Consider the following 229750-nt stretch of genomic DNA (forward strand, 5'->3'; position numbering starts at 1 on the left):
ACTCGTCAATTGCTGGTTGGTGATGGTAAAGAAACCGGTATTACTACCAAAATTGCAACAGAAGTAAAAGGTTACCTGGCCGATGACGGCATTATTGACGTTGCCCAAGACAATATTAACGCCACGCTGAAAAAGCTGACCAAACAGTATCTGGCCGTCAGCAACAGCATCGACGATACCGTCGCGCGCTACAAAGCACAGTTTACGCAATTAGACACCATGATGAGCAAGCTGAATAGCACCAGTACCTATCTGGGCCAGCAATTTACGGCGATGAGCAATTCCTGATAAAACGAGGTAAGCATGTATACCGCGAGCGGTACCAAAGCCTATGCACAGGTCAGCATAGAGAGTGGCGTGATGAGCGCAAATCCACATCAGCTGATTGAAATGTTGTTTGACGGCGCGAACAGCGCCCTGGTGCGCGCTCGCCTGTTTATGCAACAGGGTGATATCGTCGCCAAAGGTGAAGCGTTAAGTAAAGCCATTAATATTATCGACAATGGCCTGAAGGCAGGACTTGATCAAGAGAATGGCGGCGAAATCGCCACCAATCTGTCTTCACTGTACGACTATATGATTCGCCGTTTACTGCAAGCTAACTTGCGTAATGATTGTCAGGCCATTGAAGAAGTCGAAGGGTTACTCGGCAACATTGCAGATGCCTGGAAACAGATCTCACCAAAAGCATCTTCCCAGGAGTCTCGTTAATGACCTCAGCCGTGGAGTTTATCAACCGTTGGCAGCGCATCGCGCTGCTCAGTCACTCACTGCTGGAACTAGCGCAGCGCGGTGAATGGGACCTTTTACTGGAACAGGAAGTTACCTATCTGCAAAGTATTGAAGTGGTCATGGAAGAGCAAACTCCACCAGGCATTACGCGAAGTATTCAGGATTTAGTGGCCGGGTACATTAAACAGACGCTGGATAACGAACAACTGCTCAAAACATTGTTGCAGCAGCGTCTGGATGAACTCAGCAATCTCATCGGTCAGTCGACGCGCCAAAAGACGCTAAATAACGCTTATGGCCGTCTTTCCGGCATGCTGTTAGTTCCCGACGCCCCCACTGCACCACAATAATTTCCCGTCTCGTCTGAATAATCTTCCATACTCCAGAGGTCGGCCAAACGACTTCTGGAGCTCGGAAGATGAAAAATCCCACGTTATTGCAGTATTTTCACTGGTATTACCCCGAGGGCGGTCAACTCTGGCCCGAACTTGCCGAACGCGCAGGTGGACTCAATGACATCGGCATCAATATGGTGTGGTTACCTCCCGCTTATAAAGGCGCATCCGGCGGCTATTCCGTTGGCTACGACTCCTACGATCTGTTTGATCTGGGCGAATTCGACCAAAAGGGAACCATCGCTACCAAATATGGCGATAAAAACCAGCTGCTGGCGGCGATAGACGCGCTAAAACACAATGATATTGCCGTACTGCTCGACGTGGTGGTTAACCACAAAATGGGCGCAGATGAGAAAGAGAATATTCGTGTCCAGCGGGTTAACGCCGAGGATCGCACGCAAATAGACGATGAGATCGTCGAATGCGAAGGCTGGACGCGCTACACCTTCCCTGCCCGCGCAGGCAAGTACTCGCAATTCATTTGGGACTTTAAATGCTTCAGCGGTATTGACCATATCGAAAACCCAACCGAAGACGGCATTTTTAAAATCGTGAACGACTACACCGGCGAAGGCTGGAACGATCAGGTTGATGATGAGTTGGGTAATTTTGATTATCTGATGGGCGAAAACATCGATTTTCGCAATCACGCGGTCACCGAAGAGATCAAATACTGGGCGCGTTGGGTGATGGAGCAAACCCAGTGTGACGGCTTTCGTTTAGATGCCGTGAAACATATTCCGGCATGGTTTTATAAAGAGTGGATTGAGCATGTGCAGGAAGTCGCCCCCAAGCCGCTGTTTATCGTCGCGGAATACTGGTCGCATGAAGTCGACAAGCTGCAAACCTACATTAATCAGGTGGAGGGGAAAACTATGCTATTCGACGCCCCTTTGCAGATGAAATTCCACGAAGCCTCTCGTCAGGGTCGCGATTACGACATGAGTCAGATTTTCACCGACACCCTGGTGGAAGCCGATCCCTTTCATGCCGTCACCCTGGTCGCCAATCACGACACTCAGCCCTTGCAGGCGCTGGAAGCCCCTGTCGAGCCATGGTTTAAGCCGCTGGCCTATGCGCTGATCCTGTTGCGCGAAAACGGCGTGCCGTCAGTGTTTTATCCTGACCTCTACGGAGCGCATTACGAAGACACCGGGGGAGATGGCGAAACCTATCCTATCGACATGCCGATCATCGAGCAGCTTGATGAACTGATCCTCGCGCGCCAACGCTTCGCGCACGGGGTACAGACGCTCTTTTTCGATCACCCTAACTGTATCGCTTTTAGCCGCAGCGGAACGGACGAGGATCCCGGCTGTGTGGTGGTACTGTCAAACGGCGATGACGGGGAAAAGACCATCAATCTCGGCGCCAATTACGGGAATAAAACCTGGCGTGACTATCTGGGAAATCGCGAAGAAAGCGTGGTCACCGATGAGAACGGTGAAGCGACGTTTTATTGTAACGGCGGTAGCGTCAGCGTGTGGGTGATTGAAGACGTGTTATAAAATTCAACCCCGGTGGCCATGGGCTACCGGGGCGTATAGCTTATGGCAGTGGCGTGGCCAGCGGCGTTTTCTTTAACGCGTCAGCACATTCCTGCGTCGGGCGATCCACCCGCTGCAGCGTCATACCGTCATATTCCAGCGTATTGCCTTCACGCTCAATTTCATACAGCTCGCGTTTCACCGTCACGTTGGTGAGATCGCCAGAGATCATCGTCAGTTTCCCCGGCAGCGCGATCACTCGCTGCCACTGGCGACAATCCAGCGTGTCGCCCTCTTTTGTTACCACCAGGCTGGCAATCGCTTCCGGGCTCACCAGACTGCGTTGCGGACCTTTTGACTGCCAGTATCCTTCCAGACCGGCTGGCGCTGGCGTTTTCACCACGTCGTTATAATTTTCTACTTCGGCGCATCCGGTAAGCGCCAGAAATACAGCAACGATTGCTAATTTTTTCATCATTCATCCTGCATGCGAAGAAAATGGGATTGTGGCATTAAAGGCCTGATGTCGCCAGCCTTTCGGCAGTGTCGACAAAGATTGATCCAGACGGTGTTACCTCTTATTACTCATAGTCAAAAATTCTGATCGGTGTAGTATCCACACTTCTTGTTACATACCTTCTGAGTTCAGAGGCACAACGCATGTCATGGCAACACTTCAAACAGGCCTGGTTAATTAAATTTTGGGCCCCCGCCCCTGCGGTCATCGCAGCGGGTATTCTCTCTACCTACTATTTCGGCATTACGGGAACCTTCTGGGCCGTTACCGGCGAATTCACTCGCTGGGGTGGTCAAATCCTGCAACTGTTCGGCGTTCACGCCGAAGAATGGGGATACTACAAGCTGATCCATCTCGAAGGCTCACCCCTGACCCGCATTGACGGCATGATGATCCTCGGTATGTTCGGGGGCTGTTTTGCTGCCGCATTGTGGGCAAACAACGTCAAATTACGCATGCCGCGCAGTCGGGTGCGCATTATGCAGGCGATAGTCGGCGGAATGATTGCCGGATTCGGCGCCCGGCTGGCAATGGGCTGTAACCTGGCCGCATTCTTCACCGGTATTCCACAGTTCTCGCTACACGCCTGGTTTTTCGCCCTGGCAACGGCTATTGGCTCATGGTTTGGCGCACGCTTTACCCTGCTGCCGATGTTTCGTATTCCGGTCAAAATGCAGAAAGTCTCCGCCGCTTCTCCGTTAACGCAAAAGCCGGATCAGGCCCGTCGCCGTTTCCGCCTCGGCATGCTGGTGTTTATCGCCATGATCGGCTGGGCGCTCCTCACTGCGATGGATAAGCCCAAACTTGGTTTGGCTATGCTGTTCGGCGTCGGGTTCGGGCTGCTGATTGAACGGGCGCAAATCTGCTTCACCTCCGCCTTCCGCGACCTGTGGATTTCCGGTCGCACCCATATGGCGAAAGCGATCATCTTCGGGATGGCGGTCAGCGCCATTGGTATCTTTAGCTACGTACAACTGGGCGTCGAGCCTAAAATCATGTGGGCAGGTCCGAATGCGGTGATCGGCGGCTTGCTGTTCGGCTTCGGCATTGTTCTGGCGGGCGGGTGTGAAACCGGCTGGATGTACCGCGCCGTTGAAGGCCAGGTGCATTACTGGTGGGTGGGTCTGGGCAACGTTATTGGCTCGACCATACTGGCCTACTACTGGGATGATTTTGCTCCCGCGCTTGCCACCAATTGGGACAAAGTGAATCTGCTCAACACCTTCGGCCCGCTCGGTGGCCTGCTGGTAACCTATCTGCTGTTATTTACCGCGCTGATGCTCATCATCGGCTGGGAAAAACGCTTCTTCCGTCGCGCTGGGCTGACGCCTGCCAAGGAGTCTGTATGAAAAATATCGTGCCTGATTATCGCCTCGATATGGTCGGCGAGCCGTGTCCGTACCCGGCTGTCGCCACACTGGAAGCGATGCCGCAATTGAAGAAAGGTGAGATTCTGGAAGTGGTGAGCGATTGCCCGCAGTCAATCAACAATATTCCACTGGATGCGCGTAATCACGGCTACACGGTGCTGGATATTCAGCAGGATGGTCCAACGATTCGTTATTTAATTCAGAAGTAATGCGATTCTCCCGTTGCCCGACGCAGCGGGAGAATGTTCGGCTTGCTACACCTGCATCGACATCACTTCCTGATACGCCGACACCAGTTTGTTGCGCACCTGGATCCCCATCTGCATCGATACCGACGCTTTTTGCATATCGGTCATCACATCGTTCAGCGCAATACCCGGTTCACCGAGGGTAAATTTCTCAGCCTGCACACGGGATGCGGTTTGTACATCACTGATCCTGTCTAACGCCGCATGCAGTTGACCGGCAAAGCTCACGGTCGGTTGTGGCTGCATATCCTGCATTTTTGCTGACATCGCCGTGGTCTGTAGCTGGCTGATGACCCCTTCAATCCCCTGTATTGCCGACATTCTGATCCCCTGGATAATTTTTTACGTAGTTGAGATTACCAGTTAGTCAATAAGATAAAGGCGTTAAATAACGATAAAAAACCACGGTTTTTAACGCATAGAAAAATTCGAAACCGCAAATAATGAGACCGTCAATTTTTCGAGTTTGCTGACCCGGGAGTGAGTCTTGTTCCACTTTGCAAAAAACGCCGTCCACGATAAGCCACGAGGTGCGAGATGAGTGCGACAGCATCGACTGCAACCCAGCTTAAACCTCTCGAGTGGTTAAACCGCCTGCGCGCGAATCCCAGAATTCCTCTGATTGTGGCGGGAGCCGCTGCCGTCGCGATCATCGTGGCGATGGTCCTGTGGGCCAAAGCGCCTGACTACCGCACGCTGTTCAGCAATCTTTCCGATCAGGATGGTGGCGCGATCGTCACCCAACTGACGCAGATGAACGTTCCCTACCGTTTTACTGAGGGAAGCGGCGCCATTGAAGTTCCTGCCGATAAAGTCCACGAACTGCGTTTACGTCTGGCGCAGCAAGGTCTGCCCAAAGGCGGCGCGGTGGGTTTTGAACTGCTGGATCAGGAAAAGTTTGGTATCAGCCAGTTTAGCGAGCAGGTCAACTACCAGCGCGCGCTGGAAGGTGAATTAGCCCGTACGATTGAAACGTTGGGACCGGTAAAACGCGCCCGCGTGCATCTGGCTATGCCGAAACCGTCGCTGTTTGTGCGTGAGCAAAAAGCGCCTTCAGCCTCCGTCACCGTCAATTTGGAACCGGGTCGCGCGCTGGATGAAGGTCAGATCAGTGCGGTCACGCATCTGGTTTCCAGCGCTGTTGCAGGCTTGCCGCCGGGCAACGTTACGCTGGTCGACCAGGCGGGTCATCTGTTAACCCAGTCAAATACCAGTAGCCGCGATCTTAACGATGCGCAGCTGAAATACGCCAGCGACGTCGAAGGCCGCGTTCAGCGTCGTATCGAATCGATTCTGTCGCCGATTGTCGGCAACGGTAACGTACATGCGCAGGTCACCGCGCAGCTGGATTTTGCCAACAAAGAGCAAACCGAAGAACAGTACCGTCCAAACGGTGATGAGTCCCAGGCCGTGCTGCGTTCTCGTCAGTTGAACGTCAGTGAGCAGGTCGGTAGCGGAGCACCAGGCGGCGTCCCGGGCGCGTTGTCAAATCAGCCCGCTCCGGCAAATACTGCGCCAATCGCCAACCCACCCGCTAATCAGCAAAACGCGCAAAATACGCAAAACGCACAGACGGCGAATAACAGTAATAATGCCGGCCCGCGCAATACTCAGCGCAATGAAACCAGCAACTATGAAGTTGACCGCACCATTCGCCATACCAAAATGAACGTTGGCGATGTGCAGCGTCTCTCGGTGGCTGTCGTGGTCAACTACAAAACGTTACCAGACGGCAAACCGTTGCCGTTAACCGCCGAGCAGATGAAACAGATTGAGGATCTGACCCGCGAAGCGATGGGATTCTCCGACAAGCGTGGCGATACCCTGAACGTGGTGAACTCTCCCTTCACGGCGACCGACGATTCCATGGGCGAGCTACCGTTCTGGAAACAGCCGTTCTTTATTGATCAGTTAATGTCCGCAGGTCGTTGGTTGCTGGTTCTGTTGGTGGCGTGGATCCTGTGGCGAAAAGCCGTTCGTCCGCAGTTGGTCCGTCGCAGCGAAGAAGCGAAAGCCGTACAAGAACAAACGCGTGTCCGTCAGGAAACCGAAGAAGCGGTAGAAGTTCGCCTCAGCAAAGACGAACAAACTCAGCAGCGTCGTACTAATCAGCGTCTGGGAGCAGAAGTCATGAGTCAGCGTATTCGTGAAATGTCAGATAACGATCCGCGCGTCGTGGCGCTGGTCATTCGCCAGTGGATGAGCAACGATCATGAGTAATCTTACCGGTACCGATAAAAGCGTCATCCTGCTGATGACCATTGGCGAAGATCGCGCGGCGGAGGTGTTTAAGCACCTTTCCACGCGCGAAGTTCAGGCGCTCAGTACGGCGATGGCCAACGTTCGCCAGATTTCCAACAAGCAGTTGACGGAAGTGCTGGCCGAATTTGAACAAGAAGCCGAACAGTTTGCCGCGCTGAATATCAACGCCAACGAATATCTGCGCTCCGTGCTGGTGAAAGCGCTGGGCGAGGAACGTGCCTCCAGTCTGCTGGAAGATATTCTGGAAACCCGCGATACCACCAGCGGCATTGAAACGCTTAACTTTATGGAGCCGCAAAGCGCCGCCGACCTTATCCGCGACGAGCATCCGCAGATTATCGCCACCATTCTGGTGCACCTCAAGCGGGGCCAGGCTGCCGATATACTGGCGCTGTTCGACGAGCGTTTACGTCACGACGTGATGCTGCGTATCGCCACCTTTGGCGGCGTACAGCCTGCCGCGCTGGCAGAACTGACCGAGGTACTCAACGGCCTACTCGATGGCCAGAACCTCAAGCGCAGCAAAATGGGCGGCGTGAGAACGGCGGCAGAAATTATCAACCTGATGAAAACCCAGCAGGAAGAAGCGGTTATTACCGCCGTACGCGAATTCGACGGCGAGCTGGCGCAGAAAATTATCGACGAGATGTTCCTGTTCGAGAACCTGGTGGATGTCGACGATCGCAGTATCCAGCGCCTGCTGCAGGAAGTGGATTCCGAATCGTTGCTGATTGCCCTGAAAGGTGCCGAACAGCCACTGCGCGAGAAGTTCCTGCGCAACATGTCGCAACGTGCTGCCGATATTCTGCGCGACGACCTCGCCAACCGCGGTCCGGTGCGTTTGTCGCAGGTGGAAAACGAACAGAAAGCCATTCTGCTTATTGTGCGCCGTCTGGCGGAAACCGGCGAGATGGTGATAGGCAGCGGCGAGGATACCTATGTCTAACGAACTGCCGTGGAAAGTCTGGACCCCGGACGACCTCGCCCCACCGATGGCGGAGTTCGTACTGGCTGACCACAGCGAAACCCCGCTGTCAGAAGAAACAGCAGAACCAGAGCTTTCCGCAGAGCAACAGCTTGAACAGCAGCTCGCACAGCTGCAACTGCAGGCCCATGAGCAAGGTTATAACGCGGGTCTGGCGGAAGGTCGACAAAAAGGCCACGAACAAGGTTATCAGGAAGGCCTGAGTCAGGGGCTGGAGCAAGGCCAGAACCAGGCGCGCGCTCAGCATGCGCCGATCCATGCCCGCATGCAGCAGTTGGTGAGCGAGTTTCAGAATACGCTGGACGCGCTGGACAGCGTCATTGCCTCGCGTCTGATGCAAATGGCGCTGGAAGCTGCGCGTCAGGTTATTGGCCAGACGCCTATTGTGGATAACGCTGCGCTGATTAAACAAATCCAACAGCTGTTACAGCAAGAACCGCTGTTTAGCGGTAAACCGCAGCTACGCGTACATCCGGACGATCTCCAGCGTGTGGAAGAGATGCTCGGTGCGACCCTAAGCCTGCACGGCTGGCGGCTGCGCGGCGATCCGACGCTGCATCACGGCGGCTGTAAAGTCTCAGCCGATGAAGGCGATCTGGATGCCAGCGTTGCCACTCGCTGGCAAGAACTCTGCCGTCTGGCAGCGCCGGGAGTCGTGTAATGACCACTCGCCTGACTCGCTGGCTCAACACGCTGGACAGCTTCGAAGAGAAAATGTCGCTGCTGCCTGCGGTGCGCCGTTACGGTCGCCTGACCCGCGCCACTGGGCTGGTGCTGGAGGCCACGGGATTACAGTTGCCGCTGGGCGCCACCTGCGTTATTGAACGCCAGGACGGCAACGAAACCCAGGAGGTCGAAAGTGAAGTTGTGGGCTTTAACGGTCAGCGTCTGTTTCTGATGCCCCTCGAAGAGGTTGAAGGCGTTCTGCCCGGCGCACGCGTGTACGCAAAAAACATTGCCGGAGAAGGTCTGCAAAGCGGGAAGCAATTACCGCTTGGCCCTGCATTGCTGGGTCGGGTGCTGGACGGTAGCGGCAAACCGCTCGACGGTCTGCCCGCCCCGGATACCACCGAAACCGGGGCGCTGATTACGCCGCCGTTTAACCCGCTACAACGCACCGCGATTGAACACGTCCTGGATACCGGCGTACGCCCCATCAACGCGTTGTTAACCGTCGGTCGCGGTCAGCGTATGGGACTTTTCGCGGGCTCCGGTGTCGGTAAAAGCGTTCTGCTCGGCATGATGGCGCGCTATACCCAGGCCGATGTTATCGTCGTAGGTCTGATTGGCGAACGTGGTCGCGAAGTTAAAGATTTTATTGAAAATATTCTCGGTACCGACGGTCGTGCACGCTCGGTGGTGATTGCTGCTCCCGCAGATGTCTCGCCGCTGTTACGTATGCAAGGCGCGGCCTATGCCACGCGTATCGCCGAAGATTTTCGCGATCGTGGACAGCACGTATTGCTGATTATGGATTCCCTCACCCGCTATGCGATGGCGCAACGTGAAATCGCCCTGGCGATCGGAGAGCCGCCGGCAACGAAAGGTTATCCCCCCTCAGTATTCGCCAAATTACCGGCACTGGTCGAACGTGCCGGGAACGGTATTCACGGCGGCGGTTCCGTTACCGCGTTTTACACGGTACTGACCGAAGGTGACGACCAGCAGGACCCCATTGCGGATTCCGCGCGCGCGATTCTGGACGGCCACATTGTGCTGTCCCGTCATCTGGCCGAAGCGGGTCACTATCCGGCCATCGATATTGAAGCCTCGATCAGCCGCGCCATGACCGCGCTTATTAGTGAACAACACTATGCGCGGGTACGTAACTTTAAACAGCTGCTATCCAGCTTCCAGCGCAACCGCGATCTGGTCAGCGTGGGGGCGTATGCCAAAGGCAGCGATCCCATGCTGGATAAAGCCATCGCCCTATGGCCACAACTGGAAGCATTCTTACAGCAAGGCATTTTTGAACGGGCGGACTGGGAAGATTCTCTGCACGCGTTAGAACTGATTTTCCCTGGTGTGTGAGTAAGCAGGAGAGCATAGGTCATGGCACAACATGGTGCATTAGCCACACTGAAAGACCTGGCTGAAAAAGAGGTAGATGACGCCGCTATCTTATTGGGAGAGATGCGTCGTGGCTGTCAGCAGGCGGAAGAGCAGTTGAAAATGCTGATCGATTATCAGCATGAGTATCGCAACAATCTGAACAGTGACATGGGTCAGGGTATTACCAGTAATCGCTGGATCAATTACCAACAATTTATTCAGACGCTGGAAAAAGCGATTGAGCAACACCGCCAACAGCTCAATCAGTGGACGCAGAAAGTAGACCAGGCATTGAACAGTTGGCGCGACAAAAAACAACGTTTACAGGCGTGGCAGACTCTGCAGGACAGACAAACCTCGGCGGCGTTACTGGCCGAAAACCGCCTGGATCAGAAAAAAATGGATGAATTTGCTCAGCGTGCAGCTATGAGGAAACCCGAATGATTACTTTACCCCAACTGATTACCACCGACACCGACGTAGCCGCAGGTCTTCAGTCAGGCAAAGCGGTTGATTCACCCGAGGATTTTTTAGCGCTGCTGGCGGGTGCATTAGGTGCGGACAACGCGCAGGGTAAAGACTCCCCGCTGTCGTTTGCCGACTTACAGGCGGCCGGTAGCAAACTGCAAAAAGGGTTACTGCAAAAAAATGGCGATTCAGCACCGTCGCTCAAGTTGACCGAACTACTGGCGCAAAAAGAGATGCACACTGATGCTTCTCTTGTCGACATGACAGACGCTCAGCAACTGTTGTCTGCCCTCACGCCCTCACTGAAAGTTAATGCCCTGACGACTCTGGGCAAAGTCGCTCAGCAGGATGAAAAAAACACCGCACTGAGCGATGAGGATCTCGCCAACCTGAGCGCGTTGTTCGCCATGCTGCCAGGACAACCGCAGACCACGCCTGCCGTCGACAGCGCGCCAGCCCCCGTTGATGCGACACTTTCGGCGTTGTCACGAGGTTCGGTACACAGCGCTATCGCCGATAATGCTGGCGAATTGCTGCCTGGTGATGCAAAAAAAGGCAAAGCGGATATTGCAACGCCTGCCAGCAGCGTAGATCAGACAAACAATCCGACATTAACCCCGTTGACGGCAGCGGCGACGACCAGAGCGGAAATTGAAAGCTCCCCTTCGCCGACCAGCATTGGCATGACGACGGCGCCGTTAAGTGGCCCGCAGTCCCACGCTCAGCCGTTACCGACCGCCGCACCAGTGCTAAGCGCGCCATTGGGTAGCCAGGAATGGCAGCAATCACTGAGTCAGCACGTCACTCTGTTTACTCGCCAGGGCCAGCAAAGCGCAGAACTGCGTCTGCATCCACAGGATCTGGGCCAGGTGCACATTTCCCTCAAGCTGGATGACAACCTCGCGCAGTTGCAAATGGTATCGCCACACAGTCACGTGCGCGCTGCGCTGGAAGCTGCGTTACCGATGCTGCGTACGCAGTTGGCTGAAAGCGGGATCCAGCTTGGGCAAAGCAGTATCAGCAGTGAAAGCTTTGCCGGTAATCAGCAGTCTTCCGGGCAGCAACAGCAGGCGGGTCGCGCTCAGGGACAAGACATTTTTGCCGCTGAAGATGACGCCGTACTGGCAGCGCCAGCCTCACTGCAAGCCGCAGCACGCGGTGATGGAGCAGTAGACATCTTCGCCTAACGCCAGAGGTAGCATGATTATCCGCGTCTTTTCCACGCTTTGTCGTGGACAGGACACGGGATAATCAGCCCATAAGCTGTACCGAAACAGGAAGCCCGTATCTGATGACTGACTCCGCGATTAACAAAAAAAGTAAACGCGCTATTTGGATCCCTCTGCTGGTATTGATTACCCTCGCCGCCTGCGCAACTGCGGGTTATAGCTACTGGCGCATGCAGCAGCAGCCGTCCGCCAGCGTCAAAGCGGAACCGGCTCCACCGCCAGCCCCGGTATTCTTTGCGCTGGATACCTTTACCGTCAATCTGGGTGATGCGGACCGTGTACTGTATATCGGTATCACGCTGCGCATGAAAGACGAGGCAACGCGTTCACGTCTTAACGAATATCTGCCGGAAGTGCGCAGCCGCTTGCTGCTGCTGTTCTCTCGTCAGAACGCGGCTACGCTCGCCACCGAAGAAGGTAAGCAACAGCTCATTGCCGCCATCAAAGAGACGCTCGCGACTCCGCTCGTTGTTGGGCAACCCAAACAGGTTGTCACCGACGTTCTTTATACAGCTTTTATTCTGCGGTAAAGACATGGGCGACAGTATTCTTTCTCAGGCTGAAATCGACGCATTGCTTAATGGCGATAGCGAAACTAAAGACGAACCCATTTCCGGTATCGCAAAAGAAAGCGATATTCGTCCTTACGATCCCAACACACAGCGCCGCGTAGTACGTGAGCGTTTACAGGCGCTGGAGATCATTAACGAACGCTTCGCGCGCCAGTTCCGTATGGGATTATTTAACCTGTTGCGCCGTAGCCCGGATATTACCGTGGGTGCGATCCGTATCCAGCCATACCACGAGTTTGCGCGCAACTTACCGGTTCCGACCAACCTGAACTTAATCCACCTGAAGCCGCTGCGCGGTACGGGTCTGGTGGTGTTCTCACCGAGTCTGGTATTTATCGCCGTCGATAACCTGTTCGGCGGTGATGGCCGCTTCCCGACGAAAGTGGAAGGCCGTGAATTTACCCATACCGAACAGCGCGTTATCAACCGCATGCTGAAGCTGGCGCTGGAAAGCTACAGCGACGCGTGGAAGGCCATCAATCCGCTGGAAGTGGAATACGTTCGTTCCGAGATGCAGGTGAAATTTACCAATATCACCACGTCTCCTAACGACATCGTGGTCAATACCCCATTCCACGTTGAAATTGGCAACCTGACCGGTGAATTTAACATCTGTCTGCCATTCAGCATGATTGAACCGTTGCGTGAGCTGCTGGTGAACCCGCCGCTGGAAAACTCGCGTAATGAAGATCAGAACTGGCGCAATAATCTGGTGCGTCAGGTTCAGCATTCTGAGCTGGAGCTGGTGGCAAACTTTGCTGACATTCCGCTGCGGCTATCCCAGATTTTAAAACTGAAACCCGGCGATGTACTGCCGATTGAAAAACCCGACCGCATTATTGCTCATGTGGACGGCGTGCCTGTACTGACCAGCCAGTATGGCACGGTGAACGGTCAGTATGCGTTACGCGTAGAACATCTGATAAACCCGATTTTGAATTCGCTGAATGAGGAACAGCCCAAATGAGTGATATGAATAATCCGTCCGATGAGAACACTGGTGCATTGGACGATCTGTGGGCTGACGCGTTAAACGAGCAAAAAACCACGCCCACCAAAAGTGCGGCCGATGCGGTATTCCAGCAGTTAGGTGGCGGCGACGTCAGCGGTGCCTTGCAGGACATCGACCTGATCATGGACATTCCGGTCAAACTGACCGTCGAATTGGGCCGAACCCGCATGACCATCAAAGAGCTGCTGCGTCTGACGCAGGGTTCGGTCGTCGCGTTGGATGGTCTGGCGGGCGAGCCGCTGGATATCCTGATCAACGGTTACCTGATTGCCCAGGGTGAAGTGGTGGTTGTCGCAGACAAATACGGAGTACGTATCACCGACATTATTACCCCATCTGAACGCATGCGCCGTCTGAGCCGTTAATCATGAATACCCAGGCTACAGTTTCTCAGCCAGCCGCCGTACCCGGCTCACCGCTGGTTCAGGTAAGCGGCGCGCTGCTTGGGATCATCGTATTGATCCTGGCTGCAGCCTGGGTGATTAAGCGTATGGGGTTTGCCCCCAAAAGCGCCGGTACGCGCGGACTGAAAGTTGCGGCAAGTACCTCACTGGGTCCACGTGAGCGCGTGGTGATTGTTGAGGTTGAAGATGCGCGCCTGGTACTGGGCGTCACGGCCTCGCAAATTAACGTGTTGCACACCCTGCCCCCGGCGCCTGCTGATGCAGAAGAAAAACCGGCCTCACCCGCGGATTTCCAGGCCATGATGAAGAGTTTGCTTAAGCGTCCCGGGAGATCCTGATGCGCCGTTTGTTATCCATCACGCTGGCAGGCTTATGGCTTTTCAGCCCAGTAGCCCTCGCCCAGCTCCCGGGTCTGGTTAGCCAGCCGCTGCCTGGCGGCGGACAAAGCTGGTCTTTGCCCGTGCAAACGCTGGTGTTTATCACCTCGCTGACGTTCCTGCCCGCCATTTTATTGATGATGACCAGCTTCACCCGCATCATCATCGTTTTCGGTCTGTTACGAAATGCGCTGGGAACCCCTTCGGCCCCCCCGAACCAGGTGCTACTGGGCCTGGCGCTATTTTTGACCTTTTTCATCATGTCGCCGGTAATCGACAAAATCTACGTCGACGCATATCAGCCGTTCAGCGAAGAGAAAATCTCTATGCAGGAAGCCATGGAGAAAGGCGCACAGCCGCTGCGCGAGTTTATGTTGCGCCAGACCCGTGAAGCCGATCTGGCACTCTTCGCGCGCTTAGCAAACAGCGGTCCCCTACAGGGACCAGAAGCCGTACCGATGCGGATTTTGCTTCCAGCCTATGTCACCAGCGAGCTGAAGACGGCATTCCAGATAGGCTTTACCATTTTTATTCCGTTTCTGATTATCGACCTGGTCATCGCCAGCGTGCTGATGGCGCTCGGGATGATGATGGTCCCCCCGGCAACGATCGCGCTACCGTTCAAGCTGATGCTGTTTGTGTTGGTAGACGGTTGGCAGTTGCTTGTCGGCTCGCTAGCTCAAAGCTTTTACAGTTAGAGGCGCGAAATGACACCTGAATCGGTCATGATGATGGGCACAGAGGCGATGAAAGTCGCCCTGGCCCTTGCCGCGCCTTTGCTGTTGGTCGCCCTCGTCACAGGTCTTATCATCAGTATTTTGCAGGCGGCGACCCAGATAAACGAAATGACGCTGTCCTTCATTCCCAAAATTGTCGCGGTTTTTATTGCCATCATTGTTGCAGGCCCGTGGATGCTTAACCTGCTGCTCGACTACGTGCGTACGCTGTTCAGCAATATCCCCTACATCATCGGGTAGATGACATTATGCTGCAGGTGACCAGCGTTGAGTGGCTCCACTGGCTGAATCTTTACTTCTGGCCTTTGCTGCGCATCCTGGCGCTCATCTCAACGGCTCCGATTCTCAGCGAGCGCGCGATCCCCAAACGAGTAAAACTGGGGCTGGGGTTAATGATAACCGTCGTTATCGCTCCGTCGATTCCCCCGGTAGACGTCCCTATCTTTTCTATCGTGGCGCTATGGCAGGCAATGCAACAAATCCTGATCGGCATCGCTCTGGGCTTCACTATGCAGTTTGCCTTCGCGGCAGTACGTACCGCCGGGGAATTGATTGGTCTGCAAATGGGTCTCTCCTTCGCAACCTTCTTTGATCCCGGCAGCCGTCTGAATATGCCGGTTCTGGCGAGACTGATCGACATGCTCGCCATGCTGTTATTCCTGACTTTTAACGGCCATTTGTGGCTTATTTCGCTGTTGGTGGATACATTTCATACCTTGCCAATCGGCGGCAATCCGGTGAACAGCAATGCGTTTCTCGCGCTGGCGCGGGCGGGTAGCCTGATTTTCCTCAACGGGCTAATGTTGGCCCTGCCGATAATGACGCTGCTACTCACCCTAAACCTCGCACTCGGTCTGCTGAATCGCATGGCTCCTCAGCTGTCGATTTTCGTTATCGGTTTTCCACTCACCCTCGCCGTGGGTATTTCATTAATGGCGGCCCTGATGCCATTAATTGCGCCATTCTGCGAGCGATTATTCAGCGAAATTTTTAATTTGTTGGCTGATATTGTCAGCGAAATGCCCGGAAAATAATAACCCTTAATTTTTATCCTGTTTTACTAAGGATTGTCCTAAATTTTAAAAGCGACAACATCTACCAGGATATCTCTGTCGCGGTTTATTTATTATTGACTCACTCACATAACGCAACATTTACTTTACTTTAAGATATTTCCTGGCAAATTATACGCAACTTTACGGGATAGTAATTTCGCCTGAAAAACAGCGAAAGCGTCATCTTGGGTCGTTATTATTCCGTTTAGTTGTGATGAAAATAATCAGGTAAGGGGAATTATCGTTACGCATTGAGTGAGGGTATGCCATGTCAACGATTATTATGGATTTGTGCAGTTACACCCGGCTAGGGTTGACCGGATATCTGGTAAGTCGGGGGGTGAAGAAAAGGGAAATCAACAACATTTCCAACGTTGAGGAGCTCAGTCTCGCCTGTGTCTCTCAACAGCCCGCTGTGGTGTTTATTAATGAGGACTGCTTTATCCACGATCCTGCTAATAGCCAGCAAATAAAGCAAATCATTAATCAGCATCCCGGCACATTATTTATTGTGTTTATGGCAATTGCCAACGTGCATTTTGATGAGTATCTATTAGTCAGAAAAAATTTATTGATTAGTTCTAAGTCGATTAAACCCGATTCACTGGATGAACTCCTTGGCGATATTCTGAAAAAAGAAGTAGATTTTGTCATTGATGTGAATCTACCGACATTATCATTGAGCCGTACCGAGTCCAGCATGCTACGCATGTGGATGGAGGGTCAGGGCACAATACAGATATCCGACCAAATGAATATCAAGGCCAAGACCGTGTCATCCCATAAGGGGAATATAAAACGAAAGATAAAGACGCATAATAAGCAAGTTATCTATCACGTTGTGAGACTCACCGATAACGTTACCAATGGTATCTTTGTGAATACGCGCTAACACGTTCTGACTGGTGGCGAATCCACCAGTCAGGATCATGCAGCAAAACTCACCTTATTCTACTTTTTCCACGAAGATACCATCCTGATGACCTGACTCATTAAAGAACCAGATACCGAGCGGGTAGTCTTCCAGCGAAACCAGGTACATGGTGCCTTCACTAAACTCTTCGATAGCCAGTACCACGCCCGGTCGACGAGGACCGCCGTCCGTTTTGACTGTGACCCGATCATTCACCTTCATAGTTTTCCTCCTGTGGCTTTGTGCCAGTGTAGAACAATTTCCTTTTTCTGGCAGCGCCCGCCTCGCGCGATTGCGGGTTTTATCGACGGTCTATACTTAAGTTGTGCGTATCTGATGTTTGGATGCGCTCCCCCGGTATCCTTAACGGTTGAGAGGTATGAGGATGAAAACCGCGAAAGAGTACAGCGATACGGCCAAACGTGAAGTCAGCGTCGATGTGGACGCGCTACTGAAGGCAATCAACGAAATCTGCGAGAGTGAAATTCATCGCAGTCAGGATGACCCGGAACGCGTCAGCGTCGACGGACGTGATTACCACACGTGGCATGAACTGGCCGACGCGTTCGAGCTTGATATCCATGATTTTAGCGTGTCGGAGATCAATCGCTGACTGAGGGCGAAAAAAATCCCGGCCCTTATCGGGTCGGGATCAAGCTTGCTTATGCAAGAAGCACTTGAAAATTCGTTACACCAGGAAATCTGATGTGAAACAAACCTTATCTGCAATTTTTTTGCCTGACAAGTAAATAATTCTCACTAAAATGATAAATATAACTAATGATTGAAAGATCACCCGGTTACGCGCACCCCAGGTGTTCAGGCGTCCTGGCAGAGCGTTCTTCGCTCGCCCGGCACCAGTTCATCTTCACGGAATGCTTCCCGTTTGACGCCAAAGCCGTCGTACCAGCGACACTCCACCATTCCGCTGGCATACCCGGTAACGATCATGCGTGGGCCACCCTCTTTGGAGGTGACTTCCTCACTGACAGAAAAGACCATACCTGCCTCCTGTATCAAGAGAAACCTTTACACCTTAGACGACAAAGAAGGGTTTTGCGTAATCAACCCTGCGACAATTAGTGCGAAACTCCGCGCACTCTGGCGACGCCTTTCACCAGCAGCACCACTATTGCGCCAATGATAAAACCGAGCACCAGATTCAGCAGGGTCGGAAGCATCAGCGTAATCAATGCACTTTGCTGTTGGGCAAAATGTTCAATCGCATGATGCAGCGGTGTTATTCCGTGCACCACAATTCCGCCGCCAACCAAAAACATCGCCAGCGTGCCGACCACGGAAAGTGTTTTCATAAGCCAGGGGGCAACAACCAGCAATCCTTTACCCAGCGACTGGGCCAGCGTACTGCGCTTTTCTGCCAACCAGTATCCGATATCATCGAGCTTAACGATAATCCCGACCAGGCCGTAGACCCCCACTGTCACCACTAACGCGATGCCAGATAACACCAACACCTGATTCAACAATGGCGCATCCGCTACGATCCCCAGCGTAATCGCGACAATCTCAGCAGATAAAATAAAGTCGGTACGTATCGCCCCTTTGATTTTATCTTTCTCAAAGGTGAGCGGATCCTGTGCTGCCAATGATGTCAGACGCTGCTGACGCTCTTCCGGGGTTTCTTTGTGCTTACGCGCTTCCAGGGTATGGAGAACTTTTTCTACACCTTCAAAACAGAGGAACGCCCCGCCTACCATTAATAAGGGGGTGATCGCCCAGGGAATGAAGGCGCTTATCAATAGCGCCAACGGCACAAGGATAACTTTGTTAACAAACGATCCTTTCGCGACGCTCCAGACCACCGGGAGTTCGCGGTTCGCCCGCACACCCGACACCTGCTGCGCGTTAAGCGACAGATCATCGCCCAGCACACCCGCGGTTTTTTTCGCGGCCAGTTTTCCCATGACAGAGATATCATCCAGCAAAGTGGCGATATCATCGAGTAAGGTCAATAAGCTACTTCCTGCCAAAATTTTTACCCTCAATATTATTTTTTTGCAGTCATAAGTATGAAGTAAAACACGCAATGCTGAAACTGACCTTTCTGGTCAACAAATTTTTAACATCAGCACGTAATTATAAATCTCGCCAGCAAGATAGTTTTGACGTTTACTATGTTGCACCTTTTTATTTCCACCGTGAGGGATTATGCGTTTCAGGCAATTGCTACCGCTTTTCAGTGCGCTTTTCGCGCTGTACATCATTTGGGGTTCCACGTACTTCGTTATTCGCATTGGCGTTGAAAGCTGGCCGCCGTTGATGATGGCTGGCGTTCGTTTTCTCTCTGCGGGGATTTTATTAACAGCATTCTTACTTATCCGCGGACATAAGCTGCCGCCTCTGCGCGTGCTCCTGAACGCCGCGTTAATTGGTATCCTGCTGCTGGCTGTCGGTAACGGACTGGTCACCGTCGCAGAACATCAAAACGTGCCTTCCGGTATTGCCGCCGTAGTGGTCGCCACCGTTCCGCTGTTTACGCTGTGTTTTAGCCACTTTTTTGGCATCAAAACACGCAAACTTGAATGGATGGGGATCGCAATTGGACTCGCGGGGATCATCATGCTGAACAGCGGTGGTAATTTGAGTGGTAATCCATGGGGAGCAATTTTAATCCTGATAGGTTCGATAAGCTGGGCGTTTGGCTCAGTGTACGGCTCCCGCATAACGTTACCCGTTGGCATGATGGCCGGAGCCATTGAAATGTTAGCCGCCGGTATTGTGCTGATGTGCGCCTCGCTGATTTCCGGGGAAAAGTTGACCACTATGCCGACGTTTTCAGGCTTTATGGCGGTCGCCTATCTGGCCGTGTTTGGTTCTATTATTGCCATCAACGCGTATATGTACTTGATCCGCAACGTCAGCCCGGCATTAGCCACCAGCTATGCCTACGTTAATCCGGTTGTCGCCGTACTGTTAGGTACCGGCCTGGGAGGAGAAAGTCTGGCGCCCATCGAATGGCTGGCGCTTGGCGTGATTGTATTTGCGGTGGTACTGGTCACACTCGGTAAATACCTATTTCCCGTTAAAGCGGACGCCGTTGCGTCCCCGTCGGAAAAGACGTTACAGTAAATGAATACCGAGGGTGTCGATCTGCGCACTGTCGCCACCGCCGCAGATCCACTCTATGACGCGTTCGGACAACGCGTCATCCCCCAGCTTTTCGCGCCCACGCAGGGCGCACTCCCAGACAATCAGTACGCGCCAGCCCAAAGCCTGCAATTTTTCACAATCCCGCGCGTCACGCTGAACATTTTTGCCTATTTTTTCCAGCCAGAACGCTGTTCGTGTGGCGGGGACTTTGAATAGATAGCAGTTGTGATGATGCCAGAAACAGCCGTGGGTAAAAATCACACAACGATAATCATCCACCACGAAATCGGGACGACCGGGTAACGTCGCATCCTGCACGCGAAACGTTACCCCCTGCTCAACCAGTACGCTGGCAAGGCGTTTTTCAATTGCAGTATCGCGGGTTGCTATCGCCCGCATATTTTTACTGCGCGTCGCTTTATCGTGAACGTCTGCCATGCAGTTTCTCTTTCTCGCGAATAGCAACCGCCTGTTTGATTTTTGGCTCCAGCAGTCTGGCTACCGCCGCAAATGCCGGGACGACCACCGAATTACCAAACTGACGATAAGCCTGTGTGTCTGACACCGGGATCCTGAACTGATAGCCCTGAGGTGATTCAAATCCCATCAGGCGCGCGCACTCTCTGGGCGTCAGCCTGCGCGGACGGTATCGCTGATTGTGCGGATCATCAAAATCCTTTTCACCCAGCGCCATATCCCAACCGCGGTCGATCAGGATCTCCGCCCCATCTTTATAGTAACGCGCCGATAATGTGCGCGTTACGCAATCGGGATTGCCGGGATACACCATGCCATAGCCAAATCCATTGCCCCGTGCCTGATGCTTTTTCGCATAACGATACAGATATTTCCACAGCACCGGCGTGAGCACATATTTGGCATCGACGGTCGGCTCAAGTAGTTCCGCCAGCGTCGTACGCCGCTGAGGATAGCGGGAGACAATATCGCGCAGCGTGAAGTCTGATTTCAGATTCAGATCGCGGCGAAAGCCGACGAGCACAATACGTTCGCGATGCTGGGGCAAAAAATGTTGCCCATCGATAATTTTCGGATCGTCCGGCCCGTTATCGTGTGCATCAGCCACGTCATAACCCAGCTCATCCAGCGTTTGCATAATGATGCGGAACGTTTTCCCCTGATCGTGACTCTTCAGGTTTTTGACGTTTTCGAGCACAAATATTGCCGGCCGACGTGCATCAATGATGCGCACCACGTCAAAAAAAAGTGTGCCTTGCGTATCGCAGGCGAAGCCATGAGCCCGCCCTAACGCGTTTTTCTTTGATACACCGGCCAGAGAGAATGGCTGACAAGGAAATCCCGCCAGCAGCACGTCATGCTGCGGAACATGCTGGCGGATATGTTCCGCCGCCTGCAGGTCGCTCACCCCATCATGATGACTGAGGGTGATATCGCGAATATCTTCATTAAAATGGTGCTGGTGAGGATCACAGTAGTGATTCGCTTTGTAGGTGCGCACCGCATGCTTGTTCCACTCACTGGTAAACACGCACTGCCCGCCAATCGCCTCAAAGCCGCGACGAATGCCGCCAATACCGGCAAAAAGATCGATAAAGCGAAAAGCATAATGTGGATGATGCGCAGGCGGCCTCGGCAGCAAGTCGTTCAGATGAGCCAACTCACCGTCGCTGAGGCGATGCCACGTTTCATTGGCAACCACTCGCTTGAAGATGGCCGGACTCCAGCGGTTCTCGCCAACACCATTCAGATGAGCAACCAGCGTTTTCACGTCATATATTTCAAGCAACTTAGCCAAAATCACCTGTGCGGCGGCCTCGTTATCATCTGTCATCGGGTTCATGGAACCTGCTACTGAAAAATTATCCTGCATACATTTAACCGGCCGAAATGGATAGCTGACAGGTTAACATAAATTAGCGCGGTTGACGTTGCGGCTGTACTGGCGACTAACGCAGCTTAAAGGGTTGAATCGCGTCAAGATCCAGCATTTCATATTCTCCTTTTAACTCCGCACTCAGCTTCGCCATGTACGTCAGTAAGAAGTCAGCATTATGTTGCGCCAAATGCCGACCGTGTTCAGTTTGCATCGTCAGCGGCAGCGTCAACAATTTGGTCTGGAAGTGATCGAGTGCGTACTGTTTATCATCAAGGCTACGCTGTCGGGCAAACGGATCTTCCGCATCAAACAGCGCCACGCCTAACGCGCCGGACACGGCAAATACCCGAGCTAAACCAATTGCGCCCAACGCCTCAAGCCGGTCAGCATCCTGCACGATTTTGGCTTCAAGGGTTTCTGGTACGATTTTGGCGCTGAAACTGTGCGCCTCAATAGCATGGCACACGGCAGGTAATCGTTGTTGTGGGAAATCAGGGAAATCACGCTTCAAAACGCGACGCGTTTCCTGGGCTGCCAGTACCGACGAACGATGACGATCGGGATGATTCTTCGGCAAACTGACGAGATCGTGGAAGTAGCACGCCGTCAGCACCACCAGCCAGTCTACGGTCACATCCATGCTCAACTTTTGTGACGTCATCCAGACGCGACGAAAATGAAAGATGTCATGGGCAGCGTCGTGCCCGGAATGATTGTCACGTAACCAGGCTTCAAATTTCGACTGCCAGTACTGTAGTTCCATACTCTCGCTCTTCGCAGAAAGAAAACCACCTTAGCAACAATTCTCATGTCAGACTACCGTCGACGCTTTTTTATCATCAATACATACTATCCCCTTAATAATTATCACTATCACGGATATATAAATCCATTATTCAATAACAAACAGATCAATTATAATTACGCACACAAAAATAAATAACAAATACCAATAATATACATTTAACAAGATAGAACAACAAAAATCATAACCATATGATAAAAATACATTTATATAGATAATATTAATTCAAAAGACATGCGATTTTAATTATATAAAAGCAGCAATGAAATATTTTGAAATATCTTAAATACATTTGTTACATGTTATATTTAAAATTAAATGAACTTCATAGATAGTATTCAAATGTAGTCTTTCAGATAGCGCTACATATTCATTTTAATTATTATATAAAGGGAATACATAATGAAAAGAAAAGTACTGGCACTGCTTCTCCCTGCCTTATTCGCTGCAAGCGCAGCAAATGCGGCTGAAATTTATAATAAGAACGGCAATAAAATTGATTTTTACGGCAAGATGGTAGGCGAACGCATCTGGTCGAATACGGATAGCAGTAACAGTGAAAATGCTGACACCTCTTACGCCCGTTTTGGGGTGAAAGGTGAAACCCAGATCAGCAACGAGTTGACAGGTTTTGGTCAGTTTGAACACAACCTCGACGCCAGCAATGCAGAAGGAGTTCAGGAGCAAAAAACCCGTCTGGCCTTCGCGGGCCTGAAATATGCGGATTACGGCTCATTTGATTACGGTCGTAACTATGGCGTAGCCTACGATGCGGCAGCCTACACCGATATGCTGGTTGAATGGGGTGGCGATTCATGGGCTGCGACGGATAATTTCATGACCGGTCGTACCAACGGCGTGGCGACCTACCGCAACACAGACTTCTTCGGCATGGTTGAGGGTCTTGATTTCGCGCTGCAGTACCAGGGCAAAAATGACGATCACGCTGCCACTAAAGCAAATGGCGACGGCTACAGCATGTCGGTGGACTATAACGTGGATGGCTTTGGTGTCGTCGCTGTGTATGGTAAATCCGACCGTGCGGACAAACAATCCATTGATGGCTATGGCAGCAACGCTGAAGTCTGGTCCCTGGCAGCAAAATATGACGCTAACAGCGTTTATGCGGCAGCAATGTATGGCGAAACGCGTAATATGACCAGAACCGGAACCGATCGCGGTTTTGCAAACAAAACGCAAAACGTTGAAGCAGTCGTTCAATATCAGTTCGACTTTGGTCTGCGTCCATCCCTGGGTTACGTTTACTCGCAGGGTAAAGACCTGGCCGGCGGTGTTAATGCTGACCGCGTGAATTACGTCGAACTCGGCACCTGGTACTACTTCAATAAAAATATGAACGTCTACACAGCGTATAAATTTAACCTGCTGGATAAAGAAGACGGCGCAATTACTGGCAACGCAGTTGATGATCAGTTTGCCATGGGTATTGTGTACCAGTTCTAATCTCCACAAACTCAAAAGCCCGCACTGCGGGCTTTTTTTTTGTTCAACGAAGCGTATTTTTTACCACACGGGCATTACAACGATAAACTTGTGAGGATACTCAAAGAAAAAGACATCCATGAGAACTGTCGTTGAAAGCAAGGCGTGCAAGTGCTTGAATAGTGGCGGAGAGAGGGGGATTTGAACCCCCGGTAGAGTTGCCCCTACTCCGGTTTTCGAGACCGATTTCATTGGTAATATTTTCAATAGCTTACCCTTTCTCGCTGGTATATCCACAATATTTTCACTTCATAAAATTCAACTATTTACACGTTTATCCATACTTAGTATACCAACACTTTCTGAGCTAAAACCTATACTTCCAAGTACAACCTGGAGGTGAAAATGTGTGGACGCTTTTTTACAGTCAATGACGCGTGAAGACTATCTAGCTCTGCTCGCTGAAGAAGCAGAACGCGATATCCCTTACGACCCCGAACCAATCGGACGTTTTAACGTCGTGCCAGGCACCAAAGTTCTGCTTCTGAGCGAACGTGACGAGAAACTCCATCTTGATCCAGTTATCTGGGGATACGCCCCCGGGTGGTGGAATAAACCACCACTAATTAACGCACGCTCTGAAACTGCGGCCACCAGCAGAATGTTTAAACCACTCTGGGAACATGGTCGCGCAATTTGCTTTGCCGATGGCTGGTTCGAGTGGAAAAAGGAAGGTGACATAAAGCAGCCCTACTTTATTCATCGGGCCGATGGCCAGCCGATATTCATGGCGGCGATCGGCAGCACACCATTCGAACGTGGAGATGAAGCAGAAGGATTTCTGATAGTGACGGCTGCTGCAGACAAAGGACTGGTAGATATTCACGACAGGCGGCCACTGGTACTGTCACCAGATGCTGCTCGCGAATGGATGAGACAGAATGTTGGAGGGAAAGAAGCAGAGGAGATTGTAGCTTACGGTTCCGTGTCTGCTGATAAATTTATATGGCACGCCGTGACGCGTGCCGTCGGGAATGTTAAGAATCAAGGACCAGAGTTAATACAAACTATGCGCTAATGCACGATGCGGCAGGATAAACGTCTGATTTGAGTGAGGACCGGAAATTCGCAATTGTTCTAATAACCGCGAATGTATGACTAACATTGATGTGTCTTAATCAGCGGGTAACTGGTCATTGATAAATATTTAAAACGAAAACCTAAGCGCGTGTTCATTGTGGGCAGTGATAAAAATAGTAGGCCGTTCAGATGCATTTTCGGTCAGCGTGTTTGTCTCGATTAAGCTCATCAGAAACACTACAAGGTCACGAATACAAGTCTTGTTGGGTTCCATCCGGGTGCTATGACATATTTTTATCTAGCTCTGCTGAAATCTCATCCATGATTTGATTGTTCTCATCCATCCAGTTTTGAAACACATCCTTTCGTTCATTAATAAAAGGATGGTCTTTAGCTGACGCAGAAAGCAGAAATGCAATAGCCTGTCCAACATGAACACAGATCAATAAGGCGCTGTTGACCTGATAACTGTTTTCGCCATAAACGCCGATATGTGAAAAGGCGTGAAACTTTTCATCAACCTCACCACTGTCACGCAAGTGGTGAGATATGGCTTTAATGTTTGGGTGTGCGCCATACTCAATAGACCATTCGTAGAGTTGTTTCAGGTAGTCAGACATATCTGGTGAGATAAAACTTAGTTTGGTTACCACCGCTCCGATAGTAAACGCCTTTCGGCAGTTATCAGTTGCAGTTTTGGACTTACCTCTGTTAAACCAGATTTCACTCATCTTCTTATCGGATGATGTCAGATAAGCATAGCAGGCAGACTCTAATGCAGCACGAGCTACCGGAAATACTGCAACTTGGTGACCAGATAATGCCTGAAGAACTGCATTTGAGAGCATCATGTATGAGTTCATCGCCAGCAGTATGGTTGCAGCGTTTGCGTCATATTCCTTGGCGAATATCTCTTGATGAAAAATCCTGTCCATCTCATGGATCATCCCCATTAAGTTGGGTTCTTCTTTCGTATGATGAACATGATTTTCAATAGTTGCTTTCAGATAGTTTGAAAGTGTATCAATTTCAATCTTCACAGTATCATCCAGTATAAATTTGCTGTGGATGACTTTATCCTCTCGATTATGATGTGTAAACGACAATCCCAGCGGTTAAGCACAGACACAAAATTTTCCAGAGGCCAATCGCGACCAATGGGTATTTAAAGTGATGACCAACCTGTAGACAGAATTGTGCAATATGTAATGTAGTTAGTGATAAACACAGATCGAAATTAGCGACTTCCGCTTCTGGCACATAGCTGCCATTGAAATGGTTGCGCACCGTCATGGGGTGTCGGGGGTCGGAGGTTCAAATCCTCTCGTGCCGACCAAAAATCCTCTAAGAACCAGCCTGTTACGGCTGGTTTTTTTACGCCTGTTTTCTGAACGGGGAAGCTTCGGGGAATAATCGGGGAAAAACCCCCGACACAATGCATCGACTTCACCGTAAAATTTCAGCTATTCACATCACCGGACAATCATCAAACTCCGCGTTCCTGGCATCATTAATGATGTACGTGATCACCCCGAATATAGCGGGTGCAGAACTGTAACCGTCATCATCTGCTGGCAGCACTTCCCTTCTCCCGTTATCCAGATTAACCAGGTGGGGCTGAGGATGAGTCCGATATCGCTTGATCCTGAATTCTCCGTCTATCGCGCATATCAGCAGCGAGCCATCACAAGGAGAAAGTGACGCATCAACAACAAGCAGCGCCCCCTGGATTATCCCTTCCCTGAAATGTGAACGCGATGCCCGCATGAAATAAGTCGCTGCTGGCTGGCTGATTAGCTGCTGATCGAGGGAAATTCGTGCTTCAACATAATCTGCCGCAGGTGAAGGGAAGCCCATGGTTACAGTCCTCCGTTTGGATTGAACAGCTGAAAGGTACGGTTCTCGCCTTCCTGCGTTGATACATCGCGGAAGGTTGTCACATACCACTCGATCCATTCGTTGGCCTGCTTCATTGTCCAGTTCCAGTTAACCTTGCTCAGTTCCTGGACAAACCGCTGTGTGGTGACGGTCTTCCGGCCATTTGGTTCCTGCTGTATCGAAGCATACCAGGCTATTTCAATATCGCTGCGTCGTGGCATCATTACGCCCTCTCTTGAATACCGGATAAAAACACAGTATAAATACTGTATATCCATACAGTAAAGAGGTAATAAGCAATGTTTGTGGAACTCGTTTATGACAAAAGGAATTTTGATGGTCTGCCCGGTGCGAAAGATATCATTCTGGGCGAATTGAGTAAGAGGGTTCACCGGATTTTTCCGGATGCTGATGTCCGGGTTAAACCGATGATGACACTACCGGCGATCAACACTGACGCGAGCAAGCATGAGAAAGAACAGATAAGTCGCACTGTTCAGGAAATGTTTGAAGAGGCTGATATGTGGCTGGTTTCAGATTAAACGCCTTGAACCGTCATATTGCTTAAGTACAATCCGCCGTGACTGGCAATCATTCAATACTCGCAATATGGGACGTTCTCCAGTCGGCCGCAATCATGCTCTTGCATACGGCATGGTTGCGGCAGCTATAATTTTACGACTGAGTATCCTGCTGATTTTTCTCACACTCGCTTTCAGCTTTTTCCATTGCCTCCCTCGCTTCCTCTTGCCTCTGATTCCAGAGACTGTCAGACGGCATCTCCACACGAACTGAAACATACTGGTCGGATGGAATGTCTATCGGGTCACCGTTGGAAAATCCGTCCCGCTCATTGCGTGCAAAAGCCGGGGCGGCAGGATGGGTGCGATGATAGGTTTTCACCAGAACTGAACCATTCGGATTAACCTTGTAATCCAGCCATATCAAAGGCTGTCTGTTTCGGTCTTTAGGAATATCAAAACCACCATCGATGCCCCCCCAGGCGGCATCAGAATTCAGCCCCATACAGCCCTCAATAAGATATTCTCCAACCTCCTGTCGTATTACTGTTATCCCCTGAGATTCCTCATTTGTTTCCGCGCGCCCATCAGAATACAGCTTAACAATTGGCGATGAGGCTTTTAAAGTACCATCGGAAGCTTTGGTTGTGTTTGCTGTACCGTAAAGTTGATTGATGCTCACATTACCTGCATCAAGTTGTGTCTGATTAGTACCAACAGCAGAGACAAGGCCTGTTGTTGAAACACAGAGTGCCGCATAGGTATCTGATGCTTTGGAAAAAAATATCTGACCGTATCTGTATATCCCTGCACCCGTACCATCGAATGCAGAGCCATCATCGCGAAACCAGCCAGACCCGATTAACCCCATTCGCCTGAACGCCGCAGCAATACCTGTCGTCGTTTGTCTGGAACTGTCCCCTCGAATCATTACATTTCCGTTCGCCTCCCCAGCATCTTTTGTCGCGCAACTTCCTAACCCGAGGTTTTGGCGAGATTTAGCCTTATCATTAACATCATTCAGATTCTGGCTTTTATCCATTTTCCCAGAAAGTGTCGATGCTATTCCATTCCATGCTGGTCCTGTCCAGGTTGAACCATCAGGCAGTTTGACTGTGACATTCCCTGTGCCGCTGAAAATACTTTGCCAGTTCTGCTTGTCATAGTTCAGCCCGCGCAGGGCTTCCGCACTCTGAGCTACCAGTGCGGCAGTAACCATGTTCAGCGCCACGCGCGGAACAGCAGACCACGCCGAACCAGACTGCGTTGGCCCGGTGAAATTACTCACCAGCGTCAGTGATGTGTTGCTGTTGATAGTCTTAACCGGGAGGGTGTATGGAATACCACCGACCGTAACGACAATAAAATCACCGGCCGCCAGCTCTGTAGTGAATGCGGTTCCGCTGCCGGCTACAGCAGCAGAGTTATTCGTCAGGGTTAAGGTTCCTGCTGACATACGTTTTCCTCAATACATGTTCGGAAGTATAAGAATGGGCATGGTGATATTCCTGTTCCTGGTCATATCCCACCCGTTACTGTAGTAATTGCCAAAAACCCTGTTATATGCAGACCGGACGCTACCGCCAGACATCACAACACCTTTTATGCGAAGGTTCCCGTACCCGATACATCAAATGAGTTGGTGGAGCTGCGCGGCACGTTTACCCAGTTACCATCATTGCGGCGCCACTGTGCCTCGTAGGCGATGGCATTCTGCGCCTGGTCCCAGCTCACACGCATGGTTTCGACGCTGATATTCTGCTGTACCACTGAAAACGAGCTGATCACAATGTTAGCAGGCGGCGACTGGTTACCCGGCGGGATCACACTCACCGGCCGCTGGTCAATGATGGCTCCGGTATCGATACGGGCATATTTATCCGGGTCGTGCCATGCGCCGGTAATCGAGAAGGTACCATCATTGTTATCGGAGACACTGACAACACGATACTGCTGGGCGTAGAGTTCATCTGACTCAACCACCCATACAGCTTCGGCATGTGGCGTCTCACTGTATGCCGTGGTGACTGTGACTGATTCCCCGTTAACCGCCTGAATAGTCCTGCTCTGTGACGCACCGGAGGGAAGATTGAGAATAAGGCGATCGCCTGCTGCTGCATCAGCTACGCGGTCAAGTTTAATCACGCGACCGTTAACAGCACTGATGCGGCCGCCCATAACTTTGCCGGACAGAAGCTCGTCTGACACGGCGATGATGTATCCCGGCTGCGGAATGTTTCCGTCCAGGCCAACATCAAACGAAACAACGCGATCCTTGTTGTTGGTGAGAATACCCCAGCGCCCCTTTCGGTTAGCTTCTGACTGCCTGGTACAGCCGATGGCTGTCATTTCCAGCTGATTAAATCCGTACCGGGCCACCAGAGGCTGCTCAAATACCGGCTCCATCGCATCCGCATAGGCGTTACCCGGATCAGACCAGGAAACCAGCGCGATGGTATACCGCGTTTTTGTCGTGCTGCTGGAATAGGTAAAGCGTCCGTCGATAACGTTAGCGCGGGTGTAAACGTAATCCACATCTCTCGGCATATCGGCAAGCGCAACAATCTGATCACCGCCCCAGTACGTCATACCCCGGAATATAGCCGCAAAGTCACGCAGCACAGTGTAAGCGTCATTCCTGTCCTGAACATAGACGTTACAGGTATAGCGTGGCTCTGTCCCGCTTCCACCCTTTCCATCCGGTACCGGCTGATCGCAATACTGCGATACCTGGTACAACGTCCATTTATCGATGTTGGCTGCAGTCAGGCGATTACCCAGACCAAAGCGATCGGTAATCACCAGATCGTAAAATATCCACGCCGGGTTATCAGTCCAGGCCCACTTAAACGCGCCCTGCCATGTACCGCTGTAAGCCCTCGTTTCAGGGTCGTAATTATCAGGAACACGGATCACGCGCCCGCGAGGCTCACATGAGATCTGCGGTATTGAACCGTTAAACTGACTCGAGTCGAATTCGATGTACAGCAGCGCGGTATTCGGGTAGCGCAGCTTGGCGTCAATCACCTCGGTAAAACTCTGCAGCGTCATCGTGTCGCCGATCTTCGCGCTGTTTGCATCAGTGGTTATCTTACGCAGTCGGATTGTCCAGGTGCTGCCAGTCTGCGGTAAATCAATACGGTGGCTGCGCTCATAACCAGACGTCGTTTTGCCGGTTGCGCTGGTATTAAGAACGGTTTGCCAGGTCCCACCATCAGTCTGCAGGTCTATCGCATAATTGATGGAATACCCTACCAGATCGCCGCTGTCCTCCTGCTTAAACAGTGAAGGCCATTTCAGTCGCAGGCGAACGGCTGATAGTTGGGTGTTGGTGAAGGTGCGCGTCCAGGCTATAGCGCTTGATACTTCAGTTCCAACATTGATTTCGTTTTCGGTACCGGGAATGCCCTGAATGTAATTTTGTGCCTGCGTTCCCGCGCGAAACTCCCACGTCACGCCGCTAAAGTTTTGGGAGCCGTCGGAGTTTTCCAACGCCGTGCCGTCTAAGTAGATATTTTTTCCGGTTAATTGCCCTGCAAACTCCCCTTCCCCAAGCGCAAGGAGGATTTTGGCCTTCGCTACAGATTGCAGATCATCAGGCTGTTCGGTAGGGGTTCGGGAACTGGAACTGCCGCCCTTGCGGCCTTTGATAAGGGTTGCTTTAGCCATTTCGCGCCCATAAAAAAACCGCCCGTAGGCGGTATATATGAAGGTGGATATTTAATAAAATTCCACGCTTGTATGTGCTGTAATTACTGTCGGTTTAGGAAGCGGATTCCCTGCATTCTGTATTATCAGATTACATAACTCTGGAACAAGTTTCGCGTTGTATTTACAAGTTGTTGTAGCAGTATATCCTTGTGCATAGCTACTTTCGTTTATAATCTTGTAGTCAAGAGGTTTAGTATTTTTATCTAAATAAATAACTTCATTACTGGACAAAATTTTATCTGAGCCATAAAACTCAGAGCGTATTAAATTATCATTATCATCATAAAAATGCGTTGCTATTTTTTGGCCTAAATAATAAGTATCTTTAATCATTCCACTTGCTGTGAGAGAGAATGTATTTTTCTCACCATTATCATTCTGAGAAAGAATATTACAATCTTCCGTTAGACCAACAAAGTACGGGTTTTCACCTCTCTTGCCTACAAGATTTACCCCATCATTATTAAGTTCTGTTTTAAAGCCATTTGAAATATTATCCAAGCTCAGGCTTTCAATACAACCTTTTTTATTTAGCTTTAATAATACTTTATAAGTAACCTTGCCATTACTCTCCACTATAGTACTAAGTGATTTCACTGGTCCTTTAACAGGATTAAAATCGAACATAGTTGATAGATTATATAATACAGGGATATAACCATTTTCGGCGTGACTCATCCCAGAAATCAAAACTGTACTGAGTAACAAAACATATAATTTCTTCATATACCCTATCACCTTGATATTAGGCTTATTACCTATAGCGTAATTACAACATGGTTATTGCTGATCTTCAACGTAAATACCTGCCGATATGATAGCGCCACCAATACGTCGCTGACCGTATAAAAGAGGAACTGGATACCCCTGCGCAGCTGTATTAGTTACGCCTCCGAACGCATACGAAGCCCGGTTATCTGCACTTTGCTTGCTGGCTATGCCGGATGGTTGCGGTGAGAGCATTTGTATAACACCGCCAAGCGCCATTGCCGCACCAATTTTCATTGCAGCTGGCCCCCATGCGGCACCACCCCATGCCTGGCCTATTGTTGCCCCCAACGCACCAATTACCACCAGTACGCCCCCTAAGATTGTTTGAAGTAAACCTGCTTTTTTACTCCCAATCACGATAGGAACGATTCGTATCACTTCACCTGTAACGGGAAAACCTAAATCATCTTTCCCAAGATTTTTTTTACCTTTAAATACTGCATACGTAAGCCCTCGCATTTTGCTGGTATTTAAATACTGTTCAAATCCATTTATTGTTTTTGATAAAGCGTTAATGGCTTCGGCAGTTGTTCTTATTAATCTGTTATGAGAGCGGCCAAATGATTTACCTAAAACCCCACCAAGTTCAATCCTGGTCATTACTTCTTGCATGTTAACTCCAATAAAAAAGCCACATAAAGTGGCTTTGAAGATTAGAATCGACTTAAATACAGGAACGCGCAGCTTTACCCCATGGATCACCAATACCTTTACTTGCGGCATAGACTTTCACATCAGCCCCACCCTTTGGGTTCCCCTCTATTATAGCCATCGATAAAACACCAAATAAATCATCAGATGCTGATATTCTATAACCAGCTTCGGTTTCTATACTTGTTGCCTGTGGATGTAGGTCCTGCCATTTAGGCGATAAGCACTTATTAATTTGTGAAGCACTCTTTAATGAATGCCCTGAATAAATTGGAGATTCTTCCTGCAAGGAAGATGCACTACAACCAAATAAACCCAATAAAGAAATAAATAATATGGCTCTTTTCATGTCCCTATCCCCTTTTTGATATTGTAAAAGGTTAACACAGAGCCTCATGCCGTAGAACCTTCATTGTTCGTTCCTGCCAGTAGCCACCATAAGGAACGCGCTGGCTAAGATGCCCGTAAAGGTGATGCAGTAGCATGTTACCTTCTAACAGGATACCGGCATGGTTCCACTTGTTGGACTGGACCTGCATGATAACCATATCACCTGGCTGCGGTGCGCCGCTGAATTCACGGAAGCCGCATTCATACCAGCAATCTTGGTAGAAGTTTTCGGGGTAACTGTCCTCCCACCAGGGATAATCCACGCGGTAATCCTTCAGCTCAATGCCATGCGTCTGCCGGAAATAGCTCATCACCAGACCCCAGCAATCGAAGTGACCGAGCACAAACGGGCGTTCCAGTAGCGGTAGCTCGCCACGCGGCTGGATAGTACGTAAATCCCCCTCCGGCCAGCTGGCGATATGCCAAGGAAGTAACGTAGCGTCACACTGTGCCTTATCCAGTTCGCTCGGCTGTGTCGTTGCGTCAGGGTGGCTGTGGACAATGGCAATCACCGTACCCCAGTCTTCGGCAGCGGCATAATCCTCCGGCGACAGGTGGAAATGCTCTGTCGGATCGGTTGCCAGATTACGGCAGGGAATGTACCGCTGCACCCTGCTTTTTTGCACCACCACGCCGCAGCATTCGCGCGGATATTCAGCAGCAGCATGCGCCATAATGGCATCGATAATTTTCTGACGCATATCAGCTCCTGATCAGGGATGTGCCAGGGAAACCACCAAACGGCAACTCGTTCCCCTCGCCATGTCTCAACTTGCACGCAGTGAGCGTACCGGGACATTCATCGAGTGACGGATCGTTGACAGGGTTGTTGTGCTTGTCGAAATAGCGCGTCCCGGCATAGTCGCATCCATCACCGGAGCGGTATTTGTTACGGATACACCAGGTACAAAGCGAATGTAGCTGGCGCGTCGGAATCATCAGCCCCTGCAGATCCATCGGACTGGACAACGTAAACGCCACCACCTCGTTGGTTTCAGTGCTCTTGGCGTCAATGTAAAACACCTTCAGCTTTTCCTGCTGCGGATCCGCTGACGGGTTGCCCTCCGGATAGTTTTTCGCATCCAGATACTGCGCCAGCGTGTCATGAATCGTGACCTTTGCCTGCAGCAGGTCATCATAAGCAAGACACAGCGCCGTAATGGAACTGTCCAGGTTAGCGACCGAGAGCGTTGGCTGCGCGTTGGTCCCGTCGGTCGCTGTCTCAATACCCTCGATCTGGCAGGGCCAGGCTTTATATTCCTGCCCCTGCCACCAGATCGATTTCGCCGGTAGTCCAGGCTGGCGTGTCCCGTTCTCATAATTTGAGAGTCTTGACTGACGCCACCCGAATAATTTGGCTAATTGCTCTTGAGTTAAACCGAGCGCTTGCCGTTCTTTGGCGATGTTGTTCATCTTGTCCTCACATATAGTGTTTAGCTGAATTAAACACAAAATGTGTTAGATAGTCAAGACGAAACGTTCTTTGAGCGATAACACGTAACGTGGTAAAAATCAGTAATGAATATAAACACTGCAATTGCCGCCAGACTGAAGCAGTTACGCGAACAGAAAAATATGTCGCAATCTAAACTCGCAGAGTTATGTGGGTGGGCTCAGTCGCGCATCGGGAACTATGAAGCAGGTCGCCGCAATGTTGGCGTTGACGACGCTATAACAATATCGAAAGCTCTCGGTATTAGTCCGGCAGAGCTAATGTTTGGTGATGATCACGCCGAATCATGGTTAACGCCTAAACACCGTAAGTTAATCACCCTTTTTGACCAGTTGCCGGAGTCTGAACAAGACAAAATGATCGATACCTTTCAATTGCGACTGAAAGAAATTGATGAATATGTCGAGAAGTACCTTCGAGGACGATTCAAGCCAACTGACGACTAAGCAACAATTTTAAGCTACCTAACCAGCCTATTTGGCTGGTTTTTTTATGCCTATTTCCTTCCCTTTTCCCATATCGTTTTCATCCACACAGCTTTAAACACATGTCGTGTTGACTTTTAAACACATTTAGAGTTTAAATATAAACACAGTTTGCAAAACGTCATCAAGGCAGGACGCCCACGAAGTAGCTGCCGGCGGCATACGAATCACCGGATGAGATGACAGGCATTAACACGCAGCAGGTTCAACGTTCCGCCAGCCTGGCGACAAGGGCAACACAAAAGGATAAATCCATGATCGATTTCGCACGTAAACCAGTGCGGTGTCAGGCCGTACATCTAAATCGCATTGAAGTAATCATTCGACTGATTTGCTACATACTCGCCCAGAAGGGTGACCCGTCTGCCGACCAACAGACTGCAGTTCGTTCATAACGAGTTTGACCAATGGCTGTTGCCAGCCTCATGCCCGGTGCACAGGGCATTGTGATGGTAATACCACCATCGTAACCAAACAGGAGACGAAGACCTGTTCTGGTTAAATTGGAAAAGTGTTATTTGCCCGTCCCGTGGCGGGCTTTTTTCCGGAGGTTTTTATGTCAGCTAATGATCTGGCATTGCGCTTCAGCAGCGCACCAGCAGAGGCATTAATCGGGGTTTTGCCTGTTCTGGAAGTAAAAGAAGCATTACGTGAAGAAGTTGAAAGCGATGTGATGGATGAAGTCTGGACTGAGCACAACTTTGAAATGGAAGCGATGGGTGAACAAGTTGATGAAACAGCCAGGCTCGCTCGTAAGTTTGAATGTGCGGCTGAAGCTCTTGGAACGGCGATCAAACTTTCTCTGACTCTCCCACACAATGAGGCAATGCAGGTTCTGAGTGATGCCTTGAACGATAACCCTGGATACGGTCGCGAACCGGCAAAGGATGCGTGATGGAGTTTGGAATGAAACGTGTGGTGGCTTCAGTTCAGGCCGTTGCCATCCTCAACAGGATTTACAACGGCAGTCCGGTTTCCATCGCATCAATCAGCAAGGAATCAAAGCTGTCTGTGTCTTACCTCGAGCAGATTTTCTCGAAGCTGCGCAGCAGTGAAATTGTTACCAGTCAGCGTGGCGCCGGTGGCGGGTACCATCTTAGCAAAGCAAACCCCAGCGTGGCTGACGTTGTTCGCGCCGTTACTCACACGCCTGATTCATTTGAACCCGTGCTGAATGCCCTGGAGTGGGTCCCCGTCGCACAGCTGGCGCAGGGAAAATCCCCTACCCCATAAAGCACAAAACCCGCGCAAGGCGGGTTAAGTACCCGGTCAGCCGACCAAAGCTTTCCGGAACGAGTTTTGACCAATAACCACTACCTTAGGCGGCGATCATCAGCTGCCGGGTATCTTACAATCCTATGGAGCCCGAACGCAATGTTAACGTATGCGTATCTTATTAAAGCCAAAGCGAAAGCAACTGAGGCAAAAAACCTGTTTTGCTGGTTCTCTGCGAAATCAGATTCCCGTGCAGAACGCGAAATCCTCAATATTCTCGAAGATAACGATATTGCCGTCGGTCGTGGCGCCGACTATCAATTACCTGTCCGCACCAACTGGTTTGTTGTTGACGATCTTCCTGAGGAAAGCACACTTGATGACACATGGTGCGATCGTTACGAACTGGCAGAAGACCAGCAAACGTGGCAACTGAAACAGAAGCCGGATAATGAAAATCTGGAGGCTTCCAGCCAGCAAAAACCTGAAACCTCCAGTGCCAATGTACCCACCAGCGATGCGCCAGCATTGCTCCGCCCCATATCTCGCCTGCGCCTGTCTCAGCGGCTGATTGCGCACCTGTTAAATGACGGTGAAGAGAAGGAAATCAGTGAAGCGCGGCACGTCCAGATCGGGCAAATGGAACTGGACGAAAATGATCTCTATATACAAAACCTGTTACTGGCCGTTGCAAATGTGCCAGCGGCGAAAGAGCTTTCTGCTCATGTCGAGTGGAAGCTGGCAAACGCAATAAAAGAAGTCTTCGACCGTGAGCAGGTCTATACCATTGCTTCATTTGAGGAATTTATTACCGAATGGATTGCGGAACCGAAAGCGCGGACTCAAACCATGCAGGAGTGGGTTAACGATAAGAAAGCACGAATTGTGGGTGATGAGCCCACCGTTCCACCTGTAACGCCAGAACTCATTACCGTTGCGACTCTCCCGCTACGCCAGCGCCTTTTGGCTCAGTTTATTTCTGATGAATATGCTTACCATATTGATACTGAACAGAAGAAAACCATTCAGGAACTTGAGCTGGATGTGGATAACAGCTACGTGCAAAATCTGCTGCTTGCCGCCGAGAATGTAGAACCATTCAAGAAAGCGCCAGAGATCGATATCTGGAAAATTATCAGCGCGCTAAAAACTATTTTCCCGGTTGATGGTAAACGAGTGGATCTGTCTACCGTAATTCAGTTCTTTAAGGCCTGGTTCAGTACTGAACACATTGACCGCGGATTGCTGGTTAAAGAGTGGTGTAAGGGCAATCGTGTGTCGCAGATTCAGCGCACTGATTCCGGAACCAACGCTGGTGGAGGCAATAAGACCGATCGCAACCCGGAACTTGTCCACACGCTGGACACTCTGGACATTGATATTGCGCTGGCCACACTTCCAATGGATTTCAACATCTACGATATCCCAGGTGGCGTTTTCCGTCGTGCAAAAGAGATCATTGCTAAAAACGAAAGCCCGTTCAAAGAGTGGTCCGTCGCCCTGCGCAAACGTGCTGGCATCCTAGATTATTCCCGTGCTGCTATTTTCGCGCTTATTCGCAGTGCAGAAGAAAACGCTCACCATTTCCCAGAGCTGCTGAGCCGTTACATCAATAAGAACCTGACTGAAACCGACCACCAGCACCCAACTGAAGAAACCCTGGCGGCAGCCGGTCACGTGCCAGAAAAAAGCTGGGAAAACGAGATTAACGAGAAAGTCACAGCTGAACAGAAGGCAGGAGTCGAACAACCAGAAATCGCCAACATGGGCAACGGAGTGTTCTCCATCGATGGCCTGATGGGGAACCAGCAAGCGCCAGCGCTTTCTGTCGTAGACCAGGTACGCCAGCGCGCCGTCGAGGATAAATTACATCATGCCTATACAGAGGAAGCCACCAGTGATGTGCAGATGGAAGAAACTGACAACAACGAAATCAAAGCTAATCCTGAAGTGTCTCAGAGCGAAACAGCAGTTTTGCCAGTTAAAAGCGCTGATGCAACTGGTGACGCGTCAGCTTCCCTGAATAATGAACCCGTTCACCATATTGATATGGATCCCCTGAACGCTTTTTATACTCACCTGATGGTTGATATGGAAACCATGGGCAACAGTCCTGATGCCCCAATAGTCTCTATCGGCGCTGTATTTTTTGATCCTTCAACTGGTAACACTGGTGCCGAGTTTTATCGGGTTGTCAGCCTTGAATCATCGATGTCGTTTGGCATGAAACCGGATGCCTCTACAATTCAGTGGTGGTTGAAACAATCACCTGAAGCCCGCTCTGCCATTCTTGTTGATGAAGCTATGGGGCTGCGTGAATCCCTTGAACTTCTGGCTGACTTTATTGCTGAAAATGCTGCTAACGGTAGCCACACTGTTCAATTATGGGGTAATGGTTGCTCGTTTGATAACGTCATTCTCCGCCGCGCGTACGCGTTAACAGAAACTCCCTTCGCTGTTCCGTTCTGGAATGACAGGGACGTAAGGACCATGGTCGAACTGGGTAAATCTGTCGGTATCAATCCACGCTTCGACATCCCGTTTGAAGGCGAGATGCATAATGCGCTTTCTGACGCCCGACATCAGGTCAAATACGTCTCTGCAATCTGGCAACGCCTGACCGCAAACTGATTTTCTAATTTCACATTTTAAGGATCCTGCCTGGTATGTTTTTACAGGCAGGCCATCAGAGAGATGAGCTATGCACGAACTTACACTGTCTCCTCAGGAAATTGCAGAAATTACTGGCTATCAGCGCTACACCCACCAGCAGCGACAGCTGCGGTGTCACGGAATACCGTTCACCACTGATGGGCGGAACCGCCCAATTGTATTGCGCAGAAGTATTGATCCCGGAGTTTCTGAATTACCTAAGGTCGATGAATATGTTGCACTTGAGCCAAATTACGACGCAATCAATGGGCAGACCAAGAAAAGATCCTAAAGACAAGCACCTCCCACCACGCGTAACTAAAAACCGTTATAGCTATGTGTGGAAGCCAAAAGGAACAAAACAAAGCGTAACTCTTGCACCTATTACCGGGACGAGTATGTCCCGGCTATGGGCGCGTTATGAAGAAGAAAAAGCCAAGCGTTCAGACGTAATGACATTTTCTAAATTATGGAAGTTATTCACCAGCAGCCCAGCTTTTGCTGAACTGGCTCCGCGGACACAGACTGATTACAGGTCGTATGAAAAAAACCTGGTCCCAGTATTCGGGAATATGCGAGCAGATGACATAAAAATTGAGATGGTCAGGATCTATATGGATAAACGTGGCCAACGCAGTATTAACCAGGCAAACCAAGAACTCGGCGGGATGTCGCGTGTTTTCTCATGGGGATATGAACGAGGGTACGTGAAAGGAAATCCGTGCAAAGGAGTGCGCAAGTTCTCTTTAAAAGCCCGTGACGTATACGTGACCGACGAAGAATATCAGGCAATTTATGAAGAGGCGGCACCAGCTCTCCGGGTTGGCATGGAGATATCTTACTTATGTGCAGCTCGCGTTTCGGATGTTCTCTCTCTCAAATGGTCGCAAGTAAGCGAGGAAGGCATTTTTATCCAGCAGGGAAAGACCGGGACTAAACAAATAAAAGTCTGGACTGAACGGCTTCATAACGCCATCGAACTTGCAAAAACTCTGGGTGGGCGGGAAACGGTTATCTGTAGCAGCAAAAAAACTAAATATTCGAAAAGTGGGTTTAACGATCTGTGGGAAACCGCAAGGAAAGCAGCAGGGAAAAAACTAAATAGAAAACTGCCGTGTACTTTTCATGATCTCAAAGCCAAGGGGATATCAGATTATGAAGGTTCAAGTAGAGACAAACAATTATTTTCAGGACACAAAACCGAAAGCCAAGTGTTAGTTTATGATAGAAAAATAAAAAAATCGCCGACATTAGATCTAGCCCCAGTTGATAAAACTGCCCACTAGGGCAGTTTTAAAACACAGTGAATACATCGCGTAAGTCAGTTAGTACCTCTCGGCAAATATGTCGATCGTCACTAATCACAGAGTTTATGTGTTGAAGTGTTATATACTCTTCATACCATTCTTGGGTTACAACATTTCTCAAATTATAAAACCTATGAAACGAATCTTTCGCATCCTGCGAATTGATGAATTGTTGATTATGGCCCATTAACCTCATTAAAAACCCCTCCAAACATAATGGTGAGGATTGAATGATTTTTATGTCCCTATTCCTAGCCGCAGCTACTGCGTCAGTGGGTATTGCAAGATCTGAATCAATGAATACAACCCTTTTATCAAAACCACCAGCATGATTTATAGCTGCCATTATCGCAGATTTCGGCCCTCCACCACCAGCATCATCTAGTCTGACACTAAAACCTGCGGCCCTAGTTGTTAAAAGGCGCTTTAAACAATCAGCAAATCTTTTGTCAGTTATTCCTTCACACATCAATAGTTTCGTTCGTTCAACACCGCGTTTTGCACGTTTGGGCTTGGTCATAAATCTGGTACTCCACCAAATGCACCCGCCAAATATTTAGCTGCAATGTTATCATCTACCCGAGCTTCACTGGATGGAAAATCATCAAGCCTGTAGCACTCACTTTTGTTGTACTTTTTTTCAGTAATAAGTACCCGATATTTACCCAAGTAGTTTATTAACTCTGGTTTATGACAAGTAAATATTAATTGTGCATGCATCGGGTTTGTTTCTTTGCTTATGAATAACTCTAAAATTGGCTTAACCATATGTGGATGCAGGTCATCACCAAGTTCATCAATGAAGCATGCGGTCCCTTTCTTTAAGCACTTCATAATATTATTCAATCTAACAAAGGCACTTTGAGTACCTGCGGATTCAAATGCAAATGGCAGTTCAAATTTTGTACCATCTTCCTTTGCATGAACACCTTTTAAAAGATAATAAGTTTCTTTTTCACCATTTACATCAATTTTCTCCTCTTTCTCGATAATAATATCATCCAATCCAAGATCCCATTTTCGTAAAATTCTTTTTACACTATTAAATGTAACAGTATCTTCATATAAATCTTCGGCAGTAGCTCCTAAATCCTCATAATCATAGCTATATCTACCCATGGCATTTACGTTTGTAGTATTGCTCATTTGCTCAGCAATACTCATAGCTAACGGAACACCCACACGCCTTGCAGCAGAAATGATACTGGTGTTAGATGGTGTTCTTTTACCTTCAAGCCCACCCAATGGGAACAACTCAGATTTTTCTACATAATCGTATTTGATTGTCTTTAAAAAATCCTCTATTTCTTTGGGGCTAAGCTCATCACCTTTCTTATTTAAATTGTTTTTATAATTTTCTTTATTCAAGCCTCTTTTGAAAATATATATATTTTTATTATTTTCATTTTTTACATATAATTCTTCTTTAATAATAAAATGATCACATGCTATAACAACGTAAGTATATACTTTCCCTTCTAACACAAAGCAAACTTTAATCATTCCCGGATTAACAAAAGGCCGGTTTATGTTCAAATAAAGATATTCTGTAACTTTTGCAGGTATAGACCAGAAAAACCAGCTCAAAAAAGACATAGGTTTAATGAGAGTCGTTTTACCAGAGGCATTCGCTCCCATGATAGCAGTGATCAAATTGACCTTGTGGCCATCAACATCTACCCACAGTTCTTTTTTCTTATCCTTAGCTGTAGTAGTAAGGTCAACGAACCCTCCTTCATCTTCAAAGCTACCGATATTCTTAATCTCATACCAAAGTATCGCGTTAGCCATAACCCCTCTTTTCATACAAAAAAACGTTCAAAAGCACCACATACTGAGTTTATAGTAGAAGATGTATATGGCAAGAAAAAAAAAGCAGACAGCATTTTATGACAAAATACTAGCTCTTGATTTGTAGTAATGGGGTAATGTATGCGAAGGAATATACCAAGAAAGTATACCAACACTATACCAAGTGTGACATGAGTCGTTGAAAGGAATTGAGCTAAGTGTTTGAATAGTGGCGGAGAGAGGGGGATTTGAACCCCCGGTAGAGTTGCCCCTACTCCGGTTTTCGAGACCGGTCCATTCAGCCGCTCTGGCATCTCTCCGTTTTGGCGGTTGCCATGATGCCAGGTAATTTGGCATTTTAACAGACCCAGTTCCGTCAATTTCGTTCAAGTGACGAGTTTGCGAGCAAAACGATGATTAAGTGGCCCTGGAAAGAACAAGAAGCAACCCGGAGTGACGATTGGCCGTGGGACGACGCCCTAGCTATTCCCCTTTTGGTGAATCTCACCGAGCAAGAACAAGCCAGACTTATTGCCCTGGCCGAGCGCTTTTTACAACAAAAAAGAGTAGTCGCTCTTCAGGGGTTTGAGCTGGACCCGCTAAAAAGTGCGCGCATTGCTCTGCTATTCTGTTTACCTGTTCTGGAAATGGGGATTGAGTGGCTCGACGGGTTTCATGAAGTTCTCATCTACCCTGCCCCATTTGTCGTAGACGATGAATGGGAAGACGATATTGGGCTGGTGCATAATCAACGCGTGGTACAGTCCGGGCAGAGTTGGCAACAAGGCCCGATAATCCTCAACTGGCTTGATATTCAGGATTCCTTTGATGCCTCCGGCTTTAATCTGATCATCCATGAAGTGGCGCACAAGCTTGATATGCGTAATGGCGATCGTGCCAGCGGTATTCCGGCGATTCCCCTACGCGATATCGCCGGTTGGGAACACGACCTGCATGCTGCAATGAACAATATTCAGGATGAGATCGATCTGGTTGGAGAAACTGCGTGCAGTATAGATGCCTACGCAGCGACCGATCCGGCTGAATGCTTTGCCGTGCTATCCGAGTATTTTTTCAGTGCTCCTGAATTATTTGCTCCGCGTTTTCCTGCCTTATGGCAGCGTTTCATCCAGTTTTATCGCCAGAACCCCATGGAGCGGTTACGCGATACCCGGGGAGACGACGATTATCGCTCACCAAACACGCATTAACACTGAATTTGAAGATTAATTAACCAATTGAAATGACGCGCTAATTTTACTGTTGACACCTCATGATGAGGTCAGTAATATGCGCCTCGTTCACACGATTCCTCTGTAGTTCAGTCGGTAGAACGGCGGACTGTTAATCCGTATGTCACTGGTTCGAGTCCAGTCAGAGGAGCCAATTCACTGTTTTTATGCTTCTTCCTGAATCTCTATCTGTTTAAGATTCAACAAGTTAGCGTAAAAACCCTTCCCGGTGCGTATTGATTTAATCCTGTGCATCCGGGAAAATTGGTGGTCAGATTTGGGGTCAGGTTGGTTCGATTATGGAGTGACCCCCATATGTCTCTCAACGATACAAAAATCCGCAGTCTTAAACCTTCATCCAGACCCTTTAAGGTCTCCGATTCCCACGGTCTTTATCTCCTGGTCAGTCCGGGCGGCTCCCGTCACTGGTATCTCAAATACCGTATCAACGGCAGGGAATCCCGTATTGGTCTGGGCGCATATCCCGCTGTATCCCTCTCCGCTGCGCGTCAGCAACGTGAAGGCATTCGCCGGATGCTGGCTCAGAATATCAACCCGGCACAACAACGGGCGGCTGAACGGGCTTTACGCTCGCCGGAGAAAGTGTTTAAAACCGTCGCGCTTGCCTGGCATCAAAGCAACAAAAAATGGTCGCAGAATACCGCCGACCGCCTGCTTGCCAGCATGAACAATCATATCTTCCCGGTGATTGGTCATCTGTCAGTCACGGAACTTAAACCCCGTCATTTCATTGACCTGCTCAAAGGAATTGAAGCAAAGGGACTGCTGGAAGTTGCGTCCCGTACCCGGCAGCACCTTTGTAACATCATGCGTTACGCCGTACATCATGGATTAACCGACAGTAACCCGGCGGCAAACCTCGACGGGGTGACGATGCCCCCTGTTAAACGCCATTATCCTGCCCTGCCGCTGGAAAGGCTGCCGGAACTGCTGGCGCGTATTGACGGTTATCAACAGGGACGAGAACTTACCCGGCTTGCCGTCCTGCTGACGCTGCATCTGTTTATCCGCTCCAGCGAACTGCGCTTTGCCCGCTGGAGCGAGATTGATTTCAGAAATAAGGTCTGGACAATCCCCGCCACCCGCGAAGCTATTGCGGGAGTACGTTATTCAGGGCGCGGCGCTAAAATGCGCACTGCGCACATCGTGCCACTGTCCCGCCAGGCCATCACCATTCTGAAAAGGATTCAGGATATTTCCGGTCATCATGAGCTGGTGTTTCCCGGCGACCATAACCCGTTTAAGCCCATGTGTGAAAACACGGTCAACAAGGCGCTGCGGCTGATGGGCTATGACACAAAACAGGATATCTGCGGTCACGGATTCCGGGCAATGGCGTGTAGTGCCCTGATGGAGTCGGGGTTGTGGTCACAGGATGCGGTGGAGCGTCAGATGAGCCACCAGGAGCGTAATACTGTACGGCTGGCTTATATTCATAAAGCGGAGCATCTGGAAGCCCGCAAGCAAATAATGCAGTGGTGGTCTGATTACCTGGATACGTGTCGGGAGGTTTACGTGCCGCCGTATATCCTGAGTCAGGAAAGAAGCAACAGGGTATCATGAGAGGCATAATCAGCGATAAAAAGTCGTTTCAGACTGTACCGGAGCGGCTTTTTTCTCGTATGCCGGGGTACACAATGTTACGATAACTTACCCGGCTGAAATCAGTCGCCGATAATCCAGGGGTGGATTTGTTTTATCTGGTTTCTGTCCGGGGTTCTCGTTCTGAACAAAGCAGGGATATCGTATGAAGCTCTACCGGACACTGAAAAGCATTCCTGAACTTCCCCACCTCCCGGCGAATTTAAGGAATAAAAACTTTAAAGATGCTTATAATGCGCTTTACACTCATTCTGAATACCGGGCTGGTATAGTTCCATTACAATAGTAATTTCTTCTTCTTTAACATTGATGAAAATATGAAATGAGAGAAAGTATGATAAAATATTTGCTGTCGGAATTATAACAGGTCTTTTATTTTTCATCGTCTGGTCAATACTGAAAGTGATATTTTTCGGTAAATTAGTCAATGTGATATATGCGCTTCCCACGATCATGGTATTCGCAGTATGTGCCGTGGGTGTGCGTTACATCCGGGGAAGGACTAAAATGCGCACAGAGCACACTGTTCCGGCAGACCGTGAGTGAAAATACGGTCAACAAGGTACTGCGTCTGACGGGTTATGACACAAAACAACAGGATATCTGTGGTCACGGTTTCCGGCTAATGGCGTGCAGCGACCTCATGGAGTCGGGGCTGCGGTCACAGGATGCGGTGGATCGCCAGATGAGCCACCAGGAGCGTAATACTGTGTGACTGGCCTGTATTCGCCTGAAAACCCGTAAGCAAATAATGCAGTGTTGGTCTGATTATATTGATTTCAATTGTCAGGGATATACTGTCCCTTATTTGTATTCACGAGTTCATGAATAACTGAAGTTTAACACCTGAATAAAAAGGCACCTGTATAATCAGGTGCCTTTTTTATTTATATAAACCAGATTACATCTGCCCTGGAAAAATAAATAAATAACAATTCAACAATCTGTTAGTAATTCCTTTGTCAGATGTGTTTCCCGTCACGCTGAACAGTATCAACTATAATTCAGAATGTTTACTGTTTTCTCATCAATATGGACAAACCACAGAGGCTACATATATCAGCAAGGAGTTCACCATGCAGAAAAATAATAATTTAAACAATAAAAAACCTGTACTTAACTGGCAGACAGTCAGTGAAGCCGTTAAAATAATAAATCAGTCAACGGGGATTTCTTTAACTGAAAGTGATATTTATCGTCATGCGTTAGATGGTGATATTTTTCTTTCCGTCTACTTCCAGTCTCCTGTTATTTTACGCAAAACATCCAGAGTGAATAATAAAATAAAACTCAGGGATGCAGGCTCTCACCTGATAAAAAGATTATGTTATCTTGAAACTGACTGCTTTATACATGATTTAAATCTTGTGGCAGGTACGGAAGGTGATTTCTTCCATCCAAAGTGTAGTATTATCGATACACTACTGACAGGCTATGAATATGTAGCGGTACAGCGTTTACTTGCACGTGAGCTTTCTCTCCCGTTACCTGAAAAAGGAAATATTTATCAGAACCTGGGTGTTTCTGTTTTTATCTCCGGGGAGATATTCCAGACATTTGAAAAGATTACCTGGCAGGAAAGAATAAAACACCAGACGGTAAAATTACCGGTAAATATGGCTGAACAAATTGATGAATATATGACCGGAATAAATAACAGTATTCTTTATCAGCGTGAATATTTCCCGCTTCACGATTTGCCCGGCGATGCCTGTTTTGTCATCCGGCGTACTGAAATTGAGAAATTACTCGCACTGTATACTTCCGCTCCCGCTTCCACACGTACCTCTTCCGCTCTCGCCCGGTTCTTCTGGCTGGCCTGCTGGCATAACGAGGCCATCCGTTCATTAATCGGTCAGCCTTATAAACTCTTGTCCATTTTCGAACAGTGGGCCAGGGAGGATGAGATCACCGATAAACTCAGCGGCGACACGCTTAAAGCCGCGCTGGAGCGGGGTTGTCCCTTCCCGGACGGTCGGCGCAGGTGAATCTGAAAATCCTTAATAAGGATCGCAAAATCCTTAATAAGGATTCACCCGCTTCCATTCCTCCTCTCCGCTGTGCTCTTCTGTCACCAGCCCGCCACACCACTTACAGCACGACAGGAAAAGGACATGGCACATCATCAGCTATTACGGCTTAAACAGGTTGAAGCCAAAACCGGAATAAAGCGCGCGCAGATCTATCTGTATATGCAACAGGGATGTTTCCCCCGCTCCATTAAAATCGGTCCTGCCAGCGTCGCATGGCTTGAATCAGAAATTGATGAGTGGATTAACCGGAGACTGGCTGAACGAAACCAGAAACATTCTTATTAACAATCGACTTAGAGGACTGATTATGCTTCCGTCAATTAACTATATGACACTGATCTTTGCATTACAGGCTGTCAGGGAGGGGAATCTTAAATACTGTAACACCATAGGACTCACGCTGGATGAAATGAGAGAAATTAATAAACTGTCGCTGGATGAACTGTTTTTTATCAGCAAAACATCCCTGATGTTTATTGATGTATCCGTTAATCATGAACGTTTAAAAAATATCCTTATCCGCTCACGTCAGGAATTACAGTATCAGCAGCAAATAAACCGGGCGGTTCGCCTCGGTGCTTCACACAAAATTCTTTATACATATTTTGGTCTCAATACGGTTGACGTTGCCGCAAGGCGAAGATTACTGGGCATTACCATCCCCAACGGACGTAAAGTTATCCCGGACGAAAATACAGATGCCAGAATATGGTTATTATGGAAGAAAAAACACCAGAAAAACACTGAGTCACTCCAGGCCCTGGATGCCATGATGCAAATCACGGAGGAATTATATAACGAAGGTTATACATTTTCACTGACCGTTATCAGAAGTCGTATAAAACTTTTTGAAAATAATATACTGAAAGGAGGTGGTTAATATGGCTGATGAGATCGACCGTGATCAGGCGCATTATGACAGTTATCTGGAATCACTGATTGAAAAGAAACGTTTTCGCCCTGCATCATCTGAATCTTTATATTACTGTCGGTTTTGTGGTGAACCCATACCGGAAGAAAGAAGAAAAATTCTGCCGGGCGTGGAAACCTGTTTTGATTGCCAGTCTGAAAATGAACGCCGCCAGCGTTGACAGTAAAAAACGCCTTCTTTAACGGAAGGCGATTTTTATTGTTTTAAACAGGCTGACCAGGCATAAGTCTGTATGGACTGTCTGTTTAATCTGCAACGCTGTAACGCCAGGCATGAGGCGGAGCGCAACGGAGTGAGCACCGAACACGCCTGGTGTTACAGCGGAATATCACACCGTTATGCTTATATCCCGCAGACTTCCCCACTGAATATAATTTATGCTCACCATACTCTTATTTCACTGATATTTTATTCTGTTTAAATTCAGCTTATCGGCGGTTTATTTTTTAACTTTCGAATAATGGTTTCCTGTTCCTTTGAATGTACACCTGTCACTACACTGACGCTGCCAAATCGTTGCGAAAGCAACTGCAAATGTTGTTGGGGGCGGGCCTGCCCCTGCTGGTCTGAAAACAACGCCTTCGGGCGACCAGGAGCCAAAGACTGACGGGTTGAGAAAGTCGTGTTGCCGGGAAAGCGCACACCCACAGGAGCCAGAGATTATGCGGACTGATTAACCGTATAACCGGGGCGGTGTCGTGAACGGAATGTCGCGCCACTGCGTGAACAGAGACCTTTGGCAGGGGTGTCTGCTCAGAAGATGGTAGTCCTGCACCAATGTTGCCAGGGATGAACAGCAGGCTGAGAGCAACGCCTTCGGGTGCCTGCGAGCCAATGTTTCTGTGACCTGAGAGAAACGCCTTCGGGTGGTCATGACCTGAACCGGCTGTACGGCACTGTATGGTGGCTCACATCCACCGTAGCTGGCAGAGTCCCTGTGCGGCAGGGCGGAGTTCCGGGAAGGGCAAAACTGAGGCGAACAGATTAAACGCCGCTGATGCCACGTAACGGCTGTGGTTTCGTCTCCCCCTTGCGTCTCCGTTGATTTTTTTTCAACGGGCGCAGAGGACGGGAACCAGCGTCACTCCATCCAGGGGAGTGACGCTGGCGCACAAACCAGACATCACGCGCTCCGGGAGCTTTTTTACAGAGTGACAGGCGCGTGATGGACTAAAATCCGCCTCCGCTCAGGCCGACAACGCCGCATAACGGAGCGTCCCGCCGCCCTTGCGGAAATGCCGCTGTTTTATGCTTCACCACTGCCCCCGTCTTTACGGCTGGCAGAACATTAACACTTACCAGAGGATACGCGCCACGGCGCACGGCATATGAATAAACTGAACTACGAACTGAAAAACCTGTGCAAACGTAACCATGACGGGGCGTTTGTCACACAAAAGAACCGTCATAACGGACTGCAACTGATGGCTGACCAGTTACAGTCCGTGGGTTTTCATACGCGCGTTATGTCCGTCCATGACCTGAAAGGAAGGCATGTTAACCGCCTGGTGTCATTATGGAAACAGCAGGCGTTATCTGATGCCACAATGAAAAACCGCCTCGCCATGCTGCGGTGGTGGGCTGAAAAAATCGGTAATCCGGGAGCCGTAAAAACCAGCGAAGAATACGGTATCGGCAGGCGCCACCTGGTGACGAATGAGAGCAAGGCAGAAACGCTGGCGGGGAAAGACCTGTCCACGATTTCACCGTGGGTGGCGCTTTCGCTTCGCCTCCAGGAGGCTTTCGGATTACGGCGTGAGGAGTCAATGAAGTTCCGGGTGTCATGGGCGCTGAAAGGCCAGTCCCCGGACAGCGTCAGCGCCATCAGCCTTAAACCCTCATGGACAAAAGGGGGGCGTCCCCGCTCGATCCCGGTTCTGACACAGGAACAGCGCCAGTTACTGGCAGAAGTACGCCAGCTTACGGGAAGTGGCAGTCTTATCCCCCCGGATCGCAGCTACCGGGAGCACCTGCGGGTGTTTGAACGGGAAACGGCATCTGTTGGTACTGGACATACTCACGGTCTGAGACATGCTTACGCACAGCGCCGTTATGAAGAACTGAGCGGACGAAAGCCGCCCGTTCTTGGAGGAGACTCCCGACGCACCATGCGACGGGAAGAACGCCGGAAGGATGACGGGATAAGGAGACGGATTTCAGAAGAACTGGGACACTCCCGCATTTCTGTTACTTCCATATATATTGGAAATTAAAATGAATATAAACACCCATAAAAAGCTTATTATTTTATCATCATTTTTTATTGGTGATAAAATAAACTATTAAAATTGAAAGTGCGCCTATTAATATAGACATCCAGAACAATATATTATAAGCATCATATGAGTTAATTACCTTTAGATCCATATAATGTATTAATCCTCCTGCAACTAATCCACCAAAAGCGCCTCCAGTCTGTTGTGTTATTCTTGTTATCGCACTGGTATCATGTGTATATTTTTTTTGCCCATACTCAAAAGGAGCAGATAACGTAGAAATTGTTGCTACACCTAAACCTATTCCCCTAATAAAAAAACCTGAATATTCAAATAATTCGTTTCCATTTTCAATCAACAATATACTCAAAGCCGAAACAATAATTCCAACACCTATAATCAGGAACAGATTATATTCATTCAATTTAGAGTAGATAAATTTTCTTGTTAACCATGCACCCACTCCTTGTAAAGATAAAAGAAAACCAATGTATATTATAGAAGCATTGGATTGAATGGATTTTAATAAAGGAAAAAATACAAGAAATCCAAAAAATATTAAAGATGTCAAAAAACCCATAATTATAGATAATGTATATTCAGGTATTTTAAATTGATTAAGGTTTATTATTTGAACTTTAGATTTATTATTGATTAAAACCGTTTTTAATAATAATACCATCCCAACAACAAACAGAGTCATACTATAGATTATTGGAATTTTTTTTGTAGTTAAAAAGGAAATGGACGCAAACACAAATACAAGTGAGATAAAAAAAAGAATATAAACAAAAGCATTTAATTTAATATCCACACTTTCAGAACGAGGTATCACTTTCCCCCCAAGATATAATGAAACCAATACAATAGGAATATTAATAAAAAAAGCATACCTCCAACTTATAATATCAGCCAACCCCCCACCTAATAGTGGTCCAACAGCGGGGGCAAATACAGCAGGAATAGCAATTAATGCCATTATCCCCCTTAACCGCTCTTTACCAAACTGAATTGCTAATGCTGATTGTGTAACTGGCATTAAAATTCCAGCCCCAAAACCCTGTAGAGTTCTTGATAGAATTAGAGATGTTGAGTTAAAAGAAAGCCCTACTAATAATGATCCTACCATAAATATTAACAGTGAATATAACCATGTTTTTTTTATGCCATATTTCTTACTTGTAAAAGGAGATATCAAAATTCCCGCAGAGCATGACAACATATAGGATACAATAATCCATTGCACATAATTATAAGATATGCCTGTATCGTGCGAAATATTTGGAAGAATGACATTTGCTATACTACTATCAAGAAGAGGTAAAATTCCTGCAAACATCATTGCATATATCAATCGTCTTTCATTATTTTCAATATGTAATTTTTTCATATCAAACTCTCTCAAGGTGATACTCTTTTACTCCGCGAGTATATATACCATAAAAAGTTGGAGGCATTTTTTCTTTATATATTTGTAAAATGGGCATCAGCTTTTTAAGAGCAATATTAAGTTGCGCATTTGCAAACTGAGCACCAATACAAGCATGAGCCCCACTCCCATAAGATAGATGTCCTTTATATTTTCTGTAAGGATCAAAAACATTAGGTCTTTCAAAATAACTATCATCTCTATTAGCTGATGGAATAAGAGAATATATAAGTTCACCTTTTGTTAGTTTTACCCCCTCAAAAAAATCATCTTTTTCTATCATTCTTGGAATTAAATGAACAGGTGGCGTAATCCTCAAACTTTCTTGTAATACATTATTATAGCTACACGCCCCATTTATCAAACTAGAAATACAATCACTATTTCTATATAGATGATAAATACAGTTAGCCAATACCTTATCAACAGGTTCAGATGCTGCTAATAAAATGTTAAGTGAAAGAGCTACAATCTCACTGTCGGTTATTATATTTTCTGCGTTACTTTCTTTTATTATAAAAGAAATAATATCATCTCCTAAACTTTTCCTTCTTTCATTTATTAACTCTAATATTATTTTTTCAAGTTCTTCGGCGGATTTTAAAGCCTCCTTCTTTTCATGCTCAGAAAGATTAAACCCTGTTGCAAAAATCACTATTAACCTTAATCTATCTAAAATATAATAAAAATCATTCTGATTTAATCCAATTATATTAAAGGTAGTAAGCAACGCATATTTATTCCCAAAGTCAGAAATAAAATTAAACGAATCTTTTTTAGTGATTCTTTCTAAAAGAGAATCACATAAACAACAAAGAATCGGCTCATAATAATTCCTTAATATACTGCCAGTGATCTGTCTTAATATAATTCTTCTTTTTGTCTTATGTTCTTTACCCTCCATTTGCGCAAGGACTTTTCCCCTCATTACAGGTTCAGCTCTTTCTGCTAACGGCTTAGTTGAAAATATACCCGAATTATTTAAAACATATTGAACAGCATCATAGCTGATAGCAAGATAAGATTTCAGAGTCTGGTCATATATTATATTTTCTCTTTTATCTAATAGATCTATATGCGAATAAGGATCTAATTTATATTGTTCGGATAAAACTCCAGGAAATGAATAGACTTTATTTAGCATAGATGACTCCTTATGATATAATATTATTAGATTCAATTAAGCCACATGATCCTTTATAACTATTTTTGTATATGAGTGTGGAGATAATGATAAATTATCTTGGTATAAATAATCAGCCACAGGCCATGTGCAATAGTATGATATATGAACATTTCTATCTGTTGCTAATAGTACTGATGGAGCGATTAAAAATGGTAATTCTCTCAATATATATTCAGTCGCAATTTCAATTTCTTTTTTATTTATCATGCTTTGGTTCTCGGTTGATATTTTTCTTTTTATAATAGCTTTTTCAGATTGTTCTGTGCACAGAGTGTAAAAATCACTATTGTCACCATAATCTTTCCTAACCTTTTCTAAAAAATACTGATAGGCAATATTTCCATAAAAATCGGAAAATCGAAGTATCTTTCCAGATGATAATGTGCATCCGGTTTTTGAAATATAATTATGTATAATCCTTTCTGCCCTGTAAAATTCTTTTCTAGACTTTTTCTTAGCTTTATTCTCGTTATCACCACACCCCATTAATAAATATCTGGCTTCTTCATGAGGGTGTAAAACATCAACTTTATCATAGTTATCAAACCCCCAATCTAACATGTTTTCAAGATAAACATCACTGAATCTGGAGTTAAAAGGACTTATTCCAAATAAAACCTGTTGTTCTTTCATAATATAACCGCCATTAATCCCGAAGTAAAAGTTACACTCACATTATGAAAAATAGAATATCTAAATTTAATTATAAGATTATTGGTCTTATTTTTAATGATGACTAAATATAAATTTCATTTCTTAATATAATAGTTTGAATTAATTCTAGACAAAGCATTTTGGCCTTGCTACGTTAAAAAGGCCATCCTATACCTTTTTAAGGCCATTTTATGAATACGCCAATGATATCTCCAGACAAAGCGTCCTCTGAGGCAGAACCTTTTATACTATCTGTTGTTGTAGAGTCTGACAAAATGAGGATAACAGATCCCCATTGCCACTCTCGTGGGCAGTTACTCGGAGCTATTCAAGGACTAATTTCAATTGATGCAGACGGGAGTCGCTGGGTTGTGCCTGCAACTCATGCTGTATGGATACCGCCCTATGTATCACATAGCCTTTTAGGGTCACATGGCCCATTTAAAGGGTGGAGTGTATATGTAGCCAACTCTGCTTGTACGGACCTTCCTGATAAACCATGTATTTTAGAACTCTCAGGATTATTACGTGAAACTGTGGCCAGAATGACAAAATGGCAAAACACGGTTTTGGAACCTGCACAAGTACATCTTTCGTATGTTTTCCTTCATGAAATTCGCACAATGCCTAGAGTAGGCTTAGGATTACCTATGCCAAAAAAACCTCAGCTACTAAAAATTGCTCTAGCCCTTGCAAATGAACCCGGCAATGACAAACGTATGACAGATTGGGCTACTTGGGCTGGTATTTCACCACGTTCACTAACACGTAATTTTATTCGTGACACCGGATTTACATTCACTGAATGGCGTCAAAGGGTTCGTTTACTCATTGCCCTTGAAATGTTAGCGTCTGGTAAGCAAGTGACTGAAATATCTTTAGATCTTGGATATGATAATGTTAGTGCATTCATTACTCTTTTTCGTCGTATATTCGGTACAACACCAGGAAATTATAAAGAAATGATGAGAGGTAAAAATAACTTATAATCTATATTAAAAATTTTATATATTTCATATTATATTTTAACCATTATAAATAACGTTTCAAATTAGCGCTCTACTCGAGGTTTTAGCTAAATGGAGAGCTAAAGTTCTAGCCCGGCGTCAATCCTGTATTCTAGGCTGAGGATTGAGTTCTGAATGTCTCCCCTGACAAACAAGGCTCTCAGCAAAGTGATCTTCTATTTTGAAACAGTATTTGTAAATAAAGTTAAATGGTGGTCATTTCGGGGGTCTTGACGAATTGTATTTTTTTATTTAGATTAATAATCAGCCAGTTAATGGCTAAGTAGATCCCAGTCAGAGGAGCCAAATTTAAGAAGCCCGCTTAAGGAAACTTAAGCGGGCTTTTTGCTTTTCACGTCTGTGTAAAAGCTGCCTCTATAAGCGCTCAGTCTGCCATAACTCCCCATTCCATGCCGCATCACATCGTTGATTAAAGTTGTGTAAATGTAAATCGTTTAAACTTTGCAATTATTGTAAGTGCTAGTGATTATCATTTATTGTACGCGAGCCAAAAGAACGAGCCCCGACTCGGTTCACTGTATGTTCCAATTACTCTGGGATAAAAACGATGAATGCTCTGACTCGCACCGGATTGCGCCGTATCACGCTTGCCTCTGCCCTCCTCTTCTCTGTCAGCCTGCCGGCTTTCGCTCAGGAAACGTTAACGCTTTACACCACCCGTGAACCGGGCCTGATCCAGCCTTTACTTGATAGCTGGACTAAAACCAGCGGTATCAAAGTAAGTACGGTCTATATCAAAGACGGTATGCTTGAGCGTGTTAAGGCGGAAGGCAAAAACTCCCCTGCCGACCTGCTGATGACCGTCGATGCCGGAAATCTCATCGATTTGGTTGAAGCTGGCGTCACCCAGCCGGTAGAGTCAGAAGCGCTGAAAGCCGCCATTCCGGCGAATCTGCGCGGCGCGGATAATCAGTGGTTTGCGCTTTCTATGCGCGCCCGCGTACTGTATGCCGAGAAGTCGCTGCCAATCGATAACTGGCATTACGAACAGCTCGCCAGCCCAGAATACAAAGGTAAAGTTTGTATTCGTTCCGGTCAGCACCCCTACAACACGGCGCTGATCGCCGCGATGATTGCCCATCATGGTGAAGCTAAAACCGAAGAATGGCTACGCGGCGTAAAGGCTAACCTGGCGCGTAAAGCCACCGGCGGCGATCGCGATGTTGCCCGCGATATCCTCGGTGGAATTTGTGATATTGGTCTGGCCAACTCCTATTATGTCGGCCATATGAAAAACGCCAAAGAAGGCAGCGATGCTCGTCAGTGGGGCGATGCCATTAAAGTCGTTAAACCAACCTTTGAAAATGGTGGTACGCACGTCAACATCAGCGGCGCTGCCGTTGCCCGCTATGCGCCAAATAAAGCCGATGCCGTTAAGCTGATGGAATATCTGGTTTCCGCGCCTGCCCAGCAGCAGTATGCGAAAGCGAACTTTGAATATCCAGTACTGAAAGGCGTAACGCTTGACCCGGTCATTAGCGCCACAATCGGTGAAATCGACGTCGATAAAACACCGCTCACCGAGATCGTGAAGTATCGTAAACAAGCTAGTTTGCTGGTAGATAAAGTTGGATTCGATCAATAAATCGCTGCAGTTTCCGACGTTACGCGGCCTGGTTTCCGGGCCGCAGTCATTATTAACGCCGTTGCATCTTGGCGCATTGTGCGTCGCGCTTGGCGTCCTGACCCCCATCGTTGCGCTGATCTGGCAGGCCACCCAGGCTGATTTATCCCACTGGGATAATCTTATGACATATGTACTGCCTTCAGCGCTCAAAAACACCGTGCTGTTGCTAGCGGGTGTCGCGATAATGGTTGGCGTTATTGGCGTAGGCAGCGCATGGGCGGTAACGGCATGGGATTTCCCTGGGCGAAAAATTCTCAGTTGGGCGCTGCTGTTGCCGCTGGCAATGCCGACCTACATCGTTGCCTTCGCATGGCTCGATCTGCTGCATCCGATTGGCCCCCTGCAAACCTTTATCCGTTTCTTACTTGGCTTTGACAGCCCGCGACAGTTCCGCCTGCCCGATTTACGTTCCCTTTCCGGCGCAATAATCTTGCTCGGATTAGTACTTTATCCTTACGTGTACCTGACAACCCGCGCCATGTTTATCAGCCAGCCGGCCCATCTGTTGGAAGCTGCACGTACGCTGGGTTGCAGCGCAACCGGGACTTTTTTTCGTGTTGCTCTCCCCATGGCTCGCCCGGCACTGGCCGTCGGGATCAGTCTGGCGCTGCTGGAGACGCTTAACGATATTGGCGCGTCGGAATTTCTCGGGGTACAAACGTTAACCGTTACCGTATACACCACATGGATCTCTCGCTCTGATTTATCTGCCGCAGCGCAAATCGCCTGCATGATGCTGATGTTTATATTCTTTATTCTGACGCTGGAATTTTATGGCCGCAGAAAACAGGGATTCAGCAGCCGTAGCCTGCGGGAAATTCAACCCACCCGCGTGCAAGGCTGGCGTGGCTGGCTACTCGGTGTCGTTATTTCGCTGCCGGTTGTGCTGGGCTTTCTGGCCCCGGTGCTGTTTTTAATCTGGGAAAGCGCCAAACGTATAGGTGACGAGAGCCCTATATCCTCCTCGTTACTGTCTGCATTACAAAATACGTTATCACTGGCCGCGGGAACCACGTTGGTGGTGGTTTGCGTCAGTATGTTGGTAGCCTGGAGCGCGCGGCATAGCGCCGCAGACAACGCGATGCCAGGATTTCGCCGTGGTGTAATGCGTCTGGCTTCTTTAGGCTACGCGGTTCCCGGTACAATTCTGGCAATTGGTTTTTTAACCCCCGCCATGGCAGTCGACCGCTGGCTGGCAGATTTACTGGATGTTCGCGGCCTGCCGCTGATGTCCGCCGGGATCCTGCTGGTAATTTGTTGTGCCATGCGTTTCCAGGCGATTGCTATCGGCGCACTGGATTCCGGCCTGGGCCGCATTCCGCCTTCGCTGGAGCAGGCTTCTCGTCTGTTGGGTGAGAATGGTGCGGGCACATTTGCACGGGTTCATTTCCCATTGCTGCGCCCGGCGTTAGTGAGTAGCGCCCTGCTGGTTTTTGCCGATGCCATGAAAGAACTGCCAACAACGTTGCTGTTGCGCCCGGTAAACTTCGAAACGCTGGCAACGTTGCTGTATGCAGAAGCCGCCCGTGGAACCTATGAAGAAGGTGCTATCGCCGCGCTAATGATTGTTTTAGCTGGCACGCTACCGGTTATTTTGTTGGTGCGTCACCAGATGACTCGCCGTGGTTAAGAGAGTAACAATGTCAGAAATTGCATTACGACTCCAGGATGTGCATGTTGCCTACGGCAACAGTCAGCAATCGGTGCTGAGCGGGTTTTCAATGTCGGTACGTAAAGGAGAGATCGCCTGTCTACTGGGCGCTTCAGGTTGCGGAAAAACCACCGTGTTACGCGCAGTTGCCGGATTTGAACGGCTGCGAAGCGGAGAGATCTATGTGTCGCAGCGCCGCGTTGCCGGTTCCGGTGTTCATCTGCCGCCGGAAAAACGGCATGTCGGCATGGTCTTTCAGGAATATGCGTTATTCCCTCACCTGACCGCGCAACAAAACGTGGCCTTTGGGTTACGACGTATGCCGCGTGAGCAGCAGCAGGTCCGGGTGGCGGAGCTGTTAAAAATGGTTGAGTTGCACAGTCATGCCGGCCGTTATCCGCATGAACTGTCCGGCGGTCAACAGCAGCGTATCGCTCTTGCGCGCGCGCTGGCGCCGCATCCGGAAATCCTGCTGCTCGATGAGCCTTTCTCCAGCCTTGATAAGCGCACGCGCGAGCGTCTTGGCAACGAGGTGCGGGATATTTTGCGTGCCGCCGGGCAAACGGCACTGCTGGTTACACACAGCGAACACGAGGCGCAGCTAATGGCAGACCATATTGGCGTGGTAAAAATGGGACAATATCAAATTAAAAAAGCGACCCACCCAGGCTGAAGGTCACAGGGTCGCCTTGAAAATTAGTAATGGGTCTGAATCAGACTGATATTCACCGGCATGCCGGAGCGTCTTTCCAGTGCCTGATTTCCGCGACTCATATCCACGTCATTCCCGCTGATGAAAGTGCGCAGCGCGGGGGTGACTGGCAAGGGAACTTTTCTGTCAGACTCATATTCCGACCGGTTTCGTGACAGTGGTTCATGCACTTCCACCCAGCGACTACCGTCCGGCTCTACGCTGTATTTCACCGGTCGGTCTATCAGTTGCACACGCGTCCCTACCGGTACGGTATCAAACAGATATTTAATGTCGTCATTACGTAAACGGATGCACCCCTGACTTACCCGCAGACCAATACCGAAATTCGCATTTGTGCCATGAATGGCATAAAGCCTGCCGATATAAATCGCATACAGTCCCATCGGGTTATCAGGCCCGGCAGGAACAAACGCCGGCAGGCTTTCCCCACGTGCTGCGTATTCGCGCCGGGTATTCGGCGTAGGCGTCCAGCTTGGTGCTTCCTGCTTACGTTCTACCGCCGTCACCCAGTTACGCGGCGTTTCTCTGCCCGCCTGGCCAATGCCAATGGGTAAAACCTCAACCGTATTGCTGCCAGCGGGATAATAGTAAAGGCGCATTTCTGCGACGTTGATTACGATCCCCTCGCGTACAGTATCCGGTAATATCAGTTGCTGTGGCACAACCAGCGTCGAGCCAGACTTAGGCAGAAAAACATCCACGCCGGGATTGGCCTCCAGCATATTGCTCAACCCCTGTCCGTACTGCGCGGCAAAAGCTTCCAACGGCTGAGTGTTTCCTGAAGGTACCGTAATGGTCAAAGGGCTCCCCACCAGGCGACTGCCTTCAGGCGGGAGCGGATAACTCACCGCCTGCGCGCTCTGACTCACGAGCAGCATAATGAGTGAACAAAGCAGTTTTACACGACGCATCTTTTTCCTTTCCTTCGCCGCAGCAGATATCCGTTAATTATAGCTTTTATTATCTGTTTTAGTGGGTTACGACTAAAATCCGCATAAAAAAGCCGCCTGAGGCTAATGCAATTCAGTTAACGCCTATGTATCAGAAAGCATCACCTGTGTTGGCAGAAGTTATGAATATGCTATCTCACGGTAAGAGTTCCGTTCACCTCATGTGCATCGTTTATCTGAAACACCGATTCCTGTGAACGTGTAAAGGGCGTTCTCCGCCACGCCCTTTACAATCCCGGCTCCCGGCGGGAAAATTGCCGCTCCGCGGTCCCCTCCGTTTATTCCTCCAGGCTACCGGGCCGGGCGCGAGGTAGCATCCCTGCAAAACGCGCCCTGAACCCGCATCCCTGCGGGTTCTCCCGGCCTTACGGAAACACGTCGGCAATTTTCAGCCGGACCAGCCCACACCTGACCACCTGCGTTTTTTATCTGAACAGCAAAACAGAGTTAACTGGAAGTCAGTGCGTTGCAGCGATGACCCCGGTCCGGCTGAAAATCGATGAGGCGTTGACGGCTGACCGGGTCTGCCCGCAGGGATGCGGGCAGAGGGGACGGCCTGCAGGGACGCAGGCCCGGCCCCGACCCGACAGGCAGACGGCATAAGACGAATGAATCGCGCAGCGACGATTTTCCCGCCGGAAGCCTGGGTTGCAAGGGAGGCGGCGGTGAGCCTCCCTTGCACGTTCACGGGTATCTGCGCTTCAGAGAATTGCTACCGCCGAGGTGAACGGAACCCTTAGCAAGAATCACATGTTCCCCATAATGCTTAACTGAACGGTATTGCACCATGGGGCGAGGTTCAGCGTGGCCAAAAACTATGCTTCCTTACCATCCGGAAGCACAATATTGCTGGCGGCGAGCTGCCCCATGTTGTTGTACATTGCACAGGCGGCTTCAACAATCGGCATCGCCAGCGCGGCCCCGCTGCCTTCGCCCAAACGCATCCCCATATTGAGATACGGCTCCAGTTCAAGATGCGCCAGCGCGGTGCGAGCCCCCTTCTCGGCGGAGAAATGTGACGGGATCAGGTAAGGTTTAATCTGCGGCGCAATCTGGCAGGCCGCCAGCGCGGCGGAATAAGAGAGAAAACCGTCCAGCACAACCGGCAGGCCGCAGGAGGCCGCCCCCAACATCACCCCCGCCATGCCGACCAGATCAAACCCGCCTACCTTAGCCAGCACATCGATACCGTCATTACGATCCGGTTGATTGACGGCAATTGCTCGCCGCACAACATCGACTTTATTGCCGACTCTTGAAAGCGGCAGGTTAGCGCCGATACCCACCACGTCCTCGGCATCGCTGCCGGTCAGTACGCTGACGATTGCCGCCGCTGGCGTCGTATTTGCCATACCAAGTTCACCGACGCCAAACAGCGTTACGCCGTCTTTGGCCAGCTCATGGGTATAGCGGATAACCTCCAGCAGCAGCTCCTCGGCCTGCGAACGACTCATTGCCGGGCCTTGTGCAATATTGCCGCAGCCGCGCGCCACGCGCATATTCACCACGCCAGGGATAAGCTCAGCATCGATGCCGACATCAATCACATGTACCTTTGCCCCCGCCTGAGCGGCCAGCACACAAACGCCTGTCGTCCCACGCGTCATATTAGCAGCCTGAATAGCCGTGACGATTTTAGGCGAAACAGCAACCCCTTCATCCCATACACCGTGATCGGCGCACATCACCAGCATCGCTTTGCCATTCACATGCGGTACGCCCTTCAGACCCGGCATTCCGGCCAGTTGCACGGCGAGCGACTCAAGTCGACCAAGACTTCCTGGCGGTTTAAGCAAGCCATCGACATGCTGCTGTGCACGCAGCATCGCAGCACTATCAGGTGAAGGGATTGCGTGGAGTAAAGAGGTTAAAGTCTGCATAAGGGTTCCAGTATGTTGGCTGACTCAGAGCAGAGCCAGCAGGAAAATCAACTCGCCAAGTTCAATGGCCGCGCCCAGCGTATCGCCGGTCTGCCCACCCAACGTGCGTTTTAATAACTGCCCAAGAATAAAAATCGCCACTATCGTAACAACCAGCGCCGCCACGCCGCGCATGCCAGGAAGAAGCACGGCAGCCAGGATCGCCGCGAATCCCAACGTGACGCAGGTTTGACGCCCGGTGACTTTACCGATAAAGACGTTGCCCAGCCCTTCTTCGCGGGCGTAGCGATGTCGATACATCAGCAAAACAGCGGTCCCCCGCCCGGCGACACAAGCGGCAGCAAGCGCCGCCAGCATCGGCGTGCCCCGCAAAGCCAGTTCGCTCACCACCAGCACTTTTGCCAGCAACACGAAAATTAACGCCAGTCCACCGTGAGTCCCCAGGCGGCTGTCACGCATGATTTCCAGCATCCGCTCGCGTCGACGCGCCGAAAAAATACCGTCACAGGTATCCGCCAGACCGTCGAGATGAAATCCCCCGGTCAATAACGCCAGCGTGAGAACTGCAAACAGGGCCGCCAACGGCACCCCACACCAGGGCTGCAGCGCCATAAAGACCAGCCCCGTCAGCCCTCCCAGCACCACGCCAATTAGCGGGAACATCACAATGCCACGTGAATAGTGCTCGAAATCCAGTCCTTGCGACCAGCGAGCAGGAACGGGCAAGCGACTAATAAAAGAGAGCATTGCCCAGAACAACTTACTCATTTAATTTTGACTCCAATTCCTGATACCACCAGCCAGACCTCATCAGCCGCCGCCGCCAGTCGCTGGTTCACACGTCCTGCAATATCGCGAAAATGCCGTGCCAGACGGTTCTCCGGTACAATCCCCATTCCGACTTCGTTAGTGACCAGCACAACCTTCGCCGGACAGCGCTGACAGGCCGCAATCAGCGAACGAATTTCATCCTCAATAGATTGCTCCATCGCCGCGTAATCCCAGCTATCCGGGTCGCTGTCACCGCCCAGCGCAAACAGCAGGTTAGTCACCATCGTGGTGATGCACTCCAGCAGAATGGCTTCTTGTGGATCGTTTGCTGCCGTAATCAGTTCATCGAGATGTTGCCAGCGTTCGGCTGTACGCCAGTGTGCAGGACGTCCGTCACGATGATGCTGAATTCGCGCAGCCATCTCCTCATCAAAAATCTGCGAAGTCGCGATATACAAAACGTTTGGAGAATCTGCGATCAGCGCTTCCGCATGCCGACTCTTGCCGCTTCGCGCGCCGCCAGTCACCAGAATCATCATACTGGCTCCCGGTGTTGCTGCATGATGGTATAAATTCTCTCAATATCGATGTGTTGCCGCATCGCATCCGCCAGCAGATCAAACTGCTGCGATTTATATTGCGCGTAATGGAAGGTGGAATCCAGCGGCGCTAACCCTTTACGTTCTCGCAGGCCATTAACCAGCGCACGGGTAAATTCATCGCTGTCGAACAGACCGTGAAGATAGGTGCCAAACGCCAGGCCATCGGCAGTGACCGCGCCATCAGCCACGTTGCCACCGTCTTTACGCAGCGTCATCACCGACCGGCATTCCTCGGTTAATGCCGTTTCGCCCATATGGATTTCATAACCGCGAACGGATAATCCCGCGGTACCCGCCAGCCAGTCCGGCAGCGAGGAGGACATTTGTCCCTCAACCAGGGTCGTGGTTTTATGCTGGGCAAAATGCGTTACGGTATTGAGCAAGCCCAGACCCGGCAACGTACCGAGTCCTGACTCAACTTCATCAATGATGGTTTCGCCGAGCATTTGATAGCCACCGCAAATCCCCACTACGGGTACGTTATTACGATGTAATTGCACCACGCCATGCGCCATCCCGCTTTCACGCAGCCACACCAGATCGCCCAGGGTGTTTTTGCTGCCGGGCAGAATCACCAGATCGGCCCCCGCCAACTCTTCAGGCTGGCGAACATAGCGCACGCGCACATCCGGCTGTGCGGCAAGCGCATTGAAATCAGTAAAGTTAGAAATGTGTGGTATCTGAACAACGGCGATATCGATGTCGCGTTTGTCTGTGCGCAAATATTTGCCCTTTTGCAGCGCAACGCCATCTTCATCTTCCAGATCAACGTCCAGCCATGGCATGACGCCCAGGACCGGAACGCCGGTCAGCGCTTCAATTTGCTCAATCCCGGAATACAGCAACGCCACATCACCGCGAAACTTATTGATGATCACCCCTTTTACCCTGGCGCGTTCATGGTCGTGCAGTAGCGCCAGCGTGCCGTAAATGGAGGCAAACACCCCGCCGCGGTCGATATCCGCCACCAGAACGACAGGGCACTGCGCCATTTCAGCCATACCCATATTGACGATATCGCGATCGCGCAGGTTAATCTCAGCCGGGCTTCCCGCCCCTTCCAGTACCAGCACATCGAACTCCTGCGCCAGACTGTTATAAACAGACAGGATTTGATCCCGTAGTTTCGGTTTGTACTCGTGGTAGCTCACCGCATCCATATCGGTTGCCACTTTGCCCATCAGCACAACCTGCGCTTTACGATCGCTGGTCGGCTTAAGCAGCACCGGATTCATACGCACATCTGGCGTAATACCGGCGGCCTCAGCCTGAAAAATTTGCGCGCGGCCCATCTCTTTGCCCTCTGGCGTAATGCCAGAGTTCAGCGCCATGTTCTGCGATTTGAACGGTGCGGTACGCAGTCCATCCTGATAAAAAATTCGACACAGACCGGCGACCAACACGCTTTTACCTACATCAGATGCCGTTCCCTGCAACATTATTGCCTGCGTCATGACGCCTCCTTCAGTGCGTTCTCTCGCATACAGCTAAAAAATTCAGCCTCTGTTTTACACAGCGGGAAACCCAGCTCGGTATGCAGCTTCACCAGCCAGGGCTGAGTTAATCCCGCTTGTTCAATAAGATCCGTTCGGGCAAACACATCACCCGGCGAGCCGTGTGTTAGCACTTCCCCCCGGCGTAAAACGTACACTGCATCGCTGACTTCATAGATAAGATCGATATCATGGCTGGAGATAACCACGTGGTTTCCTTGCGCTACGATGCGTTTGATTATCTCAATCATCTGCGTGCGACCTGATGGGTCAAGGCCCGCAGTAGGTTCATCCAGTAGCAAATACTGCGCCTGCAACACCAACGCCCCGGCAATTGCCACACGTTTTTTCTGCCCGTGACTTAAACACTGAATAGGCTGATGGCGAAAATGCTGTGCATCAACCAGCGTGAGCGCATCATCCACCCGGCGGGAGATTTCAGCTTCATCCACCCCAAGGTTGCGCAGGCTGAAGGCAATATCGCTGTCGATATCGGTATAAAAAATTTGCTGGTCGGGATCCTGAAATACGGTTGCCACCTGCTGACGCAGCGCCAGCAGGCCGCGCTTGCTGTAATCCAGCGGTTTGCCTTGCCACATCACCGCGCCTTCCTGCGGGCGCAGTAAACCACTCAGGTTCATAAACAGCGTGGATTTCCCGCAGCCATTAGCACCTACCAGCCCGGTGACGGCATGCGTTGAAAAGTCCAGCGTTAGCCCTTTGAGGATCGGGTCATCCTGATAGCGAAACCAAAGCGCTGAAGTGGCAAGCATACTTTTCCTTACAGGTGAAAATCACCCTGATACAGTTTGATATCCAGTGTGGTGGTCATTTGCTGGTAGCGGATCAACACGCGGGTAAACAGCAATCCCACCAGCATCGCCAGCGAGCGATAGCCCAACGGCAAGCTACGATAACCAAAACGTAGCGTTTGTGCGCGATGAATAGCCAGCGCCTCGTCTAACAGGATAAAAATAAAGCGCCAGGTTAGCAGGATCTGCTCAGTGAGCAGGCGAGGAACGTGCGCGCGTTTGAGTAAGATAATCAATTGCGGAAACGGCAGATTCAGTACCAGCCAGAACGTCGCCGCCAGCGCAGCCAGGCTGCGCCAGAAGGTTTCATTGGCGGTGACAAGCCCTGGCGCGCTAACGCCTAACCAATAGCTTCCAACGGGGATGCTGGCCAGCAGCGTCTGCGGATCGCGGCTAAAACTAAACAGAATGGTCACGACGCCGACCGTCAGAAAACCAAACGGTAATGCCATCCAGCGACACCAGCGCCAGAAGGAAATGCGCAGCAGCCAGCAGCTCAGCGCGGCAATCAGTAACAGCTCAATACTCTGCCCCAACGGGGGCAGAGTAAACGCCAGAATCATCATCATCAGCCAGAGCAGAAATTTCCGCACGGGTGAGACATGAAACCAGCGGCTTTGATAGCTAAGCCTGTCAAGCCCGGTCATCACGACGTTGCCTGCCCTTGGTGTAACCCAGAATGTAGAAAATCACGGCTGCGCCCAGCGATCCCTGGAGCGTAAACAGCAGGCTTTCAATCTCACCGCTTGCCGGTTCATACAAGGGCTGGAACCACGGCTCATAATGTGGGGCAATTGCCTGAATCTGACTCTCCGCCTCACCGTCTGAGCCGCCGTATTCTCCACCATGGTTGATAAAGAACGGCAGGATCACCAGCGCCACTACCATCCCTAACAAAATCAGCGTCTTTTTCATCGTTAATGTCCTTGAGCGGTAATCAACTGCCGTTTGGTTAACTGGTCATAAATCATTACGGTGAGCAGACCTTCCGCTATCGCAATTGGGATCTGCGTCAGGCAGAAAATCCCCATGAACTTGATGATTGAACCCGTAGCACCGGCGGATGGGTCCGGGAACGCCACGCCCAGTTGCACCGAGGTCACGAAATAGGTGACGAGATCCGCCAGCATCGCGCACAGGAAGACGCAAACATCACGACGCAACCCCGCACGGCAGGCCATTTTCCACACCATGTAACCCACCACCGGGCCAATCACCGCCATCGACATGCCGTTAGCGCCAAGCGTTGTCAAACCACCGTGCGCCAATAACAGCGCCTGGAACAGCAGGACGATTGCCCCGAGGATTGCCACCACGCCCGGTCCAAACAGGATAACCGCCAGGCCTACCCCGGTAGGGTGCGAGCAACTTCCGGTAACAGAAGGAATTTTCAGCGCCGACAGCACAAAAATAAACGCGCCGCACAGAGCCAGTAACACTTTTTGGTGACTATCTTCCTGCACGATTTGGCGCAGCCGCACCAGCCCGTACCACAGGCACGGTAAAAACAGCAGCCACCAGGCCAGCGCCCAAATCGGTGGCAAGAAACCTTCCATTATGTGCATGGCGAACGCTTGTTCAGGAACAACCATCAGTAATAGCGCCGCAGCCAACCCGCTGAAAGACAGCTGTTTTAGCTGTTGTTCAAGCTTCATTGTGCATACTCCCACTGTTTATTGACCAGAATGGTCGAGAAATAAGGCAGCGGCTGATCGTCGCTCACCTCATCGAGATGACGCCAGCACTGTTCACCCGGCAGCGTGGCTTCAGACATCATCAATGCACAGCCCAACAAACCCTCTTGTTGCAGCAACGCTTTGATGCGCGCAAAACGACCGTATACCTTCATCAGCACCAGACTGTCATGCTGCTTTAACGCCTGCTGGATTTCCGCTTCCGGCGCGGTACAGGAGACCACGGCCAGTGACTGTTGCTCCATGGCGAGCGGCGTTTTTGACCGCGCGGCAATCGCAGCGAAAGAGGTCACGCCCGGGACGATTTCTAACCAGTCAGGACAGCCAATACGCTGGAGTAAAAAAACCCAGGTGCTGAACAGCATGGCGTCGCCAAGTGTAATAAAGCCCACCTGCTTACCCGCTTCGACTTCCTGAACCAGCGCGGCCGCAACGTCATCCCATACTGCCTCTTTTTCGGCGCTGTCAGCACTCATAGGAAAATGGCAGCAGCAAACTTCGGTCTGCTCGCCGATATATTCACGTACGATCGACAGCGCCAGACTGTCGCCACCTTTACGCCCAGCGGGCGCATAGAGAATATCCAGCGTACCCAGCGTGCGTGCGGCCCGCACGGTGATAAGATCGGAAGCGCCTGGCCCGGTGCTTAATGCATACAGTTTTCCGCTCATGCTGCTTCCTCCAGCGCCACATTAAGCGCCTGTTGTAAATGCGCCACGAACATAGCGCGAACCGCCGGATTCTCACCCAGACCACTGAGCCACGGCGTAGCCGGTATCCCGGCCGCATTGAACAATGTTTTCCACGAATCCTCTTCGTCAGAGGCCATATCATTGATGGCATGATCGCCAGCAACTAACATCAGCGGCATCAGATGCACCGCCGTCACCCCTTCCTGAGACAAACTTTCAATCAGCACATCGACTTCCGGGTAACTTTCCACCGCTCCAACCCGCGCCGGGTAGCGCTGTGCCGTCATCATATGGTCGAGGCAGGCATAGGCGGCAAAGGCATGATGGCTGGCACCGTGTCCCATAAACACCACTTTTTCATTTTCGCCAAGCACCGGCATTTGCTGTTGCAGCGCCAGCATCAGCTGGGCGTAATCGTCATGGCTGCTCAGCAGCGGAACACCCAGCGTCAGGCGAGAAAAAAGCGGGCGCATGCTTTGCACTTCGCGGACTATTTTTTCGTATTCATCACCGTTGATAATGTGCAACGACTGAATAGCCACGTCCTGATACCCCTGATCCGCCAGCTTTTGCAGTGCCTGCAGCGGCGTGTCGATCTCAATGCCGTCGCGCTGCTTGAGCTTGCGGATAATCATCCCGGAGGTAAACGCCCGAAACAGGTCGCGGTCAGGGCAACTGGCTGCGAGATCGCTCTCGCAAGCCACAATATTTTTCTCACAGGTGTCGTGATAGCTGGTGCCAAAGCTGACCACCAGAAGCGCCTTTTTCATCTCTAACTCCTTAAGCAGCGGCCAGCCAGCGCGTTAAACGCGCCCCAAAGGCGGCCTGACTTTCCAGTAACTCTTCTCCCGTCACCAACGGTGCCGGACGTGTAATCACGATGCAGGGGATACCAGCATCCAGACAGGGTTGAACTTTTTCCTGATAACCACCTTCCGCACCGGATGCCTTAGTGATCACCACATCAGCCTGACACTGGCGATAAAACGCAGCGTTGAACTCGGCGCTAAACGGCCCGCACAATGCAAAAATCTCACCGACGCCAAATCCCAGGTCCGCGCATTGCTGAATAACCTCGGGTACAGGCAGGACGCGCGCCAGTAGCGTTTTTTCAGGCAACCCTTCGCGCCAGATAGCCAGATCTTTACTGCCGGTCGTCAGCAGCACGCGGTCACCGAAACGGCGCGCAACCTCGCAGGCTTGCTGAATACTCTGTACGGTATAAAGTTGCGGGTGGGTTAAACCGCTCAACTGCTCAGGACGTTGATAGCGGCTCAGCAGTACCCCCGCCGCTTCGCAGGCGTTCATGATGTTGCGGCTCACCACCTCGGCATACGGATGCGAGGCGTCTATCACCCAGCGCGTCTGATTTTCCTGTAGCCAGGCAATCATTTGTTCGCGCTCCAGACGCCCGCAGCGCACCTGACCTTTGATATCTCCCGCCAGTTGCTTCCCCGTTGGGGTCGCAACTGACAGGGTGTAGGCCACATTGGCTGCGTCCAGTTGCTGGCACAGCATGCGCGCATCGCTGGTACCGCCCATGACCAACACATCACCGTAATTCACAGCACATAACCTCGTGGCGTGATCATCAGGCCGTCCTGAACATAGGTTGTTTTGTTGCCAACGATCACAAGGCTGGTCATATCAACCGGTTCAAAGTCCATTTCACCCAGGGTGGTCAACCATTTTTCCTGTTTTTTACGTCCGGCTGACTTCACAATACCCACCGGCGTTTGCGCGCTCTTGCTGGCAGAAAGCAGCTCAAATGCGCGCGCCAGATGACCTTCGCGACCCCGACTGCGCGGGTTGTAGAAACAGATTACAAAGTCTGCTTCGCCGGCAGCCACTATGCGTTTTTCGATAACTGGCCACGGTGTTAACAGATCGCTTAAGCTGATGTGGCAGAAGTCGTGCATCAACGGCGCGCCCAGCAAAGAGGCGGCGGCAATGCTTGCCGTCATTCCTGGGATCAGCCTGACCTCAACGTCCAGCTTTTGCTTGCTGACAAGCTCAAGCACCAGCCCGGCCATACCGTAAATCCCTGCATCACCGCTGCTGATCAGCGCCACGTTGTGGCCCGCCTGCGCCAGTTCGATCGCCGCCTGGCAGCGTTCAATCTCTTTGCACATCCCGGTTTTGATCACCTGCTTGTCGCCAGTGAACGCTTTTACCAGGTGGGTGTAGGTTTTATAGCCAACGATGATTTCCGCTGCCTGCAATGCTTCAACGGCTTCCATGGTCATCATTGCCTGCGAGCCAGGGCCAATTCCAATTACGCTTAACATCAGTGTGAAACTCCCAAAGTGATAGTGACGCCCTGTTCTCGCAGGGTCTCGCCTAACAGTTTTCCGTGGCTCAGCAGCCAGGCTGCAGGACCGGAAACGCTTCCTGTACCCACCGTTTTGCGAACAAACGATGAGGCCGGAAAACGGTGTTCATGCTCACGCAGCGCGTCAGCAGTAAAGGTTTCGAAAGGAACGCGACAGCACGAAGCCAGTTGGATAAGTCCCTGTTCATCTTTTTTCAGCGTGATACTGCCAATCGCTTTAAGCGCCAGCGGATCGAGCTGCTGGGCTTCGAGTTGCCTGGCAAGCAGCGCGGCCAGCAACGGGAACGGCGTGTCACGACGACAACCAATTCCGGCCACAACACGCTGCGGCACCAGCTTCCAGTGCGGAACAGGCAGATCGGGTAAGTTGGTGCGTAAGGTGATACACACCAGCGCATCCAGTTCAGGAAGCTGATTGAGATCGGTTACCGTGATAAATCCGCGCCGGTCGCAATGACTGACATCCTGCGTCAGTTCATCATCCCACCACAGCCCCACCCGCTTATTACTGACCAGCATCTGATTAACGATCTTCACCGCCGAACGGAAATCACTCATCCGGGCATTCAGTTGAAATGCCAGCGTATCCAGTGCCGCCATATCGTTGACATCCGTCGCAGTGGTGATCACCGGATCGGCGCCCAACATGCCCGCCAGATACCGCGCCAGCGCATTGGCACCGCCCGCGTGACCGGAGAGCAGGCTGATGACATGCTGGGCGCGTTCATCAATGACCACCACCGCCGGATCGCAAAATTTGTCGTTAACCAGCGGGGCCAGCACGCGCACCGCAATGCCGGTCGCACCGATAAAAATCAGCGCCGAGTAATTCGCAAACGCTTCGCGGGCGGTATTCGCAAAGCCGTTTTCGAAAGGAATGAATCCCTCCTCCAGCAGCTTTTCACTGGTAAAACAGGTAACCGGCAGCATAGCCGCCAGACGTTTTGCCAGCGTAACGCCTCCCGGGGTCAGGCAAAAAAGCGCAATTGACTCAGGCTTTACGGTATTCATGGCTAAAGTCCGCCGCATAGAGTTTGGAGTAGTGATACTCCGAGCCCAGGAAATTACCGACCAGAATAAGAGCCGTTTTACGGATGCCCGCATCACGAACCTTGTCGCCAATATCCGCCAGGGTACCGCGCACAGTCTGGCTTTCCGGCCAGGTTGCCTTGTAGATCACCGCCACGGGCGTGGTCGCCGGATAACCGCCTTCAATCAAACGCTCGGCCACACGATGAATACGCTGAACGGACAGATAAATCGCCATAGATGTCTGGTGACTGGCAAATGACTCCAGCTGTTCGCGCTCCGGCACCGGCGTGCGTCCTTCCAGGCGGGTAATGATCAGGCTCTGTGAGACCTCAGGTACGGTATACTCAACGCCCAACTCCGCCGCCGCACCAAGGAATGCGCTGACGCCGGGCACCACCTGCCAGTCAATCCCGCGTTTGGTCAGTTCCTCGCCCTGCTCGCGCACGGAACCGTATAGCGAAACATCGCCGGTTTGCAGACGCACCACGGTCTTACCCGCTTTCACTCCGGCTTCCATCAGATCAAGGATCTGCTCAAGATGCAGTTCAGCGCTGTCGTGGCATTCAGCGCCAGCAGGACAATATTCCAGCAGTTCGGTGTTAATCAGCGATCCGGCGTAGATAACAACCTGCGCCTGCTGTAGCAGCCGGTAACCTTTGAGGGTAATCAGCTCGCGATCGCCAGGACCTGCGCCAACAAACCACACGCTACGGGGATCAAAAATCTCAGACATGGTTTCCTTCCTTCTGACAGGCGATAACAAATACGGGGTTATTCGGTTTGAAATAGTGACCACTGCCAAGCGTGGTAAGCGAGGAAACCTGTAGCTGCAGGCAATCCACTCCCGGTACGCCAAGATGGTCCAGATGTGCCAGCGCGGTGTTGAGGTTTTCCTGGAGGATGAATGTCATCACCAGCCGCCCTGCGGGATGCAATTGACGCATTGACCAGTCAATCAGTTCAGTCAAATGGCCACCGCTGCCGCCCATGAAAATGGCATCGGCTTTTTCAGCGATGGTCATCGGCGCAACACCGGGAAAAATGTCGATGTTTGCACAGGCAAAATGCTGGCGGTTTTCATCCAATAACCTGAGCGCCGCCGGGTTACGCTCGATTGCCGTCACGCGCAATCCAGGGTATTGCAGCGCGGCTTCTATCGACACGCTGCCGGTTCCTGCGCCAATATCAATCAGGTGACTGGCGCGGTGTAATTCAAGTTTTGAGAGGGCAAGTGCACGTACCGCTTCTTTGGTCATCGGCACTTTCTCTCCACGTAAAAACAGCTCATCTTTCATCAAGGATCACCACTGCATTCATGTCATAGTCGGCGTTAACTTCGCTCACAGGCAGGAAATGGATCCGTTCGTTTTCCATTGCCAGGTTTTCGCCAATCACCATCCAGCGATGTCCCTTGCCTCGTGCAATGAGCTGCTGCGCAATTTCACGCGGGCCGCACTGCGCATCTGTCACCATAGCCACCTTGTTATGTCGCGCCAGTTCATCGAAACAGACGCTGCGACCATGGCTACTGGTCAGCCACATATCGTTCATATCAATACCGGACTGCGCACACAGGTACTGCACCGCGCTAATACCGGGAATAATGCGCACATTTTCAATACCGAAATGCGCCACCATGCGCGTCCCGATGCCGTAAAACAGCGGATCGCCAGATGCCAGCACCACAACGCGTTGCTCCTGGTGCGCGCAAATCCAGTTCAAGAGTTCGAGAATATTGGCGCCGAGAACAAACTGTTCACCGGTAAAATCCGGGAATTGCTGCAAATGTCGCTTTCCACCGACCAGAACATCAGCCGTTGCGACCGCTTCACGCGCCGCAGGCGTCATCAAATGCAAACCGGCTGGTCCCATCCCTACAACGGTTAACATTGCATCTCCTCAGCAATCTCTGCGACCGGGCGATTACTCCCAAGCACCTGATTATCAAAAGAGAACATGATGGCGTCACAGGTCGGGGGATTTTTGGTAAAGCGCAACGTTTGCAGGACGCGCATACAGATGCGCTTAGCCAGATGGTTGTAAATGTGCTGAAAACCGTATGCTTCTATGTGTTCCATCGCCGCCTCGGTGGTATCGCAGTCGCTGACCAGCGTGAGCAGTTCCAGCGGCGCCCCCAGTAACGCGAGGTGGGCCACCAGCGTTTCCATGCGAGCATCGGCAATATGGCTGTGGGTATGAAAGATCCCCGCCGCAATTTTGACAAGCTTACCAGGGTGTCCCACCAGCACAATTTGTCGGAACCCCAGACGTACGGCTTCTTCAATCATGTAGCCGACAAAATTGCTCATGGTGACCACAACCTGGGTGTCGATCCCCATCTGCTCACGCACAAAACGTTCGCCGTGGTTTCCTGGCACCAGTACGACACGCTCCAGCCCCGCCGCTCGCTTAATTTCCAGCTCCAGCGACAGTGAACGTTTCCAGCTTTCTTCTGACATCGGCGTGACGATCCCAGTCGTACCAATGATCGAAATGCCGCCCAGAATGCCAAGGCGGGAGTTGTAGGTTTTTTGTGCCCGCTCTTCGCCTTCCGGCGCGAAAATTTCAATTTGCGCCCCACGATTCGGACCAATCGCCTCACGAACCGCAGACTCAATGGTCTGGCGAGGTGTGCGATTAATCGCCGAACTGCCCACCGGCAGGCCGATCCCTTTGCGGGTTACCGTGCCAACGCCTTCCCCGCCCTGAAGGGTTATCTCTTTGCTATCGTTTAACGTCACGCGGGCAAAAATCAGCATGCCGTGAGTGGCATCCACATCATCGCCACCGTCTTTGCGGATGGCGGCTATCGCCTGCTGTCCTTCGATATGCGGTGACTCTACGTTCAGACACAGCGTCACACCTGATGGCGTCACGATAGAAACCTGATGGATCAGGTGCTGGCGCAATACCATCAGCGCCGCCACTTTTGCCGCCGCCGTCGCGCACGATCCCGTGGTATATCCTTTACGCAGCGCTTTACCGTTGTGCCACACAGGCGTATCGAAGGACTCGCTCATCGCGCCCCCTGCATGTGATAAAGCATGGCGTTGACGATCGCGGCGGCGACGTTACTTCCCCCTTTACGACCTAACGCAGCAATGGCGGGTAGATTGCTTTGGGTCAGTGCATCTTTCGACTCTTCTGCACCGACGAACCCAACCGGTACGCCAACTACGCCACTGACGGCCACATCATGCTCAAGCAGGCGGAACAGCGCTGTCGGCGCGTTGCCAAACACAAACAGCTTTTCACCCTCTTCCTTCACCGCAATGTCAACGGCCGCCATTGACCGGGTAATGCCCTGCTCTTTTGCCGTCCGCACGACCCGCGGGTCGCTGATGTAGCAGCGGCATTCGCCACCGAATTTTGCCAGCAGCGTTTTATTAATCCCGGAAAGGGCCATAGTGGTATCGGTATAAATCACGCTCGAACGGCTAAGCGCCGCACAGAACTGCTCCAGCACATCACTGGAAAACCACAGAATGTCCAGCCAGTCGAAATCCGCTGTCGTGTGAATAACCCGCTTGATAATGGCTTCATGTAACGGGCTGGCAAACTGATAGTCCGGGCGGGTTTCACGGATGATCTCGCCAATAATGTCGAAACTTTTGGCCTCAATCGCCTGGGGTTGCTGGATATATTGCATTGTGTTGTCCTCAGGCTACACCGACCAGCAGCCACCGCAGCGCAATAAACAGCGCCAGTGCCAGCATCGATGCCACCCACATCAATCGAATCGTATGGGAAATGTCGTCTACCGAAATGTCGCGTTGTGCATCACCGATCCACGGTTTCTCAACGCGCTCGCCAAAGTAGTCATTAGGACCACCCAGACGAATTCCTAATGCCCCGGCAACGGACGCTTCTGACCACGCGCAGTTTGGGCTGCTGTGGTTGTAGCGATCGCGCCAGCCAATCTGCAAAGCACGCGTGCCGTCCTGGCGACATAAAAATGCCGCTGCGCCCAACAGCAGCCAACTTAGTCTCGCGGGAATATAATTTGCGACATCGTCCAGACGAGCGCTGACCATACCGATAGCACGGTATTTTTCATGTTTGTAGCCCACCATGGAGTCAAGGGTGTTTACCGCTTTGTAGGCCATCGCCAGAGGCGCACCGCCGAGGAGCAAGAAGAACAGCGGCGCGATGATGCCATCAACGGTGTTCTCAGCCACGGTTTCCACTACGCCGCGGTTGATCTGTTGTGGCTGTAATTGCGAGGTATCGCGTCCCACAATCCATGACAGCTTTTCCCGACTTGCAGCAAGGTTACCGGCACGTAGCGGACGCTCGACATCCTGCGCGGCGTTTGCCAGGCAGCGCCCGGCCAGCACGGTAAAGATCATCCAGACCTCAACCACCCAACCAAGCCAGGGATGAATAGAGTGCGCCAGCGCCAGTACTCCCCAGGACACAGCCCAGGTCAGCCCAACCACCACAATCCACATCACCGCGCCACCGATGCGTAGCGCACGGTCGCTATGGCAGTAACGCCGAACAACCCGTTGCACCGCAGAAATCAGATTGCCAATCCAGCGCACCGGATGCGGCCAGTTCTGCGGATCGCCGATGATAAAATCAAGCAGCCAGGCAACACACCACGCGAGGATGGTCATAGTGCGCTCCTCGCGGCTGCCAGCCAGTGGTTAAGCATCTGCGGACGTTGAGCAAAATGAACGTGTAGATAGCTGGCAAAGGTATTTCCCACCTGCCAGCCGCCGGACCAGGCTTGCAGCGTTTTGCCATCGCGCACTTTGCGACAGTTCATCACCGCGGGGGTTTCAGGGGTAAAATCGGAGTAGTGGAATTCATGTCCGCGCAGCACTTCGCCTTCTGCAGCTAACAACGTTTGCTGCGTGGCCTGCGCTTCGCAGTAGCCAAATCGGGTCAGACGTTTTCCCATTTTGCTGTGACCGGGAATGATATCCGCCATCAGCCAGGTATCACCCTGGCTGTCTTCCAGCGAACTGCCGAGGTACATCAGCCCCCCGCACTCGGCATAAATCGCGACACCCTGCTGGTGCGCCGCCCGCAGTTGGTTAAGCATTGCAATATTACGGGCCAACGCCGCAGCATGTAACTCAGGATAGCCACCCCCCAGCCAGATCATCTGACAGTCGGGTAAACAGGTGTCGTGCAACGGGCTAAAACGGACAATCTTAAGCCCCGTGCGCTCCAGTAGCGTAATGTTGTCCGGGTAGTAGAAGTTGAACGCTTCGTCATCGGCGATGGCAAGCGTTAGCCCTGCCCCGGCGTCTGCGGCGGGCAGCGCTGGCCATTCACCAGCAGGAAGCGTGTCTAACTGGCTTAATCTCAGCAGCGCGTCGATATCAAGGGTTTGCTCCAGCGTCGCGGCAAACGCCTGCCACGGCTTCTGGTTGATAACCGACTCACGCGCGGTAACTAACCCCAGATGACGCTCAGGAAGCGCAACGCCTTCCATACGGGGAACGTAGCCTAAGACGGGTACAGCGCAGTAACGCTCAATCGCCACTTTCAGGAGCTGGTAATGCGTTTCGCTGTTAACCCGGTTAACAATAACGCCGGCAATATTCAGGGTTGGATCAAAATGCTGAAACCCCATTACCGTCGCGGCGATCGAGGTGGAAACGGCTTTGCCATCAACCAGTAGGATAACCGGACAGCCTAACTGTTTGGCCATCGCGGCGGTGCTGCAGTAGTTTGGGTCGGTGCCGTATCCGTCATACAACCCCATAACGCCTTCAATAACGGCGATATCCGCATGTTGCATGTGCTCGCGAAATAAAGCATTCAGGGTGGGGACGGGAAGCATGAAGCTATCAAGATTGCGGGAAGCAGTGCCGCATACCGCGGTATGCCAGCCGGTATCAAGGTAATCGGGGCCTACTTTGCAAGGCTGGACGCGTAAACCGCGTTTTTTCAACAAGCTCAACAAGCCCAGCGTCACCGTGGTTTTACCACAGCCGCTTCCGGTACCTGCAAGAACAAAAGCGTGAAAATTGGCCGCCATACCCTGATCCTGTTCAGGGTGGTAGGGGTGTAAAGATACCCAGTCTCTCGACTGTATGCATCTGAACCACCCACTTCCCACCGAAGTTGTTGGTAGTCACTGACAGGCAGGTCTTCTGGCTTAGCGTCATCCTCACCCGTCCTTCCCAATCTTGCGATCAGTGGTCAATACGGGGTCGTCAGCATCACAGCAGCGGGGGCTGCGGGGGATTCTCACCCCCTTCCCTACCACAAATGTGGCAAACCTGTCAGTTCAAGAGCCTGATTAATTAAGCTCTCTGTTATGAGGTAAATTCACGACCTCATGACAATAATTCAATTTAATATCTTGCCGGGTTCATTCAACCAATTACCTGGCATAAACCCACTTATTCATATGCTCGCATTCTGAATGAAAGTGCCAACAAAGAATAAAGAAAGTCATTCACAGAGACACTGTATCTCATCACAAAAATAAAAACTGGTGCAGTTTATCCCTCTAATACTAATATTTTGTTGCGCTATGACAATTTATTGACTGCTGTCGCTACTTTTCATTTTATAATGACTGGCATAGCGCCCTATATCAAAAATCGGCAATAGCAAAATATTGCCATTTAAGCGGATTCGCCACGTGAAATGACATTTATTTGTTGGCGAAATGCCTGCGGCGTGACCTGATACGTTTGACGAAAAACTTTGCAAAAATAACTGGTTTGCGAAAATCCTAAATTACGCGCAATGCTGGCTATGCTCCAGTCACTGTGGCAAAGCAGCTCTTTTGCACTGGCCATTCGCTGCTGGTTTACCCATGCGTTAAAACCGATGCCATGATATTTTTTGAACAATTTGCTGAAATAGTAAGGGCTAAGGTAAACATGAGAGGCGACATCCTCCAGACGCAATTCGTCTGATAAATGCGCATCAATATAGCGCAGTGCTTTTTTCATTTTGCTGTCATGAGGATTGGTGCTGCGGTTAGCGCGTACCGGCTCTGACTGCAGCGGGTTATCTTTGATAACCACAAAATTAAGTTGTTTCTTAAGGCAATTTTCTACGATGAGCTTCAGCAGATCCGCTGAGGCGATGACTCGCGAATAGTCCATTTCCGGTACATTACGAAACTCGTTGACCAGTTCGGGATCGGCTTGCCAGCGGTCATCTACATTCAGAATATCAACCAAACCGACATCGTTACTTAAGCGTACCTGGCCACAAAGCACAAACCCTACCAGGTGCCCCGCAATGACCAGCGGAATTGAGAAATCGGTAAGTCCGGCGTGACAGCGATAGATGCAGGGTTGATCGGATTTAGAGGCTTCCAGCCCTCCACAGCGATCGCTCATACGACAACGGGTACTGTGCTGAGGATGCTGACGCATCAACTGGCAAAAAGGGGTGAAATTAAAAAGCTCAGAAATTTCATCACCGTGAATATTGACAACCACAACGGCCAGACTGGTGGCCTGCGCAAAATCCTGTGCGATTTTATTAATGAGTTCTGAGTTCAGGGCACTCGCAGAAATCATGATAAAACCTCTCAGTTAATTTATTGTTATAAATAAAACATATTATTCACATTCATTTTCACCCTGCCATCCTGAGCATTGATGAAAGTCGTAATTGAACATAACAAAAGTCTCCCATTCTTGGGAGACTTTTTGGGCAGTTCAGGATACCGGATCACGAAAACAGTTTTTACTTTTCAAAAATAAACTTCTTCTGTGAAGCTAGCTCTCATTTTCGTCCAGCTTACACGTATTACACGGTAAATTTTTGCCAATCAAATAACGATAAATTGCTGCACCCGCGCACGCGCCGATGATAGGGGCCACAATCGGTACAATGAAATAAGGGATATCACGCCCACCGGTCATCGCAACATCTCCCCACCCGGCCATCCAGGCAAACAATTTAGGGCCAAAATCACGCGCCGGATTCATCGCAAATCCGGTGAGCGGACCGGTGGATGCGCCGATAACAGCAACCAGAATACCAATCAGCAGTGGTGCCAACGGACCTTTAGGCACACCGTTACCGTCGTCAGTCAGCGCCATGATCATCCCCATAAGAATGGAGGTAATCACCACTTCGACCAACGCTGCCTGCCAGACGCTGAGCGCCGCCGCAGGATAAGTACTAAAAATACTGGCAAGGTGCAGGCTTTCCAGACTGCCGCGCACCATCTGGTGGGCCGACTCATACTCGGTAAACAGACTGCCGTAGAGCAAATAAGCCAGCAAAGCGCCACCAAAGGCCCCCGCGACCTGCGCCACAGTGTAAGGTAAAACTTTGCGCCCCGGAAAACAGGCAAACAGCCACAGTGCGATGGTGATAGCAGGGTTGAGATGCGCGCCAGAAATCCCGGCCGTCAGGTAGACTGCAAGCGAGATCCCCAGACCCCAAATGATGCAGATCTCCCACAATCCCAGGCTGGCACCTGCGACTTTCAGAGCGCTCAGGCAGCCAATACCAAAAAACAAAAACAGCCCGGTACCCAAAAACTCAGCAATGCATTGCGCTTTTAGTGAATCGTTCATTGTGACACCTTCTAAGCAGAGTTCGTGTCTTTACCAGCGGACTCCTTACTGGCAAGTAGAATACTTCGAGGCTTACTATAAAAGGCCGTATCAGCAAATTGTTGGCATTCTGCGGATAGCTTGCCCTTTAAAATCGTGGTGCAATAGCAAATTCTTGCTACGCACTTTATTAAAACATTAGAGACAATCGGGATTACGCGTATTACACGGACATTTTCAAAACAATAAAATATTGCTATTAGCAGAAATCCGTTTTCAAACCACCATCACAATTTCATTTTTTTCGCATAGCAAATGATATTTATAATGTCACCAGAAAAAGTGTAAATGTGGAACTGACATAACTAAATAATCACATCAATAAAATTTAATATACCCATTAAAAACAACAAGTTAAAATAATTAATAGCAATTTTATATCACCTTACCTCTATTATTTTTTCACTCTCAATTTCAAGTCAGCCATTCTTTTTCCTCGCTTCTTTTTATAGTCATGAACATCGGGACAACCCAGGCGAGGTCTTTATGCAACAAGAAGCGTTAGGAATGGTAGAAACCAAAGGCTTGACTGCAGCCATAGAGGCCGCAGATGCAATGGTGAAGTCAGCCAATGTAATGCTGGTCGGCTACGAAAAAATTGGTTCGGGGCTGGTAACAGTCATTGTCCGCGGCGATGTTGGCGCAGTCAAAGCAGCAACAGATGCAGGTGCCGCCGCAGCACGTAATGTGGGAGAAGTGAAAGCCGTACACGTCATCCCACGCCCTCACACCGATGTAGAAAAAATCTTACCGAAGGGAATTAGCTAATGAGCAGCAATGAGCTGGTTGATCAGATCATGGCGCAGGTGATTGCTCGCGTGGCAACGCCGGAACAGCAGGCTATCCCTGAAAATAATCCTCCAACACGAGAAACGGCTATGGCAGAGAAAAGCTGCAGTTTAACGGAGTTTGTCGGTACTGCGATTGGCGACACCGTCGGTCTGGTAATCGCCAACGTGGACAGCGCCCTACTGGACGCAATGAAACTTGAAAAACGGTATCGCTCCATTGGCATCCTTGGCGCGCGTACTGGTGCAGGCCCGCACATCATGGCCGCAGATGAAGCGGTAAAAGCCACCAATACTGAAGTCGTCAGTATTGAGTTGCCACGTGATACCAAAGGCGGCGCGGGTCACGGTTCGCTGATTATTCTCGGCGGCAACGATGTTTCCGACGTGAAACGCGGAATTGAGGTTGCGCTGAAAGAACTGGATCGCACCTTTGGCGATGTGTATGCCAACGAAGCCGGTCACATCGAGATGCAATACACCGCACGCGCCAGCTACGCGCTGGAAAAAGCCTTTGGTGCACCGATTGGCCGTGCCTGTGGCGTGATCGTCGGCGCCCCGGCATCCGTTGGTGTCCTGATGGCTGATACTGCGCTGAAATCCGCCAACGTGGAAGTTGTGGCCTACAGCTCCCCTGCCCATGGCACCAGCTTCAGTAACGAAGCCATTCTGGTCATTTCAGGCGATTCCGGCGCTGTGCGTCAGGCCGTTATCTCCGCCCGCGAAATCGGTAAAACCGTACTCGGGACCCTCGGCTCAGAACCGAAAAACGATCGTCCGTCCTACATCTGATATCAGTGAGGCTGATTCATGAGATCGAAAAGATTTGAAGCACTGGCGAAGCGCCCTGTGAATCAGGATGGCTTCGTTAAGGAGTGGATCGAAGAAGGCTTCATTGCGATGGAAAGCCCGAACGACCCTAAACCGTCGATTAAAATCGTCAACGGTACAGTCACAGAACTGGACGGCAAATCCGCCAGTGAATTTGACTTAATTGACCATTTCATTGCCCGCTATGGCATTAACCTGGCGCGCGCTGAAGAAGTCATGGCGATGGACTCAGTCAAACTTGCCAATATGCTTTGCGATCCTAACGTGAAGCGCAAAGACATTGTGCCGCTGACCACCGCAATGACCCCGGCAAAAATTGTCGAAGTGGTGTCCCATATGAACGTCGTTGAGATGATGATGGCCATGCAGAAAATGCGTGCTCGTCGTACACCGTCTCAGCAGGCGCACGTCACTAACGTTAAAGATAATCCAGTGCAGATTGCCGCTGATGCGGCTGAAGGCGCCTGGCGCGGATTTGACGAACAGGAAACGACGGTTGCCGTTGCGCGTTATGCACCCTTTAACGCCATTGCGCTGTTAGTCGGCTCACAGGTTGGGCGCCCTGGCGTATTAACCCAGTGCTCGCTGGAAGAAGCGACCGAACTTAAACTCGGTATGTTAGGCCACACCTGTTACGCGGAAACTATCTCCGTCTATGGTACTGAACCCGTCTTTACCGACGGCGATGACACGCCATGGTCGAAAGGTTTCCTCGCCTCTTCCTACGCCTCACGCGGTCTGAAAATGCGCTTTACCTCCGGTTCTGGCTCAGAAGTTCAGATGGGTTACGCCGAAGGTAAATCGATGCTTTACCTTGAAGCCCGCTGTATTTACATCACCAAAGCCGCTGGCGTACAGGGTTTACAAAATGGCTCAGTAAGCTGCATCGGCGTGCCTTCCGCTGTGCCGTCAGGCATTCGTGCGGTGTTAGCTGAAAACCTGATCTGTTCCTCCCTGGATCTGGAGTGTGCCTCCAGCAACGACCAAACCTTTACCCACTCGGATATGCGTCGTACTGCCCGCCTGCTGATGCAGTTCCTGCCGGGTACTGACTTCATCTCTTCCGGTTATTCCGCTGTACCGAACTACGACAACATGTTTGCGGGTTCGAACGAGGATGCTGAAGATTTTGACGACTACAACGTTCTCCAGCGAGACCTCAAGGTAGATGGGGGTCTGCGTCCGGTTCGTGAAGAAGACGTTATCGCCATTCGTAATAAAGCGGCACGTGCACTGCAGGCCGTCTTTGCCGGGATGGGATTACCGCCAATCACTGATGAAGAAGTGGAAGCGGCGACTTACGCCCACGGTTCGAAAGATATGCCGGAGCGAAACATCGTTGAAGATATCAAGTTTGCGCAAGAGATCATCAATAAAAACCGTAACGGTCTGGAAGTGGTGAAAGCCCTTGCTCAGGGCGGGTTTACCGATGTCGCTCAGGACATGCTCAACATCCAGAAAGCCAAGTTAACCGGGGATTATCTGCATACCTCCGCCATTATCGTTGGCGACGGACAGGTGCTATCCGCAGTAAATGACGTCAATGACTATGCCGGTCCGGCAACAGGTTATCGCCTACAAGGCGAACGCTGGGAAGAGATCAAAAACATCCCTGGCGCACTTGATCCCAACGAACTTGGCTAAGGGGTGAAAAATGGAAATCAATGAAAAGCTGCTGCGCCAGATAATTGAAGACGTACTGTCTGAAATGCAAACCAGCGACAAACCCGTCTCATTCCGTACATCGACAGCGGCTAGCGCTCCACAGGCTGCAGCGGCGCAGGGCGACAGCTTTCTGACCGAGATTGGCGAAGCCAAACAAGGCCAGCAGCAGGACGAAGTGATTATTGCCGTAGGTCCCGCGTTTGGACTGTCGCAAACCGTCAATATCGTAGGGATCCCGCATAAGAACATCTTGCGCGAAGTGATTGCGGGTATTGAAGAAGAAGGCATTAAAGCGCGCGTTATCCGCTGCTTTAAATCCTCCGATGTGGCATTTGTCGCCGTGGAAGGTAACCGTCTGAGCGGTTCCGGGATCTCTATCGGCATCCAGTCAAAAGGCACCACGGTTATCCACCAGCAGGGGTTACCGCCGCTTTCTAACCTGGAGCTGTTCCCTCAGGCACCACTTCTGACGCTGGAAACCTATCGTCAGATCGGTAAAAACGCCGCGCGTTATGCCAAGCGTGAATCTCCGCAACCGGTCCCTACTCTGAATGACCAGATGGCTCGTCCTAAGTACCAGGCGAAATCGGCCATTCTGCACATTAAAGAGACCAAATACGTCGTGACGGGCAAAAACCCGCAGGAACTGCGCGTGGCGCTTTGATAAAGGATAACTCCATGAATACCGACGCAATTGAATCGATGGTTCGGGATGTGCTGAGCCGGATGAACAGCCTGCAAGGCGAGCCCGCGACGCCGGTCGCGGCGAGTTCATCAGCACATACCGCGAAAGTCACGGATTACCCTCTCGCGAATAAACATCCTGAGTGGGTAAAAACCGCAACCAACAAAACTCTGGATGACTTCACGCTCGAAAATGTTCTGAGCAACAAAGTGACGGCGCAGGACATGCGCATCACCCCTGAAACGCTGCGCCTTCAGGCGGAAATCGCCAAAGATGCCGGACGTGACAGACTGGCGATGAACTTCGAGCGTGCAGCTGAGCTAACCGCTGTACCTGACGATCGCATTCTTGAGATCTACAACGCGCTGCGCCCATACCGCTCAACGAAAGACGAGCTGATGGCTATCGCTGACGATCTCGAAAATCGTTATCAGGCAAAGATCTGTGCAGCTTTCGTTCGTGAAGCGGCAGCGCTGTACGTTGAGCGTAAAAAACTCAAAGGCGACGACTAACTCAGGGACAGGATCATGCGATATATAGCTGGCATTGACATAGGCAACTCATCAACGGAAGTCGCTCTGGCTACCCTCGATGAGTCTGGCGCACTGAGCATCACCGGCAGCGCGCTGGCAGAAACCACCGGAATTAAAGGCACATTACGTAATGTGTTTGGTATTCAGGAGGCACTTTCGCTGGCAGCAAAAAATGCCGGTATCAATGTCAGCGATATTTCGCTCATCCGTATCAACGAAGCCACCCCGGTCATTGGTGACGTCGCGATGGAAACGATAACCGAAACCATCATCACTGAATCCACCATGATCGGCCATAACCCTAAAACGCCGGGCGGCGTCGGATTAGGCGTTGGCGTCACTATTACGCCGGAAGACCTGCTCAGCCGTCCGGCGGATACGCCCTATATTCTGGTGGTTTCATCGGCCTTTGATTTCGCCGATGTCGCCACGATGATTAATGCCTCCGTCCGCGCCGGATACAAGTTAACTGGCGTTATTTTGCAGCAGGACGATGGCGTATTGGTCAGTAATCGTCTGACTCATCCCTTGCCTATCGTCGATGAAGTCCTTCATATCGACCGCATCCCGTTAGGTATGCTGGCTGCCATTGAGGTCGCAATTCCAGGAAAAGTCATTGAAACGCTTTCTAACCCTTACGGGATTGCGACCGTTTTTGGCCTCAACGCCGACGAGACTAAAAACATTGTCCCGATGGCGCGGGCGCTGATCGGCAACCGTTCTGCCGTGGTTGTGAAAACACCGTCAGGTGATGTGAAAGCACGAGCCATTCCTGCCGGAAATCTGGAGCTACAGTCACAGGGTCGTACCGTACGGGTCGACGTTGCAGCGGGCGCTGAAGCGATTATGAAAGCGGTTGGTGAATGCCCGAAACTGGATAACGTCACCGGAGAGGCTGGCACCAATATTGGCGGCATGCTGGAGCATGTGCGCCAGACAATGGCTGAATTAACTAACAAACCCAGCCACGAAATTTTTATTCAGGACCTGCTGGCAGTCGATACCTCGGTTCCCGTCAGCGTGACCGGCGGGCTAGCCGGTGAGTTCTCGCTGGAACAAGCTGTCGGCATTGCTTCCATGGTGAAATCAGACCGCCTGCAAATGGCGATGATTGCTCAGGAAATCACGCAAAAGCTCAACATTGACGTCCAGGTTGGCGGCGCCGAAGCCGAAGCTGCCATTCTGGGGGCCTTAACCACCCCCGGCACGACGCGGCCACTGGCTATTCTGGACCTCGGTGCAGGATCGACCGATGCCTCCATCATCAACCCGAAAGGCGAAATTATTGCCACGCACCTGGCGGGTGCGGGCGATATGGTCACGATGATTATTGCCCGTGAACTGGGGCTGGAAGACCGTTATCTCGCTGAAGAGATCAAAAAGTACCCGCTGGCGAAAGTCGAGAGCTTGTTCCATCTTCGCCACGAAGATGGCAGCGTCCAGTTCTTCCCTACACCTCTCCCACCAACGGTTTTTGCCCGCGTATGCGTAGTAAAACCCGATGAACTGGTGCCACTGCCAGGCGAACTGGCGCTGGAGAAAGTCCGGGCCATTCGCCGCAGCGCTAAGGAACGCGTTTTCGTCACCAACGCACTCAGAGCGCTACGTCAGGTGAGTCCGACCGGGAACATTCGGGATATTCCCTTTGTGGTGCTGGTTGGCGGCTCATCCCTGGACTTTGAAGTTCCGCAACTGGTCACCGATGCGCTGGCACACTATCGCCTGGTTGCAGGGCGCGGCAACATTCGAGGCACCGAAGGTCCGCGCAACGCGGTCGCGACAGGGCTGATTCTCTCCTGGTACAAGGCATTCGCTCATGGAAAGTAATCTCACCACGCCAGCCATCGTTATCTTCGCCACTGCTGGATGCACTGACGTCTGGAGTGATGTGCTGCTGGGTATTGAAGAAGAAGGGATCCCCTTTGTGATTCAGGAGAGCCCGTCAACTGACGTTATCCACAACGCATGGCTGGCGGCTTGCCAATCGCCACTGCTGGTTGGCATTGGCTGCAGTCGCGAAAAACTGGTCGTGCACTATAAAAACTTACCCACATCAGCGCCACTATTTACGCTGACGTATCAACAAGATAACCATGCCCGACGCAGCATTGGTAATAACGCTGCGCGGCTGGTTAAAGGCATTCCGTTTCGGGAATGCCACTCATAACCCACAGGAGAAAAGCAGTATGAATAACGCACTGGGACTGGTTGAAACAAAAGGGCTTGTCGGCGCTATTGAAGCCGCTGATGCCATGGTGAAATCCGCAAACGTGCAGTTGGTTGGTTACGAAAAAATCGGCTCAGGCCTTATCACCGTTATGGTTCGCGGCGATGTCGGCGCAGTGAAAGCTGCCGTAGATGCAGGAAGCGCTGCAGCAAGCGCCGTTGGCGAGGTGAAATCCTGCCACGTTATCCCGCGTCCGCACAGCGACGTTGAAGCCATTTTACCTAAATCCGCATAAGTCGTTGCAACCAAGGAGCACAGCGTGAAGCAATCACTGGGATTACTTGAAGTTAGTGGTCTGGCATTAGCCATCAGTTGCGCGGACGTCATGGCGAAAGCCGCCTCCATCACGCTGGTGGGCCTCGAAAAAACCAACGGTTCAGGCTGGATGGTGATCAAGATAATCGGGGATGTGGCCTCCGTCCAGGCGGCCATTTCCACCGGTGTCAGTTTCGCTGACCAGCGAGATGGACTGGTGGCTCACAAAGTCATATCCAGACCAGGGGATGGCATTCTGTCACATAGCATCACCCCGGAGTCTGAGTCTGAGTCTGAGCCAGCGCCCGCTCCGACACCGGTCGTACCACATGAAGAGATCCCTGAGGACCATGCAGCGCCCGAAGCGCCACAAGATGCAGAGTTGATTAGCTGCAATCTGTGTCTTGACCCTGCCTGCCCCCGTCAAAAGGGCGAGCCGCGCTCTCTTTGTCTGCACTCAGGCAAACGAGGTGAAGCGTGATGGATAAACAGCAACTGGAGACAACGGTCACCAAAGTTCTGGATGAAATGCGTGAGCGCCCTATTCCGCTAGGGATCTCTAATCGTCATATTCATCTATGCGCTGAAGATTACGACCGCTTGTTTCCCAATCACCCTATTAGTGAGAAAAAAGAGCTGCTGCAGCCCGGACAATATGCAGCAGACCAGACCGTCACGCTGGTGGGACCAAAAGGTCAGTTAAAAAATGTGCGCTTACTCGGCCCACTGCGTAACACCAGTCAGGTCGAAATTTCTCGTACCGACGCTCGTACGTTGGGAATTGCTGCTCCACTCCGGATGTCAGGCAGTATCGAGGGCACGCCAGGCGTTCGCCTTATCAGTCCATTTGCTGAACTGGACTTAGCATCCGGGGTAATCGTCGCCCAACGCCATATCCATATGTCGCCGCTCGATGCCCTAATCCTGCGCGTTTCCCATGGCGATAAAGTCTCTGTTGCCATTAATGGCGATGAACGTCGACTGATTTTCGATAACGTCGCCGTACGCGTTTCGCCGGATATGCGCCTTGAGATGCATATCGATACCGACGAAGCCAATGCTGCGGGCGCAGATAATCCGCAGGCATTTGCCACACTGGTGAGCCCACGATGAACAACGAACTGCTGCAACGCATTATCGAGGAGGTTGTTTCCCGATTAAAAAAACGCGCGGAAAGCACGCTCTCGCTTAGCGTCGCGCAGTTACGAGAAATCGAACCACGGACATTGTGCTGCCAGTACTCGTCGCTCCACCTCCTGCAGGCGGACCTGCCATTGCTGGAGCAAATTGCCGAGGGCTGCGCGGACAACATGTCGGTGGTAACGATCCACGAAGCGCTGGCATGCGGAGTCCGCGTGAAAATTTCACTACAACACCGATTGTTACCCGCAATCCCCGTTAGAAAACTCGCGCGTCTGCCTCTGGAGTTCAGTGACGAGCTGGGGCGAATCATCGTTTTGCATCCTGACAAACTTCTCAGCTATGCCGACGTCGCCCAACTGAAGGGGGGCGTTCTGGTGCTACGTCGTCGATGTGTCGTGACGGCTCTGGCTCAGGACGCCGTCGGTACGCGAAATGTCCAATTAATTAAGCAGGAGTGAGCTATGCATCTGGCACGGGTTACAGGCGTTGTGGTTTCCACGCAAAAATCCCCATCACTGGTGGGGAAGAAACTGTTGCTGGTACGTCGGGTGAGTGCGGACGGAGAACTTCCCGCGTCCCCTGTGAGTGGAGATGAAGTCGCGGTTGATTCTGTCGGCGCTGGAACTGGAGAACTGGTATTACTCAGCAGTGGCTCCAGCGCCAGACACGTTTTTTCCGGCCCTAATGAGGCCATCGATCTGGCTATCGTCGGCATTGTCGACACGCTTTCTCGTTAGGAGGAACTATGGCGATTTATACCCGCACTGGCGATGCCGGCACAACGGCCCTCTTTACCGGGCAACGCGTGAGCAAAACGCACCCGCGCGTCGAGGCTTACGGTACGCTGGACGAACTTAATGCGGCGCTTAGCCTGTGTGTTTGCGCAGCGAAAAACCCGCAGCACCGCCAGTTACTCGAAAACATTCAACTGCAGCTTTTTTGGTTCAGCGCCGAGCTGGCAAGCGAAAGCGAACAGCCAGCGCCAGAGCAGCGCTACATCAGCTCAGAAGAAATTGCCGCGCTGGAAGCCGCCATCGATACCGCGATGCGGAGAGTGCCCCCCCTACGCAGCTTTATTTTACCTGGCCGCAGCGAAGCCGCCAGCCGTCTGCACTTTGCCCGCACGCTGGCCCGCCGCGCAGAGAGGCGACTGGTCGAACTCTCCACCGAGATTTCCGTCAGACACGTGCTGATGCGTTATATCAATCGCCTCTCCGACTGCTTATATGCGCTTGCACGAGCAGAAGATCATGACGCCCATCAAAACAACATTATTCAGAAAGTGGCGGAGCGTTATCTCGCAGCCATCCGTACATCAGCCACCAGGGAGCCGGCTATGTCTCTGTCTTTTCAGGAACTCCACCAACTCACTCGCGCTGCGGTAACGAGAGCAGAAGAACTTCAGGTTCCGGTCGTCATCAGCATTGTTGATGCGAATGGGACCCAAACGGTGACCTGGCGCATGCCTGACGCATTACTCGTCAGTAGCGAACTGGCACCGAAAAAAGCCTGGACCGCCGTGGCAATGAAAACCGCCACGCATGAGCTGACATCGGCAGTGCAGCCAGGCGCCGCGCTTTACGGTCTGGAAAGCCATATGCAGGGAAAAGTCGTCACCTTCGGTGGCGGGTACGCATTATGGCGTGAGGGGTTACTCCTTGGGGGTCTTGGCATCAGCGGGGGAAGCGTTGAGCAGGATATGGACATTGCAGAAACGGCCATTGCGGCAATTAACGTGAGAACACATCAATGAACACTTCAGAACTTGAAACCCTTATTCGTAACATTTTGAGTGAGCAACTTGCCCCGGCAAAAGCAGAAGTTAAGGGTAATGGAATTTTTCCGTCCGTTAGCGAAGCGATCGATGCCGCTCATCAGGCTTTTCTGCGTTATCAGCAATGTCCATTGAAAACCCGCAGCGCCATCATTAACGCCCTGCGAGAAGAGCTGACGCCTCACCTTGCTTCATTGGCTGCTGAAAGCGCTGCCGAAACGGGAATGGGCAACAAAGAGGATAAGTTCCTTAAAAATAAAGCTGCGTTGGATAATACCCCGGGTATCGAAGATCTCACCACTACGGCGCTTACCGGTGACGGCGGCATGGTGTTATTCGAGTATTCACCCTTTGGCGTGATTGGTTCCGTCGCCCCCAGCACCAACCCGACGGAAACCATTATTAACAACAGCATCAGTATGCTGGCTGCGGGAAATAGCGTTTATTTTAGCCCACATCCAGGTGCAAAAGCGGTCTCACTGAAGCTGATTACCATGATTGAAGATATTGCTTTTCGCTGCTGCGGGATTCGGAATCTTGTCGTCACGGTCACAGAACCCACTTTTGAGGCTACCCAGCAGATGATGGCGCACCCTAAAATCGCAGTTCTGGCGATTACCGGTGGTCCAGGCATTGTTGCTATGGGCATGAAAAGCGGGAAAAAAGTCATTGGCGCAGGCGCAGGCAATCCTCCCTGCATTGTTGATGAAACAGCCGACCTGGTTAAGGCGGCGGAAGATATCATCAATGGCGCATCCTTTGATTACAACCTCCCCTGCATTGCTGAGAAGAGCCTCATTGTTGTTGATGCCGTTGCCGAACGACTGGTTCAACAAATGCAGTCTTTTGGCGCGATGCGACTCAATAGCGAAGAGGTAGACAAACTGCGCGCAGTTTGTCTACCAGAAGGAATAGCCAATAAACAACTGGTAGGGAAAAGCCCGGCAACCTTACTGGAAGCCGCGGGAATACCGGTTCCGGCAAAAGCACCTCGATTACTGATAGGTATCGTCAAGGCTGACGACCCATGGGTTACCAGCGAGCAACTGATGCCAATGCTCCCCATCGTAACGGTGAGCGATTTTGACAGCGCGTTAACGTTGGCCCTGAAGGTTGAAGAGGGATTGCATCACACCGCCATTATGCATTCGCAAAATGTGTCACGTCTGAACCTTGCCGCGCGCACGCTTCAGACCTCCATTTTTGTGAAAAATGGCCCCTCTTATGCTGGGATTGGCGTTGGTGGTGAAGGCTTTACCACCTTCACCATCGCAACGCCGACCGGCGAAGGAACGACATCTGCGCGCACTTTCGCACGCTCTCGTCGTTGCGTGCTGACAAACGGTTTTTCTATTCGCTAATGGGGCCGTTATGAAAAGCTTTTCACTGCAAACTCGATTGTACAGCGGCCAGGGAAGCCTGGATGTGCTTAAGCGCTTCACGAATAAGCATATCTGGATTATCTGCGATGGTTTTCTCGCGCGTTCTCCCCTGATTGAAAAGCTGCGCGACGCGCTGCCAGCGGATAACCGCATCAGCATTTTCAGCGATATCACCCCCGATCCCACCATTAACACGGTAGTACAAGGGATTGCGCAAATGCAGTCCCTACGACCGGACGTCGTAATTGGTTTTGGCGGTGGCTCTGCACTGGACGCCGCAAAAGCCATCGTCTGGTTCAGCCGACAGTTCGGTATTGAGATTGAAACCTGCGTTGCAATTCCCACCACCAGCGGCACGGGATCGGAGGTGACCAGCGCCTGCGTGATTAGCGATCCGGATAAAGGCATTAAGTATCCATTATTTAATAAGGCGCTTTATCCGGACATGGCCATCCTTGATCCGACGCTGGTCGTCAGCGTTCCACCAGCCATAACAGCGAATACCGGCATGGACGTATTAACGCATGCGCTGGAGGCTTACGTGTCCACGAAAGCCAGCGACTTCACCGATGCGCTGGCTGAAAAAGCGGCACAAATTGTCTTCCAGTACCTGCCTGTCGCCGTCAGCAAAGGCGACTGCCTGGCAACCAGAGGAAAAATGCACAACGCGTCAACGCTCGCGGGAATGGCATTCAGTCAGGCTGGTCTGGGTATCAATCATGCGATTGCCCATCAGTTGGGCGGCCAGTTTCATCTGCCCCACGGACTTGCCAATGCGCTGCTGCTGACCCATGTCATTCATTTTAATGCCCGCGATCCGCGGGCTGCGAAGCGCTATGCCCGTTTCGCTAAAGCCTGCCACCTATGCCCGGATAACGCGAACGATACGGCGGCACTGAATGCGCTAATTCGTCATATAGAGCTACTCAAAAAACAGTGTGCGTTACCTTCTTTTGCTGACGCGCTTAAAGACGGAAAGCAAGCCTGGTCACAACGTATACCGTCGATGGTTCAGGCCGCGCTGGCTGATGTCACGCTGCAAACCAATCCTCGTGTTGCCGACGCCAGCGCCATGCAGGAACTGCTTGAGGAATTATTATGAAGACAGCCATGACGGCAGAGTCCACGCTTTATGATGCGCAGACAATTCGCGAACGCGTTCGCGCAGCGGGTGTTGTCGGGGCCGGAGGCGCAGGCTTTCCTGCTCACGTAAAATTACAGGCGCAGGTCGATACGTTTCTGGTCAATGCGGCAGAATGTGAACCGATGCTGAAAGTTGACCAGCAATTGATGGCCGTTCAGGCTGAGCGACTTATCCGTGGCGTTCAATATGCCATGACGGCTACCCGGGCCAGGGCCGGTATTATTGCGCTCAAAGAGAAATATCAAAAGGCTATCAATGCGTTAACGCCCCTTCTGCCTGCCGGGATCCGCTTACATATTTTGCCTGATGTCTACCCGGCTGGTGACGAGGTTTTGACCATCTGGATGGCAACGGGCCGGAGAGTTCCGCCTGCCGCGCTGCCGGTCAGCGTCGGCGTGGTGGTCAATAACGTCCAGACTGTACTCAACATCGCCAGAGCCGTTGAGCAGCAATATCCGGTTACGCGCCGTACCCTGACCGTTAACGGCGCGGTCGCCAGACCAATCACTCTTACCGTCCCTATCGGAATGTCTTTACGTGAGGTTCTGGCACTGGCCGGTGGTGCTACCGTTGACGATCCCGGTTTTATTAACGGTGGTCCGATGATGGGCGGCCTGATTACCTCACTGGATACCCCAGTCAGCAAGACCACCGGGGGACTGTTGGTTTTACCAAAGTCTCATGCGTTGATTCAGCGGCGGATGCAGGATGAACGCACCGTGCTTTCCGTCGCAAAAACCGTTTGCGAGCAGTGTCGTTTGTGTACGGATTTGTGCCCAAGGCATTTGATCGGCCATGAATTATCGCCGCACCTGCTGGTTCGCGCGGTTAATTATCAGCAGGCGGCCACACCGCAGTTACTGCTCACAGCCCTGACCTGTTCAGAATGCAATGTATGTGAAAGCGTAGCCTGTCCGGTTGGGATTTCACCGATGCGAATTAACCGCATGCTTAAACGCGAGCTACGGGCGCTCAACCATCGTTATGAAGGGCCGTTAAATCCTGAGGATGAAATGGCGAAGTATCGGCTTATTCCGGTGAAGCGCCTTATTACCAAACTGGGCCTTAGCGACTGGTATCACGATGCGCCACTGACTGAGACTGATTATCCCACGGATAAAACGACGCTGTTGCTACGCCAGCATATTGGTGCCAGCGCCATCCCATGTGTACTGCAGGGCGAACACGTTGTTCGCGGTCAATGCGTTGCCGATGTGCCGTCCGGTGCATTAGGCGCACCTGTCCACGCCAGTATTGACGGTATTGTCAGCGAAATTACTGAGCAATCCATCACGGTAATAAGAGGTTAATCATGTCTCAGGCTATAGGGATTTTAGAACTCACCAGCATTGCCAAAGGAATGGAAGCGGGCGATGCCATGTTAAAAAGCGCGAATGTGAATTTACTTGTCAGCAAGACCATCTGCCCGGGTAAATTTCTGCTCATGCTCGGTGGTGACGTAGGCGCAGTACAACAGGCGATCGCCACCGGAACTTCTCTTGCTGGCGATATGCTCGTTGATAGTCTGGTACTACCCAACATTCACGCCAGCGTACTTCCTGCGATCAGTGGACTTAACAGCGTGGATAAGCGTCAGGCCGTGGGCATTGTTGAAACATGGAGCGTTGCGGCCTGCATCTGCGCCGCCGACCGTGCGGTTAAAGCCTCCAATGTCACGCTGGTACGCGTCCATATGGCATTTGGTATCGGTGGCAAGTGCTACATGGTTGTCGCTGGCGATGTGTCTGATGTGAATAACGCAGTCACAGTTGCCAGTGAAAGTGCGGGTGAAAAAGGCCTGTTGGTTTACCGTTCGGTCATCCCTCGTCCGCATGAAAGCATGTGGCGACAGATGGTGGAGGGATAATGGAAAGACAACCCACCACGGATCGCATGATTCAGGAATATGTTCCTGGCAAGCAGGTTACGCTGGCGCATCTTATCGCTAATCCGGGTAAAGATTTGTTCAAGAAACTGGGATTACCAGAATCGGTTTCCGCAATCGGTATTCTGACGATTACCCCCAGCGAAGCCTCAATCATCGCCTGTGATATCGCCACGAAATCCGGGGCGGTAGAGATTGGTTTTCTCGACCGTTTTACCGGCGCTGTGGTACTGACGGGCGATGTTTCCGCCGTTGAGTACGCGCTGAAACAGGTAACCCGGACGTTGGGCGAAATGATGCGTTTTACCGCCTGTCCCATCACCCGGACATAATCTCATGAAACGCATAATGCTAATTGGCCCCAGCCAGTGCGGTAAAACGTCACTCACGCAGTGCATGCGGGGAGAGGCGCTTCACTATCAGAAGACCCAGGCCATTGTCTGGTCTCCCACAACGATAGACACACCGGGTGAATATCTCGAAAACCGCTGCCTGTACAGCGCGCTGCTGGCCAGCGCCTGTGAAGCAGACATCATCGCGCTGGTTCTCAATGCTGACGCGCCGTGGTCACCTTTTTCTCCAGGTTTTACTGGCCCGATGAACCGACCCGTTATCGGCCTCGTCACCAAAGCCGATTTAGCCAGCCCGCAGCGTATTTCTCTCGTGGAGAGTTGGTTAGTTCAGGCTGGCGCGCAAAAAGTATTTGTCACCAGCGCGCTGGAGAATACCGGGGTCGATGAGATGTTCATTTTTCTGAATGCAAAGGAACCTTCATGTCTCACAAAATAATGGCCATTAATGCAGGTAGTTCCTCGCTTAAGTTTCAGCTTCTGGCGATGCCGCAGGGTGAAATGATTTGCCAGGGACTGATCGAGCGTATCGGTATGTCTGATGCGCAGGTCACCCTAAAAGCACCAGCGCAAAAATGGCAGGAGACTTTGCCCGTAGCCGATCACCGTGAAGCAGTAACGCTGCTACTGGAAAAACTGCTCAGCCACAATATTATCAGCAGTCTGGAAGAGATCGACGGCGTTGGCCATCGCGTCGCACACGGTGGAGAATCCTTCAAAGATTCCGCGCGGGTAACTGATGAAACACTGGCGGAAATCGAACGCCTTGCGGAACTGGCACCGCTTCATAACCCGGTTAATGCGTTGGGGATTGCGGTATTTCGCCAGCTACTGCCGAAAACGCCGGCCGTTGCGGTTTTTGACACGGCTTTTCATCAGACCCTTGATGAGCCTTCTTTCATCTATCCCCTGCCCTGGCGCTACTATTCAGAGCTGGGTATTCGTCGTTATGGTTTTCATGGTACCAGCCACAAGTATGTCAGCGCTCAGCTTGCTGAAAAGCTGGGCGTGCCGCTCAGCGCCCTGCGGGTTGTTTGTTGTCATCTGGGCAACGGCAGCAGCATCTGCGCTATCAAAGGCGGACACTCGGTGAATACCTCCATGGGTTTTACGCCGCAGTCTGGCGTAATGATGGGCACGCGAAGTGGCGATATTGATCCATCCATTCTGCCGTGGATTGCCCTGCGTGAAGGCAAAACCCCGCAGCAGCTCAACCAATTGCTCAACAATGAGTCCGGATTACTCGGAGTTTCTGGTGTTTCACCCGACTACCGGGATGTTGAACATGCCGCAGATACGGGCAATCACCAGGCAGCACTGGCATTGACGCTTTTTGCCGAGCGGATTCGCGCCACTATTGGCAGCTATATTATGCAGATGGGCGGTCTGGATGCGCTGGTGTTTACCGGGGGAATTGGTGAAAATTCAGCGCGTGCTCGCGCCGCGATTTGCCACAACCTGAATTTCTTAGGTCTGGCCGTTGATGAAGAAAAAAATCAGCGTAACGCCACCTTTATTCAAACGGAAAATGCGGTGGTTAAAGTGGCGGTGATTAATACCAATGAAGAGCTGATGATAGCCCAGGACGTTATGCGTTTAGCGATATCAGAAACTGTGACATTGGGCATTCCCGCCTGATATTGCCGCACCGCAAATTGCGGCAAATCATGGTAATAGCGCGATCGCCATGACACTATGCGCCGAGGATTGCTGAACACAAAGGTGAAGACGTGGCTGTTGCGCAATGTCCCGCATCGTGCGGAGAACTTATCCAGGGCTGGATTCTGGGCAGTGAGAAACTGGTCTCCTGCCCGGTCGAATGGTATAGCACCGTTGAGGTCACTTCAGGCTCACCGCTGACAGATGAACGTCCACTTTCTCGGGCAATGGTTGACAGGTTATTACAGCACTGGCAGTACCCGGCGCATCTCAGTCAGGATATCCGGATAGATGTTCAGTCAACCATTCCCATCGCGAAAGGAATGGCCAGCAGCACTGCGGATATTGCCGCCACGGCCATCGCCGCAGCGCATTATCTGGGTCATCAACTGGACGAGCCAACACTGGCACAGCTTTGCGTTTCTCTGGAGCCAACCGACAGCACCGTTTTTCGTAAGCTAACCCTTTTCGATCATAACAACGCTTCCACGCAAATTGGTTGTGAAGCTCAGCCTCAACTCGATCTGCTGGTTCTCGAAAGCCCTGAAACATTGCGTACCGCGGATTATCACCGTATTCCACGTCATTCCGGCTTGCAGGCGGGAGCTGCGGCCCTCCAACGGGCATGGGAAAAAGTACAGGAAGCCTGTATTAGCCAAAATCCTTACCGGTTGGGAGAAGCGGCTACGCTTAGCGCAATCGCCAGCCAATTGCTGTTACCAAAACCGGATTTTGATTCACTATTAGCACTGGTGGAAGAATGTGATTTATACGGCGTCAACGTCGCGCACAGCGGCAGCGTAGTCGGACTGATGCTGGACAGAAATCGTCATGATGTGGATTACATTAAATGGATGCTGACGCAGAAAAAACTTACGATTCACTGGCCAGAACAGCATTTGTTACGCATGGTAACGGGCGGGGTCGAACTGCAATAAGGGTCGCCGCACGGCAGCGACCCGGACAAGCATAAAATCGTTACTCGGCTTTCGCTTCGCCGTTTTTCACTTCGCCCATGGCTTTCAGCTTTTTAGAGATATCGCGGCGTTCTTTAGAGATCTCGGCGTTTTTGATGATGTAGTCATCAACACGATCTTCATAATCGCTTTTCATGCTGGCAATGATGCCCTGAATCGCTTCCACGCTCATACCTGGCTTGATGTAGTCGCTCAGGTTGTCCAACAGCAGAACGCGTTTCTGGTTGTCACGGATCTTTTTCTCAACGTCCTGGATTTCACGTTGCAGTTTGTTTTTACGACGGAACAGACGAACAAATTCCAGCACGTCCTGGAAAGAAGGCTTGGTAGTTTCCATTTTTACACCCCTGATAATGTGAGATTCGGATTCGTTAAAACAACGGCTAAAGTGGGTCAACATTACTTTCATGCCCGCCATACTTCAAGTTGCATCTGCATCGACAATGCATGGTTGAAACCTGAGTTATCGAGGGTAAAGCCATTGCAGTTACCAATGGTTTTAGCCTTTTTCAGTATCATACCTCTAATCTTTGCTGAATCGAAGCAGCAGTAGAACCAATCCCCTCATCTGCTCTTTATTTGCGCAGTGCGCGACAGATTAAATGTGAAAGTAACTCGAGTTGTCGAGCCATCTCCATGTTCAACCAAACGTAGCCGTGAATGGGCGTTTCTGCGACATTATCGCCTTTATGCTCAGCAATAAGCTGACGCAGCTCTGCCACGGTGTCATTGAGCTTTTCCGTATTGGCAAGCACCGGCTGCGGATTACCTTCATACAAGGCGTGGGTTATTGTCAGTAGTGCCTGCTGGGTCCTGAGCTGAGTTTCACGCAGCGTATGCGCATTCAACATGACAAAGTGGCTGGTACGGCTGGCCCACAGCGCATTAATTTGCAGCTCGAGCATGCAGACCAGATTGCGATTCACCGTCTGAATAGCCTCAAAGATCGACTTTTGAATGCGGGTTTCCTTGCTGGCAGGAGCGATGAGCCCACGCATTTTGACAACGTCGCTCAACAGTTGTTGTAAATGCTTCTCCAGCCGCGGTTGCTCGAGCAGATTGGGGGATAGCGCGGCCTGATACACCCGATTGTACCCCGTGACGCAATGCGCCAGTTGGATACGCCAGTGTATAAATGCTCGCTGCGGCCAGATGCCGGTAAACAGCATCGCCAGTAACGACCCCAGAATAACATCACCACCGCGCCATAACGCGGTATTCATATCTCCGGCAGGCGCACCCACGACCACGGCAAGCGTTATGCCAATCAGTAGCGCCTGATACGGCCTTTTCCCCAGCGCCAGCCAGCCGCAGAGAAACATCGCTACCGCGCACCATATCAGCATTAACGGCAGCGAGAAGAGTTCCAGACGCAGGGCAACCAGTCCCAGGACCGAGCCCAGGATCGTGCCGCCTATACGTTCAAAGGCCCTGGGAACAACGTTACCCCAAAAAGATATTGGCCCCATGATCACCACCAGCGTGATCAGAGGCCATGTACCTTCGGGAATGTTTAACAGGCGTACCAACAGAAAAGTAAGGAGAAACGCCAGCGCAATGCGAATACCATGCACCACACGATAATGACGATACAAACGAATTTCAAAAGGACTCAGCGATTTGTCTGCACGCACTCATGCACTCCGTCAGGGAATAGCAAAGAAGCGAATTGTACCTGTTTTTAGCGTGAAAAGATCATCCTGATTTACACCCCAAACAGTTACTTCGTCTGCACTGGCACGTACATTTCAATGTCCCAGTAACCGTCCTCCATGCCATTGTTCATATAAACTTCAAAGCAGGGTTTAGCGGCTATCGTATAAGTTGTATCCTGCAACAGGCGCTCGAAGAACTGATACCAAGGCGTCGCAAAATCGTGATTCTCAACGCGCGCAACGGCGACAGCATAGTCGCCACCCGCCAGTTCGGTGAGGATCACCCCTTCGCTGTTTTCCGGGATTTCAAAACCTTCAGGCACAGAAACCACGGTATCACAGCGCAATTTTTCCGCAGGAACAACATCAGGGTTGTCGTAATAAACAGCAATCCATTCCAACGGCACAATCTGTTTACCGTCGACCCACTTCATTAATTGCTCAAACCCCTGCTTCACCGTTTGTTCCCACGGTCCAACCATATGGAAACCGGCAATCATGCGTTTTTCGACCTGCTTTATCTCGTACTCCATACAACCTCCACTGTTACACTGTATTTATATACAGTGTAATTTCTGGCTATGTCGGCCACAAGGAAATAGTGATTATTATGTGAGCAGATTCGCACTCTTGCCAGTCAGACGCATCAGGAAAAACTACGCCTTGTGGTGGAAATAGTCGCTCAGGCGCGAGAAAACGCCGCCTTCGCCGACGGATTCCAGCGTAACCAGAGGCCAATGCGCCACCAGCTTATCCCGATCGTAGAGTTCAATTTCCCCCACACGTTGATGTGCAGCGATGGGAGCAACCAGCTCTTTCTTATCAAGGACATATTTTGCTTTGATGTTAGGGACTTCTGCTTTAGGCAGGGCCATCCAGAAATCCTGCTCGGTTCCGAGGCTGATTTTTTCTTTATCGCCATACCAGATCCGTTCAGTGCCAACCTGCTTACCGCTACGCAAAACCTGCACTGTATCGAAGTTGTGTTGCCCCCATTGCAGCAGTTTACGCGCCTGATCTTCGCGCCCTTTCGCACTCTCCGCACCCATCACCACTGCAATCAGACGGCGCTGACCATCGACGGCGGAAGCAATCAGGTTAAACCCGGCACCGGACGTATGCCCTGTCTTCAGGCCATCAACGTTCATGGTTTTATCCCACAACAAGCCGTTACGGTTTTGCTGTGTGATGCCGTTCCAGGTAAGGCTTTTCTCACTGTACATATGGTAGAAATCCGGTTCCCCGTGGATGATAGCGCGAGACAACACGGCCAGGTCGTACGCCGAGCTATGCTGACCCGGCGCATCCAGACCATGTACCGTTTCAAAATGGGTGTCCTGCAGGTTCAGTTTTTGCGCATAGTTGTTCATCATCGCGACAAACTGCGGCTGCCCTCCGGCGATGTAATCCGCCAGTGCCACGCAGGCATCATTACCGGAATCAACAATTAACCCACGGCTGAGGTCACGTACCGAAACGCGATCCCCTTCTTTCAGGAACATCAAGGATGAACCGACAAATACCGGATTATCTTTTGCCCATGCATCGCGCCCGACGGTCACAATATCTGTCGGACTAATACGCTTGCTGTCAATTGCGCGATCGACAACATAGCCAGTCATCAGTTTCGTCAGGCTGGCAGGATTGCGCTGCTGGTGTTCATTACCGGCTGTCAGGATTTGGCCCGTGGTGTAATCCATTAACACCCATGCCCCGGCAGTAATCGCAGGAGGTTGTGGGGCGAAGCTCACGGCATCGCTCGCCCAGGCGGGCGAAAAACTCATCGTTAATAGTGAAGCGGCAATAAACAAACGGCGTTTCAACAGCATGTCCTCAGGAAAGGGAGAAATAGCCGTTCTTTTTACGGAAGTTCTGTCGAACAAACATGGATAAATTGCAAGAAAATGTGACATAAAGCACATTTTCTTGCTATCAGGAAAGGGTTTCAGAGACAAATCTCGCCGGAACTACCCTTTACGCGGCGCGGTCTCTGCGTGATGACTGCGATGGCGGTGATAACCATCGATCATACTGCGAAAAATTTGTCCTGGCGTGTCACCCAGCGTGCACAGGTAAATATGCGCGCAGATGAACAGTAAGCCCACAATCGCTAACGCCATATGCAGCACCAGCATCACCGGCCCCGCCCCTACCACCTGCGGGTAGAGACATAGCAACCCGGTGATGATCAGTAGTGGAACCAGTGCGTACATGATGGCCAGGTAGGCCAGCTGTTGCAGCGGGTTAAATTTGTCCTCTGCCGTTGCGGCAAACGGGTGCGGCTCACCTTTCATAATGCCATACAGATAAAAGCGTGTTTGCAGCAGGCAGCGTGATATCAACCCGCTAAATTTCACGCGATAATGGCAGCCGTTGCCGCTGGTTGCGTTTATTAACACAAAGCCAATCCAGAAGGCCAGCAATGCGAAGCCACACCAGGTATGTACCTGCACCATTAAGGCCACCGGTCCGACAGAAAAGTGGCCAAACAGGCCGCTCAGCAGAAGCAGGATAAAGAGCAGCGCATTACCCCAGTGCCAGCGGCGGACCGCCAGCGAATAGAGGTAGTCCCGATGCTCTTCCCCGGTTGCCGTTTTGGGCGCCAGCATCCGACGTAACAGCGCGTGCGTTACCAGGCCCGCAATCATCAGCACAATAATAACGCCTGCATAAATGAGCCACAGCGGCCAGTAGTCCGGCGCATAGTGAAGCTCTGCTCCCCAGATAGAATTCATACATTACCCTCCTGATGGATCTCTTTACGCCGATAGACACTTACCGGGCCGCTACGCGTATCTTGCTGGCGATAAACCTCTTTTTGATTAATCCAGTGCTGAATTTCCGGGTCATCGCGACGTCCAAACTTCAGCGCATCCGTCGGACAAACGGAAACGCAGGCTGGCGATTGTCCGACCTCCAGGCGAGTATCGGCGCAGAAGTTACATTTGTCGGCAATCCCCGTTTGTGGGTTGAGGTAGCGGACATGGAACGGGCAAGCGGCAACGCAGTAGTCACAACCAATACAGCGAGACTTATCCACTTGCACAATGCCATTTTCGTCACGAAATGAAGCGCCGGTAGGACAGACGCTGACGCACGGCGCATCTTCACAATGCTGACAGGAAACGCGAACAAACTGGAAGTGGGACAGCACCTCAGGTTCATGTTCGGGTGAACGGATCTGCACTTGTAGGCGACTAAATCCCTCCGGCACGTCATTCAGTACCTTGCAGGCAACCGTACACGCCTGACAGCCAATACAGCGTTTCTCGTCATGCAGCATGACATAAGGGTTTGTTGATTGATTCATGATGTTCTCCTTTCTCATGCCCGACGAAGCGTGACGCCAGCGGTGTGCACCACCGTACCGGAAACCGGACTGGTAACATGCGGAAGCAAATTACCGCAGTGAATACCGTGCGTCGTCGCCGCGGTTTTAGCTCCCGCCTTGGCGCCAAATCCCATATAAACGAACAGCGTATCGGGTCGTATTCCGGCAGTAACCAGCGCTTTGCCTTTTTCCTTACCGGTCGCATTTTCCAGCCAAATCTCATCGCCGTTTTTGATGCCTTTTTCACGGGCCGTTTGCGGGTGGATCCACACCGCGTTATCCCACATCAGCTCACTCAGCAGTGGTACATATTGCGTCGCGCCGTTGGTATGCACCGCAACTTTTCCCTGAATAAAATAGAGTTCATTGTCGCCTTTGAGGGCAAAATTGCGGGCGCGCGGAATACCGTAGCCAGGCAAAAGTACTTCCAGCTCTTCAGAGTAGAGTTCAATTTTTCCAGACGGGGATTTAAAGCGCAGTTGCTCGCCATAGGTACCGTCGCCGTCAACCGCCACCGCGCCCGGATAACGCGCCACAAACTGACGCACTGCTTCAGGTTCCCGCAGCAGCAGCGGAATCCCCCACTCCCGATATCCTTTCTGACGCAGTTCAGCGGAAAGCGCATGATCGCCATTAAGCTGGTACAGCTGCCGTGTCTGCATATCCTGCCAGGGGTAGAACTGCCCAAGGCCTAACTGCACGGCCAGCTCTTTCCAGATTTGCCAGCTCGGACGCGCATCCCCAATCGGCTCTACAACCTGCTGGCGCAGGGCATAGGCCGGATTCAGGCCCGACATGTCAGAGACTTCTTCATCACGTTCAAGGTAGGTGCATTCGGGTAACAGATAATCGGCATATGCCGCGCTTTCGCTTAAATAGACATCGCAACTGACCACCAGATCGAGTTGTTCGACGGTTTTGACCAGATCAGGCCGACAGGTCACGGTTTGGAAAGGATTGTGGCGGGACATGATCCATCCCTTCACCGGATACGGCGTCTGGTTTAACACGGCATCGATGATGCTTTGCACCACGCCGCCGCCCGCCGCGATGTACTTGAATTGTGGGGCAACCAAATCGATGCGCTGCGCCGTTGGCTTGGGCAATTTGGCATCAGGTTTTGCCAGCACCGGAGCGACCTTCTCTCCGGCCAGCTTATTGTAGGTCGCCGCGGCTTTTTTCTGGTACAAGCCCCCTTCACGCTCAATATTTCCCAGCAGCGCATTGAGGGTGAAAATCATACGCCGCATATCAATTTCTTCTTGCGAAAACGTCGCGCGATGGCCTGGGCTGACGATAGCATGAGGCGCACAGGCGGCCATTTCGCGGGTGACCCGAACAATGACATCAGCAGGCACATCAGCCTGCTTTTGCGCCCATTCCGGCGTGGTCTCTTGTACCGCTTCTGCCAGTTGGTCAAACCCTGTGGTGTAGCGCGCAACGAAGTCCGCGTCATACAGATGTTCATTAATCATGACGTGACACATGGCCATTAACACCGGCAAGTCGCCGCCCGGCTTGAGCGCATGCCATTCATCCGCCTTGCTGGAGAAGACTGACAAACGGGGATCGAAGCTGACCATTTTTGCGCCCTTTTCCTGCGCGGTCATCAGTTCATGCGTTTCGGCAACCTCAATACCTTCATAGAGATTGTGGCCAAAAGAGACCATATAACGGGTATTGGCGATATCCATAGCCAAATCGCCGCCCATCATCACTTTGGCGGCAATCGATTTTCCGGCAGGGCATGTCGAGGCATGCGTAAAGGTGTTTGGCGATCCAAACGCCGTTGCCAGCTGAAATAAATGACCCGAAAGCGAACCGGATTTGGAAGAGAATACGACCCCCTGAGGACCATGCTGCGCTTTTATTGCCATCATTTTTTCGGCAATTTCTTTGTAAGCCTGTTCCCAACTAATAACCTGCCATTCTCCGCTGCCGCGAGGCCCTGTGCGTTTCATGGGTTTGACAATACGGTGCGGGTCGTTGACCAGGCTAACACCACTGCCTCCGCGCGCGCAGACACGCGTGCCTTGTTGAGGCGCATTAGGGTTCCCCTGAATAAAAACCGTCTTGTTATTAATTACCTGTGCCTGTATTGGGCAACGATAAGAACACATTTCGCACAAGCTTGGCGTCAGGGATGTTTTCCCCTTAATGCTCTCTGGAGAATTTCGCGCCAGTGCGCCAGGCGGAAAACTGCCTATCGCGCAGGCCGAGCAACCGATACCCACTCCTCGCAAAAAATTACGCCGACTAATGCTCATATAACCTCCTGTTATTAGATATATCCAATTATTATATGGTGTTTAAATTATTAATTTTTAACCTCACTCACATTTCATTAGAATATAGAGCAGCTAACCGCCAAAATAAAAACCCATTGTTTATAAAAGAATTTTAAAATTTCCAGAACACAACAAATCAGCACCAAATAACAATAATGGTTCTCATTTATATTATTTATCAGCTCATAGATTTCAGATAATTTATTCCAGTAATTTCCCTTAACAGTGCAAAATTTATTAATCAATTCTATTAAAGCCTGTTCATCTCAATTTTATTGCGTACATCATTCAGCATTGATAATCGCTTTGCTGATTACCTCGCTATTTTTTGGTATTCTTGGACGAGCGCTAAATTGATCCCGGACATAACTGAACAATGAATGACGGCAAGCAGCAACCTGGTTTTCTCTTTCACGATTACGAGACCTTTGGTACCCATCCGGCGCTGGACAGACCCGCGCAATTTGCGGCTATCCGCACAGATAGCGATTTCAACATCATCGGTGAACCTGAAGTCTTTTATTGCAAACCCGCAGACGACTATCTGCCGCAGCCTGAGGCGGTGCTGATAACCGGTATCACACCGCAGGAAGCGCGTGAAAAAGGAGAAAATGAAGCCGCCTTTGCTGCGCGCATCCACGCCCTGTTCACCGTGCCGAAAACCTGTATCCTGGGCTATAACAACGTGCGCTTCGATGATGAAGTAACGCGCAACATCCTGTATCGCAATTTCTACGATCCCTATGCCTGGAGCTGGCAGAACGATAATTCACGCTGGGATCTGCTGGATGTGATGCGCGCCTGCTATGCCTTGCGTCCTGAAGGAATTAACTGGCCGGAAAACGACGACGGCTTACCCAGCTTTCGCCTGGAGCATTTGACCAAAGCCAACGGTATTGAACATGCCAATGCCCACGATGCGATGGCCGACGTATACGCCACAATTGCGATGGCGCAATTAGTGAAGTCGCGCCAGCCGCGCCTGTTTGATTATCTCTACAGCCATCGCAATAAGCACAAGCTGGCCGCACTGATTGATGTCCCGCAAATGAAGCCGCTGGTCCATGTTTCGGGGATGTTCGGCGCATGGCGCGGCAACACCAGTTGGGTGGCGCCATTAGCCTGGCATCCTGAGAATCGCAACGCGGTGATTATGGTCGACTTAGCCGGTGATATTTCACCGCTGCTCGAACTGGACAGCGACGCGCTGCGTGAGCGGCTCTACACTGCTAAAGCTGATCTGGGAGATAACCCAGCCGTGCCGGTTAAACTGGTGCACATCAACAAATGCCCGGTACTGGCACAGGCGAATACCTTGCGCCCGGAAGATGCCGATCGCCTTGGCATTAACCGCCAGCATTGTCTGGATAATCTCAAAATACTGCGCGAAAACCCGCAGGTTCGCGACAAAGTGGTGGCCATCTTCGCCGATGCGGAACCCTTTACGCCATCAGATAACGTAGACGCACAGTTGTACAATGGTTTTTTCAGCGATGCCGATCGTGCCGCGATGAAAATCGTTCTGGAAACTGAGCCGCGCAATTTACCGGCGCTGGATATCTCCTTTGTCGATAAGCGCATTGAAAAGCTGCTGTTTAACTACCGCGCACGTAACTTCCCCGGAACGCTGGATGAAGCCGAACAGCAGCGCTGGCTGGACCATCGTCGTCAAATATTCACGCCGGAGTTTTTGCAAAATTACGCCAATGAATTGCAGATGCTGAGCCAGCAATATGCAGATAACAAAGGGAAACTGATGCTGCTGAAGTCACTCTGGCAGTATGCGCAAGAGATTGTATAACTCCCACGTATAAAAAAACCGGAGAACATGTCTCCGGTTTTTTTTATCTAAATACAGTTATTACGCGATATCTTCGTCGTACTGTGGCACCGGGTTACGGAAGCTTTTGGTCACGCAAGCCAGGTAAATCAGACCAATAGCGGCCCAGATCAGACCCAGAACCATTGAGCTCTCTTCCAGGTTCACCCACAGCGCACCAACGGTCAGCGCACCGCACATTGGCAGGAACAGATACTGGAAGTGGTCTTTCAGCGTCTTGTTACGCTTCTCACGGATCCAGAACTGGGAGATCACCGACAGGTTAACGAAGGTAAACGCCACCAGCGCACCGAAGTTAATCAGCGCCGTCGCCATCACCAGGTCGAAGTTAATTGCCAGCAGAGCAATCGCACCAACCAGAATGATGTTCATGGACGGAGTACGCCATTTCGGGTGGACATAACCGAAGAAACTTTTCGGGAACACACCGTCACGCCCCATCACATACATCAGACGCGCTACGCCTGCATGCGCCGCCATACCTGACGCCAGTACGGTAATGGTAGAGAAAATCAGCGCGCCGACCTGGAAGAACTTACCAGCGACATACAGCATGATTTCCGGCTGCGAAGCGTCCGGATCCTTGAAGCGTGAGATATCCGGGAAGTACAGCTGCAACAGATAGGTGGAGACGATAAAGATCAGGCCACCAATCAGCGCGGTCAGGAAAATCGCCCGCGGGATCACACGTTCAGCGTCTTTGGTTTCTTCAGACAGGTTGCTGATACCGTCAAAACCGGTGAACGAGAAGCACAGGATAGTCGCTCCCGTGATCATCGGGATCACATGCGCATCACCTGACCAGAACGGACGGCTGCTCGCCAGCGTACCGGCACCTTCCCCTTCGAACACGCCATAAACGACCATGCCGAGGATCACTGCAATCAGCACCACCTGCAACAACACGATGACGGTGTTGAAATTCGCAACAGATTTCAGGCTGCGCAGGTTAAAGGCGGTCATAAAGGCCACCAGCGCCACCACGAATATCCATGACGGTATCGACGGCACCAGAGCTTCAAAATAAATTTTCGCCAACAGAATGTTGATCATCGGTGCGAACAGGTAGTCCAGCAGTGACGACCAACCCACCATAAAGCCAACGGTCGGGCTAATGGATTTCTGGGCGTAAGTGTAGGCAGAGCCTGCAGACGGATAGCGACGCACCAGTTTACCGTAGCTCAGTGCGGTAAAGAGGATGGCGATCAGTGCAAAGGCGTAAGCTGTCGGGACGTGACCATCGGTCATTCCTGATACGATACCGAATGTATCGAACAGCGTCATCGGCTGCATATAGGCAAGGCCCATCATGACAACCGGAACCAGCGTAAGCGTTTTACGTAATTCCACGCGAGAGGTGTTTGGAGTAGCGTTATGCGACATGGTTATCCCCCATTACGGCGAAAACCGTCGCGTAAGCAAAAAATTGCCCCATTTTTTGTTAATCCTCAGCGACAACAACTGTCGATTTTTAAGTAAGTATCTATCCGGTACGAAGCCCGGCCTCTTTTATGAATGATTGGTTTGATGCAAAAAAATAACCGACGCGTATTAAAACGTCGGTTAATGTCATTTTTTGCAAGCGGCGTATTTTGCACTAATTTGGAGAGAAATAACAAGAGATTGAAGCTACTACAAAAGAATATTTTTTCTTAACTGATTGATTTATCAGCAGCCGTTTTAACGTACACCCCCGCAATAGCACTATTTGCTAAAATCTCATCTCGCCACCAGGCACTGGCCAACCCGGCAGTCTGTTCATTCCAACCTATCCACACGGGTTCAAAGATAATTTGTGCGACTACCTTTTTCTCAATCAGAGCGCCGCTCTCCAGAAATCGCTGCGCCAGATAGCGCGGAATATAGCCGCATCCCAGACCACTGATTTGCAGTTCCAGCTTGGTTTTGAAGTCAAAAACGGTGATGGCTTCCTGATCGTCGAGCACCTGAGAGCCCGAAACGTTGGCATGCTGTGCATTGTCGCCCACCACAATCGCGCGAAATCGCCGAATAGTGCGACGATTCAACGGCTCCTGTTCCTGCGCCAGCGGATGATGCGACGCAACCACAAACACCTGCTCCAGAACCCCTAGCTGCGCAAAGCCAAATTCGCTCGCGGCAGGCGGTTCATGCGTGGCGCCGACAATAATATCTGCCCGCCCCTGAGTAAGGGCATCCCAGGAGCCGCCCAGCACGCCATTGATAAATTTCAGGCGCGTCACACTGTGGTGTTGATAGAAAGATTCGATGAGAGGGGCCAGCAGCGAAAAGGGAAACGTATCATCTACGCCAATAACCAGTTCATTCTCCCAGCCTTCGTGAAGTTTAATCGCCTGCTTTTCGAGTTCGCGGACGGTGTGCAACACCTCCCGCCCCTTTTCCAGCAGCATCTGCCCGGTACGGGTAAACTTAGCCCGATGGCCGCTGCGATCGAGTAGCTGAATATTAAGATCGCTTTCCAGCTTATGGACGGTGTAGCTAAGCGCAGACGGCGTCTTAAACAATTTTGCCGACGCCGCAGCGAAACTGCCCTCTTTTTCCAACGCATCGAGGATGATAAGAACGTCCAGAAGTGGTTTCATACTCGCCCCCTGGCGGTATCAGCGGCACTCTGCTGGTCTGTCACTCCATCGGCATCACCAGCGGGTCAGGATACTGGTACTCAAACCCAAGCTCGTTACAAATACGGTTGCCATCAATGACTTTACCTTTACCGTTATCCTCATTACCACGAAATTCCGGCGGCTCCATCCCCAACTGGCGGGCCATCTGTGGATAGAACACATTGCGCGCCGGATGCATAGGCGCACATATATTATAGATGTGTCCCCCTTTTGGTGCTTGCAGCAGCAAAGAGATGGCGGAAACCACATCATCCAGATGCACCAGATTGACGCCATGGTGTCCATCTGGCGCTGTCTTGCCAGCGAAAAAACGACCGGGATGTCTTCCCGGGCCGACAAGTCCGGCCAGGCGCAAAATATCCACCGAAGTGCCGGGTAAATTGTGCAACCAGTCTTCAAGTTCTTTCAAAACGCGACCACTTGCCGTGACCGGGTTACGCGGAGTCCCTTCTTTCACGATGCCTTGTGCATCGCCATAGACCGACGTCGAACTGGTAAAAATAATCCGCGGGATACGGTACGCCAGCGCACTGTCGACCAGCTCCTGCATAGCCTGCAGGTAAAATGTCTCCCCCGGACCGCTACGGCGCGCAGGTAGCGTAATAACCAGCGCGTCGGCGTCCATCAGTGCGTCGAGATCGTCTGTCTCACAAACCAGTTCAGGCTCCAGGCGCAGCGAGTAGCTCTCTATACCACTCATGAGGGCCGCTTCCACCCCATCCAATGTGGTTTTGCTGCCGGTAACCTGCCAGCCTCTCGCCGCCAGCGACATAGCTAACGGCATGCCTAACCAACCTAAACCGACAATTGCGACCTTTTTCATGCCTTCTCTCCTGACTTTTGGCCTATAACGCAAGGCTACGCTAGCCCACAGTGGCTGACAATTCATAGTATCAATATGAAATGAATTAATGATCAAAAAAAGCCCTTGCTTTCCGTAGCTAAAGTGGTTTAGGTTAAAAGACATCAAATGAATAAACATTCATCGAGAAAATTTATGACACGCGCTCAATTCAAACACCATCATCACCATCATCCTGACTAGTCTTTCAGGCGATGTGTGCTGGGAGACATTTAAATCTTCCAGCGGTGCATGAGCGTATGAGAAAGCCCCCGGAAGATTTCTTCCGGGGGCTTTTTTTTGTGCGTGACCCAAACTGATTCAGACAGGATAACGAGGAATAAAGAATGTTAGATAACACCCGTTTACGCATAGCTATGCAGAAATCAGGTCGTTTAAGCGATGATTCACGCGAATTGCTGGCCCGTTGCGGCATTAAAATTAATCTTCACACCCAGCGCCTGATCGCGATGGCTGAGAATATGCCGATCGATATTCTGCGCGTGCGTGATGACGATATCCCGGGTCTGGTGATGGACGGCGTCGTAGATCTCGGCATCATCGGGGAAAACGTTCTCGAAGAGGAACTGCTCAACCGCCGGGCACAGGGTGAAGATCCGCGCTATTTTACCCTGCGTCGTCTGGACTTCGGCGGTTGCCGTCTTTCGCTGGCTACCCCGGTTGATGAAGCCTGGGATGGCCCGGCAGCGCTGAACGGTAAGCGTATCGCTACCTCTTACCCACACCTGCTTAAACGTTATCTTGATCAAAAAGGGGTGTCGTTTAAATCCTGTCTGTTAAACGGCTCTGTAGAAGTCGCTCCCCGCGCAGGTCTGGCTGATGCGATTTGCGATCTGGTGTCAACCGGAGCCACGCTTGAAGCCAACGGTCTGCGTGAAGTGGAAGTGATTTACCGCTCTAAAGCCTGCCTGATTCAGCGCGACGGCGAAATGGCCGAAGCCAAGCAACAACTGATCGACAAACTGCTGACCCGTATTCAGGGGGTCATTCAGGCACGTGAATCAAAATACATCATGATGCACGCGCCGAGCGAACGTCTGGACGAAGTCATCGCCCTGCTGCCAGGCGCTGAGCGCCCTACCATTCTGCCACTGGCGGGTGACCAGCAGCGCGTAGCCATGCACATGGTCAGCAGCGAAACCCTGTTCTGGGAAACGATGGAAAAACTGAAAGCGCTCGGCGCCAGCTCCATTCTGGTGCTGCCGATTGAGAAGATGATGGAGTGATAGCCATGAGCTTCAATACCCTGATCGACTGGAATAGCTGTAGCCCCGAGCAGCAGCGCGAACTGCTGATGCGCCCGGCGATATCCGCCTCTGAAAGCATCAGCCGCACGGTGGCCGAGATTCTTGAGAACGTCAAAAATAACGGCGACCGGGCGCTGCGTGAATACAGTGCTAAGTTTGACAAAACCGAGGTCGGCGCGCTGCGCGTCACCGAAGAAGAAATTCAGCAAGCCAGTAGCCGCCTGAGCGACGAGCTGAAACAAGCCATGCAGGCGGCGGTGCGTAATATTGATGCGTTCCACACCGCGCAAATTCTGCCGCCGGTGGATATTGAAACTCAGCCTGGCGTGCGCTGCCAGCAGATTACTCGCCCTATCGCCTCCGTGGGGCTGTATATTCCTGGGGGATCGGCACCGCTCTTCTCTACCGTATTAATGCTGGCGACCCCGGCGCGTATCGCTGGCTGCAAAAAAGTGGTGCTCTGCTCACCGCCGCCGATTGCCGATGAAATCCTCTACGCCGCGCAACTGTGTGGCGTAAAAGAGGTGTTCAACGTGGGCGGCGCGCAGGCCATTGCCGCGCTGGCGCTGGGTACCGAATCTATTCCTAAGGTCGATAAAATCTTCGGGCCAGGCAATGCGTATGTGACCGAAGCCAAACGTCAGGTCAGCCAACGTCTTGACGGCGCGGCTATCGACATGCCTGCGGGCCCGTCTGAAGTGCTGGTTATCGCCGACAGCGGCGCGACGCCTGACTTTGTTGCTTCCGACCTGCTTTCTCAGGCCGAGCACGGCCCCGACTCGCAGGTTATCCTGCTGACGCCAGACGCTACGCTGGCCGAAGGCGTGGCCAAAGCCGTTGAACGCCAGCTTGCCGAGCTTTCCCGCGCCGACACCGCACGTCAGGCGCTCGCCGCCAGCCGACTGATCGTCGCCAGAGATCTTGAGCAATGCGTGGCCATCTCTAACGCCTACGGCCCGGAGCATCTGATTATTCAGACCCGTAACGCGCGTGAACTGGTTGACGATATCACCAGCGCTGGTTCGGTATTCCTGGGTGACTGGTCTCCTGAGTCGGCTGGCGACTATGCTTCCGGCACCAACCACGTTCTTCCGACCTACGGCTATACCGCAACCTGCTCAAGCCTTGGGCTGGCTGATTTCCAGAAACGGATGACGGTACAGGAATTAACTCCCCAAGGTTTCTCTGCCCTGGCCTCCACCATTGAAACACTGGCCGCGGCTGAACGACTGACTGCCCACAAAAATGCCGTCACCCTGCGTGTTAACGCCCTGAAGGAGCAAGCATGAGCACTGACAACTTTCTCAGCGTCACTGATTTAGCCCGTAAGAATGTTCGCGAGTTAACGCCCTATCAGTCTGCCCGTCGTCTTGGCGGTAACGGGGACGTGTGGCTCAACGCGAATGAGTACCCAACCGCCGTTGAGTTCCAGCTACGCCAGCAGACGCTGAACCGCTATCCGGAGTGTCAGCCGAAAGCCGTAATTGAGAATTACGCACAATATGCTGGCGTCAAACCAGAACAGGTGCTGGTCAGCCGCGGCGCAGATGAAGGGATCGAACTGCTGGTGCGCGCTTTTTGCGAACCCGGTAAAGATGCCATTCTCTACTGTCCGCCGACTTACGGCATGTACAGCGTCAGCGCCGAAACGATTGGCGTTGAATGCCGCACCGTCCCGACCCTGGATAACTGGCAGCTGGATTTACAAGGCATCGCGGACAAGCTTGATGGCGTGAAAGTGGTCTACGTATGCAGCCCCAATAACCCAACCGGCCAGCTGATAAATCCGCAGGACCTACGTTCACTGCTCGAAATGACGCAGGGTAAAGCCATCGTGGTCGCTGATGAGGCCTATATTGAATTTTGTCCGCAGGCTACGCTGGCAGGCTGGCTGTCTGAGTATCCGCATCTGGCAGTATTACGCACGCTGTCCAAAGCGTTTGCTCTCGCCGGTTTACGCTGCGGATTTACGCTGGCGAATGAAGAGGTTATCAATCTGCTGTTAAAGGTGATTGCCCCCTACCCGCTTTCTACCCCGGTAGCGGATATTGCCGCCCAGGCGCTGACGCCACAAGGGATTTCCGCCATGCGCCAACGCGTAGAGCAGATCCTGCAAGAGCGTCAGTATCTGGTGGAGAACCTGAAAACCATTCGCTGTGTAGAGCAGGTTTTCGACTCTGAAACCAATTATGTTCTGGCGCGCTTCACCGCATCAAGCAGCGTATTTAAATCTTTGTGGGATCAGGGCATTATCTTACGAGATCAGAATAAACAACCTTCATTAAGCGGCTGCCTGCGAATTACTGTCGGAACCCGCGAAGAGAGCCAGCGCGTCATTGACGCCTTACGTGCGGAGCAAGTATGAGCCAGAAGTATCTTTTTATTGACCGTGATGGAACCCTGATTTCCGAACCGCCAAGTGACTTTCAGGTCGATCGCTTTGACAAACTCGCCTTCGAGCCGGACGTCGTTCCCGTTTTGCTGAAGCTGCAAAAAGCCGGCTTTAAGCTGGTGATGATTACTAACCAGGATGGACTCGGTACGCAGAGCTTCCCGCAGGCCGATTTTGACGGTCCGCATAACCTGATGATGCAAATTTTCACCTCTCAGGGCGTAGCATTTGATGAGGTGCTGATCTGCCCGCACCTGCCAGCGGACGCGTGTGATTGCCGTAAGCCAAAAGTGAAACTGGTTGAGCAGTATCTGGTTGAACAGACCATGGATGCGGCAAACAGCTACGTCATTGGTGACCGGGCGACCGATATTCAGCTCGCAGAAAACATGGGCATTAGCGGATTACGCTATCACCGCGACACCCTGAACTGGGCGATGATCGGTGAGCAGTTGACCAAACGAGACCGTTACGCGCACGTTGAGCGTAATACCAAAGAGACGCAGATTGACGTCAAAGTCTGGCTGGACCGCGAAGGCCGTAGCAAAATCAATACCGGCGTTGGCTTCTTTGACCACATGCTGGATCAAATCGCCACCCACGGCGGTTTTCGCATGGAAATAGCCGTCAAAGGCGATCTGTATATTGACGATCACCACACCGTTGAAGATACCGGTCTGGCGCTGGGTGAAGCCTTAAAGCTGGCATTAGGCGATAAACGCGGTATCAACCGTTTTGGTTTTGTGCTGCCGATGGACGAGTGCCTGGCACGTTGCGCGCTGGATATCTCGGGGCGTCCGCACCTGGAATACCGCGCGGAGTTTACCTACCAGCGCGTTGGCGATCTGAGCACAGAGATGATTGAACACTTCTTCCGTTCACTCTCTTACACCATGGGTGTCACCTTGCACCTGAAAACCAAAGGGAAAAATGACCACCACCGTGTGGAGAGCCTGTTTAAAGCCTTTGGTCGTACGCTGCGCCAGGCTATTCGCGTAGAAGGCGATACGCTGCCCTCCTCAAAAGGAGTGCTGTAATGAACGTGGTGATCCTTGATACCGGCTGCGCCAATCTGCACTCGGTGAAATCCGCCGTCGCGCGCCATGGATACGACCCGGTTGTCAGCCGTGACCCGGACGTGGTGCTGCGTGCCGATAAACTGTTTCTGCCGGGCGTCGGTACCGCCCAGGCGGCTATGGACCAGTTGCACGAGCGTGAACTGATTGAACTGATTAAAGCCTGTACGCAACCGGTACTGGGGATCTGCTTAGGCATGCAACTACTTGGCCGCCGCAGCGAAGAGAGTAACGGTGTCTCTCTGCTGGGCATTATTGAGCAGGACGTTCCGAAGATGACCGATTTCGGTCTGCCGCTGCCGCATATGGGCTGGAATCGCGTCTATCCGCAGGCGGGAAATCGTCTGTTCCAGGGCATTGAAGATGGCGCATATTTCTACTTTGTACACAGCTATGCTATGCCGGTGAACCCGTGGACCATCGCCCAGTGCCATTACGGCGAACCATTTACCGCGGCAGTACAAAAGGACAATTTCTTTGGCGTGCAGTTTCACCCTGAACGCTCGGGCGCGGCTGGGGCGCAGTTGCTGAAAAACTTTCTGGAGATGTAATGATTATTCCGGCATTAGATTTAATCGACGGCACGGTGGTGCGTCTTCATCAGGGCGATTACGCAACGCAACGTGATTATGGCAACGATCCTCTCCCCCGTTTACAGGATTACGCAGCTCAGGGTGCCAAAGTACTGCACCTGGTTGATTTAACTGGCGCGAAAGACCCGGCGCAGCGGCAGATCCCGCTGATTAAAACGCTGGTCGCAGGTGTCAATGTTCCGGTACAGGTTGGCGGTGGCATGCGGACTGAAGCGGACGTTGCGGCGCTGCTTGACGCAGGCGTGGCGCGCGTGGTGGTAGGTTCGACGGCAGTAAAATCCCCCGAGGTAGTCAAGAGCTGGTTTGCCCGTTTTGGCGCCGACGCGCTGGTACTGGCGCTGGACGTTCGTATTGACGAGCGCGGTAATAAACAGGTAGCGGTTAGCGGCTGGCAGGAGGATTCCGGGGTTTCTCTGGAAGAACTGGTTGAGACCTATTTACCCGTCGGCCTGAAACACGTGCTGTGCACCGATATCTCCCGCGACGGCACGCTGGCTGGCTCAAACGTCGCGCTTTATGAAGAAGTGTGCGCCAAATATCCGCAGGTAGCATTCCAGTCATCTGGCGGCATTGGCGGGATCGAGGACGTAGCAGCCCTGCGTGGAACCGGCGTACGCGGCGTGATCGTCGGACGCGCCCTGCTGGAAGGTAAGTTCACCGTTGAGGAGGCCATTCAATGCTGGCAAAACGCATAATTCCTTGTCTGGACGTTCGTGATGGGCAGGTGGTAAAAGGCGTCCAGTTTCGCAATCACGAGATTATTGGCGACATTGTCCCGCTGGCAAAACGCTATGCCGATGAAGGCGCAGATGAACTGGTGTTCTACGATATCACCGCCTCCAGCGATGGCCGCGTAGTGGATAAAAGCTGGGTATCTCGCGTGGCGGAAGTGATCGATATTCCGTTCTGCGTTGCCGGTGGCATTAAATCCATCGACGATGCGGCGCGCATCCTCTCCTTCGGGGCGGATAAAATCTCTATCAACTCCCCGGCGCTGGCTGAACCGGAGCTTATCACCCGCCTGGCGGACCGCTTCGGCGTGCAGTGTATCGTGGTAGGCATTGATACCTGGTATGACGCCGAAACCGGCAAATATCATGTTAATCAATATACCGGGGATGAAAGCCGTACCCGCGTCACGCAGTGGGAAACGCTGGACTGGGTGCAGGAAGTACAGAAGCGCGGCGCGGGTGAAATCGTCCTGAACATGATGAACCAGGACGGCGTGCGTAACGGCTACGATCTGGAGCAACTGAAAAAAGTGCGCGACGTGTGCCACGTACCGCTGATTGCCTCCGGCGGCGCGGGCACCATGGAACACTTCCTTGAAGCCTTCCGGGACGCCGACGTTGACGGCGCGCTTGCCGCTTCCGTCTTTCACAAGCAAATTATTAATATTGGCGAATTAAAAGCGTACCTGGCAACACAGGGCGTGGAGATCAGGATATGTTAACGAAGCAACAATGCCGCGAGCTGGACTGGGAAAAAACCGACGGACTGATGCCAGTCATCGTGCAGCATGCGGTTTCCGGTGAGGTACTAATGCTGGGTTATATGAACCCGGAAGCACTGGATAAAACGCTTGAAAGCGGCAAAGTGACCTTTTTCTCGCGGACCAAACAACGCCTGTGGACCAAGGGTGAAACCTCCGGTCACTTCCTGAACGTGGTGAGCATCGCGCCCGACTGCGACAACGACACCCTGCTGGTACTGGTTAACCCGATTGGCCCGACCTGCCATAAAGGCACCTCAAGCTGCTTTGGCGATGCCAGCCACCAGTGGCTGTTCCTGTATCAACTGGAGCAACTACTGGCCGAACGTAAAACCGCTGATCCGGCAAGCTCCTACACTGCGAAGCTGTATGCCAGCGGCACCAAACGCATTGCGCAAAAAGTGGGTGAAGAAGGCGTAGAGACCGCGCTGGCCGCAACCGTGAACGATCGTTTCGAACTGACCAATGAAGCCTCTGATCTGATGTATCACCTGCTGGTTCTGCTGCAGGATCAGGACCTCGACCTGACGACGGTGATTGAGAATTTACGCAAAAGACATCAGTAATCTGTAGACGTAAAAAAAACCGGGCGAGCCCGGTTTTTTTTGTTATTGAGATGAGCGCTTATTCGGCTTTGTCTTTATAGTTGCGCAGCGCATTTCGCCCCAGCACGATCCCGGCACCAATCATCCCGCCGAGCAGAACCGCCAACACCAAAGTTATTGATTTTTTGGGGCTATCACGACGAATCGGTAACGTTGGTTTCATCACATAGCGGTAGGAGTGCAGTTTTGCCTTTTCAAGATTTAACGCCTCAATATCCAGCAGGTTTTGCTTGGTCTGGTAGTAATTACCAGAGAAGATCAAGGGACGAGTCGCTTCGTGTTCAATCATTGATTTCAGTGCATCACTGCCCAGCAATAGCATACTGTCCTGCGTGACATCCTGAGTTTGCTGAATTTGTGGCTTAATTACCCCAGCCTGTTCTGCATAACGCAAAGCTTCCTGAATTTGCCTAATTCGCAGATCTTTTTGTTCCTGAGCAACCGCTTCCTGAGTTTTCAGAGAATCTTGCAGCGTAGCTGTTTGCAACTTGACATTATCAGCAAGATCAAGCTCCAGTTCTTTGGCAACCTTTTCATCTATTTGTTGAATATATTCAGCAAGTTGACGCTGAGCTTCTTCTGGGGAAGCACCAACATAAGAAACTGCTAACGGCAGTTGTTGGCCTTTTACAGACTGCTCAATCGACAGTTTTTCCGGTTTTTCCTGATTATCCAGCGTTTCCGCCAATGCAGAGAAAGAGGTACTGAAACGACCAATAACGTTTGTCTGAAGTTCAGTCACCTTAGGCGCGCTGGCACCATACAACACATTGAGTGCGTTGTTATACGTGGCAATCTGTCCAACATCCGGTTGAGTGATAATCGCTGTAGAGGTCCATTTCTCTTTAGCAACCGCTAAATAACCGACAGCACAGGCAATAGCAATAACGATAGCAACAATAATCGTCAATTTCCCACGCCACAGCTGCATCAATAAATCAATCAGATCAATCTGCTCCGGATCGTTACTGCGCCCGGATACGTTGTTATCACTCACAGACATAGATATCCTAAATGAGGAAAGACTAAAACTGGCATTAGTTTAGTCATAAATATGTTTAATGCCATAGGATTATTGATAAAAAAAACAGATTATTTAAGTGATTTTAATTGGTATTTTAATCACTACTGAAAAAAGAAGTGGTTTACTAAAAGTGTCAATACTCTGGGTTCCTACTCTGAGCAAAATATCGAACAAAAGGTTAAATAGTAGTCAACGGGCATGCCTAACGCTTCCGTACGTTAAATTCACTATGTGAATATATAATAGCTGACCAGTAAAAATGGCAAGCATGAAAAAAGATAACGATTAGCTTTTTTGTCATCTAACGGTATCATTCCATTTTTCGTCGCACCTACTGGTGCCTGGCTCCCTTTAGCCAAAAGAGGAACGAACATGAAATACCTGGTTACGGGCGCCGCTGGTTTCATCGGCTTCCACGTTAGCAAACGCCTCCTTGAGGCAGGCCATCAAGTCGTCGGTATTGATAATCTGAACGATTACTACGACGTCAGTCTTAAACAGGCTCGTCTGGCGTTACTGGTACATCCCGGTTTCCATTTTCATAAGATTGATTTAGCCGACCAGGATAGCATGGCTGAGCTCTTCATATCCGGGCATTTCGAACGTGTGATTCATCTTGCCGCCCAGGCTGGCGTACGTTATTCGCTCGAAAATCCGCATGCCTACGTAGACTCAAATCTCACAGGTTTTCTGAACATACTGGAAGGGTGTCGCCATAATAAAATTCAACATTTACTCTATGCATCCTCCAGTTCGGTTTACGGTCTGAATCGCAAAATGCCTTTCTCAACGGATGATTCCGTCGATCACCCCGTATCTCTGTATGCGGCAACCAAAAAAGCCAATGAACTGATGGCCCATACTTATTCCCATCTGTATGGATTGCCCACCACCGGGCTACGTTTCTTTACCGTGTACGGCCCTTGGGGTCGCCCGGATATGGCGCTGTTCAAGTTCACCAAAGCGATACTGGAAGGGAAAAGTATTGACGTCTATAACTACGGCAAAATGAAGCGTGACTTTACCTATATTGATGATATCGCCGAAGCAATCATTCGCCTGCAGGATGTCATTCCGCAATCAGACGATCAGTGGACCGTTGAAACAGGAACACCAGCGGCCAGCATTGCGCCGTATCGGGTTTATAATATCGGTAATAGCTCACCAGTTGAGTTAATGGACTACATCCGAGCCCTTGAAGATGCACTGGGCATTGAAGCTACGAAAAATATGCTACCGCTACAGCCTGGCGATGTACTGGAAACCAGCGCAGATACTAAAGCACTGCATGATGTTATTGGTTTTAAACCTCAAACAACGGTTAAAGATGGGGTGAAGAACTTTGTTGACTGGTACCGTGATTTCTACAAAGAATAATTACTGATCGATTTAGAATAAAAAGGCCTTTAATAAGGCCTTTTTTGTGGGGAGGAGGATTAATCGCTACCGAACAGATCGCGTGTATACACTTTTTCTGCAACATCAGATAACTCTGACGTCATGCGATTAGAAATAATAATATCTGCTTCATTTTTGAACGCATTAAGATCACGAACCACCCGAGAGTGGAAAAATTCATCTTCCTCCATGACGGGTTCGTAAATAATAACGGGTACACCCTTGGCTTTAATACGCTTCATAATCCCCTGAATAGATGACGCCCGGAAATTATCGGAACCACTTTTCATAATCAAACGATACACGCCAACCACTTGAGGTTTACGCGCAAGAATAGAGTCTGCAATAAAGTCTTTGCGCGTGCGGTTAGCATCAACGATCGCGCCAATAATATTGTTCGGCACAGACGCATAGTTAGCCAGCAATTGCTTAGTATCTTTCGGCAGACAGTAGCCACCATAGCCAAATGACGGGTTGTTGTAATGATTACCGATACGCGGATCCAGACATACCCCTTCGATAATCTGGCGTGAGTTCAGACCAAGGCTTTCTGCATAGCTATCCAACTCATTAAAATAGGCCACGCGTAACGCCAGATAAGTATTAGCAAAAAGTTTGATGGCTTCTGCTTCAGTCGAGTCAGTAAACAACGTTGGAATATCTTTCTTCACCGCACCTTCCTGCAGCAACGCAGCAAAGCGCTCCGCGCGCTCAGAACGTTCGCCAATAACAATACGCGACGGATGCAGGTTATCGTACAACGCACGGCCTTCACGCAGGAACTCCGGCGAGAAGAAGATATTGTCGGTACCCAACTGTTCTTTAATGGAGTTCGTAAAACCAACGGGGATGGTGGACTTAATGACCATTACCGCATTTGGATTAATTGCAACCACGTCGCGGATCACAGACTCGACGCTGGAGGTGTTGAAATAGTTGGTCTTCGGATCGTAGTCAGTTGGTGTCGCGATGATAACGTAGTCCGCGTCGCGGTAAGCATCATACTTATCGGTCGTTGCACGGAAATTTAGCTGCTTTGTCGCCAGGTACTCTTCGATTTCTTTATCAACAATCGGCGATTTTTTCTGATTCAGCATCTCGACTTTGGCCTGGACGATATCCAGAGCGACCACTTCATGGTGCTGGGCAATCAGAATACCGTTCGACAGACCTACGTAACCTGTTCCTGAGATAGTTATCTTCATTCGCTCTGTAACTTCTTCCGGTTAAACATTTGAGGGTGAACACACCGCCAGCATTATGGCGTATCGGCTCCGCATAACGTCATTATATCGTGATTTGCTACAACACCGGCTATCAGACCTGACTGAATCCCATTTTTTGGCAATAAAAAAGCCCGGAGGAGCGCTCCGGGCCTGTATTTACAGTTGGGTTAAATCAGATTAATCCAGCCATTCAGTGTGGAACACACCTTCTTTATCGGTGCGTTTATACGTGTGCGCACCGAAGTAGTCACGCTGGGCCTGAATCAGGTTAGCCGGCAGCACCGCGGAACGGTAGCTGTCGTAGTACGCCACTGCAGCGGAGAAGGTCGGTACAGGAATACCGTTCTGCACAGCGTAAGCCACTACATCACGCAACGCTTGCTGATATTCATCAGCGATATTTTTGAAGTACGGGGCCAACAGCAGGTTCGCGATACCCTTGTTTTCAGCATAGGCGTCGGTGATTTTCTGCAGGAACTGTGCACGAATAATGCAGCCCGCGCGGAAGATCTTGGCGATTTCGCCGTAGTTCAGATCCCAGTTGTATTCATCAGACGCGGCACGCAGTTGAGAGAAGCCCTGCGCGTAGGAGACTATTTTGCCCAGGTACAGTGCGCGACGGACTTTCTCAACGAATTCTGCTTTATCCCCAGCCAGTTTAGCCTGCGGTCCAGAAAGCACTTTGGATGCCGCAACGCGCTGATCTTTCAGAGAAGAGATATAGCGAGCGAATACGGATTCGGTGATCAGCGACAGTGGTTCCCCCAGATCCAGTGAACTCTGGCTGGTCCATTTTCCGGTACCTTTGTTCGCTGCTTCATCCAGGATCACATCAACCAGGTATTTACCCTCTTCATCTTTTTTGGTGAAGATATCTTTAGTGATGTCAATCAGGTAGCTGCTCAGCTCGCCTTCGTTCCACTCGGTGAAAGTAGTGGCCAGCTCTTCGTTAGACAGGTTCAGGCCGCCTTTCAGCAGAGAATAGGCTTCAGCAATCAACTGCATGTCGCCGTATTCAATACCGTTGTGCACCATTTTCACGTAATGACCCGCACCGTCAGCACCAATATAGGTTACGCACGGTTCACCATCTTCAGCTACTGCAGCAATCTTAGTAAGGATCGGAGCAACCAACTCATACGCTTCTTTCTGGCCGCCAGGCATGATAGATGGGCCTTTCAGGGCGCCCTCTTCACCACCGGAAACACCGGTACCGATAAAGTTGAAACCTTCCGTAGACAGTTCACGGTTACGACGAATGGTATCCTGGAAGAAAGTGTTGCCACCATCAATGATGATGTCGCCTTTATCCAGATACGGCTTCAGGGAGTCAATAGCAGCATCAGTGCCTGCACCTGCTTTCACCATTAACAGGATACGACGTGGGGTTTCAAGAGACTCGACGAACTCCTTGACCGTGTAGTGAGGAACCAGCTTTTTGCCTGGGTTCTCAGCGATAACTTCTTCGGTTTTTTCACGGGAGCGGTTGAAGATGGAGACGGTATAACCACGGCTTTCGATGTTGAGCGCCAGGTTGCGCCCCATCACTGCCATACCGACTACGCCGATCTGTTGCTTGGACATTACATACTCCTGTCAGGTGTGGTCACCGCGCAAGGCTGCGCGGCTTAAAATGTGGTATAGATGTTAACTCAGTATTAGGACGAATGAATAGCCTTTGCTAATCTATGTCACACTGTTTGCCAAATCCTGTCGTCATGAGGTGACTCAGAAATTTCACCTAAGACACACTTCTCTATTTCCTGAGTAACTCAAGGATCAACTTTGTTTTTTCTTCCATCAACGGAATATTTCCGCGCGATTCCACGTTCAGGCGCACCACCGGTTCGGTATTGGAAGAGCGTAAATTGAAGCGCCAGTCGACAAACGCCATGCTGATACCGTCCGTTCTGTCCACCGTCAGCGCCTCACGGGAAAAGTGCTGCTCCACACGCGCAATCGCTGCCGCCGGCTCTGCCAGCGTGCTGTTGATTTCCCCACTCGCCGGATAGGCCACCATCCGGTCACGGACCAGTTCACCCAGCGACTGTCCTTTCAGACTCAGCAGTTCCGCCACCAGCAGCCACGGGATCATTCCGCTGTCGCAGTAAGCAAAATCACGGAAATAGTGATGCGCGCTCATTTCACCGCCATAAATGGCATCTTCATGGCGCATGCGCTCTTTGATAAACGCGTGCCCGGTTTTTGACATCACCGGTTTACCGCCTGCCGCCGTCACCACATCCACTGTGTTCCAGGACAGGCGCGGGTCGTGGATAATTTTCGCCCCCGGATTCTTCTCCAGAAACGCTTCTGCCAGCAGGCCGACAATGTAATAGCCCTCAATGAACTGACCTTTTTCATCGAACAGGAAGCAGCGGTCAAAATCACCGTCGAAGGCAATCCCCATATCCGCACCGTGTTCAATCACCGCATTGCGCGTGTCGGCCCGGCATTCCGGCAGCAGAGGGTTGGGGATACCGTTGGGAAAATTGCCATCCGGCGTATTGTGAATTTTGATGAACTCGACCGGCACACCCAGCGCCTGAAAACGGGCTTCAATGGCGTCAACCACCGGACCTGCCGCACCGTTGCCGGAGTTGAGCACCAGCTTCATCGGTCTCAGGCTGCCGGGATTGATGTAACCCAGCAGGTGGTCGATGTAGGCATCGCGGGTAGTAATACGCTGGTAGTGGCCACGTTTTGTCACATCAACCGCCGGGAAGTCGTTGGCTTCCGCCAGGCGCTGCACGTCGCGCAGACCGGTATCACCGCTGATGGGCCGCGCCCCTTCCCGCACCAGCTTCATGCCGTTGTAATTCATCGGATTATGGCTGGCGGTCACTTCAATACCGCCGTCAATGCCAAGGTGGAAGGTGGCGAAGTAAATCTCTTCGGTGCCCGACATGCCAATATCCAGCACATTTACCCCCGCATCCTGCAGCCCTTTCGCCAGCGCCAGCTTTAGCGTCTCGCTGGTTAGACGCACATCGCCGCCCAGAACAATAGATTTTGGCTTCAGGAACTCGCCGTAAGCGCGGCCAATTCGCCACGCAATCTCTTCATTCAGCTCTTCGCCCAGCCTGCCGCGAATATCGTAGGCTTTGAAACAGGTTAATTTCGTCATGATTTCCCCTTCTTCAGGCAACAGTTAGCCCTCTCCTGACTGGAGATATTTTTCACAAAATGACTAGCCGTTAGTTTTTAGGCCGGATAAGGTGTTCACGCCGCCATCCGGCAACGATGATGTTGTGTTACGCGCGCCCGTAGCGATCCGCAAACCGCACCACATCATCCTCATCGAGGTAAGATCCGGAGCGTACTTCAATCAGATCGAGTGGGATTTTCCCAGGGTTCTCCAGACAATGGGTCGCCCCCAGCGGAATATAGACAGACTCGTTTTCCGCAAGCAGCTTGATATCATCATTGATTGTCACCTTCGCGGTACCGGCAACCACAACCCAGTGTTCAGCCCGGTGATGATGCATCTGCACAGACAATCCCTCACCAGGCTTGACGGTAATTCGCTTCACCTGGTAGCGCTCTCCGGCATCAATTGAGTCGTACTTGCCCCACGGACGATAAACTTCGCGGTGAATATGATGCTCATGACGCCCGTCAGCCTTAATTTGCTCTACCACTTTTTTGACGTCCTGCACCGCGTTGCGATCGGCTATCAGCACCGCGTCTTTGGTCTGCACCACCACCAGATCTTTCACCCCGACGGTCGTCACCAGGCCGGATTCGGCATACACGTAACTGTTTTCCGTTTTGTGGCTAATGACGTCGCCGTGATGCACATTGCCTTCAGCGGTATGGGCACTAATTTCCCACAGCGATGACCAGGAGCCAACATCGCTCCAGCCTGCGTTCATTGGCATCACCACCGCATCGGCGGTACGTTCCATTACCGCATAGTCCACAGACTCTTCCGGGCAGGCGAGAAACGCCTGTTCATCAACGCGGATAAAATCGAGATCGGGGTCGACCGTGCTCATGGCGTTCTCACAGGCTTCAAGAATGTCGGGACGATACTTTTTCAGTTCTTCCAGGTAACGTCCGGCCCGGAACAAGAACATGCCGCTGTTCCAGTAGTAGTCGCCGCTCGTCACGTAAGCCTGCGCGGTTTCCAGATTGGGCTTTTCAACAAACTGTGCCACCTCAAAAGCCACGGCGTCGGTATTCGTCGGCGAGACCTCCCCCCGGCGGATATAGCCATAGCCGGTTTCCGGCTGGTCCGGCACGATACCGAACGTCACCAGCTTACCCGCTCCGGCATATGGCATCGCATTGCGAACCGCCTCGCGGAATGCCTCTTCGTTGGCAATCATGTGATCGGCCGCCAAGACCAGCAGCAGCGGATCCTCACCCGGACTTTGACGTTTTGCCGCCAGCGCGGCCAGCGCTATCGCCGGTGCCGTGTTACGCCCGGCAGGTTCGAGAATGATGTTCTCAGTCAGTTTGTGCAGCTGTCGTAACTGTTCCGCTACGATAAAACGGTGTTGTTCATTACAGATAACCACCGGGCTTTCGCACTCCACGCCGTTCAGACGGCAAATCGTCGTCTGCAGCATGGTGAGATCGCCTTTCAGGCACAGGAACTGCTTTGGGTACAGCACGCGGGACAGTGGCCATAAACGGCTACCCGAGCCACCGGCCATCACCACCGGAAAGAGTTTGCTTTGACTCATCATGTACCCCGTATATCTGCAAGAAATTGACTCAGCACGTTTTCTTTATCCAGCGTGCGTTCGGCATAATCACGTGCCACCGTGTTTACTTTTGGCATCATCAATGCCCGTTTAATACCGCAAACCAGCGCGTTTACCGACTCCGGCTCCACGCACACCGCAATGCCAGGGTGAGCGTCACAAAGCTGACCCAGCTCGGTTTCAGGTTCGGCAGTAATAACTGCGTTACCACCAACAGCGAGGATATTGGTCAATTTGGAGGGCAGTACGGCATCAGCCGCACCACGCTTTTGCACGACCAGATGACAATCCGCAATCTTGAGCAACGCTGGCAGCGCGTCATATGATTGCAGCGGAAAGAACATCACGTTGTTCAGGCCGCGTTCGCTGGCCATGCTCTCCAGCCGCGCTTTACCACCGCCCTGCCCGACAATCACAAACAGCCAGGGGTGTTCGCTCAACTCAACCGCTGCGTCTATCACGCTCTCCAGCCCCTGCTTTTCACCGATATTGCCTGAGTAAAGAACGATCTTTTGATCGGCAGGCAATCCCAGTTGCCGGGACAACGCCAGGGCATCGGCGTCGCTCACATCACGAAAGCGCGTCACTTCCGACCAGTTCGGAAAGAAAATAACCTTGTGCGGCGCAACGCCTTTTTCCATGGCTTTGTGCATCATGGAACGGGAAATCGTCGAAATATGGTCCATATTCAACAGCCCACTGCGCTCAAAGGCGCTGGCCAGTTTTGCCACCATACCGCGCGTGCCTTTGCCCGCCATTCCTAGCCCCAACATGGCATCGACTTCGTAATCCTGAACGTGCAATAGCGTACGTGCGCCACAAAGCTTTGCCAGCAGGCGCATGCCCGGCGTGCAAAACAGCGTCGGCACTACGCCGATAATGCGATCCGGCTTCCAGCGACGTTGCGCCAGTAGCGGGAAAAAACTGCTCAGGGCGAAACTGCCCAAATGCAGCAAGCGCTTGAGCGTTGAGGGTTGCTCAGGCACATACAGCGGACAACGCCAGACGAGGGCATCGCCCTCTTCACGACGGTAGCGCCAGGATGAATAACTGCCGTTTACCTTCCACTGGGGATAATAAGGCGGCGCGGTGATCACCCGAACGTCATGCCCCTGCTGCGCCATCCACTCCACCATTTCACCGGTGTATTTGCCGATACCGGTCAACTCCGGCGAATAGTTGATGCCATACACGAGGATCTTCATAGCCCGGGTACTCCGGCCTGACTTGTTTTACAAAAGTAAGCCCGACTGTTGTCGTGCACGTGGTCACTGACCAGAATCTGTGTAGCCGCCATCCAACGGTACGCATCATGTTGAACATCAGGCAGTTGCAAGTCGTTTTTCGACACCCGCAGACGAAATCCCAGCACGATGTAATGCGTTGAGAAATCATCCCCAGAAAAGTTGTCGTCATAGAAGTGCTGCCAGACACCGTAAAACTCCGCAGCGGACAGCGGTAAACGTAACCCCAGCTCCGCTTCAGTAAGCCGCTCAAAGGCCACGTGCAGCGGTTCATCTTTTTGCACCCGACCGCCGGGCACGAACCAGTAACCCTGCGCCGGACGATTGAGACGCTTACCGAGCAGAAATTCACCGTGGGTGTTTTCCACGATCAAATCGATGGAAATCAGCGGAGTTGAACGTACTACGGTGGCAAAATCCTCATGACGTAAAAACATGCTTACCCCCGGTAGCGCTGCTGGTTTTCAAGGAACCACTGCCAGGTACTGGCAAGCCCCGCTTCCAGTGATATCTCGTGATACCAGCCCAACTGATGTAGACGCGTAACATCGAGCAATTTGCGCGGCGTTCCATCCGGTTTGCTGGCGTCGAACACCACGCGCCCCTTGTAACCCACGACCTGCGCGATGGTTTGCGCCAGTTCGCGGATAGTGCAGTCCACGCCGGTCCCCACATTGATATGCGACAGCATCGGCTGGGTATATTCCTGCAAGACTTCCTGAGCCAGCTCCATCACGTGGATACTGGCCGCTGCCATATCGTCAACATGCAGAAATTCACGCATTGGCGTCCCGCTTCCCCACACCACCACATCCGGCGTATTGTGCTCGCGAGCGTCATGAAAGCGGCGCAGTAGTGCCGGGATCACATGCGAATTACTCGGGTGGAAGTTGTCATGCGGCCCATACAGATTGGTCGGCATCACCGAGCGATAATCGCGGCCATACTGGCGGTTATACGATTCGCACAGCTTGATCCCGGCAATTTTGGCAATCGCATACGGCTCATTGGTCGGTTCCAGCTGCCCCTGCAACAGCTCGCTTTCGGCTATTGGCTGGGTGGCTTGCTTTGGATAAATACAGGATGATCCGAGGAACAGCAGTTTATTCACGTTATGCAAATGCGCAGCATGAATAATGTTGCTCTCAATCATCATGTTTTCATAAATAAAATCAGCAGGATAAGTATTATTCGCCACGATCCCGCCAACTTTAGCCGCTGCCAGATAAACCTGGTCAATACGTTCAGTGGCAAAGAACGCCTGCACCGCACTGGCGTCCAGCAGGTTAAGTTGGTCGCGGGTACGCAACACCAGCTCGACATTATCTCGCTGCGACAATTGTCTGACGATGGCGGACCCCACCATCCCGCGATGGCCCGCCACAAAAATACGTTGTGTCTTCATCCTCAGTACTCCAGCGCGATGGCGACCTCGTAACCGTGCGACTTCAGCAGGGAATGCTTCTTCGCTGCTTCAAGATCGTTGGCAACCATTTCCGAGATCATCTGGCGCAACGTGATTTCCGGCTTCCAGCCCAGTTTTTCATGCGCTTTGGCCGGATCGCCCAGCAGCGTTTCCACCTCTGCCGGACGGAAATAGCGCGGATCGACGGCAATCATGACATCCCCAGGTTTCACACCCGGCGCGTCGTGTCCGGTTACGGAAACCACGATGCCTTTCTCATTCACGCCCTCGCCTTCAAAGCGCAATTTAATCCCCAACTGAGCGGCGGCCATTTCCACAAACTGGCGCACGGAATACTGCACGCCGGTGGCAATCACGAAATCTTCCGGCTTGTCCTGCTGCAGCATCATCCACTGCATCCTGACGTAATCTTTGGCATGCCCCCAGTCACGCAGCGAATCCATATTGCCCAGGTACAGGCAAGACTCCAGCCCCTGCGCGATGTTGGCGATCGCACGCGTAATTTTGCGCGTGACAAAGGTTTCGCCGCGGCGCGGAGATTCGTGGTTAAACAGAATACCGTTACAGGCATACATACCGTAAGATTCGCGGTAGTTGACGGTTATCCAGTAGGCGTACAGCTTAGCAACGGCATACGGCGAGCGCGGGTAGAACGGCGTGCTCTCTTTCTGCGGGATTTCCTGTACCAGACCGTACAGTTCAGAGGTGGAAGCCTGATAAAAACGGGTCTTCTTTTCCAGGCCGAGGAAGCGGATAGCTTCCAGCAAACGCAAGGTGCCGATAGCATCGACATCCGCGGTGTATTCCGGTGAATCAAACGACACTGCGACATGACTCATGGCGCCGAGGTTATAGACCTCATCCGGTTGCACTTCCTGTAAAATACGGGTCAGGTTGGAGGAGTCCGTCAAATCGCCATAGTGCAGATGGAATTTGGGATTGCCCGAATGCGGATCCTGATAGATGTGGTCCACTCGTTCGGTGTTGAATGATGAAGCGCGGCGCTTAATACCGTGCACTTCATACCCTTTTTCCAGCAGGAACTCTGCCAGGTAAGAACCATCCTGCCCGGTTACGCCAGTGATGAGAGCGACTTTTGACATGTTATTACCTCTTAAATGATCCCCTCAGGGAGTAACTTTCTCGACGCGTTCGCGTGTGACTATTGCGGGATTTCCCCGACAAACGACATTGGCTGGCAGCGATTTAAATACACTGCTGCGTGCTCCGACGACGGTGCCATCGCCAATCGTCACGCCAGGCGCGACAAAGACATCTGTCGCCAGCCAGCATTTATCACCAACTACAATTGGTGTGGCGTTAATATCAAAATGTTGACTGGCATAATCATGACTCCCGGTGCATAAATAACTTTTTTGCGAAATAACCGCGTGCGCACCAATCGTAATATCACCCAGCGTATATAAAACCGCGTCATCACCCACCCAGGAATAATCTCCCAGGGTTAATTTCCATGGATAAGTAATTTTTACTGAAGGTCGAATAACTACGTTTTTTCCTATTTTTGCGCCAAACATTCGCAATAAAAACGCACGCCAGCGATACATTACCTGTGGGGACCAGCGAAATAATGTGGCTTGCACTGCCCACCATAATTGCACTTTAATGGCACCGCCGCCGCGAAAACCTCCCGGCACGTTGAAGCCGCTTAAATCCTGCATAATGTACCCTTACGCTTTTCCATATAAGGTTTTTGTTTTACCGGTTGTGCGCAGACGTAAATATTCTGACAACCCGGTCCAAAAACCTGGCATGTGTAATATCTGGCGCTGTACCTTTTTTGCATCCCGGCACAATTCCAGATTATTCGTCGTTGACACCCCACCCATGGAAAACTCTGACACCAGCCCGCTCAGCTTTTTAAACGCGTAACCTGACTTGTATAATTTGGCTGCCAGCGCGTAATCAGACGATATCTTATATTGCAAATCATAGCGCCAGACATTCAGTCCAGAGAGAGGAAAGAAGATTGCCTGATGGCTGGCGGGAAGGCTGTGATAAATATACCAACCCGGCTTGGCCCGCCGCTTAATTTTGTTACCATTACCGAAATCCAGCAACGCATCGCCAATGACCATCGCTTTATCGCTCTGCGTTTTTAGCTGGCGGATAAAATGAGCCGCATCTGCATGCAGAATATCCCCGGAGTTGAGGAACAGCGCAAACCGCCCGCGCGCCATAGCGATACCTTTGTTCATTGCATCATAGATGCCCTTATCCGGCTCGCTGACAAACCGTAACCGGTGCTCTCCACTGAGCCCTTCAAGAAAGGCCGAGGTACCGTCAGAGGAGCCGCCATCAACAACAATCCACTCAAAACTGATATCACCCGCCTGAGCCAGATGAGCTAACGACGCGTGAGTTTTGACGATCCCTTCCAGATTACGAAAGGCGACGGTAATAATACTGAGCAGCATGCGTTCTACCTCGCTATATTCAGCGCCTTGCGCAAAATAAACGGACATACAATTAAAAATGCGTATTCCGGACTAAATACTGAACCTGTAAAAAACAGCGACAGCGGCGTAAAAAGATAAAGCTGCACCCGATAATTCTGATTATCACCAAACGCATTGATCATCATCTTCATGACTTTCCCCATGTACCACAGGGCTAATATCACCGCGAACCATGAGAAATAAATAATCAGCAGATACAAGCCATTGTCTATCGTTTTACCAACATCTGCACCGTTAAAAATTCCGAATGACGCAACATATTCATAAAGTGAGCCGAATCTCACTACCCCATCAACGTTAAGTAACGAATAACCGACCATTACTAATGGTCCCACGATACGATAATACGATGATGAGCCTTCAGTTCCTAAATCTCCAAGCCGTGTCGCGATGTACGGAAACGCAAATATCACACCAACGACAAACACGCTTAATGAGATTATCGCCAGCGGCAACTTCTTTTTTATCGCATCTTTATTCAGATACTGGAACGCCCACTCCAGGAGGTAAAACAAAATAAATGTCATTACCCCTGAAAACGATCCTGATAATATTATCCCTGCCAGAATCATAGCATCGGACTTAGGCGTTTTGATACCAAACTGTTTGATACTGAGCCAAATTGAGATTAACGCCAGAGCGAAGAATGCCGGTTCGAAATAGAGTGCAGTGGTACGCTTCCCACCAAACTTAATAAAGTTCAGAACATAGCTATTACTGTAAATAAGATATTTCGAAATAACTTCCATTAAACTGCTGCCGCCACTAAGAATTATCTGCGCCATTTCCACCGCAGCTAACCCCACCACCAGGCCCACAACCAGCCAGAAAAAACGCAAGATCTTAATGTAGTTATGCGGCGAAATGGTTTTGAAGCGAATACTCCACACCATACCGATAATCACCACGGTATAGACAAACAGCATTGCGGACGTCACGTACTTGCTGGCATCCAGTGATTGTCCGAACAGATAGTTAAACGCCGTCAGTCCGCCTCCTACGCCCAGCGCAATCATTAATTTTTTAATATTGATGCGCTCGACAAACAGCAACAGCAGAACGGGCAAGAACGTGACGATAGTTATCGGGAAGCTCTCGCCAAGCTGGGCGAGTTTGACGTTAACCAGCAGATAAAGCAGCGGTAGCACCAGATAGCTACAGATTCTGATAGAACGAGACATACTCCTCCAGCATCTGTTGCCCACTGTATGCCACCCGGCTGCGCTGGCTGAACGCGGCAAGCGACGTGTCAAATACCGCCTGCGCAATGTCTGATCTTTTCAGTTGCACCAGGTGCAAAACATCCGCTTCGCTGAACGTTTTGCCGCCCGATTTCGCCAGCACTTCCTGCGCGGCATCGCTGTGCGTAGCAATCACCGGTACGCCGATGGAAAGCGCTTCGCACAGAATCAGCGGGTAGTTATCAACGCGCGAGCTGAACACCAGCCCATCCATCTCGTTAAGCGCGCTCATCAACGTGCGCTTATCGCTCTCAAACCCGTGATTGATGACGTTATCCCCCACAAACGGGGAAAATTTGCCGAAGGTATGCAGCTCAATTTTGTCTCCGAGCGCAATCATCGCTCGCACCAGTTGCTGACTGGTTTTACCGTCATAGCGCAGGTCATGGGCCACCACGGCGATTTTCGGTCTGCCGCTTTCCTCATGCTTAGCGGGAAGTTCGGCAAGTATGGCTTCCGTTGCCACATCGATGCCGTTGTTAATAATGCGGCAACGACCGACGCCATACAGACTGTTGAATGCGTCGGCCACATGCTGACTGGGCGAGATGAACTGGCAGCCCAGTGCCAGCATGGCTCGAAACATCTGCCGTTTACCAGGCAACTGTTGATGGGCTTTATCGATTTTTACCGGCGGATAGTTACTGAGCGTTGGACATTTCTGACAGCCCGTTTTCCAGCTTTCGCAGCCATCGGTAAAGGCACAGCGCCCGGTCACGCTCCAGTGATCGTGCAGCGTCCAGACGAAGGTGATATCCGGTTTATGCGCCTTCACTTTTTGGCAAAAGGTGACCACCTCTTCCAGATTCAACCAGTAGCTGTGCAACACATGAAAATGCAGTACCAGCGGGCCGGAAGTGCGGGTTACCGTACGGTACAACTTGTCGAGATTGCCAAACATGTCGCGGTTCGCGAAACGAAACAGCGCAATGTTCGCCGCCGACGTCAGACGCGGCGTATGTTTGATAACCTGCGGGTAATTCGCATGGCTGACGCTTTTCTTACCGCCTTTGCCATAGCCGTAGACAAAACGCGATGACAGCCCTTTTTCCAGCGCCCTCAGATGCAAATCTAACGCCACGCCTGCCGCCCCGCCTTCTGCGAGCCGCACATTAAACTGTAATATCTTCATTTTATTACCTTCACCCGTGCCTTCTCGCCCACGACCAGCGTATTGTCCGGGATGCTATCCACTACGACGCTCCCGGCGCCAATCGTCACGTTATCGCCAATGGCAACGCCGCCAAGCAGAGTGACATTGGCCCCCAGCTCAACGCCGTTACCGATGACCGGACAGGACAGATCGTTGCCGCCAAGATTGCCGATGGTGACGCCGTGGCGCAGGGTGAAATCATCCCCCGCCACCACGTGTTTATTGATCACCACCCCATAGCCATGATGGATGGTGAAACGACGACCAATAGATGCAGCGGCCTGGATTTCATAGCCAAACACGCATTCAGTGATAAGGCGATACATCACCAGCACCGGCGCCGCCCACAGGTTGTTCAAGACATTTTTTTTACGCCAGACGGAGCAAAAATGGGCAATCCGATAGGCCACCACCATGCAGCAGGGTCGCAGACTCCAGCCGTTCGCGCGTAAATCTTCCAGCATACTTAGCGTCCTCGCAGTCCGTCGGCCAGGCGCTTACTATTGCGAACAGAAAGCAGCGTCAGCAACGTGCGCCAGTTCATCCGTTTATTGCGGATTTGGTAGAGGGTAAACAGCTGATATTTCTTGCTGGCCCGGTCAAATTTGCCTTTGTGCTTACGGTAGAACTGAAAGTAGCCGGAGAATTTATGCGGGGATGAGGTAATACGCATTTCACCGTGATTCACATGCAGGATCTGCGTTGCCTCTTTTACCTTCCACGGTTTGCCATACGCCACCACCATACGCAGGAAAATGTCATAATCTTGCGCCGCTTTCAGCGTGGTATCGAACAGGCATGCTTTAAACCGCCAGGCCCAGGTAAACACCTGATTACCAATAATATTGCGCTTATAAAATTTACGGCGTGAATAAACGGCCTTCGGATAGAGCGGCAAACTGGTCGGCTGCGAATATACTTCGCCTTCACAGACATAGTCATTGGCATACAGAAACGCCCGCGTCACCAGATGATGGCGATAATTGAGAAATACGCTCAGGCGGTTCGGCGTCCATTCATCATCATCATCAATACCCGTAATATATTGCCCACTGGCCTGCATGATGGCCTGATTACGCACCGCACAGGCTCCGGAGTTAGTGGGATTACGCGTATACGACACACGCGGATCGTTGAGCTCTTCAACAAATTGCTGCAGTTGCTCATACGAGGAAGAGCAATCATCCACAATGATCATCTCCCAGTGAGGATAGTCCTGGCGCAGTACCGATTTAATCGCCCGGATGGCCAGTTGCTGACGGTTCCAGGTGGGCATATAAATTGAAATTAGCGGGTTGTCTATCGTCATTTTCGTTTCCCAGATATCCCCGTCATACTTCAAGTTGCATCTGCGTTGGCTTTCCTGCAACTCGAATTATTTAGGGTATAAATATGTTTTTGTGGGCCGCTATCCGGCAATGTTCGTAATCTATTTCGAATCCGAGGTGTACTCGTATTCGTAATAACCGTAATCCTGATACCCGCTGGCACGGCGGAAGATCGAGTTCAGGATCACCCCTTTCACCTGAATGCCGTTTTGCTCGAAGCGACTCAGGCTGGTTTCCACCTCTTTCAGCGTGTTGACCGCGTAACGCGCCACCATCAGCGTGGTTCCAACGTGACGACCCACGATAGCCGCGTCGGTCACCGCCAGTATTGGCGGGGTATCGATCAGCACCAGGTCATAGTGCGAGCTGGCCCATGCAATCAGTTCGCCAAAGCGTTCACTCATCAGCAACTCGGAGGGGTTGGGGGGAATTTGTCCGCGAGGGATCAGATCAAAATGTGGAATCGATGTCGGTTTCGCGCTGGATGAGATATCCCCCTTGCCGATGAGGATCTCAGACAGACCGTTAACGTTATTGGTCCCCAGCAGCTCGTGGGTATAGCCTTTGCGCATGTCGCAGTCGATCAACAGCACGCGTTTGTTGGTCTGACTAACGACCGCCGCCAGGTTGGCGCAGACAAACGTTTTACCAATCGACGGGCTGACGCCGGTCAGCATCAAGACGTTGTTGCGCGCCTGCATCATGGCAAAGTGCAGGCTGGTACGCAGGCTGCGGACCGCTTCTATCGCAAGATCCGTCGGATTCCCCACTGCCAGCAACTGGCTTTGCTTGTAGCGTTTCACGCCTTTAATGGTCTGCACGTTATCGCGTGCTTTTTGCCATTCTGATAGTGGAATGCTGGCATACACGCTGATGCCATGCTCTTCCAGCGCCTGTGGGCTTTCAATGCCGCGATTAAACAGGGAACGCAGCAGTACGCCCACCACTGAAAGCATCAAACCAAGAATGATGCTGCCGAGAATGATCAATGCCTTTTTCGGCTTCAGCACGCCTGGCTGGGCAATCGCGGGATCGACGATGCGCACATCTCCGACCGTACTGGCCTCGGTAATCTTCAGCTCCTGCTGCTTGTTCAGCAGCTGCATATAGACCTGCTGGCCGGACTCCACGTCACGCGTCAGACGGACAATTTCCTGCTGCGTTTTCGGCATCGCCGTTACGCGCCCGTTCAGCTTGCTTTTCTCATCTTCCAGCGCCTGGCGTTTTTCCAGCAAGGTGCGGTACGCAGGGTGCGCTTTGGTGAACAGCTTGGAAATCTCCGCTTCTTTGAAGGTCAGCTCATTAAGCTGCGCATCAATATTCACCATGGAATCCAGCACCGCTTTGGCTTCCAGCGGCAAATCCACGGAGTCTTTGTCCTGACGAAAGGCATTCAGCTTGTTTTCGGCAACGTCCAGCCGGTTACGTACCTCGGGCAGCTGCTTTGCCAGAAACGCCAGACTCTTGGCGGCCTCTTCAGATTTACGCTCCACGTTTTGTTGCAGGTAGTTGCGGGTAATACTGTCAAGGATCTGGCGGATTTGCTCGCGGTCTTCGCCGGTAAAGGTCAGGCTCAGTACGCCAGTGTCTTTGCCGGTTTCCGTCACCATCAGATTATTTTGCAAGGTGTTGATCATGCCCAGCGTGGAGAATTTGCTGACGGTAAATTGGCTCTCAGGGCTGGCATGGATCGCCTCGACCAGCATCGTCACGCCGTCATGTTTCAGCACCTGCCCAACCTGCCCCTGGGCGCTAAAACCCCCGTCACTCACCAGCTGATAGCTTTTGTCATTCAGCACGCTTAGCGTGAAGGTCTGTTCATTCATTGCCTTTGGCAGCGTGAAAGTCGTCACGTTAACCGTTTCGTTCTGGCGACCCATCAACCGATCCCAACCCGCGCCAAAAATGGGGAACGTATCTTTGGTAACCGCGATATCCAGGTTGAGATCGTCTACCGTTTTCCCCAATACCAGCCGTGACTGGATGAGCTGAATTTCCGCTTCAGAGGCCGGAGGTTTGTTCGACAACGCCGAGCCAATATCCTGCACCAGTGAATTTCCGGTATTTTGCTCAATTTGCACCAGCGCGTCCGCACTGTAGATCGGAGTGGCAAATAGCGTGTAGACCGCTGCGCATAATGCAAATGCCGCAGTAATACCAAGCACCCACCAGCGGGCTTCCACCACCGTTGCCACCAGACGACCAATATCGATTTCATCATTGCCCGTTACCGGCGCAGCAGACTGTTTTACTTTTTCTGTCATTGTTTTCCCTGCTCTGCGTTCAATGCCTGAGCCCATTGGCGGGCAGACCGTTCAAGTAATGCGTACACCGCGTCAAACGCATCACGGCTTTTACGATACGGATCGGGAATTTCGCGCTCGCTGTCCCAGTGACCAAACAACATCACTTTGCCGCGCATCTCCGGCACCATTTCACACAGGGCAGAGATATGGCGTTTTTCCATGGTCAGGATCAGGTCATACTCCCGGCACATTCGTCCCGAGATCTGCCGGGCACAATGATTCTCCAGTGACAGGTTGTGCGCCTGCGCCACGCTGATGGCGCACGGGTCCGCGCCTTTGCCTACCAACGCCCCGAGACCGGCAGAAGAGACCGTCAGCGCCGGGTGAAATTGCCTTAACAAGCGCTCTGCCGTCGGAGAGCGGCAAATGTTCCCCACACAGACAACTAAGATTTTGTTAAACATGACGATTACCAGTTGTGAAGGTCGCTGGCCGTGTCCGTCATATAGCGAACACCGCTAATAGTCGGCAGCAACTGATTGATCAAACGGTTCCAGCGAGCAACCGGCGCGGTAGTGACGTACACCACATCGTATGGCTGGAGTCGGAATGACGTCGCCATCACCAGCGATGTCGCATCGGACATATCAAGCTGATAGATATTGGCAATCTTGCCGTTGTTCCCGCCCTCGCCTTTCAATGGACGAATAACGAAAATGCCGCTGGCGTTGGAGGTGGTCAGGTCGATACCTTCTGCGTTGCCGAGTGCTTCGGTTAGCGTCATGCCGCTGAAGTCCATTTTGAGGGTGCTCTGTTTTTTCACTTCCCCCATCACGAAGACTTTCAAATCGTCATTACGCGGAACAAACAGGATGTCGCCAGGATAGAGCAGACGGTTCTGGCTCAGGTCGCCATTTTGCATTAGCGCTTGCAGTGAAATACGTTGCTCCTGCCCTTTATGAGTCAGTACAACGTTGCGCCAGTCTGCCGCCTCGGTGAGACCGCCTGCGGCGTTAATGGCATCGAGAATGGTAAGCGGCACGTTGGTGATGGCCTGCTGGCCGGATTTGTTCACCTGCCCGGAGACATAGGCCTTCTGCGAACGGAAAGCGGCGATATTAACGTCCACCTGCGGGTCAGCAATGTACTTCGCTAAGCGCCCGGTAATATCACTACGAATTTCGGCCAACGTTTTCCCTGACACGCTAACTTTGCCGATGTAGGGGTAAAACATGGTGCCATCAGGCTGCACCCAGTTGCCGGCATCACTTGAGCTACGATACTGTCCGGCCGGCGTGGTGAGTTCAGGATGATCCCAGACGGTGACATTCAGGACATCGCCCGGGCCGACCCGGTACTGATACCCGGAAATCTCCTGGTCGAGAGACATATTAGGCTGCGCAACATTTGGTCGGGGACGTAATTGTTCGACCAGTCGAGGGGTGAGTGGATAAACATTCACCATGCGATCGATATCAAAATCAGCGTCCTGCTGTTTAATCACATCTTTGCCCATCGTAGACATATTGCTGCCCGGAAGCACGGTACAACCGTTTATCAAGATTACCGATACCAATACAGGCATCAATTTAAGTTTGGATTTCATCATTGATTATTTATCACTTTGGCAGAGTAATTATCATGTGCGATCTAAATAGCGACTTCGCCTGTACGCATTTACCTTGCCGTTAATTGAAAAGGAATTTAACTGGCATCTGTCCTAAAAAAAATGAATTCATCTGCGGTCTCTTGACAGAATAATTTAGGCTCGTCTCAGGCGACCAGACACGCTACCGCCCCTGGCTTCATTAGCTACCAATGCACTGATTAATTTAAATTTTTATCTTCCCCTTTATTTTCATCACATTCACAGCGGGAACGCATCAGGAATAGCGCCGCTGGTTGATAAGGAAATATTTATCTTTTGATTATTACCGGAGGAATTGTTGCAGCTAAGCGAATATCAGGCAAGGTAACAAGTTACCGACAACTTGCTTTTAAGATTAATATTAAGCGTTGAATTTGTATATTTTTAGGATTTTATTGATATTGACAACATTAATATAGAAATATTCCACCTGCGATATTTCTTAAAGAGTTTTGGATTAATAATATTATTTCCTGTAGTTACATTAAGGCTAATATCCCGTACCTGATTGTAATAGGCTACAGAGAAATCCCTCCTCGCCATTGCATTTTTCGCCAGTTTTACCCATGATCGAATTGTGACAATTGTCATACAACTATGGGTATAGCATTTACTATGGAATGGATTGCCGATCCGTCAATCTGGGCCGGACTCGTCACGCTAATCGTGATCGAACTTGTTCTTGGCATTGATAATCTTGTTTTTATTGCCATCCTCGCGGAGAAACTGCCTCCAGCCCAGCGGGATAAGGCGCGTATTACCGGGCTACTGCTGGCGATGGTCATGCGCTTGCTGCTGTTGGCATCAATATCATGGCTGGTAACGCTGACCACGCCGCTGTTCAGCATTCGCAGCCTGAGCTTCAGCGCGCGCGATCTGATCATGCTGTTCGGCGGTTTCTTCCTGCTGTTTAAAGCCACCATGGAGCTAAACGAACGGCTGGAAGGCAAAGACAGCGAGAACCCGACCCAGCGTAAAGGCGCTAAGTTCTGGGGCGTCGTCGCGCAAATAGTCGTGCTGGACGCCATCTTCTCCCTGGATTCCGTCATTACCGCCGTGGGGATGGTCGATCACCTGGCGGTAATGATGGCTGCGGTGATTATTGCCATCAGCCTGATGGTGCTTGCCAGCAAGTCGCTGACGCGCTTTGTCAACAGCCATCCCACTATCGTCATTCTGTGCCTGAGCTTCTTGCTGATGATTGGTTTCAGTCTGGTCGCCGATGGGTTTGGTTTCCATATTCCGAAAGGTTACCTGTACGCCGCCATCGGCTTCTCGGTCATGATAGAAGCATTGAACCAGTTAGCTATCTTTAACCGCCGTCGCTTCCTGTCAGCCAACCATACCCTGCGCCAGCGCACCGCCGAGGCGGTAATGCGACTGCTGAGCGGGCAAAAAGAAGACGCCGAACTGGATGCCGAAACCGCGGCCATGCTGGCAGACCATCATGAAGGCCAAATTTTTGCCCCTCAGGAACGGCGGATGATTGAACGTGTGCTGAACCTTAATCAGCGTACTGTCAGCAGTATCATGACCTCGCGCCATGATATTGAGCACATCGACCTCAATGCGCCGGAAACAGAAATCCGCGCTTTGCTGGAAAAAAACCAGCATACGCGTCTGGTGGTCACCGGCGAAGATGAGCAGGAAGACTTGCTGGGCGTGGTGCATGTCATCGACCTGCTGCAGCAATCTCTTCGCGGCGAGCCGCTCGACTTACGCGTCTTGATTCGCCAGCCGTTGGTGTTCCCGGAAACTCTGCCGCTGCTTCCGGCGCTGGAGCAGTTCCGTAACGCCCGGACGCACTTCGCTTTTGTGGCCGATGAATTTGGGTCAGTTGAAGGGATTGTAACGCTCAGTGACGTGATGGAAACCATCGCCGGTAACCTGCCAAATGAGGTAGAGGAGATTGACGCCCGCCATGACATTCAGAAAAACGCGGATGGTTCATGGACCGCAAACGGACACATGCCGCTGGAAGATCTGGTGCAGTACGTGCCTATCCCGTTAGATGATAAGCGTGAATATCACACCATTGCCGGACTGTTAATGGAGTATTTGCAGCGCATCCCGAAAACCGGGGAGGAAGTTCAGGTTGGCGACTATCGACTAAAAACCCTGCAGGTGGAAAATCATCGCGTGCAAAAAGTCCAACTGATACCGCTGCACAGTGAAGAAGAGATGGATTACGAGGTGTAAATCACGAGCCGGAGGCGGCATCAACCGCCATCCGGCAATATGAATCAGAGTTTATCCAGCAACTTTTTAACATCTTTACCGTTGCGGGAGTCTTTATTGCGATCGGCCCAGTCGTTAAGGCGACGTTTCGCTTCATCCTGCAAATGCTTACGCAAAATCTGGTCGACCTGCAGACTGTAGTTTAGCGCCTGCCACTGACCGTAGACTCTGAGAGGAACTGGGGTAGCCTTCAGGAAGTTAATCAGCTTACTTTCGCCATCCCAGCCGCCCAGCACGCGAATGTTAAACAGCGTGTCGCAATTCAGCTTCACCAGATCCAGCGTTCCCTTGCCGGTCAGCGCCAGCATCGCCGACTCACCCGCCATGTTATCCAGCGTAACCTCGCCGTTATCCAGCGTCATATCGGTTACAAAATGATCCAACCGGGTCACGTTATCCAGGTTTTGCTGAGCTTTAACATCCCCACCGTTACGCTCGACGGCCTGTTGTATCATCTGCTGGAAGTTCATTCCTTCCATTCGCGTATCGCTCATTTCGACATGGGCCTGCCCTTGCCAGCTATGACGAAACGCCTGGGCATCAATATCTGAGCCAGAGAAATCCCCTGCCAGTGATAGCTTACCGGTGAGGGCGATGGGGTAGTTGAAGGCTTTCAGAATAGTACCAATTTCTACGCCTTCCAGGCGCGGATGGAAGACAGCTCGCGGTTGTCCTTTTCTGGCATCCAGCATACCAGGAAGCGACACCAGCCCACCGTCACTTTTCCCCTGCAACTGCGTAACGTTCAATAAGCCGAACTGGTTGTCAATTTTTGCCGAGACATTGTCAAACACCATTTTCCGCCACAGCACTTTGTCAGCTTGCAAAGCGATGTCTGCCGAAAATCCCTTCAGTCCCTGATACGAAACGGCATCAACTTGAGAAGCAATAACGGGGCGCGCCAGCGTTGACTGACTCTGACCTTGCTGAATCTCACCGTTCGTCGTCACAGCCTCACGCTGTACGAGCAGATTGTCCAGATTGAGCTGACCAAACTTCAGGTCGACGGCCCATTCTGGTTTATCCAACAATGTCACATAAGCTTGCCCGGCGAGAGAGCTGTCGTTAGCGGTCAAATGAATCTGGCTAAACGCGAGCTGTTTTTTCTCTTCCAGCCACTGCGCCTGAAACTGTCCCTGACCTTTGATCCCCTGCGTCGGTAGATCGGCCCCCTGCAGTTGCCAGCTTAGCTGCTCAATATTCGCGGATAAGTTATGCGGATAGTCGGAGGCATCAACGCTGCCGTTGAAGGATAATGCGAGGTCACGCTGATCGCGGTTAACGCGCCCGGAGAAATCAAACGTGCCGCGGTGCTGGTTATCCTGTTCCATCTCCAGACGAATATCGCGAACCGTGATCTGTTCATCGTCTTCATGCTGGAATACCAGAACACTATCGGCAACACGCAGGCGGGCAATATCAAACGACCATCCTCTGTCTTCAGCCAGGTCGGGCAACGTATTGTCTTTTGGGGCAACGGGCGCATCTTCGCCGCGCACCGCTTCAGTTTGCGGGGTCAGTTGAATCACCGCGCCTTTGAGCATCACCTGCTTCACACTGAGCTGGTGACTCAACAGCGGCCACAACGCGACGTCAAGACGCATATTGTCGGCACGAATCAGGGGTTCGCTGGCGCCTTCAGCCGTTAACACCATGCGCCCCGAGAGGATACTCAGCTGTGGCCATACGTGCCAACGCAGAGGGCCATCTAACTGCAGCTGATATCCGCTACGCGCAGCAACCTGCTTGACCATATATGCGCGGAAATCATTCGGATTCACCAACAGTACTAACGCAGAAAAACCGGCCACCAGCACGACCAGTAGAATCATCAGCGTCGTCAGAAATCGTCTCATGCTATCCCCAATGGACTGAAAATACTCAGTCTTTATCGATCCGGCTGGCAACGGCGCCCTGCTGATCGCGATACTTTGCATCCTGACGACGGTTGTAAGGTCGCGCCGCCGGACCGGAAAGCGGTTCGAAGCTTAATGCGCCAATCGGCATGCCAGGACGCAGGGCCAGCGGTAGTTTTCCGGAGTTGTAAAACTCCAGTACGATACAGCCAGACCAGCCCGGATCGATACGGTGTGCGGTGACGTGTACCATCAGTCCCAGACGCGCCAGCGAAGAACGGCCATCTAACCAACCCACAAGATCGGAAGGCAGCGTCACGGATTCGAACGTCACTGCCAGCGCCAGTTCGCCCGGATGCAGGAAAAATGCCTCGCCGTCTTTGAGGACGATTTCATCACTCATCACGCGATCCAGCGCGGCGCTGACTTCATCTTTCGGTCCGCTCAGATCGATATACGCCGCCGTATGCCCGCGGAACGTACGGAATTTGTTGCCAAGGCGCACATCTACCGTGGCGCCGTTGATTCGCTCGACAGGAGGGCGTGGATTGATCGACAGACGACCTTGATCCAACCAGGCTTCAATATCTCGGTCACATAAACGCATGGCACTTTCTCCTTTCGTGCTTCAACCCCTTAATGCCAGGTGCATTAAGGGTGAACCAGGTTATCACTGAACGGTACACAATTCGCTGAACTTATTCAAAGAACTGACTGATTTTAGCCTTCAGAATATCGATGGCGATGCGGTTTTTACCCCCGCGCGGCACAATGATGTCGGCGTATTGTTTTGAAGGCTCAATAAATTGCAGGAACATCGGACGGACGGTTTTCTGATATTGCGCCATCACTGAATCCATTGAACGACCGCGTTCGTTCACATCGCGCTTGATACGGCGCATCAGGCAAATATCCAGCGGGGTATCAACAAAAATAGAGAAGTTCATCTCATCACGCAAACGCGCATCCGTCAGCAGCAAAATGCCTTCCAGGATGATGACTTTCTTGGGTTCGATATGAATAGTGTCTTGCGTGCGCGTGTGCTCAACGTAGCTGTACACCGGCAGCTCAATGGCACTACCGCGTTTCAGCGTTTGCAGATGTTGGAACAGCAGGCTGTGATCCATCGCGTTCGGATGGTCGTAGTTGGTTTTTACACGCTCTTCCATCGATAGATGGCTTTGATCTTTGTAATAGCTGTCTTCGGGAATAACGCCAATATGTTCGTCACCGACTTGTTCACGCAATTCGCGATAAAGAGTACTGGCAATAAGACTCTTGCCGGAAGCCGATGCGCCGGCAATGCCGATAATGACGCACTGATGGGACTGATCAGTCATAAATTTAGCGACCTGATTAACCTGGATGTTAGGAAGGGCGGCGCCGAAACGCCAAACGCGGCAATTATAGGGATTTCAGCGGCGCGACGCCAGCCCAGGCTGCACCAATGCCTTCCCTGTCGCAAATTAAAACGGTCATATTTAAAGCATGCGCTACATTTATTCGCCAGCCTTAGTAATTAATAGCTTGAGAGTGTTAATTTATGAGCAGCTGGCGTATAAATTGTAAATTATTTGTACTAGCATAAACCCAGATTAAATGTGATGCGTCCGGCATCTCTACTGGGCGACAACGGCTATTTGGGTAGAGTGGTAATGAGTAAACAATCCCAACATGTTTTAGTTACCTTACCTCATCCTCTACTGCGCCTGGCCAGTTTAGGTCTGGTGGCTTTCATCTTTACGCTGTTCTCGCTGGAACTGTCTCGTTTCGGGGCGCAGCTGGCGCCGCTGTGGTTTCCGACCTCAATCATGATGGTGGCTTTTTACCGCCATGCGGGAAAAATGTGGCCGGGGATCGCGCTGGCGTGCTCATTGGGTAACATCGCGGGTTCTTTGCTCTTCTTCCCCGGCGAGTCGCTTAGCTTTACCTACACGGCCATCAACATTATTGAGGCTGTCGTGGGGGCAATGTTATTGCGCAAACTGCTGCCCTGGTACAATCCTTTACAAAATCTCAATGACTGGGCGCGCCTGGCATTCGGCAGCGCAGTGGTCCCTCCGCTGCTGGGCGGCGTATTACTCTGGTTATTATTACCGCAAGAAACGTCGTTAAATACCTTCCTCATTTGGGTGCTGTCAGAATCCATCGGCGCGCTGGCGCTGGTACCATTAGGTTTACTGTTTAAGCCACATTATCTGCTGCGCCACCGCAATCCGCGATTACTGCTTGAAACCCTGATTACGCTTCTGGTGACGTTAACGTTCAGTTGGCTGTCGATGATGTTCATTCCATGGCCGTTTACCTGCGTTATTGTCCTGTTGATGTGGAGCGCTGTCCGTCTGCCGCGTATGGAGGCGTTTTTAATTTTCCTCAGCACCGTGATGATGGTTTCGCTGATGTTGGCCGCTGACCCTTCGCTGCTCTACACCCCCAAACAGAACATGATGACCAGCATACCGTGGCTGCCGTTTTTGATGATCCTGTTGCCAGCCAATATGATGACCATGGTGATGTACGCGTTTCGGGCTGAACGCAAGCACATCTCAGAAAGCGAAGCGCGCTTTCGCAATGCTATGGAATATTCCGCAATTGGCATGGCGCTGGTCGGGACTGAGGGGCAATGGCTACAGGCCAATAAAGCCTTGTGCCAGTTTCTGGGCTATAGCCAGGAGGAGCTACGTTCGCTCACCTTCCAGCAATTAACCTGGCCGGAAGATTTGAACAATGACCTCGAACAGTTAAACATGCTGGCACGCGGGGAAATTAACAGCTATTCCATGGAGAAACGCTATTACACGCGCGCAGGCGAGGTGGTATGGGCCTTGCTGGCCGTTTCGCTGGTGCGCCATAGCGACACCACCCCACTCTACTTTATTGCGCAGATTGAAGACATTAACGATCTGAAGCACACCGAGTGGATGAACAAACGGCTGATGGAGCGCATTACGCTCGCTAATGAAGCCGGGGGGATCGGCATTTGGGAATGGGAACTGCAGCCTGATGTGATCAGCTGGGATAAGCGTATGTTCGATCTCTACGAAGTCCCGGCACATATCAAGCCCAGCTGGCAAGTCTGGTATGAATGCGTTGTGCCTGAAGATCGCGAACACGCCGAAAATGTGATTCGCGATTCGCTGGCCGCACGAGCCCCGTTTAAGCTTGAGTTTCGTATCGCGGTAAAAGGTGGCATACGGCATATCCGCTCATTGGCCAACCGGGTACTGAATAAAGACGGTGAAGTTGAACGCTTACTTGGCATCAATATGGATATGACCGAGGTGAAGCAGCTCAACGAAGCGCTGTTCCAAGAAAAAGAGCGTTTGCATATTACACTCGACTCCATCGGCGAGGCGGTGATTTGTATTGATGTCGACATGAATGTGACCTTTATGAATCCGGTCGCTGAGAAAATGAGCGGCTGGCAGCAGGAAAACGCAATTGGCATTCCGCTCCTGACGGTACTGCGTATTACTTTCGGCGATAACGGTCCGCTGATGGAAAATATCTACAGTGCCGACATGTCACGTAAGGCAATGGAACAAGAAGTCGTCCTGCATTGTCGCAACGGCAACAGTTATGACATTCAGTACAGCATCACGCCCCTCAGCACCCTTGATGGCGGCAGCATTGGCTCGGTGCTGGTCATTCAGGATGTCACCGAGTCACGTAAGATGCTGCGCCAGCTTAGCTACAGCGCTTCGCATGACGACCTGACGCAGTTGGCCAATCGGGTCAGCTTTGAAAACCATCTCAAACAGTTGCTGCATACGGTGCACGACGCACACCAGAGTCATGTGCTGGTTTTTATCGATCTTGATCGTTTTAAAGCGGTGAACGATAGCGCAGGGCATGCCGCAGGCGATGCCCTGCTGCGCGAACTCTCTTCACTGATGCTAAGCATGCTGCGGTCCAGCGATATGCTGGCGCGCCTTGGCGGCGACGAGTTTGGTCTGTTGCTGCCGGATTGTAATATCGAAAGCGCCCGCTTCATCTCAGGTCGCATCATCAGTGCTATTAACGATTACCACTTCATGTGGGATGGCCGCTTGCACCGCATTGGCGCCAGTGCGGGAATTACGCTGATTGATGACAAAAACCATGTTGCGACTGACGTCATGTCTCAGGCGGATATCGCCTGCTACGCGGCGAAAAACAGCGGACGTGGGCGTGTCTGCGTCTATGAACCACAGCAAAGCCAGGCGCATGCCGCGCGTAGCCAACTGTCATTGGACGAACAAAAGCATACCATTATGCACAGCCCGATGCTGATGATCGCCAGAGGCGTGGCTTCTCCACGTATACCTGAGACGTTTAGCTTCTGGCTTATATCGCTACGCTTAGGGACCGCTGAAGGCGAAGTGATTGAAGAGCAGACATTCCGTACCGGGCTGGTCGATCCCACATTGAATCAAGCGCTCGACCGTCGGGTATTCAGCGAATTCTTCCAGAATGCGGCCCCAGCAGTCGCCAGCAAGGGCCTCAGTGTTGCGCTCCCCCTTTCCGCCGCCGGGCTGCTCAATTCAGAACTTGTTGATGAGCTGCTGGAACAATTGCAACATAGCCCGTTACCGCCACGGCTGCTGCACCTGACCGTTCCGGCCAGCGTCATCAAAACGAATCCAACGCAGGCGATATCCGCCCTGCATCGGCTACGTCAGTTCGGTTGTCGAATTGTGTTAAGTCAGGTCGGTCGTGATTTAGAGCTTTTTGACAATCTGAAATACCACATTGTCGATTACCTGTTGCTTGACAGCGAGCTAAGCGCCAGCGCTCACGGAGACCTGATTGACGAGATGTGGGTGTCCATTATCCAGGGCCATGCCCAGCGCCTGGACATTAAAAGCATCGCCGGTCCGGTGCAGTTACCGCTTATCATGGATGCGCTTTCTGGCATCGGTATTGATATGATTTATGGCGACATTATCGCCAACGCCCAACCGCTGGATCTGCTACTGAATACCAGTAATTTCGCCATCAACTGACGGTTGCCAGCCATCCGTGTACCAGATATGCAAGAGTGCATAGGAGCGCCAGGGTTTCCAACGCTCTGCATACCGCCGGATCTGGGCTGGCGTCATGCCGGGAAAACGCTGTTTAATCAGATAATCATCCGGCAAAAAAACATCCTTCGCCTGCCAACCACGCAGCGCAAAATAGTTGGCGGTCCAGCGCCCTATTCCGGGAAACGTTTGTAGTTGCTTAACACCTTGCTCAATATCGTCAGGCGCTACTGTCGCAAGCGTTCCTTCAAGCGTTGCACGCGCCAGGTGAATCAACGCTTCAGCGCGTTTGAGCGGCATCCCTAACGCTTTCAGGTGCAGAGGTTCGGCGTCAGCAAGCGCTTCAGGCGTGGGAAAAGAAACATACCCTGGCGCATCCTCCAGCGTGTCGCCATAAGCATGCGCGACTTTCGCTGTCAGTTTTGCCGCCATAGCCACGCTGACTAACTGCCCTAAAATCGCCCGTACCCCTTGCTCAAAAGCATCGACACATCCCGGCAGGCGCAGTCCCGGACGCGCCGCACCAAGGCTTCCCAGCGCGCTGACTATTTGCTGCGGGCAACAGGTAAGATCAAACAAGCGGGTTATTTTCGCCAGGCACTCGGGGGCGGCGGGTTGTAATCCCGAACTTAACGTCACGTGTAGCACATTGGCGTGCAAATCCGGTACGACGCGCACCAGACCCCGATGCTCCCCTACGGACAGGATTCTGGTATAACTCAGTTCCTCCACCGTTTCGACACCGTCAACCGCACGGGCGGCAAGAAATCCCAGCATCCAGGGCCAGTCATAAGGCGGTTGCCAGCTCAGCGTGAACATTCAGTTTTCCTTTTTATGCAAACCTACAGCATAAACGGTATTCAATCGATGCGCCTTGCTTTCATATTCCAGTTGTCGGAGCGTCAACATTTCGTTAAAGTCACGCCCCTTCTTCACTGGCATGGGGATTTTTACGGTGTTTATTGGTTTTGACTACGGTACGGCAAACTGTTCAGTGGCCGTTATGCGTGACGGGCAGCCTCACCTGCTCAAAATGGAAAATAACAGCACGCTTCTGCCTTCAATGCTGTGCGCGCCAACGCGCGAAGCGGTCAGCGAGTGGCTGTATCGCCATCACGACATCCCAACCACGGACGACGAAACGCAGGCGTTGCTTCGCCGCGCGATGCGCTATAACCGCGAAGAAGACATCGACGTTAACGCCAACAGCGTGCAGTTCGGTCTGGCATCGCTGGGTCAATATATTGAAGACCCGGAAGAGGTGTATTTCGTTAAATCGCCAAAATCATTTTTGGGTGCCAGCGGTCTGAAGCCGCAGCAGGTTGCGCTGTTTGAAGATCTGGTCTGCGCGATGATGCTGCACATACGCAACCAGGCACAAAATCAGTTGCCGGAAGCCATCACCCAGGCCGTTATTGGTCGTCCCATCAACTTCCAGGGGTTAGGGGGCGATGACGCCAACGCCCAGGCGCAGGGTATTCTTGAACGTGCGGCTAAACGCGCCGGTTTTCAGGATGTCGTCTTCCAGTACGAGCCGGTAGCGGCTGGTCTGGATTACGAAGCCACGCTGCAGGAAGAAAAACGCGTGCTGGTGGTGGATATTGGCGGGGGTACAACCGACTGTTCACTGCTGCTGATGGGGCCGCAATGGCACCAGCGCGCCGATCGCGAAAACAGCCTGCTGGGGCACAGCGGCTGCCGCGTTGGCGGGAACGATCTGGATATTGCTCTGGCGTTTAAACATCTGATGCCGCTGCTCGGTATGGGGGGAGAAACGGAAAAAGGGATCGCCTTACCTATTCTGCCCTGGTGGAACGCGGTCGCGATCAACGATGTTCCCGCGCAAAGTGACTTCTACAGTAGCGCCAACGGTCGCTTGCTCAACGATCTTGTCCGTGACGCGAAAGAAGCCGATAAAGTCGCCCTACTGCTTAAAGTCTGGCGCGAGCGTCTGAGCTATCGCCTGGTGCGTAGCGCAGAAGAGAGCAAAATCGCGCTTTCCGATCAGACCATTGTGACGGCGGCGATACCGTTTATCAGCAACACGCTGGCAACCGATATCAGTCAACACGGGCTGGAAGCTGCGCTCAATCAGCCCCTGGCGCGCATTCTGGAGCAGGTTCAACTGGCGCTGGAAAACGCGCAGGAAAAACCGGACGTGATTTACCTGACCGGCGGTAGCGCGCGTTCGCCGCTGATTAAAAAAGCCCTCGCCCAGCAACTTCCCGGGATTCCGATCGCGGGGGGCGATGATTTCGGTTCCGTTACTGCCGGACTGGCCCGCTGGGCTGACGTTGTTTTCCGCTAAGCGGCTCGCATGCTGAAAAGTACGCGTATTGACATCACCATTGCTGTGGCTTATTTTCAGGTGTGAGGGTTAGGGAGGGCTTCCCCTCCCCCTGGTGTCTTAGTAAGCCGGTAAGCTAATCACTAAGGGTATCACCAGTATGATGACCTGCTTCATCATAACCCTTTCCTTATTTTGGCCCCTTCCTCGGGAGGGGCTTTTCCGTACCAGCGTTCCGCTGAAATCTCTGGCTCTCCTCCTTTTTGCCTTGTCAGCACTCTAACGCACAATCACGTATTCGCTATTTTCACCACCGATTGTTGCGTAACGCTTCGCAAAGCCGCATCAGCATTCAGACGAATCCCGACAGTGTTTCATAATTCCTCCATTTTTCTCCCTTGTTCGCTGGCTAAACTAGTATCATTCCGCGAATCGTTTCAGGATGAGAAACTTATAACAATGAAAGGCAGTAAAAAATCCCGCTGGGTGATAGCAATCGCGATCGTTGTGGCCACCGTCGCCGCCATCTGGTTCTGGCAAAACCGTAACGACGCCCAGGAAAACGCACCGGGCGCTACCAAACCAGCGCAGCACACGCCAGGTTCGGGACGGCGTGGAATGCGCTCCGGGCCGTTGGCTCCCGTTCAGGCTGCCACCGCCGCCATGGAAGCCGTTCCGCGTTACCTGACAGGGCTGGGTACCATTACTGCCGCAAATACCGCCACGGTACGTAGCCGGGTGGATGGTCAGCTCATTGCCTTACACTTCGAGGAAGGACAGCAGGTAAAAGCCGGCGACCTGCTGGCAGAGATAGATCCCAGCCAGTTCAAAGTTGCTCTGGCTCAGGCGCAGGGCCAACTGGCCAAAGATAAAGCCACGCTGGCAAATGCCCGTCGCGATCTTGCCCGCTATCAACAGCTGGTGAAAACTAATCTGGTCTCGCGCCAGGAGCTGGATGCCCAGCAGGCGCTGGTAAATGAAACGTTAGGGACAATCAAAGCCGATGAAGCCAGCGTCGCCAGCGCCCAATTGCAGCTTGACTGGAGCCGGATAACCGCGCCTGTAGAGGGGCGTGTCGGTCTGAAGCAGGTCGACGTCGGTAACCAAATTTCCAGCGGCGATACCACCGGAATCGTCGTTATTACGCAAACCCATCCTATCGACCTGATATTCACCTTGCCTGAAAACGACATTGCCACCGTGTTGCGGGCGCAAAAATCGGGGACTCCGTTAAAGGTTGAAGCCTGGGACCGAACCAATTCGCAAAAACTGAGCGAAGGCGTCCTGCTCAGTCTCGACAATCAGATTGATGCCACGACCGGAACCATCAAAGTTAAAGCCCGTTTTAACAATCAGGATGATGCTTTATTCCCTAACCAGTTCGTTAACGCCCGCATGCTGGTCGACACGGAACAAAATGCCGTGGTGATCCCAACGGCCGCCCTGCAGATGGGCAATGAGGGCCATTTTGTCTGGGTGCTGAACAGCGATAATAAAGTGAGCAAACATCTGGTTAAACCAGGTATTCAGGATAGCCAAAAAGTAGTGATCGCCGCCGGGTTGTCCGCAGGCGATCGGGTCGTAACCGACGGTATTGACCGCCTGACGGAAGGCGCAAAAGTAGAAGTCGTAGAGGCGCATGACGCCTCTGCTCAGGATGAGAAAACTGCGCCCCGCGGATACGGCAAAAAAGGAGCTAACTCCTGATGCAGGTGTTACCTCCGCACAACACAGGCGGGCCATCACGCCTGTTTATTCTGCGACCTGTCGCCACCACGCTGCTGATGGTCGCGATTTTGCTTGCCGGTATTATCGGTTATCGTTTCCTGCCGATCGCTGCCTTACCGGAAGTCGATTACCCCACGATTCAGGTCGTTACGCTGTACCCGGGCGCCAGCCCGGACGTCATGACCTCGGCGGTAACCGCACCACTTGAGCGTCAGTTCGGACAGATGTCCGGCTTAAAACAGATGTCCTCGCAAAGTTCCGGCGGCGCATCGGTCGTCACGTTGCAGTTTCAACTGACGCTGCCGTTGGATGTTGCCGAGCAGGAAGTTCAGGCTGCGATTAACGCCGCCACCAATTTATTACCGGGCGATCTGCCCAATCCGCCAGTCTACAGCAAGGTAAACCCGGCAGATCCACCGATCATGACGCTGGCGGTCACGTCCAGCGCCATGCCGATGACGCAGGTGGAAGATATGGTCGAAACCCGCGTCGCGCAGAAAATCTCTCAGGTTTCCGGTGTCGGTCTGGTAACACTTTCCGGCGGGCAACGACCGGCGGTCCGCGTGAAGCTTAACGCACAGGCTATTGCCGCACTCGGTCTGACCAGCGAAACCATCCGTACAGCCATTACCGGGGCTAACGTCAATTCGGCAAAAGGGAGTCTTGATGGCCCAACGCGTGCTGTCACCCTTTCCGCCAACGACCAGATGCAGTCCGCAGACGAATATCGCCAGCTCATCGTGGCCTATAAAAACGGTGCACCGGTTCGTCTGGGCGATGTCGCCACCGTCGAACAAGGGGCAGAAAATAGCTGGCTGGGCGCATGGGCCAATAAGCAACAAGCCATTGTAATGAATGTTCAGCGCCAGCCTGGGGCGAACATCATCTCCACGGCAGACAGTATCCGTCAAATGCTGCCGCAGCTCACCGAAAGCCTGCCCAAATCAGTTAAGGTCAGCGTGCTTTCGGATCGTACGACCAATATTCGTGCCTCCGTTGCAGACACCCAGTTTGAGCTAATGCTGGCGATTGCGCTGGTGGTGATGATCATCTACCTGTTCCTGCGCAATATTCCGGCGACGATTATTCCTGCGGTCGCCGTTCCGCTGTCGCTCATCGGCACCTTCGCGGTGATGGTATTTCTTGATTTCTCCATCAATAACCTGACCCTAATGGCGCTAACCATCGCGACAGGATTCGTAGTGGATGACGCTATCGTGGTTATCGAGAATATTTCTCGCTATATCGAAAAAGGCGAAAAACCGCTGACTGCCGCCCTGAAGGGGGCTGGTGAGATTGGTTTTACCATCATCTCTCTGACATTTTCGCTAATTGCCGTGCTGATCCCGCTGTTGTTTATGGGTGATATCGTTGGCCGATTATTCCGCGAGTTTGCCGTTACGCTGGCCGTGGCAATTCTGATTTCCGCCGTCGTCTCGCTCACCCTCACGCCGATGATGTGCGCGCGCATGCTTAATCAGGCCTCGTTGCGTAAGCAAAACCGCTTCTCCCGCGCCTCGGAGCGTATGTTCGATCGCGTCATTGCCGGGTACGGTCACTGGCTGGCAAAAGTGCTGAACCATCCGTGGCTCACGCTGGGCGTGGCGTTCGGCACGCTGGCACTGAGCGTTATGTTATGGGTCTTTATCCCCAAAGGGTTCTTCCCGATCCAGGACAACGGCATCATCCAGGGTACGCTGCAGGCGCCGCAGTCCAGTTCATTTGCCAGCATGGCCCAGCGCCAGCGCCAGGTTTCCGATGTCATCCTTCAAGATCCGGCGGTCGAGAGCCTGACCGCTTTTGTCGGCGTGGATGGTACTAATCCGGCATTGAACAGCGCGCGTCTGCAAATCAACCTTAAGCCGCTGGACGATCGCGACGATCGCGTGCAGAAAGTGATCGCACGCCTACAGGACGCGGTTGACAGAGTACCCGGCGTTGATCTCTATCTTCAGCCCACCCAGGACCTGACGATTGATACCCAGGTCAGCCGGACGCAATATCAGTTTACGCTGCAAGCAACGTCCCTTGACGCCCTCAGCACCTGGGTTCCACAGCTGTTAGAAAAACTTCACCAGCTACCGCAACTGTCCGATGTCAGTAGCGACTGGCAGGACAAAGGGCTGGTGGCGTATGTGAACGTCAATCGCGATAGCGCCAGCCGTTTAGGCATCAGCATGGCGGATGTCGATAACGCCCTGTACAACGCCTTCGGCCAGCGACTGATTTCAACCATCTACACCCAGGCCAACCAGTATCGCGTCGTATTGGAACATGACACCAACAGTACGCCGGGGCTTGCTGCACTGGACACTATCCGTCTGACCAGCAGCGACGGCGGCGTGGTTCCACTTAGCGCAATCGCCAGCATTGAACAGCGTTTCGCTCCGCTGTCGATTAACCACCTCGATCAGTTCCCGGTCACCACCATCTCGTTCAACGTACCGGACGGTCATTCGCTGGGCGATGCGGTGCAGGCAATTCTGGATGCCGAAAAAACGCTCAATCTGCCAGCAAATATTACCACCCAGTTCCAGGGCAGTACGCTCGCTTTCCAGGCCGCACTGGGTAATACCATCTGGTTGATTGTGGCTGCGGTTGTCGCGATGTATATCGTCCTCGGCGTGCTGTATGAGAGCTTTATTCACCCGATTACCATTCTCTCCACGCTACCCACGGCGGGCGTCGGCGCCCTCCTGGCGTTAATGATTGCCGGCAGTGAACTGGACGTCATCGCGATTATCGGCATTATTTTGCTTATCGGTATCGTCAAGAAAAACGCCATCATGATGATCGACTTCGCCCTTGCCGCGGAGCGCGAACAGGGCATGACCCCACGCGACGCTATTTTCCAGGCCTGTCTGCTGCGTTTTCGCCCGATTCTGATGACTACGCTGGCGGCACTGCTCGGCGCGTTGCCGCTGATGTTAAGTACCGGCGTGGGGGCCGAATTACGTCGTCCATTAGGAATTGGTATGGTCGGCGGTCTGCTGGTAAGCCAGGTATTAACCCTGTTTACCACCCCGGTGATTTATCTGCTGTTTGACCGTCTGTCGCTGTACGTGAAAAGCCGCTTCCCGCGTCAGGAAGAGGAAGCGTAAATGAAATTTTTCGCGCTTTTCATTCATCGTCCGGTGGCGACCATTCTCATTTCGGTGGCCATCACCCTGTGCGGGATACTGGGCTTTCGTCTGCTGCCGGTAGCTCCGCTGCCGCAGGTGGATTTCCCGGTGATCATGGTCAGCGCATCATTACCGGGCGCTTCCCCTGAAACGATGGCGTCTTCGGTAGCCACCCCGCTGGAGCGCTCACTGGGGCGCATCGCGGGCGTGAACGAAATGACCTCGAGCAGTTCCCTTGGCAGTACGCGCATTATTCTTGAATTCAAATTCGACCGTGACATCAATGGCGCGGCGCGGGATGTTCAGGCCGCGATTAACGCAGCGCAAAGCCTGCTACCCAGCGGTATGCCAAGCCGCCCCACGTACCGCAAAGCCAACCCTTCCGATGCGCCAATCATGATCCTGACGCTCACGTCGGACACTTACTCGCAGGGTGAACTGTACGATTTCGCATCAACCCAATTAGCACAGACCATCGCGCAAATCGACGGCGTGGGTGACGTCGACGTTGGGGGCAGCTCTCTGCCTGCCGTGCGCGTAGGGCTTAATCCGCAAGCGCTGTTTAATCAGGGCGTGTCGCTGGACGACGTGCGTAGCGCGATTGCTAACGCCAATGTGCGTAAGCCGCAGGGAGCTATCGAGAATGATACCCATCGCTGGCAGGTACAAACCAACGATGAGCTGAAAACCGCCGCCGAGTACCAGCCGATTATTATCCACTACAATAACGGCGCTGCGGTGCGGCTGGGCGATGTTGCGTCTGTGAGCGACTCGGTGCAGGACGTACGTAACGCGGGGATGACCAACGCAAAACCGGCTATCCTGCTGATGATCCGCAAGCTGCCAGAAGCCAATATTATTCAAACGGTAGACAGCATTCGGGCCAAATTACCGGAGTTACAAACGCTGGTCCCGGCCGCCATCGATCTGCAAATTGCCCAGGATCGTTCACCGACCATTCGCGCCTCGCTGGAGGAAGTCGAACAGACGCTGATTATCTCCGTTGCGCTGGTTATTCTGGTGGTCTTTGTTTTCCTGCGCTCCGGGCGCGCGACCCTGATCCCTGCGGTAGCGGTTCCGGTCTCGCTGATCGGTACCTTTGCCGCCATGTATCTGTGCGGGTTCAGCCTGAACAACCTGTCATTAATGGCGTTGACCATTGCCACGGGATTTGTCGTTGATGACGCGATCGTGGTGCTGGAAAATATTGCCCGCCACCTGGAAGCGGGAATGAAGCCACTGCAGGCGGCGCTACAGGGTACGCGCGAAGTGGGATTCACGGTGCTCTCAATGAGCCTGTCGCTGGTAGCGGTGTTCCTCCCGCTGCTGTTAATGGGCGGATTGCCTGGGCGCTTGCTGCGCGAATTTGCCGTCACGCTGTCAGTTGCTATCGGTATCTCGCTGCTGGTGTCGCTGACATTAACGCCAATGATGTGTGGCTGGATGCTCAAATCCAGCGCCCCGCGTGAACAGTCTCGTAAACGAGGTTTTGGTCGTGTGCTGGTGGCACTGCAACAGAGTTACGGCACTTCGCTTAAATGGGTGCTGCGCCATACGCGACTGGTAGGCGTGGTGTTACTTGGCACCATTGCGCTGAATATCTGGCTTTATATTTCCATCCCCAAAACCTTCTTCCCGGAGCAGGATACGGGCGTGTTGATGGGGGGGATTCAGGCCGACCAGAGCATCTCTTTCCAGGCGATGCGCGGCAAACTGCAGGACTTTATGAAGATCATCCGCGACGACCCGGCGGTGAATAACGTCACCGGTTTTACCGGCGGTTCCCGGGTTAACAGCGGGATGATGTTTATCACCCTCAAGCCACGCGATGAGCGCGGTGAAACCGCTCAGCAGGTGATCGACCGCCTGCGCGTCGCGCTTGCAAAAGAGCCTGGCGCGAATCTGTTTCTGATGGCGGTGCAGGATATTCGCGTCGGCGGTCGCCAGGCCAATGCCAGCTATCAATACACATTGCTTTCCGACGATCTGGCGGCGCTGCGCGAGTGGGAACCGAAGATCCGTAAGGCGCTTGCCGCCCTGCCCCAACTGGCGGATGTCAACTCCGATCAGCAGGACAATGGCGCGGAAATGAACCTGGTCTACGATCGCGACACCATGTCTCGTCTGGGGATCGACGTTGCAGCCGCTAACAGCCTGTTGAACAACGCTTTTGGACAACGGCAAATTTCAACTATTTATCAACCGATGAACCAGTACAAAGTGGTGATGGAGGTCGATCGACGTTACACCCAGGACATCAGCGCGCTGGATAAAATGTTCGTCATCAACAATGACGGTAAGGCAATCCCGCTATCGTACTTTGCCAAATGGCAACCGGCGAATGCCCCGCTGTCGGTAAACCATCAGGGCTTGTCCGCTGCCTCAACCGTGTCGTTTAACCTGCCAACAGGTTCTTCACTGTCTGAGGCGACAGAGGCTATCAACAGAACCATGACCCAGCTCGGCGTCCCCTCCACAGTTCGCGGTAGCTTTGCCGGCACGGCACAGGTATTTCAGGACACCATGAACTCACAGGTGATCCTGATTATCGCCGCCATCGCCACGGTCTACATCGTTCTGGGTATGCTGTATGAAAGCTATGTTCATCCCCTGACCATTCTCTCCACGCTACCTTCAGCTGGCGTCGGGGCTTTGCTGGCGCTGGAGCTGTTCAATGCCCCGTTCAGCCTAATCGCCCTGATAGGGATAATGCTATTAATTGGCATTGTGAAGAAAAATGCCATCATGATGGTCGATTTTGCGCTGGAAGCGCAGAGAAACGGCAAGCTGCAGCCAGAAGAAGCCATTTTCCAGGCCTGCCTGCTGCGCTTTCGCCCAATCATGATGACCACGCTGGCGGCGTTGTTTGGCGCGCTGCCGCTGGTGTTATCCGCCGGGGATGGCTCTGAACTACGTCAACCTTTGGGGATAACCATTGTCGGCGGGCTGGTCGTGAGTCAACTCCTGACACTGTACACCACGCCCGTGGTCTATCTCTTTTTCGACCGTCTGCGTCTGCGTTTTTCGCGTAAAAACAGCAAACCGGTAGCAGAGTTATGACAGAACTTCCCGACAGCACCCGCTGGCAACTTTGGATTGTGGCATTCGGCTTTTTTATGCAGTCGCTGGATACCACCATCGTGAATACTGCGCTTCCCTCGATGGCGGCAAGCCTCGGGGAAAGCCCGTTACACATGCATATGGTCATTGTGTCATATGTTTTAACCGTTGCCGTGATGCTGCCCGCCAGCGGATGGCTGGCGGACAAAGTTGGCGTGCGTAATATCTTCTTCACCGCCATCATCCTGTTTACGCTTGGCTCGCTGTTTTGCGCCGGGTCCAGCACACTCAACGAGCTGGTGATAGCGCGCGTCTTACAAGGCGTTGGCGGTGCGATGATGGTGCCGGTCGGCAGGCTAACGGTGATGAAAATCGTCCCGCGTGAGCAATATATGGCGGCGATGACGTTTGTCACATTGCCCGGTCAGATTGGCCCGCTACTGGGACCGGCATTAGGCGGTATTCTGGTTGAGTACGCCTCCTGGCACTGGATATTTTTGATTAACATTCCGGTTGGTATTGTCGGCACAATAGCGACGTTAATGCTGATGCCCAACTACACCATGCAAACCCGACGCTTCGATCTCTCCGGATTTGCGATGCTGGCAGTCGGCATGGCGGTACTGACGCTGGCACTTGATGGCAGTAAAGGAACCGGCATCTCCAGTATCTCGCTGGCAGCGTTGGTTATCTGCGGAGTGCTGGCTATTGCGCTGTATCTGAAACACGCCCATCGTAATCCACGCGCGCTGTTCAGCCTGAATCTGTTTCGCACACCGACCTTCTCGCTGGGTCTTTTCGGCAGTTTTGCCGGACGCATCGGTAGCGGTATGCTGCCGTTTATGACGCCGGTGTTTTTACAAATAGGCCTCGGTTTTTCGCCCTTTCATGCCGGGCTGATGATGATCCCGATGGTGCTCGGCAGTATGGGCATGAAGCGCATTGTGGTGCAGGTCGTTAATCGCTTTGGCTACCGTCGCGTACTGGTCGCTACAACGCTTGGCCTGTCGCTGGTCAGTCTGCTGCTGATGACCACCGCGCTGCTCGGCTGGTATTACGCCCTGCCCTTCGTACTGTTCTTACAGGGAATGGTCAACTCAACGCGCTTTTCATCCATGAACACCCTGACGTTAAAAGACCTGCCTGACGATCTCGCCAGCAGTGGTAACAGCCTGCTGTCAATGATCATGCAGCTGTCGATGAGTATCGGGGTGACCATCGCGGGACTGCTGCTAGGCATGTTCGGTCAGCAGCATAGCGTCATCGACAGCGGAAGTACGCATACCGTCTTTATGTATACCTGGCTGTGCATCGCATTCATTATCGCGCTGCCCGCCATTATTTTTGCCCGCGTGCCGAACGACACGCAAACCAACGCGGTGATTTCACGGCGCAAAAGGAGCACCTGATGAAGTTCTGGCGGCCCGGTATCACCGGCAAACTGTTTCTGGCGATTTTCGCCACCTGCATCGTGTTGCTGATCAGCATGCACTGGGCCGTACGCATAAGCTTCGAACGCGGTTTTATTGACTATATCAAGCACGGTAACGAACAGCGGCTGCAAATGCTCAGCGACGCATTAAGCGAGCAGTATGAACAGCACGGCAACTGGCGATTCTTACGCAATAACGATCGGTTTGTTTTTCAGATCCTGCGCTCTTTTGAACACGACAACGACGATGATAAACCCGGCCCCGGCATGCCGCCGCACGGCTGGCGTACGCAGTTTTGGGTTGTCGACCAAAATGCCCGCGTGCTGGTCGGTCCGCGTGCTCCGGTCCCCCGTGACGGTATGCGCCATCCGATCCGCGTCAACGGTAGCGAAGTCGGTGCCGTGATTGCCTCTCCCGTGGAACGCTTAACGCGCAATACGGATATCAATTTCGACATGCAGCAAAGACGTTCCAGTTGGCTCATCGTCGCGCTCTCCACGATCCTGGCGGCGCTGGCAACGTTTACGCTGGCGCGCAGCCTGCTGGCCCCGGTCAAGCGGTTAGTGGAAGGCACGCACAAACTGGCGGCCGGTGATTTCACCACTCGCGTTGCGCCGACCAGTACGGATGAGCTGGGCAAGCTGGCGCAGGACTTCAACCAGCTTGCCAGTACGCTGGAAAAAAACCAGCAGATGCGTCGTGACTTTATGGCCGATATTTCTCACGAACTGCGTACGCCGTTAGCGGTGTTGCGCGGTGAACTGGAGGCCATTCAGGATGGCGTACGCCAGTTCACCCCTGATTCCGTTGCCTCTTTGCAAGCTGAAGTCGGTACGCTCACCAAGCTGGTGGACGATCTGCATCAGCTCTCCATGTCCGATGAAGGCGCGCTGGCCTACCAGAAAACATCGCTGGATCTCATCCCGCTGTTGGAAGTGGCAAGTGGCGCATTTCGTGAACGCTTTGCCAGCCGTGGACTGACGATACAACTTTCACTCCCGGACAGCATGACGGTATTTGGCGACAGGGATCGTCTGATGCAGTTGTTCAACAATCTGCTGGAAAACAGTCTGCGCTACACCGACAGCGGCGGTGGGCTGCACATCAGCGCCGAACAACGCGAGCGTATGGTTTTATTAACCTTCGCTGATTCCGCTCCCGGCGTAAGTGAAGACCAGTTACAGAAGCTGTTTGAACGCTTTTATCGCACCGAAGGCTCGCGTAACCGTGCCAGCGGTGGTTCCGGGCTGGGGCTGGCAATTTGCGTCAATATCGTACAGGCGCATAATGGTCTGATTCGCGCCGCCCATTCGCCTTTTGGCGGGGTTAGCATTACAGTAACATTACCGCTGGAACGCGATTTACAGAGAGATGTATGACTGAGTTACCCATTGATGAAAACACGCCGCGTATTCTGATCGTAGAAGACGAGCCCAAGCTGGGGCAACTGCTTATCGACTATCTGCGTGCGGCAAGCTACGCTCCTACGCTCATCAGCCACGGCGATCTGGTTCTTCCTTACGTGCGTCAGACGCCGCCCGACCTGATCTTGTTGGATCTGATGCTGCCTGGTACCGACGGCCTGACTCTGTGCCGGGAAATCCGCCGATTCTCTGAAGTCCCCATCATGATGGTAACCGCCAAGATAGAAGAAATTGATCGCCTGCTGGGGCTGGAGATCGGTGCGGATGATTATATTTGCAAACCCTACAGCCCGCGTGAAGTTGTTGCTCGCGTGAAGACGATTCTGCGCCGTTGCAAGCCGCAGCGCGAACTGCAACAGATGGATGCTGACAGCCCGTTGATCGTCGATGAAGGTCGTTTTCAGGCGTCCTGGCGTGGGAAAATGCTCGACTTAACGCCTGCTGAATTTCGCTTACTCAAAACGCTGTCGCATGAACCGGGAAAAGTGTTCTCCCGTGAACAGTTGCTCAATCATCTCTATGACGATTACCGAGTCGTTACCGACCGAACCATCGACAGCCATATTAAGAACCTGCGACGCAAGCTGGAATCGTTGGATGCGGAGCAGTCGTTTATCCGCGCGGTCTATGGCGTAGGGTATCGCTGGGAAGCCGACGCCTGTCGGATTGTGTAAACACTCCCGTCCTGCAGGACTCCGCGGCTTCGTGGAGTCCTGTTGACTAGCAACTCTCCAAATATCGCTCATACTCTTTGTGGCAACACTGTCGTCAATAACTGTTTGATATAAAACTTTAATCAAGGAGTTCATATGGCTGGTTGGTTTGAATTAAGCAAGAGTAGCGATGATCAGTACCGCTTTGTTCTTAAGGCTGGAAACGGGGAAACTATCCTTACCAGTGAGCTTTACACGACAAAAGGCGCGGCAGAAAAAGGGATCGCATCTGTCCAGGCTAACAGCCCTCTAGCCGAGCGTTATGAGAAAAAAACGGCAGCTAATGGCAAATTGCATTTCAATCTGAAAGCAGCAAACCACCAGATTATTGGTAGCAGTCAACTGTATGCGAATGAACAGTCGCGCGAGACCGGTATTGCTTCAGTTAAGACCAATGGTGTAAGTCAGACGATAAAAGATAAAACCTGATAATGACTCGCTCAGCCGGGTAACGCCACGCTGTCGCCCGGCGTTTTTCTTTACCTGTCTTCCCCACAGCGCTACAATGCCCGCCCTTAATATGGGGGCACTCCCCTAACCGCCTCATTGAGTGAGGCGAGTCTGACCTGTCATCAGAACGAGAAAATTATGTTTAAACCGGAACTCCTTTCCCCGGCGGGAACGCTGAAAAACATGCGTTACGCTTTCGCCTATGGCGCAGACGCTGTATATGCGGGCCAACCGCGTTACTCACTGCGCGTACGCAACAACGAATTCAATCACGAAAACCTGCAGCTAGGCATTAATGAAGCCCATGAACTGGGTAAAAAATTCTATGTGGTGGTTAATATTGCCCCGCATAACGCCAAGCTGAAGACCTTCATTCGTGACCTGAAACCGGTGGTGGAAATGGGACCGGATGCACTGATCATGTCCGACCCCGGTCTGATTATGCTGGTGCGCGAAAACTTCCCTGACATGGACATTCACCTTTCAGTACAGGCTAACGCCGTAAACTGGGCAACGGTGAAATTCTGGAAGCAGATGGGATTGACCCGTGTGATCCTGTCCCGCGAACTGTCGTTGGAAGAAATTGAAGAGATCCGCACCCAGGTGCCGGATATGGAAATTGAGATCTTTGTTCACGGCGCGCTGTGCATGGCTTACTCCGGCCGCTGCCTGCTCTCTGGCTACATCAACAAGCGTGACCCGAATCAGGGTACCTGTACCAATGCCTGCCGCTGGGAATACAACGTGCAGGAAGGCAAAGAAGACGTGGTGGGCAATATCGTGCATAAGTACGAGCCTATCCCGGTACAAAATGTTGAGCCTACGCTGGGTATTGGCGCGCCGACTGACAAAGTCTTTATGATCGAAGAAGCCCAGCGTCCGGGTGAGTACATGACCGCGTTTGAAGACGAACACGGCACTTACATCATGAACTCGAAGGATTTGCGTGCCATTGCCCACGTTGAGCGCCTGACTCAGATGGGCGTGCATTCGCTGAAAATTGAAGGCCGTACTAAATCATACTATTACTGTGCACGTACCGCGCAGGTTTATCGCAAGGCCATTGATGATGCCGCTGCCGGGAAACCGTTCGACCCGCAACTGCTGGAAACGCTGGAAGGTCTGGCGCATCGCGGTTACACCGAGGGGTTCCTGCGCCGCCATACGCATGACGACTATCAGAACTACGAATACGGCTTCTCTGTTTCCGAGCGTCAGCAGTTTGTCGGCGAATTCACTGGCGAACGTAAAGGTGAACTGGCGGCTGTGCTGGTGAAAAATAAATTCACCGTCGGCGACAGCCTGGAGCTGATGACCCCACAGGGCAACATCAACTTTACCCTCGAACAGATGGAAAACGCGAAAGGCGAAGCGATGCCGGTTGCACCGGGCGATGGTTACACCGTGTGGATGCCTGTACCGGAGGATATCGATCTGAATTATGCATTGTTGATGCGTAATTTTGCCGGTGAGTCCACGCGCAACCCACATGCTAAGTAGTTAATTACGGTTATTTTTCAGCGTTCGGAAGATTCTTAGAAATCGATCACATACCGCTTCGTTCATTAAGGGTATTATCCCATCCGCTGAAAAACATAACCCATAAATGCTAGCTGTACCAGGAACCACCTCCTTAGCCTGCGTAATCTCCCTTACGCAGGCTTATTTTTTGCCTGCCGTTTAACTCCCGCTATTCAAATCACGACTTTCAGGCGAAAAAAACCGGGCATTACGCCCGGCTCATTAGGTGGTTAGATATTAATGTGCTGCTTCTGGCTTGTGCTTTTGCGCACTCTGGAAACCATAGGTCAGCTCATTTTTCTCTTTATCCAGCGCAACGGTCACCTGACCACCATCCACAAGCGAGCCGAACAGCAGTTCGTTAGCCAATGGTTTTTTCAGGTTATCCTGGACAACGCGCGTCATCGGGCGTGCGCCCATTGCGCGGTCATAGCCCTTCTCAGCCAGCCAGTCACGGGCTTCCTGACTGACTTCCAGAGAGACACCTTTCTGATCCAACTGAACCTGAAGTTCGACGATAAACTTATCAACAACCTGATGAATCACCTCAGTAGAGAGATGATCGAACCAGATAATGTTGTCGAGACGGTTACGGAATTCCGGCGTAAACACTTTTTTGATTTCGCCCATCGCATCAGTACTGTTGTCCTGATGAATCAGCCCAATCGATTTACGCTCAGTTTCACGCACGCCGGCGTTAGTGGTCATGACCAGCACCACGTTGCGGAAATCCGCTTTACGCCCGTTATTGTCGGTCAGCGTACCGTTATCCATCACCTGCAGCAGCAGGTTAAAGACGTCCGGATGCGCTTTTTCGATTTCATCCAGCAGCAGTACCGCATGCGGATGTTTAATGACAGCATCTGTCAGCAAACCGCCCTGGTCGAAACCGACATATCCCGGAGGCGCACCAATCAGGCGGCTGACGGTGTGACGTTCCATATACTCGGACATGTCAAACCGCAGTAGCTCAATACCCAGCGCTTTGGACAACTGCACCGTGACTTCGGTCTTACCAACGCCAGTCGGTCCGGCAAACAGGAACGAACCGACAGGTTTATGCTCGTGTCCCAGACCAGCACGGCTCATTTTGATCGCTTCAGTCAGCGCCTCAATGGCTTTATCCTGTCCGAATACCAGCATTTTCAGACGGTTGCCCAAGTTTTTCAGCGTATCGCGATCGCTCTGCGAAACGCTCTTCTCCGGGATCCGCGCAATGCGGGCCACGACGGACTCGATATCCGCCACGTTGACGGTTTTCTTGCGCTTGCTGACCGGCATCAGACGCGCCCGCGCGCCCGCCTCATCGATCACGTCAATCGCTTTGTCCGGCAGATGACGATCGTTAATGTATTTCACCGCCAGTTCGACCGCTGCACGCACCGCTTTGGCGGTATAGCGAACGTCATGGTGCGCTTCGTATTTCGGCTTCAGGCCGTTGATGATCTGCACGGTCTCTTCTACCGACGGCTCAGTGATATCGATTTTCTGGAAACGGCGTGCTAGCGCGCGGTCCTTTTCAAAGATATTGCTGAATTCCTGATAGGTTGTTGAGCCTATCACACGGATTTTACCGCTGGAGAGCAACGGTTTGATCAGGTTAGCTGCATCCACCTGGCCGCCCGATGCCGCACCCGCGCCGATAATGGTGTGGATCTCATCGATAAACAGAATGCTGTTAGTATCCTGTTCCAGTTGTTTCAGCAGCGCCTTAAAGCGTTTTTCAAAATCGCCACGGTATTTGGTGCCCGCCAGCAGCGAGCCGATATCCAGAGAGTAAAGGGTACAATCAGCCATCACTTCCGGCACGTCGCCCTGGACGATACGCCAGGCTAGGCCTTCCGCAATAGCGGTTTTACCGACACCAGACTCACCTACCAGCAGCGGGTTGTTTTTTCGACGACGGCACAGTACCTGAATGGCGCGTTCCAGCTCTTTGTCCCGTCCAATGAGCGGATCAATTCCGCCCACACGGGCAAGCTGGTTAAGGTTAGTCGTGAAGTTCTCCATACGGTCCTCCCCGCCAGCTTGCTCTTCGTTATTCGGCTGATTACCAGAGTCAGAGGACTGACTTGGTTCGTCTTTGCGCGTGCCATGAGAAATAAAATTCACCACATCAAGGCGACTCACTTCATGCTTACGCAGCAGATAAGCCGCCTGAGATTCCTGCTCGCTGAAGATGGCGACCAGCACATTAGCACCGGTAACTTCATTGCGCCCGGAGGACTGAACATGAAAGACCGCGCGTTGCAACACACGCTGAAAACTCAACGTTGGCTGCGTGTCGCGCTCTTCTTCACTGGCAGGCAATACGGGTGTGGTTTGTTCAATGAAGGCTTCGAGTTCCTGACGCAGCGCCACCAGATCCACAGAACACGCTTCCAGCGCTTCGCGGGCCGATGGGTTACTGAGCAATGCCAGTAGCAAGTGCTCGACGGTCATAAACTCATGTCGGTGCTCGCGCGCTCTGGCGAAAGCCATGTTTAAACTGAGCTCCAGTTCTTGATTGAGCATAGGCACCTCCCCCAATATTTATGCCTGCATTTAGGCTTTTTCTAGCGTACACAGCAACGGATGCTCGTTCTCCCTCGCATACTTGTTCACCATCGCAACTTTGGTTTCAGCCACTTCGGCAGTGAATACGCCGCAAATCGCTTTACCTTGATAGTGAACGGCAAGCATCAGTTGCGTTGCACGTTCTACATCATAAGAAAAGAATTTTTGTAACACGTCAATAACAAACTCCATCGGAGTGTAATCATCATTGACTAATATCACTTTATACATAGATGGCGGTTTTAGCGCGTCGCGCAATTTATCTTCCGCCAGCAGATCGAAATCCAGCCAGTCGTTAGTCTTACCCATTGTCAGTCGTCATCTTCAGTTACGGTTTCCGGCAGAAAATCTTGCCGCTGACAAGCAGCCTATGCGCACAATCAATCTACCTCAAGTATTAGATAACTATCATCTATTAGTGCCATCCGCGACATCTGTCACATAACCGACAATAGCGTTAACTGCTTCAAATTTTGATGCATTTTTACCCTATTCCGTCAGCCTGGCGCTTGACGCCTCGCCTGATTTCTCTAAATTGTAGTTTCGAGAGTTGGCGAGGTTTTGAACAGCCCCCACTCCGCCACCGGTTCATTCCATCTTACTTATATAAGATTTACGAAGGATGTCGAAGCATGGAAACGGGTACTGTTAAGTGGTTCAACAACGCCAAAGGGTTTGGTTTCATCTGCCCCGAAGGCGGCGGCGAAGATATTTTCGCCCATTACTCCACCATTCAGATGGATGGTTACAGAACGCTAAAAGCCGGACAGTCTGTCCAGTTTGATGTCCACCAGGGGCCAAAAGGCAATCATGCCAGTGTCATCGTGCCTGTCATTGAAGCAGAAGCTGTCGCATAGCTCTTCTGTTTCATTGTGTACATCCCGCAGTCAAAATGCCAGCCTTTGCGGCTGGCATTTTTATCTCGATGGTATTATTCCCGCGCCAGAGCATCTACCGGATCCAGCCGCGCCGCATTTCGCGCCGGTAGCCAGCCAAACAAAATCCCGGTCGCAGTCGAACACAGAAACGCCGTCAATAAGGCTACGGGTGAGAAACCTATTTCCCAGCCAGGCAGGAATAGCTGAAGCGTAAAGGCGATCAGCATCGACAAGCTAATGCCCAACGCGCCGCCAACCAGACACACCAGCACCGCTTCAATTAAGAACTGCTGCAGTACGTCACTGGCGCGGGCGCCAACCGCCATACGAATGCCAATCTCGCGCGTTCGTTCGGTTACCGAAACCAGCATAATATTCATCACACCAATTCCACCGACCACCAGCGAAATCACGGCCACCAGCGTCAGGAAGAGTTGTAATGTACGTGTGGTCTTTTCGGCGGTTTTCAAGACACCGTCCATATTCCAGGTGAAGAAATCCTTCTTACCGTGGCGTAACGTCAGTAGTCGGGTGAGCTGCTGCTCGGCCTGGGCACTATCAAAACCGTCTTTCACCCGCACGGTGATCGAGTTCAGCCACGACTGCCCCATAATTCGCCCGGACATGGTGCTGTAAGGCAGCCAGACCCGCAGGATCTTGCTACTGCCAAACATCGACTGTTTCTCTTCTGCAACACCAATTACCGTGGCAGGCATATTCCCCACCAGCACGACTTCGCCGACAACTTTCGCTTTGTTGGGGAACAATTGACGACGGGTATTGCTGTCGAGCACCACCACCTGAGCGCGACCCGCCAGTTGTTCAGCGTTAAAAGTGGTCCCTTCGCTAAACGTCATGCCATAGACGTTGAAATAGTCGCCGCTAACGCCATTAGCACTGGCTGCCACGTCGATATTGCCATAGCGTAGCCGCAGGTTTTTCGACACCGCAGGCGTCACCGAACTGACCCAGGGCTGCTTCTGTAACGCCGTTAAATCGTCATACTTCAGCGCCTGTTGATATTGTGGGTCGTCGTCGCCGAAATCTTTGCCAGGATAGATATCGATGGTATTGGTGCCAATAGCGCGAATATCTGCCAGTACCAGCTGTTTAGCCGCATCGCCTACCACCACAATCGACACCACCGAAGCAATACCGATGATGATCCCAAGCATGGTCAGTAGCGTTCGCATTTTATTCGCAGCCATTGCCAGCCAGGCCATAGTGAGCGCTTCGCGAAAACCGCTGACAAACTGCCCCCAGCCGGACGCCGTTTTCACCGTCGGCTCCGCGATATCGTGCCCGGTAGAGGGTTTGTGCGACGGCGGATTGCGCACAATCTCGCCGTCACGAATTTCAATGACGCGTTCGGCCTGTGCGGCAACCTGGCTGTCGTGAGTGACGATAATCACCGTATGCCCGCGATCGCGCAGCTGATGCAAAATCGCCATCACCTCTTCGCCTGAATGGCTGTCCAGCGCGCCGGTGGGTTCGTCGGCGAGGATAACCTGTCCCCCGTTCATCAGCGCACGCGCAATACTGACCCGCTGCTGCTGACCACCGGAAAGCTGGGAAGGCTGATAGTCGACTCTGTCGCCCAGACCCAGTCGCTGCAGGAGTTCTTGGGCACGGGCCAGGCGCTGCTTACGATCGGTGCCAGCGTAGACTGCAGGCACCTCAACGTTTTGCGCGGCGGTTAAATGCGACAACAAATGATAACGCTGGAAGATAAAACCGAAATGTTCGCGACGCAGCTGGGCTAACGCATCGCTATCCAGCGTGGAGACATCGCGCCCGGCAACCCGATACGTACCGCTGGTGGGTTTGTCCAGACAGCCGAGAATATTCATTAGCGTCGATTTACCCGAGCCAGACGCCCCGACAATCGCTACCATTTCCCCGGCCTGAATGCTCAAGGATACGTCCTTCAATACCTCGACCTGACCTTCGCCTGACGGATAGCTGCGGCGGATATTGCTCAGTTCAAGCAATGCCGTCATTTTGGCGCTCCAGCGTTGCCCTCACCGGTGATGACTTCATCCCCCTCTTCCAGCCCTTTAACGATTTCCACATCGGTGTCATTACGCGCGCCGATAACCACTTCGCGTTCACGGGTTTCGCCGTTACGCAGCAGCCTGACGTTATAACGATTGTTGCCAATAGGATCGCCCAGCGCCGACAGCGGGATCGTCAGGACATTTTTCACATCCGTGAGCTGGATATGGACCTGAGCGGTCATATCCAGACGCAGGATCCCTTTCGGGTTGGGAACTTCGAAGCGAGCATAGTAGAAAATCGCATCATTCACTTTCTCTGGCGTCGGAAGAACATCTTTGAGCTTACCTTCGTAGCGCGTCTGAGGATCGCCCAGTACGGTAAACCAGGCCTTTTGCCCGGGATGCAGGTGAATCACATCCGCCTCGGAAACCTGCGCTTTCACCAGCATGGTGCTCATATCTGCCAATGTCAGAATGTTAGGTGCCTGCTGGGCAGCAATAACGGTTTGCCCCTGAAGGGTAGTAATTTGCGTGACTTCGCCTGCCATTGGCGCGACGATGCGGGTGTAATCAAGGTTGGTTTTTGCCGTATCGAGAGAGGCCTGATTACGCTTAATTTGCGCATCAATTGTGCCGATTTGCGCCTGTTTGACCGCCATCTGAGTAGCCGCCGTGTCGAGATCCTGCTGCGAGACAGCCTGGGTTTTCGCCAGCTGTTGCTGACGGGAAAGCGTTACCCGCGCCAGCTTCCACTCGGCTTCAGCCTGTAAACGCTGAGCGCGTAATTCCATCAGCGTCGCTTCAACCTCTTTAATCTGGTTTTGCGCCTGTTCAGGATCGATAACGCCAAGCAGTTGATCTTTTTTTACTTTGTCGCCAATGGCTACCGACAGCGTTTTTAACTGCCCGCTTACCTGCGCCCCGACGTCAACTTTACGCAACGCATCCAGTTTGCCGGTTGCCAGTACGCTTTGCTGCAGATCGCCCGGACGCACAATTAACGTTTGATACTGAGGTAAAGGCGCATTAAGCGTTCGCCAAAGTGCAATTATCGCCACAATAATGATGATGGCGAAGAGAAAATAGCGCTTTTTGATTTTTCCCTTGAGCTTCATAAATGTCCCAATTTCCCCCAATACGTCCACCAGAGTGGAGTGGTAAACATCAACGTTAAATAAATAGCCGTTGAAAAACGCAAGAATAACAGAGTTATTGATGAATGGTTAAGATCCGCTGTGTTGAAATTAGTACCAGAGTATCAATCGGATTTAAATTATGAGTCAACTAACTGAAAGCACTTTTCTTTCCACTAAACCCATTACCAGCTTTGGCCTTTTTTACGGCCTGAGCAGCGGTCATATACGACCCGCACATTGCTGGGATAAACGGAGCTTTCGTCGTAAGTTTATCTGGCGCTCACTGTTGATACCCCGTCTGACTCAGGAATGGATGAGTGAACTCGCCCAATGGCCGGATCTTGAAAGCCTGCTCTCCCGCCAACCCCGGCTGCCGGTGCGTATGCACCGTCCTTACCTCGCGGCAAATTTCACTCGTAAAATGCGTTTAGACGCGGTGCGTTTTCATTATCATGTTATCCGCCACGCATTCTTACCCGCAGAGTTTAACGCCTTATTAACCAATGACGGTTTACAGCTGGCGCAAATTGAAGGCAAAGATGGCGATATATTTACCGTAACCATGATGATGTTCCCGGTACTGGATAAAGAGGGAGAAAGTACCATTCAGGTGCAAAATGGCGACGGGGACGTGCTGACCAAAATGACGTTTACGTTCTGCGAATATAATGGGAAAAGTACATTATTCATTGGCGGCGTACAGGGCAATTCGCAACTTCCACATGAAGCAATACAAAAAGCGACGAAGTCCTGCCACGGTATTTTCCCAAAACGTATAATTATGGAAGCCATTTGCCGTTTAGCAGAACAGTTGAATATCGAAAAGGTCATGGCGGTCAGCAATGAACAGCATATCTTTCGCAGCCCGCGTTACCACGATAAAAACAAGGTGATACTTTCCGACTACAACGCATTTTGGGAGTCGGTTGGCGGTGAGTGCGACAGTCACGGCTATTACCATATCCCACGCACAATGGCGCGAAAAAGCGAAGCGGACATTGCCAGCAAAAAACGCGCGGAATACCGCCGTCGCTACCAGTTACTGGACAGCATCCACTCGCAGCTGTCGTCGATGTTTCGCAACTAATCCGCTCTGCCGCGTGCCAACCACAGCACGCGGGAAAACATTTTTCGCAGTAGCGTTGGCACCGCGTCAACGCCGCGCCGCCCGGCTTCCATCGCCACCTCAATGGCTAAATCTGGTTTTGACGACCGGTGAATCGCCTTCGAGATAATTTTGCGCATATTCATGGGCACGTTTTCGGGGATTTGCGCCACCCTGTGAAAAACGTCAGCGAACCCTTGGCGATACATAAAGTGTTCCATGTCCAGCGCGGGAAGCATGGTTAAATGATCGCGCTCTTCTTCTCTGTCGTTATTCAACAAACTCCGCACCGTAGCGGCATACTTTTTCCCGGCTTCATCACCATCAACCAGCACATGCCACTCGATACCCATCCGGCGGGCGAACTTAACCAGCGGCTTAAGGCCGGACTGGGCAAATTCAATGACTTTGATACCTTCCGCATCAAAGTGGTGCCCACACTGGCGGGCCAGTTCGTTAATGACCCAGGTTTCCGTTTCGCCTTCCACCAGCAGCCAACAGCGGGCAAACAACGACGATGCACGGTTAAAACGAATATGAAAGGCAATACGCCGACCATCTTCTGCGCTGATCCCACCTGGCCCAAGCCGCCAGGCGGCGACGCGGGAAGACTCACGCACCAGGCGGACAACATGTTCCACGGGGGTGAGGGACAGTAACTCACCTGAGTTGGTGGTCGCCACCCGTTGCAGTGGAAGCAAATTCAGCAGGTGCCAGGCAACCGACAGCATAATCGGATGTAAACGCGTTTCAGGATCTTCTACCAACAGTAACGGCCGGGCGTCTTTATCGAGCCTCAGCGTACCTTTGGCCTGTAACAGCGTCGAAAACAATCCCAACAAGATCACGCGGTGCGTGCGTCCGCCCGGCCTATCAATCATACGGTTGATAATATCCAGATAGCGCCAGCTACGTTGTTCGTTATTGGAACGTCGACGCATCAGACGATAGCGGGACTGACTGGAACCTTGCTCAGAAAAATAGTGTTCCAATAGCTGTACCATGGCCGATAACCCCTGACGTATCTGCCCATCTGTCAGGTTTTGCGGTCGGGTAGCCAGTTCACGTGCCAGAAAATCCAGTTGCCGCGCGGTCACTTCGACATCCGCCGAATCCGGCACCGTACCGTTACGGATCCGTCGCATAAAACGCGCGTCGCGCAGGCGCAGTACTGGCATCAAACGCACGAGGTGCCGCGCCTGATCGTTAATGTCGTCGAGGGGAAGCTGATGGCCCTCGCCATCCAGAAAACTGCGTAACGTCAGAACGCTACCGTCGTCCGCACATTCACCTTCCAGTCGATAGAAAATGCGGTGATAGCCATCCTGACACAGCGTCCAGCTGGCTTCCAGAGGGCGATACCTGCGCACACGGTGGCGACCCGGTTGAGACTCACGAAACGTCAGGATGATATGCAGATGATGTTCCCGGCCTTGAATATCGCCCGGCGGGAACCAGAAATCTTCGCGGTCAAAGTGGTACAAATCAGTTTCCGGCGACAGCAGCAGGGTTAAAGCATCCAGCAGACTGGACTTACCCCACGCGTTCTCCCCAATCAGCACGTTGCTTTGCTCCAGCATCAACGACAGACGGTTAATACCACGAAATCCAACAATCTCAACGCGTTCGAGAATCATATAGCCTCCGGAAATGCTAACTTTTTCCTTCAAGTTATCAGGAGTATAACGGCAAGCGGGCGCTCAGGACACCCGATATGATCAGGAGGTTAGTCGCAGAAATCAAAAAATATAAGAATATTCTTCTTATGTTTTCCCTGGAATATTATTTCAGAACTCAATCATCGTCGTTTTGCTAATTGAACTATGCTTCATTCATCCAATATTCAAAAAGGAATCACAACATATTGCCTTAAATCAAATTTTTTCATCAATTTAACTGGCGAAGGGATGATGTTTTTTTCTAAAATACCGGCTCTTTCATCATCGTCCCTTTTAGCGATGAATTACCGGGTAAGGAACACGAACCCGGAACTTTTAATTGAGGTGGTTATGTTCAGGAAATTAGCAGCCGAATTCTTCGGTACGTTTTGGCTCGTCTTTGGTGGGTGCGGTAGCGCAGTTCTGGCCGCAGCATTCCCGGAGTTGGGTATTGGATTTGCCGGTGTCGCGCTGGCGTTTGGTTTGACCGTATTGACCATGGCATTCGCCGTAGGTCATATTTCCGGCGGACACTTTAACCCGGCGGTGACCTTCGGTTTATGGGCGGGCGGTCGCTTCCCGGCAAAAGACGTTATTGGTTATGTTATCGCTCAGGTTGTGGGCGGTATTGTTGCAGCAGCGGCACTGTATCTTATTGCCAGCGGTAAAGCTGGTTTTGACGCAACTGCCAGTGGTTTTGCCTCGAACGGCTTTGGTGAACATTCACCTGGCGGCTATTCAATGCTGTCTGCCGTCGTAATTGAAATTATTTTGACCGCTGGTTTCTTATTAGTGATCCACGGTGCGACCGATAAACATGCTCCGGCAGGTTTTGCACCTATTGCGATTGGTCTGGCGTTAACCCTGATCCACTTGATCAGTATTCCGGTTACCAACACCTCCGTTAACCCGGCACGTAGTACCGCCGTAGCCATCTTCCAGGGCGGCTGGGCATTACAGCAATTGTGGTTCTTCTGGGTTATGCCGATTATCGGTGGGGTCCTCGGCGGTCTTATTTACCGCACTTTGCTGGAAAAACGCGATTAATCGATAACAAAAAAGGCCTGGCGCAAGTCAGGTCTTTTTTTCCCCGCTATATTTCCTTTTATTTGCAACTTTACTCCCTTCATTGCATTGAGTAGTGTGTGCTGGCGCATTTCGTCTTACTCTCAGCAAGGATCTGGTTTTCATGTTTTCAGGGCTGTTAATCATTCTGATTCCCCTTATTGTGGGCTACCTTATTCCGCTTCGGCACAGGGCTGCATTAAAACTTATCAATCGCCTGTTGAGCTGGATCGTCTACCTTATTCTCTTTTTTATGGGTATCAGCCTGGCGTTTCTGGATAATCTCGCCAGCAACCTGTTAGCCATTCTTCATTATTCTGCGGTCAGCGTGACGGTCATTTTGCTGTGTAATATCGCGGCGCTGTTCTGGCTGGAGCGTTCGCTGCCCTGGCGACATAACCACAAGCAAGAAAAGCTACCCTCGCGAATTGCGATGGCGCTTGAGTCGCTCCAGCTTTGTGGCGTCGTCGTCGTGGGTTTTATGCTCGGCCTCACCGGTCTTCCTATTCTGCAGCACGCCACCGAAGCCAGCGAATATACGTTAATCTTTTTACTGTTCCTGGTCGGGATTCAACTGCGCAACAGCGGTATGACCTTAAAGCAAATTGTGCTGAATCGCCGGGGGATGATTGTTGCGGTGGTCGTCGTCGCCAGTTCGATGCTGGCGGGGGTTATCAATGCGTTGATCCTCGGCTTGCCGCTGAAAACCGCGCTGGCGATGGCGTCTGGTTTTGGCTGGTACTCCCTGTCCGGTATTCTGTTAACCGAATCGTTCGGGCCGGTGATTGGTAGCGCCGCCTTCTTTAATGACCTGGCCCGCGAGCTGATTGCCATTATGTTGATTCCTGGAATGGTGGGCCGCAGCCGCTCAACCGCGCTGGGGCTATGTGGCGCGACATCAATGGATTTCACCTTACCGGTGCTACAACGCAGCGGCGGTCTGGAGATGGTTCCGGCAGCCATCGTCCACGGCTTTATTCTGAGTCTGTTAGTGCCTTTGCTGATGGCGTTTTTCTCCGCCTGAAGTCAGGACAGATACCTCTCTGGCGGTAGTCCTCTACCGCCAAAATTGCGCTAAATCAATCTCCCTGCAAGTTGTAGCAGAAATCCCTTTTATCCCTTCGCGCACAGGCATAACCTTAAACATGTATATTAAATATAACTTTAAAAGGTGTGACCATGTTTTGTGTGCAATGTGAACAAACCATCCGTACTCCGGCAGGAAACGGCTGCTCTTACGCGCAGGGTATGTGCGGTAAAACGGCTGAAACCTCCGATTTGCAGGATCTGCTGATTGCTTCCCTACAAGGTCTGTCTGCATGGGCTGTTAAGGCACGTGAATACGGCATCATCGACCATGAGGTTGATAACTTTGCGCCGCGTGCATTCTTCTCCACGCTGACCAACGTTAACTTCGATTCCCCGCGTATTGTTGGCTATGCCCGTGAAGCTATCGCCATGCGCGACGCCCTGAAAGCGCAATGCCTGAACATCGACGCGAACGCAGCGGTCGCTAACCCGATGGCCGATCTGCAACTGGTCAGCGACGATCTGGGCGACCTGCAACGTCAGGCCGCTGAATTTACCCCGAACAAAGACAAAGCAGCCATCGGCGAGAACATTCTCGGCCTGCGTCTGCTGTGCCTGTACGGCCTGAAAGGTGCGGCAGCTTACATGGAGCACGCGCACGTTCTCGGTCAGTACGACAACGACATCTACGCTCAGTACCACAAAATCATGGCATGGCTGGGAACCTGGCCTTCCGATATGAACGCTCTGCTGGAGTGCTCAATGGAAATCGGCCAGATGAACTTCAAAGTGATGAGCATTCTGGATGCTGGCGAAACCACTAAATACGGCCACCCGACGCCAACTCAGGTCAACGTCAAAGCAACCGAAGGTAAGTGCATCCTGATCTCCGGTCACGACCTGAAAGATCTGTACAACCTGCTGGAGCAGACCGAAGGTACCGGCGTTAACGTCTATACCCACGGTGAAATGCTGCCGGCGCACGGCTACCCGGAACTGCGTAAGTTCAAACACCTGATCGGTAACTACGGCAGCGGCTGGCAGAATCAGCAGGTTGAATTTGCCCGCTTCCCGGGCCCAATCGTAATGACCTCTAACTGCATCATCGACCCAACTGTTGGTGCCTACGATGACCGTATCTGGACTCGTAGCATCGTCGGTTGGCCGGGTGTAAGCCACCTCGAAGGCGACAACTTCGCTCCGGTAATCGCTCAGGCTCAGCAGATGGCGGGCTTCCCGTACAGCGAAATTCCGCACCTGATCACCGTTGGTTTCGGTCGTCAGACTCTGCTGGGCGCGGCTGATACCCTGATCGACCTGGTAAGCCGCGAAAAACTGCGTCACATCTTCCTGGTTGGCGGTTGTGATGGCGCGCGTGGCGAACGTAACTACTTCACCGACTTCGCCACCAGCGTGCCGGACGACTGCCTGATCCTGACCCTGGCGTGCGGTAAATACCGTTTCAACAAACTGGAGTTCGGTGATATCGAAGGCCTGCCGCGTCTGGTCGATGCAGGTCAGTGTAACGATGCATACTCTGCCATCATCCTGGCGGTAACCCTGGCTGAGAAACTGGGCTGTGGCGTGAACGATCTGCCGCTGTCTCTGGTGCTCTCCTGGTTCGAACAGAAAGCGATTGTCATTCTGCTGACCCTGCTGTCTCTGGGCGTGAAAAACATCGTCACTGGCCCGACTGCGCCTGGCTTCTTCACGCCGGACCTGCTGGCCGTTCTCAACGAGAAGTTCGGTCTGCGTTCCGTGACCACCGTTGAAGAAGACATGAAGCAACTGCTGAGCGCGTAAGGAGTAAAGAATGACAATGCCAACTCATCAGTGCCCATGGCGGATGCAGGTTCATCACATCCATCAGGAAACGCCGGATGTATGGACAATTTCGTTGCTGTGCCACGACTATTATCCGTACCGCGCCGGGCAGTATGCACTGGTCAGCGTACGTAATTCAGCGGACACGCTGCGTGCTTACACCCTCTCTTCAACGCCGGGCGTTAGCGAATACATCACGCTGACCATCCGCCGGATTGACGATGGCGCAGGCTCACAGTGGTTAACCCGCGACGTGAAGCGCGGCGACTATATCTGGCTGTCCGATGCAATGGGTGAATTCACCTGTGAAGATAAAGCGGAAGACAGGTTCCTGATGCTGGCCGCTGGCTGTGGCGTCACGCCAATCATGTCAATGCGTCGCTGGTTGGCAAAATACCGCCCACAGGCAGATGTGCAGGTGATCTTTAACGTCCGTTCACCGCAAGATGTCATTTTTGCCGACGAATGGCGCGAGTACCCGGTGACCTTAGTTGCTGAAAACAATGCCACTGACGGTTTTGTTTCCGGCCGACTGACCACCGAACTGCTGCAAAGCGTACCGGACCTGGCTTCGCGCACCGTGATGACCTGCGGCCCGGCGCCGTATATGGATCTGGTCGAGAAAGAAGTCAACGCGCTGGGCGTGACACGCTTCTTTAAAGAGCAGTTCTTCACCCCGGTAGCTGAAGCCGCCACCAGCGGTCTGAAGTTCACCAAACTGCAGCCGGCAAAAGAGTTTTATGCGCCGGTAGGCAGTACGCTGCTGGAAGCGCTGGAAAGCAATAAAGTGCCGGTTGTCGCCGCATGCCGTGCGGGCGTTTGCGGCTGCTGCAAAACCAAAGTGGTTGACGGTAACTACACGGTCAGTAGCACCATGACGCTGACCGACGCAGAAATTGCTGAAGGTTATGTGCTGGCCTGCTCCTGTCATCCGCAGGGTGATTTAGTGCTGGCGTAATTGACCGATATCTGATGTGCAAAAGGCTACCCGGTTATATCGGGTGGCCTTTTTTTATGCTGTCAGACGCTGCAAAATTCCGATTTTTTCACCCTCCGAGGCAAAATACCGCCCTCTTCCTGCGAATTATCGACCACACTTACCTGGCACAGGTTAAGCAAAACCCCGACTACCACGTCGAACTTTCTACAAAGGATCCCCATGAAAAAAGTGGCCATCGTCGGCGTAGGTCCCACCGGAATTTATACGTTTCATGCCCTCGTTGAGCGCGGTGAACCGCTGGAGATACAGCTTTATGAGCAAGCTGAGGAAGCTGGCATAGGCATGCCTTATAACAGCGACAACAACGCAGACCACATGCTGGCCAATATAGCCAGCATTGAGATCCCGCCGATTTATATCAGTTATCTGACGTGGCTACAGAATCAAAGCGATGAATACCTGGCGCAGTTTCGGCTTGAACGTACATCGTTGCATGAGCGGCAATTTTTGCCCCGCGTGATCCTCGGCGACTATTATCGCGATCGTTTTTTAGCCATTGTCGATAAAGCGCAAAGATCCGGGTTCACAATTCGCGTATATGAATCAAGTAAAGTCACCGACCTGCAAGCAAACCCGACTGGGGTCTCCCTGTGGATCAATCACGCGTCACAGCCCGTCGAAGTGGATTTCGCCGCTATCGCCAGCGGTCATCTGTGGCCAGAAACTGATGCTCAAGCACGCAAGTTTTTCCCCAGTCCGTGGACCGGCCTGATGGAGGCGCAGATTAGCGCTTGCAGGGTGGGTATTCTGGGCACCTCGCTAAGCGCTATCGACGCGGCGATGGCCGTGGTCAGTCAGCATGGTAACTTCACCACCAATACCGACCGTTCACTGCAGTTCACGCGTAAACCCGACAGCCAAAACCTGAAGCTGACCCTGATGTCGCGCAGCGGTGTGCTGCCTGAAGCGGATTTTTACTGCCCTCTTCCCTATGAACCGCTGAATATCGTGACGAAAGAAGCGATTGAAAACGCCATTGCCGAGGGCCAAAACGGATTACTGGACCGCATCTTCCGGCTTATTGTGCAACAACTGCAAGACGCGGCCCCAGGGTGGTGCCAACAGGTTGCACTTGCAACGCTTAACGCCGACACATTCCCCGAGGTCTATTTTGCCGACAGGCTCAAGCATGACCCTTTTGACTGGGCGAGGCGTAACCTGGTGGAGGTTGAACGCAACAAGCAGGAACAACATACCGTCGCCTGGCGCTATACCTTATTGCGCCTACACGAGGTTATTGAAGAGATCGTTCCTCATCTTGATGCTAGCGACGAAAAACGTTTCAGGCACGGACTGGCGCGCGTCTTTATTGATAACTATGCGGCGATCCCGTCTGAATCTATCCGCCGATTGCTGGCTCTGCACGATGCCGGGCTGATTGAGATCCTCGCACTCGGCAAGGATTATGAGCGTACAAATAAGCAGGAAAGGACGGTCATTTACCACCACGGTCAACGCAGTGAATTTGATGTATTTATTGACGCCCGAGGACAACGGGCATTGCAGAGCAAAGATATTCCGTTCCCAACGCTACGCGATCAACTGCTGGCCTGTGGCGATGAGATCCCGGATATCGGCGAAGATTACACGCTGCAAGCACCGGAAAACGCCCGCAACCGCATCGCCTTTGGCGGACTGCCGTGGTTGATGCACGACCGTCCCTTTATTCAGGGGCTGGTGGTTAGCGCTGAAATAGGTGCGGCGATGGCAAAGGCATTGACGCAACGAGCACTGAAACGTCGGCACAAACTGTGGAGCAGTGACGAGATGGATTAGCGGCCAGACTTAATGGCGAGGCGGAGATAGGTTAACGCGTCCCCGCCTCTGTCTTGATTCTCGGATGGCAAACTATCGCCAGGCCGAGTTTTCGGCAACGGAGAAACGCCCCGCGCCCAAAAATGCCACGGCCAGAGCGCCGATGAAGAAATACACCAGACTTTCAATTGCCCATGCGCCGGTTTTATCCAGTGACCAGGTTTCACCCATCCCGACCATCAGCCATGCCACCACCATCGTAAACGCGAGCCCCAACGCCGCCGGACGCGTCAGGATCCCAAGAATAATCAGACACGGTGCCACAACCTCTCCCAGCAGAACGCCATACGCAATAAAGCCAGGGAAACCTTTCGCTATCAGCATGCCACTGATGCCATCAATACCCGCGAACAGTTTATGCAGCCCATGAAACAGCATTAATCCCCCCACGGCAATACGTAACAAAAACTTGCCAAAATCTTCATGAGTCAGTACCCGGTTAACTGTATTTAATAGTTTTATAACCATTTGAATTTATTCCTTGTTTCACCATGTCCAATAACAAACTACGCTTAATACAGGCTTAATGAAACCTGCCGGAAATAAGAGGTAATGATAAGCATAACTATTATCTTCATCTAAACTTGTAACCGGTATCACATTAAAGGAGAAGGAAAACCATGAAACAAACGGTTGCCGCTTTTATTGCTAAAACACTCGAACAAGCTGGCGTTAAACGCATTTGGGGTGTGACGGGTGACTCGCTAAATGGCCTTAGTGACAGTCTGAATCGTATGGGAACGATTGACTGGATGCCAACCCGTCATGAAGAGGTTGCGGCCTTCGCCGCGGGAGCTGAAGCGCAGTTGACGGGAGAACTGGCCGTCTGCGCAGGCTCGTGTGGACCAGGCAACCTGCACCTGATTAACGGACTGTTTGATTGCCACCGCAACCACGTCCCGGTACTGGCAATTGCCGCACACATTCCATCCAGTGAGATAGGCAGCGGTTATTTTCAGGAGACCCACCCGCAAGAGTTGTTTCGCGAATGTAGCCACTATTGCGAGCTGGTTTCCAGCCCTGAACAGATCCCACAAGTGCTGGCAATTGCCATGCGTAAAGCGGTGCTCAACCGCGGCGTCTCCGTGGTGGTATTACCCGGCGACGTTGCGCTGAAGCCAGCACCTGAAAGCGCCAGCACTCACTGGTATCATGCGCCGCTCCCGGTGGTCACTCCGGAAGAAGAAGAGCTCAGAAAACTAGCGCAACTGCTACGCTACTCCAGCAATATCGCCCTGATGTGCGGCAGCGGCTGCGCCGGTGCGCATAAAGAACTGGTTGAGTTTGCTGCTAAAATAAAAGCGCCGATTGTGCACGCCCTGCGTGGTAAAGAGCATGTGGAGTACGACAACCCTTACGACGTGGGCATGACCGGGCTGATCGGCTTTTCATCCGGCTTCCATACCATGATGAATGCCGACACGCTGATCCTGCTAGGTACCCAGTTCCCCTATCGCCCGTTCTACCCCACCGACGCCAAGATTATTCAGATTGATATCAATCCGGCGAGCATTGGCGCGCACAGTAAAGTTGATATGGCGCTGGTAGGCGATATTAAATCCACACTCCGCACCCTGCTGCCGCTGGTGGAAGAAAAAACCGATCGGCAGTTCCTGGATAAAGCGCTGGAACACTATCGTGAGGCGCGTAAAGGGCTGGATGATTTAGCCAAACCCAGCGATAAAGCCATTCATCCGCAGTATCTGGCGCAGCAGATCAGCCACTTTGCCGCTGACGACGCCATCTTCACCTGCGACGTTGGCACGCCAACGGTGTGGGCAGCACGTTATCTGAAAATGAACGGTAAACGCCGTCTGATCGGTTCGTTTAACCACGGGTCGATGGCCAATGCCATGCCGCAGGCGCTCGGCGCACAAGCGACCGAACCGGGACGTCAGGTTGTCGCAATGTGCGGTGACGGTGGTTTTAGCATGCTGATGGGCGACTTTCTGTCGGTTGTGCAAATGAAGCTGCCGGTGAAGATTATTGTCTTCAACAACAGCGTGTTGGGGTTTGTGGCGATGGAGATGAAAGCTGGCGGTTATCTGACCGACGGCACCGAACTGCACGATACAAATTTCGCACGGATTGCCGAGGCTTGCGGCATCACGGGCATTCGCGTGGAGAAATCCTCAGAGGTTGATGAAGCGCTGCAAAGGGCGATGTCGATTGACGGTCCGGTGCTGGTCGATGTGGTCGTCGCGAAAGAAGAACTGGCGATCCCGCCGCAGATCAAACTCGAACAAGCTAAAGGTTTTAGCCTGTATATGCTGCGCGCAATCATCAGCGGGCGCGGTGATGAAGTGATCGAACTGGCGAAAACTAACTGGCTCAGGTAAAACAGAGGGCATTACCTCACTTAAAAAGGAATGCCCGTGATTGATTTACGCAGTGATACCGTCACCCGACCAAGTCGCGCCATGCTCGAAGAGATGATGGCCGCCCCGGTCGGGGACGACGTCTACGGTGATGACCCTACCGTTAATGCCCTCCAGCAATACGCAGCCGAGCTTGCTGGCAAAGAAGCCGCAATTTTCTTACCCACAGGCACTCAGGCGAACCTGGTGGCTCTCCTCAGCCATTGTCAGCGCGGGGAAGAGTATATCGCCGGTCAGGGCGCGCATAACTATCTCTACGAAGCGGGTGGCGCAGCGGTGCTCGGCAGCATTCAACCGCAACCTATCGACGCCATGCCGGATGGCTCTTTGCCGCTGGACAAAGTGGCGGCAAAAATCAAAGCGGACGATATCCATTTTGCCCGCACGCGTCTGCTCAGCCTGGAAAACACCCACAACGGCAAAGTGCTACCACGCGAGTATCTGAAAGAGGCCTGGGAATTTACCCGTGAGCGCAATCTTGCGCTGCATGTCGACGGCGCGCGTATTTTTAACGCCATCGTCGCCTATGGCTGTGAGTTAAAAGATGTCACGCAATACTGCGATTCGTTCACCATTTGTCTCTCCAAAGGTTTAGGAACGCCGGTAGGCTCATTGCTGGTCGGCAGCCACGAGTACATCAAGCGCGCCATTCGCTGGCGTAAAATGACCGGCGGCGGAATGCGTCAGGCCGGTATTCTGGCGGCGGCGGGACTGTATGCGCTGAAAAATAACGTGTCGCGTTTACAAGAAGACCATGACAACGCCGCCTGGATGGCGGAACAACTGCGCGAAGCCGGAGCGGACGTCATGCGCCACGACACCAACATGCTGTTTGTCCGCGTTGGCGAAGAACACGCTGCGGCACTGGGCGAGTACATGAAAGCGCAAGGCGTGCTGATTAACGCCTCGCCGATTGTGCGTCTGGTGATGCATCTGGACGTATCGCGTGAACAGCTTGCTGAAGTCGTCGCCCACTGGCGCGCTTTTTTAACCCGCTAAGGAGATGGGCGTGCCGCAACGGATTTTGGTTCTTGGCGCCAGTGGCTACATTGGTCAGCATCTGGTACAGGCGCTCAGTCAGCAAGGGCATCAGGTGCTGGCTGCGGCACGCCGCATCGAGCGACTGGAAAAGCAGCAGTTGGCCAACGTCAGTTGCCATAAGGTCGATTTGAATTGGCCAGATAACCTAACGCCGCTGCTGACCGGCGTTGATACGGTCTATTACCTGGTCCATGGCATGGGAGAAGGCGGTGATTTTATCGCCCATGAGCGCCAGGTAGCAATGAACGTGCGCGATGCGCTACGTGATACGCCAGTCAAACAGCTTATTTTCCTGAGCTCATTACAGGCTCCCCGGCATGAACAATCCGATCATCTGCGTGCGCGACAGATAACCGCGGACACCCTGCGCGAATCAGGCGTGCCGATGACCGAATTGCGCGCTGGTATTATCGTAGGGGCAGGTTCTGCCGCCTTTGAAGTGATGCGCGACATGGTCTACAACCTGCCGGTACTCACCCCTCCGCGCTGGGTGCGCTCGCGTACCACACCTATCGCGCTGGAGAATTTAATGTACTACCTGGTGGCGTTGTTGGATCATCCTACACGCCAACACCGCGTGCTCGAAGCCGCCGGGCCGCAGGTATTGAGCTATCAGGAGCAGTTCGAGCATTTTATGGCGGTCAGCGGTAAACATCGCCTGCTCATCCCTGTCCCCTTTCCTACCCGCTGGATTTCGGTCTGGTTTTTGAACGTCATAACGTCAGTGCCGCCGACCACGGCAAAAGCGCTGATACAGGGGTTAAAACACGACCTGCTGGCCGATGACACCGAATTACGCACGCTGATCCCGCAAAAGCTGATTGCCTTTGATGACGCGGTGCGCAGCACGTTGAAAGAAGAAGAAAAGCTGGTCAATTCCAGCGACTGGGGTTACGACGCGCAGGCATTTGCCCGCTGGCGCCCCGAATATGGCTATTTCGCTAAACAAGCTGGCTTTAGCGTTGAAACCTCCGCCAGTCGGCAGGCGCTGTGGCAGGTGGTGAATCGCCTCGGCGGCAAAGAAGGCTATTTCTTTGGCAATATTTTATGGAAAACGCGCGCGGCGTTGGACCTGCTGGTCGGCCATAAGCTGGCGAAAGGCAGACCGCAACACTCTCTGTTGCAGGTTGGCGATACCGTTGATAGCTGGAAAGTTATCATCGTTGAGCCAGAAAAACAGCTGACGCTGCTGTTTGGGATGAAAGCGCCAGGATTGGGTCGACTGAGCTTCACGCTGGAAGATAAAGGCGACCACCGACGCATTGATGTCCGCGCCTGGTGGCATCCGCACGGCATGCCAGGCCTCTTCTATTGGCTGCTGATGATCCCGGCGCATCTGTTCATTTTTAGAGGGATGGCGAAGCGTATTGCTAAACTTGCAGAACAAATCACAGACTCATGATAAAAAGAGCCTGTATTCTTTCATGTTTCCCATTGCATACAGACGAAATTCACGGAAGAATGCGCACGACGTTTTTTAAACACAGTGGATTGATATGAAGGTACTGGTTACCGGAGCCACCAGCGGCTTAGGCCGAAACGCGGTTGAGTTTTTATGCAGCAAAGGCGTCAGCGTCAGAGCTACCGGTCGCAACGAAGCGATGGGCAAGCTGCTGGAGAAAATGGGCGCAGAGTTTGTGCATGCCGATTTGACCGAGCTGGTCTCTTCGCAGGCAAAAGTGATGCTCGCCGGTATCGATACGCTGTGGCACTGCTCCAGTTTTACCTCACCATGGGGAACTCAGGAAGCCTTCGATCTGGCCAACGTTCGCGCAACCCGCCGTCTGGGCGAGTGGGCCGTGGCCTGGGGCGTTCGTAACTTCATTCATATCTCATCACCGTCGCTCTATTTCGATTATCACCACCATCGCGATATCAAAGAGGACTTCCGCCCCCAACGCTTCGCCAATGAATTCGCCCGCAGTAAAGCGGCTGGCGAAGATGTGATTGCGTTGCTGACACAGGCCAACCCGCAGACCCGTTTTACGGTATTGCGTCCGCAAAGCTTGTTCGGACCACACGATAAAGTTTTTATCCCGCGCCTGGCCCATATGATGTACCACTACGGCAGCATTCTGTTGCCGCACGGCGGAAGTGCGCTGGTGGATATGACCTACTACGAGAATGCGGTGCACGCGATGTGGCTGGCAAGTCAGCAAGCCTGCGATAATCTGCCGTCGGGTCGTGCGTACAACATTACCAACGGCGAGCATCGCACCCTGCGCAGTATTGTGCAGAAACTCATCGACGAGCTAAATATTGATTGTCGTATCCGATCCGTGCCCTACCCGATGCTGGATATGATTGCCCGCAGCATGGAGCGGTTAGGCAATAAATCGGCGAAAGAGCCAAAGCTTACGCATTACGGCGTCTCGAAGCTGAATTTTGACTTTACGCTGGATACCACCCGCGCTCAGGAAGAATTAGGTTATCAGCCCGTTGTGACGCTGGATGAAGGGATTGAGCGTACCGCGGCCTGGCTGCGTGACCACGGCAAGCTGCCGCGTTAACCCTGCCCGTATTTCTCCAGTAACGCTTCGGCAATCGCCTGAGTTTCTGCATCCGCCACGCCGTTCCACAAGGTCGGGCGGAAGTGCATCTGGAAGGCCATAATCACCCGCCGCTGTTCACGCGGCGTCATTTCAGGTTTTACCTCATAACCATAGCGCGACAGCAGATCGAGCAATGATGAGGTTTCTACCGGTGCATCGGGCGCTCGCCCGGCAAGATAAAACGCCACTCGCTGAGCATCCGGCCACGCGCCAATTCCTTGCGCAGCCAGTTCTTCCCATGGAAACAGCGGACCTGGATCGTCCTTGCGCTGCGGTGCGACATCCGCATGGGCCACCACGTTCTGTGGTTTTATGTCATAACGGGCAATAATATCTTTCGCCAAGGGGATTAACGCCTGAATTTGCGCGGGTTCAAACGGCGCAAAATACTTGCTGCCCGCCGATTTTTGCCAGCCACGGTTTTCCAGCTCAATGCCGATCGAGGTATCGTTAATTCGCGTAGCGCCGCGCCAGAAGCTAATCCCCGCATGCCAGGCCAGATCTTTTTCCGCTACCAGTTGCCAGATACGCGGTTTGCCGTGGTAGAGCGGCGGCACTGCCGGGATCAGATAGTGCGAGCTGACGTTTTTATCAGTCAGCGTAGCCAGAGAAGAGTCGAAATCATCGGCCGTGTAATGGATAACCAGCACTTTAATGCGCGGGTAAGCAGCCTGTGCCTGACGACGGGTATCTAACTGATACCCGTCTTTGTCGACAATCCCTTTTTCGCCAGCACATCCTACCAGCAGCAGCGTTAATGCCAGCAGAGACAACAAACGCTTCATCGGCGAGTTTTCACCGCGGTGCCGCTGACGCTCACCATCAGCATGCTACCGTCTTTGCCCACGGTTTCGTAATCGATATCGATACCGACTACCGCATCAGCACCGAGCGCTTTTGCCTGTTCACCAAGCTCCTGAAAAGCAATTTCACGCGCTTTACGCAGCTCTTTTTCATACGCGCCGGAGCGACCGCCGACGATATCGCGAATGCCGGCGAAGAAATCGCGGAAGATATTCGCGCCTAAAATGGCTTCGCCAGTCACAACACCGCAGTATTCCACGATGCTCTGCCCTTCCAGCGTAGGGGTAGTCGAAAACTGCATGGTAAATCTCCTTTTTGCGCTAAGAGCACGATCTCAAAAGCATTATCGAACCGATCCACTATCATTGAAAGGATATATTCTTTACACAAAATAATTCGAGTTGCAGGAAGGCGGCAAGAGAGTGAATCCCCAGGAGCATAGATAACTATGTGACTGGGGTGAACGCACGTAGCCAACGCACAAGCAACTTGAAGTATGACATGTAAATCAACGTAGAACACTAATAGTAGAAAGCTAATAAGGAAATCATTATGCGCTACTCGAAACTCTCTCTGCTGGTTCCATGTGCACTACTTCTCAGCGCCTGTACTACCGTAACGCCGGCCTACAAAGATAACGGCACGCGTAGCGGCTCATGCGTAGAAGGCGGGCCAGACAGCGTGGCTCAACAATTCTATGATTACCGTATTCAGCACCGAAACAATGACATTCCCCCCCTTCGTCCGTACCTCAGCGATAATCTGGCGAAACTGCTGAACGATGCCAGCCGTGATAACGCGCATCGCGATCTGTTTAACAGCGATCCGTTCTCTAGTCGCGCTACGTTACCGGACAGTGCCAGCGTCGCCAGCGCATCGACCATTCCGAATAGTGATGCACGCAACATTCCGCTGCGCGTAGAGCTTAAACAGGGTGACCAAAGCTGGCGTGATGAAGTGCTGATGATCCGCGAAGGCCAGTGCTGGGTAGTTGACGATGTCCGCTATCTGGGCGGCAGCGTACACGCGCCAGCCGGGACGCTGCGCCAGTCTGTCGAAAACCGCTAACCGCCCCATTCACCCGCTTTAATCATAACCCCCATAAATTGTCTGGCATTCTGCATAGAATGCCGACAATTATTCTTGCCCACTGGTGGCCCCGCTATTTTGTGCTATGTTTAGATAAGAATGCGGTTTGCATTTAACTTTTAACGCATAAATATTGCATAACTATTCTGTCAAAGGTAGTATCTGCGGCTTCAATAGCTATCAGACTGCCAGTATCGAGTGTCAATGAGTATTCAATTAAACGGCATTAACTGCTTCTACGGCGCACATCAGGCGCTGTTCGATATCACGCTGGATTGCCCTCAGGGTGAAACACTGGTGTTACTTGGCCCAAGTGGAGCCGGGAAAAGCTCGCTGCTGCGCGTACTCAACCTGCTTGAGATGCCGCGCTCGGGCACGCTCTCTATTGCGGGTAACCGTTTCGACTTCACGAAGACCCCGTCAGACAAAGCCATTCGGGAGCTGCGTCAGAACGTGGGCATGGTCTTCCAGCAATACAACCTTTGGCCGCATCTCACGGTTGTGCAGAATCTGATTGAAGCGCCCTGCCGCGTACTGGGTCTGACAAAAGATCAAGCGCTGGCGCGTGCCGAAAAATTGCTGGAACGTCTGCGCCTGAAGCCGTACAGCGATCGCTACCCACTGCATCTCTCCGGTGGCCAGCAACAGCGTGTGGCCATTGCCCGCGCGTTGATGATGGAGCCGCAGGTGCTGCTGTTTGATGAACCTACCGCAGCGCTTGATCCGGAAATTACTGCCCAAATCGTCAGCATCATTCGTGAACTGGCGGAAACCAACATTACTCAGGTGATCGTCACCCACGAAGTGGAAGTTGCACGTAAAACGGCCAGCCGTGTGGTGTATATGGAAAACGGTCATATCGTCGAGTTTGGGGATGCGAGCTGCTTTGCCAACCCGCAAACCGAAGCGTTTAAAAACTATCTCTCTCACTAAGATTCGGGACAATACAATGAAAAAAGTTCTGATTGCCGCGCTAATCGCAGGTTTTAGCCTTTCCGCTACCGCAGCCCAAACCATCCGTTTCGCCACCGAAGCGTCTTATCCTCCGTTTGAATCTATTGATGCGAATAACAAAATCGTAGGGTTTGACGTTGATCTGGCGAATGCGCTGTGTAAAGAGATTGACGCGACCTGTACCTTCACCAATCAGGCCTTCGACAGCCTGATCCCGAGCCTGAAATTCCGTCGTTTTGACGCGGTGATGGCCGGTATGGACATCACGCCAGAGCGTGAAAAACAGGTTCTGTTCACCACCCCGTATTACGACAACTCTGCCCTGTTTGTTGGCCAACAGGGTAAATACACCAGCATTGACCAGTTGAAAGGCAAAAAAGTCGGTGTACAAAACGGTACTACGCACCAGAAATTCATCATGGATAAACATCCGGAAGTGACCACCGTACCGTATGACAGCTACCAGAATGCCAAACTCGATCTGCAAAATGGTCGTATTGACGGCGTATTTGGTGATACCGCAGTGGTGACCGAATGGCTGAAAGATAATCCAAAGCTGGCCGCAGTTGGCGACAAAGTGACGGATAAAGATTACTTCGGTACGGGTCTGGGCATCGCTGTGCGCCAGGGCAATACCGAGCTGCAGCAGAAATTTAACGCTGCGCTGGAAAAAGTGAAGAAAGATGGGACTTACGAGACCATCTACAACAAATGGTTCCAGAAGTAATACTTGATGAATGAATTTTTTCCTTTAGCAAGCGCCGCCGGGATGACCGTCGGCCTTGCCGTTTGTGCGCTGATTATTGGCCTCGCGCTCGCCATGTTTTTTGCCGTCTGGGAGTCAGTAAAATGGCGTCCGGTAGCATGGACGGGCTCAGCTCTGGTCACCATCCTGCGTGGTCTGCCGGAAATTCTGGTGGTTCTGTTCATCTATTTCGGCTCTTCACAGCTGCTGCTGACGCTGGCCGATGGCTTTACGATCAATCTCGGGTTTGTACAAATCCCGGTTCAGATGCAGATCGAAAACTTCGACGTCAGCCCGTTCCTGTGCGGTGTGATTGCGCTGTCATTGTTGTATGCGGCTTACGCGTCGCAAACGCTGCGTGGCGCGCTGAAGGCCGTACCACTCGGACAATGGGAATCAGGTCAGGCGTTGGGTTTGTCTAAAGCCGCGATCTTCTTTCGCCTGGTGATGCCGCAGATGTGGCGTCACGCTCTGCCGGGACTGGGTAACCAGTGGCTGGTATTGCTGAAAGATACCGCGCTGGTCAGCCTTATCAGCGTGAACGATCTGATGCTGCAAACCAAGAGCATTGCCACCCGTACCCAGGAGCCGTTTACCTGGTACATTGTGGCGGCGGCTATTTACCTGGTGATTACGCTGGTGAGTCAGTACATTCTCAAACGCATTGACCTGCGCGCGACACGATTTGAGCGGAGACCAGGCTAATGCTTGAGTATTTACCTGAATTGTTAAAAGGGCTGCATACCAGCCTGACGCTGACGGTCGCCTCCATCGTGGTTGCTCTGGTGCTGGCGCTGGTTTTCACCGTCATCCTGACGCTAAAAACGCCGATTGTGGTCTGGTTGGTTCGCGCCTATATCACGTTGTTTACCGGTACTCCGCTGCTGGTGCAAATCTTCCTGATCTACTACGGGCCAGGGCAGTTCCCGACGCTACAGGAGTATCCGGTACTGTGGCACCTGCTCTCTGAACCGTGGCTGTGCGCCTTAATTGCGCTATCGTTAAACAGTGCGGCTTATACCACTCAACTGTTCTACGGTGCTATCCGCGCAATCCCGGAAGGCCAGTGGCAGTCCTGTGGAGCGTTGGGGATGAGTAAGAAGGATACGCTGGCGATTCTGTTGCCGTACGCCTTTAAACGCGCCCTCTCCTCGTATTCCAACGAAGTGGTGCTGGTGTTTAAAAGTACCTCACTGGCATACACCATCACGCTGATGGAAGTCATGGGCTATAGTCAGCTGCTGTATGGTCGCACTTATGACGTCATGGTTTTCGGCGCGGCGGGTGTGATTTACCTGATCGTCAACGGTTTGCTGACGCTGATGATGCGCTTGATCGAACGTAAAGCTCTGGCGTTTGAACACCGGAATTAAATCGGTTTTTATGTCTGATGGCGCTACGCTTATCAGGCTACGATTCATCTTCCGTTGTACACTCTCCGGTGAATATGCATAAAGCCAAAATAAAAAAGACGGACAACAACCTAAATTGTCCGTCTTTTTTTATATCCTTAAAAATAACTAATCATTTTTATTGCATATAAATTCATTAAGTGGCATTGTTAATTCACGCCGCAGACACGGTAAATAATCATAAGATTGACAGACGGGAGTTCCACCATGAAAAAGTTAGTACTGGCCGCATTACTTGCTACTTTCGCCGCTGGCGCCTCAGCTGCTGATAAAATTAGTTTCGGTGTATCAGCGACTTATCCGCCATTTGAGTCACTGGATGCAAGCAATAAAATTGTCGGTTTTGACATCGACCTGGCAACGGCACTGTGCAAACAAATGCAAGCTGACTGTACTTTCACCAATCATGCTTTTGATAGCTTGATTCCCGCGCTGAAATTCAAAAAATATGATGCGGTGATTTCCGGAATGGACATCACGCCAGAGCGTAGCAAGCAGGTGGCATTTACTCAGCCTTACTATGCAAACTCCGCGCTGGTGATTGCGAAAAAAGACACCTATAAAACCTTTGCCGACCTGAAAGGGAAACGCATTGGCATGGAAAACGGCACCACGCACCAGAAATACCTGCAGGACAAACACCCTGAAGTGAAAACCGTGGCCTACGACAGCTATCAGAATGCGATTATCGACCTGAAAAATGGTCGTATTGATGGCGTATTTGGCGATACAGCCGTGGTTAACGAGTGGCTGAAAACCAACCCGCAGTTAAGTGTAGCCACTGACAAAGTGACCGACCCACAATACTTCGGTACTGGTCTTGGCATTGCGGTTCGCCCGGATAACAAAGCCCTGCTGGAAAAACTGAATAGCGCGCTGGCCGCAATCAAAGCTGACGGCACGTACCAAAAAATCAGCGATCAGTGGTTCCCACAGTAACGTCCACCCAATCTGAAAAGCCGCATCCTGCGGCTTTTTTTATCTCTTCGCCTTCGCTTTCAGTCAGTTCTTACGCCATAAACCCATTCCTGGCGTACACTTGTTAAAATGAAAAAAAGTGAGGCAAACGGATGATAGCGTTCCCTGCCAGTTTACTGATCCTCAACGGAAAAAGTGCTGATAATCTCCCCCTGCGTGATGTCATTGCAGAGCTCCGCGATGAAGGCGTGGAAATCCATGTTCGCGTTACCTGGGAAAAAGGCGACGCACAACGCTACGTTGATGAAGCTCGCCAGTTAGGTGTTGCAACGGTGATTGCCGGCGGCGGCGACGGCACAATTAACGAAGTCTCGACGGCGCTGATCCAGTCGCAGGGCGGCAATATCCCGGCTCTCGGTATTTTACCGTTGGGAACGGCGAATGATTTTGCAACCAGCGTAGGCATACCCGACGCCCTTGATAAGGCGTTAAAACTGGCTATCGCCGGAAATGCGACTGATATCGATATGGTTCAGGTCAATGATAAAACTTGTTTTATCAATATGGCGACCGGCGGCTTCGGCACACGCATCACCAGCGAGACGCCAGAAAAACTCAAGGCCGCATTAGGTGGCGTATCGTACTTTATTCACGGATTAATGCGCATGGATACGCTCAAACCCGACATCTGCGACATTCGTGGGGAAGATTTTCACTGGCAGGGTAAGGCGCTGGTCATTGGTATCGGTAATGGTCGTCAGGCCGGTGGTGGGCAACAGCTTTGCCCGACGGCGCTGATCAACGATGGTCTGCTGCAACTGCGTATTTTTACCGGCGAAGAGCTGCTGCCAGGGCTGCTTTCGGCGTTAACGCAATCCGAAGACAACCCTAACATCATCGAAGGCGCATCATCGTGGTTTGATATCCGCGCCCCGCACGAAATTACGTTTAATCTCGATGGCGAACCGCTTAGCGGACAAGAATTTCATATTGAAATCCTGCCCGCAGCGCTACGTTGCAGACTGCCGCCGGGTTGTCCGCTACTGCGTTAACACGACGACACCCCAACGGGGATCAGGCAATGGTGACTTTGCTGTCCAGATAAACATCCTGCACGGCGTTAATCAGCTTAACGCCGTCAGCCATGGTTTTCTTGAATGCTTTTCGTCCAAGAATCAGCCCCATGCCGCCAGCACGTTTGTTAATCACTGCCGTACGTACCGCATCGCTCAGATCGGTTTCGCCGCCAGCCGCACCGCCAGAGTTAATTAATCCGGCGCGCCCCATATAGCAGTTCGCCAGCTGATAACGCACCAGATCGATTGGGTTGTCGCTGGTCAGCTTGCTGTAAACGCGATCGTCGGTGTAGCCAAAGTTGACTGCTTTATACCCGCCGTTATTTTCCGCCATTTTCTGCTTAACGATATCCGCCCCGATAGTGGCTGCCAGATGGTTAGCCTGCCCGGTGAGATCGGCGGAAACATGGTAATCCACGCCATCTTTTTTAAACGCGGAGTTACGCAGATACGCCCATAGCACGGTGACCATCCCCAGTTCATGAGCACGCTCGAACGCCGCAGAAATCTCTTCAATCTGGCGACGGGACTCCTCTGAACCGAAATAGATGGTTGCCCCTACCGCAACCGCGCCCATATTGAATGCCTGTTCTACGCTGGCATACAGCGTCTGGTCAAACGTATTGGGGTAGCTCAGCGTTTCGTTGTGGTTAATTTTTACAAGAAACGGAATGCGGTGCGCGTAGCGACGGGAGACGGAAGCCAACACGCCATAGGTCGATGCCACGCAGTTACACCCTGCTTCGATAGCCAGTTCCACAATATTCTTCGGATCAAAGTACAGCGGGTTAGCCGCAAACGATGCCCCCGCGGAGTGTTCCACGCCCTGGTCCACCGGTAGAATCGACAGATAACCTGTCCCGGCCAGTCGGCCCGTGTTATACAGCGTTTGCATATTACGCAGCACCGCTGGCGGACGGTTGTTATCCACCATCACGCGATCGACGTAATCATGTCCAGGCAGGTAAAGTTGGTCAGAAGGAATGGTCATACAACGATGCTGTAAAAGGTTGTCGGCATCTTTGCCAAGCAACTGCGCAATATCAGTCATAGCTATGCTCCCGTAAGTTCCGATTTGAAACCGGAATGTGGATTGTCCTGACCCGCTTTGTTGCGGGCAGCAATAAGCCTGGTACCGACTGCGTTTTTTTTCCATCTTTAGCGCACTTTTCAGCAACTTCTGCTGGCTCGATTCAGGAAGAAATAATGTTAAGGCGGTCAAATTTAGACCTCAAAGGTATTTTAAAGGTATTATCGAATGGTACTATCAGTGCGTACCTTACCTGTCATGAAGGATTTAAAGATGAAAACTACAGTTAAGCTGTCGTTCATGATGTTTGTAGAGTGGTTTATCTGGGGCGCCTGGTTTGTACCGCTGTGGCTGTGGCTGAGTAAAAGTGGCTTTAGCGCCGGGGAGATCGGCTGGTCCTACGCCTGTACCGCAATTGCCGCGATCCTGTCGCCCATCCTGGTCGGCTCTGTCACTGACCGTTTTTTCTCCGCGCAAAAAGTGCTGGCGGTGCTGATGTTCGTCGGCGCTATTTTAATGTACTTCGCCGCGCAGCAAACCACCTTCAGCGGATTTTTCCCGCTGTTACTGGCCTATTCGTTGACCTATATGCCGACGATTGCGCTGACCAACAGTATCGCTTTTGCCAACGTCAGTGACGTTGAGCGTGATTTCCCGCGCATCCGTGTGATGGGGACCATTGGCTGGATCGCCTCTGGTTTGGCCTGCGGTTTCTTACCGCAAATGCTTGGCTATAGTGACATCTCCCCTACCAATATTCCTCTGCTTATCACTGCCGGAAGCTCCGCTCTGTTGGGCGTCTTTGCGTTCTTTTTACCGGATACACCGCCGAAAAGTACCGGCAAAATGGATTTCAAGGTCATGCTGGGTCTGGATGCGCTAATCCTGCTGCGGGATAAGAACTTCCTCGTCTTTTTCTTTTGCTCTTTTCTGTTCGCGATGCCGCTGGCGTTCTATTACATCTTCGCCAACGGTTATCTGACAGAAGTCGGGATGAAAAACGCCACCGGCTGGATGACGCTGGGCCAGTTCTCTGAAATCTTCTTTATGCTGGCGCTACCGTTTTTCACCAAACGCTTTGGCATTAAAAAGGTATTGCTGCTTGGTCTTATTACTGCGGCTATCCGCTACGGATTTTTCGTTTACGGCGGCGCGGAAGAATATTTCACTTACGCTCTGCTGTTTCTCGGCATTCTGCTGCACGGCGTCAGTTACGACTTCTACTACGTCACAGCCTACATTTATGTCGATAAAAAAGCGCCCGTACATATGCGCACCGCGGCGCAAGGGCTTATCACCCTCTGCTGTCAGGGATTCGGTAGCCTGCTCGGTTATCGTCTGGGCGGCGTGATGATGGAAAAAATGTTTGCTTATCAGGAACCGGTGAATGGTCTTACCTTTAACTGGGCTGGCATGTGGGGATTTGGCGCGGTCATGATCGCCGTCATTGCCGTAATGTTTATGATTTTCTTTCGCGAGTCAGATAAAGAAATCACCGCCATTAAGGTGGACGATCGCGATGTAGCGTTGAAACAAGGGGAAGTAAAATGAAAGCAGAACGTATTCTCGGTGCTCTTTATGGGCAGGCGTTAGGGGATGCGATGGGTATGCCGTCGGAACTGTGGCCAAGAACCCGGGTTAAAGCCCATTTCGGTTGGATCGACCGTTTTTTACCCGGCCCTGCGGAGAATAATGCCGCCTGCTATTTTAACCAGGCGGAGTTCACTGATGACACCTCCATGGCGCTGTGTCTGGCTGATGCCCTGCTTGAGTGCGACGGAGAGATTGTACCCGACGTTATTGGCCGCAATATTCTGGGCTGGGCTGAACGTTTTGATGCTTTTAATAAAAACGTGCTCGGCCCGACCTCAAAAATTGCGCTAAAAGCCATTCGCGACGGCAAACCTGTCGCCGAACTGGAAAATAACGGCGTTACCAACGGAGCGGCAATGCGCGTTTCACCGCTGGGATGCCTGCTCCCCGCGCGCGATCTCGATGCCTTTATCGATGATGTGGCATTAGCCTCCAGCCCGACACATAAATCGGATTTGGCTATCGCTGGCGCAGTGGTGGTCGCGTGGGCGGTATCACGCGCTATCGACGGCGGAAAATGGTCAGAGATTGTCGACGCGCTGCCAGCCATTGCCCGGCATGCGCAGCAAAAAAGGATCACTACCTTTAGCGCATCGCTCTGTGCACGCCTTGAGCTGGCGCTGAAAATTGTCCGTAACGCTGACGGCATTGAGTCTGCCTGCGAGCAGTTGTATCAGGTTGTGGGGGCCGGAACCAGTACCATTGAATCCGTGCCTTGCGCCATCGCTATGGTTGAGCTGGCGCAGACCGATCCTAACCGCTGCGCCATTCTGTGCGCGAACCTCGGGGGCGATACCGACACCATCGGGGCGATGGCAACTGCCATTTGTGGCGCGCTCCACGGCGTAAGTGCGATTAATCCGGCATTGAAACATGAGCTCGATGCGGTAAATCAGCTGGACTTTATCCGCTACGCCAGTGGATTGATGCGACTGCGCGAGCAGCGGGAGGCACTATGAGCACCACGCGTCTGCAACAACTTCTCCCGCAGTTACGCACACAGCGACCCGTTACTGTGGTGGGTGCGGCGGTGATTGATGTCATTGCCGATGCGTATGCCCTTCCCTGGCGCGGATGTGACATTGAACTCAAACAGCAAGGGGTGAACGTTGGCGGCTGCGCGCTCAATATTGCCGTAGCACTCAAGCGGTTAGGTATCGACGCCAGTAATGCTTTACCGCTGGGTCAGGGGGTGTGGGCCGATATTATCCGCAACCGGATGGCAAAAGAGGGACTGCACAGCCTGATCGATAACGCCGCAGGCGATAACGGCTGGTGCCTGGCTCTGGTCGAGCCGGATGGCGAACGTACCTTTATGTCCTTTAGTGGCGTCGAAAATCAGTGGAACGCTGACTGGCTGGCACAGCTGGAGATCCCACGTCACAGCCTGGTTTATCTCTCGGGCTATCAGTTAGCCTCTCCGTGTGGTGAGTTGCTGGTGCATTGGCTGGAAGGGCTGGAGGAAGTGACGCCGTTTATCGATTTTGGCCCACGCATCGGCGACATTCCCGAGCCCTTACTGGCAAGAATTATGGCCTGCCGTCCACTGGTATCGCTCAATCGGCAGGAGGCGGAAATTGCCGCCGAGCGGTTTGCATTAAGCCAGGATATAGAAGGTTTTGGCGCACAATGGGTGCAACGTTTTGCCACACCGGTGGTGGTACGCCACGATAAAGACGGTGCGTGGTATTTCAGCACCCAAACTTCCGGTTGCGTACCGGCATTTGCGACAGCGGTCGTTGATACCATTGGCGCTGGTGACAGCCACGCTGGCGGCATGCTGGCCGGACTGGCGTCTGGCTGGTCGCTGGCTGACGCGGTACTGCTTGGAAACGCCGTGGCGTCCTGGGTGGTAGGGCATCGCGGCGGCGATTGCGCCCCTACGCGCGAGGCGTTACTCCTCGCACACAAACACGTATAGATCGCTTCGACAATAGCTGATGCTGTATTCAATGGGCCGTTGCTGCTGGTCAAGCGCTACCTGCTTGATCACCAGCACCGGCACTTTGCTGTCCATTTGAATGTGCGCCTGGAACTCTGCGTCAGGCATTCGGGCACTGACACGTGAGCGGGTGCGCTGCGGGAAAATATGCTGGCTGCGAAAATAGTCATACAGTGAAACGCCGATGGCATCCACGTCATGAATTAGATGGGCAGGAACCCATGACTCTTCAATAGAAACCGCATCTTCATCTACGTAGCGAATGCGCTTGAGCAGGAAGACGTCACTCCCCGTGGCAACAGCCAGCTGCTGCGCTACCTCTTCCGGGCAAGGCACAATCCGCTTGTTAACCCACAGCGTATCTGGTTTTTTACCGCGCAACACCACCTGCTGTGAAAAACCACGCGCTTCTTTTAGCGAATACTCGAAGATGTTGTTGATCTGCGTCCCGTAACCGCGGGCGCGCGTCACGACGCCTTCTTCTTCCAGGGCTTGCATCGCCTTACGAACCGTAATTCGCGAAACGCCAGTCAATTGGCTGAGATCGCGCTCGCCGGGCAGGATATTTCCATGCTCCAGAATCCCGCTACGCACAGCGTTTTTCACCGTTTGCGCAAATTTCATATACAGCGGCGTGTTATCTGCCGCGGAAATACGTTCATTCAGTTGCGCGATAAGCTGGGTATGCGCTTGTTCCATTTATCTTTTTCCTGCAGCCGTTTCTGCAGCCAGTATACTCATTACCACCACGCGTGGAAATGATGCACCGGACCAATTCCCTCACCGACTTCCAGGGTGTCGGCCTGCGCCAATGCCGCTGAAAGCCACAACTTAGCTTCCTGCACTGTCTGTGCCCAGTTGTCATGGCGCGGACGCAGCGCCGCCAGTGCCGCCGATAGCGTACAGCCAGTACCGTGGGTATTTTTGGTCATCACCCTTGGCGCGGTAAAACGCTGCTCGCCATCACGGGTAAAGAGCCAGTCGGGGCTTTGCGCATCCTCCAGATGACCGCCTTTCATCAACACCGCCTCGCAACCCAGCGCCCGCAGCGCCCTTCCCTGCTCTAACATCTCCTGCTCAGTCTGCGCATGGGGAGCCCCGAGCAGCGCCGCTGCTTCGGGTAAATTTGGGGTGATAATCGAAACCTGCGGCAGCAAATGGGTACGCAGCGTTTCAATCGCCGAAGGAGACAGCAACGGATCGCCGCTTTTCGCTAGCATCACTGTATCCAGCACGACATTTTGCACCCGATGGCGACGCAAGCGTTCGGCGACCGCTTCAACAATATCCGTTTCCGCCAGCATACCGATTTTAGTGGTGTCGATACGCACATCACTGAACACCGAATCCAGCTGCGCGGCGACAAAGTCAGGTTCAATGCGATACACCGACTGCACCCCGCGCGTATTTTGCGCCACCAACGCCGTGATAACCGAGCAGCCATAAGCGCCAAGCGCCGAGAACGTTTTTAAATCGGCCTGAATACCTGCGCCACCGCTTGGATCGGTTCCGGCAATCGTTAATGCGTTAATCCGTTTCATAGTTGCTCCTGCGCGTTCAGGTTATAGAGGGCGTCGATAAATGCCGGGACAAAACTGCCCGGTCCGGTTGATTGTTGAGTGGCTATTTGTCCAGCCTGTTTCATCCAGCTACAGGCGGAGGCGACGTTATCAAGCCGGTCACCGTGCAGGGCGCAACTGGCTGCAACGACTGCCGACAGCGCGCATCCGGTGCCCACCGCGCGCGTCATCAACGGGTCACCCCCGTTCACGCAGACGGTACGCTGACCATCGGTGATATAGTCAATTTCGCCGGTAACCACGACAATGGTCCCAACCTGACGAGCCAGTGCCTGCGCTGCGGGAAGCGCAGCGGCTGCCGTATCGGTCGTATCCACGCCGCGTCCCCCGCCGTTAATACCCGCCAGAGCCAGTATTTCCGAAGCGTTGCCGCGGATAGCTGCAGGCTGTAGCGCCAACAAATCCAGACAGAAGCGACGACGAAACTCCAGCGCCCCCACGGCAACGGGATCGAGCGTCCACGGGGTTTTAGCAAGTTGTGCCCGCTCAACTGCGGCGCGCATCGCCGTAGCCCGTTCCCGGGTTAAGGTGCCGACGTTAACCAGTAATGCACTGGCAATAGCCGCGAACTGACTGGCTTCCTCGGGCTCGATTACCATTGCAGGTGATGCGCCCAGCGCCAGCAGCGTATTGGCCGTAAAGCTTTGCACGACCTCGTTGGTCATGCAGTGTGTGAGAGGGGAAAGCGTTCTAAATTGGTGTAAGGTGTGAGCCGCGAGTGTGCGGCTGTGCAGGTCAGGCTGCATGGTTCAGCTCCTGCCCGCGCGAAGAAGGGACACGAGCAGTGTCAGACTTCCCTACGCTGGCATTATCCAGATCAGGTGGTACGGGTATTTCTCAGCCTTCACCAGGAAGGGCACCCCGAGTCGTTGAAACACAAGTTTCGGTAACAGAATACTGCCTACGCTTGATGATGTAAATTAGCGCAGCACCATGGCCCTCCACGAAATTACGGGGTAAGGTTGCAGCTATTCTGTACATTCATTTACACTTTTTACGAAATGACTGGCGTGATAACAAAAAAGTTCTTGTCAGATGCCCTATAAGCCAGGAATGATACACGACTGATGTTGATGACCCGAACAGGTAAAGAGGATGGGTATGAAGAATAAAATGTTGCTGGGTGCACTCCTGCTTGCAAGCAGCGTCGTCTGGGCCGCGCCGGCCGCAACAGCTGCTCCCACCGGAATTGATAAGTATGAGTTGAGCGGTTTCATTGCCGATTTTACCCATTTTAAACCTGGTGACACGGTCCCACCGCTGTACCGTACTGACGAATATGCGATTAAGCAATGGAACCAACGCAACCTGCCAGCACCTACCGCCGGTACCCACTGGACCTACATGGGTGGTGCGTACGTGCTGATCAACGATGCTGACGGTAAGATCATTAAAGCCTACGACGGCGAGATTTTTTATCATCGTTAATAGAAAAAACACGTACTTTCAGCAAGAAAGTACGTGAAATACCCGCAAATCAATTAGTCATAAGATACTGCAAATATCACTTTACTTTGTATTTCACCAGGCATTAATGATTCCCCTGTCACGCGAACATATTTCGCAGTGATAGGGAAAGTGTACTGATTACTGATTGCTTCCAGTTTGGTCATTCTGTTCATCAGATTATCCCCCTGTTTTAGAGGAGAAGTCGCGGTGCCATTATATATCTGGAACCCCACCCCTTTGGCGCCATTCGCTATCGTGTTTTTTAGTATTTTCCCGCTTTCATCCCAGTCACCGCGCACCACTTTAAAAGTGACGGGATTGGTAGTAACGTTATATATACTTTCGCAATTCAATACCAGATTTGTGGAACCCGATTTGGTATTATTAACCGTGAGCATCTCATTCAATGTGGTATCTGGCATTTTAATTTCGTATCGAGGTAATGAAAACTGACACGTGGTGGGTTTATGCGTTACTGTAAAGCTTAAATTCTGTGTAAAAGCTGAATTACTCGATAAACGTCCGGTAACCCAGCAATAAAGATAAGCTAACCAGTTTGAAGTACAAGAATTATCAGAGGTAATACTTACTGCCGGGTCGCTCAGACTAAACGCATCACCGGATACTGTCTGCTTAATAGTCCCTGAATTTACATATCTTGCTGAGATGGTGAAACTTTTGGTATCCAGCACTTCGCCGGCACTAACCGTTTTCTTACCAATACTTACTGGAAAATCATTGCTGGTCAGATTGATATTAATTAAAACCTTCTTGCCGCTGCCCCCCTGAATTGCAACAATGTAATCCTTGAGCGGTGTTGTATAATATAAGCTATCACTGTTAGCTGTACACACTATGTTGCCACTGGAACTGAGATTAATTTGATTTGTTGCTGTTCCAGATGTCATATCCAGATTAATTGTCGTTAACCCGCCATTTTTTGTCTGAAATGTACACCCGGCATCAGCACCAAAGGATGACAGCAGCAAAAATATCAAAAATACGTATCCTTTCATATCTTGCATCCTTATCGGCAAATATAGACTTTATTCTCATCAATCACCCTATCGAAGGTAATTGTACAGAACTGTCCCTGCTGTTTATTAACTGCAACACGTACCGACGCGGGAATGTCGTTGGTGCGAATAAATAACCGACTACCCTGCCCCACCAGACCAACATTATTACCGATATCATCTTCCACTTCATAACCGAAAGATAACGGAGAGCCGTCCGGACGCTCGGCCAGGAAGTACCAGGGTTTGCGCCGATCGGTTTCAAACTCCGTCATCACGACCGCACCGCGATAGGGTACTGTACCTTTTCGATTGCCCAGTAATGCCACATCGCTATTAGTGTCGGAAAGATCCAGCATCAGCATATTTTCCCGGTACGGCGTCAGACTGTCGTAAACCGCGTAACCTTTACTGTTGGTTGTTAGGTAACGATGCCCTTGCACAGCCGCACCCTGTAACCCAGGCGCTTTAACAATGGCGAATGTATCTGAAAGCCGGGGAGTCAGAGCCACGCCCTCAGACCACACCACGATCCCCCCCTGAATATTGCCGCTGGCCTGTTGATACTTATTCGATTGGCTGTAACTACTGCCTACAGTCGCCACTGGCGCGCGCCAGACCATGCTAACGCCCGCCGTTGTCTCGTTCCCCTGTCGTTGCTGACTGAGATTGGCACCATAGCTGAATTGATCGCGATGACCCGTCACCCCGCTTAAGCTGGTGTTATTCGACTGAAAGCCGTCATTATCAAACGTCGTGGAATTAGAGACGAACAGATCGCGTCGAGGAGTGGAAATACCGTCCCCCCACGAGAACGGGATGGAGATATACAGGTTAAAACGCTTATCCTCGTGGTTATCCTCATCGTACGTTTGACTCACGGCAACGGTATAGCTAACTCGCTGCCATGCGTTAGAGTAGCTAAGTTGATAATCTTTGCCATTTCCACTGCGTTGCCAATAGTCGCGCCACAGGCCGCTAACCGCCAGGGATCCCCAGTTTTCGGGTAACGCTTGATTTATATTCAGTGAAAAACTGTTCTTGCGGCCAAAGTCGTTTTGATAGTAGTCCGCAATGTCATAAACATCGTTCTTATCGCGATTATAGTTATTTTTATTATTCGCCCACACGTAGTCATTAAAGGTACGATAATCCCGCGAGGAGTAACGATAAGCTGCCAGTGCAAACTGCGTACCGGTCTGCGTGACATATTTGTTCCATGCAACCTGATAGCTCTGACCATCAAAAACATCACCATTATCTTGCTCGCTATGCGATCGCGTGGCGTCTACCGATACTGCGCCAATGGGGGTATTCCAGCCGGTCCCAAGCACAAATGAAGAATAGTTTTGCGACAGCATTGTACCGCCATAGACCGTTAGCAGATTGTTCAGACCATACTGATAACTCCCTTGCAGGAAATCATACTGATTGCCAGCCCCTTCAATATGGCTACGCCCTGCAGCGAAATCATATTTCGATACGCCAGACTGCAGCATATTTGGCACAGATGAAAAAGGCACCAGATAATGAGATATCGAACCGTTAGCCTCTTTCACACTGACATCTAAATCCGAACCGCCGCCAGCGAGTTGTAGATCATCAATAGCAAATGGGCCTGGTGGTACTTCTTTCTGGTAAATAACAAAACCATTTTGTTCGATGGTTACCAGGGCGTTGCTCTGGGCAATCCCACGAACTACAGGGGTAAAATTCTGTTTTGAGTTTGGTAACATTTGCATATCGCGCCAGATACGCACACCACGAAAACGTACGGCATCAAAAATATCTGCCCCGGTATACATGTCACCGGCGCGCAATGTACCAAGAATCGACGGCACACCACGTTCCACATATAACGTGTTGCTCTTCCATTTGCCGTTGCCCTCGTTACCTTTCGTATAGTTGTCACTTGAATGCAACTGCCACCCCAGCAGGTTCAACCCGCTATTCAGGTTCACATAGCTGCTTTTATCATCACCACCGTGTTTATAATTACTGTAATACTGGCTGGCGTAATAAGAGGTATAAAAAGCGTTTACCCCACGATCCCAGGTTTCAGGCGGCATATATCCTGGTTCATATTCAACCACATACGCCTGAGGCACGCTTAAATTTAGAATAAACTCCCCAATGTCATAACTAACACTGCCGCCCTGCACTGCTGCACGCAGCGGCACGCAGCCTTCTTGTTTATCCGTTTTAATGTTCCCGGTGCGAATACCAATTTGCTGCAATTGTGCCCAGGACAGACATGTCAGTTCGGGATCGTCTTTAATATCAATATCGTACCGACCACGCCACTTATTATTAAGATAAACATCCATTTCATATATACCGGGCATTGGCTTATCGCCATCAATTTGATAGCGAGAGATTTTCTCACCATTCAAACCACCGATCATAAAGTGGGTATCAAACGTGTCTTCTTCAGCCCATACGGATGAAGTGGCCAACACCGACAGGATTGACAGTGTAATAGAATTTATCTTTGACATAATCAATCCTTGACTATCTTTCCGTTTTTATTTTTTCACTTAAGTAGTTTCCGTGATCATCAATAAGAGTAACCTTGTAATGATTAACGACAGGAGCGGTGACGACCTTTTTATCTGACCACGGAGCAAGTAACACTGTCTCGCTGTTTATTTTTGAATTACCCACTAGTTCAGGAATAGTAATCCAGTTTGCAGAATTATTTTTGATATTAATGCCACCGCTGATATCTCTGACGCTTAAGCGAGAAAAGCTTTTTTCATCTATACCGGCGATACCCTGCGGGCGATATATAAATTTGATGCGATTCTGCATAGCAAATTTAATCATGTTCTTGCCTTCTGATTCCGCAGAATTAGGAGGAATATCTAACACATTCAGGAAAAAAAGACTTTCACGATCTTCCGGTAGCGTATTTGCCAATTGCTTAATTTTCAGTTGTTGACCAGAACCTCCGCTGACCTTTGCCACAGGAGGGGTCATTACAAATGGCACGTGGATTTTTTCGGGTGGCAGACTGGTATCTCCGTCATCTATCCAGGATTGAACCAGCGAGCTGCGACTGCCTTCATTCATTAACTGCACGGTGATTTCTTGTTTCTGTGCCGGATAAATGACACGGGTGCCGTAAATGTATATGCCGCCCCACGCAGGCATTACCGTACCGGCCAGTAAAAACACGAGTATTTTTTTCATTATAATTATCCTTACTGCGGAAATAATCGGCGGCCGGAGCCGCCGACAAACAGGATAGTCATCTTAATCAGTAACAACAGTCATCGTCAGCGAAGAGGCCACATCACCAGCGGAGACATCGGCAGAACCAATTTTCGCGTAGCGTGCGCTAAAGTTCAGAGTATATTTATTGTCCGCAGTTTTAGTTAACTCAATACCTGTATCGGGGTTAACCTGTTTAGTAAAATCATCACCATAGTAAACGGTGAAGCCAGCACCATTATTTGCTGCGGTATTTCGTGTAATATATTTATTATTGCTGTCAAATTGAGAACTGGAGAAAGTAATTTTTGGTGCTTTACTTCCTGTACATTCAACCGTCAATGGCACGGTGGTTTTATTTGAGTATCCTTCATAAACACCACCAGCACTTAAGGCATTTAATCTGTCAGCACCAATTTGGTTCATACCAATGGTCGCAGTGGTATCCCCTGTAAATTTACAGGTGGTCCCTACTACCTTACCAGTAATAATCAGTTCACCCTGATCAGAATCAGCAGCAAAAGCCCCAGCGCTCATAACTACAGCGGACAGAACAGCAGCGGAAATAATTGAACGTTTCATCGTATATTCCTTAATAAATTAACTTCTATTGGTTAAGAGGACTTAACCTGTGAAATTAAATTCGCACACCAGAAACGTTACCGCAATGTAAACGCGTTGTTTTATTGATTTAAAACAAATTGCAAAGCGCAATATAATAGAAACAAATCAGTCGATTTTTTTATTCTTTTAAATTAATAAATTTACGAGATTAATTGTCGGAATGAAATTCTTCAGAGAAATGGTCAGCCACTTATTATTCACAATAATAATGCATGGCTGATAAAAGACGTTTAATCGTAACGCGTCATCACAATTTGTCGTGTAGCGTCACCGGTAATAGTAACAATTTCAGTTACCGCACCTTTTGTTGGATTGGAAACACCCGCTCTGACGTTTGAAAAGGAAATGGCATTGCCACAGCGTTGCTGCACTTCGTTATTTACAACATCAGCGCTACAGGTGGGTTCAGTTACCCGACCATTGATATTCAGGGTGGCAGTATCTGTGGCGAAAGCAGAAGCGCTCATTCCATAAGCCAAAGTAATAACTCCCAAGAATAAATTTTTTTTCATTACGTTCATTATTCCTGTATCGGTTGGGAAACAGCACACAAGCCGTTTTTCCAGTAGATTATGGATTAACTGCCTCGCTAAGACTAATTGAGATTGTAGATTAATTCGACCAATTTGATCAATTTAAATGATGCATTGAGGGTGTTTATTCAGAAAAAGACATGAATTATACAGTCCGGATAAATAATTGAGTGAGATTTTTCATCCAATATATTCACTGCATCAATGAATTATTGATGCAGTGAATATTTGTAACGCTATTAATTACACCGCGCGGAAGGCAATTTCACCTGGGATCACTTCCCCTTGCCAGTAGAGCTGGGCAGCGACACGTCCTGCAAGGTCGCGGTAAATGGCGGTAAATTCGCTGTCAGGACGGCTGATGACCGTCGGCGTACCACGATCCAGGTCTTCACGCAGAGAAATATGCAGCGGCATCTGTCCCAGCAGTTGGGTGTGATACTGCTCAGCCAGTTTCTGCGCGCCACCGGTGCCGAAGATTGGCTCGTGATGACCGCAGTTGCTGCAAATATGCATACTCATATTCTCAACAATACCCAGCACTGGCACTTCGACTTTTTCGAACATCACGATGCCTTTTTTCGCATCGATCAGCGCGATGTCCTGCGGAGTGGTCACCACAACAGCCCCCGTGACCGGAATGTTTTGCGCCAGCGTCAACTGGATATCACCCGTACCCGGCGGCATATCCAGTACCAGGTAATCAAGATCCGGCCATAAGGTTTCTTGCAGCATCTGCAGCAGGGCTTTGCTGGCCATCGGGCCACGCCACACCATCGCATTATCGTCAGTAACCAGATAACCAATAGAGTTTGTCGCCAGGCCGTGAGACATGATCGGCGCCATATGGGTACCGTCTGGAGAGGTTGGACGCTGGTTTTCCGCACCGAGCATCGTCGGGATTGACGGGCCATAAATATCGGCGTCCAGTATCCCTACCTTCGCCCCTTCCGCAGCCAGCGCCAGCGCCAGGTTCACGGCAGTAGAGGATTTACCCACGCCACCTTTACCCGAACTGACGGCGATGATGTTTTTTACACCATTAATGCCCGGCTGGTTTTTCACGCGTTTCAGCGTCGCAATGTTATGCGACAGTTTCCAGTCGATCGCTTTCGCACCAGTAATACGCAGCAGATCGGCGCTACATTGCTCTTTTAAGTCCTCAAACGCGCTCTGCCAGACAAACGGCATGACCAGCTCAACGTGCAACGTGTCATCCATCCAGGCGACGTGGTGCAACGCTTTAAGCGTCGTCAGATTATGCTTCAGGGTTGAATGCTGAAAATTCGCCAGCGTCCCGGCAACCATCGCGCGCAGGGTCTCTGGTGATTTGGCCTGGGATTGTGCGTTCATCCCGACTCCTTTTTGTTGTTCTGAAAATACAATAGTCACCAGGTAGTTTACTCCAACCGCAACAATTATTCATTTACGGATAAATGCCCTTATCGCTTGGCGCAGTAATTACCATTTTGGTACTATCAAAGCCCTTTTCACTACAAAAGAAGTAATTGCCCACTATGACTCAAGTCGCGAAGAAAATTCTGGTAACGTGCGCGCTGCCGTACGCCAACGGCTCTATCCACCTCGGCCATATGCTGGAGCACATCCAGGCTGATGTCTGGGTCCGTTACCAGCGAATGCGCGGCCACCAGGTTAACTTCATCTGCGCGGACGACGCACACGGTACGCCAATCATGCTGAAAGCACAGCAGCTTGGGATCACGCCAGAGCAGATGATCGGTGAAATGAGTCAGGAGCATCAGACTGATTTTGCGGGTTTTGACATCAGCTATGACAACTACCACTCTACGCACAGCGAAGAGAACCGTGAGCTGTCTGAGCTGATTTACACGCGCCTGAAGGAGAACGGTTTTATTAAGAACCGTACTATCTCCCAGCTTTACGATCCGGAAAAAGGCATGTTCCTGCCGGACCGTTTCGTTAAAGGCACTTGCCCGAAATGTAAATCTCCGGATCAGTATGGCGATAACTGTGAAGTTTGCGGCGCAACCTACAGCCCGACCGAACTTATCGAGCCGAAATCCGTCGTTTCTGGCGCGACGCCGGTAATGCGCGACTCCGAACACTTCTTCTTTGACCTGCCGTCATTCAGCGAGATGCTGCAGGCCTGGACACGCAGCGGCGCGTTGCAGGAGCAGGTCGCCAACAAAATGCAGGAATGGTTCGAATCCGGCCTGCAGCAGTGGGATATTTCCCGCGATGCCCCATACTTCGGTTTTGAAATCCCGGATGCGCCAGGCAAGTACTTCTATGTCTGGCTGGATGCACCAATTGGCTATATGGGTTCGTTCAAAAACCTGTGCGATAAGCGCGGCGACACGACCAGTTTTGATGAGTATTGGAAGAAAGATTCCGACGCCGAGCTGTATCACTTCATCGGTAAAGACATCGTCTACTTCCATAGCCTGTTCTGGCCGGCGATGCTGGAAGGCAGCAACTTCCGTAAGCCGACCAACCTGTTCGTACACGGTTATGTGACTGTAAACGGTGCGAAGATGTCCAAATCTCGCGGTACCTTCATTAAGGCCAGCACCTGGCTGAAGCACTTTGACGCCGACAGCCTGCGTTACTACTACACAGCGAAGCTTTCTTCACGCATTGATGATATCGACCTGAACCTGGAAGACTTCGTTCAGCGTGTAAACGCCGATATCGTCAACAAAGTAGTCAACCTGGCATCACGTAACGCAGGCTTTATCAGCAAGCGTTTTGACGGCGTACTGGCGGCTGAACTGGCCGACCCGGCGTTGTATAAAACCTTCACTGACGCTGCTGCGGTGATTGGCGAAGCATGGGAAAGCCGTGAATTTGGTAAAGCTATCCGTGAAATCATGGCGCTGGCCGATGTGGCAAACCGCTACGTTGACGAACAGGCTCCGTGGGTCGTTGCTAAACAGGAAGGCCGTGATGCCGACCTGCAAGCGATCTGCTCCATGGGTATCAACCTGTTCCGCGTCCTGATGACTTACCTGAAACCGGTTCTGCCAACGCTTGCTGAACGTGTAGAAGCTTTCCTGAACAGCGAGCTGAGCTGGGATGCCATTAAGCAACCGCTGCTCGGTCACAAGGTCAACACCTTTAAGGCGCTCTACAATCGCATCGACATGAAACAAGTTGAAGCGCTGGTGGAAGCGTCGAAAGAAGAAGTGAAGGCCGCTGCCGCACCGGTAACCGGCCCGCTGGCGGATGACCCGATTCAGGAAACCATTACCTTTGACGATTTCGCCAAAGTTGACCTGCGCGTGGCATTGATTGAAAACGCCGAGTTTGTGGAAGGTTCTGACAAACTGCTGCGTCTGACGCTGGATCTCGGTGGCGAGAAGCGTAACGTCTTCTCTGGTATTCGTTCTGCCTATCCGGATCCGCAGACCCTGGTTGGACGTCAGACAATTATGGTTGCTAACCTGGCACCTCGTAAGATGCGCTTCGGCATTTCTGAAGGGATGGTCATGGCGGCAGGTCCTGGCGGGAAAGATATCTTCCTGTTAAGCCCGGACGAAGGCGCAAAACCTGGCCAACAGGTGAAATAAATCAGACATCTCGAGCGCTGCAACTGCAGCGCTTTTTTTGCTGAGTGATTTACCTTTAATCTTAAACACACTCCCCCACTCCATTTTCGGACTGCTTAGCCATCGCTATTAGATTTATTCTATACTGCTCTGCTATTAAGGCCGCCCGGCCCTCATATTCATTGGCGTTATTATTTAGCATTCGATATTCATAAAATGGAGTTTTACATGACAGCGTTACAAAAATTAGTTTCTCTCGCCGTGGCATCGGTTGTGGTTTTTTCTCTGGCGGGTTGTGGTGATAAAGAAGAGACGAAAACATTCAATGCCAATCTTAACGGTTCGGATATCACCGTCTCTTACACCTATAAAGGTGACAAAGTTCTGAAACAAAGCTCCGAAAGTAAAATCAGCTATGCCTCTATCGGTGCCAGCAATAAAGAGGAAGCCGCAAAAGTATTCGATGCGTTAAGCGCCAAATATCAAAATATTGCAGGCGTAGAAGAAAAGCTCACCTATACAGATACCTACGCGCAGGAAAATGTCACTATCGATATGGAAAAAGTCGATATAAAAGCGTTGCAGGCAATTTCCGGGATGAAGCTTTCTGAGAAAGCCGATAAAAATTTCAGCATGAAGCAAATGCAAACGGTAATGGAATCGGCGGGTTTTAAAGAGGTGAAATAACATCCTGGCGACCCGATATTCATCGTGGTCGCCAGCGTCGTTTTACGCTTTCGTTTTGTGCACTCGCGACGTCAAACCCCGCAGGAAATAACGCAGAAACTGATCGCCGCATTCGCGATAGTTCTTATGGTCCGGCGCGCGCATCATGGCGGTAATTTCCGGCATCGACACACGAAACTTCTGCTCGGTCATAATGGCCAGAATATCATCGGTTTTCAGCGAAAAGGCGATACGCAGCTTTTTCAGCACCGTATTGTTGTTAACACGACGCTCAAGCGCCAGTTCCGGCGCAGAATCGTCTTTTCCACGCAGATGATAAATCAGACCGTTTAAAAATCCGGAGAGAATGATATCCGGGCAGCGAATAAACCCGGCTTCATCTTCTTTTGTCATCCAGGTATCAAAACCTGCGGAGGTGGATTCCATGTCAGCAAGCGCAAGAATACGCACCATGTCGTTATTGTTCGCTTTCAGGGTGTAGCGCAGGCTACGAAGAATATCGTTACTTAGCATAGAGCCTTCAACTGTCGGTGATGCAATGGCGCGCAGTGTATCAGTTTTACAGTCCAATCGCCTCTTTTAGACTTTTAAGATAGCGGCGACTTACCGGAACTGTCAGCCCGTTGCGTAAAATCAGTTCGGCCTGACCGTTTTCTTCCAGACGGATCTCCCGCAATTGCGCCATATTCACCAGATACTGCCGATGGCAGCGCAGCAAAGGTGTACGGCTTTCCAGCGTTCTGAGCGTCAGTTCGGTGAAACCTTCTTTACCATCGCTGCTGGTCACATACACGCCGCTCATGCGGCTGCTGATAAACGCCACGTCATCCATTTGCAGCAGATAGATTCGGCTGTGGCCGCTGCACGGAATAAACTTCAGCGCCTGCTGATTCTCCGGCAGTAGCGATACATCCTGCTTCGTGCGCTCCTGACGCAAACGGCTCAGCGTTTTTTCCAGTCGCGCCTCTTCAATCGGTTTGAGAAGATAATCAAACGCGTGTTCTTCAAAAGCTTTCACCGCATATTCATCAAACGCAGTAAGGAAAACAATATACGGACGATGCTCAGGATCAAGCATGCCAACCATTTCCAGACCGCTGATACGCGGCATCTGAATATCAAGGAACAGGACATCCGGACGCAGTTTATGTACCGCGCCGATGGCTTCCACCGCATTCGAACATTCGCCGACGATCTCGATGTCGCTTTGCGCCTGCAACAGGATCCGCAGATTCTCCCGCGCTAACGGTTCGTCATCGACAATCAGCACTTTGATCATGCCAGTTCCTCCAGAGGAAGTCGTAAAGTGATTCGGGTAAAGCGGTCAGGTTCACACGCTACGCTGATGCCAAAATCGTCGCCAAACCGCTCGCGCAGTCGTTTATCAACCAGATTCATACCCAATCCGCTGGCCTCAGACGTTGGCTGATACAACCCGGCGTTATCTTCAATATCCAGCATCAGATACTGCCCTTCGCGGCGGGCGGTAATCGACACTTCGCCGGTATCCAGTAGCTGAGAGGTACCGTGCTTAATGGCATTCTCCACAATAGGTTGTAGGGTAAAGGCAGGTAATTGCTGATACGAAAGCGCATCTGGCACCGTTAAAGTCACCTGCAGGCGCGACTGAAATCGCGCCTTTTCAATTTGCAGATAGGCATTAACGTGCTCAATTTCATCAGCCAGCGTCACAATCTCCGACGGACGTTTTAAGTTTTTGCGAAAGAACGTCGACAGATACTGCACCAGTTGGCTGGCCTGCTCGCTATCACGTCGGATCACGGCTTTGATGGTGTTGAGCGCATTAAACAAAAAATGGGGGTTCACCTGTGCATGCAGGAGTTTGATTTCCGACTGCGTAAGCATCGCTTTTTGCCGCTCATACTGCCCGGCCAGAATCTGCGCAGAAAGCAGTTGAGCGATCCCTTCCCCCAGCGTGCGGTTGATCGAGCTAAAGAGGCGGTTTTTGGCTTCATACAGTTTGATGGTCCCCATCACCCGCTGGTTTTCCCCCCGCAAAGGGATCACCAGCGTCGAGCCTAATTTGCATTGCGGGTGCAAAGAACAGCGGTAAGGGACTTCATTCCCATCGGCATACACCACCTCTCCGGTTTCTATCGCCCGTTGGGTGTACGACGACGAAATAGGTTTTCCGGGTAGATGGTGATCGTCACCAATGCCGGTAAATGCCAGCAGCTTCTCGCGGTCGGTAATTGCCACAGCACCGATATCCAGCTCTTCATACAGCACCTGAGCGACCTTCATGCTGTTAACCTCGTTAAACCCCTGGCGCAAAATACCCTCCGTTGAGGCGGCAACTTTGAGCGCAGTGGCGGAAAAAGCAGAGGTATATTTTTCAAACATCGCCCGTTTATCGAGCAAAATACGCATAAATAAGGCTGCGCCCACGGTATTCGTCACCATCATCGGCGCGGCGATATTACTGACCAGCCGAAACGCATCGTCAAACGGCCGGGCGATTAACAAGATGATCAGCATCTGCACCAGTTCGGCGACAAAAGTAATGGCACCCGCGGTCAGTGGGCTAAAGACTTTATCGGTACGGCCACGACGGGTGAGCACGCTGTGCACCAGCCCGCCGAGCAAACCTTCCACAATGGTCGAAATCATGCAACTGAGCGCCGTCATTCCGCCCATTGAATAGCGATGTAAGCCACCGGTTAGACCGACCAAACCGCCGACCACCGGGCCGCCAAGCAGCCCACCCATCACCGCGCCGATAGCACGGGTATTAGCAATAGAATCATCAATGTGCAGCCCGAAATAGGTGCCCAAAATGCAGAAAATGGAAAAGGTAACGTAGCAAAGCAGCTTGTGCGGGAGCCGGATCGTGACCTGCATCAGCGGGATAAACAAACGCGTTTTGCTCATGAGCCACGCGATAACGAGAAACACACACATCTGCTGAAGCAGCAGCAACACCAGATTAAACTCGTACATACCTGCCAACCACACATCACTTAAAAGCGCGTAACATACATGGGCTGCGCGTAACTTTCTTTGAAGTGTTGCAAAAAAAAAGGAATTTGTGAGAACGATCACTCGAAAGCGCGAGCATGACTACAAATTCACCCATTTGTTGATCAAAAAACAGACAAAACTACCTGGTTCGCAAAAGAGCGTCTAAAGTAAAACTGGGACCTCGCGAGCATAAGTGAGACGACGATGGCGCTTTACACAATAGGTGAAGTGGCTTTGCTTTGTGATATCAACCCTGTCACTTTACGCGCGTGGCAGAGGCGTTACGGATTACTGAAACCGCAGCGAACAGACGGCGGGCATCGCCTGTTTAACGACGCGGATATCGACCGGATCCGTGAGATAAAACGCTGGATAAATAACGGCGTTCAGGTCAGTAAGGTAAAAATGTTGCTCAGCAATGAGAACATTGATGTGCATAACGGCTGGCGCGAACAGCAAGAGACGCTGTTGAGCTATTTGCAAAGTAATAATCTGCATAGCCTCAGGATGTGGATCAAAGAGCGCGGTCAGGATTATCCCGCACAAACGCTCAACACCCATTTGTTCATTCCGTTACGCCGCCGCCTGCAATGTCAGCAGCCGATCCTGCAGGCGTTACTGGGGATCCTCGACGGTGTCCTCATCAACTACATCGCGATTTGTCTGGCCTCGGCGCGCAAGAAACAGGGGAAAGATGCCCTGGTTGTCGGCTGGAACATTCATGATACCACCCGCTTATGGCTGGAGGGTTGGGTTGCCAGCCAGCAGGGATGGCGCGTTGACGTCCTCGCTCACTCGCTAAACCAATTGCGACCAGAGCTGTTTGAAGGGCGAACCTTACTGGTCTGGTGCGGCGAAAGCCAAACGCCTTCTCAGCAACAACAACTGAATGAATGGCGCGCGTTAGGTCACGATATTTATCCGCTCGGTATTTAAAGCCAACCAGGATCGGCTCTTAATATTCTGTTAACAAACGTGTACAATCCTTAGATTCACATAAGGAGTGCATAATGAGCGCAGCTAAAATCGGTGTCATTACCCTCTTCCTGCTGATGGCCATCGGCGGTATCGGCGGCGTCATGCTGGCAGGCTACACATTCATTTTACGTGCCGGGTAAGGTGGCTCGCTAATCGCTCAAACCCGCGGTCAACTATCACCGCAGCCAGCGCGACCAGCAGCGCCCCCTGAATCACATAGGCGATATTGAACCCGCTCAGGCCGATGATAATCGGCGTGCCCAGCGTGTTCGCCCCGACGGTTGAGGCTATCGTAGCGGTGCCGATATTAATAATCACCGACGTGCGAATTCCCGCCAGAATAACCGGTGCCGCCAGCGGCAACTCCACTTTACGCAGCCGCTGGCCCTGACTCATGCCCATTCCGCTGGCGATATCCATCACGCTGGGAGAAATTCCGCCGAGTCCTGCCAGAGTTGCCTGCAAGATTGGTAACACGCCATACAAAATCAGCGCGATAATCGCGGGTTCAAGCCCAAACCCCATCACCGGTACGGCGATCGCCAGCACGGCGACCGGAGGAAATGTCTGCCCCACGGCGGCAATCGTTTCCACCATCGGCCTGAATTCCGCGCCCCAGGGCCGGGTTACCGCTATTCCCGCGCCGGTGCCAATGATGACGGCAATAAGGCTTGAAATCCCCACCAACGCAAAATGACTCAACGCCAGCGCCGTAAAACTTTCCTGCTGATACACGGGACGCGGCAGCGCCGGAAATAGCGAACTAAACAGGGCCTGACTGTGAGGCAATCCCACCAACAGGATCAGAAACAGCACAACAAGCCATAGCAATGGATCAGCAAGACGTTTCACGGGTCGGCGTCTCCGAAAGCAAATCGCGAAAATGAAGCGTCCCGCAGGGTAACCCCTGCGGCGTCACGACCGGCAAGACATCGCAGCCACGCGCCACGAACACCGACAATGCATCACGTAGCGTCATCTCATCCACCAGCGGCTCGCCGTCTGAGTGTTCGCCGCGACGGATAAAATCCCCTACCGTACGCAGTGACAACAGCCTTACGCCCAGTTCACTGCGGCCAAAAAAAGTTTGCACGAAATCATTCGCTGGCGCAGTGAGCATCGACAGCGGCGTGCCTTGCTTCACAACTTTTCCCGCATCCATCAAAATCAGATGCTCCGCCAGTCTCAGCGCCTCGTCGATATCATGCGTCACCAGCACAATGGTACGTCCCAACAAACGGTGGATACGCGTCATCTCCTGCTGCAGCGCGCCGCGGGTGACCGGGTCCAGCGCGCCAAAAGGCTCATCCATCAGTAGCACCTGCGGATCTGCCGCCAACGCACGCGCAACCCCAACCCGCTGCTGTTGTCCACCGGAAAGCTGATGCGGATAACGGTGACGCAAACTCGCCTCGAGGCCCAGCAGCGCCATTAGTTCATCTGTTCGGTCATCAATACGTGAACGTGACCACTTTTGCAGCTGCGGTACGGTGGCAATATTCTGCGCGACGGTCCAGTGGGGAAACAAACCAATAGACTGAATCGCGTACCCCATGCGCCGTCGTAACTCCAGCACCGGCAGGCTGCGGATCTCCTCCCCGGCGAAACGGATCTGCCCGCTGTCATGTTCAACCAGCCGGTTGATCATCTTTAGCGTGGTAGACTTGCCCGAACCTGACGTGCCAATTAATACCGAAAAGCTGCCCTCTCCTAACTGCAGGTTCAGGTCGTCGACGGCTTTTTGCTGGCCATAGGTTTTACTGACATGGCGAAATTCAATCATTATTCGATACCTTTAGCAGCGCGATCCCTAAATCAAACAGCGCATCAATCAACACAGCCAGCACAACGACCGGGATCACGCCCAACAGCACTAAATCAACGGCGCTACTGAGCAATCCCTGAAAGACCAGCGCGCCAAATCCCCCTGCACCAATCAGCGCGGCTATCACCGCCATCCCCACCGTCTGGACCATCACCACTCGCAAACTGCGCAAGAAGACCGGCAGCGCCAGTGGAAACTGCACCGAGATAAACCGCTGACGCGCGCTCATCCCCATCGCCTGGGAGCTTTCAAGTACATCGCGTGGAACCTGATTCAACCCAGCCACTACGCCGCGAACCAGCGGTAAGAGCGCATACAGCACCAACGCAATAAGCGCAGGCGTCAGACCGGTTCCCGCTACGCCAAGCGAACCCAGCAAGGGAAAGTGCTTCACCAGTCCAGCAAGCGGCGCAATTAACAGGCCAAACAGCGCGACGGAGGGAATAGTCTGGATGATGTTCAGTACCGCGAATACTGGCCCCTGACGGGAGACAGAAAAAGTACACCAGACACCCAGCGGCACGCCAATGAGCAGCGCGGGCACCACGGTAGCGAACAGAATCGTCAGATGCTGCGCCAGCGCGTCGTTAAAGACATCCTGGCGATTGGCATATTCTTTAAGCAGAGAAAGATCGTTAAACGTACCGGAGAGCAGTAACACCAGCGGCAAAATGAATATTTGTGCGTGCAATAACCAACGCCACGACGCCCGTTCGGTGATGCGACGAATGGCGTCACTGGCTGCCAGCAGCATCAATCCCAGCCCTAACCAGAACCCGCTGCCCAGGCTGGTTCTGGCCAGCGGGCTACCCGTCTGAGCCAGATACGTTGCCGTTGTGCCGGCGATGACCAGCGCCGCAATCACCAACAGTTGGCTAACGATAAGCGTCAATATATTGCCGGATTTTCCCGGTACAAAGCACAGAAGAAACAGCAGCACACAGGCCGCCGCTAATCCCCACGCCATGTCGGGTTGGATATCCCAGAGTTGACGCCCTTCACCGGAAACCAGGCGATTGGGAGCATAGCTAATGAAAGGAAGCGCTGCCGCCGCGATGGTAAGAAACACCAGCAGCAACAGCACCCGATTTACTGAAATATTCGACAAAACACCCACCTGCTGCAAACTCCGTTACTTCACCCATCCTTTTTGCTTCAGGTAGTCTGCTGCGACTTTTTTCGCATCCAGCCCCTCCACGGCGATACTGGCATTCAGCCGTTGCAGCGTTTTTTCATCCAGGCTGGCAAATACCGGTTGTAGCCATTCTGCCATTTGCGGGTAGTCCTGCAGCACCGATTCACGCACAACGGGCGCTGGCGCATAAATGGGCTGTACGCCTTGCGGATCGCTTAATGTTTGCAGACCGAGCGCCGCAACCGGACCATCGGTACCGTAGGCCATCGCTGCATTGACCCCTGAGGTCTGCTGCGCCGCCGCTTTAATCGTCACCGCGGTATCCCCCCCCGCCAGCGACAACAGCTGATTCTGATTCAGTTTGAAACCATAGGTTTTTTCAAAGGCAGGCAGCGCGTCAGCCCGTTCGATAAATTCCGCAGAGGCGGCAAGTTTGAACGTCCCCCCGTCTTTCAGGTAACGGCCTAAATCGGCAAGGGACTCAAGCTTATTCTTTTGCGCGACATCCTGGCGAACCGCAATGGTCCAGGTGTTGTTGGCGGGCGCAGGCGTTAGCCAGATCAGCTTATTTTGCTCTGCGTCCAGCTTTTTCACTTTGTCATAACCGGCCTGCGCATTTTTCCATGCAGGATCATTCTCATCTTTAAAAAAGAATGCGCCATTGCCGGTATATTCCGGATAAATATCCACTTCACCAGAGGTGATTGCCCCACGCACCACCGGAGTGGTACCCAGCTGTACTTTATTAACGGTTTTCACGCCGTGACTTTCGAGCACCTGCAAAATAATGTTGCCGAGCAGCGCCCCTTCGGTATCTATTTTTGAACCGACCGTGACGGGTGACGCGGCCTGCAAGGGCAAGCTGATCGCGGCTAACAACGCCAGCGAACCCACCCAAACTTTTGAAATTATCATGCTGCACTCCTCATTCTTTTACGGCCCTTTTCAGAGACTTGAGGAAAAAGCATAGTCGAAAAATCAAGCCTTAACCTGGCAATAGGGTAGTAACACTGAGAGTTACTCGCGGTAAGGCGATAATGCAATAAAAAAAATCCGGCAAACCCAAAGTGAGTTTACCGGATGGTACGATTTCGCAGGCCTGATAAGCGTCACGCTATCAGGCATGATATCAATTACAGCAGTTCAAATTCGCCCTGCTTCACTCTGGCAGAATCCACGCCGATAAAGACGTTGAACTTGCCCGGTTCGGCATCGTATTGCATACGCTGGTTCCAGAATTTCAGCGCTTCAACATCAATTGGGAAGCTAACGGTTTGGGTTTCACCCGGCTTAAGATTCACCTTCTCAAAACCTTTCAGCTGTTTTACCGGACGACTCATTGAAGCGGTAACATCCTGCAAATACATCTGAATCACCGTCGCACCTTCGCGTTTGCCGGTGTTGGTCACCTGCACGCTGGCCGTCACGGTCCCGTCACGCTTCATCGTCGGAGAAGAGAGTTTCACATCAGAAACCGTGAATGTGGTGTAGCTCAGGCCATAGCCAAAGGGATACAACGGACCGTTCGCTTCGTCAAAGTAGCGCGACGTGTACTTATTCGGCTTATCGGCATTATACGGGCGACCGGTATTAAGATGGCTGTAATAGACCGGGATCTGTCCGACAGAGCGCGGGAAAGACATCGGCAACTTGCCTGACGGGTTGTAATCGCCAAACAGCACGTCGGCGATGGCGTTACCGCCTTCCGTCCCGGCAAACCAGGTTTCGAGGATCGCATCGGCCTGTTGATCTTCCTTAACCAGAGCCAGCGGACGACCGTTCATCAGTACCAGAACCAGCGGTTTACCCGTGGCTTTCAGCGCGGTAATCAGGTCACGCTGACTCTGCGGAATGGTGATATCGGTGCGGCTGGAGGCTTCATGCGCCATTCCCTGCGCTTCACCAACTACCGCGACGACCACGTCAGACTGCTTCGCGGCGTTAACGGCTTCATCAATCATCGCCTGCGGCGAACGCGGGTCAACCTTCACCGCCTCTTCATACTGGTTGAGGAAGTCGACAATGCCTTTGTCGTTGGTGATGTTCGCCCCTTTGGCGTATACCACTTTGCCCTGCTCGCCGATGGCATTTTTAATCCCCGTCAGCACCGTTACTGACTGATCGGCAACCCCGGCAGCAGACCAACTGCCCATCACATCACGCTTGCTGTCGGCCAGCGGGCCGACAACCGCTACGGTAGCGGATTTTTTCAGCGGCAATGTTTCCAGACGGTTTTTCAGCAGCACCAGGCTTTCACGTGCCACTTCACGCGCCTCTTTGCGGTGCAAACGGCTTTCCGCGTTGGTGTCCTGCGGGTCAGATTCTTTGGCCCCCAGATGGCTGTACGGATCGTTAAACAGCCCCATATCATATTTCACGTTCAGCACATGACGCGCAGCGTCGTCCAGCTCCGCCATCGTCACCTTACCTGACTTAATCAACCCCGGCAGGTATTTGCTGTAATACTCATCGCTCATGCTCATGTTGATGCCGGACTTGATCGCCACACGCACCGCATCTTCAGGATCGGCGGCGGTACCGTGCTTAATCAGTTCCTTAATCGCGCCGTGATCGGAAACAGTAATGCCCTTAAAGCCCCACTCATCGCGCAGCACGTCTTTTAACAGCCATGCATCCGAAGTCGCCGGCGTGCCGTTCAGCGAATTAAGCCCCACCATCACCGCACCGCTACCGGCGTCCAGTCCGGCTTTGTACGGTGGCATATAGTCGTTGAACAAACGCTGCGGGCTCATATCGACAGTGTTGTATTCCTTGCCGCCTTCAACCGCGCCATAGGCGGCATAGTGCTTGACGCTGGTCATCACCGAATAGCGATCGGCCGGGCTTTTACCCTGCATCGCTTCCACCATGGTTTTGCCCATCGTGGCGGTCAAATACGTATCTTCGCCAAACCCTTCCGAGGCGCGGCCCCAGCGCGCATCGCGCGAGACATCGACCATCGGTGCCCAGGTCATATTCAGACCATCATCGGCGGCTTCATACGCAGACACTCGACCAACGGTTCTGACCGCATCGAGATTAAAGGAGGATGCCAGACCGAGACTTATCGGGAATACGGTACGCTGACCGTGCAATACGTCGTAGGCAAAAAAGAGAGGGATTTTCAGGCGGCTGAGATCCATCACCTGATCCTGCATTTTGCGGATATCCTGGCGCGTGACGGTGTTAAAAATTGCCCCAACCTGCCCGTCTTTGATCATCTCGCGGATGGCTTCTTTCGGGTTATCAGGCCCGACGCTTATCAAACGCAGTTGCCCAATCTTCTCATCCACGGTCATCTGCTTGAGTAAATCGGTAACGAAGGCATCCCGCGCCTCTGGCGTCAGTGGATGGTTACCAAACAGAGTGTCCGCCAACGCTGGTTGCAATGCCAGACTCACCGCGACACCTACAGAACATAGCCATTTCATGTTGATTCTCTCTTTATTTTTTCCCGACGAGGCAGCGAAAATATAACAAAAACCGCAGTTTGCCGTAAGACTAAACGGGAGCGATAAAGAAAGCTAAGGTTATTCTCCTAATTTTCGAAACCAGCGCGAATCAGTAAAAGACGAACCAGAGACAATATGAATGAGAAAGCGTATTGTCATACAAAGCGCTATGCTTGTTCCTGATATTGAGTCCCACCACAAGGAGTGGAGAATGTCTTCCATTACAACAGATAATAAAGCTTTCCTGAATGAACTGACCCGTCTGGTGGGTCATTCACACCTGCTGACAGAACCTGCTAAAACCGCCCGCTATCGCAAGGGATTCCGCTCCGGCCAGGGCGATGCGCTTGCCGTCGTGTTCCCCGGGTCGCTTTTAGAACTGTGGCGCGTTTTGAGCGCCTGCGTCGCCGCGGATAAAATTATCCTGATGCAGGCCGCTAACACCGGCTTGACCGAAGGGTCTACGCCGAGCGGTAATGATTACGACCGCGAGATTGTCATTATCAGCACCCTGCGTCTTGATAAGCTGCACGTCATCGGCAAAGGTGAACAGGTGCTGGCCTATCCAGGAACCACGCTCTATTCGCTGGAAAAAGCGCTCAAACCGTTTGGCCGTGAGCCGCATTCGGTAATCGGATCTTCCTGTATCGGCGCTTCGGTTATCGGTGGCATTTGCAACAACTCCGGCGGCTCGCTGGTACAGCGCGGCCCGGCATACACGGAGATGTCGCTGTTTGCGCGTATTGATGAACAGGGAAAATTACAGCTGGTTAACCATCTGGGTATCGAGCTGGGCCAGACCCCGGAGCAGATCCTGAGCAAACTGGATGACGAGCGTATTAGAGATGACGATGTTCGCCACGACGGGCGTCACGCGCACGATCATGACTACGTTACCCGCGTCAGAGATATCGACGCGGACACGCCCGCACGCTATAACGCCGACCCGGATCGCTTGTTTGAATCGTCCGGTTGTGCAGGCAAGCTCGCGGTCTTTGCCGTGCGTCTGGACACCTTCGAAGCCGAAAAAAACCAGCAGGTCTTTTACATCGGCACCAACCAGCCAGAGGTGCTAACGGAGATCCGCCGTCATATTCTGGCAAAATTCGAGCATCTGCCGGTCGCCGGTGAATATATGCACCGCGATATTTACGACATCGCTGAGCAATACGGCAAAGATACGTTTCTGATGATCGACAAGCTCGGCACCGACAAAATGCCGTTCTTCTTCACCCTGAAAGGCCGCACCGATGCGATGCTGGAAAAAGTGAAAATTTTCCGTCCTCACTTCACCGACCGGGCAATGCAGAAATTTGGTCATTTATTCCCCAGTCACTTACCGGCGCGCATGAAAAGCTGGCGCGATAAGTACGAGCATCACCTGCTGTTAAAAATGGCCGGTGGCGGCGTGGCTGAAGCCCAAAACTGGCTAAGCGAGTATTTCAAAACCGCTGAAGGCGACTTCTTTGCCTGTACGGCGGAAGAAGGCAGCAAGGCGTTTTTGCACCGATTTGCGGCGGCTGGCGCGGCTATTCGTTATCAGGCCGTACATGCGGATGAGGTGGAAGATATTCTGGCGCTGGATATCGCGCTGCGTCGTAACGACACCGAATGGTACGAGCATCTGCCTCCAGAGATCGACAGTCAACTGGTGCACAAACTCTATTACGGTCACTTTATGTGTTACGTTTTCCATCAGGATTACATCGTGAAAAAAGGCGTGGATGCGCATGCGCTAAAAGAGCAGATGCTGGAACTCCTGCGCGAGCGTGGGGCGCAGTATCCGGCAGAGCATAACGTCGGGCATCTGTATCAGGCACCGGAAACCTTGACCCGTTTTTACCGTGAGAATGACCCCACCAACAGTATGAATCCGGGTATTGGGAAAACGAGTAAGCAGAAGTTCTGGAAAGAATCGTAAATATGAAAAAGATAAGCGCTACCGGGCATGTTGCCGGGGCGCTTCGCTTGCCCGGCCTACTGCTATATTCGCTATGCGTAGGCCGGAAAAGATATCTTATTTAATCGTTCTGCGCGGTTTGCTCGCCCTTCGCCGAACCTGCCGCCGCCATCTGTGCAGCTTTTTGCTTTTTATAGCTCAGCGCCGCCGCCGGAACCGGCATCACCTTGCCCGTTTCAATCCAGGTACGTAAACGGCTGGCATCGGCAAAGTGAGTATATTTGCCAAAGGCATCCATCACCACCAGCGCTACCGGCTTGTTGTTAATCACCGTGCGCATCACCAGACAGTGACCTGCCGCATTGGTAAACCCGGTTTTCGTTAACTGAATATCCCAGTTATCGCGGTATACCAGATGGTTGGTGTTACGAAACGGCAGCGTATACGCAGGGTTGGCAAACGTCGCCATATCTTCACGCGTGGTACTTAGCTGGCCGATCAGCGGATACTGTTTGCTGGCGATCAGCAGCTTGGTTAAGTCACGGGCGGTCGAGACGTTATGAATCGACAAGCCAGTGGGTTCCACAAAGCGTGTCTGAGTCATGCCGAGCGCTTTCGCTTTGGCATTCATGGCTTTGATAAACGCGTTGTATCCGCCCGGGTAATGATGCGCCAGGCTCGCCGCCGCGCGGTTTTCTGATGACATCAGCGCCAGTAGTAACATGTCTTTACGGCTGATTTCACTGTTCAGTCGTACGCGAGAGTAAATGCCTTTCATCTCCGGCGTCTGGCTAATATCGACTTTCAGCTTTTCATTCAGCGGCAGTCGTGCATCAAGCACCACCATCGCCGTCATTAATTTGGTAATCGACGCAATCGGACGCACAAGGTCCGGGTGGTTCGAATAGATAACTTTGTTGGTATTCAGATCAACGATCATCGCGCTACCGGACGCTATCTCAGGTTGAGAAGCCGCTGCGGTAGTTGCCGTTTTCGCCACGGCTTGGGGTGCAAAAGGAACGGCCAGCACCAGGGCAAGGCTTAATAATGAAACTCGGAATTTCAGCATGATGAGATTTCTGATAATGGTTCACGCACGTCACAACGCACACCGCCAGAGATTAAGTATTATCTCAAGCTAGCTCAGGCATCATAGCGATCCGGCAGGTTTGCTGCCACAGGAGAATCGTCTCGAAATGCTGCGTTGCTGACTTTTACGTCAACAACGCAGCGTAGACAGGTTTATCCGTCAGAATAACCGATAGCCGTAACCCCACAGAATTACCGTAATAGCCAGCAGAACCTCCAGTACCAGCACACCGATTGCCAGCGTCGAACTGGAAAAACTCAACCCTTCCTCACGAGTGATATTCAGGAACGTCGGAATACCGAGATAAAGTAAATAACCGGTGTAAAACAGCGCGAGAGTCCCGACTAATGCGCACAGCCAGACCAGCGGATAAAGTGCGACCAGCCCGCTTAAAAACAGCGGCGTCGCGACATATCCGGCAAAGACCATACAATGCGCCAGCGACGGACGCTGCGGGTAGTTACGCGCCATCCACCAGATAACCCGGCCCATGACGGCAACGCCCGCCAGCATCACCCCGTAAAACAGAATCGCCATTGCAAATCCAGTCAACAGGGATAATTTCAGGATATTGCCATCGCCAAAATCCCAGCCGATTTGTGTGGTACCGATGAACGCACAAACAACCGGGATTGCCGCCATCAGCAGTACATGGTGGGTATAGTGATGCGAAACGCTTTCGTTTTCGCTGTTGATCACATGCATTTCACGATCGGGATGGGAAAACAGCCCCCAGACATGGTTCATACCGCCCCCTTCTTGTCAGCTCCGGACCTCAACAGTTCAAGTATAATTCAGCTTTGGATTAATTTTTGTACAACAACAAAAATGACGAACCGCTAATTCAGCGCTTTTAAACCCCACGATGATTCACAGGGTGTATGCTTAACGTGGGGAGGTCATCCAGACATATGGATATAAACAGTCTTATTGCACATTACGGTTACGCCGCATTGGTCATTGGCAGTTTGGCCGAAGGTGAAACCATTACCCTGCTGGGCGGCGTGGCGGCACATCAGGGATTACTTAAATTTCCTCTGGTGGTTATCTCTGTGGCCCTGGGCGGGATGATTGGCGATCAATTGCTGTATCTGCTTGGGCGTCGTTACGGTGGAAAAATTTTGCGTCGTTTCTCAAAACATCGCGACAAAATCCGCCGGGCGCAGAAAATGATCCAGCGCCGTCCTTATCTGTTCGTAATTGGCACCCGTTTTATGTATGGTTTTCGCGTGATCGGCCCGTTGCTGATTGGCGCAAGCCATTTGCCGCCTAAAATTTTCCTGCCGTTGAATATTCTGGGGGCGCTGGCGTGGGCGCTGATATTTACCACTCTGGGTTACGTGGGGGGAGAAGTCATTGCGCCGTGGCTACACAATCTCGACCAGCATATTAAGCACTGGATATGGCTGGCTCTGGTGATTGTGCTGGTGCCTGGCGTTCGGTGGTGGTTAAAAAAACGCAGCAGCAAAAGTACAGCCCGGTAGCACGATGTCTACCGGGCGGGTGCGTTACGAAGCGTGGTAGCCGCCCCCCAGCGCACGGTTCAACTGGATTGAGGCATCCAGCCATTGCCCTTGTAAAAGCAGAGCGTTGCACTGTTCACGTAATGCCGGGATCTTTGCCTCACTGACCCGGGAGCCCGCAATAATTCCGGCATTGAAGCGCGCCTGCGCCAGACCCACTACGCGCAGTGCATCATGCTCAATCTGCTGCTGATGCTGATTCTTCTGCGCCAGTGTTTCTACCTGCGATGCTGCACGCGCCACGTCATTCACCGCATCCACCACGGCTTTGTTGTAATTCGCCACCGTCAGGTTGCTTTGCGCTTGAGTAATGTCGAGATTCGCGTTCAGCCTGCCGCTATCAAAGATAGGCAGCGTCAGCCCGGCCGTTACGCCCATTTGCTGCGCGGAATGGCGAAACAAGTCGCTCAGATGTAACGCATCCTGTTGTAAAAATGCCATCAGATTTACATCGGGATAAAACGCCGCTTTCGCCGCATCAATGCTGCTCAGCGATGACTCAATGTACCAGTGCGCCGCCTGCAAATCCGGTCGGCGGGCCAGCAGCGAATAACCTAGCTGGGACGGGAGCTGGCTTTCCACCGCGGGCAGCGGGGTCGAATGGAGTTTCAGGGCTGTGGACTGCGAGTTGGTCAGCGCGCTCAACCGCGCTTCAATTACCTTCATTTTACCGCTGACATCGTTCAGCTGCTGCTCTGTTTTGCTGGAATCGATATCGGTTTCAACGCCTTCCACCGAAGAAGTAAGACCATTTTGATACAGTTGACGATCAACGTTAATGACGTTCTGCTGCTCGGTTTCGATTTGCGTCAACACGGTTTTCAGCCCGGCCTGCGTTTGCCATTCCCAGTAAAGACGAGCCACACCACTCGCCAGAACCTGTCGCGTTTGCTCGCGCTCGGCTTCACGCGCCTTAACGGCCCCAATACGTGCCGTCACTTCGGCCCGATTTTTACCCCACAGATCCAGATTCCAGCCAGCAGTTAAACCAAAGGTGCCGTTGGTGTACCACGGCCCGGTCGTCCCGGCGGCCGGATCGGTAATGGCAAACGGACCCATCAGCCCTTCGGCTGACATTCTCTGACGCTCCACATCTGCTGAGAAATCGATCTCCGGGCCATCCTGCGCCTCCACAGCCTTAGCCTGCGCCTCCGCCAGTTGAATGCGCTGTTCCGCGACCTGCATATCAGGGGAGTTTCGTAACGTGCTGTCAATCAGCGCATTAAGCTGGGGGTCATGGTATGCCTTCCACCATTGGCTGTCCGGCCAGCCATTTTTTAACGCCGCAGGCAATGTGGTATCGACATTCGCAGCGGGGGTCTGCTGTGACAGAGACTGGCGGTCATCATGCATCGGCGCGCAACCTGACATCAAAATAAAAAGCGGCAACAATGCCGTCGTGACAAAAGCAGAATTACGATTCATGGAGAGACACAGGTAAGAAAAGATGTGCTGAGATTACGACTTGTCGCGTTTCCTTTTTTAGTTACGCGTGGCAATACACCTTTGGCAATAAAAATATATAATCGGAAAAATATACACCCAACAAATAATTTAGATTAATTAATTTTATTAATTTATGGATGGAGACATTATGTCACAGAATATCTATGACGATCCCGAGTTCTTTGCCGGATATGCCACGCTGGACCGTTCAGTAAAAGGGCTCGACGGTGCGCCAGAATGGCCGACAATACAAGCGATGCTCCCCGCTCTGCAGGGAAAAAATATCCTCGATTTGGGTTGCGGATATGGCTGGTTTTGCCGCTACGCGCGCGATAACCAGGCGGCCAGCGTAGTGGGACTGGATATTTCACAAAAGATGTTAACCCAGGCGCACAGCATGACGCAGGGTAATGGCATCGTTTATCGCCGTGAAGATCTCGAAACGCTTTCCCTGTCGCCAAATTCCTTTGACCTGGTTTATAGCTCACTTGCCCTGCACTATTTGCGCGATATCGCGCGATTATTCGTAACGATTTACCAGTCGTTAACACCGGGAGGCATGTTGGTATTCTCTGCCGAGCATCCCATTTATACTGCACCGCTTAACCAGGGTTGGATAAAAGATAAAACCGGGCAACAGTCCTGGCCGGTCAATCATTATCAGCAGGAAGGCACACGCATCAGTAACTGGTTCGCGGAGGGTGTCAAAAAACAGCACCGTAAGCTGGCGACCTGGATTAATGCGCTGATAGCCGCCGGATTCGAAATCGTTTGTGTCGATGAATGGGGACCGTCCGCTGAACAGATTGCTGAAAACCCGGCGCTGGATGAAGAAAAAGAGCGGCCAATGGTGTTTCTGCTCAGCGCACGTAAACCGGAGTAAGGTCATTACAGGAAGATTTTCAGAGGCTTTCCTATACTTAACCTGAACTCACCAAAAAAGGAACGCTGATGAAAATCTTACTGTGGATTATTTTAGTTATTTTTCTGATTGGGTTATTGGTGGTAACTGGCGTGTTTAAGATGATTTTTTGAAAAAAAGGCCACTCCGGTGGCCGATTAATGTGTTAATGCAATTTAGCGATATCAATGGCCTGAATCGCGCGCGCGATATCCGGTGAATTGTTTAATGCGCGGATTTCCTGAAACAGCGCGGTTGCTTCTGAGTATTCTTTACGCAAATACCCTAACCATTGTTTAATCCGCGCCACGTGATACAGCCCGGTATCACCCTGCTTTTCAAGACGGGTATATTTTTGCAATAGCATCACGACATCAGGCCACGGCATACGTGGCTCGTTGTACTTCACCACACGACTCAGGTTCGGAATATTTAATGCCCCACGGCCAATCATCACCGCATCGCATCCGCTGATAGCCATACAATCCTGGGCGCTTTGCCAGTCCCAGATTTCGCCATTTGCGATAACCGGAATGGTAAGCCGCTGGCGGATCTCACCGATCGCCTGCCAGTTGATATGCTCGGCCTTATAGCCCTGTTCCTTGGTTCGGCCATGCACCGCCAGCTCGCTGGCGCCAGCCTGCTGAACGGCATCAGCAATTTCAAACTGCCTGTCGCTGTTGTCCCAGCCCAGACGCACTTTCACCGTCACGGGCAGATGCGCAGGCACCGCCTCGCGCATGGCTTTTGCGCCCCGGTAGATGAGTTCAGGATCTTTTAATAACGTTGCGCCACCGCCGCTGCCGTTGACCAGCTTCGACGGGCAGCCACAGTTCAGATCGACACCAAACGAGCCCAGTTCTACCGCGCGCGCCGCGTTCTCCGCCAGCCACTGCGGATACTGCCCCAGCAACTGTATGCGCACCCGCGTGCCGGATGGCGTCCGGCTATTGTTATGCAGTTCCGGGCAGAGCCGATGGAATACTTTTGCCGGCAGGAGCTGATCCACCACGCGCACAAACTCGGTGATGCACAGATCGTAATCATTCACTTCAGTCAGCAGCTCGCGCACCAGTGAGTCGAGCACGCCTTCCATCGGCGCCAGTAAAACACGCATATCGTCACCCGCAAAAAAAGAGGCGCTATGGTAGCGCCTCCGTTCGGGAGATTAAAGAGGCTCAGCGCGGCAACAGGCAGTTATCTTCTTTCCAGCCGTACAGCCATTCCATACCACGATAAAATTCCGCCTGAGATTTGCCTTTCCACAGCAGATTACGCACCTGGCGCTCGACGCCTGCGGCGTGGTACACACGTCCCATTTCGCGCGTCGACCAGACGATGCGCGCAGTACGCGGAATACGCACCGACTCATACAAAGCAAAGGCATCAGCCGCATCGCAGTCACACTGCTGTAACGCCTTACCGAGAGTGACAGCATCTTCAAGCGCCATACAGGCACCCTGCGCCATATATTGTGCCACCGGATGCGCAGCATCACCCACCAGCGTAATGCGGTCGGTCCCCCATTTCTCTACCGGTTCGCGGTCAGCGGTGGACCAGCGACGCCATGACGTCGGCTTATCCAGCATCTGACGCGGACGCGCATGAATACCGGCAAAATAGGAGAGCACTTCCTCTTTACTGCCATCCTTTACCCCCCACTCCTCCTGCTGACGACTGTGGAAGGTCACCACCAGGTTATACTGCTTGCCGCCGCGCAGTGGATAGTGCACCAGGTGGCAGTGCGGTCCGGCCCACAGCACCGGCGCGTTAATGCGCAAATCTTCCGGCATATCATCGCAATCAATCACCGCGCGATAGACCACGTGCCCGGTCACGCGTGGCGCATCGCCAATCAGAGACTGACGCACAACCGACTTCACACCGTCACAGCCCACCAAAATATCCGCTGTCCAGCTGTTACCGTGCTCATCAAAGACCGTCACATCATCTTCTGTCTGGCGAATATCAACCACGTTAGTTGAAGTGCGATACTCAACGTTGGGATGAACCAGTGCCGCTTCCCAGACAGAAGCATGAATATCAACCCGATGGATAACCGCATAAGGGCCGCCAAAGTGATCGCGGAACGCCTGCCCGGTTTCAATATGTACAACCTCTTTCGCGTTTACCGCATCCATCATGGTGATGTGATCGGTAAAAACGGCGCGCTTGCGGGCGACGTCACCCACGCCAAGGCTGTCCAGAGCAGAAAACGCGTTCGGCCCGAGCTGAATACCCGCACCAATCTCACCAATCTCGTGCGCTTTCTCCAGCAACATCACTTTAATGCCTTGACGGGCCAGCGATAGCGCGGTCGCCGCGCCGCCAATCCCGCCACCCACGATAATTGCGCGAGTCACTTTAGCCATTGTCGTTCTCCTTATCAGGCTGGAATTTTGTCTTGTTGATTCTCGGGCGCGGCGGCGATAAACGCCGGAAGCTGGGTACAGGCATCATATACCGCCTTACAGCGCGGATACCCGCTCAGATCGCAGCCCATACGTAACGCGTTCGCCCACTGCGGGATCAGACAGCAATCCGCCAGCGTCGGCGCATTCCCCACGCAGAACGTCCCCGAGTGACTCTGGCGCAGCATCTGTTCAACCGCGTTTAACCCTTGCTGGATCCAGTGCGCATACCAGCGTTTTTTATCCTCTTCACTGACCTTTAGCTCTTCGCTCAGGTAGCGCAGTACCCGCATGTTATTCACGGGATGGATATCACAAGCGATGGCATAAACAATTTCCAGCACCCGGCTGCGCGTCGGGAAGTCGGCTGGCAGCAGCGGCGACTGCGGAAAGTGACCATCCAGCCAGTCGGTTATCGCCAGCGACTGCCCGAGTGATTCTCCCTCATCAGTGACCAGCGTCGGTACAAGCCCTACCGGGTTCATCCGCCGGTAGGCCAGCTCGTTCTGCTGACCGATGCGAATGTTGACACCCACCGTCTGGTAATCAAGCCCCTTCAGCGCCAGCGCAATGCGTACGCGATATGACGCGGAGCTGTTAAAGAAACTGTACAGCTTCATCATCCACCTCAGACAATCTTCACAGCGATGGGGGTTAAACCGTCTACATTGCCGGTGATCACATCTCCTTTCACCACTGCGCCCACGCCCTCTGGCGTGCCTGTGTAGATCAAATCACCCGGCTGTAGTTCGAAAAAGCCGGACAGATAGCTAATGGTTTCATTAACGGACCAGATGAGGTGGCGAATATCGCTACGCTGATGATCGTCGCCGTTGACCTGCAACCAGATAGGCGCGTTGTTAACATCCGCACTTTCGCTGGCTTTATGCAGTGGCGCGATGGGGGCTGAGAGATCAAATGCTTTGCCGATTTCCCACGGACGCCCCATCTGGCGCATCTCCATCTGCCTGTCGCGGCGGGTCATATCCAGACCAGTGGCATAGCCCCAGATATATTCGTGCGCTTTTTCCAGGGGTATATCGCTGCCCTTTTTACCGATAGCCACCACCAGCTCTATCTCATAGTGATAGTTATCGGTCTGCGACGGGTATGGCAGCTCGAGGGTTTGACCGGCCGCCACCGGGACGACCGCATCGGCAGGTTTACAGAAGAAGAACGGCGGTTCGCGATCCGGATCAAAACCCATTTCACGCGCATGAGCGGCATAGTTGCGGCCCACGCAGTAAACGCGACGCACGGGAAACTGTTCATTACTGCCAACGACCGGAACGGTAACAGGCGCTTGTGGTTCGAATACGTATTGCGTCATTTTCTCTCTCCCAAATTAATAACGTGCTTCACGGAACAACCCCAGCGCTTCCTGAACCGGTCTGTCCGAAAAACTAAATAAGACGGCATCTTCGTGGGCCTGGAATGACACGCCGTGCCAGGTTGGCACCACGAAGATATCTTTTGGCGAAAAATTGAAGATCTCGGTGCCGATGGTGACCTGCCCGCTTCCTTCCACCACGTGATAGATAG

226 protein-coding genes, 4 tRNA genes, 5 pseudogenes, 2 riboswitches and 1 other annotated feature (2 of these 238 only partly in view) are annotated in these 229750 nt (G+C 51.8%); of the genes and pseudogenes, 119 read left to right on the forward strand and 116 right to left on the reverse strand.

Annotated elements, in window-relative coordinates:
* The 4 genes from fliD to amyA all read left to right on the forward strand — a co-directional run.
* Positions 1 to 288, forward strand: the 3' portion of a protein-coding gene (gene fliD / locus BZK42_RS04940; RefSeq protein WP_080858839.1) for a flagellar filament capping protein FliD. 1119 nt of this gene lie to the left of the window's left edge; only the last 288 of its 1407 coding nucleotides appear in the window; its start codon lies off the left edge, out of view; its stop codon occupies positions 286 to 288.
* A 15-nt stretch (positions 289 to 303) separates the two neighbouring features.
* Positions 304 to 711, forward strand: a complete 408-nt coding sequence (fliS, locus tag BZK42_RS04945) for a flagellar export chaperone FliS (RefSeq protein ID WP_046274968.1) — start codon at positions 304 to 306, stop codon at positions 709 to 711.
* Complete coding sequence (gene fliT, locus BZK42_RS04950; RefSeq protein ID WP_003030458.1) at positions 711 to 1082, forward strand: flagella biosynthesis regulatory protein FliT; 372 nt, start codon at positions 711 to 713, stop codon at positions 1080 to 1082. The genes fliS and fliT overlap by 1 nt, the downstream gene beginning before the upstream one ends.
* A gap of 68 nt (positions 1083 to 1150) precedes the next feature.
* Entirely contained in the window at positions 1151 to 2638 is a 1488-nt protein-coding gene (gene amyA / locus BZK42_RS04955; protein ID WP_080858840.1) for an alpha-amylase, read from the forward strand.
* A gap of 40 nt (positions 2639 to 2678) precedes the next feature.
* On the opposite strand, the gene yedD is transcribed toward amyA, so the two are convergent.
* Positions 2679 to 3092: a lipoprotein YedD gene (gene yedD / locus BZK42_RS04960; protein ID WP_016153484.1), complete on the reverse strand. Its 414-nt coding sequence runs from the start codon at positions 3090 to 3092 to the stop codon at positions 2679 to 2681.
* Positions 3093 to 3220: 128 nt separating this feature from the next.
* On the opposite strand from yedD, the gene yedE reads away from it, so the two are divergent.
* Both yedE and yedF read left to right on the forward strand, forming a co-directional pair.
* On the forward strand, positions 3221 to 4483 hold the full coding sequence (gene yedE / locus BZK42_RS04965) for a selenium metabolism membrane protein YedE/FdhT (protein WP_323667576.1): 1263 nt from the start codon (positions 3221 to 3223) through the stop codon (positions 4481 to 4483).
* Positions 4480 to 4713: a sulfurtransferase-like selenium metabolism protein YedF gene (yedF, locus tag BZK42_RS04970; RefSeq protein WP_000790504.1), complete on the forward strand. Its 234-nt coding sequence runs from the start codon at positions 4480 to 4482 to the stop codon at positions 4711 to 4713. The genes yedE and yedF overlap by 4 nt, the downstream gene beginning before the upstream one ends.
* Before the next feature lie 45 nt (positions 4714 to 4758).
* Here the strand turns inward: yedF and fliE are convergent, their stop codons facing one another.
* Entirely contained in the window at positions 4759 to 5073 is a 315-nt protein-coding gene (fliE, locus tag BZK42_RS04975; RefSeq protein WP_016153486.1) for a flagellar hook-basal body complex protein FliE, read from the reverse strand.
* Between the two features lie 216 nt (positions 5074 to 5289).
* Between fliE and fliF the strand changes: the two genes are divergently transcribed.
* From fliF to rcsA, 14 genes are all read left to right on the forward strand, one after another.
* Positions 5290 to 6972: a flagellar basal-body MS-ring/collar protein FliF gene (fliF, locus tag BZK42_RS04985; RefSeq protein ID WP_047357996.1), complete on the forward strand. Its 1683-nt coding sequence runs from the start codon at positions 5290 to 5292 to the stop codon at positions 6970 to 6972.
* Complete coding sequence (gene fliG, locus BZK42_RS04990; protein WP_016153488.1) at positions 6965 to 7960, forward strand: flagellar motor switch protein FliG; 996 nt, start codon at positions 6965 to 6967, stop codon at positions 7958 to 7960. Before fliF ends, fliG begins: the two co-directional genes overlap by 8 nt.
* Positions 7953 to 8660, forward strand: coding sequence for a flagellar assembly protein FliH (fliH, locus tag BZK42_RS04995; RefSeq protein WP_016153489.1), 708 nt, complete (start codon positions 7953 to 7955; stop codon positions 8658 to 8660). The genes fliG and fliH overlap by 8 nt, the downstream gene beginning before the upstream one ends.
* The gene (gene fliI / locus BZK42_RS05000) at positions 8660 to 10030 is read left to right on the forward strand and encodes a flagellar protein export ATPase FliI (RefSeq protein WP_016153490.1); all 1371 of its coding nucleotides are present in this window, start codon (positions 8660 to 8662) and stop codon (positions 10028 to 10030) included. Before fliH ends, fliI begins: the two co-directional genes overlap by 1 nt.
* 21 nt (positions 10031 to 10051) lie before the next feature.
* Positions 10052 to 10495, forward strand: coding sequence for a flagellar export protein FliJ (fliJ, locus tag BZK42_RS05005; RefSeq protein ID WP_080858841.1), 444 nt, complete (start codon positions 10052 to 10054; stop codon positions 10493 to 10495).
* Positions 10492 to 11706: a flagellar hook length control protein FliK gene (fliK, locus tag BZK42_RS05010; RefSeq protein WP_080858842.1), complete on the forward strand. Its 1215-nt coding sequence runs from the start codon at positions 10492 to 10494 to the stop codon at positions 11704 to 11706. The genes fliJ and fliK overlap by 4 nt, the downstream gene beginning before the upstream one ends.
* A 104-nt stretch (positions 11707 to 11810) precedes the next feature.
* Positions 11811 to 12278, forward strand: coding sequence for a flagellar basal body-associated protein FliL (fliL, locus tag BZK42_RS05015; protein WP_016153493.1), 468 nt, complete (start codon positions 11811 to 11813; stop codon positions 12276 to 12278).
* 4 nt (positions 12279 to 12282) lie between these two features.
* Positions 12283 to 13287: a flagellar motor switch protein FliM gene (gene fliM, locus BZK42_RS05020; RefSeq protein ID WP_003030434.1), complete on the forward strand. Its 1005-nt coding sequence runs from the start codon at positions 12283 to 12285 to the stop codon at positions 13285 to 13287.
* Entirely contained in the window at positions 13284 to 13697 is a 414-nt protein-coding gene (fliN, locus tag BZK42_RS05025) for a flagellar motor switch protein FliN (protein ID WP_003030433.1), read from the forward strand. The genes fliM and fliN overlap by 4 nt, the downstream gene beginning before the upstream one ends.
* Positions 13697 to 14074 carry a flagellar biosynthetic protein FliO gene (fliO, locus tag BZK42_RS05030; RefSeq protein ID WP_029139581.1) on the forward strand — a complete coding sequence of 126 codons (378 nt, stop codon included), beginning with the start codon at positions 13697 to 13699 and terminating at the stop codon, positions 14072 to 14074. Before fliN ends, fliO begins: the two co-directional genes overlap by 1 nt.
* Positions 14074 to 14811: a flagellar type III secretion system pore protein FliP gene (gene fliP / locus BZK42_RS05035; RefSeq protein ID WP_006684053.1), complete on the forward strand. Its 738-nt coding sequence runs from the start codon at positions 14074 to 14076 to the stop codon at positions 14809 to 14811. Before fliO ends, fliP begins: the two co-directional genes overlap by 1 nt.
* A 9-nt stretch (positions 14812 to 14820) precedes the next feature.
* Complete coding sequence (fliQ, locus tag BZK42_RS05040; protein WP_003030425.1) at positions 14821 to 15090, forward strand: flagellar biosynthesis protein FliQ; 270 nt, start codon at positions 14821 to 14823, stop codon at positions 15088 to 15090.
* Between the two features lie 8 nt (positions 15091 to 15098).
* On the forward strand, positions 15099 to 15884 hold the full coding sequence (gene fliR / locus BZK42_RS05045) for a flagellar biosynthetic protein FliR (RefSeq protein ID WP_016153496.1): 786 nt from the start codon (positions 15099 to 15101) through the stop codon (positions 15882 to 15884).
* A gap of 289 nt (positions 15885 to 16173) precedes the next feature.
* Positions 16174 to 16797, forward strand: coding sequence for a transcriptional regulator RcsA (rcsA, locus tag BZK42_RS05050; RefSeq protein ID WP_016153497.1), 624 nt, complete (start codon positions 16174 to 16176; stop codon positions 16795 to 16797).
* 54 nt (positions 16798 to 16851) lie between these two features.
* Here rcsA and dsrB read toward each other — a convergent pair whose 3' ends face one another.
* Positions 16852 to 17040, reverse strand: a complete 189-nt coding sequence (dsrB, locus tag BZK42_RS05055; protein WP_003030419.1) for a protein DsrB — start codon at positions 17038 to 17040, stop codon at positions 16852 to 16854.
* Positions 17041 to 17203: 163 nt separating this feature from the next.
* On the opposite strand from dsrB, the gene yodD reads away from it, so the two are divergent.
* The gene (yodD, locus tag BZK42_RS05060; protein ID WP_003030417.1) at positions 17204 to 17431 is read left to right on the forward strand and encodes a YodD family peroxide/acid resistance protein; all 228 of its coding nucleotides are present in this window, start codon (positions 17204 to 17206) and stop codon (positions 17429 to 17431) included.
* Between the two features lie 206 nt (positions 17432 to 17637).
* Here yodD and BZK42_RS05065 read toward each other — a convergent pair whose 3' ends face one another.
* Both BZK42_RS05065 and BZK42_RS05070 read right to left on the reverse strand, forming a co-directional pair.
* Positions 17638 to 17820 (reverse strand): YodC family protein, encoded by a 183-nt coding sequence (locus BZK42_RS05065; RefSeq protein ID WP_047357993.1) that lies wholly within the window; start codon positions 17818 to 17820, stop codon positions 17638 to 17640.
* Between the two features lie 77 nt (positions 17821 to 17897).
* Complete coding sequence (locus tag BZK42_RS05070) at positions 17898 to 18809, reverse strand: DUF808 domain-containing protein (protein WP_047357992.1); 912 nt, start codon at positions 18807 to 18809, stop codon at positions 17898 to 17900.
* A gap of 178 nt (positions 18810 to 18987) precedes the next feature.
* Between BZK42_RS05070 and yedA the strand changes: the two genes are divergently transcribed.
* A complete protein-coding gene (gene yedA / locus BZK42_RS05075; RefSeq protein ID WP_019077078.1) occupies positions 18988 to 19908 on the forward strand; it encodes a drug/metabolite exporter YedA in 921 nt (306 codons plus the stop codon).
* On the opposite strand, the gene BZK42_RS05080 is transcribed toward yedA, so the two are convergent.
* The 3 genes from BZK42_RS05080 to BZK42_RS05090 form a co-directional block, all read right to left on the reverse strand.
* Positions 19900 to 20367 carry a very short patch repair endonuclease gene (locus BZK42_RS05080; protein WP_080858843.1) on the reverse strand — a complete coding sequence of 156 codons (468 nt, stop codon included), beginning with the start codon at positions 20365 to 20367 and terminating at the stop codon, positions 19900 to 19902. The genes yedA and BZK42_RS05080 overlap by 9 nt on opposite strands.
* On the reverse strand, positions 20348 to 21778 hold the full coding sequence (locus BZK42_RS05085) for a DNA cytosine methyltransferase (protein WP_049282106.1): 1431 nt from the start codon (positions 21776 to 21778) through the stop codon (positions 20348 to 20350). The genes BZK42_RS05080 and BZK42_RS05085 overlap by 20 nt, the downstream gene beginning before the upstream one ends.
* A gap of 76 nt (positions 21779 to 21854) precedes the next feature.
* On the reverse strand, positions 21855 to 22547 hold the full coding sequence (locus BZK42_RS05090; protein ID WP_053389322.1) for a phosphohydrolase: 693 nt from the start codon (positions 22545 to 22547) through the stop codon (positions 21855 to 21857).
* 444 nt (positions 22548 to 22991) lie between these two features.
* On the opposite strand from BZK42_RS05090, the gene BZK42_RS05095 reads away from it, so the two are divergent.
* Positions 22992 to 24053 carry a porin gene (locus BZK42_RS05095; RefSeq protein ID WP_080858844.1) on the forward strand — a complete coding sequence of 354 codons (1062 nt, stop codon included), beginning with the start codon at positions 22992 to 22994 and terminating at the stop codon, positions 24051 to 24053.
* Between the two features lie 162 nt (positions 24054 to 24215).
* Here the strand turns inward: BZK42_RS05095 and BZK42_RS28725 are convergent.
* Positions 24216 to 24329 (reverse strand) — tRNA-OTHER (locus BZK42_RS28725).
* A 108-nt stretch (positions 24330 to 24437) separates the two neighbouring features.
* On the opposite strand from BZK42_RS28725, the pseudogene BZK42_RS05100 reads away from it, so the two are divergent.
* Positions 24438 to 25110 (forward strand): annotated as a pseudogene (locus BZK42_RS05100) (SOS response-associated peptidase).
* A 283-nt stretch (positions 25111 to 25393) separates the two neighbouring features.
* Here BZK42_RS05100 and BZK42_RS05105 read toward each other — a convergent pair.
* Positions 25394 to 26152 carry a hypothetical protein gene (locus tag BZK42_RS05105; protein WP_008322424.1) on the reverse strand — a complete coding sequence of 253 codons (759 nt, stop codon included), beginning with the start codon at positions 26150 to 26152 and terminating at the stop codon, positions 25394 to 25396.
* 214 nt (positions 26153 to 26366) lie between these two features.
* Here BZK42_RS05105 and BZK42_RS05110 point away from each other — a divergent pair.
* A tRNA-Pro gene (locus BZK42_RS05110) sits at positions 26367 to 26448 on the forward strand.
* A 131-nt stretch (positions 26449 to 26579) separates the two neighbouring features.
* Here the strand turns inward: BZK42_RS05110 and BZK42_RS05115 are convergent.
* Positions 26580 to 26969 carry a HumD family translesion DNA polymerase gene (locus BZK42_RS05115; protein ID WP_080858846.1) on the reverse strand — a complete coding sequence of 130 codons (390 nt, stop codon included), beginning with the start codon at positions 26967 to 26969 and terminating at the stop codon, positions 26580 to 26582.
* A gap of 146 nt (positions 26970 to 27115) precedes the next feature.
* Here BZK42_RS05115 and BZK42_RS28220 point away from each other — a divergent pair.
* Together BZK42_RS28220 and BZK42_RS05125 are read left to right on the forward strand one after the other, a co-directional pair.
* Positions 27116 to 27193 (forward strand): annotated as a pseudogene (locus BZK42_RS28220) (DinI family protein); the annotation flags it as partial.
* Between the two features lie 96 nt (positions 27194 to 27289).
* Entirely contained in the window at positions 27290 to 27532 is a 243-nt protein-coding gene (locus BZK42_RS05125) for a DinI family protein (protein WP_038642073.1), read from the forward strand.
* A gap of 133 nt (positions 27533 to 27665) precedes the next feature.
* Here BZK42_RS05125 and BZK42_RS05130 read toward each other — a convergent pair whose 3' ends face one another.
* The 8 genes and pseudogenes from BZK42_RS05130 to BZK42_RS05160 form a co-directional block, all read right to left on the reverse strand.
* Complete coding sequence (locus tag BZK42_RS05130) at positions 27666 to 28967, reverse strand: phage tail fiber protein (RefSeq protein ID WP_080858847.1); 1302 nt, start codon at positions 28965 to 28967, stop codon at positions 27666 to 27668.
* Between the two features lie 9 nt (positions 28968 to 28976).
* Positions 28977 to 29102: a hypothetical protein gene (locus BZK42_RS29640; protein WP_254170321.1), complete on the reverse strand. Its 126-nt coding sequence runs from the start codon at positions 29100 to 29102 to the stop codon at positions 28977 to 28979.
* A gap of 29 nt (positions 29103 to 29131) precedes the next feature.
* Positions 29132 to 31180: pseudogene (locus tag BZK42_RS05135) on the reverse strand (TipJ family phage tail tip protein); the annotation flags it as partial.
* Positions 31181 to 31231: 51 nt separating this feature from the next.
* Complete coding sequence (locus tag BZK42_RS05140; protein ID WP_044712033.1) at positions 31232 to 31948, reverse strand: YnfC family lipoprotein; 717 nt, start codon at positions 31946 to 31948, stop codon at positions 31232 to 31234.
* Positions 31949 to 32002: 54 nt separating this feature from the next.
* Positions 32003 to 32605, reverse strand: coding sequence for a tail assembly protein (locus BZK42_RS05145; RefSeq protein WP_044712030.1), 603 nt, complete (start codon positions 32603 to 32605; stop codon positions 32003 to 32005).
* A 52-nt stretch (positions 32606 to 32657) separates the two neighbouring features.
* Positions 32658 to 32993 carry a hypothetical protein gene (locus BZK42_RS05150; protein WP_032938687.1) on the reverse strand — a complete coding sequence of 112 codons (336 nt, stop codon included), beginning with the start codon at positions 32991 to 32993 and terminating at the stop codon, positions 32658 to 32660.
* A gap of 31 nt (positions 32994 to 33024) precedes the next feature.
* Positions 33025 to 33735, reverse strand: a complete 711-nt coding sequence (locus tag BZK42_RS05155; protein ID WP_080858848.1) for a C40 family peptidase — start codon at positions 33733 to 33735, stop codon at positions 33025 to 33027.
* Between the two features lies 1 nt (position 33736).
* Positions 33737 to 34447, reverse strand: a complete 711-nt coding sequence (locus BZK42_RS05160; RefSeq protein ID WP_080858849.1) for a phage minor tail protein L — start codon at positions 34445 to 34447, stop codon at positions 33737 to 33739.
* Between the two features lie 105 nt (positions 34448 to 34552).
* Here BZK42_RS05160 and BZK42_RS05165 point away from each other — a divergent pair, with 105 nt between their 5' ends.
* From BZK42_RS05165 to BZK42_RS05195, 6 genes are all read left to right on the forward strand, one after another.
* Positions 34553 to 34933 carry a helix-turn-helix domain-containing protein gene (locus BZK42_RS05165; protein WP_049270562.1) on the forward strand — a complete coding sequence of 127 codons (381 nt, stop codon included), beginning with the start codon at positions 34553 to 34555 and terminating at the stop codon, positions 34931 to 34933.
* Between the two features lie 595 nt (positions 34934 to 35528).
* Positions 35529 to 35867 (forward strand): hypothetical protein, encoded by a 339-nt coding sequence (locus BZK42_RS05175; RefSeq protein WP_143329691.1) that lies wholly within the window; start codon positions 35529 to 35531, stop codon positions 35865 to 35867.
* Positions 35868 to 35878: 11 nt separating this feature from the next.
* Positions 35879 to 36205 carry an RrF2 family transcriptional regulator gene (locus BZK42_RS05180; RefSeq protein ID WP_032944471.1) on the forward strand — a complete coding sequence of 109 codons (327 nt, stop codon included), beginning with the start codon at positions 35879 to 35881 and terminating at the stop codon, positions 36203 to 36205.
* A gap of 141 nt (positions 36206 to 36346) precedes the next feature.
* Positions 36347 to 38818 carry a 3'-5' exonuclease gene (locus BZK42_RS05185; protein WP_080858852.1) on the forward strand — a complete coding sequence of 824 codons (2472 nt, stop codon included), beginning with the start codon at positions 36347 to 36349 and terminating at the stop codon, positions 38816 to 38818.
* A 70-nt stretch (positions 38819 to 38888) separates the two neighbouring features.
* On the forward strand, positions 38889 to 39131 hold the full coding sequence (locus BZK42_RS05190) for a DUF4224 domain-containing protein (protein ID WP_071667664.1): 243 nt from the start codon (positions 38889 to 38891) through the stop codon (positions 39129 to 39131).
* Positions 39106 to 40125, forward strand: coding sequence for a tyrosine-type recombinase/integrase (locus BZK42_RS05195; protein ID WP_080858853.1), 1020 nt, complete (start codon positions 39106 to 39108; stop codon positions 40123 to 40125). The genes BZK42_RS05190 and BZK42_RS05195 overlap by 26 nt, the downstream gene beginning before the upstream one ends.
* 7 nt (positions 40126 to 40132) lie before the next feature.
* Here the strand turns inward: BZK42_RS05195 and BZK42_RS05200 are convergent, their stop codons facing one another.
* The 3 genes from BZK42_RS05200 to BZK42_RS05210 all read right to left on the reverse strand — a co-directional run bounded on the left by BZK42_RS05200 (position 40133) and on the right by BZK42_RS05210 (position 42257).
* Positions 40133 to 40666 carry a hypothetical protein gene (locus BZK42_RS05200; RefSeq protein WP_080858854.1) on the reverse strand — a complete coding sequence of 178 codons (534 nt, stop codon included), beginning with the start codon at positions 40664 to 40666 and terminating at the stop codon, positions 40133 to 40135.
* The gene (locus BZK42_RS05205) at positions 40663 to 41937 is read right to left on the reverse strand and encodes an AAA family ATPase (protein WP_158083351.1); all 1275 of its coding nucleotides are present in this window, start codon (positions 41935 to 41937) and stop codon (positions 40663 to 40665) included. The genes BZK42_RS05200 and BZK42_RS05205 overlap by 4 nt, the downstream gene beginning before the upstream one ends.
* Positions 41938 to 42167: 230 nt before the next feature.
* Positions 42168 to 42257: transfer RNA gene (locus BZK42_RS05210), tRNA-Ser, on the reverse strand.
* 93 nt (positions 42258 to 42350) lie between these two features.
* Between BZK42_RS05210 and mtfA the strand changes: the two genes are divergently transcribed.
* The 9 genes and pseudogenes from mtfA (at position 42351) to BZK42_RS05255 (ending at position 49969) form a co-directional block, all read left to right on the forward strand.
* Positions 42351 to 43148, forward strand: a complete 798-nt coding sequence (gene mtfA, locus BZK42_RS05215; protein WP_046275704.1) for a DgsA anti-repressor MtfA — start codon at positions 42351 to 42353, stop codon at positions 43146 to 43148.
* A gap of 99 nt (positions 43149 to 43247) precedes the next feature.
* Positions 43248 to 43323 (forward strand) — tRNA-Asn (locus BZK42_RS05220).
* A gap of 161 nt (positions 43324 to 43484) precedes the next feature.
* Complete coding sequence (locus BZK42_RS05225; protein WP_080858856.1) at positions 43485 to 44753, forward strand: tyrosine-type recombinase/integrase; 1269 nt, start codon at positions 43485 to 43487, stop codon at positions 44751 to 44753.
* Positions 44754 to 45330: 577 nt separating this feature from the next.
* Positions 45331 to 45624: pseudogene (locus tag BZK42_RS05230) on the forward strand (integrase); the annotation flags it as partial.
* Between the two features lie 244 nt (positions 45625 to 45868).
* A complete protein-coding gene (locus BZK42_RS05235) occupies positions 45869 to 46780 on the forward strand; it encodes a hypothetical protein (protein WP_080858857.1) in 912 nt (303 codons plus the stop codon).
* Between the two features lie 126 nt (positions 46781 to 46906).
* Positions 46907 to 47110 carry an AlpA family transcriptional regulator gene (locus tag BZK42_RS05240; protein ID WP_080858858.1) on the forward strand — a complete coding sequence of 68 codons (204 nt, stop codon included), beginning with the start codon at positions 46907 to 46909 and terminating at the stop codon, positions 47108 to 47110.
* A 22-nt stretch (positions 47111 to 47132) separates the two neighbouring features.
* Positions 47133 to 47705 (forward strand): DUF2857 domain-containing protein, encoded by a 573-nt coding sequence (locus BZK42_RS05245; protein WP_080858859.1) that lies wholly within the window; start codon positions 47133 to 47135, stop codon positions 47703 to 47705.
* 1 nt (position 47706) lies between these two features.
* Positions 47707 to 47916, forward strand: a complete 210-nt coding sequence (locus BZK42_RS05250) for a TraR/DksA C4-type zinc finger protein (protein ID WP_080858860.1) — start codon at positions 47707 to 47709, stop codon at positions 47914 to 47916.
* Between the two features lie 1168 nt (positions 47917 to 49084).
* Positions 49085 to 49969: a phage integrase N-terminal domain-containing protein gene (locus tag BZK42_RS05255; RefSeq protein WP_080858861.1), complete on the forward strand. Its 885-nt coding sequence runs from the start codon at positions 49085 to 49087 to the stop codon at positions 49967 to 49969.
* A gap of 40 nt (positions 49970 to 50009) precedes the next feature.
* On the opposite strand, the gene BZK42_RS05260 is transcribed toward BZK42_RS05255, so the two are convergent.
* From BZK42_RS05260 to BZK42_RS05270, 3 genes are read right to left on the reverse strand one after another with little or no spacing between them, the layout of a single operon-like run.
* Positions 50010 to 51362: an MFS transporter gene (locus tag BZK42_RS05260; protein WP_080858862.1), complete on the reverse strand. Its 1353-nt coding sequence runs from the start codon at positions 51360 to 51362 to the stop codon at positions 50010 to 50012.
* Between the two features lies 1 nt (position 51363).
* Positions 51364 to 52545, reverse strand: a complete 1182-nt coding sequence (locus tag BZK42_RS05265; RefSeq protein ID WP_080858863.1) for a cytochrome P450 — start codon at positions 52543 to 52545, stop codon at positions 51364 to 51366.
* A gap of 36 nt (positions 52546 to 52581) precedes the next feature.
* A complete protein-coding gene (locus BZK42_RS05270) occupies positions 52582 to 53220 on the reverse strand; it encodes a tRNA-dependent cyclodipeptide synthase (protein WP_080858864.1) in 639 nt (212 codons plus the stop codon).
* 212 nt (positions 53221 to 53432) lie between these two features.
* Between BZK42_RS05270 and BZK42_RS05275 the strand changes: the two genes are divergently transcribed.
* The 4 genes from BZK42_RS05275 to BZK42_RS05290 all read left to right on the forward strand — a co-directional run bounded on the left by BZK42_RS05275 (position 53433) and on the right by BZK42_RS05290 (position 58220).
* Complete coding sequence (locus tag BZK42_RS05275) at positions 53433 to 54230, forward strand: AraC family transcriptional regulator (RefSeq protein ID WP_080858865.1); 798 nt, start codon at positions 53433 to 53435, stop codon at positions 54228 to 54230.
* Between the two features lie 586 nt (positions 54231 to 54816).
* Complete coding sequence (locus tag BZK42_RS05280) at positions 54817 to 55854, forward strand: extracellular solute-binding protein (RefSeq protein ID WP_047499042.1); 1038 nt, start codon at positions 54817 to 54819, stop codon at positions 55852 to 55854.
* Positions 55838 to 57526, forward strand: a complete 1689-nt coding sequence (locus BZK42_RS05285; protein ID WP_080858866.1) for an ABC transporter permease — start codon at positions 55838 to 55840, stop codon at positions 57524 to 57526. Before BZK42_RS05280 ends, BZK42_RS05285 begins: the two co-directional genes overlap by 17 nt.
* Before the next feature lie 10 nt (positions 57527 to 57536).
* On the forward strand, positions 57537 to 58220 hold the full coding sequence (locus BZK42_RS05290; protein WP_049270582.1) for an ABC transporter ATP-binding protein: 684 nt from the start codon (positions 57537 to 57539) through the stop codon (positions 58218 to 58220).
* Between the two features lie 23 nt (positions 58221 to 58243).
* Here BZK42_RS05290 and ldtA read toward each other — a convergent pair whose 3' ends face one another.
* From ldtA to pduF, 23 genes are all read right to left on the reverse strand, one after another.
* Positions 58244 to 59173: a L,D-transpeptidase gene (gene ldtA, locus BZK42_RS05295; RefSeq protein ID WP_016153509.1), complete on the reverse strand. Its 930-nt coding sequence runs from the start codon at positions 59171 to 59173 to the stop codon at positions 58244 to 58246.
* Positions 59174 to 60027: 854 nt separating this feature from the next.
* Positions 60028 to 61092: a nicotinate-nucleotide--dimethylbenzimidazole phosphoribosyltransferase gene (gene cobT, locus BZK42_RS05310; protein ID WP_016156857.1), complete on the reverse strand. Its 1065-nt coding sequence runs from the start codon at positions 61090 to 61092 to the stop codon at positions 60028 to 60030.
* Between the two features lie 24 nt (positions 61093 to 61116).
* Positions 61117 to 61860 (reverse strand): adenosylcobinamide-GDP ribazoletransferase, encoded by a 744-nt coding sequence (cobS, locus tag BZK42_RS05315; protein WP_019077089.1) that lies wholly within the window; start codon positions 61858 to 61860, stop codon positions 61117 to 61119.
* Positions 61857 to 62402: a bifunctional adenosylcobinamide kinase/adenosylcobinamide-phosphate guanylyltransferase gene (gene cobU / locus BZK42_RS05320; RefSeq protein WP_016156859.1), complete on the reverse strand. Its 546-nt coding sequence runs from the start codon at positions 62400 to 62402 to the stop codon at positions 61857 to 61859. The genes cobS and cobU overlap by 4 nt, the downstream gene beginning before the upstream one ends.
* Positions 62399 to 63919 (reverse strand): cobyric acid synthase, encoded by a 1521-nt coding sequence (locus BZK42_RS05325; protein ID WP_080858867.1) that lies wholly within the window; start codon positions 63917 to 63919, stop codon positions 62399 to 62401. Before BZK42_RS05325 ends, cobU begins: the two co-directional genes overlap by 4 nt.
* Positions 63916 to 64731, reverse strand: coding sequence for an energy-coupling factor ABC transporter ATP-binding protein (locus BZK42_RS05330; RefSeq protein WP_046275697.1), 816 nt, complete (start codon positions 64729 to 64731; stop codon positions 63916 to 63918). The genes BZK42_RS05325 and BZK42_RS05330 overlap by 4 nt, the downstream gene beginning before the upstream one ends.
* Positions 64732 to 64739: 8 nt before the next feature.
* Positions 64740 to 65417: an energy-coupling factor ABC transporter transmembrane protein gene (locus BZK42_RS05335; RefSeq protein ID WP_049040276.1), complete on the reverse strand. Its 678-nt coding sequence runs from the start codon at positions 65415 to 65417 to the stop codon at positions 64740 to 64742.
* Positions 65404 to 65685, reverse strand: a complete 282-nt coding sequence (locus BZK42_RS05340; RefSeq protein WP_006683999.1) for an energy-coupling factor ABC transporter substrate-binding protein — start codon at positions 65683 to 65685, stop codon at positions 65404 to 65406. The genes BZK42_RS05335 and BZK42_RS05340 overlap by 14 nt, the downstream gene beginning before the upstream one ends.
* A 2-nt stretch (positions 65686 to 65687) precedes the next feature.
* A complete protein-coding gene (cbiM, locus tag BZK42_RS05345; RefSeq protein ID WP_080858868.1) occupies positions 65688 to 66425 on the reverse strand; it encodes a cobalt ECF transporter S component CbiM in 738 nt (245 codons plus the stop codon).
* Positions 66422 to 67135, reverse strand: coding sequence for a cobalt-factor II C(20)-methyltransferase (locus BZK42_RS05350; RefSeq protein WP_080858869.1), 714 nt, complete (start codon positions 67133 to 67135; stop codon positions 66422 to 66424). Before BZK42_RS05350 ends, cbiM begins: the two co-directional genes overlap by 4 nt.
* Positions 67132 to 67926 carry a sirohydrochlorin cobaltochelatase gene (gene cbiK, locus BZK42_RS05355; RefSeq protein WP_016156864.1) on the reverse strand — a complete coding sequence of 265 codons (795 nt, stop codon included), beginning with the start codon at positions 67924 to 67926 and terminating at the stop codon, positions 67132 to 67134. The genes BZK42_RS05350 and cbiK overlap by 4 nt, the downstream gene beginning before the upstream one ends.
* 10 nt (positions 67927 to 67936) lie before the next feature.
* Positions 67937 to 68722: a cobalt-precorrin-6A reductase gene (locus tag BZK42_RS05360; protein ID WP_047357942.1), complete on the reverse strand. Its 786-nt coding sequence runs from the start codon at positions 68720 to 68722 to the stop codon at positions 67937 to 67939.
* Positions 68719 to 69444, reverse strand: a complete 726-nt coding sequence (locus BZK42_RS05365) for a precorrin-3B C(17)-methyltransferase (protein WP_003030278.1) — start codon at positions 69442 to 69444, stop codon at positions 68719 to 68721. The genes BZK42_RS05360 and BZK42_RS05365 overlap by 4 nt, the downstream gene beginning before the upstream one ends.
* Positions 69444 to 70499, reverse strand: a complete 1056-nt coding sequence (gene cbiG, locus BZK42_RS05370) for a cobalt-precorrin 5A hydrolase (RefSeq protein ID WP_016153520.1) — start codon at positions 70497 to 70499, stop codon at positions 69444 to 69446. The genes BZK42_RS05365 and cbiG overlap by 1 nt, the downstream gene beginning before the upstream one ends.
* On the reverse strand, positions 70480 to 71253 hold the full coding sequence (locus BZK42_RS05375; protein WP_003030275.1) for a cobalt-precorrin-4 methyltransferase: 774 nt from the start codon (positions 71251 to 71253) through the stop codon (positions 70480 to 70482). The genes cbiG and BZK42_RS05375 overlap by 20 nt, the downstream gene beginning before the upstream one ends.
* Positions 71246 to 71815 carry a decarboxylating cobalt-precorrin-6B (C(15))-methyltransferase gene (locus tag BZK42_RS05380; protein ID WP_016153521.1) on the reverse strand — a complete coding sequence of 190 codons (570 nt, stop codon included), beginning with the start codon at positions 71813 to 71815 and terminating at the stop codon, positions 71246 to 71248. Before BZK42_RS05380 ends, BZK42_RS05375 begins: the two co-directional genes overlap by 8 nt.
* Positions 71805 to 72410 carry a cobalt-precorrin-7 (C(5))-methyltransferase gene (locus BZK42_RS05385; protein WP_047357940.1) on the reverse strand — a complete coding sequence of 202 codons (606 nt, stop codon included), beginning with the start codon at positions 72408 to 72410 and terminating at the stop codon, positions 71805 to 71807. The genes BZK42_RS05380 and BZK42_RS05385 overlap by 11 nt, the downstream gene beginning before the upstream one ends.
* Positions 72404 to 73540 (reverse strand): cobalt-precorrin-5B (C(1))-methyltransferase CbiD, encoded by a 1137-nt coding sequence (cbiD, locus tag BZK42_RS05390; protein WP_016153523.1) that lies wholly within the window; start codon positions 73538 to 73540, stop codon positions 72404 to 72406. Before cbiD ends, BZK42_RS05385 begins: the two co-directional genes overlap by 7 nt.
* Positions 73537 to 74169 (reverse strand): cobalt-precorrin-8 methylmutase, encoded by a 633-nt coding sequence (locus BZK42_RS05395; RefSeq protein WP_008785140.1) that lies wholly within the window; start codon positions 74167 to 74169, stop codon positions 73537 to 73539. Before BZK42_RS05395 ends, cbiD begins: the two co-directional genes overlap by 4 nt.
* Before the next feature lie 10 nt (positions 74170 to 74179).
* The gene (cbiB, locus tag BZK42_RS05400; RefSeq protein ID WP_049270760.1) at positions 74180 to 75139 is read right to left on the reverse strand and encodes an adenosylcobinamide-phosphate synthase CbiB; all 960 of its coding nucleotides are present in this window, start codon (positions 75137 to 75139) and stop codon (positions 74180 to 74182) included.
* A complete protein-coding gene (locus BZK42_RS05405; RefSeq protein WP_080858870.1) occupies positions 75136 to 76515 on the reverse strand; it encodes a cobyrinic acid a,c-diamide synthase CobB in 1380 nt (459 codons plus the stop codon). The genes cbiB and BZK42_RS05405 overlap by 4 nt, the downstream gene beginning before the upstream one ends.
* A gap of 88 nt (positions 76516 to 76603) precedes the next feature.
* A riboswitch (cobalamin riboswitch) is annotated at positions 76604 to 76778 on the reverse strand.
* Positions 76779 to 77110: 332 nt separating this feature from the next.
* Positions 77111 to 78022, reverse strand: a complete 912-nt coding sequence (pocR, locus tag BZK42_RS05410; RefSeq protein ID WP_080858871.1) for a transcriptional regulator PocR — start codon at positions 78020 to 78022, stop codon at positions 77111 to 77113.
* A 201-nt stretch (positions 78023 to 78223) separates the two neighbouring features.
* The gene (gene pduF, locus BZK42_RS05415) at positions 78224 to 79033 is read right to left on the reverse strand and encodes a propanediol diffusion facilitator PduF (protein ID WP_016153527.1); all 810 of its coding nucleotides are present in this window, start codon (positions 79031 to 79033) and stop codon (positions 78224 to 78226) included.
* A gap of 525 nt (positions 79034 to 79558) precedes the next feature.
* On the opposite strand from pduF, the gene pduA reads away from it, so the two are divergent.
* The 21 genes from pduA to BZK42_RS05520 all read left to right on the forward strand — a co-directional run bounded on the left by pduA (position 79559) and on the right by BZK42_RS05520 (position 96331).
* A complete protein-coding gene (gene pduA / locus BZK42_RS05420; RefSeq protein WP_003030255.1) occupies positions 79559 to 79840 on the forward strand; it encodes a propanediol utilization microcompartment protein PduA in 282 nt (93 codons plus the stop codon).
* Positions 79840 to 80652 (forward strand): propanediol utilization microcompartment protein PduB, encoded by an 813-nt coding sequence (pduB, locus tag BZK42_RS05425; protein WP_016153528.1) that lies wholly within the window; start codon positions 79840 to 79842, stop codon positions 80650 to 80652. Before pduA ends, pduB begins: the two co-directional genes overlap by 1 nt.
* 18 nt (positions 80653 to 80670) lie before the next feature.
* The gene (pduC, locus tag BZK42_RS05430; RefSeq protein ID WP_003030249.1) at positions 80671 to 82335 is read left to right on the forward strand and encodes a propanediol dehydratase large subunit PduC; all 1665 of its coding nucleotides are present in this window, start codon (positions 80671 to 80673) and stop codon (positions 82333 to 82335) included.
* Positions 82336 to 82345: 10 nt separating this feature from the next.
* On the forward strand, positions 82346 to 83020 hold the full coding sequence (pduD, locus tag BZK42_RS05435) for a propanediol dehydratase medium subunit PduD (protein WP_080858872.1): 675 nt from the start codon (positions 82346 to 82348) through the stop codon (positions 83018 to 83020).
* A 14-nt stretch (positions 83021 to 83034) separates the two neighbouring features.
* Positions 83035 to 83553 carry a propanediol dehydratase small subunit PduE gene (gene pduE, locus BZK42_RS05440; protein WP_049040279.1) on the forward strand — a complete coding sequence of 173 codons (519 nt, stop codon included), beginning with the start codon at positions 83035 to 83037 and terminating at the stop codon, positions 83551 to 83553.
* A gap of 15 nt (positions 83554 to 83568) precedes the next feature.
* Positions 83569 to 85401: a diol dehydratase reactivase subunit alpha gene (locus tag BZK42_RS05445; protein WP_016153530.1), complete on the forward strand. Its 1833-nt coding sequence runs from the start codon at positions 83569 to 83571 to the stop codon at positions 85399 to 85401.
* The gene (locus BZK42_RS05450) at positions 85391 to 85741 is read left to right on the forward strand and encodes a glycerol dehydratase reactivase beta/small subunit family protein (protein WP_016156873.1); all 351 of its coding nucleotides are present in this window, start codon (positions 85391 to 85393) and stop codon (positions 85739 to 85741) included. Before BZK42_RS05445 ends, BZK42_RS05450 begins: the two co-directional genes overlap by 11 nt.
* Before the next feature lie 19 nt (positions 85742 to 85760).
* Positions 85761 to 86036: a propanediol utilization microcompartment protein PduJ gene (gene pduJ, locus BZK42_RS05455; protein ID WP_001057752.1), complete on the forward strand. Its 276-nt coding sequence runs from the start codon at positions 85761 to 85763 to the stop codon at positions 86034 to 86036.
* A 24-nt stretch (positions 86037 to 86060) separates the two neighbouring features.
* Positions 86061 to 86537: a BMC domain-containing protein gene (locus tag BZK42_RS05460; protein ID WP_053389622.1), complete on the forward strand. Its 477-nt coding sequence runs from the start codon at positions 86061 to 86063 to the stop codon at positions 86535 to 86537.
* Complete coding sequence (locus BZK42_RS05465) at positions 86537 to 87169, forward strand: phosphate propanoyltransferase (protein ID WP_053389621.1); 633 nt, start codon at positions 86537 to 86539, stop codon at positions 87167 to 87169. The genes BZK42_RS05460 and BZK42_RS05465 overlap by 1 nt, the downstream gene beginning before the upstream one ends.
* The gene (gene pduM / locus BZK42_RS05470) at positions 87166 to 87657 is read left to right on the forward strand and encodes a microcompartment protein PduM (RefSeq protein WP_049040282.1); all 492 of its coding nucleotides are present in this window, start codon (positions 87166 to 87168) and stop codon (positions 87655 to 87657) included. Before BZK42_RS05465 ends, pduM begins: the two co-directional genes overlap by 4 nt.
* Before the next feature lie 3 nt (positions 87658 to 87660).
* Positions 87661 to 87936 (forward strand): EutN/CcmL family microcompartment protein, encoded by a 276-nt coding sequence (locus tag BZK42_RS05475; protein ID WP_003030211.1) that lies wholly within the window; start codon positions 87661 to 87663, stop codon positions 87934 to 87936.
* An 8-nt stretch (positions 87937 to 87944) separates the two neighbouring features.
* Positions 87945 to 88952, forward strand: coding sequence for a two-domain cob(I)yrinic acid a,c-diamide adenosyltransferase PduO (gene pduO, locus BZK42_RS05480; RefSeq protein WP_053389620.1), 1008 nt, complete (start codon positions 87945 to 87947; stop codon positions 88950 to 88952).
* Positions 88949 to 90334, forward strand: coding sequence for a CoA-acylating propionaldehyde dehydrogenase PduP (gene pduP / locus BZK42_RS05485; RefSeq protein WP_047357934.1), 1386 nt, complete (start codon positions 88949 to 88951; stop codon positions 90332 to 90334). The genes pduO and pduP overlap by 4 nt, the downstream gene beginning before the upstream one ends.
* A 10-nt stretch (positions 90335 to 90344) precedes the next feature.
* The gene (locus BZK42_RS05490) at positions 90345 to 91457 is read left to right on the forward strand and encodes a 1-propanol dehydrogenase PduQ (protein WP_047357933.1); all 1113 of its coding nucleotides are present in this window, start codon (positions 90345 to 90347) and stop codon (positions 91455 to 91457) included.
* Entirely contained in the window at positions 91454 to 92809 is a 1356-nt protein-coding gene (gene pduS / locus BZK42_RS05495; protein ID WP_080858873.1) for a cobalamin reductase PduS, read from the forward strand. The genes BZK42_RS05490 and pduS overlap by 4 nt, the downstream gene beginning before the upstream one ends.
* 2 nt (positions 92810 to 92811) lie before the next feature.
* A complete protein-coding gene (gene pduT, locus BZK42_RS05500) occupies positions 92812 to 93366 on the forward strand; it encodes a propanediol utilization microcompartment protein PduT (protein WP_003030201.1) in 555 nt (184 codons plus the stop codon).
* Complete coding sequence (gene pduU, locus BZK42_RS05505; RefSeq protein WP_016156881.1) at positions 93366 to 93716, forward strand: propanediol utilization microcompartment protein PduU; 351 nt, start codon at positions 93366 to 93368, stop codon at positions 93714 to 93716. The genes pduT and pduU overlap by 1 nt, the downstream gene beginning before the upstream one ends.
* Before the next feature lie 4 nt (positions 93717 to 93720).
* Positions 93721 to 94173 carry a propanediol utilization protein PduV gene (gene pduV / locus BZK42_RS05510; RefSeq protein ID WP_049270742.1) on the forward strand — a complete coding sequence of 151 codons (453 nt, stop codon included), beginning with the start codon at positions 93721 to 93723 and terminating at the stop codon, positions 94171 to 94173.
* On the forward strand, positions 94158 to 95372 hold the full coding sequence (locus BZK42_RS05515; RefSeq protein WP_016156883.1) for an acetate/propionate family kinase: 1215 nt from the start codon (positions 94158 to 94160) through the stop codon (positions 95370 to 95372). Before pduV ends, BZK42_RS05515 begins: the two co-directional genes overlap by 16 nt.
* A 92-nt stretch (positions 95373 to 95464) precedes the next feature.
* Entirely contained in the window at positions 95465 to 96331 is an 867-nt protein-coding gene (locus BZK42_RS05520; RefSeq protein WP_046275680.1) for a GHMP family kinase ATP-binding protein, read from the forward strand.
* Positions 96332 to 96371: 40 nt separating this feature from the next.
* Here the strand turns inward: BZK42_RS05520 and BZK42_RS05525 are convergent, their stop codons facing one another.
* The 7 genes from BZK42_RS05525 to phsA all read right to left on the reverse strand — a co-directional run bounded on the left by BZK42_RS05525 (position 96372) and on the right by phsA (position 103623).
* Complete coding sequence (locus BZK42_RS05525; protein ID WP_003834176.1) at positions 96372 to 96707, reverse strand: DUF496 family protein; 336 nt, start codon at positions 96705 to 96707, stop codon at positions 96372 to 96374.
* A gap of 238 nt (positions 96708 to 96945) precedes the next feature.
* Entirely contained in the window at positions 96946 to 98004 is a 1059-nt protein-coding gene (locus BZK42_RS05530) for an FUSC family protein (protein WP_016156885.1), read from the reverse strand.
* An 86-nt stretch (positions 98005 to 98090) separates the two neighbouring features.
* Positions 98091 to 98558: a DNA gyrase inhibitor SbmC gene (gene sbmC / locus BZK42_RS05535; RefSeq protein ID WP_080858874.1), complete on the reverse strand. Its 468-nt coding sequence runs from the start codon at positions 98556 to 98558 to the stop codon at positions 98091 to 98093.
* Between the two features lie 123 nt (positions 98559 to 98681).
* Positions 98682 to 99854 carry a serine-type D-Ala-D-Ala carboxypeptidase DacD gene (gene dacD, locus BZK42_RS05540; RefSeq protein WP_032931656.1) on the reverse strand — a complete coding sequence of 391 codons (1173 nt, stop codon included), beginning with the start codon at positions 99852 to 99854 and terminating at the stop codon, positions 98682 to 98684.
* Positions 99855 to 99992: 138 nt separating this feature from the next.
* On the reverse strand, positions 99993 to 100760 hold the full coding sequence (phsC, locus tag BZK42_RS05545; RefSeq protein WP_019077107.1) for a thiosulfate reductase cytochrome B subunit: 768 nt from the start codon (positions 100758 to 100760) through the stop codon (positions 99993 to 99995).
* Positions 100757 to 101335: a thiosulfate reductase electron transport protein PhsB gene (gene phsB / locus BZK42_RS05550; RefSeq protein ID WP_016153548.1), complete on the reverse strand. Its 579-nt coding sequence runs from the start codon at positions 101333 to 101335 to the stop codon at positions 100757 to 100759. The genes phsC and phsB overlap by 4 nt, the downstream gene beginning before the upstream one ends.
* 14 nt (positions 101336 to 101349) lie before the next feature.
* The gene (gene phsA / locus BZK42_RS05555; protein WP_080858875.1) at positions 101350 to 103623 is read right to left on the reverse strand and encodes a thiosulfate reductase PhsA; all 2274 of its coding nucleotides are present in this window, start codon (positions 103621 to 103623) and stop codon (positions 101350 to 101352) included.
* Between the two features lie 397 nt (positions 103624 to 104020).
* Here phsA and sbcB point away from each other — a divergent pair, with 397 nt between their 5' ends.
* Entirely contained in the window at positions 104021 to 105445 is a 1425-nt protein-coding gene (sbcB, locus tag BZK42_RS05560; protein WP_016156890.1) for an exodeoxyribonuclease I, read from the forward strand.
* 60 nt (positions 105446 to 105505) lie between these two features.
* Here the strand turns inward: sbcB and plaP are convergent, their stop codons facing one another.
* From plaP to BZK42_RS05575, 4 genes and pseudogenes are all read right to left on the reverse strand, one after another.
* Positions 105506 to 106867: a putrescine/proton symporter PlaP gene (gene plaP / locus BZK42_RS05565; RefSeq protein ID WP_016153551.1), complete on the reverse strand. Its 1362-nt coding sequence runs from the start codon at positions 106865 to 106867 to the stop codon at positions 105506 to 105508.
* Positions 106857 to 106919, reverse strand: coding sequence for a membrane protein YoeI (yoeI, locus tag BZK42_RS29645; protein ID WP_099045591.1), 63 nt, complete (start codon positions 106917 to 106919; stop codon positions 106857 to 106859). The genes plaP and yoeI overlap by 11 nt, the downstream gene beginning before the upstream one ends.
* 162 nt (positions 106920 to 107081) lie before the next feature.
* Positions 107082 to 108066 (reverse strand): annotated as a pseudogene (locus BZK42_RS05570) (LysR substrate-binding domain-containing protein).
* Positions 108067 to 108106: 40 nt separating this feature from the next.
* Entirely contained in the window at positions 108107 to 108931 is an 825-nt protein-coding gene (locus tag BZK42_RS05575; RefSeq protein WP_080858876.1) for an SDR family oxidoreductase, read from the reverse strand.
* 174 nt (positions 108932 to 109105) lie between these two features.
* Between BZK42_RS05575 and hisL the strand changes: the two genes are divergently transcribed.
* From hisL to hisIE, 9 genes are all read left to right on the forward strand, one after another.
* Positions 109106 to 109153 (forward strand): his operon leader peptide, encoded by a 48-nt coding sequence (gene hisL, locus BZK42_RS28235; RefSeq protein WP_100250077.1) that lies wholly within the window; start codon positions 109106 to 109108, stop codon positions 109151 to 109153.
* Positions 109129 to 109251, forward strand: a sequence feature (His leader region). Its footprint overlaps the gene before it by 25 nt.
* Before the next feature lie 45 nt (positions 109252 to 109296).
* Entirely contained in the window at positions 109297 to 110196 is a 900-nt protein-coding gene (gene hisG / locus BZK42_RS05580; RefSeq protein ID WP_003834191.1) for an ATP phosphoribosyltransferase, read from the forward strand.
* Positions 110197 to 110201: 5 nt separating this feature from the next.
* The gene (gene hisD, locus BZK42_RS05585; protein WP_046275333.1) at positions 110202 to 111506 is read left to right on the forward strand and encodes a histidinol dehydrogenase; all 1305 of its coding nucleotides are present in this window, start codon (positions 110202 to 110204) and stop codon (positions 111504 to 111506) included.
* The gene (gene hisC, locus BZK42_RS05590) at positions 111503 to 112582 is read left to right on the forward strand and encodes a histidinol-phosphate transaminase (RefSeq protein WP_016156893.1); all 1080 of its coding nucleotides are present in this window, start codon (positions 111503 to 111505) and stop codon (positions 112580 to 112582) included. The genes hisD and hisC overlap by 4 nt, the downstream gene beginning before the upstream one ends.
* A complete protein-coding gene (hisB, locus tag BZK42_RS05595) occupies positions 112579 to 113646 on the forward strand; it encodes a bifunctional histidinol-phosphatase/imidazoleglycerol-phosphate dehydratase HisB (RefSeq protein WP_046275332.1) in 1068 nt (355 codons plus the stop codon). The genes hisC and hisB overlap by 4 nt, the downstream gene beginning before the upstream one ends.
* Positions 113646 to 114236, forward strand: coding sequence for an imidazole glycerol phosphate synthase subunit HisH (gene hisH / locus BZK42_RS05600; protein ID WP_003030129.1), 591 nt, complete (start codon positions 113646 to 113648; stop codon positions 114234 to 114236). The genes hisB and hisH overlap by 1 nt, the downstream gene beginning before the upstream one ends.
* Positions 114236 to 114973, forward strand: a complete 738-nt coding sequence (gene hisA, locus BZK42_RS05605) for a 1-(5-phosphoribosyl)-5-[(5-phosphoribosylamino)methylideneamino]imidazole-4-carboxamide isomerase (protein WP_080858877.1) — start codon at positions 114236 to 114238, stop codon at positions 114971 to 114973. Before hisH ends, hisA begins: the two co-directional genes overlap by 1 nt.
* The gene (hisF, locus tag BZK42_RS05610) at positions 114955 to 115731 is read left to right on the forward strand and encodes an imidazole glycerol phosphate synthase subunit HisF (protein ID WP_019077116.1); all 777 of its coding nucleotides are present in this window, start codon (positions 114955 to 114957) and stop codon (positions 115729 to 115731) included. Before hisA ends, hisF begins: the two co-directional genes overlap by 19 nt.
* A complete protein-coding gene (gene hisIE, locus BZK42_RS05615; RefSeq protein WP_000956425.1) occupies positions 115725 to 116336 on the forward strand; it encodes a bifunctional phosphoribosyl-AMP cyclohydrolase/phosphoribosyl-ATP diphosphatase HisIE in 612 nt (203 codons plus the stop codon). The genes hisF and hisIE overlap by 7 nt, the downstream gene beginning before the upstream one ends.
* Before the next feature lie 58 nt (positions 116337 to 116394).
* Here hisIE and wzzB read toward each other — a convergent pair whose 3' ends face one another.
* Entirely contained in the window at positions 116395 to 117378 is a 984-nt protein-coding gene (wzzB, locus tag BZK42_RS05620) for an LPS O-antigen chain length determinant protein WzzB (protein WP_046275330.1), read from the reverse strand.
* A 393-nt stretch (positions 117379 to 117771) separates the two neighbouring features.
* On the opposite strand from wzzB, the gene BZK42_RS05630 reads away from it, so the two are divergent.
* Positions 117772 to 118776, forward strand: coding sequence for an NAD-dependent epimerase (locus BZK42_RS05630; RefSeq protein ID WP_080858878.1), 1005 nt, complete (start codon positions 117772 to 117774; stop codon positions 118774 to 118776).
* A gap of 59 nt (positions 118777 to 118835) precedes the next feature.
* Here BZK42_RS05630 and ugd read toward each other — a convergent pair whose 3' ends face one another.
* From ugd to BZK42_RS05715, 17 genes are all read right to left on the reverse strand, one after another.
* Entirely contained in the window at positions 118836 to 120002 is a 1167-nt protein-coding gene (gene ugd, locus BZK42_RS05635; RefSeq protein WP_046275328.1) for a UDP-glucose 6-dehydrogenase, read from the reverse strand.
* Between the two features lie 198 nt (positions 120003 to 120200).
* Positions 120201 to 121607, reverse strand: a complete 1407-nt coding sequence (gene gndA, locus BZK42_RS05640) for an NADP-dependent phosphogluconate dehydrogenase (protein WP_080858879.1) — start codon at positions 121605 to 121607, stop codon at positions 120201 to 120203.
* Positions 121608 to 121779: 172 nt separating this feature from the next.
* Positions 121780 to 123150 carry a colanic acid biosynthesis phosphomannomutase CpsG gene (cpsG, locus tag BZK42_RS05645; RefSeq protein ID WP_080858880.1) on the reverse strand — a complete coding sequence of 457 codons (1371 nt, stop codon included), beginning with the start codon at positions 123148 to 123150 and terminating at the stop codon, positions 121780 to 121782.
* A gap of 127 nt (positions 123151 to 123277) precedes the next feature.
* Complete coding sequence (gene cpsB, locus BZK42_RS05650) at positions 123278 to 124714, reverse strand: mannose-1-phosphate guanyltransferase (protein WP_053388855.1); 1437 nt, start codon at positions 124712 to 124714, stop codon at positions 123278 to 123280.
* Positions 124714 to 125940, reverse strand: a complete 1227-nt coding sequence (wcaI, locus tag BZK42_RS05655; protein WP_047359123.1) for a colanic acid biosynthesis fucosyltransferase WcaI — start codon at positions 125938 to 125940, stop codon at positions 124714 to 124716. Before wcaI ends, cpsB begins: the two co-directional genes overlap by 1 nt.
* Complete coding sequence (locus tag BZK42_RS05660; protein ID WP_080858881.1) at positions 125937 to 126416, reverse strand: GDP-mannose mannosyl hydrolase; 480 nt, start codon at positions 126414 to 126416, stop codon at positions 125937 to 125939. Before BZK42_RS05660 ends, wcaI begins: the two co-directional genes overlap by 4 nt.
* 2 nt (positions 126417 to 126418) lie before the next feature.
* On the reverse strand, positions 126419 to 127384 hold the full coding sequence (gene fcl / locus BZK42_RS05665) for a GDP-L-fucose synthase (RefSeq protein WP_016156919.1): 966 nt from the start codon (positions 127382 to 127384) through the stop codon (positions 126419 to 126421).
* Between the two features lie 2 nt (positions 127385 to 127386).
* Positions 127387 to 128508 carry a GDP-mannose 4,6-dehydratase gene (gene gmd, locus BZK42_RS05670; RefSeq protein WP_016156920.1) on the reverse strand — a complete coding sequence of 374 codons (1122 nt, stop codon included), beginning with the start codon at positions 128506 to 128508 and terminating at the stop codon, positions 127387 to 127389.
* A gap of 24 nt (positions 128509 to 128532) precedes the next feature.
* The gene (wcaF, locus tag BZK42_RS05675; RefSeq protein WP_016153587.1) at positions 128533 to 129087 is read right to left on the reverse strand and encodes a colanic acid biosynthesis acetyltransferase WcaF; all 555 of its coding nucleotides are present in this window, start codon (positions 129085 to 129087) and stop codon (positions 128533 to 128535) included.
* Between the two features lie 9 nt (positions 129088 to 129096).
* The gene (gene wcaE / locus BZK42_RS05680) at positions 129097 to 129843 is read right to left on the reverse strand and encodes a colanic acid biosynthesis glycosyltransferase WcaE (RefSeq protein ID WP_019077134.1); all 747 of its coding nucleotides are present in this window, start codon (positions 129841 to 129843) and stop codon (positions 129097 to 129099) included.
* 5 nt (positions 129844 to 129848) lie between these two features.
* Positions 129849 to 131066 carry a colanic acid polymerase WcaD gene (wcaD, locus tag BZK42_RS05685; protein WP_016153589.1) on the reverse strand — a complete coding sequence of 406 codons (1218 nt, stop codon included), beginning with the start codon at positions 131064 to 131066 and terminating at the stop codon, positions 129849 to 129851.
* Positions 131041 to 132258: a colanic acid biosynthesis glycosyltransferase WcaC gene (gene wcaC / locus BZK42_RS05690; protein WP_049040309.1), complete on the reverse strand. Its 1218-nt coding sequence runs from the start codon at positions 132256 to 132258 to the stop codon at positions 131041 to 131043. Before wcaC ends, wcaD begins: the two co-directional genes overlap by 26 nt.
* Positions 132255 to 132743: a colanic acid biosynthesis acetyltransferase WcaB gene (gene wcaB, locus BZK42_RS05695; RefSeq protein ID WP_016156923.1), complete on the reverse strand. Its 489-nt coding sequence runs from the start codon at positions 132741 to 132743 to the stop codon at positions 132255 to 132257. The genes wcaC and wcaB overlap by 4 nt, the downstream gene beginning before the upstream one ends.
* Before the next feature lie 2 nt (positions 132744 to 132745).
* Positions 132746 to 133588 carry a colanic acid biosynthesis glycosyltransferase WcaA gene (wcaA, locus tag BZK42_RS05700; protein ID WP_049281965.1) on the reverse strand — a complete coding sequence of 281 codons (843 nt, stop codon included), beginning with the start codon at positions 133586 to 133588 and terminating at the stop codon, positions 132746 to 132748.
* 120 nt (positions 133589 to 133708) lie between these two features.
* Positions 133709 to 135871, reverse strand: a complete 2163-nt coding sequence (wzc, locus tag BZK42_RS05705) for a tyrosine-protein kinase Wzc (RefSeq protein WP_080858882.1) — start codon at positions 135869 to 135871, stop codon at positions 133709 to 133711.
* Entirely contained in the window at positions 135868 to 136317 is a 450-nt protein-coding gene (gene wzb / locus BZK42_RS05710) for a low molecular weight protein-tyrosine-phosphatase Wzb (protein WP_016156925.1), read from the reverse strand. The genes wzc and wzb overlap by 4 nt, the downstream gene beginning before the upstream one ends.
* Positions 136318 to 136322: 5 nt before the next feature.
* Positions 136323 to 137462, reverse strand: coding sequence for a polysaccharide export protein (locus BZK42_RS05715; RefSeq protein WP_047499630.1), 1140 nt, complete (start codon positions 137460 to 137462; stop codon positions 136323 to 136325).
* A 654-nt stretch (positions 137463 to 138116) separates the two neighbouring features.
* On the opposite strand from BZK42_RS05715, the gene BZK42_RS05720 reads away from it, so the two are divergent.
* A complete protein-coding gene (locus BZK42_RS05720; RefSeq protein ID WP_065554132.1) occupies positions 138117 to 139700 on the forward strand; it encodes a TerC family protein in 1584 nt (527 codons plus the stop codon).
* A 44-nt stretch (positions 139701 to 139744) separates the two neighbouring features.
* Here the strand turns inward: BZK42_RS05720 and asmA are convergent, their stop codons facing one another.
* From asmA to udk, 3 genes are all read right to left on the reverse strand, one after another.
* Entirely contained in the window at positions 139745 to 141595 is a 1851-nt protein-coding gene (gene asmA / locus BZK42_RS05725) for an outer membrane assembly protein AsmA (RefSeq protein WP_080858883.1), read from the reverse strand.
* 25 nt (positions 141596 to 141620) lie between these two features.
* Positions 141621 to 142202: a dCTP deaminase gene (dcd, locus tag BZK42_RS05730; protein ID WP_016153598.1), complete on the reverse strand. Its 582-nt coding sequence runs from the start codon at positions 142200 to 142202 to the stop codon at positions 141621 to 141623.
* A gap of 91 nt (positions 142203 to 142293) precedes the next feature.
* A complete protein-coding gene (udk, locus tag BZK42_RS05735; protein WP_003036776.1) occupies positions 142294 to 142935 on the reverse strand; it encodes a uridine kinase in 642 nt (213 codons plus the stop codon).
* A 315-nt stretch (positions 142936 to 143250) separates the two neighbouring features.
* Between udk and BZK42_RS05745 the strand changes: the two genes are divergently transcribed.
* The gene (locus BZK42_RS05745; RefSeq protein ID WP_075848513.1) at positions 143251 to 146580 is read left to right on the forward strand and encodes a diguanylate cyclase; all 3330 of its coding nucleotides are present in this window, start codon (positions 143251 to 143253) and stop codon (positions 146578 to 146580) included.
* Here BZK42_RS05745 and alkA read toward each other — a convergent pair.
* On the reverse strand, positions 146548 to 147417 hold the full coding sequence (gene alkA, locus BZK42_RS05750; RefSeq protein ID WP_080858884.1) for a DNA-3-methyladenine glycosylase 2: 870 nt from the start codon (positions 147415 to 147417) through the stop codon (positions 146548 to 146550). The two genes, BZK42_RS05745 and alkA, sit on opposite strands and share 33 nt — an antisense overlap.
* A 136-nt stretch (positions 147418 to 147553) precedes the next feature.
* Here alkA and yegD point away from each other — a divergent pair, with 136 nt between their 5' ends.
* Positions 147554 to 148906, forward strand: a complete 1353-nt coding sequence (yegD, locus tag BZK42_RS05760) for a molecular chaperone (protein WP_016156931.1) — start codon at positions 147554 to 147556, stop codon at positions 148904 to 148906.
* A gap of 99 nt (positions 148907 to 149005) precedes the next feature.
* Here the strand turns inward: yegD and BZK42_RS29650 are convergent, their stop codons facing one another.
* Positions 149006 to 149065, reverse strand: coding sequence for a type I toxin-antitoxin system Ibs family toxin (locus BZK42_RS29650; RefSeq protein WP_131405213.1), 60 nt, complete (start codon positions 149063 to 149065; stop codon positions 149006 to 149008).
* A gap of 279 nt (positions 149066 to 149344) precedes the next feature.
* On the opposite strand from BZK42_RS29650, the gene BZK42_RS05765 reads away from it, so the two are divergent.
* The 8 genes from BZK42_RS05765 to trhP all read left to right on the forward strand — a co-directional run bounded on the left by BZK42_RS05765 (position 149345) and on the right by trhP (position 162315).
* The gene (locus BZK42_RS05765; RefSeq protein WP_080858885.1) at positions 149345 to 150592 is read left to right on the forward strand and encodes an MdtA/MuxA family multidrug efflux RND transporter periplasmic adaptor subunit; all 1248 of its coding nucleotides are present in this window, start codon (positions 149345 to 149347) and stop codon (positions 150590 to 150592) included.
* Positions 150592 to 153714: an MdtB/MuxB family multidrug efflux RND transporter permease subunit gene (locus tag BZK42_RS05770; protein ID WP_053388846.1), complete on the forward strand. Its 3123-nt coding sequence runs from the start codon at positions 150592 to 150594 to the stop codon at positions 153712 to 153714. The genes BZK42_RS05765 and BZK42_RS05770 overlap by 1 nt, the downstream gene beginning before the upstream one ends.
* Entirely contained in the window at positions 153715 to 156795 is a 3081-nt protein-coding gene (gene mdtC, locus BZK42_RS05775) for a multidrug efflux RND transporter permease subunit MdtC (protein WP_016153604.1), read from the forward strand.
* Positions 156792 to 158204, forward strand: a complete 1413-nt coding sequence (gene mdtD, locus BZK42_RS05780; protein WP_080858886.1) for an MFS transporter — start codon at positions 156792 to 156794, stop codon at positions 158202 to 158204. The genes mdtC and mdtD overlap by 4 nt, the downstream gene beginning before the upstream one ends.
* Positions 158204 to 159607 carry an envelope stress sensor histidine kinase BaeS gene (gene baeS, locus BZK42_RS05785; protein WP_080858887.1) on the forward strand — a complete coding sequence of 468 codons (1404 nt, stop codon included), beginning with the start codon at positions 158204 to 158206 and terminating at the stop codon, positions 159605 to 159607. Before mdtD ends, baeS begins: the two co-directional genes overlap by 1 nt.
* Entirely contained in the window at positions 159604 to 160326 is a 723-nt protein-coding gene (gene baeR / locus BZK42_RS05790) for an envelope stress response regulator BaeR (protein ID WP_016156936.1), read from the forward strand. Before baeS ends, baeR begins: the two co-directional genes overlap by 4 nt.
* Positions 160327 to 160461: 135 nt before the next feature.
* Positions 160462 to 160794: a YegP family protein gene (locus tag BZK42_RS05795; protein WP_016153608.1), complete on the forward strand. Its 333-nt coding sequence runs from the start codon at positions 160462 to 160464 to the stop codon at positions 160792 to 160794.
* A 159-nt stretch (positions 160795 to 160953) separates the two neighbouring features.
* On the forward strand, positions 160954 to 162315 hold the full coding sequence (gene trhP, locus BZK42_RS05800) for a prephenate-dependent tRNA uridine(34) hydroxylase TrhP (RefSeq protein ID WP_006683890.1): 1362 nt from the start codon (positions 160954 to 160956) through the stop codon (positions 162313 to 162315).
* A gap of 258 nt (positions 162316 to 162573) precedes the next feature.
* Here the strand turns inward: trhP and clpA are convergent, their stop codons facing one another.
* Both clpA and clpS read right to left on the reverse strand, forming a co-directional pair.
* A complete protein-coding gene (clpA, locus tag BZK42_RS05805) occupies positions 162574 to 164850 on the reverse strand; it encodes an ATP-dependent Clp protease ATP-binding subunit ClpA (protein WP_016153651.1) in 2277 nt (758 codons plus the stop codon).
* 30 nt (positions 164851 to 164880) lie between these two features.
* Entirely contained in the window at positions 164881 to 165201 is a 321-nt protein-coding gene (gene clpS / locus BZK42_RS05810) for an ATP-dependent Clp protease adapter ClpS (protein WP_003036810.1), read from the reverse strand.
* A 323-nt stretch (positions 165202 to 165524) separates the two neighbouring features.
* On the opposite strand from clpS, the gene cspD reads away from it, so the two are divergent.
* Positions 165525 to 165749, forward strand: a complete 225-nt coding sequence (cspD, locus tag BZK42_RS05815; RefSeq protein WP_003036813.1) for a cold shock-like protein CspD — start codon at positions 165525 to 165527, stop codon at positions 165747 to 165749.
* 74 nt (positions 165750 to 165823) lie between these two features.
* Here the strand turns inward: cspD and macB are convergent, their stop codons facing one another.
* On the reverse strand, positions 165824 to 167770 hold the full coding sequence (gene macB / locus BZK42_RS05820; RefSeq protein ID WP_080858888.1) for a macrolide ABC transporter ATP-binding protein/permease MacB: 1947 nt from the start codon (positions 167768 to 167770) through the stop codon (positions 165824 to 165826).
* On the reverse strand, positions 167767 to 168882 hold the full coding sequence (macA, locus tag BZK42_RS05825; RefSeq protein WP_016156938.1) for a macrolide transporter subunit MacA: 1116 nt from the start codon (positions 168880 to 168882) through the stop codon (positions 167767 to 167769). Before macA ends, macB begins: the two co-directional genes overlap by 4 nt.
* 160 nt (positions 168883 to 169042) lie before the next feature.
* Here macA and BZK42_RS05830 point away from each other — a divergent pair, with 160 nt between their 5' ends.
* The gene (locus BZK42_RS05830; RefSeq protein ID WP_047359135.1) at positions 169043 to 169990 is read left to right on the forward strand and encodes a VirK/YbjX family protein; all 948 of its coding nucleotides are present in this window, start codon (positions 169043 to 169045) and stop codon (positions 169988 to 169990) included.
* Here the strand turns inward: BZK42_RS05830 and BZK42_RS05835 are convergent.
* The gene (locus BZK42_RS05835; protein WP_016153655.1) at positions 169987 to 171645 is read right to left on the reverse strand and encodes an ATP-dependent endonuclease; all 1659 of its coding nucleotides are present in this window, start codon (positions 171643 to 171645) and stop codon (positions 169987 to 169989) included. The two genes, BZK42_RS05830 and BZK42_RS05835, sit on opposite strands and share 4 nt — an antisense overlap.
* A gap of 372 nt (positions 171646 to 172017) precedes the next feature.
* Between BZK42_RS05835 and aqpZ the strand changes: the two genes are divergently transcribed.
* The 5 genes from aqpZ to BZK42_RS05860 all read left to right on the forward strand — a co-directional run bounded on the left by aqpZ (position 172018) and on the right by BZK42_RS05860 (position 178360).
* Entirely contained in the window at positions 172018 to 172713 is a 696-nt protein-coding gene (gene aqpZ / locus BZK42_RS05840) for an aquaporin Z (protein WP_003840208.1), read from the forward strand.
* Between the two features lie 142 nt (positions 172714 to 172855).
* The gene (locus BZK42_RS05845; protein ID WP_080858889.1) at positions 172856 to 173755 is read left to right on the forward strand and encodes a LysO family transporter; all 900 of its coding nucleotides are present in this window, start codon (positions 172856 to 172858) and stop codon (positions 173753 to 173755) included.
* Positions 173756 to 173910: 155 nt separating this feature from the next.
* On the forward strand, positions 173911 to 175563 hold the full coding sequence (gene hcp / locus BZK42_RS05850) for a hydroxylamine reductase (RefSeq protein ID WP_016153657.1): 1653 nt from the start codon (positions 173911 to 173913) through the stop codon (positions 175561 to 175563).
* Positions 175564 to 175573: 10 nt separating this feature from the next.
* A complete protein-coding gene (hcr, locus tag BZK42_RS05855) occupies positions 175574 to 176542 on the forward strand; it encodes an NADH oxidoreductase (protein ID WP_016153658.1) in 969 nt (322 codons plus the stop codon).
* Positions 176543 to 176743: 201 nt separating this feature from the next.
* Complete coding sequence (locus BZK42_RS05860) at positions 176744 to 178360, forward strand: FAD-NAD(P)-binding protein (RefSeq protein ID WP_080858890.1); 1617 nt, start codon at positions 176744 to 176746, stop codon at positions 178358 to 178360.
* 72 nt (positions 178361 to 178432) lie between these two features.
* Here the strand turns inward: BZK42_RS05860 and BZK42_RS05865 are convergent, their stop codons facing one another.
* Entirely contained in the window at positions 178433 to 178867 is a 435-nt protein-coding gene (locus tag BZK42_RS05865) for a DoxX family protein (RefSeq protein WP_080858891.1), read from the reverse strand.
* 152 nt (positions 178868 to 179019) lie between these two features.
* Between BZK42_RS05865 and poxB the strand changes: the two genes are divergently transcribed.
* From poxB to BZK42_RS05885, 4 genes are all read left to right on the forward strand, one after another.
* Positions 179020 to 180738, forward strand: coding sequence for a ubiquinone-dependent pyruvate dehydrogenase (gene poxB, locus BZK42_RS05870; protein ID WP_016156946.1), 1719 nt, complete (start codon positions 179020 to 179022; stop codon positions 180736 to 180738).
* Between the two features lie 36 nt (positions 180739 to 180774).
* Positions 180775 to 181776, forward strand: coding sequence for a low-specificity L-threonine aldolase (gene ltaE, locus BZK42_RS05875; protein WP_016153662.1), 1002 nt, complete (start codon positions 180775 to 180777; stop codon positions 181774 to 181776).
* Positions 181777 to 181786: 10 nt separating this feature from the next.
* On the forward strand, positions 181787 to 183220 hold the full coding sequence (locus BZK42_RS05880) for an SDR family oxidoreductase (RefSeq protein WP_016156947.1): 1434 nt from the start codon (positions 181787 to 181789) through the stop codon (positions 183218 to 183220).
* A gap of 94 nt (positions 183221 to 183314) precedes the next feature.
* Entirely contained in the window at positions 183315 to 184328 is a 1014-nt protein-coding gene (locus BZK42_RS05885) for an NAD-dependent epimerase/dehydratase family protein (protein WP_016153664.1), read from the forward strand.
* Here the strand turns inward: BZK42_RS05885 and BZK42_RS05890 are convergent.
* Positions 184325 to 185155: an N-acetylmuramoyl-L-alanine amidase gene (locus tag BZK42_RS05890; RefSeq protein WP_065554093.1), complete on the reverse strand. Its 831-nt coding sequence runs from the start codon at positions 185153 to 185155 to the stop codon at positions 184325 to 184327. The genes BZK42_RS05885 and BZK42_RS05890 overlap by 4 nt on opposite strands.
* On the reverse strand, positions 185152 to 185475 hold the full coding sequence (locus tag BZK42_RS05895) for a heavy metal-binding domain-containing protein (RefSeq protein WP_001160725.1): 324 nt from the start codon (positions 185473 to 185475) through the stop codon (positions 185152 to 185154). The genes BZK42_RS05890 and BZK42_RS05895 overlap by 4 nt, the downstream gene beginning before the upstream one ends.
* 251 nt (positions 185476 to 185726) lie before the next feature.
* On the opposite strand from BZK42_RS05895, the gene BZK42_RS05905 reads away from it, so the two are divergent.
* The 7 genes from BZK42_RS05905 to yegS all read left to right on the forward strand — a co-directional run bounded on the left by BZK42_RS05905 (position 185727) and on the right by yegS (position 191344).
* The gene (locus BZK42_RS05905; RefSeq protein ID WP_046275434.1) at positions 185727 to 186242 is read left to right on the forward strand and encodes a lipoprotein; all 516 of its coding nucleotides are present in this window, start codon (positions 185727 to 185729) and stop codon (positions 186240 to 186242) included.
* Positions 186243 to 186467: 225 nt separating this feature from the next.
* Positions 186468 to 187196 carry an arginine ABC transporter ATP-binding protein ArtP gene (gene artP, locus BZK42_RS05910; protein ID WP_016156950.1) on the forward strand — a complete coding sequence of 243 codons (729 nt, stop codon included), beginning with the start codon at positions 186468 to 186470 and terminating at the stop codon, positions 187194 to 187196.
* Between the two features lie 16 nt (positions 187197 to 187212).
* The gene (gene artI / locus BZK42_RS05915; RefSeq protein WP_003027298.1) at positions 187213 to 187944 is read left to right on the forward strand and encodes an arginine ABC transporter substrate-binding protein ArtI; all 732 of its coding nucleotides are present in this window, start codon (positions 187213 to 187215) and stop codon (positions 187942 to 187944) included.
* A gap of 6 nt (positions 187945 to 187950) precedes the next feature.
* Positions 187951 to 188667, forward strand: a complete 717-nt coding sequence (gene artQ, locus BZK42_RS05920; protein WP_016153668.1) for an arginine ABC transporter permease ArtQ — start codon at positions 187951 to 187953, stop codon at positions 188665 to 188667.
* Positions 188667 to 189335, forward strand: a complete 669-nt coding sequence (gene artM, locus BZK42_RS05925) for an arginine ABC transporter permease ArtM (protein ID WP_016153669.1) — start codon at positions 188667 to 188669, stop codon at positions 189333 to 189335. Before artQ ends, artM begins: the two co-directional genes overlap by 1 nt.
* 246 nt (positions 189336 to 189581) lie before the next feature.
* A complete protein-coding gene (artJ, locus tag BZK42_RS05930) occupies positions 189582 to 190313 on the forward strand; it encodes an arginine ABC transporter substrate-binding protein ArtJ (RefSeq protein WP_080858892.1) in 732 nt (243 codons plus the stop codon).
* Positions 190314 to 190444: 131 nt separating this feature from the next.
* Positions 190445 to 191344 carry a lipid kinase YegS gene (gene yegS / locus BZK42_RS05935; protein ID WP_046275436.1) on the forward strand — a complete coding sequence of 300 codons (900 nt, stop codon included), beginning with the start codon at positions 190445 to 190447 and terminating at the stop codon, positions 191342 to 191344.
* A 22-nt stretch (positions 191345 to 191366) separates the two neighbouring features.
* Here yegS and fbaB read toward each other — a convergent pair whose 3' ends face one another.
* Complete coding sequence (gene fbaB / locus BZK42_RS05940; protein ID WP_016153672.1) at positions 191367 to 192419, reverse strand: class I fructose-bisphosphate aldolase; 1053 nt, start codon at positions 192417 to 192419, stop codon at positions 191367 to 191369.
* Positions 192420 to 192671: 252 nt separating this feature from the next.
* Here fbaB and BZK42_RS05945 point away from each other — a divergent pair, with 252 nt between their 5' ends.
* The 3 genes from BZK42_RS05945 to BZK42_RS05955 are packed head-to-tail and all read left to right on the forward strand — an operon-like array spanning position 192672 to position 195912.
* The gene (locus BZK42_RS05945; RefSeq protein ID WP_016153674.1) at positions 192672 to 193949 is read left to right on the forward strand and encodes a nucleoside permease; all 1278 of its coding nucleotides are present in this window, start codon (positions 192672 to 192674) and stop codon (positions 193947 to 193949) included.
* Complete coding sequence (locus BZK42_RS05950) at positions 193946 to 194950, forward strand: ADP-ribosylglycohydrolase family protein (RefSeq protein ID WP_065554091.1); 1005 nt, start codon at positions 193946 to 193948, stop codon at positions 194948 to 194950. Before BZK42_RS05945 ends, BZK42_RS05950 begins: the two co-directional genes overlap by 4 nt.
* On the forward strand, positions 194947 to 195912 hold the full coding sequence (locus BZK42_RS05955; RefSeq protein ID WP_080858893.1) for a PfkB family carbohydrate kinase: 966 nt from the start codon (positions 194947 to 194949) through the stop codon (positions 195910 to 195912). The genes BZK42_RS05950 and BZK42_RS05955 overlap by 4 nt, the downstream gene beginning before the upstream one ends.
* Here BZK42_RS05955 and BZK42_RS05960 read toward each other — a convergent pair.
* From BZK42_RS05960 to thiM, 3 genes are read right to left on the reverse strand one after another with little or no spacing between them, the layout of a single operon-like run.
* Positions 195886 to 196632, reverse strand: a complete 747-nt coding sequence (locus tag BZK42_RS05960; RefSeq protein WP_016153677.1) for a GntR family transcriptional regulator — start codon at positions 196630 to 196632, stop codon at positions 195886 to 195888. The genes BZK42_RS05955 and BZK42_RS05960 overlap by 27 nt on opposite strands.
* 41 nt (positions 196633 to 196673) lie before the next feature.
* Positions 196674 to 197474, reverse strand: a complete 801-nt coding sequence (gene thiD, locus BZK42_RS05965; protein ID WP_049041098.1) for a bifunctional hydroxymethylpyrimidine kinase/phosphomethylpyrimidine kinase — start codon at positions 197472 to 197474, stop codon at positions 196674 to 196676.
* Positions 197471 to 198259: a hydroxyethylthiazole kinase gene (gene thiM, locus BZK42_RS05970; protein WP_053388836.1), complete on the reverse strand. Its 789-nt coding sequence runs from the start codon at positions 198257 to 198259 to the stop codon at positions 197471 to 197473. Before thiM ends, thiD begins: the two co-directional genes overlap by 4 nt.
* A gap of 31 nt (positions 198260 to 198290) precedes the next feature.
* Positions 198291 to 198387, reverse strand: a riboswitch (TPP riboswitch).
* A 221-nt stretch (positions 198388 to 198608) separates the two neighbouring features.
* Between thiM and BZK42_RS05975 the strand changes: the two genes are divergently transcribed.
* Positions 198609 to 198941, forward strand: a complete 333-nt coding sequence (locus BZK42_RS05975; RefSeq protein ID WP_019077205.1) for an RcnB family protein — start codon at positions 198609 to 198611, stop codon at positions 198939 to 198941.
* 53 nt (positions 198942 to 198994) lie between these two features.
* Here BZK42_RS05975 and BZK42_RS05980 read toward each other — a convergent pair whose 3' ends face one another.
* The 6 genes from BZK42_RS05980 to apbC all read right to left on the reverse strand — a co-directional run bounded on the left by BZK42_RS05980 (position 198995) and on the right by apbC (position 205701).
* Complete coding sequence (locus BZK42_RS05980; protein WP_046275443.1) at positions 198995 to 199978, reverse strand: fimbrial protein; 984 nt, start codon at positions 199976 to 199978, stop codon at positions 198995 to 198997.
* Positions 199979 to 199989: 11 nt separating this feature from the next.
* Entirely contained in the window at positions 199990 to 202476 is a 2487-nt protein-coding gene (locus BZK42_RS05985; RefSeq protein WP_080858894.1) for a fimbrial biogenesis outer membrane usher protein, read from the reverse strand.
* Between the two features lie 13 nt (positions 202477 to 202489).
* Complete coding sequence (locus BZK42_RS05990) at positions 202490 to 203170, reverse strand: fimbrial assembly chaperone (protein ID WP_080858895.1); 681 nt, start codon at positions 203168 to 203170, stop codon at positions 202490 to 202492.
* 63 nt (positions 203171 to 203233) lie between these two features.
* Positions 203234 to 203773 carry a fimbrial protein YehD gene (gene yehD / locus BZK42_RS05995; protein WP_016156961.1) on the reverse strand — a complete coding sequence of 180 codons (540 nt, stop codon included), beginning with the start codon at positions 203771 to 203773 and terminating at the stop codon, positions 203234 to 203236.
* A 272-nt stretch (positions 203774 to 204045) separates the two neighbouring features.
* Positions 204046 to 204327, reverse strand: a complete 282-nt coding sequence (locus BZK42_RS06000) for a DUF2574 family protein (protein WP_016153685.1) — start codon at positions 204325 to 204327, stop codon at positions 204046 to 204048.
* Positions 204328 to 204591: 264 nt separating this feature from the next.
* Positions 204592 to 205701, reverse strand: a complete 1110-nt coding sequence (gene apbC / locus BZK42_RS06005) for an iron-sulfur cluster carrier protein ApbC (RefSeq protein ID WP_016153686.1) — start codon at positions 205699 to 205701, stop codon at positions 204592 to 204594.
* A gap of 164 nt (positions 205702 to 205865) precedes the next feature.
* Between apbC and metG the strand changes: the two genes are divergently transcribed.
* Both metG and BZK42_RS06015 read left to right on the forward strand, forming a co-directional pair.
* Positions 205866 to 207899, forward strand: coding sequence for a methionine--tRNA ligase (gene metG / locus BZK42_RS06010; protein WP_016156963.1), 2034 nt, complete (start codon positions 205866 to 205868; stop codon positions 207897 to 207899).
* A 207-nt stretch (positions 207900 to 208106) separates the two neighbouring features.
* Complete coding sequence (locus BZK42_RS06015; RefSeq protein ID WP_080858896.1) at positions 208107 to 208565, forward strand: YehR family lipoprotein; 459 nt, start codon at positions 208107 to 208109, stop codon at positions 208563 to 208565.
* 42 nt (positions 208566 to 208607) lie between these two features.
* Here BZK42_RS06015 and BZK42_RS06020 read toward each other — a convergent pair whose 3' ends face one another.
* Genes BZK42_RS06020 through BZK42_RS06030 form a run of 3 tightly spaced genes read right to left on the reverse strand, consistent with a single transcriptional unit; the run spans position 208608 to position 211526 of the window.
* Positions 208608 to 209078 carry a YehS family protein gene (locus BZK42_RS06020; RefSeq protein WP_016153689.1) on the reverse strand — a complete coding sequence of 157 codons (471 nt, stop codon included), beginning with the start codon at positions 209076 to 209078 and terminating at the stop codon, positions 208608 to 208610.
* 46 nt (positions 209079 to 209124) lie between these two features.
* Entirely contained in the window at positions 209125 to 209844 is a 720-nt protein-coding gene (btsR, locus tag BZK42_RS06025; protein ID WP_016153690.1) for a two-component system response regulator BtsR, read from the reverse strand.
* Positions 209841 to 211526: a sensor histidine kinase gene (locus BZK42_RS06030; RefSeq protein ID WP_016153691.1), complete on the reverse strand. Its 1686-nt coding sequence runs from the start codon at positions 211524 to 211526 to the stop codon at positions 209841 to 209843. Before BZK42_RS06030 ends, btsR begins: the two co-directional genes overlap by 4 nt.
* Positions 211527 to 211751: 225 nt before the next feature.
* Between BZK42_RS06030 and mlrA the strand changes: the two genes are divergently transcribed.
* Together mlrA and BZK42_RS06040 are read left to right on the forward strand one after the other, a co-directional pair.
* Positions 211752 to 212483 carry an HTH-type transcriptional regulator MlrA gene (gene mlrA, locus BZK42_RS06035; RefSeq protein WP_080858897.1) on the forward strand — a complete coding sequence of 244 codons (732 nt, stop codon included), beginning with the start codon at positions 211752 to 211754 and terminating at the stop codon, positions 212481 to 212483.
* A gap of 74 nt (positions 212484 to 212557) precedes the next feature.
* Positions 212558 to 212665 (forward strand): protein YohO, encoded by a 108-nt coding sequence (locus BZK42_RS06040; protein WP_003027354.1) that lies wholly within the window; start codon positions 212558 to 212560, stop codon positions 212663 to 212665.
* On the opposite strand, the gene BZK42_RS06045 is transcribed toward BZK42_RS06040, so the two are convergent.
* From BZK42_RS06045 to bglX, 5 genes are all read right to left on the reverse strand, one after another.
* Positions 212646 to 213377, reverse strand: coding sequence for an ABC transporter permease (locus tag BZK42_RS06045; protein WP_080858898.1), 732 nt, complete (start codon positions 213375 to 213377; stop codon positions 212646 to 212648). The two genes, BZK42_RS06040 and BZK42_RS06045, sit on opposite strands and share 20 nt — an antisense overlap.
* Positions 213361 to 214308: an ABC transporter ATP-binding protein gene (locus tag BZK42_RS06050; protein WP_016153694.1), complete on the reverse strand. Its 948-nt coding sequence runs from the start codon at positions 214306 to 214308 to the stop codon at positions 213361 to 213363. The genes BZK42_RS06045 and BZK42_RS06050 overlap by 17 nt, the downstream gene beginning before the upstream one ends.
* The gene (locus BZK42_RS06055; RefSeq protein ID WP_019077214.1) at positions 214301 to 215467 is read right to left on the reverse strand and encodes an ABC transporter permease; all 1167 of its coding nucleotides are present in this window, start codon (positions 215465 to 215467) and stop codon (positions 214301 to 214303) included. The genes BZK42_RS06050 and BZK42_RS06055 overlap by 8 nt, the downstream gene beginning before the upstream one ends.
* Positions 215468 to 215482: 15 nt before the next feature.
* Positions 215483 to 216400 carry a glycine betaine ABC transporter substrate-binding protein OsmF gene (gene osmF, locus BZK42_RS06060; RefSeq protein WP_080858899.1) on the reverse strand — a complete coding sequence of 306 codons (918 nt, stop codon included), beginning with the start codon at positions 216398 to 216400 and terminating at the stop codon, positions 215483 to 215485.
* Between the two features lie 218 nt (positions 216401 to 216618).
* The gene (gene bglX / locus BZK42_RS06065; RefSeq protein WP_080858900.1) at positions 216619 to 218916 is read right to left on the reverse strand and encodes a beta-glucosidase BglX; all 2298 of its coding nucleotides are present in this window, start codon (positions 218914 to 218916) and stop codon (positions 216619 to 216621) included.
* 232 nt (positions 218917 to 219148) lie between these two features.
* Between bglX and dld the strand changes: the two genes are divergently transcribed.
* A complete protein-coding gene (gene dld, locus BZK42_RS06070) occupies positions 219149 to 220858 on the forward strand; it encodes a D-lactate dehydrogenase (protein ID WP_016153698.1) in 1710 nt (569 codons plus the stop codon).
* 100 nt (positions 220859 to 220958) lie between these two features.
* On the opposite strand, the gene pbpG is transcribed toward dld, so the two are convergent.
* Both pbpG and BZK42_RS06085 read right to left on the reverse strand, forming a co-directional pair.
* Complete coding sequence (pbpG, locus tag BZK42_RS06075) at positions 220959 to 221906, reverse strand: D-alanyl-D-alanine endopeptidase (RefSeq protein ID WP_080858901.1); 948 nt, start codon at positions 221904 to 221906, stop codon at positions 220959 to 220961.
* A 180-nt stretch (positions 221907 to 222086) separates the two neighbouring features.
* Complete coding sequence (locus tag BZK42_RS06085; RefSeq protein ID WP_016153700.1) at positions 222087 to 222674, reverse strand: Yip1 family protein; 588 nt, start codon at positions 222672 to 222674, stop codon at positions 222087 to 222089.
* Between the two features lie 164 nt (positions 222675 to 222838).
* Between BZK42_RS06085 and BZK42_RS06090 the strand changes: the two genes are divergently transcribed.
* Positions 222839 to 223411, forward strand: a complete 573-nt coding sequence (locus tag BZK42_RS06090; protein WP_016153701.1) for a DedA family protein — start codon at positions 222839 to 222841, stop codon at positions 223409 to 223411.
* 24 nt (positions 223412 to 223435) lie between these two features.
* Here BZK42_RS06090 and mdtQ read toward each other — a convergent pair whose 3' ends face one another.
* Positions 223436 to 224875, reverse strand: a complete 1440-nt coding sequence (gene mdtQ, locus BZK42_RS06095; protein WP_065554085.1) for a multidrug resistance outer membrane protein MdtQ — start codon at positions 224873 to 224875, stop codon at positions 223436 to 223438.
* Positions 224876 to 225044: 169 nt separating this feature from the next.
* On the opposite strand from mdtQ, the gene BZK42_RS06100 reads away from it, so the two are divergent.
* Both BZK42_RS06100 and BZK42_RS29830 read left to right on the forward strand, forming a co-directional pair.
* Positions 225045 to 225779: a class I SAM-dependent methyltransferase gene (locus BZK42_RS06100; protein ID WP_016153703.1), complete on the forward strand. Its 735-nt coding sequence runs from the start codon at positions 225045 to 225047 to the stop codon at positions 225777 to 225779.
* Between the two features lie 68 nt (positions 225780 to 225847).
* Positions 225848 to 225931 carry a small membrane protein YohP gene (locus BZK42_RS29830; protein WP_019077217.1) on the forward strand — a complete coding sequence of 28 codons (84 nt, stop codon included), beginning with the start codon at positions 225848 to 225850 and terminating at the stop codon, positions 225929 to 225931.
* Between the two features lie 32 nt (positions 225932 to 225963).
* On the opposite strand, the gene dusC is transcribed toward BZK42_RS29830, so the two are convergent.
* The 5 genes from dusC to gtdA form a co-directional block, all read right to left on the reverse strand.
* The gene (dusC, locus tag BZK42_RS06105) at positions 225964 to 226914 is read right to left on the reverse strand and encodes a tRNA dihydrouridine(16) synthase DusC (RefSeq protein WP_019077218.1); all 951 of its coding nucleotides are present in this window, start codon (positions 226912 to 226914) and stop codon (positions 225964 to 225966) included.
* A 61-nt stretch (positions 226915 to 226975) separates the two neighbouring features.
* Positions 226976 to 228169 carry a 3-hydroxybenzoate 6-monooxygenase gene (locus BZK42_RS06110; protein ID WP_080858902.1) on the reverse strand — a complete coding sequence of 398 codons (1194 nt, stop codon included), beginning with the start codon at positions 228167 to 228169 and terminating at the stop codon, positions 226976 to 226978.
* A 14-nt stretch (positions 228170 to 228183) separates the two neighbouring features.
* Positions 228184 to 228828 carry a maleylacetoacetate isomerase gene (maiA, locus tag BZK42_RS06115; protein WP_080858903.1) on the reverse strand — a complete coding sequence of 215 codons (645 nt, stop codon included), beginning with the start codon at positions 228826 to 228828 and terminating at the stop codon, positions 228184 to 228186.
* Positions 228829 to 228836: 8 nt separating this feature from the next.
* Entirely contained in the window at positions 228837 to 229538 is a 702-nt protein-coding gene (locus BZK42_RS06120; protein WP_016153707.1) for a fumarylacetoacetate hydrolase family protein, read from the reverse strand.
* A 15-nt stretch (positions 229539 to 229553) separates the two neighbouring features.
* Positions 229554 to 229750, reverse strand: partial view of a gentisate 1,2-dioxygenase gene (gene gtdA / locus BZK42_RS06125; protein WP_019077221.1) — the 3' end only. It continues 841 nt past the right edge of the window; the window shows 197 of its 1038 coding nt (coding positions 842-1038); the start codon falls outside the window, past its right edge; the stop codon is at positions 229554 to 229556.

Source organism: Citrobacter braakii (assembly GCF_002075345.1).
Lineage (GTDB): Bacteria > Pseudomonadota > Gammaproteobacteria > Enterobacterales > Enterobacteriaceae > Citrobacter > Citrobacter braakii.

What these genes read in the sequence shown, in the direction of transcription:
- fliS (WP_046274968.1), top strand. Translation starts at nt 304, where the DNA reads ATGTATACCGCGAGCGGTACCAAAGCCTATGCACAGGTCAGCATAGAG.
- fliT (WP_003030458.1), top strand. Translation starts at nt 711, where the DNA reads ATGACCTCAGCCGTGGAGTTTATCAACCGTTGGCAGCGCATCGCGCTG.
- amyA (WP_080858840.1), top strand. Translation starts at nt 1,151, where the DNA reads ATGAAAAATCCCACGTTATTGCAGTATTTTCACTGGTATTACCCCGAG.
- yedD (WP_016153484.1), bottom strand. Translation starts at nt 3,092, where the DNA reads ATGAAAAAATTAGCAATCGTTGCTGTATTTCTGGCGCTTACCGGATGC.
- yedF (WP_000790504.1), top strand. Translation starts at nt 4,480, where the DNA reads ATGAAAAATATCGTGCCTGATTATCGCCTCGATATGGTCGGCGAGCCG.
- fliE (WP_016153486.1), bottom strand. Translation starts at nt 5,073, where the DNA reads ATGTCGGCAATACAGGGGATTGAAGGGGTCATCAGCCAGCTACAGACC.
- fliF (WP_047357996.1), top strand. Translation starts at nt 5,290, where the DNA reads ATGAGTGCGACAGCATCGACTGCAACCCAGCTTAAACCTCTCGAGTGG.
- fliG (WP_016153488.1), top strand. Translation starts at nt 6,965, where the DNA reads ATGAGTAATCTTACCGGTACCGATAAAAGCGTCATCCTGCTGATGACC.
- fliH (WP_016153489.1), top strand. Translation starts at nt 7,953, where the DNA reads ATGTCTAACGAACTGCCGTGGAAAGTCTGGACCCCGGACGACCTCGCC.
- fliI (WP_016153490.1), top strand. Translation starts at nt 8,660, where the DNA reads ATGACCACTCGCCTGACTCGCTGGCTCAACACGCTGGACAGCTTCGAA.
- fliJ (WP_080858841.1), top strand. Translation starts at nt 10,052, where the DNA reads ATGGCACAACATGGTGCATTAGCCACACTGAAAGACCTGGCTGAAAAA.
- fliK (WP_080858842.1), top strand. Translation starts at nt 10,492, where the DNA reads ATGATTACTTTACCCCAACTGATTACCACCGACACCGACGTAGCCGCA.
- fliL (WP_016153493.1), top strand. Translation starts at nt 11,811, where the DNA reads ATGACTGACTCCGCGATTAACAAAAAAAGTAAACGCGCTATTTGGATC.
- fliM (WP_003030434.1), top strand. Translation starts at nt 12,283, where the DNA reads ATGGGCGACAGTATTCTTTCTCAGGCTGAAATCGACGCATTGCTTAAT.
- fliN (WP_003030433.1), top strand. Translation starts at nt 13,284, where the DNA reads ATGAGTGATATGAATAATCCGTCCGATGAGAACACTGGTGCATTGGAC.
- fliP (WP_006684053.1), top strand. Translation starts at nt 14,074, where the DNA reads ATGCGCCGTTTGTTATCCATCACGCTGGCAGGCTTATGGCTTTTCAGC.
- fliQ (WP_003030425.1), top strand. Translation starts at nt 14,821, where the DNA reads ATGACACCTGAATCGGTCATGATGATGGGCACAGAGGCGATGAAAGTC.
- fliR (WP_016153496.1), top strand. Translation starts at nt 15,099, where the DNA reads ATGCTGCAGGTGACCAGCGTTGAGTGGCTCCACTGGCTGAATCTTTAC.
- rcsA (WP_016153497.1), top strand. Translation starts at nt 16,174, where the DNA reads ATGTCAACGATTATTATGGATTTGTGCAGTTACACCCGGCTAGGGTTG.
- dsrB (WP_003030419.1), bottom strand. Translation starts at nt 17,040, where the DNA reads ATGAAGGTGAATGATCGGGTCACAGTCAAAACGGACGGCGGTCCTCGT.
- yodD (WP_003030417.1), top strand. Translation starts at nt 17,204, where the DNA reads ATGAAAACCGCGAAAGAGTACAGCGATACGGCCAAACGTGAAGTCAGC.
- BZK42_RS05065 (WP_047357993.1), bottom strand. Translation starts at nt 17,820, where the DNA reads ATGGTCTTTTCTGTCAGTGAGGAAGTCACCTCCAAAGAGGGTGGCCCA.
- yedA (WP_019077078.1), top strand. Translation starts at nt 18,988, where the DNA reads ATGCGTTTCAGGCAATTGCTACCGCTTTTCAGTGCGCTTTTCGCGCTG.
- BZK42_RS05080 (WP_080858843.1), bottom strand. Translation starts at nt 20,367, where the DNA reads ATGGCAGACGTTCACGATAAAGCGACGCGCAGTAAAAATATGCGGGCG.
- BZK42_RS05085 (WP_049282106.1), bottom strand. Translation starts at nt 21,778, where the DNA reads ATGCAGGATAATTTTTCAGTAGCAGGTTCCATGAACCCGATGACAGAT.
- BZK42_RS05090 (WP_053389322.1), bottom strand. Translation starts at nt 22,547, where the DNA reads ATGGAACTACAGTACTGGCAGTCGAAATTTGAAGCCTGGTTACGTGAC.
- BZK42_RS05095 (WP_080858844.1), top strand. Translation starts at nt 22,992, where the DNA reads ATGAAAAGAAAAGTACTGGCACTGCTTCTCCCTGCCTTATTCGCTGCA.
- BZK42_RS05115 (WP_080858846.1), bottom strand. Translation starts at nt 26,969, where the DNA reads ATGGGCTTCCCTTCACCTGCGGCAGATTATGTTGAAGCACGAATTTCC.
- BZK42_RS05125 (WP_038642073.1), top strand. Translation starts at nt 27,290, where the DNA reads ATGTTTGTGGAACTCGTTTATGACAAAAGGAATTTTGATGGTCTGCCC.
- BZK42_RS05130 (WP_080858847.1), bottom strand. Translation starts at nt 28,967, where the DNA reads ATGTCAGCAGGAACCTTAACCCTGACGAATAACTCTGCTGCTGTAGCC.
- BZK42_RS29640 (WP_254170321.1), bottom strand. Translation starts at nt 29,102, where the DNA reads ATGTCTGGCGGTAGCGTCCGGTCTGCATATAACAGGGTTTTTGGCAAT.
- BZK42_RS05140 (WP_044712033.1), bottom strand. Translation starts at nt 31,948, where the DNA reads ATGAAGAAATTATATGTTTTGTTACTCAGTACAGTTTTGATTTCTGGG.
- BZK42_RS05145 (WP_044712030.1), bottom strand. Translation starts at nt 32,605, where the DNA reads ATGCAAGAAGTAATGACCAGGATTGAACTTGGTGGGGTTTTAGGTAAA.
- BZK42_RS05150 (WP_032938687.1), bottom strand. Translation starts at nt 32,993, where the DNA reads ATGAAAAGAGCCATATTATTTATTTCTTTATTGGGTTTATTTGGTTGT.
- BZK42_RS05155 (WP_080858848.1), bottom strand. Translation starts at nt 33,735, where the DNA reads ATGCGTCAGAAAATTATCGATGCCATTATGGCGCATGCTGCTGCTGAA.
- BZK42_RS05160 (WP_080858849.1), bottom strand. Translation starts at nt 34,447, where the DNA reads ATGAACAACATCGCCAAAGAACGGCAAGCGCTCGGTTTAACTCAAGAG.
- BZK42_RS05165 (WP_049270562.1), top strand. Translation starts at nt 34,553, where the DNA reads ATGAATATAAACACTGCAATTGCCGCCAGACTGAAGCAGTTACGCGAA.
- BZK42_RS05175 (WP_143329691.1), top strand. Translation starts at nt 35,529, where the DNA reads ATGTCAGCTAATGATCTGGCATTGCGCTTCAGCAGCGCACCAGCAGAG.
- BZK42_RS05180 (WP_032944471.1), top strand. Translation starts at nt 35,879, where the DNA reads ATGAAACGTGTGGTGGCTTCAGTTCAGGCCGTTGCCATCCTCAACAGG.
- BZK42_RS05185 (WP_080858852.1), top strand. Translation starts at nt 36,347, where the DNA reads ATGTTAACGTATGCGTATCTTATTAAAGCCAAAGCGAAAGCAACTGAG.
- BZK42_RS05190 (WP_071667664.1), top strand. Translation starts at nt 38,889, where the DNA reads ATGCACGAACTTACACTGTCTCCTCAGGAAATTGCAGAAATTACTGGC.
- BZK42_RS05195 (WP_080858853.1), top strand. Translation starts at nt 39,106, where the DNA reads ATGGGCAGACCAAGAAAAGATCCTAAAGACAAGCACCTCCCACCACGC.
- BZK42_RS05200 (WP_080858854.1), bottom strand. Translation starts at nt 40,666, where the DNA reads ATGACCAAGCCCAAACGTGCAAAACGCGGTGTTGAACGAACGAAACTA.
- BZK42_RS05205 (WP_158083351.1), bottom strand. Translation starts at nt 41,937, where the DNA reads ATGGCTAACGCGATACTTTGGTATGAGATTAAGAATATCGGTAGCTTT.
- mtfA (WP_046275704.1), top strand. Translation starts at nt 42,351, where the DNA reads ATGATTAAGTGGCCCTGGAAAGAACAAGAAGCAACCCGGAGTGACGAT.
- BZK42_RS05225 (WP_080858856.1), top strand. Translation starts at nt 43,485, where the DNA reads ATGTCTCTCAACGATACAAAAATCCGCAGTCTTAAACCTTCATCCAGA.
- BZK42_RS05235 (WP_080858857.1), top strand. Translation starts at nt 45,869, where the DNA reads ATGCAGAAAAATAATAATTTAAACAATAAAAAACCTGTACTTAACTGG.
- BZK42_RS05240 (WP_080858858.1), top strand. Translation starts at nt 46,907, where the DNA reads ATGGCACATCATCAGCTATTACGGCTTAAACAGGTTGAAGCCAAAACC.
- BZK42_RS05245 (WP_080858859.1), top strand. Translation starts at nt 47,133, where the DNA reads ATGCTTCCGTCAATTAACTATATGACACTGATCTTTGCATTACAGGCT.
- BZK42_RS05250 (WP_080858860.1), top strand. Translation starts at nt 47,707, where the DNA reads ATGGCTGATGAGATCGACCGTGATCAGGCGCATTATGACAGTTATCTG.
- BZK42_RS05255 (WP_080858861.1), top strand. Translation starts at nt 49,085, where the DNA reads ATGAATAAACTGAACTACGAACTGAAAAACCTGTGCAAACGTAACCAT.
- BZK42_RS05260 (WP_080858862.1), bottom strand. Translation starts at nt 51,362, where the DNA reads ATGAAAAAATTACATATTGAAAATAATGAAAGACGATTGATATATGCA.
- BZK42_RS05265 (WP_080858863.1), bottom strand. Translation starts at nt 52,545, where the DNA reads ATGCTAAATAAAGTCTATTCATTTCCTGGAGTTTTATCCGAACAATAT.
- BZK42_RS05270 (WP_080858864.1), bottom strand. Translation starts at nt 53,220, where the DNA reads ATGAAAGAACAACAGGTTTTATTTGGAATAAGTCCTTTTAACTCCAGA.
- BZK42_RS05275 (WP_080858865.1), top strand. Translation starts at nt 53,433, where the DNA reads ATGAATACGCCAATGATATCTCCAGACAAAGCGTCCTCTGAGGCAGAA.
- BZK42_RS05280 (WP_047499042.1), top strand. Translation starts at nt 54,817, where the DNA reads ATGAATGCTCTGACTCGCACCGGATTGCGCCGTATCACGCTTGCCTCT.
- BZK42_RS05290 (WP_049270582.1), top strand. Translation starts at nt 57,537, where the DNA reads ATGTCAGAAATTGCATTACGACTCCAGGATGTGCATGTTGCCTACGGC.
- ldtA (WP_016153509.1), bottom strand. Translation starts at nt 59,173, where the DNA reads ATGCGTCGTGTAAAACTGCTTTGTTCACTCATTATGCTGCTCGTGAGT.
- cobT (WP_016156857.1), bottom strand. Translation starts at nt 61,092, where the DNA reads ATGCAGACTTTAACCTCTTTACTCCACGCAATCCCTTCACCTGATAGT.
- cobS (WP_019077089.1), bottom strand. Translation starts at nt 61,860, where the DNA reads ATGAGTAAGTTGTTCTGGGCAATGCTCTCTTTTATTAGTCGCTTGCCC.
- cobU (WP_016156859.1), bottom strand. Translation starts at nt 62,402, where the DNA reads ATGATGATTCTGGTGACTGGCGGCGCGCGAAGCGGCAAGAGTCGGCAT.
- BZK42_RS05325 (WP_080858867.1), bottom strand. Translation starts at nt 63,919, where the DNA reads ATGACGCAGGCAATAATGTTGCAGGGAACGGCATCTGATGTAGGTAAA.
- BZK42_RS05330 (WP_046275697.1), bottom strand. Translation starts at nt 64,731, where the DNA reads ATGCTTGCCACTTCAGCGCTTTGGTTTCGCTATCAGGATGACCCGATC.
- BZK42_RS05335 (WP_049040276.1), bottom strand. Translation starts at nt 65,417, where the DNA reads ATGACCGGGCTTGACAGGCTTAGCTATCAAAGCCGCTGGTTTCATGTC.
- BZK42_RS05340 (WP_006683999.1), bottom strand. Translation starts at nt 65,685, where the DNA reads ATGAAAAAGACGCTGATTTTGTTAGGGATGGTAGTGGCGCTGGTGATC.
- cbiM (WP_080858868.1), bottom strand. Translation starts at nt 66,425, where the DNA reads ATGAAGCTTGAACAACAGCTAAAACAGCTGTCTTTCAGCGGGTTGGCT.
- BZK42_RS05350 (WP_080858869.1), bottom strand. Translation starts at nt 67,135, where the DNA reads ATGAGCGGAAAACTGTATGCATTAAGCACCGGGCCAGGCGCTTCCGAT.
- cbiK (WP_016156864.1), bottom strand. Translation starts at nt 67,926, where the DNA reads ATGAAAAAGGCGCTTCTGGTGGTCAGCTTTGGCACCAGCTATCACGAC.
- BZK42_RS05365 (WP_003030278.1), bottom strand. Translation starts at nt 69,444, where the DNA reads ATGTTAAGCGTAATTGGAATTGGCCCTGGCTCGCAGGCAATGATGACC.
- cbiG (WP_016153520.1), bottom strand. Translation starts at nt 70,499, where the DNA reads ATGAATACCGTAAAGCCTGAGTCAATTGCGCTTTTTTGCCTGACCCCG.
- BZK42_RS05375 (WP_003030275.1), bottom strand. Translation starts at nt 71,253, where the DNA reads ATGTCTGAGATTTTTGATCCCCGTAGCGTGTGGTTTGTTGGCGCAGGT.
- BZK42_RS05380 (WP_016153521.1), bottom strand. Translation starts at nt 71,815, where the DNA reads ATGAAAGATGAGCTGTTTTTACGTGGAGAGAAAGTGCCGATGACCAAA.
- BZK42_RS05385 (WP_047357940.1), bottom strand. Translation starts at nt 72,410, where the DNA reads ATGTTAACCGTTGTAGGGATGGGACCAGCCGGTTTGCATTTGATGACG.
- cbiD (WP_016153523.1), bottom strand. Translation starts at nt 73,540, where the DNA reads ATGAGCGAGTCCTTCGATACGCCTGTGTGGCACAACGGTAAAGCGCTG.
- BZK42_RS05395 (WP_008785140.1), bottom strand. Translation starts at nt 74,169, where the DNA reads ATGCAATATATCCAGCAACCCCAGGCGATTGAGGCCAAAAGTTTCGAC.
- cbiB (WP_049270760.1), bottom strand. Translation starts at nt 75,139, where the DNA reads ATGACCATCCTCGCGTGGTGTGTTGCCTGGCTGCTTGATTTTATCATC.
- BZK42_RS05405 (WP_080858870.1), bottom strand. Translation starts at nt 76,515, where the DNA reads ATGGCGGCCAATTTTCACGCTTTTGTTCTTGCAGGTACCGGAAGCGGC.
- pocR (WP_080858871.1), bottom strand. Translation starts at nt 78,022, where the DNA reads ATGATTTCTGCGAGTGCCCTGAACTCAGAACTCATTAATAAAATCGCA.
- pduF (WP_016153527.1), bottom strand. Translation starts at nt 79,033, where the DNA reads ATGAACGATTCACTAAAAGCGCAATGCATTGCTGAGTTTTTGGGTACC.
- pduA (WP_003030255.1), top strand. Translation starts at nt 79,559, where the DNA reads ATGCAACAAGAAGCGTTAGGAATGGTAGAAACCAAAGGCTTGACTGCA.
- pduB (WP_016153528.1), top strand. Translation starts at nt 79,840, where the DNA reads ATGAGCAGCAATGAGCTGGTTGATCAGATCATGGCGCAGGTGATTGCT.
- pduC (WP_003030249.1), top strand. Translation starts at nt 80,671, where the DNA reads ATGAGATCGAAAAGATTTGAAGCACTGGCGAAGCGCCCTGTGAATCAG.
- pduD (WP_080858872.1), top strand. Translation starts at nt 82,346, where the DNA reads ATGGAAATCAATGAAAAGCTGCTGCGCCAGATAATTGAAGACGTACTG.
- pduE (WP_049040279.1), top strand. Translation starts at nt 83,035, where the DNA reads ATGAATACCGACGCAATTGAATCGATGGTTCGGGATGTGCTGAGCCGG.
- BZK42_RS05445 (WP_016153530.1), top strand. Translation starts at nt 83,569, where the DNA reads ATGCGATATATAGCTGGCATTGACATAGGCAACTCATCAACGGAAGTC.
- BZK42_RS05450 (WP_016156873.1), top strand. Translation starts at nt 85,391, where the DNA reads ATGGAAAGTAATCTCACCACGCCAGCCATCGTTATCTTCGCCACTGCT.
- pduJ (WP_001057752.1), top strand. Translation starts at nt 85,761, where the DNA reads ATGAATAACGCACTGGGACTGGTTGAAACAAAAGGGCTTGTCGGCGCT.
- BZK42_RS05465 (WP_053389621.1), top strand. Translation starts at nt 86,537, where the DNA reads ATGGATAAACAGCAACTGGAGACAACGGTCACCAAAGTTCTGGATGAA.
- pduM (WP_049040282.1), top strand. Translation starts at nt 87,166, where the DNA reads ATGAACAACGAACTGCTGCAACGCATTATCGAGGAGGTTGTTTCCCGA.
- BZK42_RS05475 (WP_003030211.1), top strand. Translation starts at nt 87,661, where the DNA reads ATGCATCTGGCACGGGTTACAGGCGTTGTGGTTTCCACGCAAAAATCC.
- pduO (WP_053389620.1), top strand. Translation starts at nt 87,945, where the DNA reads ATGGCGATTTATACCCGCACTGGCGATGCCGGCACAACGGCCCTCTTT.
- pduP (WP_047357934.1), top strand. Translation starts at nt 88,949, where the DNA reads ATGAACACTTCAGAACTTGAAACCCTTATTCGTAACATTTTGAGTGAG.
- BZK42_RS05490 (WP_047357933.1), top strand. Translation starts at nt 90,345, where the DNA reads ATGAAAAGCTTTTCACTGCAAACTCGATTGTACAGCGGCCAGGGAAGC.
- pduS (WP_080858873.1), top strand. Translation starts at nt 91,454, where the DNA reads ATGAAGACAGCCATGACGGCAGAGTCCACGCTTTATGATGCGCAGACA.
- pduT (WP_003030201.1), top strand. Translation starts at nt 92,812, where the DNA reads ATGTCTCAGGCTATAGGGATTTTAGAACTCACCAGCATTGCCAAAGGA.
- pduU (WP_016156881.1), top strand. Translation starts at nt 93,366, where the DNA reads ATGGAAAGACAACCCACCACGGATCGCATGATTCAGGAATATGTTCCT.
- pduV (WP_049270742.1), top strand. Translation starts at nt 93,721, where the DNA reads ATGAAACGCATAATGCTAATTGGCCCCAGCCAGTGCGGTAAAACGTCA.
- BZK42_RS05515 (WP_016156883.1), top strand. Translation starts at nt 94,158, where the DNA reads ATGTCTCACAAAATAATGGCCATTAATGCAGGTAGTTCCTCGCTTAAG.
- BZK42_RS05525 (WP_003834176.1), bottom strand. Translation starts at nt 96,707, where the DNA reads ATGGAAACTACCAAGCCTTCTTTCCAGGACGTGCTGGAATTTGTTCGT.
- sbmC (WP_080858874.1), bottom strand. Translation starts at nt 98,558, where the DNA reads ATGGAGTACGAGATAAAGCAGGTCGAAAAACGCATGATTGCCGGTTTC.
- dacD (WP_032931656.1), bottom strand. Translation starts at nt 99,854, where the DNA reads ATGCTGTTGAAACGCCGTTTGTTTATTGCCGCTTCACTATTAACGATG.
- phsC (WP_019077107.1), bottom strand. Translation starts at nt 100,760, where the DNA reads ATGAATTCTATCTGGGGAGCAGAGCTTCACTATGCGCCGGACTACTGG.
- phsB (WP_016153548.1), bottom strand. Translation starts at nt 101,335, where the DNA reads ATGAATCAATCAACAAACCCTTATGTCATGCTGCATGACGAGAAACGC.
- phsA (WP_080858875.1), bottom strand. Translation starts at nt 103,623, where the DNA reads ATGAGCATTAGTCGGCGTAATTTTTTGCGAGGAGTGGGTATCGGTTGC.
- sbcB (WP_016156890.1), top strand. Translation starts at nt 104,021, where the DNA reads ATGAATGACGGCAAGCAGCAACCTGGTTTTCTCTTTCACGATTACGAG.
- plaP (WP_016153551.1), bottom strand. Translation starts at nt 106,867, where the DNA reads ATGTCGCATAACGCTACTCCAAACACCTCTCGCGTGGAATTACGTAAA.
- BZK42_RS05575 (WP_080858876.1), bottom strand. Translation starts at nt 108,931, where the DNA reads ATGAAAAAGGTCGCAATTGTCGGTTTAGGTTGGTTAGGCATGCCGTTA.
- hisG (WP_003834191.1), top strand. Translation starts at nt 109,297, where the DNA reads ATGTTAGATAACACCCGTTTACGCATAGCTATGCAGAAATCAGGTCGT.
- hisD (WP_046275333.1), top strand. Translation starts at nt 110,202, where the DNA reads ATGAGCTTCAATACCCTGATCGACTGGAATAGCTGTAGCCCCGAGCAG.
- hisC (WP_016156893.1), top strand. Translation starts at nt 111,503, where the DNA reads ATGAGCACTGACAACTTTCTCAGCGTCACTGATTTAGCCCGTAAGAAT.
- hisB (WP_046275332.1), top strand. Translation starts at nt 112,579, where the DNA reads ATGAGCCAGAAGTATCTTTTTATTGACCGTGATGGAACCCTGATTTCC.
- hisH (WP_003030129.1), top strand. Translation starts at nt 113,646, where the DNA reads ATGAACGTGGTGATCCTTGATACCGGCTGCGCCAATCTGCACTCGGTG.
- hisA (WP_080858877.1), top strand. Translation starts at nt 114,236, where the DNA reads ATGATTATTCCGGCATTAGATTTAATCGACGGCACGGTGGTGCGTCTT.
- hisF (WP_019077116.1), top strand. Translation starts at nt 114,955, where the DNA reads ATGCTGGCAAAACGCATAATTCCTTGTCTGGACGTTCGTGATGGGCAG.
- hisIE (WP_000956425.1), top strand. Translation starts at nt 115,725, where the DNA reads ATGTTAACGAAGCAACAATGCCGCGAGCTGGACTGGGAAAAAACCGAC.
- wzzB (WP_046275330.1), bottom strand. Translation starts at nt 117,378, where the DNA reads ATGTCTGTGAGTGATAACAACGTATCCGGGCGCAGTAACGATCCGGAG.
- BZK42_RS05630 (WP_080858878.1), top strand. Translation starts at nt 117,772, where the DNA reads ATGAAATACCTGGTTACGGGCGCCGCTGGTTTCATCGGCTTCCACGTT.
- ugd (WP_046275328.1), bottom strand. Translation starts at nt 120,002, where the DNA reads ATGAAGATAACTATCTCAGGAACAGGTTACGTAGGTCTGTCGAACGGT.
- gndA (WP_080858879.1), bottom strand. Translation starts at nt 121,607, where the DNA reads ATGTCCAAGCAACAGATCGGCGTAGTCGGTATGGCAGTGATGGGGCGC.
- cpsG (WP_080858880.1), bottom strand. Translation starts at nt 123,150, where the DNA reads ATGACGAAATTAACCTGTTTCAAAGCCTACGATATTCGCGGCAGGCTG.
- cpsB (WP_053388855.1), bottom strand. Translation starts at nt 124,714, where the DNA reads ATGAGTCAAAGCAAACTCTTTCCGGTGGTGATGGCCGGTGGCTCGGGT.
- wcaI (WP_047359123.1), bottom strand. Translation starts at nt 125,940, where the DNA reads ATGAAGATCCTCGTGTATGGCATCAACTATTCGCCGGAGTTGACCGGT.
- BZK42_RS05660 (WP_080858881.1), bottom strand. Translation starts at nt 126,416, where the DNA reads ATGTTTTTACGTCATGAGGATTTTGCCACCGTAGTACGTTCAACTCCG.
- fcl (WP_016156919.1), bottom strand. Translation starts at nt 127,384, where the DNA reads ATGAAGACACAACGTATTTTTGTGGCGGGCCATCGCGGGATGGTGGGG.
- gmd (WP_016156920.1), bottom strand. Translation starts at nt 128,508, where the DNA reads ATGTCAAAAGTCGCTCTCATCACTGGCGTAACCGGGCAGGATGGTTCT.
- wcaF (WP_016153587.1), bottom strand. Translation starts at nt 129,087, where the DNA reads ATGCAGGATTTAAGCGGCTTCAACGTGCCGGGAGGTTTTCGCGGCGGC.
- wcaE (WP_019077134.1), bottom strand. Translation starts at nt 129,843, where the DNA reads ATGCTGCTCAGTATTATTACCGTCGCCTTTCGTAATCTGGAAGGGATC.
- wcaD (WP_016153589.1), bottom strand. Translation starts at nt 131,066, where the DNA reads ATGTCTCGTTCTATCAGAATCTGTAGCTATCTGGTGCTACCGCTGCTT.
- wcaC (WP_049040309.1), bottom strand. Translation starts at nt 132,258, where the DNA reads ATGAAGATATTACAGTTTAATGTGCGGCTCGCAGAAGGCGGGGCGGCA.
- wcaB (WP_016156923.1), bottom strand. Translation starts at nt 132,743, where the DNA reads ATGCTGGAAGATTTACGCGCGAACGGCTGGAGTCTGCGACCCTGCTGC.
- wcaA (WP_049281965.1), bottom strand. Translation starts at nt 133,588, where the DNA reads ATGACGATAGACAACCCGCTAATTTCAATTTATATGCCCACCTGGAAC.
- wzc (WP_080858882.1), bottom strand. Translation starts at nt 135,871, where the DNA reads ATGACAGAAAAAGTAAAACAGTCTGCTGCGCCGGTAACGGGCAATGAT.
- wzb (WP_016156925.1), bottom strand. Translation starts at nt 136,317, where the DNA reads ATGTTTAACAAAATCTTAGTTGTCTGTGTGGGGAACATTTGCCGCTCT.
- BZK42_RS05715 (WP_047499630.1), bottom strand. Translation starts at nt 137,462, where the DNA reads ATGATGAAATCCAAACTTAAATTGATGCCTGTATTGGTATCGGTAATC.
- BZK42_RS05720 (WP_065554132.1), top strand. Translation starts at nt 138,117, where the DNA reads ATGGAATGGATTGCCGATCCGTCAATCTGGGCCGGACTCGTCACGCTA.
- asmA (WP_080858883.1), bottom strand. Translation starts at nt 141,595, where the DNA reads ATGAGACGATTTCTGACGACGCTGATGATTCTACTGGTCGTGCTGGTG.
- dcd (WP_016153598.1), bottom strand. Translation starts at nt 142,202, where the DNA reads ATGCGTTTATGTGACCGAGATATTGAAGCCTGGTTGGATCAAGGTCGT.
- udk (WP_003036776.1), bottom strand. Translation starts at nt 142,935, where the DNA reads ATGACTGATCAGTCCCATCAGTGCGTCATTATCGGCATTGCCGGCGCA.
- BZK42_RS05745 (WP_075848513.1), top strand. Translation starts at nt 143,251, where the DNA reads ATGAGTAAACAATCCCAACATGTTTTAGTTACCTTACCTCATCCTCTA.
- alkA (WP_080858884.1), bottom strand. Translation starts at nt 147,417, where the DNA reads ATGTTCACGCTGAGCTGGCAACCGCCTTATGACTGGCCCTGGATGCTG.
- BZK42_RS05765 (WP_080858885.1), top strand. Translation starts at nt 149,345, where the DNA reads ATGAAAGGCAGTAAAAAATCCCGCTGGGTGATAGCAATCGCGATCGTT.
- BZK42_RS05770 (WP_053388846.1), top strand. Translation starts at nt 150,592, where the DNA reads ATGCAGGTGTTACCTCCGCACAACACAGGCGGGCCATCACGCCTGTTT.
- mdtC (WP_016153604.1), top strand. Translation starts at nt 153,715, where the DNA reads ATGAAATTTTTCGCGCTTTTCATTCATCGTCCGGTGGCGACCATTCTC.
- mdtD (WP_080858886.1), top strand. Translation starts at nt 156,792, where the DNA reads ATGACAGAACTTCCCGACAGCACCCGCTGGCAACTTTGGATTGTGGCA.
- baeS (WP_080858887.1), top strand. Translation starts at nt 158,204, where the DNA reads ATGAAGTTCTGGCGGCCCGGTATCACCGGCAAACTGTTTCTGGCGATT.
- baeR (WP_016156936.1), top strand. Translation starts at nt 159,604, where the DNA reads ATGACTGAGTTACCCATTGATGAAAACACGCCGCGTATTCTGATCGTA.
- BZK42_RS05795 (WP_016153608.1), top strand. Translation starts at nt 160,462, where the DNA reads ATGGCTGGTTGGTTTGAATTAAGCAAGAGTAGCGATGATCAGTACCGC.
- trhP (WP_006683890.1), top strand. Translation starts at nt 160,954, where the DNA reads ATGTTTAAACCGGAACTCCTTTCCCCGGCGGGAACGCTGAAAAACATG.
- clpA (WP_016153651.1), bottom strand. Translation starts at nt 164,850, where the DNA reads ATGCTCAATCAAGAACTGGAGCTCAGTTTAAACATGGCTTTCGCCAGA.
- clpS (WP_003036810.1), bottom strand. Translation starts at nt 165,201, where the DNA reads ATGGGTAAGACTAACGACTGGCTGGATTTCGATCTGCTGGCGGAAGAT.
- cspD (WP_003036813.1), top strand. Translation starts at nt 165,525, where the DNA reads ATGGAAACGGGTACTGTTAAGTGGTTCAACAACGCCAAAGGGTTTGGT.
- macB (WP_080858888.1), bottom strand. Translation starts at nt 167,770, where the DNA reads ATGACGGCATTGCTTGAACTGAGCAATATCCGCCGCAGCTATCCGTCA.
- macA (WP_016156938.1), bottom strand. Translation starts at nt 168,882, where the DNA reads ATGAAGCTCAAGGGAAAAATCAAAAAGCGCTATTTTCTCTTCGCCATC.
- BZK42_RS05830 (WP_047359135.1), top strand. Translation starts at nt 169,043, where the DNA reads ATGAGTCAACTAACTGAAAGCACTTTTCTTTCCACTAAACCCATTACC.
- BZK42_RS05835 (WP_016153655.1), bottom strand. Translation starts at nt 171,645, where the DNA reads ATGATTCTCGAACGCGTTGAGATTGTTGGATTTCGTGGTATTAACCGT.
- aqpZ (WP_003840208.1), top strand. Translation starts at nt 172,018, where the DNA reads ATGTTCAGGAAATTAGCAGCCGAATTCTTCGGTACGTTTTGGCTCGTC.
- BZK42_RS05845 (WP_080858889.1), top strand. Translation starts at nt 172,856, where the DNA reads ATGTTTTCAGGGCTGTTAATCATTCTGATTCCCCTTATTGTGGGCTAC.
- hcp (WP_016153657.1), top strand. Translation starts at nt 173,911, where the DNA reads ATGTTTTGTGTGCAATGTGAACAAACCATCCGTACTCCGGCAGGAAAC.
- hcr (WP_016153658.1), top strand. Translation starts at nt 175,574, where the DNA reads ATGACAATGCCAACTCATCAGTGCCCATGGCGGATGCAGGTTCATCAC.
- BZK42_RS05860 (WP_080858890.1), top strand. Translation starts at nt 176,744, where the DNA reads ATGAAAAAAGTGGCCATCGTCGGCGTAGGTCCCACCGGAATTTATACG.
- BZK42_RS05865 (WP_080858891.1), bottom strand. Translation starts at nt 178,867, where the DNA reads ATGGTTATAAAACTATTAAATACAGTTAACCGGGTACTGACTCATGAA.
- poxB (WP_016156946.1), top strand. Translation starts at nt 179,020, where the DNA reads ATGAAACAAACGGTTGCCGCTTTTATTGCTAAAACACTCGAACAAGCT.
- BZK42_RS05885 (WP_016153664.1), top strand. Translation starts at nt 183,315, where the DNA reads ATGAAGGTACTGGTTACCGGAGCCACCAGCGGCTTAGGCCGAAACGCG.
- BZK42_RS05890 (WP_065554093.1), bottom strand. Translation starts at nt 185,155, where the DNA reads ATGAAGCGTTTGTTGTCTCTGCTGGCATTAACGCTGCTGCTGGTAGGA.
- BZK42_RS05895 (WP_001160725.1), bottom strand. Translation starts at nt 185,475, where the DNA reads ATGCAGTTTTCGACTACCCCTACGCTGGAAGGGCAGAGCATCGTGGAA.
- BZK42_RS05905 (WP_046275434.1), top strand. Translation starts at nt 185,727, where the DNA reads ATGCGCTACTCGAAACTCTCTCTGCTGGTTCCATGTGCACTACTTCTC.
- artP (WP_016156950.1), top strand. Translation starts at nt 186,468, where the DNA reads ATGAGTATTCAATTAAACGGCATTAACTGCTTCTACGGCGCACATCAG.
- artI (WP_003027298.1), top strand. Translation starts at nt 187,213, where the DNA reads ATGAAAAAAGTTCTGATTGCCGCGCTAATCGCAGGTTTTAGCCTTTCC.
- artQ (WP_016153668.1), top strand. Translation starts at nt 187,951, where the DNA reads ATGAATGAATTTTTTCCTTTAGCAAGCGCCGCCGGGATGACCGTCGGC.
- artM (WP_016153669.1), top strand. Translation starts at nt 188,667, where the DNA reads ATGCTTGAGTATTTACCTGAATTGTTAAAAGGGCTGCATACCAGCCTG.
- artJ (WP_080858892.1), top strand. Translation starts at nt 189,582, where the DNA reads ATGAAAAAGTTAGTACTGGCCGCATTACTTGCTACTTTCGCCGCTGGC.
- yegS (WP_046275436.1), top strand. Translation starts at nt 190,445, where the DNA reads ATGATAGCGTTCCCTGCCAGTTTACTGATCCTCAACGGAAAAAGTGCT.
- fbaB (WP_016153672.1), bottom strand. Translation starts at nt 192,419, where the DNA reads ATGACTGATATTGCGCAGTTGCTTGGCAAAGATGCCGACAACCTTTTA.
- BZK42_RS05945 (WP_016153674.1), top strand. Translation starts at nt 192,672, where the DNA reads ATGAAAACTACAGTTAAGCTGTCGTTCATGATGTTTGTAGAGTGGTTT.
- BZK42_RS05950 (WP_065554091.1), top strand. Translation starts at nt 193,946, where the DNA reads ATGAAAGCAGAACGTATTCTCGGTGCTCTTTATGGGCAGGCGTTAGGG.
- BZK42_RS05955 (WP_080858893.1), top strand. Translation starts at nt 194,947, where the DNA reads ATGAGCACCACGCGTCTGCAACAACTTCTCCCGCAGTTACGCACACAG.
- BZK42_RS05960 (WP_016153677.1), bottom strand. Translation starts at nt 196,632, where the DNA reads ATGGAACAAGCGCATACCCAGCTTATCGCGCAACTGAATGAACGTATT.
- thiD (WP_049041098.1), bottom strand. Translation starts at nt 197,474, where the DNA reads ATGAAACGGATTAACGCATTAACGATTGCCGGAACCGATCCAAGCGGT.
- thiM (WP_053388836.1), bottom strand. Translation starts at nt 198,259, where the DNA reads ATGCAGCCTGACCTGCACAGCCGCACACTCGCGGCTCACACCTTACAC.
- BZK42_RS05975 (WP_019077205.1), top strand. Translation starts at nt 198,609, where the DNA reads ATGGGTATGAAGAATAAAATGTTGCTGGGTGCACTCCTGCTTGCAAGC.
- BZK42_RS05980 (WP_046275443.1), bottom strand. Translation starts at nt 199,978, where the DNA reads ATGAAAGGATACGTATTTTTGATATTTTTGCTGCTGTCATCCTTTGGT.
- BZK42_RS05985 (WP_080858894.1), bottom strand. Translation starts at nt 202,476, where the DNA reads ATGTCAAAGATAAATTCTATTACACTGTCAATCCTGTCGGTGTTGGCC.
- BZK42_RS05990 (WP_080858895.1), bottom strand. Translation starts at nt 203,170, where the DNA reads ATGAAAAAAATACTCGTGTTTTTACTGGCCGGTACGGTAATGCCTGCG.
- yehD (WP_016156961.1), bottom strand. Translation starts at nt 203,773, where the DNA reads ATGAAACGTTCAATTATTTCCGCTGCTGTTCTGTCCGCTGTAGTTATG.
- BZK42_RS06000 (WP_016153685.1), bottom strand. Translation starts at nt 204,327, where the DNA reads ATGAAAAAAAATTTATTCTTGGGAGTTATTACTTTGGCTTATGGAATG.
- apbC (WP_016153686.1), bottom strand. Translation starts at nt 205,701, where the DNA reads ATGAACGCACAATCCCAGGCCAAATCACCAGAGACCCTGCGCGCGATG.
- metG (WP_016156963.1), top strand. Translation starts at nt 205,866, where the DNA reads ATGACTCAAGTCGCGAAGAAAATTCTGGTAACGTGCGCGCTGCCGTAC.
- BZK42_RS06015 (WP_080858896.1), top strand. Translation starts at nt 208,107, where the DNA reads ATGACAGCGTTACAAAAATTAGTTTCTCTCGCCGTGGCATCGGTTGTG.
- BZK42_RS06020 (WP_016153689.1), bottom strand. Translation starts at nt 209,078, where the DNA reads ATGCTAAGTAACGATATTCTTCGTAGCCTGCGCTACACCCTGAAAGCG.
- btsR (WP_016153690.1), bottom strand. Translation starts at nt 209,844, where the DNA reads ATGATCAAAGTGCTGATTGTCGATGACGAACCGTTAGCGCGGGAGAAT.
- BZK42_RS06030 (WP_016153691.1), bottom strand. Translation starts at nt 211,526, where the DNA reads ATGTACGAGTTTAATCTGGTGTTGCTGCTGCTTCAGCAGATGTGTGTG.
- mlrA (WP_080858897.1), top strand. Translation starts at nt 211,752, where the DNA reads ATGGCGCTTTACACAATAGGTGAAGTGGCTTTGCTTTGTGATATCAAC.
- BZK42_RS06040 (WP_003027354.1), top strand. Translation starts at nt 212,558, where the DNA reads ATGAGCGCAGCTAAAATCGGTGTCATTACCCTCTTCCTGCTGATGGCC.
- BZK42_RS06050 (WP_016153694.1), bottom strand. Translation starts at nt 214,308, where the DNA reads ATGATTGAATTTCGCCATGTCAGTAAAACCTATGGCCAGCAAAAAGCC.
- osmF (WP_080858899.1), bottom strand. Translation starts at nt 216,400, where the DNA reads ATGATAATTTCAAAAGTTTGGGTGGGTTCGCTGGCGTTGTTAGCCGCG.
- bglX (WP_080858900.1), bottom strand. Translation starts at nt 218,916, where the DNA reads ATGAAATGGCTATGTTCTGTAGGTGTCGCGGTGAGTCTGGCATTGCAA.
- dld (WP_016153698.1), top strand. Translation starts at nt 219,149, where the DNA reads ATGTCTTCCATTACAACAGATAATAAAGCTTTCCTGAATGAACTGACC.
- pbpG (WP_080858901.1), bottom strand. Translation starts at nt 221,906, where the DNA reads ATGCTGAAATTCCGAGTTTCATTATTAAGCCTTGCCCTGGTGCTGGCC.
- BZK42_RS06085 (WP_016153700.1), bottom strand. Translation starts at nt 222,674, where the DNA reads ATGAACCATGTCTGGGGGCTGTTTTCCCATCCCGATCGTGAAATGCAT.
- BZK42_RS06090 (WP_016153701.1), top strand. Translation starts at nt 222,839, where the DNA reads ATGGATATAAACAGTCTTATTGCACATTACGGTTACGCCGCATTGGTC.
- mdtQ (WP_065554085.1), bottom strand. Translation starts at nt 224,875, where the DNA reads ATGAATCGTAATTCTGCTTTTGTCACGACGGCATTGTTGCCGCTTTTT.
- BZK42_RS06100 (WP_016153703.1), top strand. Translation starts at nt 225,045, where the DNA reads ATGTCACAGAATATCTATGACGATCCCGAGTTCTTTGCCGGATATGCC.
- BZK42_RS29830 (WP_019077217.1), top strand. Translation starts at nt 225,848, where the DNA reads ATGAAAATCTTACTGTGGATTATTTTAGTTATTTTTCTGATTGGGTTA.
- dusC (WP_019077218.1), bottom strand. Translation starts at nt 226,914, where the DNA reads ATGCGTGTTTTACTGGCGCCGATGGAAGGCGTGCTCGACTCACTGGTG.
- BZK42_RS06110 (WP_080858902.1), bottom strand. Translation starts at nt 228,169, where the DNA reads ATGGCTAAAGTGACTCGCGCAATTATCGTGGGTGGCGGGATTGGCGGC.
- maiA (WP_080858903.1), bottom strand. Translation starts at nt 228,828, where the DNA reads ATGAAGCTGTACAGTTTCTTTAACAGCTCCGCGTCATATCGCGTACGC.
- BZK42_RS06120 (WP_016153707.1), bottom strand. Translation starts at nt 229,538, where the DNA reads ATGACGCAATACGTATTCGAACCACAAGCGCCTGTTACCGTTCCGGTC.